The sequence below is a fragment of the Pseudomonas putida genome, from assembly GCF_002741075.1.
Taxonomy (GTDB): Bacteria; Pseudomonadota; Gammaproteobacteria; order Pseudomonadales; family Pseudomonadaceae; genus Aquipseudomonas; species Aquipseudomonas putida_T.
Genome location: NZ_CP016634.1, coordinates 315,248 through 541,332 on the forward strand (window position 1 = coordinate 315,248; position 226,085 = coordinate 541,332).

Here is a 226,085-nt window from a genome sequence, read left to right on the forward strand (position 1 = left end):
AGCATCGTTTGGCGGCTGCGGTTGCCCTGGTTGGCCTGGTCCTGGCGGGCTGCGACGCTCAGACCAGCAGCGTCGAGCTGAAGACTCCGGCACAGAAAGCCTCCTACGGTATCGGCCTGAACATGGGCAAGAGCCTGGCTCAGGAAGGCATGGAAGACCTTGATTCCAAAGCAGTAGCCCTCGGTATCGAGGATGCGGTTGCCAAGAAAGAGCAACGCATCAAGGACGAAGAGCTGGTCGAGGCGTTCACCGCGCTGCAGAAGCGTGCCGAAGAACGCCTGGCCAAGGCCAGCGAGGAAGCGGCCAGCGCCGGTAAGAAATTCCTCGAAGAAAACGCCAAGAAGCCAGGCGTGGTCACCACCGCGTCGGGCCTGCAGTATGAAGTGGTCAAGAAAGCCGACGGCCCGCAACCCAAGCCGACCGACGTGGTCACTGTTCACTACGAAGGCAAGCTGATCGATGGCAAGGTCTTCGACAGCTCCGTCGAGCGCGGCAGCCCGATCGATCTGCCTGTCAGCGGTGTGATCCCTGGCTGGGTTGAAGGTCTGCAACTGATGCACGTTGGCGAGAAGTACAAGCTGTACATCCCGGCTGACCTGGCTTACGGGGCCCAGAGCCCGAGCCCGCTGATCCCGGCCAACTCGGTCCTGGTGTTCGACCTGGAACTGATCGGCATCAAGGATCCATCCAAGGCTGAAGGCGAGGCCGAGGCTCCTGAAGCCGAAGCACCAGCCAAGTAATTTCCCTGTTGCCAACGCCCCGTCTCGACGGGGCGTTGTCGTTTCTGTGGACCGGTAAAGACGAACCTCGCCACGGCTACAGGGTCGTAGCAAGGGGAGGGCGCCCTGCAAGCAAAACGTTTGCGGATTTGAAACGACTGTGTAAAAAACGCCCGATCTGAGCGAGACCCTTGCCCGGTGGGCACCTCGCGTCGGAAACTGCACCCTGTTCACAAGGTTATCCACAATAAATGTGGATAACCTTCCCTGACGATATGGAGGCCTTATGAGCGCACCCTGGAATTTCGCCCGCTTCCTGCCTTTGGCAGAGCGCCTGCTCAGCCGTGGCCGTCTGCCGGCCCTGTTGTTCGCCGTGGCACGCAAAGGTCCGAAGCTTGGCCGACTGCGTGAGGATGTGCGCCTGTTGCAGGCCTTGTGCCTGGCGTGGTGGCGTGGCGAGTACCGGGCTATCAGTTCCAAGGCGCTGATCACCGTGGTGGCTGGTCTGCTGTACTTTGTCAGCCCGCTGGATGCCATTCCCGATTGGCTGGTGGGTGTCGGTTTTCTCGATGACATCGCCGTGCTCGGCTGGGTGCTCAAGACCGTGGCCGATGAACTGAACCGCTTCAAAGCCTGGCGCGACAGCCAGACGCCCGAGCGGCTGCGGGTGGTGGAGCGTCTGCCGGATACTCCTGAAAGCCTGCGCCTTGAGCGTCGAGCGCCCTGAGGCTTTGTTCCCAGAGGTGCCCTTGAAATTTGCGGGCGGTCTATCGACGCGTCGAGCCGCCCCGAAGTAGAGAACTTCCAGATCTTCTGCAAAAGCGCAAATCTGCCTGACCTGCACAGACCCCCGCGCTTGGACATATAATTGGCATAAGGAATATGCCTACGGATTACATGCTGTAATCCTACGTAAAGGGGGTTGTAATGGGTATTCAGGTCATCAGCCGGGACGGTCAACCCGAGTACGCCGTAGTGCCCTGGGAGCAGTATCAGGCGTTGCTCAAGGCTGCCGGGCAGGCGCCTGCCAGCGTAGCGCCGGAAGCGCCTGCCGCCGCCGAGGCACCGAGCCTGGCGCCATTGAGTGAACTGACGCGATTGCGTGAAGCCAAGGGGCTGGCGCCGGAGCAACTGGCGCGCAGTGTCGGCATCAGCCCGGCCTACCTGGGGATGATCGAAGCCGGCGAGCGTCAGCCGGACGCTGCGATCCTGCGCAGTCTGGCCTGGCACCTGGGGATCGCTGGCTGGAGCGAGCCATCATGAGCCAGGTGAGGATCAGTCGACAGCATTGGGAGAGCCTGTTGGGCGAGCTCGATGTGGCCCGCCGTCAACGTCACCTGCTTACCTACCGTGCCTTGATCGAACGTCTGCAGCTCCCTAGCCCGGCCATGCAGACCTTGACCGCCGCCCTGGAGTATCTCGCCGTCCTCGATGCCCGTGCCGATCAGCCGCTGCGCAGCTCGCTGGTGATCAGCCAGGGCGCCAGCCGACTGCCGCGTACCGGCTTCTTTGAGTGCGTCGAGCGCCTGGGGCGTTTTTCCGGGCCGGTCGATGGCCTGGAAGCGGCGTCCTGGCATGCCTCCGAGGTGGTGCGGGTGTTCGAGTACAGCTATTCGGAACACGCCTGACGGCAATTGATCAGGCCGCTGTCTGTTCGGTGATCAACCTCAGCAGGTCGAGCACCCGTCCGGTACCCAGATAGCGGCCGTTGTGGGTGATGACAAAGTCTTCGTCGAGGCGCTGGCGTGCCCTGCTGGTAATCAGGCGGCTGGCCTGATGCAGCGACTTGCGGCGCTCCAAGGTCAGAAAATCCATACTCATCAGTTGTGCGATCGCTGTCGCCGGAGTGGTCAGCAACCCCTGACGATGGATGATGCCGCAGGGGCTGCCCTGTTCATCCAGCACGGCGATGGAGTTGACCCCGGCGCAGGCCTCAAAAGTCTTCAGCACCTCTTCGATCTTGCTGTGAAGCGTCACCGCCGGTCGCTCGATCAGCAACGCGCTCAGGTCGTCGAGCGTCATTTTCGGCGCCGGCGTATCGCTATCGGTCTGAAGCAGCAGATGGAGGCCATCGCGTGGCGGGCACTCCTGTGGCCGGCCAAGCAGATAGCCCTGGACCAGGTCCACGCCCATTTCCCGAAGGACGGCCAATTCTTCCGCTAACTCGATGCCTTCGGCGATCACCTGGGCCCTTGAGGCGCGGGCAATGTGCAGGATGGAACCGACGAATTCGCGTTTGAGCGCATCCAGATGGATCCCGTCGATGAAGTGCCGATCGATCTTCACGTAGTCTGGCCGCAGCTCTGACCACAGGCGCAGGCTGGAGTAACCTGCCCCCAGATCGTCTAGGGCAATGGAAAAGCCCATGTCGCGATAGTGGTGCAGGGCGTTGGACAGCAGCTGGAAATCGTCTGTCGGGGTGTGTTCGGTCAACTCGATGACCACTCGGCTCGGCGGCAGCCCGACCTGCTCCAGCAGCCTGAGAGTGCGGCCGGAGGGATAATGTGGTTCAAGCAGCGACTCGGGTGAGACGTTGAGAAACAATTTACCCTCCAGCGCCTGGTCACAGAAGCGCCGGCAGGCACTGTCGCGGCAGGCTTCTTCCAGTTCGGTGAGGCGACCGGCCTGGTGGGCGATGGCGAACAGGTTCAGGGGCGCGTGTAACGGGCTGTTGGAGGGCCCGCGACTGAGCGCCTCGTAACCGAGGACGCGGCGTTCGGAAAGGCAGATGATCGGCTGGAACAGGCTATGGATGCTGCGTTGAGCCAGGATGGCGCTCAATGCGCTGAGCTGTTCGGCGACGGTCATGGACTGCTTCCTGAAAGAAAAAGGGCCGGGCGCTTGCGCGTCCGGCCCTTCTATTTCACGACAGTCGAATGACTATTTGATGACAGGTCGCATTATTTTGCCATCACGCTTTCAGTGCTTGGCTACCTGCGAATTGAGGCTCAGGTAGTCGAGCAGGATGCGCCCAGTCTCGGACAGGTAGGCATCGTCTTCCGGCTTGGTGTTCTCGTCCTCGGTCGGCAAGGCGTCCTCGTCTTCCTTCTTGAGCTCCTTGAGCGGCTCTTCGCCCTTGGCCTTGCGACGGATGTTCTCCAGCGCCAGTTGCTTGGCTTCGATCTCGTCGTGGCGGGCGCGGCGCTCCTGCTCGTTGAGGCTGACGGTCTTTTCGTTCATCAGCTTCTGGGTCAGGGCCAGGCGATCGCGGATATAGGCGAACTCCGGATCCTTGGCGCTGCGCGCATCGTGACGGGCCTTGAGTTCGGTCAGGAATGGCTTGAACGGGTCCACGGCTGGACGCACGACGGGGCGGATGGTGTCCCACGGCATGGCTTCTGGCAGGGCGCTTTCGCCGATTTCCTTGGTGTCGATGATCGACGGGTAGTCGATGTCCGGCAGGACGCCCTGGTGCTGGGTGCTCTGCCCGGAAACCCGGTAGAACTTGGCCAGGGTCAGTTTCAGCTCGCCATGGTTGAGCGGCTGGATGGTCTGCACGGTGCCTTTGCCGAAGGTCTGGCCGCCGATGATCAGGGCGCGATGGTAGTCCTGCATGGCACCGGCGAAGATCTCCGAGGCCGAGGCCGAGAGTCGGTTGACCAGCAGGGCCAGCGGGCCTTTGTAGAAGGCGCCCGGGTTTTCGTCCTCGAGCACATCGACACGGCCGTCGCTGTTGCGCACCAGCACCGTCGGGCCCTTCTCGATGAACAGGCTGGTCAGCTCGGTGGCTTCTTGCAGGGAACCGCCGCCGTTGTTGCGCAGGTCGATGACCACGCCGTCGACTTTTTCCTTCTGCAGCTCGGTCAGCAGCTTCTTCACGTCACGGGTGGTGCTCTTGTAGTCCGGATCCCCTGCGCGATAGGCCTTGAAGTCCAAGTAGAACGCCGGGATCTCGATGATGCCCAGCTTGTACTCGCGCCCGTCCTGCTTGAGCTTGAGCACCGACTTCTTGGCGGCTTGCTCCTCGAGCTTGACCGCCTCGCGGGTGATCGACACGATCTTGCTGGTCTGGTCGTTAGGCGCGTTGCTGGCCGGGATGATCTCCAGGCGCACCACCGAGCCTTTCGGGCCGCGAATCAGCTTGACCACTTCGTCCAGGCGCCAGCCGACCACGTCGACCATTTCCTTGTTGCCCTGGGCCACGCCGATGATCTTGTCGGCCGGTGCTACCTGTTTGGTCTTGGCTGCCGGGCCTGCAGGCACCAGGCGCACGATCTTGACCTGATCGTTGTCGCTTTGCAGCACAGCGCCAATGCCTTCGAGCGACAGACTCATGTTGATGTCGAAGTTTTCCGCGTTATCCGGCGACAGATAGTTGGTGTGCGGGTCGTACGACTGGGCAAAGGTATTGATATAGGCCTGGAAGATATCCTCGGCACGGGTCTGGTCCAGACGCGACAGCTGGTTCTTGTAGCGTTTGGTCAGGGTTTCCTGGATCTGCTTGGGGTCCTTGCCCGCGATCTTCTGGCGCAGGACTTCATCTTTGACGCGCTTGCGCCACAGGTCGTCGAGCTCGGCCTCGCTCTTCATCCACGGGGCATCCTTGCGGTCGACCAGCAAGGTTTCATGGGTGGTGAAGTCCATTTTGTCGACGCCCTTGTCCAACTCCGCCAGCGCGAAGTCCAGACGCGATTTCACGCGGTCCAGGTAGCGCTTGTAGATGGTGAAGCCAGGCTCGAGGTTGCCGCTTTTGAGGAAGTCGTCGAACTGGGTCTTCCACTTGTCGAACTGGGCGATGTCGGCAGCGGTGAAGTAACTGCGCGACGGGTCGAGCAGCTTGATGTAGCTGTCGTAGATGATGATCGAACGGGCGTCGTCCAGCGGCGGCTTGCTGTAGTGGTGGCGCTTGAGCAATTCCACCACGTTGAGACTGGCGACGATCTCGTCTCGGTCCGGCTGCAGGCTGTCCCACTTGTTGGCGGCCGATGCATTGCCGCCGAGCGTGAGACTGCCGAGGCCGATCATGAGGGCAAGGGCGGTGCTGGGCAGGAAATGCTTCATGCTGATTCGACGTAAAGGCAATTGATCACGCATAGTAGGCCGTCTTTTCCGTTCGCCGGCTCCAGAAGAGCCGGACGCATACTGCAAAAAGCCCGGGACATGGCGATCCCGGGCTCAGTCATGATTCAACTATGGAGGCACTGTGAAGGCATTGCAAGGCGTTGACGGACATGTGGCCTGGGTAGACGCCGAGCGCCCGGCCTGTGATGCGGGTCAGGTCCGAATCCGTGTGGCAGCAGCGGGGCTCAACCGTGCCGACCTGCTCCAGCGCGCGGGCTTGTACCCGCCGCCCCCAGGTGCCAGCCCTTACCTGGGCCTGGAGTGCGCCGGGGTGATCGAGGAAGTCGGTCCAGGCGCCGATTGGCGCATTGGCGACCGGGTCTGCGCGTTGCTGGCCGGTGGCGGCATGGCCGAGGAAGTGGTGGTGGATGCCCGTCATGTCCTGCCGGTCCCCGAAGGCCTGAGCCTGCACGAGGCGGCGGCGATTCCCGAGGTGTATGCCACGGCCTGGCTGAACCTCTTTCAATTGGCTGGCCTGCAGGCGGGTGAGAAGGTACTGGTGCATGCCGGAGCCAGTGGCGTGGGCTCTGCGGCGATCCAGTTGTGCAAGGCGTTCGGCAACCCGGTGTGGGTCAGCGTCGGCTCGCAGGATCGTCTGGCGTACTGTCAGGCGCTGGGTGCGGCTGGTGGCGTGGTGCGCAACGAGAACCTGGACGCGCTGGAGGGCTTCGGCCCGTTCGATGTGATCCTCGATCCCGTAGGCGCCAGCTATGGGCCGCTCAACCTCAAGCTGCTGGCACGCGACGGTCGTTGGGTGATCATCGGCCTGATGGGCGGGCGCAAGGCTGAGCTGGACCTGGCGCAACTGCTGACCAAGCGGGTGCAGGTCACGGGCTCGACGCTGCGCAGCCGTGACGATGCCTTCAAGGGTGAGCTGTTGCGTGACCTGGGCCAACAGGTATGGCCGCTGTTCAGCGAAGGACGGCTTTCGCCGCAACTGGTGGACACGTATCCGGTGGCCTTTGCCGAGGCAGCGTTTGCGGAGCTTGCGAGCAACCAAGTGTCGGGCAAGCTGGTGCTGGTGATCGACCCTGGCTTGGCATAAACCGGGCTGGTCCATTCGCGGTTAAATCCGCTCTCACTGCTCGTGTGGGAGCGGGTTTACCCGCGAAAGGTCGGAACAGATGCTGCGAATATCAGCTCCAGCTCAGGATCGGCCACCCATTGGTCTGCGCATGCTCGCGCAACACCGAGTCCGGGTTGACTACATGCGGGTAGTCGACCGTCAACAACAAGGGCAGGTCATTGCGCGAGTCTGAATAGAAGCTCGCCCCCTCCAGATTCTCCTGCTCCTGATCCAGCCACTCCAGCAGGCGGGTGATCTTGCCTTCGCGGTAGGTCAGCACGCCATGGGTCTTGCCGGTGTACACGCCATTCACCGCTTCCAGTTCGATGGCCAGGTATTCGTCCACCCCCAGGCGTGCCGCGATTGGTCCTACAAGATGGGTGCCCGAGGCGGAGATGATCAGGATGCGGTCACCGCGCTTGCGATGCTCGGCGATGCAGCGGCAGGCGTCGCCATAGATGATCGGCTCGATCACATCCTCGACCCAGGGCTCGATCAGGTGCTCGACTTCTTCGAGCGTACGCCCGGCGATCGGCTCCAGGCTGAAGGCCATGTATTCCTCCATCTGCAGGTGGCCCTTGCCATAGGCTTCCATCAATTCCTGGTCACGGCGCAGGAATTCCTTGCCGTCGACCCAGCCCAGTTGGGCCATCTGCTTGCTCCACAGCGAGGCGCAGTCACCGTGGATGAGGGTTTCGTCCAGATCGAAAATTGCCAATGCCATTGCGTGTTTCTCCTTAGGCCACTTCTCGTAGCGCCGTGGGATCGATCGACAAGGATACCCGCTGGCCATCGGCATGCAGGTCGGCCGACGAGCGATTGAGCACGTCCACCACCAGTTCCACGCCCCGTACCTGTACCCGATAACGAATGACGTTGCCCAGCAGGCTGTGGCTGTTCACCTGGCCGTCGAGCTCGCCGTCCAGGTGTAGGCTGATCGCTTCCGGGCGGATCGCCAGGCGGGCGGCCACCGGGCGTTGCAGCAGGCGACTGGCGGCGTCCGGATCGAGCAGGTTGTAGTTGCCGATGAAGCCTGCGGCGAACAGGTCCACAGGCGCTGTATAAAGGGTTTCGGCGTCGCCGCTCTGGACGATGCGCCCTTGGTTCATCAGGAAGATGCGGTCGGACATCGTCAGCGCTTCTTCCTGGTCGTGGGTGACGAAAATGGTGGTCAGCCCGAGTTCGCGCTGGATGGCACGGATCTGTTCGCGCAGGTGCTTGCGGATGCGCGCATCCAGGGCCGAGAGCGGCTCGTCGAGCAGCAGCAGGCGTGGGCGGGTCACCAGCGAACGGGCCAGGGCCACGCGTTGGCACTGGCCGCCGGAGAGCTGGTGCGGGTAGCGCCCGGCAAAACTGCCAAGCTCTACCAGCTCGAGGGCTTCACGGACCCGGGCCTGGCTCTCGTCGGCCTTGGTCCTCTGCATGCGCAGGCCAAAGGCCACGTTCTGTTCCACGGTCATGTTGGGAAACAGTGCATAGCTCTGGAACACCATGCCGATGCCGCGCTTCTGCGGGCTGACGGGCACCAGGTCCTGGCCGTCGAGCAGGATCCGGCCGCTGTCCACCGGGGTGAGGCCGGCGATGCAACGCAGCAGGGTCGACTTGCCGCAGCCGGAAGGGCCCAGCAGGGTGACGAACTCGCCGCGTTCGATCTGGCAGTCGATGTCATGGAACACCGGGCTGCCGGCATAGCTTTTGTGCAGTTTCTGTACGCTGACGAAGCTCATGTCAGGATTTGTCCTTGTTCAGGCGATTGGCGACCCAGGTCAGCACCAGCACGAAGGCGAAGTAGGAGATTACCAGTGCGCTGTTGAAATGGCCGCTGCTGTTGCGCATGTTGTTCAGGTAGACCTGCAAGGTCTCGTAGCGTGTACCCACCAGCAGGTTGGCGAAGACGAATTCGCCGAACAGGAAGGAAAACGACAATAGCAACGCCACCATCAGGCCCTTGCGCAGGTTCGGCAGCACCACCAGGAATGCGGCCTGCCAGGTACTGGCGCCGAGCAGTTGGGCCGCGTCCATCAGGTCGCGCAGGTTGATCGCCTGCAGGTTGTTGGTGATAGCCCGGTACATGAAGGGCAGGGCGATGGTGAAGTAGCAGCCGATCAGGATCCACGGCGTACCGACCATGGCCATCGGGCCGCTGCCATACAGTTGCAGCAGGCCCACCGAGGACACCACCGGTGGTACGGCGAACGGCAGCAGGATGAGGATGTTCATCAGCGCGTCCAGCCGCGGGAAGTGGTAATGCACCACGAACAGCAACGGCAGGATCAGCACCACCGACAGCAGCAGCGCACCCACGCACACCAGCAGCGACTGGCCGAAGGCCGCGAGAAAGCGCGGCTCGCCCCACAGCGCCAGGTACCACTTGAAGGTCAGGCCACTGGGCAGCAGGCTCGCCGACCAACTGGTGGCCAGGGAGTAGAGCAGGGTGCCGGCCAAGGGCAGCAGCAGGATGATGAACAACAGGTACACCACGACCCGATGGTAGAGGTTGGTGCGAGGTTCAGCGCGCATGGTAGCTCCTCTTGAGCAGCCATTGATGGACCACGGTGACCAGTGTCATCAGACCCACCAGCACCATGGCCAAGGCACTGGCCAGGTTCGGGTCCAGGGTGATGTCGCCAGCCACCAGGGCCGCGATACGGATGGGCAGCACGTTGAAGTTGCCGGTGGTCAGGGCGTAGACGGTGGCATAGGCGCCCAGGGCGTTGGCCAGCAGGATCACGAACGTCCCCAGCAACGCTGGCGTCAGCACCGGCAGGCCGATGTAGCGCCAGAACTGCCAGTGGCTGGCACCCAGCAGCGCCGCCGACTCGCGCCAGTCCTCACGCAGGGCATCGAAGGCCGGGTAGAGCAGCAGCACGCCGAGGGGAATCTGGAAGTAGGTGTACACCAGGATCAGGCCGCTCTTGGAGTAGATGCTGAAATCCTCCAACAGACCCACTTGCTTGAGCAGCAGGGTCAGTGCTCCGTTGAAGCCCAGCAGGATGATGAAGGCGAACGCCAGTGGCACGCCGGTGAAGTTGCTGGTCATGTTGGCGAAGGCGCTGACGAAATCGCGCAGGCGTGAGTCCACCTGGCGCAGGGAATAGGCGCCCAGGGTAGCGATGACGATGCCGAACAGGCTCGACCAGAAGCTGATCTCCAGGCTGCGCTGCAGCGCCTGCAGGTAGAACTTGGAGGCAAAGATCTTGCTGAAGTTGTCCAGGCCCCAGCCGCTTTCACTCTGCAGGCTGTTGATGGCCACCCAGGCCAATGGCGCGATCTGGAAAACGATGAAGAAAACGGCGAACGGAAGCAGGCAGAGCAGGGCCAGGTAGCGGCCACGTTGGCTAGCATTCACTTAAGCAGCTCCCTGCACACGGGTTTGTCATGGGCTGCACCGAGTAGCTCGCAGATCGTGCCGCACAGTTCGGTCTGCAAGGGCGTGGCCGCAGGGTCCAGGCTGAATGCCTCGCCGAACACGAACAAAGGCACTTCGCGCTCCTCGGCCAGCAGACCATTGTGCGAGCGGTCGTTGTTCATGCCATGGTCGGCGGTCACCAGCACCTGATAGCCCTCTCGCAACCACAGCGGCAGGTAGTCGGCCAGCAGGATATCGACACTGCGGGCGGCATTTCGGTATTGGCTGCTGTCCAGGCCATGGCGGTGCCCGGCGTCGTCGATGTTCATCGGGTGCACCAGCAGAAAGTTCGGTGCATGGCGCCGGCGCAGGTACTCAGCGTCGGCCAGCAGGTGTGAGTCGGGATAGTGGTCGGCGTAATAGAACAGGCCGTGCTGGATCGGCAGCTTCGGCGCGTGGGTGTGACGGTCGCGCAACGGGTCGAAGGGCGAGCGGTTGTACAGCTCGCTGAACCAATGGTAAGCGGCCGCCGCGGTCCCCAGGCCCGCTTCGCGGGCGTAATGGAAGACACTGCGTTGGTTGGACAAGCGTGTGATGTTGTTGTGCACGATGCCGCTGTCGATCGGCGGGACGCCAGTGAGGATGCACTCGTACAGGGGGCGTGACAGCGACGGCAGCTCGCATTCCACGCGGTACAGCGCGGCGCGGTCTGCCTCGACGTAGGCATGCAGGTGGCCCATGGCATGATGGGCCACCTGATGGTTGAGGCCGTCGAGCAGGACCAGGATGACGTTGTGTTGCATGGTGGCTCCCAGTGGAACTCAAGCTGCAAGCTACAAGCGGTAAGAAGCAGCAGGCATGTCGATCACCTGCTTTTGACTTGAAGCTTGCAGCTTGAAACTTGAAGCTGTGTTATTCCATCTCGATGATCACTTGCTCCTGCCACATCTGCGGCAGCTTCTTGGAGGTGGCTTCCCAGGCCTCGGCGTTCTTGATCGGTTGGGCGGCGCTGTACTGTTCGTTCGGCAGCAGCTTGGCCTGCACCTCGGCCGGCAGCTTCAGGTGCTCGGCGCGAATCGGACGGGCGTGGCCGATGGCAAGGTTGGTCTGGCCGGCATCACTGAAAATGTACTCACGCGTCAACTTGGCAGCGTTGGGGTGCTTGGCGTATTTGTTGATGATAGTGGTGTAACCGGAGATCACCGAGCCGTCGGACGGGATCAGTACCTCGAAGCGCTTGGGGTCGATCTGTTCGCGATAGCTCAGGCCGTTGAAGTCCCACACCACGCCAACTTCCACTTCCCCCTTCTCCAGGGTCTGGATGGTCGGGTTGGCCAGCGACAGGCGCTTTTGCTGGGCCAGTTTGGTGAACAACTGCAGGCCCGGCTGGAGGTTGCTCTCGTCGCCTTTATAGGCGATGGCCGCGGCGAGTACGCCGTTGGCGGCCTGGGCGGCGGTGCCTACGTCGCCGATGGCGACCTTGTACTTGCCTTTTTCCAGGTCGTGCCAGGTTTTCGGACGCTCGCCTTCCTTGACCAGGTCCTTGTTGATGATGAACGCAATAGTACCGGTATAGGCCAGGGCCCAATGGCCGTCCTTGTCCTTGGCCCACTCCGGCACTTGGTCCCAGGTGCTGGGTTTGTACGGCTGGGTCACGCCCTTGGTGGCGGCGATGGGGCCGAAGGCGGCGCCCACGTCACCGATGTCGGCACTGGCGTTGTCCTTCTCGGCGTCGAACTTGGCGATCTCCTGCGCCGAGCTCATGTCGGTGTCGCTGTGCTTGAGCCCATATTTACTGGCAAGGTCCGCCCAGGTGCCTTTCCAGTTGGCCCAGGCATCAGGCATGCCCACGCTGTTGATGGTGCCTTCCTTGCGGGCGGCTTCTTCCAGGGCCTTGAGGTCGGGATCGGCGGCCATGGCCGATGTACACAGGGCGATGGCCGAGCCCAGCAGTGACGCCATGAAGAACTTTTTCATCCGAAGCTCCTTTGGTGGGGTCTTGCAGTGTTGTTTTGGAAAAAACCTTCGCTCGCGAACCTTTGGTCTAGGTCAGCAAACCTCGAGCCAAGGTAGGCCGGTTGCGTGACAGTTTGATGTACGGGCAGGGCCGCAGCCCTGTGATGCAGGCCTTGGCACTACAGCGTAGACCAGATCGCAGGCCTTTATTCGCAAGGCCTTGCTCGTTTCCCGCGCCAGCACTGGTAGTCTTTGTCACGGGATGTTCATCAGTCGTCCCTAGGCTTGCACTATTCTCCAATTGCCCAACATTGGGGCTGGACTAGTCCATATAGGTAACCCTTGATGCACTCGACGCCACCGCGCGCGGTAACAGCTATCTGTCATGCCTTGCAGGAGCAGATCGAACACGGCTTGCTGGCACCGGGCGGCAAGCTGCCGGCCGAGCGCAAGCTCAGTGAGGTGTTCGACACCACGCGCATCACCTTGCGCGAGGCGCTGGTGCAGCTGGAAGCCCAGGGGCTGATCTATCGCGAGGAGCGGCGGGGCTGGTTCGTGGCGCCGGAGCGGCTGACGTACGATCTGATTGAGCGCAGTCACTTCCATGCCATGGTCCGGGCGCAGGGGCGGGTACCGAGTACCGAATTGCTGTCGGCGCGGTTGCAGCCGGCTTCGGCGGCGATTTGTGCGCGGTTACACTTGCCGGCGTTGTCCAGCGTGGTGCAGATCTGCCGTTTGCGGCGCATCGACGGGCGCGGGGTGCTGTATGCCGAGCATTACCTGAACCCTAAGTACTTTCCTGGGATCCTGGAGTTGGATCTCGGCCAGTCGCTGACCGAGATCTATGCGCGGGTGTACGGTATCGCCTATGGGCGGGTGTGTTTCGAAATCCTGCCAACCGCCTTGCCGGCACCGGCTGCCGCAGCGCTTAAGGTCTCGGCGGGTAGCCCGGGGTTGCATGTCACCCGGGTCAACAGCGATCAGCATGGGCACCTGATCGATTGTGACTTGGAATACTGGCGGCATGATGCGATATGCATTAAAGCGGACGCCGGTTAACGTTCAGGTTCCCATGCTGTTGCTGTTCTGGATTAGCGCTGTCAGTCCTGGCTCACCCGACTTCCATGGCGGGCCTGAAGCGCTTGGACCTTGGAGGGATTACTGAGCGGCGGGTTTATATCTGGCGACCAACGCTTTCAATCCGTTCAACCCGGTCATGGCCGCGTCATATGCTTTTCGATAGACCGTTTCTCTGATCCAGTGATTCTCTAAGGCGGGATGGTTTTTTGAGCGAACGCAATATTCGAGGAAGCCCGAGCGCCCCAATACGGGATCGATATGCTCGCGTTTTACGCTGAGCTTTCCAAATTCTGCGTCGATGGTCGCTTTGAATCCATTGAGCAGCGCCTCAGTTGTTTCAATGTCCGCCGCCAGTTGTTGGAGGAGGTCAACCTTGGATGTATTTTTGGATTTCAACAGCTCTTTCGTGCCCTTGTACATGGAGGAAAAGGGAACAGAAAGTGGAAGTGGCGCTTGGTCCGCAGCCTCCAATACACCGTTTACCAGGTTGTTCGCAGTGACGTCGACTGCTTTCTCCCCGATCTTCTCCAGATTGATGTTCTCTTCTCTAAACACCTTGATTTTGTGGCTTATGCCACCTTTTGATTTTTTTTCCAGTCGCTTCGCCATATCGGTGTCCGGTACTGCATGAAATTCCGGAAGTGCTTTTTCCACCGCTTTTTTAGCGACGTAGGCGCCTGCGAATGTGCCTGCAACAGGTACAACGGAACCCAGTACACCCCCTCCTATACCTGCGAGTACACCTATGCCCTCCCGGACAGTTCCTCCTGCTACGTACAGCGCTGCGCTGCCTCGTTTGCTCTGCAAAAATGCCTCTACCTCCATCCGGGTATTTTGTATTTCTTGAGGGGCCGCCTTGAGCGCGGCATATTCGTAATAGACCCCCTTGGAGGACAGTCCCATCCCATCTTCCAATGTCACCGGATTGTTGCGCACCATTCGATAGAGATTTATCCCGTCTATCGCGCCGGCGGGGTCTGCACTGAGCCAGCGCCCTACCCAAGGTTGGTAATACCGATAGCCGTAATAATAGAGTCCCGTGGCATCGCGCTCTTTTCCAGAGTAACGCACGGTTTTGTAATCGGCTTCTGTCTGGTTGCGGGCGGCCCATACTGCAGAACCGCCGTAGGGGTAGTATTCCTCGTGGCTGATGATTTGGCCTTCGCTATCGAGTTCGAGGCCGACGCTATTTATCAGATTGGAATAGCTGTAGCGCAGCGAGTCATTGCTGACGCCTGGCGGCGTCCCGGTTTCCCAGTGCAGTAATCGGGCCTGAGCATTACCGGCTGCGCCGACGGTGATCACGTGAAGCAATTCTTTTATCGCATCGTCCCTGAAACGGGCGCGCACTTCCAACCCTGGCAAATAAAGTACATATCCCGTTTGGGCGCCTGCCTGTTGGGCGTTGTACTTGGCGATCCGTTGGCCGTCTGCACCGTAGCGGTAGCTTTCCTGGTCGACGGCGCTTTCATCACCGGCCTGTGGCACGACTTTGTCGAGTTGCCCGCGAGGCGTCCAATGAAGGGCTTGGCCAGGTTGTAGTTGCAACTGATTGCCCGCTGCATCGAACAAGGCATCGACCTTTGCAGGGTCTTGGGTCAGCGTATGCAATACCGCCCGGTTGCTGCGGTTGGACACTGTCATGTCCAGGGTATAGCTGTTGTTGGAGGTAGGGGCGCTGTGGGAGATACGCGTCAGGTTGCCTGCGCGATCGTATTGGTAACGACGTGTGTAGTTGGTATAGGCCCCATCGTTTGTCGGAAGTGGGATGGTGGGGGAGGGGGGCCTAGTGCCTTGGCGGGGCATCTCGGCCATTTCACGGCCGCTGGCGGTGATCAGTTGATAGAGGCTGTCGTACTCATAGCGATTGACCGGAACGACCTTCTGATTTCGCCAGAACCGCGTCGCCTCCGCATCATTGTGCACACTCAGGATATTACCGACGGGGTCATATTCGTAGCGTATGTCTTGCAGGACTTTCGCTTCGCTGCGCCCGGCACGCCGTTCGATCTTGCTGCCTAGAAGGCGCTGCGTCCGTTGTTCGTAGGTGTAGGTGGTAATGACGCCATTGCCCTGTTCTTCCCGCAGTTTTTGCCCAGAGGCTGAATATGTCACGGACTTCAAGATGACGTGTGTCGTTCCGCCCTTCATGATCAGCCGAGTGCTGCTCAGCATGCCGGCTATGTCGTACGACTGGCGTTGAACATGCCCGAGCGCATCACGTTGTTCGATGGAGGCGCCTGTAGCGTCGATACGAAATGACGTAGTGAACGTGTAGGGTGCCAGTAGCCTGTCCCAGGCTGATTCGTCCTGGCCCTGCCAGTCGGCTTCGGTACCTACCACCAGCAACTTTTGGGTCGAGGAGAGTACTGTAGCGGTCACGCCGACACTGTCGGTCTGCCGACAACCTGCTGTGTCATAGTGGCGCACGCATTGGCCTGCAAGATTTTGATTCTTGGCCTCTTGGGTGTTGCCGCCCCAGACCAAGCGTTCTGTGATGCGCGGGGGGGCTTCGGCGATTTGCTCAGTGACGTGTAGCAATCGCCCCGCAAGCGATGCGTCTTCATAGTGCCAGCGATGGAGAGCGCCTGTGGCACCGATGCTCAGGCATGGGCGGCCTTGAACATCGTTGAGCGAGAGGGTGTTGCCCGCATCGACGCTCTCGATACGCAGTATCTCGCCGACCAGCGAAGTCTGAAACCGGTTGTTGGGTTGGGTTGTCGCATCAACGAGCCGGCGCTCATGGAGGCGAGGATCGATGCTGTATTCAAGCTGCTCGAGCGCGTTGAACTGGTGGCGGGTGATGCGTTCATCCAATTGCGTGGGCGTATCGGGATGGCGGTGATAAGCGATTTCGCGGATGCCTAATCCACGATTGTCTCGCACGATGACCGTAGGCGTTCCGTTATGAAGTGAAGGTTCTATGTGTCTCAACTTGCAGTTACCTTGATCATGTTGATTTTTCGCATCCCTAGAGGGAAATGAAGAATCAGCTTGATTCGGCTGTATCGTGTACTGCTAGTCGGACAATGCTGTTTGATCTGGTGGAAAAGCCGCTAATGGCGGCATCCATTGCATACTCGGATGGGCATCAATCGGCGGTCCCGCCCCCTCCCGCCGTCACGACCTGCACCGACAACCGTGGCGTCGCCAGATCCAGCCCTGCTTCATCGAGCTGGCGCTTCAAGGCCAGGTTGAATGCCCGTGATACTTCCCATTGCTTGATGGGCGCCGTCTTGAATCGCGCCCGCAGGATCGCCGACCCCGACTCGAAGCTTTCCACACCTTGAAGCTCCAGAGGCGACCAGATGTTACGCCGCATCAACGGGTCGTTGCGCAGTTTTTGCCCTACTTCGCGAATCAGGGTGATCGCTTGGTCGATCGCCATGCTGTGGGGAATGGCCACGCGGAAAATCGCATAGCCGAACTCCCGCGAGTAGTTCTTGATGCTCTTGATCTCGCTGAACGGGATGGTATGCACGATGCCGTCGATGTCCCGCAGGCGCACGGTGCGGATGGTCAGGCCCTCGACCGTGCCCAGGTGACCACCGACATCCACGTAGTCATCGATGGCCAGGGAGTCTTCGATGATGATGAACAGGCCCGTGATCAGGTCGGCCACCAGTGACTGGGCGCCGAAACCGATCGCCAGGCCGATGACACCGGCACCGGCGAGCAGCGGGGTGACGTTCATGCCCATGTTGGCCAGTGCGACGATCACCGCGATGATGAAGATCGCCACGAACATCACGTTGCGGATCAGCGGCATCATGGTCTGGGCCCGGGCGTTGGCCAGGCCCCGGCGTGAACGCACCAGGGCATGGTGCACGGCGGTATCGGCCAGGATCCACACCAGCCAGGCCGCGATCATGGTCCCGGCCAGCCCCACCAGGCGCATGCTCACTTCATGCCCGTCGCCCTCGGCGAAATTGATCATCGACAGGCCCCAGACCCGCAGGCCCAGTTCGATGAACACCAACCAGATTAACAGGTGCACCAGGGCGTAGGCGAAGTTGCGCAGGCGCTCGGCGTACACCTCCTGGCGGCGGTTGGCGCGCTTGGGGTTGGCCGCGTGTCGGCGCACCAGGCCATTGAGCACCATGCACACCACCACCAGCACCGTGCACATCAGCGACTGGCGCAGAGCCGTGCTGGTGTCACCGGCCGAGACGAACGTGGCGAACAGCGAGACAGCCACCAGGATCAGCGCCGGCACGAACCAGAAGCTGCCGAGGATCTCGATGGTGTCGCTCAAGGTTCGGCGAGTCAGGCGGCGGGACAACGGCTGGTTGCGAATCAAATGGGCGATGGGGCGGCGAAAACGCAGGATGAACAGGCCGGTGCACACCGCGGCCACCACGTTGGCCAGGGTTGCCAGGGCATGGGCCAGGTGGCTGCCCAGGGCGGTGGTCATGCGCGGGTCGCTCATCGCTTCGCCGAACGCGGCGAAGCTGCCGATCAGCCACAGTGGGCGGAATGCCTGGTGGCGCAGAATGTACAGGGCACGGTGGCGATGTGGGCCGTCGAGCAGCGAGAAAGCGATCACGCAGATCGCCGAGAACAGGGTGCCGACCACCAACGCATAGGCCAGGACCATGGCCAATGACTTGCCCAGGGAAGAGGGCAGGGCGAAGCTCAGGTAGACCGTGAACACCAGCGCCACCATCCAGGGGCCCAGCTTGCGCAAGGCGAAGCGGACCAGGTCCCAGGTGCGCGGGTGCTGCGGCAGCTCTTCGGTCAGGCCAAAGCGCAGGCGCACACGGTGGCCGATCCAGTTGAAGGCGTAGGCCAGCAGACTCCAGACTGCGATGATCGCGGCGAAGCCGAACAGGATAGCGGGCCATTGATGCACAGGGACCACCAGCGCTACCAGTTCCTCCTGAGCCTGGTTGATTTCCAGTGACCAGCGTCGGAACGGGCTGGCGTCGCCGCTAAATTGCTTTTCCAGGTCGTGCAGCGCACCGCCGATCAGCCCGAGCACGCCCTGTTCGACGGTCGGCTGTGACTGTTTGGTGGCGTCGCGTAGCTTTTTCAGGTCGGCCAGCAGCTTGGCGCGTTGCTGGTCGTTTTCCAGGTTCTTGATCACCTCATCGAGCGATTTGCCCAAGGGCTCGGTCGCTTCCGGCTGCGCAGGCGTGCTCGAACCGAGCAGGCTTGGCAGGCCCGCCGCCTGGACCGGGGTGATGAACACGAGCAACAGCAGGAACAGGCAACGCAGGAGTGCAGGCACCGGGAAATCTACCTCAGGTCAAACGATTGACCGAGTGTAGAGGTTTATGAGGGCAGTTGCTCCAGGATCTTCCAGCAAGTGAGGCCGAAGATACCCAGGGTTCCGATCCACATCATCAGTACACCGATATTGCGTTCGCGCAGGCTGAAACCGATGGTCAGCAGCAGCAGGAACAAGAAAACCGGCAAGAACAGCGACAGGAACGTCATGGACAGGAATCCTTCTGAAAGTCAGGGCCATGCTCTAAGCATAGCGGCTCGGGGCGCAGGCGGGATTGATCGGGGGCAGGTATCGAGAATGCCGACAGGCTATCGATAGGCGTTGGCGAAGGGCCGCCAAGCGGCCCCAGGCCCACTCACGGCAGTTCGCGGCTACGGTAGAACGCGGTGAGCACCTTCACCAGATGCGCCAGGTCATGGCTGCCGCACAGCTCGCGGATCGAGTGCATGGCGAAGGTCGGCAGGCCAATGTCGACCGTGCGCACGCCCAGGTGGCTGGCGGCGATCGGGCCGATGGTCGAGCCGCAACCCATGTCGCTGCGTACCACGAAGCTCTGCACCGGTACTTCCTCGGCCATGCACAGGTGGCGGAAGAAGCCTGCGGTTTCGCTGTTGGTGGCGTAGCGCTGGTTATTGTTGACCTTGATTACCGGCCCCGCGTTGAGCTTGGGCCCGTGGTTGCCGTCGTGCTTGTCGGCGTAGTTGGGATGCACGCCGTGGGCGTTGTCAGCCGAGACCATCAGCGAGCGCTGGATGGTGCGCACGTAGTCATCACCATCGGGCAGCAGGCGCTGCAGGGTCTGTTCGAGCATCGGGCCGTCGGCGCCGCAGGCCGAACAGGAGCCGACTTCCTCGTGGTCGTTGCACACCAGCACGCAGGTCTCGTCACTGTCTGCCGTCAGCAGGGCCTGCAGGCCTGCGTAGCAGGAGAGCAGGTTGTCCAGACGGGCGGCGGCGATGAAGTCGCCATTCAGGCCGATCAGCGCGGCGTCCTGGGTGTCGTAGAAGCTCAGTTCGTAATCCAGCACCACATCGGCATTGAGGTCGTGTTCGCGGGCCAATTGTTCGGTGAGCAGCGCGCGGAAGTCCACGCGCTCGTCACCGGCCACCTGGGCCAGGATGGGGGGCAGTTCCAGCTGAGGGTTGATCGCCCAGCCTTCGTTGGCGGTGCGGTTGAGGTGGATGGCGAGGTTCGGGATCACCGCGATCGGCAGCTTGAAGTCCACCAACTGGCTCTCGACCTTGCCATCGCGACGGAAGGTGACCCGGCCGGCCAACGACAGATCGCGGTCGAACCAAGGGGCGAGCAGGGCGCCACCGTAGACTTCGACGCCCAGTTGCAGGAAACCGTGGCGTTGCAGTTCAGGTTGCGGCTTTACCCGCAGGCACGGGCTGTCGGTGTGGGCGCCGACCATGCGGATACCGCCGAGCAAGGGCGATTGCTTGCCCAGCTTGATGGCGATGATCGAGGAGTCATTGCGGGTCACGTAATAGCGGCCACCCGGTACCGTGGCCCAGCTGTCGCGCTCGTCCAGGCGCTGGTAGCCGGCGGCCTCCAGACGTTGGGCGAGGCTCGCGGTGGCATGGAAAGGCGTCGGGGAGGCCTTGAGGAAATCGATCAGGCCGGCATTCAGGGAATCGCGCATAACTCACTCCAGACAGCAGTGGCGCGAGTTTAGCGCAGTTGCCCAGGAATTTGTGGGGCGCTCTTCGCAGGTAAGCCCGCACAGGTTCTGCGGTGCTCTGCGTAACACCGCTGTATCTGTGGGAGCGGTTTACCCGCGAAGAATCCAGCGCAAGAGGCTCAGAACGGCGCGGGGCATTCGAAGTTCAACCGCTCGCCCGTCACCGGGTGGGTGAAGCTCAGCATGCTCGCATGCAGGCACAGGCGATCATGGGCCGCCAGGGCCTCGGGGTTGGCATACAGGCGGTCGCCCAGCAGCGGATGGCCGATCGACAACATGTGCACGCGCAACTGGTGCGAGCGCCCGGTGATCGGGGTCAGTTCCACCCGGCAGTACTCGCCACAGCGCTCGACGATGCGCCAGAAGGTCAGGGCATGCTTGCCCTGCTCATGGTCCACCACATGGCGTGGCTTTGTCGGCGGGTCGTAGCGCAGGGGAAGGTCGATGCTGCCGCTGTCCAGCGCCGGCTGGCCCCAGCACAGCGCGGTGTAGGCCTTTTCGGTTTCGCGGTCATGGAACTGGCGTGAAAGCTCGCGGTGGCTGTCGGCATCGCGGGCCAGCAGGATGATGCCGGAGGTTTCCCAGTCCAGCCGGTGAACGATCAACGCATCGGGGTAGCCGTTCTGCCGCAGGCGGGTGATCAGGCAGTCCTTGTTGTCCTCGGCGCGACCTGGTACCGACAGCAGCAGGGTCGGCTTGTTGACCACCAGGATGGCGGCGTCTTCATGGAGGATCTGGACGTTCGACAGCGGCATTGCAAAGTCTCTTTGGAAAGCACTGTGGGAGCGGGCTTGTCCTGCGATTGCGCCAGCCTGGGCTGACACAATCGCAGGACAAGCCCGCTCCCACAGGGGCGACCCGAAATAGCTGGATCAGCGATCGGGCAGGGTGATGTTCAGCTCCAGGATCGAGCAGCTACCCTGGTTCTCAAGCTCGATATGCACGTCGTCGCTGCCGATGTTCACGTACTTGCGGATCACTTCCAGCAGCTCTTTCTGCAAGGCTGGGAGGTAATCAGGCTCGCTACGTTGGCCGCGTTCGTGCGCCACGATGATCTGTAGACGCTCTTTCGCTACCGACGCGCTGCTTTGTTTCTGTCTGCCACGAAAGAAGTCAAAAAGGTTCATGGTTTATTTGCCTCCAAACAGGCGCGCGAAGAATCCTTGCTTCTGCACATCGATGAACCGCAGTGGCTTCTCTTTGCCCAGCAGGCGGTCGACAGTGTCGCTGTATGCCTGACCGGCATCGCTCTGGTCGTCCAGGATCACTGGAATACCTTGGTTGGAGGCCTTGAGCACGGCCTGGGATTCGGGGATCACACCCTTGAGCTTGATCGCCAGGATCTCTTCGACGTCGGCGATGCTGAGCATTTCGCCCTTTTCGACGCGCTCAGGGTGGTAACGGGTGATCAGCAGGTGTTCCTTGATCGGATCTTCGCCGTTCTCGGAGCGGCGCGACTTGCTCGACAGGATGCCCAGCATGCGGTCGGAGTCACGGACCGAGGAAACTTCCGGGTTGGTCACAACGATGGCCTCGTCGGCGAAGTACATCGCCAGGTGAGCGCCTTTCTCGATGCCGGCCGGGGAGTCGCAGATGACGAAGTCGAAGGACTCCTTGAGTTCCATCAAGACCTTCTCTACGCCTTCCTGGGTCAGGGCGTCCTTGTCGCGGGTCTGGCTGGCGGCCAGCACGAACAGGTTTTCCAGCCGCTTGTCCTTGATCAGGGCCTGCTGCAGGTTGGCTTCGCCGTTGACCACGTTGACGAAGTCATACACCACGCGGCGCTCGCAGCCCATGATCAGGTCGAGGTTACGCAGGCCCACGTCGAAGTCGACGATGACTGTCTTGTAGCCACGCAGTGCGAGGCCGGTACCGATAGCGGCGCTGGTGGTGGTCTTGCCCACACCCCCCTTGCCGGAAGTAACCACGAGAATCTTGGCCAAGGTGTTTCACCCCTAAATAAACGGGACGCGTGTCCCTGCAAATACAAAAAACGGCAACAGGAAAAAAGTTGCGCTAAAAATGCCGGCAAGTATCCGTTAAAGACGGGTGATGTTCAACACATCGCCGGACAGGCTGATCTGCACGCCGGCCCCCCACAGCGGGTCGCGGCGCAGGTCTTCGCACACCTTGTACTGGCCGGCGATGGAGACCATCTCTGCGGTCATCTGCTGGCAGAATATCCGGGCCCGGGTGTTGCCCTTGATGCCGGCCAGCGCGCGACCGCGCATGGCGCCGTACACATGGATGTTGCCATCGGCGAGAAGTTCCGCACCGGGGCTGACCGAGGCAGTGACGATCAGGTCGCCGCCCTGGGCATAGATCTGTTGGCCGCCGCGCACCGGCGTGGTGATGATGCGGGTGGGGCGAACTTCAGGCTCAGCCGGTGGCGGTGGCGGGGCTGGCGCAGGTTCGGGCTTCTTCACCTCAGGCTCCGGTTCCAGTGGCCGCTCGCGCGCACCCGACGGCGGCAACACCGGCAGGTCGATGGCGATCGCCGCGGCGATGTCCTCGATCCGGCTGGCCCGCACGGCCAGGGTGCGCAGGCCATGGTGGCGGCAGACGCGCATCAGGCCGGGCAGGTCGATCGCCCCGCTGTCGGCCGGCAGCTTGTCCAGGGCCAGCACCAAGGGGGTGTTGCTGAAAAAATTGGGGGCCTGGGCCACTTTCGCCGCCAGTTGCCGGTCGAGGGCTTCGAGGTCGTTGCGCGCCAGTTCCAGCACAGTGATGGCAAGCATGCTGCCCTTGAGCTGGAAGACGGGTGCGGTATCGGAGGTCTGGTTGAGGCTCATGGTCTGCATAGACGGCTTGTTGCGAAAAAAGTGCCCTGACTTATAACGATAAGACCCGTTGGCCGCAACCGCAGGCGAACCGATGTAGAATGGCCACCTTTGTCTTGCCGGAAGCTTCAATGGAACGCCCGCGTTTTCGTCCGTATTTTCTTCACCCACGATTCTGGGGCCTTTGGTTGGGCCTCGGCCTGCTGTGGCTGGTGGCCCAGTTGCCGTACCGTGCCCTGCTGGCCCTGGGCCGTGCCTTGGGCGCGCTGATGTACCGGGTCGCCGGTGAGCGCCGGCGTATCGCCGCGCGCAATCTGGAGCTGTGTTTCCCCGAACTGTCGCGCGACGAACGGCAACATCTGCTCAAGGAAAACTTCGCATCCACCGGCATCGCCTTCTTCGAGATGGCCATGAGTTGGTGGTGGCCCAAGCCGCGCCTGGCCCGCCTGGCCCATATCGAAGGCCTGGAGCACCTGCAGGCCGCCCAGCGCGACGGTCAGGGGGCGATTCTGATGGCCGTGCATTTCACCACCCTGGAAATCGGCGCCGCCTTGCTCGGGCAGGCCCATACCATCGACGGCATGTACCGCGAACACGGCAACCCGCTGTTCGACTACATCCAGCGCCGCGGTCGCGAGCGTCACAACCTCGATTCGCTGGCGGTGGAGCGCGACGATGTGCGTGGCATGCTCAAGCTGCTGCGTGGCGGCCGAGCCATCTGGTACGCCCCGGACCAGGACTATGGCGCCAAGCAGAGCATCTTCGTGCCGTTGTTCGGCATTCAGGCCGCGACCGTCACGGCCACCACCAAGTTCGCCCGCTTGGGTAAGGCCCGGGTGATCCCCTTCACCCAGAAACGCCTGGAAGATGGCAGCGGCTATCGCCTGGTGGTCCATCCGCCGCTCGAGGACTTCCCTGGCGAGACCGAAGAAGCCGATTGCCTGCGCATCAACCAATGGGTCGAAGGTGTGCTGCGCGAATGCCCGGAGCAATACCTGTGGGCACACCGGCGCTTCAAGTCGCGTCCGCCAGGAGAGCCGCGGCTTTATGACAAGAAAAAACGCTGATCACGGATGACAACGATGGCTCCGCTTCCCACCACCGGTCTGATTCTTTCTGGCGGCGGCGCCCGTGCCGCCTACCAGGTGGGGGTGCTGGCCGGCATCGCCGAGCTGTTGCCGCCGGGCGCGGCCAACCCGTTCCCGGTGATCGTCGGGACCTCGGCGGGTGCCATCAATGCCGTCACCCTGGCCAGTGGGGCCACGCGCTTCACCGAGGCGGTGCAGCGCCTGACGAGCTTCTGGCAGAACTTTCGTAGCCATCTTGTGCTGCGCAGCGACTGGCCTGGTGTCATCCGCCAGGCCAGCCGCTTCGTCAGCCACAGTTTGTTGGGTGTCGGCGGCCAGGTCCCGGTGGCGCTGCTCGATAGCAGCCCGTTGCGGGGCCTGCTGCAATCGCACCTGGATCTCGATGGGATCGGCCATTCCCTGGCTGCCGAGCAACTGAGGGCGGTGGCGATCACCGCCTTCGGCTATGAGTCGGGCCAGGCGGTGACGTTCTATCAGGGGCGCGGCACCATCGAGCCCTGGTTGCGACACCGGCGCATCGGCGTGCCGACCTCCCTGACCATCGAGCACCTGCTGGCGAGCTCGGCGATCCCCTTGCTGTTCGCCCCGGTCAAGCTCGACGAGGAATACTTCGGCGACGGCGCGGTGCGTCAGTCGGCACCGATCAGCCCTGCGCTGCACCTGGGGGCGAGCCGGGTGCTGGTGGTCGGGGTCAGCGGCAACCCGCAGCGGCCTTCGGCACCGATGCCGAACCAGCGGGTGTTCAGCGGTCAGCAGCCAAGCCTTGCACAGATCGGCGCCCACATGCTCAACAGCACGTTCATCGACAGCCTTGAGGATGACATCGAGCTGCTCCAGCGGCTGAACCACCTCAGCCATCTGCTGCCGGCCCACCTGAATGCCCGGCGGCTGGGTCTGGCGCCCATCGAGGTGTTGGTGGTGGCGCCCAGTCAGCCGCTGGACGAGATCGCCGCCCGACATCGCCGTGAGCTGCCGGCGGCGCTGCGCCTGTTCCTGCGCGGGCCGGGAGCAACCCGTACCAGCGGCGCGGGGGTGTTGAGCTATCTGCTGTTCGAAGCCAGCTACTGCAGCGAACTGATCGAGCTGGGGCGCAAGGACGCCTTGGCCAAGCGGCGGGAGTTGTGTCAATTCCTGGGGTTGAGTCCCCCTTGAGGTTGGCGAGGGCTGTGCCCTCGATTCGCGGGTAAACCCTCTCCCACGGGTTTTACGGTGTTCGCAATGACACCACTGCGTCCGCGCCTTACTCGGCGATCTGCAGCTTGCGCGCCTGGGTGTACACGTAGCGCACCTTCTCGTACTCGAACGGCGAATTCAGCTGGCCGTAGCGGAAGTTGGTGGTATAGCGCTTGTCCACCGCCCGCAGCACGGTGATCTCGGGGTGGTCGCTGCTGGCTTCAGCGACGTTGAGGTAGTTCGCCTCACGTTCGCCCACATAGTCCACTACAAGGCCGGTGGTGTCGCGCAGGTTCGATGGCCCCAGGATCGGCAGCATGATGTACGGCCCGTCGGGCACCCCATAGAAGCCCAGGGTCTGGCCGAAGTCCTCACTCTGGCGCGGCAGGCCCATCTTGGTCGCCGGGTCCCACAAGCCACCTACGCCTATGATGGTGTTGAACATCAGACGGGCGGTGATCTCGGCCGAGCGCTTGACCTTGAGTTGCAACACGCTGTTGAACAGGTTGGGCACATCGCCCAGGTTGTTGAAGAAATTGCTCACCCCGGTGCGCACGAAGCGTGGAGTGACGTAGCGGTAGCCATCGACGACCGGCAGCATCACCCACTGATCGAAGCGGTAGTTGAAGTGATAGATGCGCCGGTTCATCGATTCCAGCGGGTCGTAGACGTTCAGCGCGGTCAGGGTGGAGCGCTCGAACTCGCGCTGGTCGAGCCCAGGGTTGAATTTGAGCTCGCGCAGCGGGTCGAGGAAGCCGTCGGGCTCCACCGTTGGAGAGTCGATCTTGTCGGCTTCGACCACGCTGGCGCGGGGCGCGGTCTCGGCTGCCAGGGCGTTGCCGGTGGCGAGCAGGGCGGTGACGAGCAGCAATTTGTTAACCACGGAAGAACTCCAGCATCGCATCGCTGTTGACGCGGTAGTTGAGGTTGCCGCAATGGCCGCCATGAGGGTAGAGCGTCAGACGATCACCGAACACCTTGCGCAGGAAGCCGATATCGCCGGGGCCGAGGATGACGTCGTCGGCGTTGTGCATCACGGCGATCTTGGGACTGTCGCGCAGGTAGTCGGCCAGTGCATAGAGGCTCACCTGGTCGATCAGTTGCAGCACGCTGCCACCATCGGTGCGGGCACGCCACATGGGGATCACCTGCTCGGTGATGTAGCACTCGAAGTCGCATTGCAGCGCGCGCTTGAAGAACGGCGTGAGGCTGCTGCCTTCGGTGATCGGGAACTTGGGCGGAATGATCAGACCGCGGCGGTTGACCAGGTCGGAGGTGAAGGCGATGTCGGCCGCCGAGAAGCGGAACGAGGTGCCGATCAGCATGGCCATCTGTTCGTTGGACAGGTGCTGGCGTGACTTCTGGAAGTCATAGAGCAGCGCCTCGTTGAGGTCGATGTAGCCCTTCTGCTGGAAGTACAGGGTGAGCTTTTCAAGCATCAGCTCATAGAACGTGGTGCTGTGATCGATACCCTTGACCCGGGTCTGCACCAGCTTGTCCAGGTTGCTGACCGAGGTATACAGGTTGACCGGTGGGTTGAGCAGCAGCACGCGCTTGAAGTTGAAGCTGCGTCGGGTTTCGTCCAGATGGCTGACGAAGGCTGCGTCGAGGGCGCCGAGGCTGTAGCCGGTGAGGTAGAACTCGCTCACCGGCAGGTGGGGATGCTGGGCGCGTACGGCCTGCATGACACGATACAGATCCTCGGCATCGTCCTTGCTCACGCCTGGCGTGGCAAAGCGCGAGGCGGCGCTCATGAAATCCCAACTGGTGGGCGAGGACAATTGCACGACATGAAAGCCCGCCTGATAGAAGAGCTTCTTGAGGTATTCGTTGATGCTGCTGGTGTAGGGCGCGCCGGTGCCGGCGATCAGGAAGATCAGTGGCGCCTCGTGATCCTGACGGGCTAGGCGGTACCTGAGCTTACGCACCGGCCAGAAGTTGTCCGGCAGGGTGAAGGCGCGATCCGGACGCAGGTTGAGGCTGTAGTCGGATTGGCTGATGTCCTCGTCGTTGGGCAGGGTCGGGCGCTGCTCCGGGGGCGTGGTGGCGATGGTGGCCTCGAACGGATTGGTCAGCGGATAGCCATAGCTCGCGGCGTCGATATCTCGCGCCGAGGCGGCTGTGGCCAGGAGCAGGCCGCAGAGCAAGGCAACGAGGCGCAAGGGTCGAAGCATGGGAATCCCCCAGGAAATGTACGTAAAGGCAAAGCGCTAGCTAAGACCATGAATAACGCGGCAAAGTTGCCTGCGGCCCCTTTGTTTGTCGTGCCAGATATTGCGCCGACGGTCTACGGCGCGGCAAAAAGACATTCTTCGAACATAGCCGCCAATGGCAGTTTTTGCCTTGCAGGACAAGCGGGGGCGATTATGCTGGCGTTCGTTTTCAACCTTTTGGAGTCCCCATGGCCCGCTCGCTGCCCATTGCCCTGTTGCTGCTGTTGCTGTCGGTGTGGCTGGCCGCCAGCTATGGCGTGCGCTATGGGCTGATGGAGGATGCCCGATGGGTTGGGCTGTGCAACGCATCGCAGGGGTACTGGCAATGCCAGGCCCGGTCGTTGCTGGGATTGGGCATTCATCATCAGGTGCTGGCCTGGGGCGCGTTGTGCATTTCTCTGATGGCGCTGTGGGTGCCGGGGCGGGGCGGGCGGGTGCTGGCTGTGCTGGGGTTGTTGTTCGGGATTCCGGCCCTGGTGCTGTACACCGCGAGCATTGCGGTGTTCGCGGTGGTGCTGGCGGGGTTGCGGCTGGTTCGGCAGCCCTCGAACTAGCTCATCGCCGGGAGATCCCGTTCGCGGGGAAACCCACTCCCACACGAATCAAAGCCAGCCTTGTGAGAAGGGTAATTCCGCTTCCTGGGATCACCGCCATCCTTGTGGGTTCACCCGCGACTGCAATTTCAGCTTTTGCGCAGACTGCGCCACAACGCTACGACCATCGCCGCGCTGACAACCGCCCACCCCCAGGCCTGCACGTTGCTCAACCCTTCGATGAACAGCTGCGGTGCGATTCCGGCGCCGACAATGAACGCCAGCAACGCGATCTCAGCCCTGGGCGCCGCCACCGGGCGTGCGAGGTAGACCACTGCCGGCAACACCAGCGCCGCCGTGGGGAAACTGCGATAACGAGGGTCGAACACCATCGCCAGCATGCTGACCGCCGCAGCGAAGCCCGCCGCCAGCAGCCACCATCGGGCATGACGCTCCAGCCAGGCGAACAGACGCTGGCGCCAGCCTTCGCGTGCAGCCAGCGCCAGTGCGGCATGCGCCAGCACCACCAGGTTGAGGCCCAGCAGCAACGCTGCCCATGCCCACTCACCGCCAAAGCGCGCATTCGTGCGCACCAGCTCGCCCCATAAGCCCAGGCTCGCGGCACCCAGCGCGGCCAACAGTGGCAGCAGTATGGCGGCACGTCGATTCCCAGGTCGCCCCGCCAGCAGCAAGGTCACGGCAAACAGCAGGACGCCCGCCAGCCACCACTGCGGCCAGTACGGCAGATTGCTCACGGGGCCTTCGAGCACGCCTTTATCCTGCCGATCGGCGTCGTACAGCCCCCAATAACCGCCAACCGCCCCCTCGCTGGCACGCTTCCAGGGCTGGTCGAAGGCTTCGATCAGGTTGTAACGCCAACCGTTGGCTTCGGCGAGCGCCACGAAGCCACGGATGAAGCGCGCCTCATTGGCTCGGCTCGGCGTGGCGGTCTCGCGCTGGCGCCCTTCGCTTGGCCAGCCGGTCTCGCCGATGAGGATGTCCTTGGGGGCAAAGCGTTCGCCAAACTGTCGGCGCACATCGGCCACATGGGCCAAGGCGTCATCGATACCGCGTGGGTCATCTTCCCAGTAGGGCAGCAGGTGAATGGTGAGGAAGTCCACCGCCGGTGCTATCTGTGGATGCTGTAACCAGAACTCCCAGACATCGGCATAGGTCACCGGTACCTTCACCTGGCTTTTGACCCGGGCGATCAAGCCGGCCAGGCGTTCGCCCGTCACTTCTTTGCGCAGCAACGCCTCGTTGCCCACGATCACGGCGCTGACCACGTCTGGGTTGGCATTGGCCGAGGCGATCAGTGCATCGACTTCCTTGTCGGTGTCCACCGGGTTGGCATTGACCCAGGCGCCGAGCATCACCTTCAGCCCATGTTTGCGCGCCAGGGCCGGAATCGCCTCGAGACCGGTCATCGAGTAGGTGCGGATGCACTGGAATCGCTCGGCCAGCAGCGCAAGGTCGGCGTCCATGCGTGCCGGGCGCAAGCGGAAGGGTTGGTCGAACGGCGACTGGTCCTTGTCGAACGGCGTGTAGGAGGCGCACTGCAATTTGTGCGTGGGGCTGGCCGCATCGGGTAGGTGCACAGGCTTGCCAAGCCCGTACCAGAGCGCGCCGAGCCCGATCAGGGCGAACAAGCAGGCGATCAGGTAGAGGGGCAGAAGGCGTGTGCTGCTGGGCATCGGGCGGTCCGTCGTCAGGCGCAAAGGGCTAGATGATAGCCGCAAACGCTCTAGATCAGGCATCGGCCATGCAAGGATCACGCAGAAGGCGTGATCGGCCTGGGGTTGATGGCGAATTGCTGTCGTTTATCGTGCGGTAAAGGTCGTGCTCAGAGCAGGTCAGCGATGGTGTGAGGATGATGATGCAACTTCCGAGACCTGACGAGGGGATGCTTTGATGGCTACGTTTACAAGAATGCGACGTTTCCTGGGGGTGGGGACAGCCCTGGTTTTGGCCATGAGCGCTGCACAGGCAATGGCTAAAGAAGTAAGCATAGGTTACGTGGATGGTTGGTCCGACAGTGTGGCAACCACCTATGTGGCCGCTGAGGTGATCAAGCAGAAACTCGGTTATGACGTGGACCTCAAGCCCGTCGCCACCGGCATCATGTGGCAGGGGGTGGCCACCGGCAAGCTCGATGCGATGCTGTCGGCCTGGCTGCCGGTCACCCACGGGGAATACTGGGGCAAGAACAAGGACAAAGTGGTCGACTACGGCCCCAACTTCAGGGACGCGAAGATCGGCCTTATCGTGCCGGAGTACGTCAAGGCCACCAGCATTGCCGACCTCAAGACCGATGAGAGTTTCAAGCACAAGATTGTCGGTATCGACGCCGGCTCCGGCGTGATGCTCAAGACCGACCAGGCCATCAAGGACTACGCCCTGGACGGCTACAAACTGCAAGCCAGCTCCGGTGCGGCGATGACCGCCGAACTGGGCCGTGCCTACGCCAAGCAGCAGTCCATCGCCGTGACCGGCTGGGTGCCGCACTGGATGTTCGCCAAATGGAAACTCAAGTTCCTCGAAGATCCAAAAGGTGTGTATGGCGCTGCCGAAACCGTCAACAGCATCGGCAGCAAAGAGCTGGCGACCAAGGCGCCGGAAGTGGCCGAGTTCCTGAAGAACTTCCACTGGCAGTCCAAGGATGAGATCGGCGAAGTCATGCTGGCCATCCAGGAAGGTGCCAAGCCTGATGCTGCGGCCAAGGACTGGGTTGCCAAGCACCCAGAGCGCGTGAAGGAGTGGACCGGCAAGTAATCAGCTTCCGTAGTCGACTCTGCTGTTTCGCGGGTAAACCCACTCCACAAGTACTGCACAGACTTGTGGGCGCGGGTTTACCCGCGAATTTGTTACGCAATCTGTAAAACACCGTTGCATCTAAGACTAAGGTCGTCTGGTTGGTGTCCATCGGCAGAATAAAGTAAGGGCGGGTTCTCCCTTATTTGCGTTGCTGCTAGGACAAAAACAATGAACGACAGCATCTACCAATCGATACAGAACAGTCCGCGCTTCAAGGAGCTGGTCACCAAGCGAGAGCGTTTCGCCTGGATCCTCTCGGCGATCATGCTCGGTCTCTATTGCAGCTTCATCCTCCTCATCGCCTATGGCCCGCAGATCCTGGGTACCAAGCTCAGTCCCGACTCGTCGATCACCTGGGGCATTCCCCTGGGCGTCGGCCTGATCGTTGCGGCGTTTGTCCTGACCGCAATCTACGTGCGTCGCGCCAATGGCGAATTCGATGAGCTGAACAAAGAGATCCTGAAGGAGGCGCAACAATGATCCGCCAAGCAAAAGCCCTGGCCGTCCTGGCCTGCGGTGCTTTCGCACCCGCCGTGTGGGCCGCCGATGCCCTGACCGGCGAGGTGCACAAGCAGCCGCTCAACGTTTCGGCGATCGCCATGTTCGTGGCCTTCGTCGCCTTTACCCTGTGCATTACCTACTGGGCCTCCAAGCGCAACAAGTCGGCCTCCGACTACTACGCCGCGGGCGGTCGCATCACTGGCTTCCAGAACGGCCTGGCGATCGCCGGTGACTACATGTCGGCCGCCTCCTTCCTGGGTATTTCCGCCCTGGTGTTCACTTCGGGCTATGACGGCTTGATCTATTCGATCGGGTTCCTGGTCGGCTGGCCGATCATCCTGTTCCTGATCGCCGAACGCCTGCGCAATCTGGGTAAGTACACCTTCGCCGACGTGGCCTCCTATCGCCTCGGGCAGAAGGAAATCCGCACGCTGTCGGCTTCCGGTTCGCTGGTGGTCGTGGCGTTCTACCTGATCGCCCAGATGGTCGGTGCTGGCAAGCTGATCCAACTGCTGTTCGGCCTGGACTACCACGTCGCGGTTATCCTGGTGGGTATCCTGATGTGTCTGTACGTGCTGTTCGGCGGCATGCTGGCCACTACTTGGGTCCAGATCATCAAGGCCGTGCTGCTGCTCTCCGGTGCCAGCTTCATGGCGCTGATGGTGATGAAACACGTGGGCTTTGACTTCAACACCCTGTTCTCCGAGGCGATCAAGGTACATGCCAAGGGCGAGGCGATCATGAGCCCGGGCGGCCTGGTCAAGGATCCGATCTCGGCGTTCTCCCTGGGCTTGGCGCTGATGTTCGGCACCGCCGGCCTGCCGCACATCCTGATGCGCTTCTTCACCGTCAGCGACGCCAAGGAAGCGCGCAAGAGCGTGCTCTACGCCACTGGCTTCATCGGCTACTTCTACATCCTGACCTTCATCATCGGCTTCGGCGCGATTCTGCTGGTCAGCACTAACCCGGACTTCAAGGACGCCGCTGGCGCCCTGATCGGCGGCAACAACATGGCGGCGGTGCACCTGGCCAATGCCGTGGGCGGTAGCGTGTTCCTGGGCTTCATCTCGGCGGTCGCCTTCGCCACCATCCTGGCCGTGGTCGCGGGCCTGACCCTGGCCGGTGCCTCGGCGGTATCTCATGACCTGTACGCCAGCGTATGGCGCAAGGGCAAGGCCAACGACAAGGATGAGATCCGCGTGTCGAAGATCACCACCATCGCCCTGGGCGTACTGGCGATCGGCCTGGGCATCCTGTTCGAGAACCAGAACATCGCGTTCATGGTGGGCCTGGCCTTCTCCATCGCTGCCAGCTGCAACTTCCCGGTGCTGCTGCTCTCGATGTACTGGAAAAAACTGACCACCCGCGGCGCCATGATCGGTGGCTGGATGGGCCTGGTCAGCGCGGTCGGCCTGATGATCCTCGGCCCGACCATCTGGGTGCAGATCCTCGGCCACGAAAAAGCCATCTATCCGTACGAGTACCCGGCGCTGTTCTCCATGCTCATCGCCTTTGCCGGTATCTGGTTCTTCTCGGTGACCGACAAGTCCAAGGCCGCTGAAGACGAGCGTGCGCTGTTCTTCCCGCAGTTCGTCCGCTCGCAGACCGGACTGGGGGCCAGTGGCGCGGTTTCCCACTGAGGCCTTTTCTCTACTGCAATGACGCCCCGCTAGTCGGGGCGTTTTCATTGGCTATGAGAAATTTCGCAATGGCATAGGACGTTTCGCAGTTTCGTTGGGACCAGTCTCGTTAAAAACGTAGGCCGGATTGCCCACACTTCTCGCCTCTACCCGTATTCCGGCAAAGCCGATCGACGACCTCATGGGCGCTTTTTTCACGTTGAAGCCCGTCGGTAAACGGATGGCTGGAGGTAGGAGTCGTCTGACGCACCCGGGGGATATTTCCTATTGGCTTTGGGAGGCGTCCGACTATTCATATGCGTCAATCAGCGAACAATAGGTCCAGTGATAGTCAATTGGCCACTATCGGACTTCTGCAAAGGCCAACTGCTGATTTGTAAAGGATGACACTCCATGAAAGTTGTGATCGTGGACGACCACCCCTTCATCCGTTCCAGCGTGAGCATGCAGCTTCGCCAGGACAGGCTCGAGGTGGTCGGCCAGGCGGACAACGGCGTCGATGCCGTGCGCCTGGTGCGCGAGCATGTGCCAGATCTGGTGGTGCTGGATCTTGTGCTGCCCGACATGGACGGCCTGCAGGTTCTGCTCCGGATTCGGGAAATGCCACAGCCACCGAAGGTCCTGGTGCTTACGTCGCACCTGGCTGATTATTTTTCGTTACGGTGCATGCGGGCAGGGGCCTCGGGGTTTCTGTCCAAGAGCGACAATCTCGATGAGCTGAGCAAGGCCGTGCTGGCCCTGCGTTCCGGTTACAGCTATTTCCCAGATGTGTCGTACAGTTCCGTCAACCACAAGGACATGATCACCACCGAAGCCCAACGCATCGCCGCGCTCAGCGATCGTGAAGTGATCATTTTCCAGTACCTGGCGCGTGGCATGAGCAACAAGACCATTGGCGAATTGATGCTGATCAGCAACAAAACGGTCAGTACCTACAAGACACGCCTGCTGGAAAAACTCAGGGTGAGCTCGCTGATCGAGCTGGCCGACCTCGCTCGCCGCAACCAGCTCATCTAGAACATTCCTCCGTGCCCTTACGTCTTTTACTGGCGGCGTTGCTGCATTGCATCGCCGTCACCGTCGCCCATGGTGCTCCACTGCTCAACACGCATCCCTTTTCCGAAGGTGCGCGGCCGGACCTGGACAATCGACAGCTTCGTTGGTTGTGGGAACGTCGTACCCTGCGCCTGGGAGTGGTCGATCGTGAAAATCCGCCGTTCGAAATCCTCGGTACCGGCTTGTCTTTCGAAGGTATAACCGCCGATTACGCCAGCCTGCTGGCCGCTCAGTTGCGGCTGCAGGTGAAGGTCAAGGTGTTCTCCTCGCTCGACAGCGCGGTCACGGGTTTGCGCGAGGGTGATATCGACCTGCTCGGCTCGATGACGGTGGAGCAGGCCAGGGCGTGGGGGCTGCGGCTGTCGAAGCCCTACGTCAGCGATGCCCCCACCTTGCTGGCACCGACCCTGCGTGCGCCGCTGGATCCCGGGCAGCCTGTGCGGCTGGCGATGGTCGATGGCTATCGGGCACCGGATCAGGTGGGTGAGGCCTTGCCCCAGGCCCAGCTGCACACTTACCCATCGCCAGCGAGTGCCTTGGCCGCGTTATCGCTCGACCAGACCGACCTGTATTTGGGCAGTGCGCTGGCTGTGCGTTATGTGTTGGGCCGCAACCAGTCGGGTGGTTTTGAGGAGATTGGGCGTGCCAACCTGCCTGAGCAGATGCTCGGCTTCGCCATGGCGGAGGACGGCAGCCCCTTGGCGGACCTGGTCGATACCGCCTTGGACAGCCTCTCGGTGTCCCAGCGTCTGGAAGTGAGCAAGCGCTGGCGGCCCACGCTGATCGACAGCCACCATCCCGAACCCCTGCAGTTGAGCGTTGCCGAGCAGCTCTGGCTGCGTGATAACCCACGCGTGACGGTTCTGGCCGACGAGCATCTGGTGCCGTTGAGCTATCACGATGCCAATGGCAATTGGCGTGGCATGAGCCTGGACATCCTGCAGTTGATCGAGCGCCGCACCGGCTTGCAGTTCGATGTTCGGCCCGGCGGCACCATCGAGCGCATGATCGACCAACTGCGCCAAGGGCAGGCGCAGTTGATCGCTGGCTTGCCCGATAGTCCTGGGCGTCGTCGGCATTTGAGTTTCAGTCGTGCCTACCTGAGTGCGCCACGGGTATTGGTGACGCGCGACGAGCCTCAGGCGCCGACAGCGCTTGCCCAGTTGCAGGGGCAGCGATTGGCGTTGATCCAGGGTAGCGCGGTGCAGGATGAGCTGCGCCAACACTATCCAAGGGTTCGTCCGCTGAACGTCGCCACGCCTTTGGACGCCCTGCATGCCGTGGCCAAAGGCAAGGCTACCGCTGCCGTGCTGACCCTCGACGATGCCCGCCCCCTGATCATCCGCTGGTACCCGGGGCGCTTGAAGATCGCTGCCAGTCTGGCACTGCCGCCAGTGCATTTCGCCTTGGCGAGCCTTCGCGGGGCGACAGAGCTGCAAGGCATCATCAACAAGGCCATGTTCAGTCTGGCCCCACAGGAAATCGACGCGCTGGTGCGCCGCTGGCGCAACCCCATGATCGTGGCCGACGGCAACTGGCCCCGTTACCGGGCCAAGGTCGTGGCAGGCTTTGCCGTGATTGTCGTATTGCTGGCCATGGCATTGTTGTGGGTCCGGTACTTGCGGCGCCTGCACTTGCAACTTCGGGGCGCCAAGCAGGACGCCGAGCAGGCCAACCAGGCCAAAACCCACTTTCTGGCCACCATGAGCCATGAAATCCGCACGCCGTTGCATGCCGTCCAAGGCATGCTCGAGCTGGCTCAGCGCAAAGCCGCCCAGGGGGTACTCGATCGGCTGGCCATCGAGGTTGCCAGCGATGCGGCACGCGGCCTGTTGGAGCTGATCGGCGACATACTCGATATCACGCGCATCGAATCCGGGCACTTGCAGTTGGTGCTCGAGCGGGTTCGCCTGGATGAACAGGTTGCCCGGGTCGTGCAGCTTTTTCAGCAGCAGGCCAAAGGTAAAGGCCTGGAATTGCTTCTGGACACGCACGGTCTGGTCGATGCACAGGTGATGCTCGATCCACTGCGCTTCAAGCAAGTGCTGGCGAACCTGTTGAGCAATGCAGTCAAGTTCACCCCGCAAGGCCATGTGCGGGTGCGGGTGCGGGCGCGGCAATACGAGACGAGACTGCTGGTCGAACTGCATGTCGAGGACACCGGCATCGGCATCGATGCTGCCGAACTGGACGCGCTCGGCCAGCCCTTCCGCCAGGCCAGCAACCAGCGTCAATCGGCCCGCTGCAGCGCAGGCCTGGGCCTGGGCATCAGCCGCAGCCTCTGCCAGATGATGGGGGGCGATCTTAGGTTGCACAGCGTCCTGGGGCAGGGGACACGCGTGGAACTGAACCTTGACCTGGCGCTGGCACCTGAGCGCGAGCAGGCCCTGCCCGCCAGTGCGCCGCCGGCCCAGGCGAGCGAGCTGCGCTTGCGGGTGCTGGTGGTCGATGACTATCCGGCCAATCGCCTGCTGCTGGCTCAGCAACTGGATTTTCTCGGTCACCATGCCCGGGTCGCCGAAGATGGCTCGCAGGCGCTGCGCCTGTGGCTCAAGGAGCATTTCGACGTGGTGATCAGCGACTGCAACATGCCGCAGCTCAATGGCTACGCCTTGGCACGGGCCATTCGCGAACACGAGCGTCGCAGTGGTCGGTCGCGCTGTCGCTTGATCGGCCTGACGGCCAGCGCCATGACGCGGGAGCGACGACGGTGCCGGGCTGTAGGCATGGATGATTGCCTGTTCAAGCCGCTCGGTCTGGACAGCCTGCAACGGGCGTTGGCCGATGGCATGCGCCAGCAAGGCTCAGAGCAGCCCATGCTCGACCTCGACCACCTGCAGCGTCTGGTCAACCGCGACCAAGCTGCGCTCAAGGCCTTGCTGGGCGATCTGCGCAGCAGCAATCGCGAGGATCTGCAGCGCCTGGAAGCTGTGGGTAACGATGCATCCGCGCTGTCGGAGCTGGCTCATCGCGTCAAGGGTGGCGCCAGGATTGCTCGGGCTGATCGACTGTATGAACGGTGCGAACAGCTTGAGCGCAGTTGTGCCACGCAACCGGTGGATGTCGCGCGCCTGCAGCGTGATGTCCAGGCGCTGCGTCGGGTTATGGTGCAGCTGGAGCAGCAATTGGCGAGGCTGCCAGCCCGCGGTTTTCAAGGCTGAGCGTCGCGTATGAAATTTCTACAATACGCTCAGAGCGGTCCTGCATATACACGTACAGCGCTTGCGGATAATTCACTCCGTCAGCGGCGAATTGCCGAGATGACATTTCAGGTTTTTCAAGGAGATGAATGGAATGAAAGCGCGTTTTCTGGCTATCCCTTTTCTGGCACTGGCCGCAGGTTCGGTGACGGCCGCTGAGACGATCGAGAAGCAGATCCAAGTCGTGGCCCAGGTGCCGACCGAGAAGTTCTTTGTCGAGCCGGTCGGCAACTGGATGGATGATCCGCAAACGCTCACCTGGAACCCACAGCGTGAAGACTTCGGCGATATCCGTCGTCAGTTCCAGGCCAAGAGCACCATCGGTCCGGTGACGGCCTTCCTGCTCAACCAGCCAGAGGTCGTCAGCGGTATCGACAAGTTCGGTCTCAGTGTCACCCTGGCTGGCAAGGCGCTGGGCCTTACGCCTGTTCCGCTGCTGACCAAAGAGCAGGCCGCTGCCGGCACCACCATGGATTTCGTGGTCAGCGCGGTGAAGCCAACCGGTGGTTACAAGCCAGGCTCCTACCAGGGCATGGTCAACATGATGTTCGAAAGCGAAGCCCCAGGCGGCGCCTGATCCCTCTCTGCGGCACACCGCACTCCCTCTTCATTGCCTCCCTCCGCTGCTCGATATCCTTCGGGCGGCAGGGGGTAGGCTTTGCCTGCGGAAAGAGTCATGTTCCACTTCATTGCACTTCACCGTTATCTACGCGGTTGGCTGGTTTGCAGCACCTGCCTGATGCCTTTGCAGGCCTGGGCCGAACCTCAGGTTCCACCTAAGGTGGTGCGCCAGTTCGACGGGTTGCCGCGAGAGTTCGAGGCGCATTTTTTCGACGTGCCGCTGGCGGTACGCGTCGAACTGGATGGGCGTTACCTGGGGGATGCGATGGTCATCCTGACCCGCGACGAGCGCGTGCAACTGCTCGAGTTCACCGACACTCAGGAAAGCCGCGAATCGCCTGTGGTGCGGCGTCAATGGCAGGAGCGGCTGCAGGCTGGTCGCCTGCTCGGCGACTGCACCCGCAACTGCCCCGATGGGTTGCAGGCCATCCATTACAGCCTGGCCAACTCCCAGCTCTCCTTGGTCACGGCCAATGTCGAAAGCAACGCGCATCAACTGCGTTATCACACGATGCCCGAAGGCGGCAGCACGGGCTTGCTCGTGCGTAACCAACTTAACCTTGTCCATGATGGTGAGGACACCTCGGGCCGCGTCGCCTTCCAAGGCCAGGGCAGCCTGGGCAACTGGACCTCGGTCGCCGACGCCCAGGCCGACCGTGTCAGCCAGAGCCAGGTGGGCACCCGCTATCGCATGGACCAGCTGTATGCCGAGCGTCTGCTCGAACAGAATTTCTTCCGCCTGGGCTACTTCACCCCAGGCGCCCAGGGCTTGACGCGCCAGCCCACATTGCTGGGCGACGCCCCTGATACCACGCTTGGGTTGATGTTCGGCAGCAGCGACAGCCTGCTGATCGACAACGGCCAGCCCAGTTCCACACCGATCTACGTCACGCCCAACCGCCAGGGGATCGTCGAGATCTACCGCAACGGCGTGCTGATCAACAGCCAGCCGGTACAACCTGGCCTGCAGACCCTGGACACCCGCGTACTGCCCGGTGGCATCTATGAGGTGGAGGTGCGCCTGCTGGAGGACGGCCAGGAGACCTCGCGCACCGAAGCCTTCATCTACAAGCCTTCCAACTGGCGCAACCCAGAGAGCCGCTGGCGCTACAACGCCTACCTGGGGCAACAGACCAGCCTGCTGAACAACTGGGGCTATGAGCGCAAGGACAGCTTCGGGGCCGGCGTGATGAGCAACTACCTGCTGCATCCGCGTGCAGTGCTCGGCCTGTCCGCACAGCGTGTGGACGAGGCCATGCAGTACGGTACCTCGCTGGACTGGGATGTCCTTGAGCGGCTGAAACTCTATGGCAACGTCAATTACACCGAAAACCGTGGCACCGGCTATGACATGCAGCTCATCCAGTCCTACCCCCAGGGCTCGATGGTGCTCAGTCACAGTCAGTCATGGGTCGAGACTGGTCGTATCCACCGCGGCGAGGCGTCGCAGCAGGAGCAACGCAGTCAGTCGAGTCTGTCACTCAGCCATCGGGTCACCCAGCGCAGCAATGCGACCTTGCGTCTGTCTCACAGTTCTGGCTCGGCCAGCGGCACGGGTATCGACCTGGGCTGGGCGTTCTTCGGCAAGCTGTTGGGCTCCGACGCCAACTGGCGTCTTTCGGTGTTCGATCGGCCCGGTACCGCCAGCAGCGGCGATGCACGCAGTCGAGGCGTCAACCTGACCCTGAGCATGAACCTGGGCGGCCCTGGCAAGCGTATCGCCGCCAGCCTGGGCAGCCGCACCTCGCGTGATGGGCGCAGCGACCAGCACGGGTCGGTGTCCTATCAGCAGGATGTGGACGCCGGCCCTCTGCAGAGCCTGGGCGTCAGTACCACGGTCGATCGCTACGGCAGCGGTTTCGGCGGCAATGCCCAACTGCAGAGTGACAGCCTGTACGGGGATGCGTACGCGCAGACCTCGACGATCAACAACAAGCTCAGCGCCGGCCTGAACCTGCAGAGCGTTGCCGCCTTTGGTGGCGGCAAGATGGCCATGAGCGGCCAGTACCTGACACACGAAGCGGGCTTGATCGTGGATGTGGATTCCGATGTCGAGGGCCTGAAACTGCGCGCCGATGACCAGCAGGGCAGCAGCGCCACCTTGCGCCCAGGTCGCAACATCATCCCGGTCACGGCGTTCAAGTCAGGCCACGTGCAGTTCGATTTCAACGAGGAAGACGCTCCAGCGGCTGTCATCCAACCGTCGAGCCTCGACTATCACCTCAACCGTGGGGGCGTGGCGTACCGCCAGTTGCATGTGATGCGCACCGTCACCGTGCTTGGCAGGTTGCTCGACGAGAAAGGCCAGCCCATGCGTGGTGCGCATGTCATCAACCATGCCAGCCGCGGTGTCAGCGAAGCCGATGGGTTTTTCTCCGTGGAGATGAGTCATTCCACACCGACCTTGGAGATTCGCCAGGCCGGTGCGGTGAGTTGCCTGCTCAGCCTGCCGGTGAGCAGCCTGAAGCGCGAAGGGGATGTATTGCTGGCGGGCGACCAGGTGTGCCGCACCAGCAGTCTGGCCGATCGTGGCAACGCGCTAGCGGGTGATTCATGAGAAGCGGCCTGCGGCCTTGGGGCCGCAGGCCAAGGATGTGGTTACGAAACCGGAGGTTGAAAATGCATGGGTTCAAATCGCTGTGCCTGGCGCTGCTGTTGGCGCCCCTGGTGGCCAAGGCAGGCCCAGAGCTCAACGTCGGCGGGCTCTATGACTACCTGGACGACGGCAAGAGCACGCTGCTCAAACGTATCTACAACGGGGGGGATGCCACGGCCTTCGTCAAGGTCAGCGTCGCCGAACTGGTCTATGGGGCAGACGGTGTCCCGAAGGAAGTGGACCTCGAGCAACTGCCGCTCGAGCAGCGCGGCGTGATCGCCAGCCCCGCGCGGCTGATCGTGCCTGCGCGCGGCATGCAGGCGGTGCGCCTGTTGTATCGCGGCGAGCGTGACAAGGAGCGCTACTTCCGCCTGCGCTTCGTGCCTGTGCTGCCGGAGAAGAACGATGGCTTCGCCATCAGCGAGGCCGAGGCCAAGCAATACAGCGACACCCTCAAGGCCGGCGTTCAACTGCTGGCAGGCTATGGCACCTTGCTGTTCGTTCGCCCGCAGGGCGCGCACTTTCGCACGCCGATGCGCCGGGAAGGCGCGGACTTCGTGGTGGCCAACCAGGGCAACAGCACAGTGGTGCTGGACAACTTCCGGCATTGCGTTCGCAACGGCACCGAGTGCGTTGCAGGCACCAAGCATCACCTGTTGCCTGGCGTGACGCGCAAGTTTCCCGAGCAGCCAGGGCGCGAATATCGCTTCGAGTTGCTCGAAGGAGGGCAGCGCCAGGAACTGGCGTCCAAAGACTGAACAGCCTATTGCCCAAGCACGGTCACTAGGAGGGTGTGTTGATGTGGTGTTTGCCCAAGAGGGTGGGATTGGCAGTCGTGTTGCTCGCTCTTGTGTTGCCGTCGTGGGCCGAAGCGGCCGATGTCATGATCGGCGCGCGCTTTCGTACCGAGACGGGCAGCCAGTTCGTGCGCCACGGGTCGTCCAATGAATGGATTTGCAGTACTTGGTCAGAGCTGTGCAAAAGCGCATCGGAAAATGCGGTGGACCTGCCGATCAGCTACCGCAAAACGACACTCAAGGACAGGCTTGGTCGGCAGCAGTATTACGTCAAGGTCCCATCGGCCAGAAGCTTGCTGGTACGTCGTGACGGCGGTAGCGAGACCTTGAACCTGAGGTTCGAGGTCACGCACATCAGCCAGTACGCGATCGTGACCGGCGAAAGCCCTGTGAGCAACAACAGCCCTATCGCGACACGAGACGTGAAAGGGGCGTGTATCGTGGTGCGTGCACCGAGTCAGCCGGAGGGTTTGGGGGGCACCTTTCAATGGGCATTCTGGGGTGATGGCAAATATTGTTACAGCAGTAGTCAGCGAGGAGAGTCTGGCGACCTGAGAGTCTCGTTCGTCGACCGAACCGGAGTCGGTTACAAATTGAGTCTTCCTGTGCCTACCAATATCGTGTCTGGGGTGTACCGGGGCAGACTCGTGTTCACCATGGGAGGTCCGACTGCCGATTTCGATTTCGGTGAGGGCGTCCGGGACCTGGACAGCACTTTGACGATCGATTTCGAGATCGATTTGCGGCACGAGTTGAAGATCGACTTCCCGCCGGGGACGGATCGTGCCGTCCTGGAACCACCAGGTGGCTGGGGGGGATGGTCCGGTGGGCGGACGCCTGCGCAGATCACACGCGATCTGCCGTTTCGCCTGACCACCTCCGGCCCGCTGACGGTGTACTCATCCTGTTCCGAAAGTTTGCCAGGTAGCTCCGCCTGTATGATCAATAACGGCAAGGGGCACAGTGTACCGATCTGGGTGGAGATGACGCTTCCTTCCAAAGTGCAATTCGCCAATGGACCCGTGCAACGTTTGATCATCATTGCGGACCCGTTCCGTGCGCGGCGGTTGGTGCCGGTATCGGCTGTCTCCAATGAAAAAGGGACGCTGCACTTCAGCGTGCGAGAAGGGCATGTCAGCAGGATGCTTGATTATCCTGGCAGCACTTATAACGGTACGGTGACGCTGATCTTCGAGGCGCAGGTGCTATAGCGCCTAGCGCCCTGACACCGTTTCACCCTGTCGATTCGATGCACGGGGCGCGAAACCACTCAATGCGATGACTGCACCGCGCAGTGATCGCGTTTCCTCTTGCGTAAGTGTTTCCTTACAAGTTTTGTTGATTAGCCATCTACTTCGAGCTCGGCAATCTAACGATGATCTCAGCGGTGAATGCATTGGAGCGATCACGCTCAAGCGCATTCGAAGCGCCTGCCTGTTTAATGGCCGCACAGTGAACGGCGACATAGCGGGCAGACCAGTATCGTTCATGGTTGAGAATCAAGCGTAGTTATGTCCGGAACACAATCGAAGATCGGCAAGGTGCGCGTGCCACGCGTGCAAATTACCTACGACGTGGAAACAGGGGGCGCTGAACAAAGCAAAGAGTTGCCGCTGGTGATTGGTGCGGTAGGTGAGTTTGCAGAAGAAGCCCGCGATCTTCGCGAGCGCAGTTTCCTCCATATCGATAAAGACAACTTCAATGAAGTGATGGCCAGCCTGCGGCCGTCCGCGCACGTGAGCGTCGATAGCGTATTGCCCGGCAAAGAAGGGGTGATGGCGTTGGCCTTGACGTTCTCGGCCATGGAAGACTTCACGCCTGACCAGGTCGTGCAGAACGTTCCGGAGCTCAAGGCGCTGCTGCAAATGCGCAATGAACTGAGCGAGCTGCGCAATCGCGCCGCCAGCAACATCCAGCTGAAAGAGCGACTTGGCGCTGCGTTGGAGCAAGGGGGGCGTTCCGAAGTGCAGCCAAGCGACGATGGGGAAACGGCATGACGCAGGTTGCCCATCAAGAACAGCTCGCTCAGCCTGTCGCCACGCAATTGCTCGACGAGATCATCGATTCCACCAATGCGATTCGTCGCGAGTCCGATCGTGGCAAATTGCGCACGCAATTGACGCATTTCTTCCAGGAACTCGAGGCGGGCTCGGTCATGCTGTCCAGCGATCTGCTGGCAAGCCTTGAGGTGCGTATCGCCCAGATCGACCAGCTGCTTTCCGAACAGGTCAGTCTGATCATGCAGGCGCCCGCGTTCAGGCAGCGAGAGTCGGCTTGGTCGGGGCTGCACAAACTGGTTCATACCGGCGTGACGGAAAACGTGCGGGTGCGCATGTTGAACTGCACCAAGCGCGAACTGCTGAAGGACTTCAAGTCGGCGTCGGATTTCGATCAATCCGTCTTGTTCAAGGCCGTCTACGAAAGCGAATACGGCACCTACGGCGGAACGCCATTCTCTGCCTTCGTCGGGGACTTCGCATTCGACAACACCGCAGAAGATATCCAGTTGCTCGAGCAGATCTCGCATGTCGCGGCTGCGGCCCATGCGCCGTTCTTCAGTGCGGCGGCGCCAGGCATGTTCGCGATGAACAGTTACCGAGATATCGCTCAACCCCGCGATTTGGGCAAGCTGTTCGACACCACCGACTACGCGCGCTGGAACAGCTTCCGCCAGACGGACGATGCGCGCTATGTCGGCCTGACCCTGCCGCGTGTCATCGGTCGTTTGCCCTATGGCAGCAAAACGGTAACGGCCGAGACCTTCCAGTTCGAAGAGCGTCATCTGCAGGACAGCCCGGATGAAAGCTACTTGTGGGTCAACGCAGCGTACGAGTTGGCCGGTCGACTGGTCGAGGCGTTCGAGGAATATGGCTGGTGCGCCAATATCCGTGGCGTCGAAGGGGGCGGCCTGGTGCGCTCCCTGCCGGCTCATACCTACACCGCGCAAAGCGGCGAACGCTTGCTCCAATGCCCAACGGAAGTGGCCATTTCCGATCGCCGGGAGAAGGAACTTGCCGACCTGGGCTTCATTCCCCTGATCTACTGCAAGAACACCGATTTCGCCGCGTTCTTCGCAGTTTCCTCGGTCAACAAGCCGCGCAAGTACCTGTCGGACCATGCCAACGCCAATGCGCGCCTGTCCAGCCAGTTGCCCTACATCCTGACGACGTCCCGCTTTGCCCATTACCTGAAGGTCATCGTGCGCGACAAAGTGGGCAGTTTCATGTCTCGCGAACAATGCCAGGACTACCTGCAGGCCTGGATCGACCAGTACGTGCTGGCGTCCGATTCGGCATCGGCAGAATTCAAGGCGCGCCGGCCGCTGCGCGAAGCACGGGTAGAGGTGTCGGAAGTTGCAGGCGCTCCCGGTGTGTACCGCGCGGTGGCCTACCTGAAGCCGCATTACCAATTGGAAGGGCTCACGCTCTCGCTTCGTCTGGTGGCAGAGCTTCCTGCCTCGGCATCTTAATCAACCAACCACTGGAGCAGTACGATGAGTAAAACAGTCGCCGTGTACCTTGACGGGATTGGCGGTATGAACAAAGGCGATTTCAGTACCTGGGCAACGGCTCGAAATTTCCCTTCGCTGCATATGGTTCGTCGCATGCAGCGTACCGCCGATGGCAAGGCGCTGACCGTGAATGAAGCGCCGGAGTACTTCGATATTCCAATCCAACTGTCACTGTCCGACAACATGGCCGGTGATATTCATGATCATTTCATCAACAAGAAAGAAGCCATCAAGGAAGTGGTCATCGCCGCTGTCTCGGACCGCAACGACAAGAGTGCCAAGCCACTCACCCAGATCACCCTTACCAATGTCATCGTGCAGGACCTGAGCCTGGACACCGATGACACCTCGGGTGAATACGTCGCCGGCTTCGTGCTCGATTTCCAGGCCATCCAGACTCAATACGCCAATGGCATGCAGAAGAAGGACATCACCTGGGAAAAAGGCGTTCGTCAGGGCTGACGCACGTCCACGCTGAGGGAAACCGATGTGTCCTTGTTGTCTCGTTTGACCGAACACGACGCGTCGTCTGACGAAAAGGCATGGCTACATCAGTTGCTCAGTGAGCTGGAAATGGTGCTGCAGTCAAAGGCCGCAGCACCTGCCGGGCAAGGTGGCGAAGGCACCATCCTGCACTATGGCATCCAGCTGGAGCATATCGATGCCTTGCCCATCGCCCAGAAGCAGGAAGAAATCGGGCGGCGTTTGCTGCAGGCGATCCTGGCGTTCGAGCCGCGCATGCAGCAGGTGCGACTGATCGAGCAACAGCAATGCCCTGCGGGCATGACCTATTTGTTCGTTGCCGATGTCGGCGATGAAGACATTTCTTTTTCCATCGTCTGGAACGATGCCCTCGATAGCGCGGCTATCCGTCCTTAAGACGAAGAGACCCTATGCGTAACTTGATGTCTTATTTCCGCCAGGAGCTCCAGTTGCTCGCGCAACAGGGAAAGTATTTTTCCCGACGGTTTCCGGGTGTCGCCCAGGCATTGGGTATGTCGAAAGGCAACTTCGACGATCCGCATACCGCGCGGCTGATGGAGTCGTTTGCGCTGTTGACCGCGCAACTGCACCAGCGGCTGGACGAGGACGTACCGGAGATCGCCAACGGCGTGATGCAAAATCTTGCGCCACAACTGCTCAGGTCTTTTCCTTCGTCGTGCATCGTGCAGTTCCAACCGGATCCCCTGAAAGGGGGCATGACCCAGGTTCGGGACATCCCGGCAGGGTTCGAACTCCAGAGTAATCCCATCGATGGGCAGGCCTGTCGGTTCCTGACCCATTACCCCCTCCAGATCTGGCCGGCCCGCGTCGATGACGCGCGTCTTGCACAATCACACCTGGATGATACGTGGCAATTGCGTCTGTCAGTACAGACGTGGCCGGGAAGTGTCATTTGCGAAAAACACCTGCGCGTCTGGCTGCAGGGCAGCGAAGAGCTTGTCCATACCCTACTGGCCCAGTTGTGCACGCAGGTTCAGCGCATCACGGTACGCCATGCTGGTAAACGCTTCGATTTGCCGGTGCAGAACCTTCGTCACGTGGGGTTCGAGCAAGACGAGCTGTTGTTGCATAAGCAGGCGCGCACTGCGCCTACCCATAGTTTGATGCTTGACTTCGTGCAGTTCGCGCAACGCTTTCATTTCCTGGATCTGCCGTTGCCGCAGGAGGTGGCCTTTGTCGGGCCGCAACCTGTGGAATGGGAGATCACGTTCCGACGCAACTGGATGGCGCCTGCCTTGGCGGCGGTTGCGCCTTTGGTGGGGGCGGCCAATTTCCAGATCAACTGCGCGCCAGCGCTCAATCTGTTTTCGTGCCGCGCAGAGCCGATCACCTTGCAGTCGCAGGTCGACGAACATCCGGTGATCCCGGATATGAAAAACCAGAAAAGCGTGGTGTTCTGGGCCATGGAGTCGGTCAGGCTGCGCCAGGTCAAAGGCGATGAAGCGGTCACGACAACCCTTTCGCCACTGTTGGGCCTTGAGGGCTATCACGCCGATGCCGGGCAGGGTCTGCACTGGCAGCTCGTGCAGCGCGAACAATTGCGAAAGGACGGCGCTGGCATTGGCACGTTCATCGCCTTCTCCGACTGTCGTCCTTCGCCGCACCCCGAGCCTTCGGGCGTTGCGATGCTGGAAATCCTCTGCACTAACGGCGCACTGCCCACGGAAATGGCCAATGGGCATCCCGAGGGAGACTTCGTGGCACCGGCCGAGCTGCCGGGAATGACCATCAACGCCCTGACGCGCCCCTCGGCACCGGTGTATCCGCCACAGGGAACGGCCTCGGTCTGGCGGCTGATTTCGCAGCTGACCCTCAACCATCTGCTGCTCAGCGATAAAGAAGGCTGCCAGTACCTCAAGCACAGCCTGTCGCTGTACAACCTGAGCCATTGTCCGCGGTTTCGCCTGGCGATCGAGCTTGTGCGCGACCTCAAGATGACCTCGGTACACGAGCGCCTGATCGCCAGCGACCCCCATTCCACGGCGCGCGGGCTGTGCATAACGGTCAGCTTCGCCACCCAGGCCCGGACTTTTGGCTATTACACGCTGTTCTGCTGTTTTCTCGACCGTCTGCTGGGGCTGTATGCCCCGGTCAATGGCTTTTCACGCCTGACCACCTGCATCGAGGGGGTCGATCAGTCCCGCCAACAGTGGCCGGTTCGTGCGGGGAGGCTTTCGTGGCTGTAAGGCTCTCGGCTGCCAATCGGCATTTCTATCAATACGTCCGCCAACTGCTGCAGCGCATCGCCGCCGAACGGCCAGGCGGCAAGAGCGAGCTGCTGCAAGAGTCGCTTGAGATGGTTTCTCCGCTCTCGCTGGAAGCCTCGCCCACGCAAGTGAGCGATGCGCAGCGCGTGGAGGGCCGTTGGCGTATCACCGTGTGGCAGCGTGGCTTGGTGGGGGCAATGGGTGCGCTGCCGACGGCATACACCCAATGGCTGATCGATCGCTATTACACCCGTGGCGAGCGTGCGGCCAAGGCATTCCTGGATTTGTTCACGCACCGCTTGCAGGTGCTGCGTTTTCTTGTCTGGGAGAAAAGCCGGTGCTACGCGCGCGCCGAGCTGCGTGACGAAGTGCCACTGAGCACCGCCAGCCGAGCGTTGAGCGGTGTATTGAACAACCCCCGTGACGAGGCCTTGCTGTCGTACCGCTACGCGTCACTGCTGGCGCAGCCGGTTCGTTCACTCACGGTGCTCGAGTGCTGGATACAGCAGGTTTTCGACGTGCCGGTGATGATTCGCCCGTTCACCGGCAGTTGGCAGCCAGCCAGCGAACATACGTTGTCCCCGCTGGGGGAAATGACTTTGCCCCTGGGCCATGCGCCGATGCTGGGGCGAGTGCGTTGGGAGCCGCAAAGCCGTTTTACCCTCTCGATCGGTCCGGTGGGGTCTGTCCAGGCGCAGTGGTTCATGCCAGGGCGCGATCCATTGGCGCAGTTGCATCGGTGTCTGCAGTACTTCGTCGGCGCCGATCTCGGCTTCGATATCGAAATCATCATCCATGAACCGATGCCGTTGCCTGCCGTGTTGGGCAAGCGCCGCTTGGGCATGTGCGCTTGTCTTGGCGAAGGGCAGGTCGAGCGGCGCATCAAACTACCCCGGGAGCTAGTGACATGATCCTCACCAAACTGAGCCTCAGTTCACCCGCGCATGCACGTTGGGAAATCCATCAGGTCGAGGGGCGCGAAGCACTGTCCTCGTTGTTCGAGTACACGATGGCAATACGCACGCCCCCCGATGAGCCCGTCATCGAGGCGCTAGGGACCCTGCTGAGTTGTCGTATCGCATCCGGTGGAGTCGAACGCTTCATTCACGGCTATGTCAGCAGCGTCAGTCAGTGCGAGGAGCATCGGTGGCAGCTCAGTGTGGTTCCGCACTTGGCGGTGACCCGACAACGTCGCAATTTGCGTGTGTTCCAGAACATCAATGTGGTCGATTTGGTGGGGGTGGTCCTGGCCGAGTATGGGTTGTCCGCACAGACGACACAGTTGATAGGCGAGTATCCCGAGCAACCGTTCTGGTTGCAGTACCAGGAAACCGACTTCGATTTCATATCGCGTCTGCTCGAGCGTGCGGGCATTCACTATTTCTTCCGGCATACGCAGGATGCCCACCACCTGCTTTTGATTGACCATACCGGTGGCTGTGAACGCGCCAAGGGCCCTGCGTTGGTCTGGCAAGAAACCTGGCGCGATGCGGAGGTCAACAGTTTGCGCGCGGTGGTCGCCAGCCAATGGTCGCCCGCACCGCCCGGGGTGGTCGAGCCGGTGCATGGCTGGATAGACAGCGCGGCATTGCCAGTGCTGGACCCCAACGGGGAGCAATGGAAGCGTCGGGCGGACAGCGAAACAAAAGTGCGCACCGAAGAGGCCGAGTCCCGGGACATCCTGCATGCCGACGCACTGGCATTCTGGATGAGTGTGGGAGAGCGGGTCAGTCTGAGCAGAAACCCTGCGCACGACGGCGAATACTGCGTGGTGTCGATGGACATGTTCATCGACAACTGGTCTGCGAACGGTAAGGCCCAGCCGGCAAGGCTTGGTCTTCAGGCGAAAAGCCTCAAGCTGCGCCCACACTGGAAAACACCGGTTCCTGTCATTCCTGGCGTGATGATGGCAACGGTGGTGGGGCCTGCGTCCGAGGCGGTCAATGTCGATGAACATGGCCGCATCAAAGTGCGTTTTCACTGGGATGAAGCGCAGCGTCAAAGTGACTCGGCGTCGTGCTGGATCCGTGTGGCCCAGGGCTGGTCAGGGCCAGGATTCGGCGCGTTCTGCCTGCCCCGGGTGGGCACCGAGGTGTTGGTGAGCTTCATCCAGGGCAATCCCAACAGCCCAGTGGTGACGGGCTCGCTGTACAACGAACGCGATAGCTGGCCAGTGCCGCTGCCTGCGCAGAAGCTCAGCAGCGGCATTACCACGCGCAGCGAACCAGGCGGCGATACCCGTCACGGCCATCGCTTGGTTTTCGATGATCGAAAAGACGCGGAACTGATCGAGCTGCACTCGGAAAAGGACCTCTCGCTCAAAACCCGCCACGACTTGCTGGCCGAATTCTGCAATGCCGCACGGATCACGGTCGGTACAGGACGAAGCACACAGATCAAGGAAGGTGATGACCAGCTGGACCTGGGGCAGGGGAGCTATCGCTTCACGGCCACAGGCGACTGTATCCAGGAGTTCGATGGCCAGCACCGGATCAAAAGCCGCACGGCAGGTAGCACCATCAGTGCGGCCAAGGCCTGCCTGATCGAGTCCAACGAAAAAGTGGTCATCAAGGTCGGCGGCAGCGAAATCAGCATCAGCCCTACCGGGATCTCCCTCAAAGCCCTGCAGATCACCCTCAAGAGTGACGCGCTGACGGTCATCGATGGCGGCCTGATCAAAATTGGATAACGAGAGCACACCATGAGCCAGCCTGCGGCACGTCTGGGCGATATGCACGTTTGTCCGGCCGCCGACCCTATCCCTCATGTCGGCGGGCCCATCACCGGCCCCGGCACCCCGAAAGTGCTGATCGGCGGGATGCCGGCGGCGGTCGTCGGCGACCTGCTGACCTGCACCGGCCCCGCGGACACCATCGTCAAGGGCAGTTCCAAAGTGTTGATCGGCGGCAAGCCTGCCGCGCGCATGGGGGATGTGTGCGCGCATGGGGGCAGCATCGCCGTGGGATACCCGAAAGTTCTGATTGGATAACGACCCAGATGAGTGAAGAACGTAGCGCGCGGATTCAGGCGCTGATGGCACCGATCGAGACCGAAGCCCCGGCGGGGCATGACATCGAGTACGACACCCTCTATGAGCAGATTCGCCAGGCGCGCGAACACGAGGACGTGGTGGCCGAGGACGAGTGGGCCTGTGAGGTCAAGGTCGCTGACTGGCAGCGAGTCATATCCCTCGGGGAGGCCGTGCTCAGGGAGCACTCCAAGCATTTTCAGATCGCTTGCTGGCTGTCTCAGGCTTGGATGCAAAAGCAAGGGCTGACCGGGTTGGCCCAGGGGCTGGAGCTGCTCGAAGGTATGGTGCGCCAGTGGTGGGCGGACGGCTTTCCAGCTTTGGAGGCGGACGGCGAGCCTTATCGCCTGGCGATGTTCGGTCGACTGGATCGAGACATCGGTCAATGGCTGCTTACCCACGCGATGACGGGGGCGCCGCAGTGCTCGCTGGCTTGGTGGCAGCAGGTGCTTCGTCATGAGCACGCCAAGCGCAGCGACGAGGGGAGCCCGACGGACGAATACAGCCTGGAGCAGTTCCGTCTCAGGGTGGTGCAGGCCCTGGATTCTGCGCAACTGCGCACGTTCCTTGAGCAGGTCAGGCACTGCCGCAGCCTGCTGCAGCCGTTCGCGCATGCGTTGTCCGCGGTCACAGGCAGCAGCGGTACAGGCGTGATGGCCAAAACACTGGAAGGGCTCGATGACTGGGAGGCTTTTCTGTCGCGGATGCTGGAGTGGTTGTCACCCCCAGGCGACAGCGATGAAGAGGTGTTGCTGCCGTCACCCGACCGCGTGGGCGAACGTCCAGCGCAGAGCGCGCAGTCACGTGAAGCCGCGATCCGCCAGATGCAGGACATTGCCCGGTATTTCCGTCAGCACGAGCCCTCCAGCCCTGTGCCGATGCTGATGGACCGGGCAGTGCGTTGGGCGAGCATGCCGCTGCAGCAGTGGTTGGCGGAGATGGTGCGCGATGAAAACTGCCTGAGGGAAATCAATCTTGTCCTGGAGGGCCCGCAAGCATGATGCGTCCAATCCGATGGCTTGTGCTGCTGGGCGCAGCCTGCCTGTCGAGTGCGTGTTCGTTGAACGAGGCGCAGCGCCAGAAGCTTTTACAGGAGTCGCCGCCTTGGTATGCGGAGGCTGGCATCGTGGTCAATGTGAAGACCGAGCCGACACTCAATGCATGGAAGGGGTTGGCCAACTCGGTATCGCTGTTGATCCTGCAAGCGCGTGACAAACACACGCTGAACACGCTTGTCGCATCAGAGCAGCCTATTCGCGCGCTGTTCAGCGGTGCGGCGCTGCCGCCGGAGATTCTTGCGATCGACCGCTTCACGGCCTTACCTGGCCAGCAGGCCACTCTGCACGTGAACCGTGTGGAGAATGCTCGGTACGTCGCGGTGATCGCTGGCTACTATCCAGTGCCTGGTGCCCAGCAAGCGGCCGTCGTGGCTGTGCCGGTCGAAATCAAGCGCAGTTGGTTCGGTTGGAAGGTCGCGATCGAGACGCTGCGTTTCTCGACGCTGTGGGGGGAACGCGCGCTGGTGAAGCTTGAGGGCGCGCAGAACCTGCTCCCGGCTTCCTCGGATCGACAGGAGGATGAGCAATGATCCAGGCACAGCTACCCGTCTACTGGTACTCGGGGCTCTACCTGCAACCGCAGCATTTCCAGTCGATGGATCTTCATCAAAGCTGGCAGCATGCGCAGCACTGGCGCCATGGCAAGCCGTGGCAGTCTGGGATCGTCAAGGCCCAGGTCAACCCGCACAGCCTGCTCGACTTCACGCTGGAATTCCACGCATTGGAAGTGGTGACAGCCGTCGGTGAGTACCTTGCGTTCCCGGGCAATTGTCACCTGCAAAAACGCTGTTTTCGCGAGGCCTGGAAGCAGCGTGACCGGCCTTTCACCATTTGGGGTGCCCTGCGGCGGTTGGACCCGCAGCAACAGAATGTCACCGTGCTGGAGCATGACCGTGAGCAGCCATTGACGCGCTGGGTCACGGCGACGCCCGAGCACACCATGCGTGATCTTTATCACCAGGGCCCGGAAGTCGAAGTGCCGCGTGTCCTTCACAGCCTGCGCCTACTCTGGGATGACGAGCGCGAGGAGGCGTTGAGCGACCATTGCTTCCCGTTGCTGCGTGTGCGCATGCGCGATCATGAAGTGGTGGTCGATGAAACCTACGCGCCACCGGGCATTGTCTTGGACAGTTCCGAGGCCTTGCGCTCGAAGCTCGAACAGATCTTTTTCGAACTGACCCAGCGTACGCAGGGCTTGGCGGAACTCAAGCATTCGCTAGGCCGACTCACCAGCGATGTCAGCAATGAGTCCTTCGTGCTGACCTTGGTCATGCGTTCGCTCAATCGTGCGCTGCCGATATTAAAGGCCTACCTGGGCGCGCCGGGCGTCCATCCTTGGCAGGCGCACTTGCTGTTGGTCCAGTTGGTTGGCGAACTCTCCACGTTCAACGACGACTGCAACCATTTGGGTCAGTGGCAGCAGGAGGCGTCGGCTGCGCTGCAGTATGACCACGACCGCCTGTTTGAAAGTTTCGATCAGATCCAGCGAGTCCTGTACAGGTTGCTCAACAGTATTGCGCTGGAAAAAAACACCTATCGCACTTTCGAGCAAGACGATCGCGGTATCTATCAAAGCCGCCTCGACCGGCAAATGATCACTCAGGCCAAGTGCTTGTACATGAAGTTGCAAAGCCGCGCGTTCATTGACAACGACGCCGTCGTTCAAGGGCTGGATACAGCCAAACTTGCTGACCCTCAACGCATGGAATCGTTGATTCAACATGCGTTGTCAGGTGTTTCGCTACACAGATGCCAGAAAACCCCTATGGAGCTGCCCAGGCGTGAAGACACATGCTATCTGGAAATTGATACCCGTGATCCTAATTGGGTAGTGGCGGAACAGGTTCAGAAACTTAGTTTCTTCTGGGCGCAGGCACCAGATGATTTGAACGTTCAGCTGGTCTATGCAGGGCGAATTGATGCAGGTCGTTGAGTGTTACCTTCCGTTGATCCGGTTTATTGCCAGTACAACCCCTGATGAAACACGGGGCTTCGCTGCCTTTCGTGAGCAGGTGGAGCGCTATTTGGCCGAGGCCACCCAGGCGAGCGCCAAGGTTGTCGACAAGGAGGATCTGCACGCCTCGCGCTTTGCCATCATGTCGTGGATCGATGAATGGGTGCTGCGTTCGGCATTGGCATTGCGTCATGAATGGCGCGACCGTTTGCTGCAGTCCGAACACTATCAAACCGTCGTGGGCGGGGAGGCTTTCTTTGCCAGGCTGGACGCCCTGGATGCACACAATCGCCAGGTGCGCATGGTTTACCTGACCTGCCTGTTGCTCGGTTTTCAAGGCCAGTATCGCCATCTTGAACCTGAACAACTGCAAGCCCGTATCGCAGCGACCCGCCAAGCACTGCCGCGCGCCTGGCAGCCCGAGCGCAGTGGGGCAGAAATAACACCCGACGACAGACCAGGTAAAGACCGCCAACGTCGGCGACTTTGCATATGGCGTTATCGTTTTCCTCTGGCCCTCACAGCCTTGTGGGCGATGGTTTCTGTTGGATTGTTGTTCTCTTTCTTATAGTCAAACATGAAAAAGATACTTTCATCATCAGGCTGGCTCTTACTGGCTGGTCTGCTCTTTGTGCTGTGCGCGTTAGTTGCATTGGCGCGAGAAGGCTCGCTGTTTACTGCCTTGTTTCTGTGGGCCGGCGTCCTGTTGGTTATTTTGCTGTTTCGCCTGTTGATGGTCGCGTCGGGCGAACTCCGAGGGCATCCGCGTACGCATCAGTTCCTGGCACGTTTTCAGGTTTCGCGAAAGATTTACGTACTACGTGAGCATTGGCGAAGCGGGGCGCGCACACTGAAGCGTTTGAACCGCTTTGGTCGCGAAATGCCCTGGTTTGTATTCGTGGGAGGGCGCGATGGAAAGACGACGCTGCTCGACAGTGCACAGCTACCTGTCTTGTCCCAGCTGGATACGCGCGAACGGATCCTCCCGACCCGGACACTGAAATGGTGGTTCTTCAAACCATTGTGCGTGCTGGATGTCGGCAGTCATTTCTCCACGGGCAATGCCACAGCACTGCGCAGTTGGACGCGCCTGGTTCAATGGAGCAAGCAGGTCCGTCCCCCCGCGGGTGTGCTCGTCTCGATCAGTTGCGCGGCGCTGCAGACGCGCTCCCCTGCGCAACTGCATGAACATGGGCGTCGCCTGCGTGAGCAGCTCGAACAGCTGATAAAAGCCTGTGGCCGGGGGCTGCCGATTCATGTCGTCGTCACCGGGATCGATGCCTTGCCAGGCTTCGAAGCCTGGCAGCGTACCCTGACAGACGAGCAGCGCGAACACGCTTTGGGCTACCAATGGGGGCGTCCGCCGGTCGTTGATCGAAACACACCCTTTCTCGAACCACTGTTCGACACGCTGTGCGAGGGGCTGCTGTCTCAGTGCCTGAGCACGCTGGATGCCACGCCACCTGACACGGCCACCGCGCAGCGCCTGGGTTTTCCCGAGCGGGTGCAGGCACTCAAGCCCGGCCTGCTGCGTTTTGTGGTCGCGCTCTGCGAACCTGACCCTTACCACGCCACGGGCGCACTCAAAGGTGTGTGGTTGACGGCCGCACCCGCCATGGCCCAGGCAGGGGAAAAGCGCCAGGGGCATTTTGTTGCAGAGTTGTTGAGCCAACGCCTGCTGCAGGCTGCGCAATCGCAAGCAGGGGAGCGGTATATGCGCTACCCAGGCATGCGCAGGGTGTCGCTGGCCACGGTAGTGTTCGCCTTGGCGATCGGCGCGCTGCTGTGGAGCGGCTGGAAGACCTATCGCCTGTATGACGAACCTCCCGCTTCAGGAATGGCAGTCAATGTAGTCCGGCTGGCGCAATTGGACGCCGGTTTCGCCCAGCCGACGATGCATGTGCCTTATCTGCCGTTGATGAGCTATTGGCAGGCACGGCTCGAGCGTCAGTTGCTCGAGGCGGGAGGGTGGCGCGAAAGCGATTACCCGGCGCGCCAGGCTCAATGGCAGCAGCAGTTCGCAGAATCCGATGCCGCGCAAAAACGTCAAATGATCTTGCAACTGAGCGCGGCCGTGCTGTTGCAGGAGGCGATGCTCGATCAACAGCCATTGTCGGAGCTCGCCCCCCTGCATGGGGGGGTTAACACGTTCTACCCACTGGTGTTCGAGAAAGCACTCAGCCCAAAGGAAGTGCTGTTGATCACCCGGGCCTGGGGGCGGCGCCACCCTGATCGTCTGCCGTTGGCCGAGCAGCGCGCGCTGCTGTTGTCGTGGGTCGCGCAGGACTCCGACTGGACGTGGCTTTTGCAAGGGCGCGAGAAGTTGTCGGCATTACGGTCTGCCCCTTTCTGGCCCCGTTGGCCCGTGCAGACCGAGCTGTCCGGCCTCTGGTTGCAGGCAGGCGAGCAGACAGTGCAAGAAGAAGTCGCGTTGGTCTCCCGTGCCTTGCGCAGCACCGATCAGCAGCCGTTTCAGGGCTTCTGGAAAACCTGGCATCAGCGTCGGCAAGAGGCTTGGTTGGCGTTTATCGGCGATACGATCGCACAGGCCCATGAGCACGCAGAACACCCCCTTGCCAGCGATGAAAGTGTTGCATTGCTCAACGGCCAGGATCCGGCGAGCCGCTTTATCGCGCGTATCGTATCGGAGCTGACGACCATCCCGAGCGCTGAAAGCCAGGCTTGGCTGAATGAAATGCGTCGGGTGTCGCACCTGCAAGCTCAGCCGGCCACCCTGCAGGATCAGTTGTTCGTCTGGGAGAAAGGCGCGCGCGGCTGGTTCTATCGTCAGTTTGGCAGCGCCCGTAGCCAGGCCTATGCCAGCCAGCAGGACCGCCAGGTGTGGCAAGCATGGAGGGAGAGCCTTGGCGCGGCGGTGAACATGACATTGCGGCCTGCGGACTTGGCCAAGACGGCGCACGGGTTGTTCGTTCATTCGACAAGCGAGGGGCAATCGGGCTCCAACCCATTGGAGGCGTTGCAGGCAGCCTTTACCCAGCTCGAGAAGCAAATGGCGTTGTCGGCCCAGGGGCAAGGCAGTGGCACCGTCTGGGAACTGTTGCGCACACAGGTTGACGCGCTGACTGCCAATGCCGTTTCGGTCGTTGCCTGCGAACTGGAAGCGCAATGGCAAAACCAAGTTCTGCAACCTTTGAATGACCCGCGATTCAAGCACAACGGCCGTCGCCAGGAAGACATGGCCTGGCAGTTGTTCCAGCGCTTCTTGAACGACAAGGCGCTGAGTTATCTGACACCCGGTCAATCAGGGCTTTCCCCGAAATACTGGCAAGCCAGTGCGATCCCGTTCACGGCTGAATTTCTCCAGGTACTCAACAGTGCGACTTCGCCGCAGGACCTGGAGCGTATGCCGCTGCGTGAACAAACACGTAGGCAGGATGAGCTGACAGCGCTGCAAGCGGAGTTGGCCAGCCTGAAGGACGTTGGAGCGACGATGAGCGAGGAATGGCTCGAAACCCACGTCATCACCCAACCAGCCACGGTCCCCGGGGGGGCGGCGCTGATGCCGAGCGGTACGAAGCTCGGCCTGTCCTGCGGCAAGCTGACCACAACCCTCACAAGCGCGAACCTGCGTGAAGAGCGCGTGTTTCGCTGGGCCCCTGGCCAATGCCAGGGCGTGAGCCTGTCGGTGATGTTTCCGCAAGGCGAATTGAAGCGCCAGTGGCTTGGGGACGATGCCTGGCCGCGGTTCTTGCAGGCATTTGCAAGTGGCGAGCAGCGCTTCGCGCTGGGGGCGTTCGAGTCAGCCGACCCGTCGGTGTTCTCGCTGCAAGGCGTCAACGAGGTTCTCGTGCGTTTTTCCTTGAAAGGGCATGAAAACACCCAGGAGCGCTGGCGGGCCTGGCACCGGGTGGCACAGGCCATGACCCCGGTAAGGGGGCGGATTTCGGCTTTGCAGAAAGCGGCACAACAGCACGGCAATTATTTCACTGGCAACTTGACGGCGCTTCCCGTCAGCGCGGTCCAGTGTCCACGTTAAGGGCTACGGTTTATGCAGAACACATTGAAATCACGGGTGGCTTCGCTATCGATCGAGGCGCGCAAGGCCTTGGATGAGGCGGCCTTGCATGCTAGCGAGGCCGGGCATTTCGAGGTCACCTGTGATCATTTTCTGTTCGCGCTGATTCGTCAGCAGCCTGACTTGGCTGAAGGACTTTCGCGCCACTGCGGTTTGGATACCCAGGCGCTGCAAGCCGAACTGAAACGGCGATTGAAGGATCAGCCTGGCGGTAATGCCCAGAGCGTGGTGTTTTCCGAGTCGGTGGTCGGTGTATTGGAGGACGCCTGGGAGCGGGCTTTCATGCAATGGGGACACTCATCGATTGGCGTGGCGTGTTGCTGGGCCTCATGGTTGGAACAGGGGCGGGCACGGCACCAGGAAATCGCCTCCCTGCAGGCCTGGCTTGCCTGCGATGTGTCCTTGGCGGCTGCATGGCTGCGGGCCCAAGGCCAGGCGCAGCAGGCATCTGAGCGGGAAGGTGGCGCCCTGGAAGCGTACGGCCACAACCTGACCCAGCAAGCCCGCGAGCAGCGCCTCGATCCTGTCATCGGGCGTGAAAAGGAAATTCGCCAAGTCATCGATGTCTTGCTGCGTCGTCGCCAGAACAACCCGCTGCTGGTCGGTGAACCTGGCGTGGGAAAGACTGCCCTGGTCGAAGGGGTCGCACAGCGTATCGTGGCCGGCGATGTGCCCCAAATGCTGAAGAACTGCGAAGTCTACAGCGTAGACCTGGGGCTGCTGCTGGCAGGGGCGAGCGTCAAAGGCGAGTTCGAGAAGCGCCTGCAGAGCATTGTGGACGAAGCGGCGGCCTCGCCTGTGCCGGTGGTGCTGTTCATTGACGAAGCGCATCGACTGCAGGGCGCAGGCGGCATGGCCGGGCAGAACGATGCGGCCAACATGCTCAAGCCGGCGCTCTCCCGAGGCCAGTTCCAAGTCATCGCCGCGACCACCTGGGCCGAGTACAAGAGCATCTTCGAGAAAGATGCAGCGCTGGCACGCCGTTTCCAGTCGATCAAGGTCGAGCCACCCAGCGAGGCGGTGGCCATTGCGATGCTGCGTCATGTCGCGCCCCTGCTGGAACAGCACCATGGGGTCACCATTCGCCATGAAGCGATCGAAGCGGCCGTGCGGTTATCGACGCGCTACATCATCGACCGTCAGTTGCCCGACAAGTCCCTGGCATTGCTGGATACCGCGTGTGCCCGCGTCGCGCTCTCCCAGACCCATGTTCCAGAGGCTCTGGAAGACCTGGATGCCCAGCTGGCCAGCCTGGACAGCCATCGGGCGTGGTTGGTGCGCGAGGCGCATGATGCTCGGTTGCTGGAGGAGGTGAGCCGCACGCAAGGGCAGCTCCAGCGAGCGCGGCACGATGTATGCGCCCAGTGGCAGCAGCAGCGAGCCTGGGTACAGGAAGTGCTCGCAGGGCCGCCCGTCAGCGATGTCGCCAGCCAATCCCTGGCCAAGGCGCATGAGCACGAGGTGATGGTCCATGCCTGCGTCGATGCGACGTGTGTGGCGCACGTGCTGTCGGGTTGGACCGGGATCCCGCTCGGCAAGCTCAGGGAGCGTACGCAGGTTAGTGAAGAGACACTGCTGGCCCAGTTGCAAAGCCATGTGGTGGGCCAAGAAGCGGCGCTGAAGGCACTGGCACGCAAACTCTTCATCATTCGCGCAGGGCTGCAGGCGCCGGACAAGCCGGCTGGGGTGTTCATGCTGGCCGGTCCCTCGGGAGTGGGTAAGACCGAAACGGCATTGGCCTTGGCGCAGGTTTATGGCTCTGGGCCGCAAAGCCTGATCACCCTGAACATGTCCGAGTACCAAGAGGCGCACACAGTCTCCGCGCTCAAAGGTGCACCGGCAGGCTACGTGGGCTATGGCAAAGGCGGAAAGTTGACCGAAGCGGTCAGAAAGCAACCGCACTGCGTCCTGTTGCTGGACGAGTTCGAAAAAGCCCATCCCGACGTACGCGAGATGTTCTACCAAGTCTTGGATAAAGGCTGGATGGAAGATGCGGAAGGTCAGCGCGTAAGTTTTCATGATGCCTGGGTGGTCATGACCACCAATGTGGGTTCGCACCTGCTGAGCAATCAGCACGCTAAAAGCACTTCGGGCAGTGACCTGTTGCCGGCTGTGCGCCAAGCGTGCTCGGCCGTGTTTAAAGCGGCCTTCATGGGACGTGTGAACTTGCTGGTTTACAGAGCGCTTTGTGGTCATGAGTTGACGGCGATTACCCAACTCAAGCTGAACAACGTCGTCCAACGCCTCGAGGCTGCATCCGGTGGTGATGTGCGAGTGGTCATCCAGCCCTCCGTCGTAAAAGCCATTTCCCAGGCCTGCCAAGTGAATGAGATTGGGGCGCGAGAAATCGATGGGTTGATCGATGAGCATGTGCTACCGGACGTGGCGCGCGCACTGCTCAATAAGCAGGGAAGGCGTGGTGTGCTGACGTTGTCTTTCTCAAAGCAGCACTATCGATGTCAATGGAAAAGCAGTGGCTGCAATGGGCACTGATGGAGGCATGTCGATCAGGGGGAATGGAGTGGGCCCGCTTCAATGTTAGATACATGAGACTGATATAACAGGCACTAGGAGCGTCGCGATGTTTGAATGGGGGAAACGCACCAGTGCGGTGGGTGGAAAAGCGAAGGTGCCGAAATATTCCTACAACAGCAAGACTGAACATACGCTATGCCAGTGGGCGCAACTGGCAGCGGAGCGAAAGAAGCTCTTGGTATATCGAGTGAATCTGGACAAGTTCGAAGGCAGTCCCTTGTCAAGGCGCAAGGCTGAAGATGTGCTCAATGAATGTGATGTTTTTCCTACCAATTTGATCGATATCAAGCGGGCATCACCGAGGTGGCAGGATTGCCAAATGAGCAGTAAAGAATCGGTTGAGACGAAATTCGGCGAAGTGGCGCTTATGCTGGAAGTCCCCCCGCCAAACATCCTGGGTGTTATCCGTCGGGGGTTTTCATGTCCGGTAACTTACTTTTCCAAAGGTGATGAGTCTCCCGGAATGGAGTGGATTGAGTTTCTGAAGGAATTCAGGGTGCTGGTACCACCGGATAAAATTTTCCGAAATCACAAATATTATAATGAGGTGCTGGTCGTGGGGAGGCCGAGTCTGGACATAAATGCCTTGGAAACACGGAGGGTCCAGGTGGTTGGTATCCTATGTACCCGAGCGTACGTGAGTGAAGGTCTGAAAGACAGGGGCGCCACGCGAATGGCTATCTTGAACCGTCTTCGTAAACTCAACCCAAGCCTGAGTGTCACGGTCGTATGAACTGACGGTTCTTAATCGCGACCGACAGTTGCGTAGGTCGTCGCGGCGCCCGTAAGGCTGAGATAATATTATCAGTGTGTATGAAATTTCCTTTGTTTAAGAGCGCAAAGCGTTCTGGTTCACGTTTACTGTCGCCAAACTTTGATGAGTTCAAGATGCGAGGAAGGGGGGCGTCTCCAAGATTCTCACTTGATCCGCATATCGATAGAACACTGCGCACCTGGGAGGACATCAACGAGCATGGCCTCTACCTGGTGCATGCTGTGAATCTGCAGAAATATCACTGGGGCGATCTATCAAAGATGCGGGCAGAGGATGCATTGAAACAATGGGATGTGTTTTCCACCTCGTTGATCGCTGTGGATAAGGCAGATCTTTCATGGCACCCAGAAGCGGACAAGCCCGGTTGGGGGACCCAATTGGCTACAGGCGTAGGTCTTCTGTTGGAGGTGCCACCTCAAAATATTCTGGGTGCATTCAAGAGGGATGTCTGGTTTCCCACGCATGCCAATGACACGCGTTATGAGTTTGCGCAGCGGATATTATCTGGTGAAGGGAAACGCGGCTACCAGGTAAAGGGTGGATATAATAAGGTTATCCCGCCAGTCGCTTTGTTGAATTCAGGGGATACTTATAATGAGGTGTTGGTGGTGGGACGGCCCGGAACCAGTGTCCATTTTACCCCCACCGCCAATGTCAAGGTGCTTGGGATTGTTTACTCGTTCTACAACGCTATTGGGGCGAGACAAGAGCGAGAAGACTGGGCTTTGATTGCCAGGCTACAGCGCATGAATCCGGATCTTAAAGTGAAAGTTATATAGTCGTGATAGGGGTGGCTATGTTCGAATGGATGTCGCGTAAGTCTAGGGCGGAAAAAAAAGCGCAGCGGTCGAGTGCGCCAAAGTACTCCTATGATAAAAAAGTCGAGCGCACATTGCAGCAATGGGAGCGTTTGAAAGATCAAGATCGATTCCTGGTGCATGGGGTGACCTTGGATAAATTTGAACGTGGTCCTTTGTCAAAGCGTCAGGCTGAAGAGGTACTCAACACCTGGGATGTTTTTTCCACGAGCCTGATCGATGTCAAACGGATCGCGCAAGCGCGGCATCATGATCAAAAAAAAGGAGGGGAGCGATCCACGCAGCTGTTCGGTGAGGTGGGCTTCATACTCGAAGTGCCTCCGCAAAATATTCTCGGTACCTTTCCTCAGGATGTCATGTTTCCGACGCATTTTCGTGCTAAGGATTTTGCGTTTGCCGATGCCATCTTCAATGGCACTTCAAAGTTTGGCTGGATTAAGATGGTGGAGCGATACAATAAGGTTCTGCCCCCTGATGATGTTGTTGGGAAAACGTTACTGCACAACGAGGTGCTTGTTGTGGGTAAGTCGAATGTCAAAATATATTTTCCCTTGACTCAAGCGATCAAGGTCGTGGGTGTCATCTATGCACCTCGTTACTTAGGGGGCGGCTTGAGGAGAATGAGTTTTGAACGGCTGGTTTTATTGGGTCGACTCCGTCAACTGAATCCGGCGCTGGATATCATTATTGTGTGAGGCAGGTGTTCGCCATGACGCCTGATTGGAGAGGGGCATTTAGCTGCGCTCTGCTCGATCCCGCGTTCATTGCATCTGCAGGATGACGAAGCCCAACGGTCATACCAATGGGAGACTTGTGTCCGAGTCAATGTTATAAGGAGTAGCTGTATGATCATGCGTTCTGCGTTACGGTCGACGTCATTAGAAACTAGCGAATTCAGGATGAATGGGAGGGTGCCGACTCCTAAATTCTCGCTTGAACCGGGTGTCAATCGAAAACTATGCGCTTGGGAAAATATCACAGCGCGTGGTCTTGGGTTGGTGCACGCAGTCACCCTCGAAAAATACAATATTGGCGATTTTTCAAGGATGAGGGCGGCGGATGCGTTCAGGCATTGGGATGTGTTCTCCACTTCGTTGATTTCGGTTAACGGAAAGCCGTCTCGAAAGGTTAAGCCAGGCTGGGGTAAGCAGATAGCTGGAGGCGTCGGTTTTTTGTTGGAGGTGCCCCCTCAGAATATTTTAGGCGCCTTTAGAAAAGATGTTTGGTTTCCTACTCATGCCAATGCCACAAGTTATGAACTTGCTAGTCGTATATTTTCGGGGGAAGGGAAGTGTGGCTACAAAGTTAAAGGCGGATATAAACAGATTGCGCTGCCAGAGGCTTTGGTGAATGTTGGAAATCCGTTTAATGAAGTACTGGTCGTTGGTAGGCCGGGGGTCAATGTGCATTTTGCCCAGACAGAGGAGGTCCGGGTCGCTGGCATTGTCTATTCGCAGCACAGCCTATATGCGAGCGAATCTTGGTATGATGATTGGACGTTGATCATAAAACTTCAACGCCTTAACCCTGACCTTGAGGTGATTTTCGTCTAGTGTGCACGTGGTTACGTGGGTGACCTGCGCGAGTTTCCAGCCCGCGAGTACGTCAATGGCAATGATCACAGACAAGACAAATACACTGGCGTGCACGTTGTTGCGTTAGGCTATGCAGTATTTAGTCGTCTGGGCTCTGTATGAACTCTTTGAAACGTCGCAGGGGCTGCGACACTCGAGGCCTGCCACTGCATTTCATCCTTTCTGGTGGCCACGCCAGTGATGTTTCCCATGCTCAACCCCTTACGGGACGGTGTTCACATTCCCACCGAACGCGGCAGACCCCTGAAACATTGGCTTGCTGGCGGCGGTGTCTACGACAACACTTTTGGTACCTGGGGGGCTTGTGATCAATTACTTTTGGTTTTTCATTGCGGCGCTGTTTGAAATCATCGGCTGCTATGCCTTTTACCTCTGGCTGCGTGTTGAATCGGCTTATGCTGGCCGCGCTTATGCCGCTTACGGCGGCATTTATATCGTTTCCTCGCTACTCTGGTTGGCCTTGGTAGAGCGGGCCCGACCGATGGCCAGTGACTGGTTGGGGGCTCTGCTGTGTGTGATGGGAGCAACCCTCATTGTGTTCGGCCCACGGTTGCAACAAGGGTGAAATCGATTGGCTGTAGGTTGAATCGCTGATTTGTGTGGGATGGGTCTATTCTCTCGGCGTAATGTTGTGCGTTTGAAGGCGCCCGAGGCAGTCTGTGGTTTTCCGTTGGTTGGGAGAGTCAGACATGCTGGTGATAGGGCGTCAGGTTGGACAGGCCATCAAGATCCGGGACGACATCACGATTCAGGTGTTGTCCGTGCAAGGGGGTGAACAGGTGCGCCTGGGCATCCAGGCACCTGCCCATATCACGGTAAACCGTGAAGAGATCAGCGAGAGCGTCAAGCAAGCCCTGGCCGCGCGGCGCCAGGGCAAGCGATCAGTCGAATAGCTCCCTGGGTACTTCGTGCTTGGCCAGCAACTGGCATTGCTGGCTTTCAAGATCGAACAGAATGAACGCCTGACCTTTGGCCAGTGCCTGGCGTACGCGCAGGACGCGGGTTTCCAGGGGTGTGTCGTCACCGTTGTCGGTGCCGTCGCGGGTGACGAAGTCCTCGATCAGACGGGTGAGGGTTTCGGCTTCGAGTTGGTCGTAGGGAATCAACATGGTTGCAGGATCTTGTCTGGGAAAAGGCATGCTACGCCAAACGCATGCATCTTGCCTGGGGCTCCTGCTCTGCCCGCTCACGGCGCAGGGGCTCTCCCACCGGGTTGCTCAAGCCTTGTTGCCGACCAAGCTGTCCACCGTCGGCACTCGCGTGTCGCTTTCCATCTGGGCATCGTGCTCCAACTGGTGGCTGAAGCGCTCGAGCGACGCATTGGCGGGTTGCGAGTCGCTGGCGAACACGGGTGGGCTGAGCAGGTAGCCGGCCAACAGGCGACTAAGGGCTGCAAGGCTGTCGATATGGGTGCGCTCGTACCCGTGGGTGGCATCGCAGCCGAAGGCAACCAGGGCGGTGCGGATATCGTGGCCCGCAGTGACGGCCGAGTGAGCATCGCTGAAGTAATAGCGGAAGAGGTCCCGGCGTACCGGCAGGTCCTGATCACCGGCCAGTTTGAGAAGGTGCCGCGAGAGGTGGTAGTCGTAGGGGCCGGAGGAGTCCTGCATGGCCACGCTCACCGCATGTTCGCTGGAGGCCTGCCCGGGCGCCACTGGAGCGATGTCGATGCCGACGAACTCGCTCACGTCCCACGGCAACGCCGCAGCGGCACCAGAGCCTGTCTCTTCGGTGATGGTGAACAGCGGATGGCAGTCGATCAACGGTTGTTGACCGCATTGCACCACGGCCTTGAGCGCTGCCAGCAGTGCCGCCACGCCGGCTTTGTCGTCCAGATGTCGGGCGCTGATGTGGCCGCTTTCAGTGAACTCTGGCAGTGGATCGAAAGCGACGAAGTCGCCGATGGCAACGCCCAGAGCCTCGCAGTCGGCTCGTGTGGCGCAGTAGGCATCCAGACGAACTTCCACATGTTCCCAACTGATCGGCATCTGATCGATGGCGGTATTGAAAGCGTGCCCGCTTGCCATCAGCGGCAGCACGCTGCCGCGATACACACCGGTGTCGGTGAACACACTGACGCGGCTGCCTTCGGCGAAGCGGCTGGACCAGCAGCCCACCGGAGCCAGGGCCAGACGTCCGTTGTCCTGCAACTGGCGCACGCTGGCGCCGATGGTGTCCAAGTGCGCCGAGACGGCGCGATCGGGCGTGTTCTGGCGGCCTTTGAGCGTGGCGCGGATGGTGCCGCGGCGGGTCAGCTCGAAGGGGATGCCCAGCTCGTCCAGGCGTTCGGCCACGTAGCGCACGATGGTGTCGGTGAAGCCGGTAGGGCTGGGGATGGCGAGCATTTCCAGTAGCACGCGTTTGAGGTAATCGAGGTCAGGTTCGGGGTGTCCTTCAGGCATCAGGTACTCCTTGGGGCTAGCGCTGTTCTCTTCGCGGGTGAGCCCGCTCCTCCAGAGCCGCGTTGAGCTCGGTGGGAGCGGGTTTATCCGCCAAAGGGTCTGTCTGCGATATCAGGTCGGTGCCCGGCTATGGGGAAAGAGCAGGTCGATGAAGCGCTCGGCGGTGGGTTGCGGTTCGTGATTGGCCAGGCCGACCCGCTCATTGGCTTCGATGATCACGTAATCCGGGTGCTCGGCATCGCGCACCATCAGGTCCAGGCCCACCACGGGGATGTCCAGCGCGCGCGCGGCACGTACCGCCGCATCGGCCAGTACGGGGTGTAGGCGTTCGGTCACATCCTCGAGCGTGCCACCGGTGTGTAGGTTGGCGGTGCGGCGCACGGCAAGGCGCTGCCCTGCCGGCAACACACTGTCGTAGCTCAACCCCGCGCCGCGCAGAGTGCGTTCGGTTTCCTCGTCTATCGGGATACGGCTTTCGCCTCCAGTCGCGGCCTGGCGTCGACGGCTCTGAGCCTCGATCAAGTCCTTGATGTTGTGTTTGCCGTCGCCGATCACCTGGGCCGGGTGACGAATCGCTGCTGCCACCACTTCGAAACCGATGACCACGATGCGCAGGTCGAGGCCTGGATGGAAGCTTTCCAGCAGGACCCGGCTGTCGAAGCGACGGGCTTGCTCGATGGCCTGGTCGATCTCCTCGACGCTCCCCAAATTAACCGCCACGCCCTGGCCCTGTTCACCGTCCACCGGCTTGACCACCACAGCGCCGTGCTCTTCAAGAAAAGCCTGGTTGTCGTTGGTGTTGCCGGCCAGCTGTTGCACGGGGACGCTCAAACCTGCGGCGTCCAGGACGTGCTGGGTGAGGCGTTTGTCCTGGCACAGCGTCATGCTTACGGCGCTGGTCAGGTCACTTAGCGATTCCCTGCAGCGGATCCGCCGTCCGCCCAGGCTCAGGGTGAACAGGTCTGCACTGGCATCGTCGACCTGCACGTCAATGCCACGCCGATAGGCTTCGTCGACGATCAGGCGGGCGTAAGGGTTGAGCGACGCCTCTGGGCCGGGGCCGAGGAACAGCGTCTGGTTGATGCCATTCTTGCGCTTGACCGCGAAGGTCGGCAGGTTGCGAAAGCCCAGCTTCTTGTAAAGACGCTTGGCCTGGCGATTGTCGTGCAGCACCGACAGATCCAGGTAGGCCAGGCCGCGGCTCATGAAGTGCTCGACCAGGTGACGCACCAGCACTTCACCGACGCCTGGACGGGTGCACTGCGGGTCGACGGCCAGGCACCACAGGCTACTGCCATGCTCGGGGTCATCGAAGGCCTTGCTGTGGTTCAGGCCCATGACGCTGCCGATCACCGTGCCGGTCTCTTCATCCTCGGCCAGCCAGTACACCGGGCCTCCCAGGTGATGAGGGGTAAGTAGCTCGGGATTGACCGGCAGCATGCCACGCCCCTGGTAGAGGGCGTTGATGGCGTGCCAGTCGGCGTCGGCCTGGGCCCGGCGAATGCGAAAGCCGCGGAACACCCGTTGCGCCGGACGGTAGTCGGTGAACCACAGGCGCAGCGTGTCCGAAGGGTCGAGAAATAGCTGTTGCGGAGCCTGGGCCAGCACTTGCTGGGGGGCTGCCACATAGAGGGCGATGTCCCGTTCTCCTGGACGCTCGTCGAGCAGCGCCTCGGCGAGCAGGGTCGGGCCCGGGTAGGTATGGCCGATCAGCAGCCGGCCCCAGCCGCAATGAACGGCACGGGGTTGGCCGTGGGGTTCGCTGCCATCACCGGCCAACTGTGCTTGCAGGCGCTCGTAGGAGGGTGCTTGCCCGCGAAGCAGGCGCTGGCCGTAGGCTGTTTGCGCTTTCATCGGTCAGATTCCTTGTTCGCTGAGCCAGAGGTTCAGGGCAGCCAATTGCCACAGCTTCGAACCCCGCAGCGGCGTCAGTTGACCTTGAGGGTTGCTCAGCAGGCGATCGAGCATGGCCGGGTTGAACAGGCCTCGGTCCTGGCTCGGGTCGGTGAGCAGCTCACGGACCCAGCCCAAGGTGGCGCCTTGCAGGTGCTTGAGACCCGGCACCGGGAAATACCCCTTCTTGCGGTCGATCACCTCATGGGGAATCACTCGACGTGCGGCCGCCTTGAGCACCTGCTTGCCACCGTCGGGCAACTTGAAGCGGGCCGGGATACGCGCCGACAGTTCCGCCAGGCGGTAATCGAGAAACGGCGTGCGCGCTTCCAGGCCCCAGGCCATGGTCATGTTGTCGACGCGTTTGACGGGGTCGTCCACCAGCATCACGGTACTGTCCAGACGCAGGGCTTTGTCTACCGCCTCGCTGGCCCCAGGACGGGCGAAATGCTCGCGGACGAACTCGCCGGCCGCGTCGCTTTCCAGGAGCCAGGGCGCCTGGACAGTATCGCGGTATTCGGCATGGTCGCGGTCGAAGAAGGCCGCGCGATACGCCTCATAGGCATCGTCGGCGCCATCGACCTGCGGGTACCAGTGATAGCCGGCGAACAGCTCGTCGGCGCCCTGACCGCTCTGCACGCCTTTGCAGTGCTTGGCCACCTCCCGCGAGAGCAGGTAGAAGGCGATGCAGTCGTGGCTGACCATCGGCTCGCTCATGGCGCGGAACGCCGCGGGCAGCTGTTCGATGATCTCGCGCTCGTCGATGCGCAACTGATGGTGGCGCGTACCGTAGTGACGGGCGATCAGGTCCGAATACTGAAACTCGTCACCCCGCTCGCCGCCGGCATCTTCGAAGCCGATGGAGAAGGTCGAGAGATCGTCCACGCCCACTTCGCGCAACAGGCCGACCAGCAGGCTCGAGTCGACACCGCCGGAGAGCAGCACGCCGACATCCACCGCCGCCCGTTGACGGATCGCCACGGCATCGCGGGTGGCGTCGAGCACGCGTGTGGTCCAGTCCTCCAGGTCCAGGTGCTGCTCATCCGGACGAGGACCGTAGTGCAGTTGCCACCAAGTCTCTCGCTGCACCTCGCCGTGACGGTCGATACGCATCCAGGTACCGGGTTCGAGCTTCTGCACGTTGGCCAGCAGGGTACGAGGCGCGGGCACCACGGCGTGGAAGTTCAGGTAGTGGTTCAGCGCCACCGGATCGATCATCGGGTCGATATCACCGCCTTTGAGCAGCGCCGGGAGTGTGGAGGCGAAGCGTAGGCGCTCGCCGTTGCGCGACAGGTACAAGGGTTTGACGCCCAGGCGGTCGCGGGCCAGGAACAGGCGCTGGGCGTCGCGTTCCCAGATGGCCAGGGCGAACATGCCGTTGAGCTTGGGAAGCAAGGCTGCGCCCCAGGCGTGATAGCCCTTGAGCAGCACTTCGGTGTCGCCGTCGGAATAGAAGCTGTAGCCCAGGGCTTTGAGCTCTTCACGCAGTTCGGGGTAGTTGTAGATGGCACCGTTGAACACCATCGACAGGCCCAGGGTATTGTCGACCATGGGCTGGGCCGAGCCGTCGGACAGGTCCATGATTTTCAGGCGCCGGTGGCCGAGGGCGATCGGGCCTTGGCTATGAAAGCCCCAGGCGTCGGGGCCGCGAGGCGCCAGGTGGTGGGTGATGCGCTCCACCGCGGCGAGGTCCGCCGGGCGAGGGGCTTGGTCGATGGGGGTGAAACGTAACTCTCCTGCTAATCCGCACATGTAACGTAAACCTTTTGGGTTTCGGCACTCTTGGCGTTACTGGCTATCAGCTCGTACCACTTTCGTACCACTCTCCAGCGCTTTCAGCTTATCAAGCTCGGCCCAATCGTTCGGCGAGTTGATCCACTTGGCGTATGTGGAAAGCAGCACTTGCACGCTGTGCCCAAGTTGCGCGGCAATGAATGCCGGGTTCATGCCGGCCATCAAGCACATGGTTGCGTACGTGTGGCGCGTGTCGTACATCCTGCGGCGCCTGATCCCAAGCTTCCGCAACGCAGCCTCCCAGTAGCGTTTCTGGCTCGTCTCGGAGCGAATGAACATCTCCGATCTTTCGCCTGTACCACTCGGTGCGAACACATAATCGGATCGCGCCTCGGTGAGTGGCCTGGCTTTTTCGAGTGCATGGAGTGCGCGATCGTTCAATAAAACTTTCCGGGTGCGCTTGGTCTTGGTTCGGTCCTGGATCAATCCGCGGATCTGAATCCTGCACACGTTGGCGGTTTTCCCGCGCTTGTCGATCTCGCTCCAGCGCAGAGCCATCACCTCTCCGGGTCGCATTCCGGTGTAGAAGCAGAACTCGAAATAGGCGGCATAGATCGTGGTCAGGCCGCTGGTCGTCTTGTATAGCTGGTCAATGATCAGGTCCGCTTCCTCCTTGAGGAAAGGATCGACCTCGCGCTTGGGCACCTTCGCGCCGGGGATGGACAGGGCAGGGTTGCGGGTGATCAGCTCGTCGGCCACGGCCTGCTGCAGAATCGACACCAGCAGCCTCACCACACCCTTGCGTCGGATGGCTGAGGTCCACTCGATTTCGTTCATGATTTTGCGCAGCCTGACCGACGTGATGGCGTCGATTGGCGTCTCCGCCAGGTACGGAATCCAGTACACCTGCAGGGCCGATCTGTAGTTCCGGCGAGTGCCGTCAACGATCTGCAAGCTGTTTAGCCAGTCCTGGGCGTAGTCGAAGAAGATCGGAGCGACCTTGTCCTGCACCGCCACGCTGCGGGTGTTGGGGAACAGCTCGGCGTACTTCTCTGCTGTCAGGGCGCCGAGCTTATCCAGGCCTTTTACTTGAGCACGTAGACTCGCTGCTGCTGCGATCCCTTTCGCGGTCTGAGGGAGGGGGAGCGTCTCGCAGCACCGCTTCTTGTTCCAGGTGAAGCGAATTCGGATTGAGCGCCCGACAAGCTCGACTCCGGCCGGCAGGTCCACAGGCTTTCGATCCATTCGTCATATCTCCTTTTGCTGTACATGATCCTGCCGTTGATCTTCATCCACACCCAGTTGGGGATGATGCCTTTCTCGCGCTTGCGTTGAAGCGCCTTCGCTGTACACCCCACCAACTCAGCCATGCGCTTCTCGGTGACCTTGTCGTGCACATGGTCTTCGGGCAGATTCTCTGCTGCTGCCATCTCTATTCCTCCTGACGTGTCAGGTTTTGGTTGTCGCGCTGATCTGTCACGTCAGCAACGGCCAGCGCTGCTAGCTCAGCCACCAAGGCATCTGCACGCCCATAGAACTTGCCCGCGTCTTCGTTCACGAACCGTTCGAGCACAGTGGCCACCGCCTGCTGATTGGCCAGGCCGCGCAAATCGGCGGCGGGTATGGCCGTGTCGGTCGATGGCTCATGCACGAAAGCCTCTTGGCTGATCAGCAGGGTGCGCACCGGGCGAATACCCTTGGTCTTGCTGGCCCAGTTGGTAGTCGGTGTGCACCAGGGCAACATGTGCAGGCACCAGGAACTGCCGGCGGCGTTCTGCGTGCTGGACCAGTACTCCATGTGCGTGAAGGCCTGGGCTGGCCCGCCAGCACGAAGTGCACTGTAGTAGCGGCCCCAGTCAGGCAGTTGGAGCAGGTTCGCCCGCATGACCTGCAGCTGCTCGATGCTCGGCAGGTGCCATCCGCGCTGGCCACGGATGGTCATCGCCAGCACCTTGCGTGCAATAGCACTGCCGGCTTCGGCCATGGCGCGGGTGTTTGCCATGCCGTCATGGAAGGACAGGGCGTCGCGGACGTTCACGCGCGGGCCGGGTTGCTCCCACCACTGAGCCAGGACTTCGAACTCACGACCGGAGTCGATGATGGCGTGCTCGGCACCGTCGAAGAAGATCCGGCCAGCGAAGAAGCCGCCGCTCAAGGGCTGTCCGATGGCGGGGAGGGCGACCGGGTTGATTGCTCGGCGCTTCATCTCAGAATGTCCTCGACTGGTACGAACTTTCCGGTTCGACGATTGATGTCCTTGCACTTGGCTAGGGCGAGCAGATGGCACTGGTGGCAACAGGCGTCCGGTGCTGCTGCCTTGATCGCCTTGGCCGTTCTGAGGCCGTAGGTGCCGCATGTGCACCGCACCACCCATCGAGCGAGCACTTCAGCGGATATCCCGACAACAGTGAGCCTGCCGAGCTTCGTGCCTGTCAGGTCCGTGAAACAGGGCTGGCAGGCCTCCGATTTAGAAACCGGCCTAGTTGGCAAAGGCAGGAACGAGTTGACGGCTCCGTCACTCATCTTGAACTCGTAGCTGTCAGCAGCCCCGACCACGCGAGCCGCCAAGCGATTTACTGGCCGTTCATGTCCAGGCTTCATGGCAGCCCCCGAAAGTGGTCGGCCAGCACCCGGCGCCCGTCCAGGCCGCAAGCGGAAGACAGGTCGAGCACCTGGCCAAAGGTGGTTTCACGATGCTGCAGGGCATCCCACAGCAGCAAGAGCAGGCCGGCCTGTGTCATGGCTGCTGCTCCTGTACCACCTGCTGCTCCAGCGCCTCCAGACGCAGGGCCGTGTCGACCTCGCGGTCCAGCTCTTCATCACAGAACCATTTGTTTCCGCGCACCACCAGCAGGTCGTGGTCAGGATCGTTGAGACGCTCGCGGTCTCGCAGATAGCGGTACCGGCGTGCATCGGCAGCCATCTGAACGTGCTCGTCGATGTTGAACATCGCGACAGGCTGTTCCCGTACTGCCACCGCTGGCGCCAGCGCCTCCATCAGCGGCCATATGGCATCCAGAGCCTCATCGAACTGCTCCCACATTTCTTCGCTTGGGTCGCCGCCGTGATCGCAGACCGCGCGCAAGCCGCCGACCTTGACGTTGATCAGGCGCAGCAGGTCGTACATCTCCCGGGCGTGAGCAACCAGCAGCGGATGCATGCCCAGGGCGCGTTCGCAGTACTCCATGGCGTGGCCGTGCTCTTCACGCTCCATGCCCATGTCGAATGCTTTCTGCTCAAGGTAGGCCAGCATGTCGCCCGCGCTGACACCGGCGATCACTGCTGTGAACCCTTCCGCCTGGAACTCATCGCCAAGCTTCAGGAAGGGCAGGATAGGGGCCAGTGAGCCGCCATCTACTGGGCGCAGCACCAAGGTGATCTTTTCAGGCGTTTGCATGTGGAACTCCCTTGGCTTCTGCTGCCTGGGCGAGCGCATCAAGAAGGGCATTGGCACGGGCGCGGCCATCCAGTTCATTGCGGATCGCGGTAACGATGAGTGAGTTCATCAAGCGATCATCTGCGTCGGCTGCCGCTGCCACCTGGTCGCGCATGCCGTCGGGGAGGCGAACCACAAATTTGTCGGCGGTACGGCTGTCGTATTCAAAAGCCATGGCGTGTCTCCTTCGAGATTGTCTGGTCCTGACCGCCGGGCGTGCGCCCAGCGGAAGAAATGAAGAACTGAATTACTGAAGAATTCTGCGGACGGGGCGGACGAGAAACTCGTTGCTCTTGTGGCTGTCGTAGAGCCAGCCACCCTCAAAGTCCACGAAGTAGGCGTTGTGGGCGGAGCGCTGCGAACTCGACACGTACCAGGCCTTCTCGAACGAGTCAGGCAGGTACAGATAGCTGTGGTGCAGCTCGCCAATGGCAGGCAGATAGAAGTCGTTGTGGCCGTCGCAGGTGAAGGTGTATGCCGCATCTGCAGCCGGGTGCGAGCCGTCGCGATTGACCAGAATGGCGGTGTTGGCGCGGCCGTCGATCTGGTTGGCGGCCTCGACCTCGGTGCCGTACTCGCCATAGGCGTGCTTGCCTACGTCCTGGGCCGCGAAGATCAGGTGGCACAGGCCCTCGGGGTAAAGGCGCAGGCCGCCGTAGATGCCGCCCTGGCCGGGCCAGTATTCGCCGATGGCTGGCGGGGTGAGCTTTGTCCCGGCAGGCTGGGCTGCCAAGGCAGCAGCGAAATCAGCGATCGTTTCCTGGGCCAGGTCAGGCGTCGGGAGCGAAAGATTGAAGTTGATGGCGCCGATGGCGATCAGTGGGGATTGCTGTTCCATGGGGAATTCCTCTTTGATCGGGGCGACGGTGGTCGCCCCGCTACTGGTTACTTGATGCCGATGAAGGGCAGCGGGGCCTGGCCGCCGGTGTAGGTGGGCAGCTTTCCGTCCCACTTCTCCACGGCGTTGAGGGTCACCACGTCGGGGTTGGCACGCAGGGCCTGGGCGCGCACCTCGATCGCCTGGGCGTCGGCCTTCGCAATAAGCAGCTTGGCGTCGGCCTCGCCTTGGGCGCGGGCGCGCTCCTTGTCAGCTTCGGCCTTAGCCTGAGCAACCTCGTTGCGGCGCTGCTCTGCCATCTGGGTGGCCTGGATCTTGGCGTTCAGGCTGGCGGTCACCTGCGGCGGCAGAGCCAAGTCGGATGCGTAGTAGATCCGTTCAAGGTTGATGCCGATCGGCTCGACTTGAGCGCGGACCCGCTTCTCCACTGCTATCAGAAGGTCGGCCTTGCCTGCGCCGTAGACGCTCTCGACAGGGAGGGTGGATGCCACGTCGTTGAACGCGTCGCGTACCATGTTCCGCAGGAACTTGTTGGTGATCTCGTCAATGCCGGCGCGGTACTTCTGGAACAGGGTGGTGACCTTGTCTGGAGCAACGGCGTAGGTGATGCCCACGTCACCACCGACCTTCATGCCCTCCACAGTCTGGAAGGTGATCGTCTCGTCGCCTGTCCAGGTCTCGGTCTGGGTGAAAGTCGGGAACAGATACAGCTCCTCGTTGATGCCAACCCAGTATTTGCCGGTACCGACCTCCTTGAGCTCGACGCCCTTTTCCGATCCGTACAGATTGACGATCACCCCGACGTTGCCGGCAGGGACTTTCGAGCAGCCGCTGAGGACGGCGAGCAGGCACAGCGATGCAGCAGCGAGTAAACGCTTCATTGGTCTTCCTCTTGGGTGGTTGCCGCAGGTGCGCGGCGCTTGGTGAGCAGGTAATAGGCGAGGGTGATCGACCAGATCAGCCAGATGGCGATCAGTGCCAGGCCGATGATCACCAGAATGTCGGATTTGCCGCTGATCAGGGCGGGTGCAATAAAGCGCAGAACCGCCAGCGAGAAAGCGAAGTACATGGCTGTGTAGGTCAGCACCAGCAGCAGCCTCAAGGTTGAAATTTGTTGGTTCATCAGTTCTCCAGGGCGAACGAGGGCCCGCCGCGATTGTTGGCTTTCGCAAAATCTGTGATGGATCAGGTCAGGCGGGGAGCGTTACGCCACCGCCAGGGCGCACTCGGCGCGCCGGTAGATGCGGGTTTCAGCGATCTTTCGCTCGCCGGAGCGGCGAACACGGGTGAACTCGTCGGCGCTGGCGATGGAATGGCCTACAAGGATGGCGCACAGGGCGATGATCGCCGGGCTGATGATCCCGCGCTTGAATCCCTCTGCGACCAGCGCAGCTCGGCGAGTAACGCCCCACTTCGTGCCCAGGGCGATCAGGCGCTTCTTCACGCCGTCCTCACTGATACCAAGGGCGCGAGCAGCCTCTTTACCCGAAGCGCCACCAGCAATTGCCAGCAAGCACTCCAGCTCTCGTGGGGCGGCGCCATGGCCTAGAAGGCCCTGCCAGTTGCCTACGGTGATCGAGGTTGCCGTTGTCATCGCTGATGCTCCACCCATGACTTGATGCATATAAAGTTACCTACAGGTTACCTTTTCGGTCAACACCTTTAGGTAAATTTTTCTCCGGGCGAAAAAAAACCGCCAAACGGCGGCTTTCTTGAGGCAGTCATGGTTACCTGGCGAACATTCCCCACCAGAACACATGACCGATTAGGGTAAGGGCTTGGGCCTGGACATCATCGAACGTGTAGTCCTCGTCCGGGTACTCATCACGGTTGAAGCTTCGGAGCCTGATGCCCATTGGGGTGCGATAAACCTGCTTAATCCTAAGCTGGCCATTGTGATTGATAGCGTAGATGTCGCCATCAATTATGTCGCCAAAAGAGTTTTTTGCTACGTCCACGCCTACGGTGGCTCCATCTCTTAGCACCGGAAGCATACTGTTCCCGCGCACCGTGACGCACCTGGCGGAATTGAACTGAACTCCGTTTTTTCGGAGGCTGCGCTTTCCGAATCTCAGGGTCGAGCCCTCGGTTTGCTCAATTGCGAATCGACCGGAGCCAGCTGCCAGCTCAACCTCGTGTAGATATGGGACGACCACCTCATCATCTTCGATCGGAGATTCGTCATCCCATATCGAGAGATCCGTCATCTCAGGGTGCTCAGCAACCTGGGCGACCTCTCGACGGTGGTGATCATTGGTAACGCAAGCCACGTCGAGCCAGAACCGCGGAAGATCAAGCCTGTCCTCAATATCTCTGGCCAGTGCTTCTCCAACCCTTTTTCGATGCTCAGGTTTTCCAGACAGGCAGCGGGAGAGGTAGCTCGGGGCTCGCTCAATTGCCTCAGCTAACCCTGCGATGCGGCCGTTGAAGCGCTCGGTTACGAGCTCTCTAAGGTTCTGGCGGCGTATTTCATAGATATCCATTCGTCAATTGTCCCTAATAGTTATCTATGGGTAAATTCCCTATGGGTGTTGCTGCTAGGTAACCTCTGGGTTATCTTTTATGCACTCACTTGAAGGGCTGGCTATGAAAATGAAGCTCCAGCCGTTGCTTGCCTGGCTCAAAACCGCTGATGACAAAGGCGTGTCGGAGACTGGCACGACAAGGGCTTATCTCAGATTGATTGGCTATGGCCAAAAGACTGCATCTGCAGGAATGGCAGTTGGCATTGAGCGCGCAACCAGCGGATCTGTGACCAGGCAGATGCTTCGTCCCGATGACTGGCATCGCCTATGGCCGGAGCTTGCGGATCGCTCGGCAACCTTGGAACAAAAGATACCGGCCAGCGGCCATCATTGTAACTCCACTGTGGTGGCTGTGAATTCATCCAGTACTGCAGAGGCCTCCCAATGACAGCCTCGTCGCCCCTCTTTTTGCTGTCCGGCTGACTTTTCCCTGGGCAACAAAAAACCCGCTGCCAGGCGGGTTCTTTAACCGACCTCTGCCAGGAGGTCTTCGCTACACATCACCTTGCAATAGGAGGATGCGCTATGTCGCACCCAAAAAATACCACCACGCCATCAGTGGCGCAACCCACCAAGACTGTCGAACTCGATTTCCTCGACACTCCGATCGACAACCGCGGGCTCTATCTGCTCAAGGTAGGGGGGGGCGTGAACGCGGAAGACGCTCTGCATACCGCCAAAGTTCTTGCGTCAGGCATGGGGCAAATCTGTCAGCACGTGCACGACTCGCTCAACTTCGGCGAGCTTGCTTATTGCGACACCATGGCGACCCTCAAGTTTTTGAGCGAGACGGTAAGCACGCTCGTTTGGTCGGTGGAGAAGGGCAGTGCTTCCAGCGTGGAGGTGCCAGGCCATGAGTAAGACACCACCTTGCTTCAGCGAACTTTTGCTGCGTGTTGATCAGCAGTTCCCTTCGGCCTGGGAGGATGGTGCATTCCTCACCGACGAGCAGGTCGAACAACTCAAGCGCATCAGCGATGCAGCTTCTCAGACTGCTGGCCTGCTGACCTCTGGTATCGCGGCCATGGGCGAGCTTTTGGCTTGGGTTGGCACTACTGGTGAGCTGAGTGCCGAGTCTCTAACCAGCACTGGCTGGTTGATTCAGCATCTTGCTGACACCGCCGGCCGCCTTCACGACGAGCAAGAGAACGCAGACTACAAGCTCCAGACCCTGCCGCGCTCCGCGCCACAAAAACCTACCTCTCGAAATCGTGGCGCGGGAGGTGCGGCATGAAGAACTCACCCGCTGTCGCCAAGCTTTCACTCGACCTCGCCGCGATGGTTCGTCGCCATATCGATGTACCCGATCCTACTGCCACCGGTGGCGACCTCCCGTCACTGGTTAGCGCCTACTGGAAAGTGAACGGGATCATCGATGCGCCGGAGGAGGGGCCGCGAACCCGCCGCCATCGTCTTAACCAGATGCAGTTGATCGACCTCGAGCACATTTCGCTGGCGATCTACCGTCAGGTGATGGCGCTCACCGGCCTGAGCATTCATCCCGCCTGGCGCTGTGTCATGTCCGCAATCCGGATTGATGAATTGGGAGGAGATTTCAACTCCCTGGCGGCAAAGCGTGAAGTCCTGGACCTGGTGACCTGGGTGGCCGGCTGCGGCTTCCGTGAGCAAATCATTCTTGAGCGCTGGATGGTGCTCGAAGGAGCAACTGCATGAGCATCATCACATTCCAAGGCGGCGATGCCGTCACCATGACCAGCCAAGAGATCGCCGGGCTGACTGAGAAGCTGCACAAAAATGTCATTCGGGACATTCGCGAGATGCTCGAAGCTCTCGAGAAAGATGGCTCAGATCTGAGCCATGTCCGCGAAGACCTTGACGCCCGCGGCTACACGGAAAACTTCCACCTCAATCGAGAGCTGACCGAAACCCTCATCACTGGTTACAGCATCCCACTGCGCCACAAAGTCATACGCCGACTCCATGAGCTTGAACAGCAAGTTGTCCAGCGGAACGCTTTCGAGGTCCCGCGCACTCGCGCTGACGCTTTGCGCCTTGCTGCCGACCTTGAGGAGCAGAACGGGGTGCTGTTGCTGGAGAACAAGCAACAGGCCAGGAAGATCGAGAGCCTGGAGCACTTCTTCATGCCTGGCGAGACGCCAGCGCAGTTCGCCAAGCGTTTGAACGGGGTGAACTCCCTGCTGATCACTGGCCACCTTCTGGATCTCGGTTGGATCTGGAATTCCGAGCGGCGCGCGAAGAAAAAGCCGAAGTATCGGACCACCTACTTGGCTCGCGAGAAGGACCTGCTCACTGAGCGGCCGAGGAAGATTGATGGCGAGGATCTTGAGTCACCGATCATTCGCTACGAGCTCCAATTGCTTGAGGAGGGTTCGAAGGTCCTGCACGACCTGTACATGGCCGAAAAGCTGCCCATGAAGAAGACCTGGGACGGCCGGTTCTTCTACGACAAATTTACTCCGGAGAATCCCCTGTGACGACCAAATCAACCAAGCAGCAAGCACGTGACCGGATCGTCCAGGCGGCAATGGATGTGGTCGAGGCCGAGCATCACTTCCGGGTGGCTCGCGCTGAGATCAAGGCCATGTACGAGGTGTATTTCCGCGCTCACGGCCGCCCCGAGGGCGAGTTCCTGCCGTACACCGATGCATGGGAAGGGGTTCGCCTTTTCACTGCCGCAGCCAATGACCGCCGCGCCAAGGCTCGTCGAGTATTGCGCAATGCCCAGGCACGCATGGAGCGCGCTGTTCGTGCGCTGGAGGCTGCCCAATGAGCAAGGTCTCTGATTTGTTCCCTGCCCCAGGCGGGCCTGTGGAAGTCATCAACGAGGAGCACTTCGCCAAGTTCGAAGATGCAGCCTTGCAGTTGATGTGTTTTGAGATCATCGCGGATGCGGCTGAGGCGATCGAGGAGGGCGCCCAGCTGGACGCTCATGGTGAGGTCCACGTTGGTCTCATTGAGGCGTGCATGGCGCTCGCGGTGATGTTCCGCCGCCGAACCGGTCATGGCGTCCAAGAGGTCGCGTCCGATCACCTTGATCAGCAGCGGCGCAGCCTGCTCGGTTCGGGAGAGGTAGTTTCGCCAGCGATACCGATCAAGGCCTGGGCAGCGTTGAAACCTCATGCGCCAGAAGCCTTCAAGAAGCTGGACAATGCGGCGCTCGTCCGGGCTGGGTTCAGCTACGCCAGGAGGTTCCACGAGCATATCCAGGCCAACAGCCCCGAGCTATTTGACCTTGAGCATGCACGGGTCTTCTCGATTGACGCGATGAGCGCGCTTTCAGCTCTTGCCGAGCGCTTGTCCGCTGCTGACCCCGGCGGACAGCCCGGCCTGCATCTGGTCGGCAACGCGCCAAGCTCGGAGACCCTGTAATGACCAACCCGTCTACCCCCCCCCAGGCGCTCCAGCAGCGCGCTGGTGCCACGATCATCAGCGGCCCCTGGCCGACCTATGCCCAGTTCAAAGGTCTTCCCGAGCGCGAGCGCTGGGTGCTGTACGGCTCGGCCAAGGCATACCGGGCAGCTCTGGAAGACCAGGGCTTGGTGATGAGCGAGAGCTACGACGCCTTTGTGCGCCGCGTCACAGAGGAGCTTGATTTGTGATTACTCAGCGCAAGTTCCAGGGCGTTTGGATTCCGGCCTCGTTGTGGCTGGACCACTCGCTGTCGACAAACGAGAAGGTGATGCTGGTGGAGATCGGCAGTCTCGAGGATGACATTCGTGGCTGCTACGCCACCAACGCGCACTTCGCGGAGTTCTTCGGCCTGTCGGTCTCTCGGGTATCCGAAATCATCAGCGGCCTGGCAGAGCGTGGCCTGATCACCATCGAACAGATCAGGGAAGGCAAGCGGGTCGTGGAGCGCCGAATTCGTCTGTCGAACCCCTTCGAAAAACCGAATACCCCTTCGGAAAACGCCGCGAACCCCTTCGGAAAAGACGGCGAACCCCCTTCGGAAAACACGAAGGGGAGTAATACATCTATGAGTAATACAAAGAGGGTTAAAGACTTACGTGCATCAGGCACAGAAGTTGACGCTGCATTCGAGCAATTCTGGAAGCTGTATCCCAAGAAGAAGGGGCGCAAGGATGCCCTCAAGGCCTGGAGCAAGCTCAACCCCGACGCAGACCTGCAGGCCGTCATGATCGTCGCCCTGGCCAACCACTGCGCATCCCGCGACTGGACCAAGGACGGCGGCCAATACATTCCACACGCATCCACCTGGCTGAACGGCGAGCGCTGGCACGACGTGTTGCAGCCTGCCACTGGCGCAGGGCACGGAAGCAACTTCAACAACCTTCCTCAGCACACCCCCGATATGTACCAGGAGGCGCCAGATGGCCGACCGAACTTCTAACTTCCGCCGGCTCCCGCAGGTCATCACGAAGCAGCACGTGACGGAACATTGCCGGCAGCACGGCGAAATCCCGGTTCGCGAGATCGAGCAGTTCGATGGGAGCTACTTGAGGATGCCTTGCTCCAAATGCCGGTGGGAAGCGATAAACCGGTCGCCCATGGATGCCGAGGAGTACAAGGCGGCCATGGCTTCGAAGTCGGCCGAGCGGATCAACGACTTGCTCATCGGGTCAGGTATCACGCCTCGATTCCGAGAATGCACGCTGGAGAGCTTCAGCACCAACGGCGAGCAGGAAAAGGCGAGAGCCCTGGCGACCTGCCAGGCGTATGTCGACAGGTTCACGGAACACTACCGTGATGGTCGTTCGATGATCCTGACCGGCAATGTTGGGACAGGGAAAACTCATCTGGCCTCGGCCATGGTTCAGGCCGTCATTCGCCGGTACGGCGCCGAAGCCTTGATCGTCCCAGTCGCCGAGGTCTTCCGTGTTGCCAAAGGCGCCATGACCAAGGGTGCCGCCTACGACGAGCGCGACGTGATCAATGAGCTGGCAGAGGTCGATCTGCTGGTCATTGATGAAGTTGGCGCTCAGCGGGGCAGTGAGTACGAGCAATCCCTGCTGCATGAGGTGATCGACCGCCGCTACCAGCTGGTGGTGCCGACGATTCTCGTCAGCAACCTGCCAGCAGATGAGCTGAAGGCCTTCATCGGGGACCGAGCCCTTGATCGCTTGCGGCAGGGCGGTGGTAAGGCTGTTGGGTTCACCTGGGCCTCGGCGCGAGGTGAGGCATGAGCAAGGAGTTGGTAATGGGCTACCCCGAAGCCGAGCAAGGCGTCCTGGGCGCCATCATGCTCGCCTCGCTGGATGGCAACCATGCCCTGGCTGACGACATCGTTGGCCAGATGACCAGTGGCGACTTCCTGTACGACGACCATGCCGCCCTGTTCGACGTGATCCGGGACTGTCGCGAACGCGGCGTGCCGGTGGACGCCGTGACCGTTGGGGATGTGCAGCGCGTATTGCCGAGCGGTAAGAGCACGCTGGCCTACGCTGCGGAGCTGAGCCGCGATGTTCCCTCGGTGGCAAACGTCATGACCTATGCCAAGCAGGTCAAGCAGTGGGCGGTGATCCGTCAGGTGATCGGCATCGGTGATTCGGCGAAGGCGTCGGTGGCCAGCGGCCTGGTTCCGGACGAGATCATCGCGCAGGCTCAACAGGCCATGGCTGACCTTCGTGACCTTCAAGCCCCAGGCAAGGCGGGTTACAAGCGCATGGCCGAGGTGCTGCCCAAGGTCTTCGACGGCATGCAGGAGGTGCTGGATGACCGAGCGCCACCGAAGCTGTCCACCGGCCTGGCCGATCTGGACAAGCTGATCGGCTTCCTGCGCCCCAAGAGTATGGTGGTGATCGCCGGGCGCCCAGGCAGCGGCAAGACCATGCTTGGGCTGCAGATCGTCAACCACGTCGCCATCCGAGGCGCTGGCGTGGGGCTGATCTTCAGCCTGGAGATGGACGAGAAGGAACTGACCGTCCGCACCATCGCCTCCCAGGGTGGTATCGACCTGCGCCGCATGGATGAGGTCAAGAGCCTTGATGAGGACGAGTGGCAGCGGATCGGGGCTGCGGGGAGCAAGATCGAGGCTGCCCAGCTGTACCTGAACGACACCCCTGGCATGACCATGAGTGCCATCCGCTCGGAAGCTCGCAAACTCCAGCGCGAGCAGGGGCTCGACATCCTGATGATCGACTACCTGGGGTTGGTGGGCACTGAAGGGCGGAGTCAGAACCGCGCTGACGCTGTGGCCAAGGTATCCATCGCGTTGAAGAACCTGGCCAAGGAGCTGAGCGTGCCGGTGCTGGTGCTGGCGCAGCTCAACCGAAACCCAACAGGCCGACCAAACAAGAAGCCCCAGGCCAGTGACCTGCGCGACTCCGGGCAGATCGAGCAGGACGCCGATGCGGTGATCCTTGTTCACCACGACCCGGAGTCGGAGGCGGGCGAGCAGGGCGTCACCGAACTGATCCTCGACAAGGGTCGCCAGGCGCCCCAAGGCTCCTGCCTCGTTCAGCGCCAGGGCCAGTACGCCCGCTTCGTCAACTTCTCCGGCCGGCTGCCCTCCGACGACGATGTTGAGATGGGCCGCGTCCTGAACTTCTCCAAGCACCGCAAGGGGAGCATGCACCGTGAAACTTTCTGATCTGTGGCCGCGCGCTGGCGCTGGCAAACCTGCAACCCCGGTCGTGTCGGTGACCGTGACCAAGCGTGCTGGCGCCGAGCAGTCCACCGCCCAGTCGGCCACGAACGGCCAGCGCGGCCCTATCGAGCTGCCCGCCACCCTTGCCGAGTGCGAGGTGTTGGAGGAGGTACTGTGCCGCGATGCCATCCGCCTGGAATGCCAGATCGGCGTTGCCGAGGGGCTGGCCAAGTCTGAGAAGCGCTATGCCGACCCAGTTTGGTACCACCGGGCCAAGGCGGCGCTCAAGCACATCAACCGTGACCGCCAACGGCTGATTCAGCACATGAAGGCCTTGCGGGTCGAGGCTCGCCGCAACTGCCCAGCGTGGCAGGCCCGCGACAAGGCCATCCTGCGTCAGCTGAACTCCCGGGTGCCGAAGGAGGTGTTCGACGAATGTGTGCGGGTGGCGGACGAAGAGTTGGGGGTGATTCGATGAATCCATTCGAGCTGTTGAGACGTTTGACGAATCCTCCGGAGACAATCTCCGAATTCCAGTCGGCGTCTTTGAGCGGCAGCCAGGTTCCACCGGCGCCCAATCCGGCACCACCAGCGCCATCCAAGCGCTACCCGGAAGCCGAGCGCATCGCCACCTCGCTGCGTGACTATCCGGGCGACTGGGGCTGGCGTCACAAGGGTTACGAGCTGGAGCACAAGCCGAGCGGGTTTGTGCTCTGGGTGGCGAACCGAGCCCACGGGCTGGCTGAGCGGGCCAATGGCTGCAATTCGGAGTTCACCGAGTCAGAGCAAGCCGTTATCTGGCCGGCCGTGGAGGCCTGGCTGGAGTCTCACAGGATCGGTTTCACCGGTCGCCTGCCCAAGGTGAAGATCAACTGCCGCAATGGAACCTGGTGGTGCGTTGGCGAAGGGCACCCATGGGCTGGCGCTGGCGGTTCGCCTGCTGAGGCTTACCGGTCCTGGTCCAGGGCCGTATCGATCGAGGCGCGGACAGACCAGCGCTCCGGTGAAATCCTGCACGTATGGAGTGGCGCACAATGAGCACCGTAACTGCGGCACTGCCGCGCAAGAGCCTGACCGCCGTGGAGTGCAAGTTCCTCAAGGTGGGCAACCGCATGCTGCTGGAGCAGTCCAATGGCCGGATTGGTTCGGCAGCCCTGATGGATATCGTCGCTGACTGGCACGCCTCACGGGTCAACATGGGCTTCGAGCAATTTGCCAAGGGATGGATCACCGAAGGCAACGCCAAGAACAAACACGCTGACAAGCTGCTGCGCCAGCTGTTCGGCCTGGACACCGACCCTACGCCCCGGAGGGCTGCATGAAGAAACGGACTTACGCGAACAAGCCACTGGGCGATACCGAGTGGCTGCTTGAGCAGTGGGGGAGCTGGCGGATGGATGGAATGGGCGTGCCCAGGTACGTCTCCCCATCCGTCAGTGCGGCGGCAACTGGAGGTGGCGTTGAATACTCGCTGACTGATGACACCGCTCTGATGATTGACTCAGTCGTGGCCAGGCTGACGAAGCGCAACCAGCAGATGGGTGACTTCGTCTGGCTGTACTACGGCGCCAAGTGGACATCACTGCGGATTGGTGAGGCCAACAAGATGGCGGAGCGCAAAGCTTTCGAGGTCATCAAGCAGGGCGTCGCTTGGGTTGATTCGGCCCTGGAGCATTTACGTGAAGCTGCGTAAAAAGTTCTTTCCGGGCGGATAAACACCTGTTTTCATAGCAGCGTGTCCAGCTTGCAACGTCACGCGACACAGACGAACCCCGGCCAACGCGTCGGGGTTTTTGTTGTCTGCAATTCACATGTGATGGCGCTTTGATCTACCATGGCCTTCTAGCAAAGGAGTGACTCATGGGGAAGAAAATCGGAAAGGCCATTTGCTGGTTTATGGCATTCGCTGGACTAATGTCGTGCGCAGGGTGGTTCGCAACGAATGCCCTTGCTGCCATTCTCGCTCTGCTTTCGGCAGTTCTTTTCTGTCCGTTGACCTGGAGCCTCACAAAAAAGGCATCTGGCCGCGAAATCCACTCAGGAGCATTTGTAGTTGCGGCACTTGCGGTGATGTTCGCCGGATCCTCTATGATGGCTAAGGGCGACAAGGATCTTGCTTCTGAGCAAGGTTTTGCGAGTGTCGCGGACTATAAGGCGGCTACTAAGTTGGGCCTTGATGCTGAAGCCTATGCCAAGCACAAGGCAGAAGCAGAGGCGGCGGAAAAACAGAAGGCGGAACTGGCAAAGGCGGCCGAGGCCAAGAAGGAAAGCGATTGCCGAAATGACTTGCAATGTTGGGCTCAGAAAAATGAGCTTGATGCCATTGTTACCTGCAAGCGAGCAATTGAAAGTCTTGCAAAGTACGACTTCGAATGGACAGATGGAATAACTGCTCCAATTTTTGCGAGACTATCCTGGGGCGATAAGGCCCGCGGGGAGATCATCTATATCGGTGATCAGGTCAAGTTCCAAAATGGGTTCGGAAACTTCTTAAAGCATAAATACGCTTGCAAGTTCGACCCGGTAGCTAAAGTTGCGATTAATGCCACTGCAGACCCTGGTCGGCTTTAATTCGACCTAGCGAGCCCAGCCTTTGCGCTGGGCTTTTTCGTTTCTGGAGTTCTCGAAATGAACGCCATCCGAGACTACTACCGCCGCCATGTGTACCTTGCGAATCTGATCGATGAGACCCACTATCTCTTGATCCGGATGGAGCCACATGAAGATGCGAAGGTTAGACCGCTGCGGGTGAAGCATCTCAACAAACTCCTGCGCTATAAGCGCCGCGCCAAGGGCGGAAGCCTTTCGCACAATTGAACCTATCCATACAGCCCTGGCTTTCGCCGGGGCTTTTTCATTTGCGCTCCCCGCAACGGGAGGAATCGAGATGGCCCATATGCCCGAGAAAGACCCCGGCCTTTGGGCCGCCCTCATTGCCTGGGTGATTGCCCACCAGCCCCAGCTAGGAGCTGCTGGGTTGTCAGTTGCCATCGCGGTGTTTCGCGTTATGTATGGCGGAGGCAACCGCCGACAGATGCTGCTGGAAGGTGCGCTCTGCGGGCTCATCACCCTGGCCCTTGTGCCGTTGCTGGAATGGATGGGCTTGCCGCAGGGCATGGCCACCTTCGCCGGTGGTGCTGTCGGCTTCATGGGCGTGGAGAAGCTTCGCGGCTACTCCGACCTGTTCTTATCTCGCAAAGCGCAAGGATGACCCGATGATCACGCTGACTGACATCAACCGCCGCCAGCACTACTTGGCCCCGGCTGCCATTGCCCGCGTGCAAGAGGCCGGCACCAGCTCGCAGTGGCACGGCATCTGCGCCGTCGTCCATACGTTCGACGGCCAGGTGATCGAAGTGCGCGAGCGGGCTTCTGATATCGCACGCGAGATTGGTATGCGTAAGGAGGCCCAATGAAGACCGAGCTGACTGACCAAGAGGCCAAGGTAGCTCTGCTGCTGGCTGACGCCTGGGACGAATACCTGAAGCTGCCGATCGAGCACCCGCTTGAGCAGCAAGAGTTCTGCATGGCCATCCACCAGGCGCAGGACAAGGTCCTGGCTCGGTGTGGCCGACGCGCCTTCAATCGCCCGCGGAAGCGCTAATCATGGCCAGGCTGAAGACGCTCGGTTCCCGGATCAAGGAGAACGCAGGCTCTCGGGTCAAGTTGGTTACGCCAGGAAGCTGGCGGAGCGGCATGACCAGTTCCCAGCGTGGCTACGACTACCGATGGCAGAAGGCGCGGGGGCAGTACCTGCGCGACAACCCTCTGTGCGTCTATTGCGAGCGGCAAGGGCGGACTACTGCAGCGTTCATCGTTGACCACATCGCGCCGCACCGAGGCGACAAAGACCTGTTCTGGGACCAGACCAACTGGCAGTCGCTGTGCAAGCCTTGTCACGACTCGGTCAAGCAGGCCGAGGAGGCCGCCGGCCTGAGTTGATGCACGCCATTGGTGTGCTGCAAGGGGAGGGGGGGGGTAAAAACCTCATACATCGTCCTCTTCTAGACCACTCGCCCTCGCACGTACAGATTTTTTTCCCCCACAGGATTTTTGTTAAATGGCTTTAACATCCCGCAAGCGCGCATTCATCGCCGCGCTGAGGGAAGGTGCGTCCAATCGGGATGCGGCTGTGGCGGCCGGCTATTCGGAGAAGACAGCGTCTGCGGCGGGCTCTCGGCTGGTGAAGGACAAGGACGTAGCCGCCGAGTTGGCCAAGCTGCGTGCCCTGGGTCTGATGCCGCCAGATGTTAAAGCGCATGTTAAAACCAAGGATGCGTCGGAGCCATCGACGCAGGCCGAGTCGGAGACCGAACCGGCTGCCGCAAAGGACGATCACGCCGCCCCGGAGCCTGCCGGCTTCGACCTGATGCAGGCACTACTGCATCGCGACCCGAAAGACTTCTTGCTGTCGGTGATGAACGACCTTGGGTCGGAACCGAAGCTACGGGTCGATGCAGCCAAGGCTCTGATGCCCTTCATTCATCCCCGCAAAGGGGAAAGCGGCAAGAAAGACCAGGCTCAGGCCAAAGCTGAACAAGCCGCCACTGGCAAATTCGGCGCCCGCCGCGGCCCACTGCGCTCGGTGAAATAATGGAGTGGACAACTGCATGCCCCGATTGGGAGCAGCGCATCGTTGCGCGCCAAAGCTTGATCCCGTTCAAGCCGCTCTTCCCGGCTGAAGCCGAGGAAGCGCTCGATGTGTTCGGCGCCCTGCGAATGGTTGACGCCACTGGCAGTCCGCTGATGTGCGAGACCGTCCGCGACTGGGTGAATCAGTTCGTCGCCGCCATCTTCGGCGCGTATGACCCGGACGAGGGTCGGCGTCTGGTCAGCGAATTCATGCTGCTGATCAGCAAGAAGAACGGTAAGTCGACCATTGCGGCGGGCATCATGCTCACCGCTCTGATCCTCAACTGGCGACCATCTGGCGAGTTCATCATCCTGGCGCCGACGAAGGAGATCGCCGACAACTCCTACATTCCGATCCGCGACATGGTCCGGGCGGATGAGGAGCTGGACGCACTGCTCAAGGTTCAGGACCATTTGCGCACGGTCACCCACCGGCAGACCAATGCCACGCTCAAGGTGGTGGCTGCCGACAGCGAGACAGTGTCCGGCAAGAAGGCGATTGGCGTTTTCGTTGACGAGCTATGGGTGTTCGGCAAGCGTGCCAACGCCGAGGCGATGTTACGGGAAGCCACTGGCGGCCTGGCCTCTCGCCCCGAGGGCTTCATCATCTGGGCAACCACCCAGTCCGATGCGCCCCCGGCCGGTGTCTTCCGGCAGAAGCTGATGTACGCCCGTAAGGTGCGGGACGGCGAGATCATCGACAAGTCGTTCCTGCCGGTGCTGTACGAGTTTCCGAAGGCGATGCTCGATGCCGGTGCCCACCGGGACTTCTCCAACGCCTACATAACCAACCCTAACCTGGGGCTGTCGGTGGATGAGCCGTTCATCGAGCGCGGCTATGCCCAGGCTCAGATGGATGGGGAAGAGTCTTTCCGTGGGTTCCTGGCCAAGCACCTTAACGTCGAGATCGGACTAGCCCTGCTGTCGGACCGCTGGGCCGGTGCCGACTACTGGGAGCGGCAGGCCTCTGACGACTGCCGAACCCTGAATGACTTACTCGAGCGCTGCGAGGTGATCGACATTGGTATCGACGGCGGCGGTCTGGATGACTTGCTTGGTTTCGCCGCTGTCGGGCGCGAGCGGGACACCCGGCGTTGGCTGACCTGGACACATGCCTGGGCGCACCCGTCCGTGTTGGAGCGCCGCAAGGCCGAGGCGCCGCGCATCCGCGACTTTGCCAACGACGGTCACCTGACCCTGGTAGAGCGAATCGGTGATGACGTCGACCAGATCTCTGAGCTGGTTGCCCTGGTGGAGGAGGCCGGCCTGCTTGATCAGGTGGGCCTCGACCCGGTCGGCATCGGCGCAATCCTTGATGCCTTGGAGGCCCGCGGCATTCCTCGCGAGAAGATCGGCGGCGTGAAGCAGGGCTACACACTAGGCGGCGCGATCAAGACCGCCGAACGCAAGCTTGCCGAAGGCGGCCTGTGGCATGGCGGCCAGCCCATGATGGCCTGGTGCTGTGGCAACGCCCGTGTAGAGCCTCGCGGAAACGCAATCCTCATCACCAAGCAGGCCAGCGGCTCGGCAAAAATCGACCCGCTGATGGCGCTTTTCAACGCCGTGACGCTCCTGGCTCTCAACCCGGAAGCCCAGGGCGGAATGGGTGACTACCTGGATAACGGGTTCTTCGGACTTATAGGCTGACCATGGCATTCAAATGGTACAACCCCATGACCTGGGGCTTCTTCGGCTTTACCGACCCGACCACGGGCGACTATGTCGAGGTTGATCTTGAGGTCGGTGGCAAGCGCACCAAGGCCGGCGTGCGGGTCACCGTCAAGACAGCCCTGTCGATCAGCATGGTCTGGTCCTGCGTCAAGATCCTTTCCGAGTCTCTGAGCGGGTTACCGCTCAAGCTGTACGAGGACAAGGAGGGCGGGCGGGCGCTGGTCACCGGGAGCGACCGGATGCTCAAGCTGCTGCGTAAGCCGAACCCCTACATGACCCGGTTGAACTTCCTGAAGTTCGTGGTCGTGAACATGGCGTTGCGCGGCAACGCGTTCGCCCTGATCGAGCGCAACATCCACAACGAGCCGATTGGTCTGGTGCCGCTGGACGGTCGGACCGTGAAGATCGACACCGACGACGAGCTGATTTATCTGGTCACCCCCAAGGAGGGAGATCCGTTCCCGGTCTCGCCGGAGCACATGCTGCACTTCAAGCTGTTCAGCCTGGACGGCATCGTCGGTCTCTCGCCCATCGAGCACCAGGCCGAGACCATGGGCCTGGCCAAGTCTGGTCAGCAGTGGTCAGCCCGCTTCATGCGCAAGGGCGGATTTACGGGTGGCTACGTCATCTACGAGCAGTTCCTCACCAAAGCCCAACAGACTCAGGTCATGGAGAAGTTCCCCGATGTGCGCAAGGCCGACGCTGACGATATCGGCAAGATGGCGATCCTGCAGGGTAACCCCAAGATCGTCCCGGCTGGCATCAGCCAGAAGGACGCACAGTTCATCGAGTCGCAGCAGTTCCAGGAGGAAGCCCTGGCGGGCATCTACGGCGTACCGCTGTGGCTGGCCAACCGCGCCGGCAAGACCTCGATCATGGGCTCGAACCTGGAGCAACAGCTCACCGGGTTTATCACCTTCGGCCTGAAACCCTACATCGACGCGGTCGAAGACGAACTCAACGACAAGCTATTCCGCTCAACGACCCGATTCGTGGAATTCGTGGTCGAGGGCCTGCTGCGCGCGGACAGCGCCGGGCGTGCCGCTTACTTCCAGGCTGCGCTTGGCGGCTCTGGCGGCTCTGGTTGGCTTTCCATCGACGAGGTCCGCGAGAAAGAAAACTACCCGCCGCTGGGCGGCGACTACGCCCGGGTCACCCGGTGGGAGATGCAAAACAATGGCGAACCTTGAATGCCCGTTCGAACTCAAGTCCGTTGACGAAGCCGGCAATTTTGAGGGCTACGCCGCGGTATTCAACAACGTTGACCTCGGTGACGACGTGATCTTGCCCGGTGCTTTCACCCGGGTGAAGGCAACTCGAGGCGGCAAGTTGAAGCTGGCCTTGTATCACGACCTGACCCGCCTGGTTGGCGCCGCCGATTACCGCCAGGACGACCACGGCCTGTACCTCAAAGGCCAGGTTAACCTCAACGTCAGCTATGCCCGAGACGCCTACGAGCTGATGAAGTCGGACATCCTCGACAGCATGTCGATTGGCTTCAACACCATTCAGGCGGATCCCGGTGAGCGTGACGGGCGCCGGGTCCGCGTCATCAAGGAGGCTGAGCTGTGGGAGGCCTCCTTCGTCCCGTTCGGCATGAACCCCAAGGCGCAAGTCCTCAGCGTCAAGTCGGACATCAGGCTTTTCGAAAAGGCCCTGCGCGAACGCATGGGCCTCTCGCAGAAGGAAGCGGCGGCAGTCGCTTCGCTCGGCTACACCGCGCTACGCCGTGACGGCGGGAGCGAGGCCACGGCGATCGTGGATGAGCTGAAAGAAATTCCCAACTTGTTCACCCAATATTTTGGAGTATCGCCATGAGCGAAGTTAAAGAAATCAAGGATTCCATCGAGCTGCAACTGAAGAGCGGCTTCGGCGAACTGCAGAAGAAATACGACGCGGCCATGGAAGAGGTCCAGAAGGGCAACCAGGTCACCGGCGAGCTGAAGAAGCAGATCGAAGACACCAAGGGCGAGCTGCAGAAGGTCATCGACCAGGTCGTGGATCTGGAGCAGAAAGGCGTCAAGCTGCGTGGCCAGCCGGGCGAGGGCAAGAGCTTCATCGACATGATCAAGGGCGATGACAGTTACAAAGCCCTGTCGTCGAATTCGGCTAGCCGTGCCGAGATCGAGGTCACCAAGTCTGACCTGGCCGCCATGAAGGAAGTGAAGGTCACAAGTGCCGGTGTTGTCGCGCCGGTGTATGACACCACCATCCAGCCAGGCATTCGCCAAGAGCTGAGAATCCGCGACCTACTCACCGCTATCCCGGTCACTGGCCAGAACTACACCTACTTCCGTGAGAAGCTGCATACTCGCGGCGCCGGCATGGTAGCAGAGGGTGGCTCCAAGCCAACCAGCGACGTGACTTTCGAATCGGCAACCGATCGCGTCAAAAAGATCGCGGTTTGGATGCCTGTGACCGAAGAAGCGCTGGCAGACGTTCCCCAAATGCAGGGGTATATCCAGGAACTGCTGCGCTACGACTTGAAGCTCGAAGAAGAAAACCAGATCCTCAAAGGCGATGGTATTGGCGAAAACCTGAACGGTCTTATGACCCAGGCCACCATTTACGACGCCAACTTGACCAAAGCAGGCGATACCTCGATCGACATCGTGCGCCGCGGCATCTATCAGGTTCGCAAGCAGTCGAAGTTGTCCGCCGATGGCGTCGTGATGAGCGAGCTCGATTGGATGAACATCGAGCTGCAAAAGGATGGGGAAAACCGCTACCTGTTCGCCAACCTGCAGGGCCTGGTCACCCCGATCCTCTGGGGTCGTCCGGTCATTACCTCGGACAGCATGGACGAGGGTGATGCCGACTCTGGCGGCGAGTTCCTGATCGCCAACTTCGCCCGCGCTGCAATCCTCTTCGACCGCATGAGCTATCTGTTCAAAATGGGCCTGATCAACGACATGTTCATCAAGAACATGATCGCGCTGCTGGCTGAAGAGCGTCTGGGCCTCGGCGTCCGTCGCAAAGAAGCGCTGGTCAAGGGCAACTTCCCAGTCGCCGCGTAACCCACTCATAGCGAAGGCCGGCCAGTCGCCGGCCTTTTGCATCTGGAGGCAGCATGAAAATCAAGATTCTGTGGGGCTTCGTTGGCAATGGCGCTTTGCTCAAGGCTGATTCGAACAAGATCAAGGCCGGCAAAACCTTCGATGACGCGGACGACGAGTACGCTTATACCCTGATCGGCAAGGGTTTGGCCGTTGAAGTCGATGCTAATGGCAAGCCCCGGACGGCCAAGCCGAAGGAAACCAAACCTGCGGCGCCCAAAGAGGACAAGGCCGCCGCTGACAAGGCTGCTGCTGAGAAGGCGGCGGCCGAGCAAGCTGCAGCAGAAAAGGAGGCCGCTGACAAAGCCGCCGCCGAGAAAGCGGCTGCGGAGAAGGCTGCCGCAGAAAAAGCCGCTGCCGAGGCCAAGTAAATGATCGACCTGGCCAACGTGAAGATGCACCTGCGGGTCGATGGCGATGAAGAAGACGCCTTGATCGGCGGCTACATCGAGGCGGCTAAGGCCCACATCGAGCAGCATTGCGACCGAAAGCTGGTGGAGGTCGATCCAGTTGAGCCAGACGAGATGGGGCTGACCCGCGACGTCGAGCAGGCCGTCCTTCTGCTGGTCGGGCACTGGTACGCCAACCGCGAGGCTGTCGGAGTGGGAACCGTCGCCACAGCCATGCCGCTCGCGGTCGAAAGGCTGCTCTGGTACAGGAAGCGATTCTAATGGCGCAGCTTGATCCGCCTGCTGGCGAGCTCGATCGCCGCATCACTATTCGCCTGCGTGAGGATCATCCGCTGCATGCGGCTGATCTAGAGTCGGTGTTCACTGAGCCTCGTCACCGCTGGGCAAAAGTCCGTGCGGTGGGTACCGCTGTGTACACCGACAGCGTGCAGACTGACGACAAGATCACCCATCGCGTATGGGTGCGCCTCCTTCAAGGAGTGACGACTTCCCACGAAGTGGTAACTGGTGGCGTGGTCTATCGCGTCAAGCGCAGCGCCCCATGGGGTGCAGGGAAGCGCTTCACACTACTGGAGGTCGAGGAACTTGGCCAGGCATCGGTAGGAGGTGGGATCTATGGCTAACTCGGCAACGCTCGATGGCTATATGCATATCGAAGGCTTCGACCAGTTCGGGCGGGAAATCTTCGACAAGAAGGAAATCCGCAAGGGAATGCGCAGGGCGGGCCGTGTGGTTACGCGCCGCGCGCAACTCAACCTTGCCCTGGCCCGCGGGCAGAACAACTACCCGGTCAACAGGACGGGGCGGACCGTCGAGTCCATCACCTTCAAGGTATCCCGCTCTGGGTTCCTGGTGAAGATCGCTCCGCGCAAGACGCCTGATATGCCTGAGTACTACCCAGCTTACCTGCACTACGGCGTGAAGCAGGGAGCCCGGGTTCGAGGGCTTGAATCGGGCAAGCGCCGCAAAAAGGGCGAGCGTGCCGCCGCTGTGGCACAACGTGCCAACGGCGCTTGGCGCATCGAGCCGCGCGCAAACTACATGGAAGATGCTCTGCAGGACGAAAAGGACCAGGTTCAGTCGATTCTCCGGGCTGCATTCGCGGCTGCTCTCCCATAACCATGGGCCGCCAGGCCCGGACCCTCAGCAATGAAAATTTCTCCCATCATCGCGCACCTGCGCGAGTACTGCCCGAGCCTGGCTGATCGGGTATCGGGCGGCATTGACCTGGAGGCAGTGAGCCAGTCGGTGCTGCTGAAGAGCCCATCGGCCTACGTCATTGCGGCAGACGACAAGGCGGGTGACAACCGAGCGCAAAACGCGGTGTTGCAGGACATCGAGGATCGCTTCGAAGTCGTCTTGGCCATGGACACCAAGGACGAGCGGGGCCAGCAGGCCTCGGACCTGCTGCATGACTTCCGCAAAGAGCTGTGGCGGGCGCTGGTTGGCTGGAAGCCGGATGCTGAGTACGACCCGGTCGTCTATGACGGTGGCGGCCTGGTGCTAATCAACCGGGCACGGGTGGTCTATCGCTTCAGCTTCTCGGCAGGGTTCCAGCTTGGCCGCAACCGGCCGACGGACCCTGCTGAAACTTGGCACGAGCATGAGCTCGACGGCTTGCCGCCGTTTACCGGGGCGACCATCAACATGGATTGCATCGACCCGGCTGACCCCAACCTGCAGAGCCCCGGCCCAGACGGGCGCATCGAAGTGACATTTTCTGGAGACCCCGAACCATGACACAGCGCATCACCGTGGTGCCGGCCGCTGGCCGCGCCGTGCCCGACCCCCAGGCGGGCGACCTGCTTCCGGCCGCTGGCCGCGAAGTCACCGACAGCGTCTGGTGGCGCCGTCGTCTGGCGGACGGTGACATCACCGTCAAAGAGCCCAAGGGCACCAAGAAAGAGGTAGCCAAGTAATGGCCATCGGATTCAGCAACATCCCGGGCGACATCCGTGTGCCCCTGTTTTACGCGGAAATGGACAACTCTGCGGCCAACACTGCCCAATCGGTTCTGCGCCGACTCATCGTTGCTCAGGTCAACGATGACGCCACCGCCGAGGAAATCGGCAAGCTGGTCCTGGTTCCGAGCGTGGCCTTGGCCAAGTCCATCGGCGGCCAGGGCTCGATGCTGGCAGGCATGTACGAAATCTGGCGCAAAGCCGATCCGGTTGGCGAGGTGTGGTGCCTGCCGCTGAAGGCCACCACAGGCGTGGCGGCTGCCGGCAAGGTGACCATCGCTGGAACCTCGACGGAGTCCGGCCTGCTGAGTCTTTATGTAGGTGGCGCCCGCGTCCAGGCTACCATCGTGAGCGGCGCCACGGCGGCCCAGGCTGCCGCCGCCCTGGCGGTGCAAGTCAACGCCGCTGTCGATCTGCCGGTTAAGGCTGAGGCCACCGATGGCGATATCATGCTGACCTGCAAGTGGAAGGGCGAGAGCGGCAATGACATCGCGCTGCAGATGAACCGCCTGGGCAAGACCAATGGCGAGGCGACGCCGGCGGGATTGACGGCGACCATCACAGCCATGGCTACCGGTGCTGGAACCCCAGACCAGGTGGATGCGCTGGCCGCTCTGGGCGATGAGCCCTTCGAGTTCATCTGCATGCCTTGGACCGACACCACCAGTCTGGACGCGTGGAAGCTGGCGATGGATGACAATGCCGGCCGCTGGTCCTGGGCCAAGCAGTTGTTCGGCCATGTCTACAGCGCTAAACGCGGCACTGTCGGCACCTTGGTGGCCGCCGGCCAGGCGCGTAACGATCAGCACGTCACGGTCCAGGGCTTGGAGCAAGGCGTGCCACAGCCGGTTTGGTTGGTGGCTGCATCCCTGGCGGCGCGCACGGCCTCGTTCATCTCGGCCGATGCGAGCCGTCCAACGCAGAGCGGGGCGATGCCGGGCATCGACGCAGCACCATCCAGCGATCGGTTCACGCTGACCGAACGCCAGTCCCTGCTGAGTTACGGCATCGCCACGGCCTACTTCGAAGGCGGCTCGATGCGCATCCAGCGCTCGATCACCACCTACCAGAAGAACGCCTATGGTCAGCCGGACAATTCGTATCTTGACAGCGAGACGATGCACCAGTCGGCGTACATCATCCGTAGCCTGAAGAATGTCATCACCAGCAAGTACGGACGCCACAAGCTGGCCGCCGATGGCACCCGTTTCGGCGCTGGCCAGCCCATCGTCACGCCCAGCACTATTCGCGGCGAGCTGATCGCGCTGTACGGCAAGCTGGAGAGCGATGGCCACGTCGAGAACGCCGACCTGTTCGCCAAGTACCTGGTCGTTGAGCGAGACAGCAATGACCCGAGCCGGGTCAACGTGCTGTTCCCGCCTGACTACATCAACGGCCTGCGCATCTTCGCGCTGCTCAACCAGTTCCGTTTGCAATACGACGCCGCGGCCTAACCCGGCCTGCATCACCACAAGCCCGCCGAAGCGGGCTTTTTCATTTCTGGAGACAAGACCATGGGTCAAAGAGTCGCGGGCACGTGCTACATCAAGGTTGACGGTGCTCAGTTGACCATCACCGGGGGCCTTGAGGCCCCGCTGATGAACGTCAAACGAGAGACGGTGACGCCCGGCTTTTACAAGGAAGAGCAACTGGCGGCATACCTCAAAGTGACGGCGGTGCATACCCCGGATTTCCCGCTGGACAAACTGGTGAGTGGCACTGACATGACCATCACGGGCGAGTTCAACAACGGCAAGGTGTACGTGCTGTCGGGCGCCTATCTGGTTGACGAGCCGGTATCCAGCGGCGATGACGGCACCATCGAGCTGCAGTTCGATGGCAGCAAGGGGGTATGGCAATGAGTGTTACCTACGAGTTGAGCGCTCCAATCGAGGCGCATGATGAAACCCGAAATGAGCTGACCCTGCGCCGACCAACAATTCAGGAAACACGCGCGATCAAGTCGCTGCCATACCGTATCGACAAGAACGAAGAAGCGGTGATCGATACGGAAGTGGTGGCGAAATACATCGCCGTATGCGCGGGCATCCCGCCGTCTTCGGTTAACCAGCTGGATTTGCACGATTTGAACCAGATCGGCTGGATAATCATGAGTTTTTTCATGAAGCCGGCATCTCCGAAGTCGAAAGCCTGATCGCACTTGCCTACGACCTTGCCTGGTTCTGGAAGGTCGATCCTGACCAGATCCTGGCCAAACCGTTGGATCTCTTTGTCGAATCGCTGATGCACGCCCAGCGCATCAGCAAACTTCAGCAGGCACCGTAATGGCGGACAAATTTCAGTTGAAGGCGCTCATCACGGGCGTCGATCGGCTTTCTCCAGTCCTGGGCGGCATTCGTAAAAACATCTCGTCTTTCCAGAAAAATCTGGAGAAGACCGGCTTGGGCAGTATTGGCTTCAAGGATTTGATTGCCGGCGGTGCATTTGCGGCGCCGTTCGTAGCCGGCATCGGCAAGGCCATCGAGTTCGAGTCGCAGATGGCGGACGTCAAGAAGGTGGTCGACTTCGAATCGCCAGAGCAATTCAAGCAGATGGGGGAGGATATCGGTCGAATGTCCGAAATCCTGCCCATGGCCGCTGGCGACATCGCCAAGATCGTTGCGGCGGGTGGTCAGTCTGGAATTGCCAAGAATGAGCTGCTTGGGTTTGCTGAGGCCGCAGTAAAGATGGGTGTGGCCTTTGACCAAACTGCCGATCAAAGCGGTGAAATGATGGCCAAGTGGCGCGCAGCGTTCAAAATGACGCAGCCCGAAGTAGGGGCGCTGGCTGACCAGATCAACTACCTCGGAAACACTGGTGCCAAGGCGAGCACAGTGGCGAATATTGTTACATCCGTGGGGTCACTGGGTTCTGTGGCAGGCTTGGCTGCCGGTCAGGTAGCAGCCATGGCCGCAACGCTGGACAAGGTCGGCGTCGCGCAGGACGTGGCAGGTACTGGCCTGCAGAACTTTATGCTGACGTTGACTGCGGGCGCGGCAGCTACCAAGCAACAGCAGCAGACATTCAAGGCGCTGAGGCTTGACTCTGCAGCATTAGCGAAGGGCATGCAGAAGGATGCACAGGGGACGATTCTCACTGTCCTCAAAGCGATCAGTAAGGTAGATCCGAGCAAACAAGCCGCGGTAATGACTCAGCTGTTCGGTCGTGAATCCATCAAGCCAATCTCGCAGCTGCTCACCAGCCTCGACATCTTGCAGGAGAATTTCAGGGCTGTTGGCGACTCGCAGATCTACGGCGGGTCGATGCAGAAGGAATACGCCTCACGAGCAGCCACAACCGCCAACAACATGCAGTTGCTGCGCAACACGATCGAAGGCGTTGCGCGAGCCTTGGGCGACGCTCTGCTCCCAGGTTTGAACATGGCCATCGATTCCATTCAGCCCTTGATCAGCTACGTCGGGGCGATGATCCAGGCCAATCCTAACCTGGTGCGCGGCCTGGTCGGTGCTGCCGTTGCATTCACCGGCATCCGTGCGGCCATTGTTGCTGCGACGGTGGCCACCCGCTTGATGAGCGTTGCCCTTGCCGCCAACCCGATTGGCCTCATCGCTGTGGCGATTGCGGGCGCGGCAGGACTGATCATCGCCAACTGGGAAACCGTGGGCCCGTTCTTCTCGGCTATGTGGGAGCTGATCAAGGCCTACGCAGAGCCAGCCTGGGAAATCTTCAAGACCATCGCTGCATTCACGCCGCTGGGCATGATCATCAAGAACTGGGAACCCATCGTCGGCTTCTTCAAGGGTCTTTGGGAAAAGGTTCGTCCTTACCTGGAATTCCTGGGCCTGGGAGAAGGTGGTGATGGGCTCACGGCGACTATCCAACGGGCGGCAGATGCACAGAATCAGCGCAACAACGCCGGTATGGGCGCCGGCGACGGTGCCATGTTGGCCGCCAGTGCCGGCTCCCGGCAGCAGGCAATGTCGGCCTCGCTGGGCATTCCCGCCACGGGTGAGCTGCTGAAGGTGCCGGCACCGGGCAGCCTCGTTACGGCGGGCGCTGCCAACAGCAAGGCCCGCGTTGATGGCGAGCTGAACATCAACATCAACGGCGCGCCACCCGGCACGCGGGTGGAGCAGGCGACAACCAGCCAGCCCGGCCTTCAGGTCAAATCGAGAGTGGGCTATCGAACCATGGGGGCAGCGCCGGCATGAGCACAACGACATGGCGGGAAAGCCTGCTGCCGGCCTCGTTCCGAGGCATCTCGTTTGTCATCGAGCAAACGTCGGTGCCGACAGGGCAGCGTGGCCAGCTGCACGAATTCGTCCAGCGTGACGAGCCGTTTTTCGAGCAGTTGGGCAAGCGGGCCCAGGTCCACAAGCTGACTGCCTTTATCGTCGGCCCTGACTGCTTCGAGCGGCGGGACAAGCTGCTGGAGGCACTGGAAACGCCAGGTGCTGGTGAGCTGGTGCACCCCTGGCTGGGGCGCATGCTGGTCAAGGCCGGTGCCTGCGAGGTCAGCCACGACCGCCGCGAGGGCGGCATGGTGCGTTTTGACCTGGAGATGTACCCGGATCAGCCGCGTAAATTTCCGAGCGCCAAGGTCAACACCAAGCAGAAGGCACTTAAGGCTTCCGGTGGATTGCTTGACTCGGCGCTTGGCCGGTACTCGGCCGCCATGGACAAGGTCAACGCCGCCCGGGTCAACTTGATGAGCCTGCGAAACAGCGTGACCAAGGCCTTCTCAGCGGTGCAGCAACACTTCGCGCCGCTGACAACGGCTATCAGTGATGTGAGCCGGTTTACGCAGGCAATCGTCAACGCTCCGGACAGCTTGCGCTCGATGTTCAGCAGCTACTTCGGCAATTTCACCAGCTTCGGTGGTGGGCTATTCAGTCTGTTTTCCTCCGATAGCGGTTCTTCAGGGGGCAGCTCCAGACGATCCAGCTACCGGGGATCGCTTAGCCTGGTCAGTCAGCACGTGGAGTCGGCGAAAGCGATCAACACCGTTGCGCCTGCCGGCGGTGCGGATACCACGGCTGCGGCCAAGGCCGCCACCAACCTTGTGCAGGACGCCTTGCTGGTCCAGGTAACTACCCTGGTTGCTGACTTGCCGATCGCGCCGAAGGCTGAGCCGGTGGCTTCAGTACCTTCGCTGGATCAGCAGGCTGTCCAGCCGACGGAACGGCCAGATGTACCGGTGGCAGATGATGTGATCCAGCTGCGCGACGAGCTGTCCGACGCGATCTGGGAGGCTTCGCTCAAGGCCGAACACTCGCATTACCAGGCGCTGACAGAGGTCAGGCACGCCGTGGTAGCGCATCTGACCGCCGTGGCCGAATCCGGCGTGCGGCTGGTGGATATCACCCCCGAGCAAACCCTGCCCGCCCTGGTGCTGGCCTACCGACGCTTTGGTGATGCGACCCGACAGGGTGAGGTGGTGCAGCGCAACCGCATCCGGCACCCCGGGTTCGTCCCGCCGCTGCCGCTGAAACTGGCCAAGGAGTAAGCCATGGACGAGCAAAACGCCGTCACCCTATCGGTGGACGGCCTGGAGTACGGCGGCTGGAAGGAAGTCGAGATTTCGGCGGGGCTTGAGCGGCAGGCGCGTGACTTCCGCTTGGGTATCACTTGGCGCTGGCCTGGCCAGGAAATGGTGCGGCCGATCCGCCAGGGCGCCCAGTGCGAGGTGCGTATTGGCAATGACCTGGTGCTGACAGGCTGGGTGTTCGCGACGCCGATCAACCATGACGCCAACCAGATCAGTCTGTCCGTCTCTGGACGGTCACTGGCCGCTGACTTGGTGGACTGCGCGGCGGTCAACAAACCTGGGCAATGGAAGAACCAGGGCGTGCTGACCATCGTTCGCGACCTGGCGGCGCCCTATGGCCTGCAGGTGAGCAGCGAAATCCCGGCGACCTCAAAACTGTCAGACCACACCATCGAGCCAGGCGAGACGGCATTCGAATCCATCGATCGCCTGCTCACCTTGTTCCGGGTGTTTTCCACGGATGACGCTCGGGGCCAGGTGGTCCTGGCCAGCGTCGGCAGCCAGGGCCGGGCCTTCGACGCAATCGAGGTCGGCAAGAACGTGCTGACCGGCAGTGCCGGCCTGGACTTCTCCGGGGTGTTTTCGGAGTACCAGGTTCTGGGGCAGCGCAGCGGCAACGACAAGGCCTTCGGGGAGAAGGCGGCGGAGGTCTCTGCGATCGTCACGGACACCCGAACCACTCGCCGCCGCACGCACATCATCCACCAAACCGGGCAGATGACCGACGAGCTTGCCCAGAGCCGAGCCAACTGGGAGCGCGGCAACCGCATGGGCAAGGCCCTCCAGACGACTTACACAGTGCAAGGCTGGCGGCAATCGAGTGGCGCGCTGTGGCGCCATAACACGGTGGTTCGGGTAGTCGACCCACTGATCGGCTTCGACCGCGACATGGTCATCGCCGAGGTGACGTACTCCCTCAGCGACTCGGGAATGATCACCACCCTGGTGGTCGGCCCACCAGAAGGCTACGAGCCTGAGCCCGCTGACCCGCTCAAGGGCCGCAAGCTCAAGAAGGGCAAGAAAGGCGACAACTTCGAATACCTGCTACCGGAAGACTGGGAGAAGAAATGACGACCCTGACGCGCATGATGGCTCGCGGGACGGTGGCCCTGGCCACGGCCGGTAGGATGCTGCAAACGCTGCAAATGCGCCTCACCGCCGGAGAGATCAAGGACGACTTGGAGCACTTCGAACCCTACGGCTACACCAGTTGCCCAAAGCCCGGGGCAGAAGGCCTGGCGCTGTTCCTGGGCGGTGACCGCTCCCACGGCGTAGTGGTGTGCGTGGCGGATCGCCGCTTCCGCCTGAAGGAACTGAAGCCGGGCGAGGTGGCCCTGTATACCGATGAGGGCGACACCTTCGTGTTCAAGCGGGGGCGCATCGTCGAACTCGACACCATGACGCTGAAAGTTAAGGCGGGGGACTCGGTCCAGTTCGAGACGCCCCTGATCAAGACCACGGGCCGCATCGAGTCCGACGGTGATCAGGTGGCCGGGGGGATCAGTCAGATCAACCACGTCCACGACGGCATTACCCGCGGCGATGCTCAATCCAACAAGCCTGTGGCGAGCGCCCCATGAACCTCAACGACGCTGAAAAGAACCTGGTCAGGACCGTGGTGATCAGTCTGTTCACCTGGCGGCGGGCCGGGCCAGATGACCCCGTCGATGACGAAGAGCGGTACGGCTGGTGGGGGGACAGCTTCCCGCGGGAGGCAGATGATCGCATCGGCTCTCGCTTGTGGCTGCTGCGCCGGGTCAAGTTGACCGAGCGCACCCAGCGTGACGCGGAGTATTACGCGTCTGAGGCTCTGCAATGGTTGATTGACGACGACCAAGTGCTGGCCGTGGACATCACCAGCGAGCGCGCAGATAGCAGCCGCCTGAATCTTCGGGTGGTGCTGACCCTGCCTGACGGCTCACCTCTTGTAATTGAACCCGACCAACTGTGGCAGGTGAACTATGCCGTTTGAAATCCCCACACTGCCGGTGCTGCTGAGTCGGGCCCAGGCTGACCTCGGCATCAATGCACTGAGGCACTCCGACGCCCAGGTGCTGGCGCGAGCGCAGGCCGGCACCGCCTTCGGCCTCTACGGTTATCTGGACTGGATTGTTGAGCAGATCTTGCCGGATACCGCCGACGAGGAGACGCTCGAGCGCATAGCGTCGTTGCGCCTGCGACAGCCGCGTAAAGCTGCGCAGCCCGCAAGCGGTCCGGTAAGTTTCCAGGCGGCTGAGGGTGCTGTTCTGGATGAGGACACCGTGCTCCAGGCCGCCGATGGACGATCGTACAGGGTTACCGCCGCAAAGACGGCCGAGGCCGGTACCAACTCCACCACGGTAGAGGCGGTCGACGCAGGAACATTGGGCAACGCGGAAGTCGGCCTGGAGCTGACCCTGGTTCAGCCGGTGGAGGGCATCGCCGGTACCTTTATCGTCGAAGCTCCAGGCCTGGTTGGTGGTACCGCCCAGGAGAGCGTCGAGTCGCTGCGTGCGCGCGTGATTCGTTCCTACCGGGTGATCCCTCACGGTGGTTCCGCTGACGATTACGTGACTTGGGCGCTGGAGTGTGCCGGCGTTACCCGCGCGTGGTGTCGGCGCAACTACTTGGGGCCTGGCACTGTGGGCGTGTTCTTCATGCGCGACGAGGACGAAGACCCGGTACCGACCCCGGATCAGCTTGAAGAAGTCAAAGCTTACATCGAGCCTCTGCGACCCGTGACGGCAGAGCTCTATGTGCTGGCGCCGGTCCCCGTGCCAACGGTCTACCAGATCCGTCTGGATCCAGACACATCGGCAGTACGGGCTGCTGTGGAGGCGCAACTGGCAGATCTGCATGATCGGGAGGCCGGCCTCGGTGAAGGGTTGCTGATCAGCCACATTCGAGAGGCTATCAGCGGCTCCAGGGGGGAATGGGATCATGAGCTGGTATGGCCTACCGCTGACCTCCCGGCCGGGGCGAATGAGTTGCTGACCTTTGGAGGGTGCGTATGGCTGGCTTAAGGAGCGCCGCTCAGTACAGGGACCAGTTGCGCATGTTGCTGCCTTTGGGGCCCGCCTGGGATCCGGAGCTGGTGCCCGAGGTGGATCTGGTCCTGAGCGGTGTGGCCCAGGAGTTCGCCCGCCTGGAAGCACGCGCTGTCGCTGCACTTAACGAAATGGACCCTGGCGGGGTGAGTGAGCTGGTACCGGAGTGGGAGGCGGTAATGGGCCTGCCGGATGAGTGCCTGGGTGCGAACCCATCGTTCGAGGATCGCCGCCTGGCGGTGCAGCAGCGCCTGATTGCTGTCGGCGGCCAGTCCATCGCCTATTTCATCGGCCTTGCCGCTGGGCAGGGCTATCCAGATGCCACAGTGACCGAACATCGCGCCCCCAGGTTTGGACGCTCCCGCTTTGGATCAGCTCATTTCGGCACCTGGTCAGCTCAGTTCATGTGGACCCTCAACACGGGCGGGCGGCACAAGTCCGGACGGCGCTTCGGGGTCAGCTATTGGGGCGAGCGTTTCGGGGCCAACCCTGGCAGCGCTATTGAGTGCGTAATTCATCGCGCAGCCCCGGCACACACCGTTGTGCACATTAATTACGAGTGAGGAGAACAGCGTGGATTATCCGAAGAGTGTGCCCAGTGTCGGGTTGGTCGGAGGTAAGTTTGTTGATGAGAACCCTGGTGCCGGCACTCCAGGTTCGTTGATTCCCTCTGCTTGGGGCAATGCTGTCACCGATGAAATTCTCGCGGTGATCTCGGGCGGCGGGCTGACCCCCGACGAAGAGAATAACAGCCAGCTGTTCAACGCTATCAAGGCCATCGTAAACAAGGCTGCGCCTGAAAAGCCCTTTGTCAGCGTGAGTGAGTCTCGTGCGCTGCTCGCCACGGAATTGGGTGTTGTACTTGCCAGCGCATCGGCTGGAGCAATAACGATCACGCTGCCCCAGTCCAATGTGGCATTGGGTGTCCGTGATGTAGTTGTTCGGCGCACCGACAACAGCGGCAACCGCCTGGTGGTGCAAGCTTCGGGTACCGACAAAATCAAGTTCCATACCCACCTTAATGCGGCGGGATATGCTTTCACGGTGCTGATGGGGGCCGGTGATTTCTGGCACCTACGCAGCGATGGAGCCGGTGGATGGTGGCCGATTGCCCGTTACGACGGCACGTCGCTCGGTCGCCCGGTGTTTTCCACCACCACGACGTTCAGCCCTGGCGGTTGGGGGGCTCATAACGGATCGCTACTGAATCGAGCCGAATGGCCCTGGCTTTGGGATCACGCGCAGGCATCCGGCATGCTGGTTACTGAGGCCGGGCGGGTCGGGTTTGAAGGCTGCTGGACTAGTGGTGACGGAAGCACGACGTTCCGCACACCGGAGGCGCGAGGTGAGTTCCTTAGGGCCTTGGATGAAAGCCGTGGCGTTGATGCTGGGCGGGTCGCCGGATCGTACCAGAAGGGCAGCCTGCAGACATTTGACCCAGACAGAAGCAGCTACAGCGTCACCGGTCTGACCCATACCGGGGATAACACTGGGATTCTTGCCAAGCATGGTCTGGACCCAGTTAACACTGCAGATTACGGTAGCTCGCAAGTGGTCTCAATAGATAACACCAGCATCGCGGCGATCAACGTCGCTGGTGGCGTTGTTCGTCCTCGCAACATAGCCTACCCCGCCAGACTAAAGCTGATTTGAGGTGCCCATGTACATTTACCTGATTGACAACGCAGGCGCTCTTACTGGCCCGGTAGAGCTTCCTGTCATCCCTGGTCTTGGCACTCAGCTGCCAAGCAATGCCGTTGAGTTGGCCGAACTGCTTTCGGAGCCATCGGAGGGACATGCATGGGCGTTGATCGATGATCAAGCGCAGCAACTGGTTGACCACCGTGGCACTGTGTATCGCACGGATACAGGTGCGGCAGAGGCGTGGGGGCTGCTAGGTGATTTGCCAGCAGGCCTCACGCTAAAGCCATGGCCTGGTGAATTTTATGTGTGGGGTGGCGGTGACTGGGTTCTGGATGAAGTCGCACAGCTCAACGACAAAGCGGCAGACGCCCTTGTCGAACGTGACAGCCGGCTTCGTGAGGCAACGTTGAGAATCGCGCCTCTGCAAGATGCGGTTGATCTGGGGGAGGCTACTTCGCAAGAGGAGGCATTGCTGGTGCTTTGGAAGAAATACCGCGTCGCCCTGAATCGCATTCAGGACCAGCCCGGCTACCCCAACGAAATCACCTGGCCTGCGCCGCCGGCCTGATCAACTGAACGACAGCCTGCCAACGAAGACAACCGCCTGATGGCGGTATTTTTTTGCCTGGAGAAAACCATGGCTCGACTGACTGAGGCCCAGGCCGGCGGCGCAAACGTGCTCCGGTTCCTGGACCTGATCGCCTTCTCGGAAGGCACCGCGACCGTCAAGGGTAGCGATGACGGCTACAACGTCCTGTACGGGCGCGGCCTGTTCACCGGTTACCAGGATCATCCCCGCCAGAAACTGACTTTCCCCATCAACGGCAAACCGGTGACCAGCACCGCGGCGGGCCGGTACCAGCTGCTGGCGCGCTACTGGGACGCCTACCGAGTGAGCCTGCGCTTGCAGGGTGGTTTCACGCCGGAGAACCAGGACCGCATTGCGCTGCAGCAGATTCGCGAGCGTCGGGCGCTGGAGGACATCAAGGCTGGCCGCATTGCCGACGCGATCGCCAAGTGCTCGAACATCTGGGCCAGCTTCCCGGGCAACACCTACGGGCAGAACCCGCACCGCCTGGATAAGTTGCTGGCGCAGTGGGCGAAGCTCGGCGGGGCGCTGGTGTGAGCGGCTGGGCATCGCGCGCAGCCGGTGCCGGACTTCTGATCCTGATCGGCATGGCCGCCGGTGCATGGGCCACCACCAGCCACTTCCGGCCGGTTCTTGATCAGGTGCAGGACCAGGCATCCGTGTGCGCCGCCGCGCGCGAGAACCTATCTGGCCTGGCAGCGGAGCAGGGCAAGGCCCTAGGCGACCTGACCCTGGCCGCGAGTGAGCGACAGGCCATGGCGAAGCAGGCGGTGCAGGATGCCCAGGCCAGCGCCAAGGCTGACTATGCCGCGGCGAACCGTTTGCAGCAGGAGCGCCACCCCGCAGATGCTTGCGCTATTGAATCGGTCGACAAGGAGTTGGGGCTATGAGCCTGGGACTGAACCTGCGCTTCTGTGGGAGCAGGATTGACCTTTCCCATGCCGCAAGCCGCGTAATCCTTGGCTTCGCCTGTGGGGGCTGTCTGGTGCTGACCCTGGGTCTTGCCGGCTGCGCAGGGAAGACCGAGCCGCAGGTCCAATACGTCCGCGTGGAGGTGCCGGTGCAGGTGCCGTGCCGGGCGCCGGAGGTGGCGGTGCCAGCATGGGCTACGGCCAGCCTAAAGAAGAGCGACACGCCAGAGGCGAAGGTGAGGGCGCTGCTTGCAGAGCGCCGGCAGCGGATCGGGTACGAGCGCTTGCTGGAGGCAGCGGTGGATGCTTGCCGATAGCCTCACCTCAAAAAGAACAAAATTGAGGTGAGGATCCGCTTTAGGAAAAATGGCGTGCTCAAGCACGGCGAATTGCCGGAATAGGCTCTCTGTGCTCGTACCACTTTTTGTACCAAATGAGGTTTTTTCAGGGGTTAAAAGGGGTTCTATGCACCCCTGCAGCCCTTTAAAAGCCCCTTTTCCAATACTCCTGCTAATCCGCACATAGGTCCTTACCGGTTTTGCCGTTGGGGAATATGCGCCCCGAAATGAGGCACATAAGGAACTGACCCATGGGGGGGGCGAGAGTTTTAGATCAATCTGTTATATGGGCCGGGCTGCTGTGCTACCCATTGCAGGCTTCGCCCTCTCCTCCAGGCGCAATGGTGAAGCCAGAAATGGGCCGCCAAGCCGCTATAAAACAGCTACTTCCCGCGAATCAACCGGCGCAACGCAAACCGATTCGGATGACATGCCTGCGCTACCGCCCGTGGCAGCGGCAGTGGTTCGCCGCACACCCAAGCCGCGACCAGCTCGCCGCTCAAAGGCGCGGTGATCAACCCGCGCGAACCATGCCCGCTGTTCACGAACAACCCGTCCAGCCAAGGGCAGGGCGTGTCGGGTACCTGTCGCGCGTCTTTGGCCAGCACCGCATAGGCTTCGGTGAACGCTTGCGCGTCCGCCACCGGTCCAACGATCGGCAGGTAGTCCGGGCTTGTGCAGCGAAATGCCGCGCGGCCTTGCAGTTGGGCGGGATCCAGCGTGCTGGTCTTCAGCCGCTGGGCCAGGTCTATGGAAATTTCATCGAGCAGGGCCAGGTTGCCTTGGTGTTCGGCGACAGTGGGTGCCAGGTCGTCGTTATGAAAGTCGAAGCTTGCCCCCAGGGTATGTTCATCGCCACGCGGGGGCGCAACGTAGCCTTCCGCGCACACCACGGTACGCAAGGCGCGGCTGGCCTCGGTGGCCGGCAGCCGGGTGATCTGCCCGCGAATACGCTTGAGTGGCAGCGCGGCGCAGGCGTCGAAGCGGCGGACCTCGGCGGCGCCTGCGAGCACTACCACCGGTGCGCTGGCCAATAGCTGCTCGTCGTCCCACGCTTGCCAACGGCCATCGACTTTGCGCAGTTCGATCACATCCTGATGCGTCAGCAACTCGATACGCGGATGCTGCAACTGCACCTGGCACAGCGCAGGAGGATGCACCCAGCCGCCTTCGGGATAGAACAGCCCACCGGCAGGCAGTGCAACGCCTGCGACAGACTCAGCCTGGGCCTGATCGAGCACGTGCAGCAAGGTGCTGTCGAAGGCCTCGGCCAGCTTGGCCTGGCGCTGAGCTTCCTTGTCGTCGAAGGCCAGTTGCAGCACACCGCAGGCGTCCCAGTCCTGGCCGCGTTGCAGCTGCTGTAGCCAACGGCGGGTGTAGCCGAAGCCGGAGAGGATCATCTGCGACAGCGTCGTGCCGTGGGCCGAGAGTTTCAGGTAGAGCACGCCCTGGGGGTTGCCCGAAGCTTCTTGGGCCGGGGCGTCGTGGCGCTCCAGCACGCAGACCTGCCAACCCCGGGCTGCGAGGCTGGCGGCGCTGGCGCTACCGGCAAGGCCGGCACCGATCACCAGGGCGTGCCGCGGGCCTTGTACCGGGGCAGGGCGGGCGTACCAGGGCTCGGGTTCGGCAGGGGCAGGTTGCTCGGCAGGCCAGCCCTGGAACTGACCGTGCATGACTTCCCATTTCTTGCCGATGCCCGGTACCTTGCGCATGGCAAAGCCTGCGGCGATCAGGCCGCGACGCACCCAGCCGGTGGTGGTGAAGGTGCCCAGGGTGGTGCCCGGTCGTGACAGCCGGGCCAGTTGCGCGAACAGCTCCGGCGTCCACATGTCGGGGTTCTTCGCCGGGGCGAAGCCGTCGAGGAACCACACATCGACCTGCGCGTCGAGCTGGGGCAATTGCTCCAGAGCATCGCCCACCATCAGGGTCAGGGTTACCCGCCCATGGTCGAAGCTGAACTGCTGAAAACCGCCATGCACGGCCACGTACTGTGCCAGCAGAGGCTGCCAGTAGGGTTCGAGCTGCGGCCACAGTTGCACCGCACGGGCGAGGTCTTCGCGGGTGAGCGGATACTTTTCGACGCTGACAAAATGCAGACGCGCCCCCTGCGGGGCGTGTTCGGCGAACAATTGCCAGGCGCAGTAGAAATTCATGCCCGTGCCAAAGCCGGTCTCGCCGATCACCAGGCAGTCATGCGGCGCCAGGGCGGCGAAGCGATCACGCAGCTGGGTCTGCTCGAGGAAGACATGCTGGGTTTCCTCGATGCCTTCGTTCTTGGAGAAATAGACGTCGTCGTACTGCCGCGAGTGAGGGCGGCCCTGGTCGTCCCAGTCGATCTGGGCATGATGCAGATGTGTGTCAGGCATGGTTGGCTTCAGCATGTCGCGGGAGGGCGATTTTAAGCCATTTGACGGCTTGCCGCTGCGCCGACCCAATGAAAGCGGGTGGGTATCGTGATTGGGCCTGAAGCCTTGCGCACAATCCGCTAGTCTTGGTTATCCATTGAAGGAGCCAAGGCAAGTCATGTTCGAATCCGCCGAAATTGGTCACAGCATCGACAAGGAGGCTTTCGAGGCCGAAGTACCCGCCCTGCGCGAGGCGCTGCTCGAAGCCCAGTACGAACTCAAGCAGCAGGCGCGCTTTCCGGTGATCGTGCTGATCAATGGCATCGAGGGAGCGGGCAAGGGCGAGACGGTCAAGCTGCTCAACGAGTGGATGGACCCGCGCCTGATCGAGGTACGCACCTTCGACCAACAGACCGACGAGGAGCTGGCCCGTCCACCGGCCTGGCGCTACTGGCGGGCGTTGCCGCCGAAAGGGCGCATGGGCGTGTTCTTCGGCAACTGGTACAGCCAGATGCTCCAGGGGCGGGTCCATGGCCTGTTCAAGGACGCGGTGCTCGACCAGGCCATCACCGGCGCCGAGCGCCTGGAGCAGATGCTCTGCGACGAGGGCGCGCTGATCATCAAGTTCTGGTTCCATCTGTCCAAGAAACAGATGAAGGCCCGGCTCAAGGCGCTCAAGGACGACCCCCTGCACAGCTGGCGTATCAGCCCGCTGGACTGGCAGCAATCGCAGACCTATGACCGCTTCGTGCGGTTTGGCGAGCGCGTGTTGCGGCGTACCAGTCGCGACTATGCGCCTTGGCATGTGATCGAGGGAGTCGATCCGTGCTATCGCAGCCTGGCGGTGGGACGCATCCTGCTCGAAAGCCTGCAGGCGGCGCTGGCCAACGAGCCCCGCAGCAAGCACAAGGGCAACGTCGCGCCTCTGGGGCGCAGTATCGACCAGAAGAGCCTGCTCGGAGCGCTGGACCTGAGTCGTCGCCTGGACAAATCCGATTACCAGGAGCAACTGGTCACCGAACAAGCACGCCTGGCGGGCCTATTGCGTCATAAACAGATGCGTCGTCATGCGTTGGTGGCGGTGTTCGAAGGCAATGACGCGGCGGGCAAGGGCGGGGCGATCCGTCGGGTGGCTGCGGCGCTAGACCCTCGCCAGTACCGTATCGTACCGGTCGCCGCGCCCACCGAAGAGGAGCGCGCCCAGCCGTACCTTTGGCGCTTCTGGCGACACATTCCGGCGCGGGGCAAGTTCACCATCTTCGACCGCTCCTGGTATGGCCGGGTATTGGTGGAGCGGGTGGAAGGATTCTGCACGCCGGCGGACTGGTTGCGGGCCTATGGCGAGATCAACGATTTCGAGGAGCAACTGATCAACGCCGGCATCGTGGTGGTGAAGTTCTGGCTGGCGATCGACCAGCAGACCCAGCTGGAGCGCTTCGAGGAGCGCGAGCAGATCCCGTTCAAGCGCTACAAGATCACCGAGGACGACTGGCGCAATCGCGACAAGTGGGGCCTGTACGTCGACGCGGTGGGGGACATGGTCGACCGTACCAGCACCGAGATCGCGCCCTGGACCTTGGTCGAGGCCAACGACAAGCGTTGGGCGCGGGTGAAGGTGCTCAGGACCATCAACGAGGCGCTGGAGGCGGCATTCCATAAGTCCAGCAAGTGATTGGTTGGCTGCTCCGCCTCTTCGCGGGTAAACCCGCCCACTTGGTTCTCCGGTGCGCTCAATGACGCCGCAGTGCCTGGTCGTGGGTTTACCCGAGGAATGTCCCTTGGCATGCCCCCAAGGAATGACCCGATGAATTATTTTCCCGCGACTTTTCCCCAGTCCGGTGCTCCAAGCCCTTAGAATTTCCAGCACCCCCACCCGCAGGGCCTGATTCGAGGACGCTATGCACATTTCTTCCGGACGCTGGGGCTACGGCCTGTTCCTGGCACTGCTGACCGCGTTTCTCTGGGGCATCCTGCCGATCAAGCTCAAGCAAGTCCTGCAGGTGATGGACCCGATGACTGTCACGTGGTACCGCCTCACGGTCTCCGGCTGTCTGCTGTTCGCCTGGCTGGCGGCCAATCGGCGCTTGCCGGTGGTCAGCACGCTTGGACGCAAGGGCATAGGCCTGGTCGCCGTGGCCGTTTTCGGCTTGATGGGCAACTACGTGCTGTACCTGATCGGGCTCAACCTGCTCAGCCCTGGCACCGCCCAATTGGTGGTGCAGATCGGTCCGGTGCTGTTGCTGGTGGCCAGCGTCTTCGTGTTCAAGGAGCGCTTCAGCCTGGGGCAAGGGGTCGGGCTGCTGGTGTTACTGGCCGGTTTCGGGCTGTTCTTCAACCAGCGGCTCGAGGAGCTGCTGACCTCGTTGGGCGTCTATACCACCGGCGTGCTGACCATTCTGCTGGCCACGAGCATCTGGGTGTTCTATGCCCTGAGCCAGAAGCAGTTGCTGACTGTCTGGCATTCCCAGCAGGTGATGATGGTGATGTACCTGTGTTGCGCGCTGTTGCTGATGCCCTGGGCGCATCCCTTGGAGGCGCTGCAACTGAGCCCGCTGCAAGGCTGGCTGTTGCTGGCGTGCTGCCTCAATACTTTGGTGGCGTACGGGGCGTTTGCCGAGGCGCTGGCCCATTGGGAGGCCTCGCGGGTGAGCGCGACCCTGGCCCTGACACCCTTGGTGACGTTCGTTGCCGTGGCGGCGGCGGCCGTGCTGTGGCCGGATTACGTGCAGGCTGAGGAAATCAACGCCCTGGGATACTTCGGGGCGGTGACGGTGGTGGTGGGATCGGCCCTGGTGGCGCTGGGGCCTTCTCTGGTGGCCAGCTGGCGCGCGCGGCGGGCGCGGTTGGCACAGGTTCAGTGAACTCGGGCGGCTGTGCCGCCCATCGCAGGCTGCGCCAGCGCCCACACGAGGGCTGGCGCACACCTGTTTGCCCGGCCTGCCGGTCAGCCTTTTGCGCCGGGCGCCAGCATGTTCTCTGGCCGGACCCACTGGTCGAACTGCTCGTTGGTCAGGTATTTGAGCTCCAATGCCGCCTCTCGCAGCGTCTTGCCTTCGCTGTAGGCCTTCTTGGCAATCTCGGCGGCCTTGTCGTAACCGATGTGCGGATTGAGCGCGGTCACTAGCATCAGCCCGCGCTCCAGGTGCGCGGCCATCTGTTCGGCATCCGGCTCGATGCCGGCCACGCAGTGCTGCTGGAAGTTGCGGCAGCCATCGGCCAGCAGCTCGATCGATTGCAGCAGGTTGTGGATGATCACCGGCTTGAACACGTTCAGTTGCAGATGCCCCTGGCTTGCAGCGAAACCGATCGCCGCGTCATTGCCCAGTACCTGGCACGCCAGCATCGACAGGGCCTCGCACTGAGTCGGATTGACCTTGCCGGGCATGATCGAGCTGCCCGGCTCGTTGGCCGGCAGACGCACCTCGGCCAGCCCCGCACGCGGGCCGGAGCCGAGCAGGCGCAGATCATTGGCGATCTTCATCAAGGCCACGGCCAGGGTCTTGAGTGATCCGGCCAAGGTGGTCAGTGGCTCATGACCAGCCAAGGCGGCGAATTTGTTCGGCGCGGTGACGAAGGGCAGGCCCGAGAGCGCCGCAAGCTCCGCGGCGATGGCCTCGGCGAAGCCGTGCGGGGCATTGAGCCCGGTGCCCACCGCGGTCCCGCCCTGGGCCAGCTCGCACACCGCCGGTAGGCTGGCGCGAATGGCACGCTGGGCATAGTCGAGTTGGGCGACGAACGCCGAGACTTCCTGGCCGAAGGTGATGGGCGTGGCGTCCATCATGTGGGTGCGGCCGGTCTTGACCAGGTGCTGGTGACGCGCCGACAGCTCGGCCAGGCCCGCCGAGAGTTCGGCGATCGCCGGCAGCAGTTTGTCATGTACCGCCTGGGCAGCCGCGATGTGCATGGCGGTGGGGAAGCAGTCGTTGGAACTCTGCGAACGGTTGACGTGGTCGTTGGGGTGTACCGGCGCCTTGCCGCCTCGGCCCTTGCCGGCCAGCTCGTTGGCGCGCCCGGCGATCACTTCGTTGACGTTCATGTTGCTCTGGGTGCCGCTGCCGGTCTGCCAGACGACGAGCGGGAACTGGTCGTCATGTTCGCCCTGGAGCACTTCGTCGGCGGCCTGTTCGATGAGACGGGCAATGTCGGCCGGCAGGTCGCCATTGCGGTCGTTGACCCGTGCCGCCGCTTTTTTGATCAGCGCCAGGGCGTGCAGTACAGCCAGGGGCATGCGCTCCTTGCCGATGGCGAAGTTGATCAGCGAACGCTGGGTCTGCGCACCCCAGTAGGCGTCCTCTGGAACTTCGACCGGGCCCAGGCTGTCTGTCTCGATACGGCTCATGCTGCGTTCACTCCTTTGTCTGTCCGAAACCGCAGTTTAGGCCCTGATTCGATCGAGCGGTTCCATCGCTCGTCGTGCCACTTGAGCAGTAGGGCGCCACGGCGCAGAATGCTCTCCCCGAGGTACCCGCCTCCCTTTCTTTCATGAAGGAAATGCAATGACTCGTCTTCGCGTCCTCTGTGCCGCCGTCGTCCTGGCTTGCGCCAGTGGCCAGGTACTTGCCGCCACCGCCAGCCACAACGCTGCCGCCGAGAAATTCCTGACACTGGTCAATGCCGACAAGCTGGGCACCCCGGTGTACATGCAAGTCCAGCAGATGTTTGCCCAGCGTTTCGCCCAGACCAAGGCGCCCGAGTCCAAGAAAAACGTGCTCGACAGCTACCAGGCCAAGGCCAATGCCGCCCTGGACAACGCCATCGGCTGGAAGAAGATCAAGCCGAAGATGGTCGACATGTACACCCAGACCTTCACCGAGCAGGAGCTCAAGGACCTGGTCAAGTTCTACGAGTCGCCGCTGGGCAAGAAGGTCCTGCGCGAGATGCCGCGTGTCACCCAGCAGTCGGCCCAGCTGACCCAGCAGAGCCTGGAGCCGGCGGTACCTGTGGTCAACAAGCTGCTCGACGACATGACCAAGGAACTGGACCCGAACGCCGGCAAGGCCCCTGCCAAGAAGTGAGTGACGCCCGATGAACATGCAGCAACGCATCGAACAGCAGTTGGCCGCCTTGGCCCCGGCGCACCTTGAGGTGCTCAACGAGAGCCACATGCACAGCCGTGGCCAGGAGACCCACTACAAGGCGGTGATCGTCAGCGAGCAGTTCGCCGGGCTCAACAGCGTCAAGCGGCACCAGAAGGTCTACGCCACCATGGCGCAGCTGATGGACCAGATCCACGCCCTGGCGATTCATACCTACACGTCCGAAGAGTGGGCCAAGGTCGGTGCGGCGCCAGCGTCGCCGGTCTGTGCCGGCGGGGGGCACTGAATCCCTTCTGTCGTTCTGGTACAATCCGCAACATCAGGGGGCCGCAAAAGCGGCCCCCTGCTTTTTGTCAAATCCGGTCCGCCCCTTACGAGGGTGACCACCTGGAGAGTTGATTCATGTCCCAAGCTATCGTCGTGGCGGCGCTGTACAAGTTCGTCACCCTGGAAGACTACATCGAGCTGCGCGAGCCGCTGCTCCAGACCATGGTCGACAACGGCGTCAAAGGCACCTTGCTGCTCGCCCTTGAAGGCATCAACGGTACCGTCTCGGGTACCCGCGAAGGCATCGATGGGCTGCTCACCTGGTTGCGCAACGACCCGCGCCTGGTCGACATCGACCACAAAGAGTCCTACTGCGACGAGCAGCCGTTCTACCGCACCAAGGTCAAGCTCAAGAAAGAGATCGTCACCCTGGGCGTGCCGGGTGTGGATCCGAACCACAAGGTCGGCACCTACGTCGAGCCCAAGGACTGGAACGCCCTGATCAGCGATCCGGAAGTCTTGTTGATCGACACCCGCAACGACTACGAAGTGGCCATCGGCACCTTCAAGGGCGCCATCGACCCTAAGACCGAGACCTTCCGCGAGTTTCCCGACTACATCAAGGCCAACTTCGACCCGAGCAAGCACAAAAAGGTTGCGATGTTCTGCACCGGCGGCATCCGCTGCGAAAAAGCCTCCAGCTACATGCTCGGTGAAGGCTTCGAGGAGGTCTATCATCTTAAGGGTGGGATCCTGAAGTACTTCGAGGAGGTGCCTCAGGAGCAGAGCCTGTGGGATGGCGACTGCTTCGTCTTCGACAACCGTGTCACGGTGCGCCATGACCTGACCGAGGGGGAATACGACCAGTGCCATGCCTGCCGCCACCCGATCAGCGTGGAGGACCGCGCGTCCGAGCACTATTCGCCAGGTGTGAGCTGCCCGCACTGCTGGGACAGTCTGAGCGAGAAGACCCGGCGCAGCGCCATCGACCGCCAGAAGCAGATCGAGCTGGCCAAGGCGCGCAACCAGCCCCACCCGATCGGTTTCAACTACAAAGCCGAGGCCTGATGCATGTCCGCACGCTTGCTGTATGTGATGGACCCGATGTGCTCCTGGTGCTGGGGCTTCGCCCCGGTGGCCGAGGCGTTGATCGCCCAGGCGCGTGAGGCTGGCGTGCCGACGCGTCTGGTGGTGGGCGGCTTGCGTTCGGGCAGCAGCGCGCTGGATGCCTCGACCCGTCGCTACATCCTTGAGCATTGGCAGGCGGTGGCCGAAGCCACTGGCCAGGCGTTTCGCTTCGAAGGCGCCATGCCGGACGGTTTCGTCTACGACACCGAGCCTGCCTGCCGCGCGCTTGTGGCGGCGCGCGAGCTGGATGCCGAGCGGGTCTGGTCGCTACTGGGGGGGATCCAGCGGGCGTTCTACGAGCAAGCGGTGGACGTCACCCGTGCTCCGCAATTGGTGGAACTGGCCGAGCAGGCAGGCTTTGACCGAAGCCAATTCGCCGATGCGTTTTCCCGGGCCGATACCCGTGCCGCCACCGCGGCCGATTTCAGTTGGGTGCAAGACCTCGGCATCGCGGGGTTTCCAACCCTGCTGGCCGAGCGCAACGGTCAACTGGCCTTGCTGACCAACGGCTACCAGCCTTTGGACCGACTGCAGCCCTTGCTCGGCCGCTGGCTGCAGCAGGCCGCCTGTGCTTGACCTGCCAGGCTCATCCGACCCTGTGCCGGGGAAGCCCGCCGCCGTGGCCGATCGATTGAGCTGGGCGCAGATCCGCCGCCTGGCCTTGCATCACAGAAAGGCCCTGTGGTCCGCCAACCTTGTGGCCGTGCTCGCGGCCCTGTGCAGCGTGCCCATTCCTTTGTTGCTGCCATTGCTAGTGGACGAAGTGCTGCTTGGCCATGGCGATGCGGCGCTCAAATGGATGAACCACTTCCTGCCTGGCAACTGGCAGGTGGCCGCCGGCTACATCGGCCTGATGCTGGTTGCGACCCTTGGCCTGCGCCTGGCCGCATTGGCCTTCAACGTGATGCAGGCCAAGCTGTTCGCCGGCCTTGCCAAGGACATCGTCTACCGCCTGCGCATTCGCCTGATCGAACGGCTCAAGCGTATTTCCCTCAAGGAGTACGAAAGCCTGGGCAGCGGCACCGTGACCACGCATCTGGTGACCGATCTGGACACCCTGGACAAGTTCGTCGGCGAGACCTTGAGCCGCTTCCTGGTGGCCGTGCTGACCTTGACCGGCACCGCCGCCATTCTTATCTGGATGCACTGGCAGCTGGCCCTGTTGATCCTGCTGTTCAACCCGCTGGTGATCTACTTCACCGTGCAGTTGGGCAAGCGCGTCAAACACCTGAAAAAGCTGGAGAACGACAGTACTGCGCGCTTCACCCAGGCCCTGGCCGAGACCCTCGATGCCATCCAGGAGATCCGCGCCGGCAACCGCCAGGGCTACTTCCTTGGGCGTCTCGGGCTGCGCGCCCGGGAAGTGCGCGACTATGCCGTGGCGTCCCAGTGGAAGAGCGATGCCAGTGGACGTGCCAGCGGGCTGTTGTTCCAGTTCGGTATCGATATCTTCCGCGCCGCGGCCATGCTCACGGTGCTGTTCTCCGACTTGTCCATTGGCCAGATGCTGGCGGTGTTCAGCTACCTGTGGTTCATGATCGGGCCAGTGGAGCAACTGCTCAACCTGCAATACGCCTACTATGCCGCTGGCGGCGCCTTGAGCCGGCTCAACGAACTGTTGGCGCGGGCCGACGAGCCGCAGTATCCGGCAGCGGTCGACCCGTTCGCCGGGCGGGACACGGTCGGCATCGAGGTGCGTGATCTGCGCTTTGCCTATGCCGAGGAGCCGGTGCTCGACCACCTGGATCTTTCCATCGCACCAGGCGAGAAAGTGGCCATCGTCGGGGCCAGCGGTGGCGGCAAGAGCACCTTGGTGCAACTGCTGCTGGGCCTGTACAGCGCCCAGGCCGGCACCATCCGCTTCGGTGGCGCGAGCCTTCAGGAGATCGGCCTGGAGGCGCTGCGCGAGAATGTCGCGGTGGTGCTGCAGCACCCGTCGCTGTTCAATGACAGCGTGCGCGCCAACCTTTCCCTGGGCCGCGAATGCACCGACGAGGCTTGCTGGCAGGCCCTGCGCATCGCCCAGCTCGACGCCACCATCGCCGCGTTACCACAGGGCCTGGACAGCGTGGTGGGGCGTTCTGGCGTTCGCCTGTCCGGCGGCCAGCGTCAGCGCCTGGCGATTGCCCGCATGATCCTTGCCGAGCCCAAGGTGGTGATCCTCGACGAAGCCACCTCGGCCCTGGACGCCGCCACCGAGTACAGCCTGCACCAGGCCATGGCGCGTTTTCTCAATGGCCGTACCACGTTGATCATTGCCCACCGGTTGTCGGCGGTGAAACAGGCGGACCGGGTACTGGTGTTCGATGGTGGGCATGTGGCCGAGGATGGCGGCCACCAGCAGCTGATTGCCGAAGGCGGGTTGTACGCCAAGCTGTATGGACATTTGCAGCAGAGCTGAGGCCTGAAGTAAGACATCGAGCCTGTAGGGGCGGGTTCACCCGCGAAAGGGGCGCTAAAGGCAATGCTGTAACCCCGCTTCAATTCCGTTAAAAACCCCGCCGCCTTGCAGGCAAATGACCTACGCTGTGCTTGTCTGGGTCGACATGCGCCTTTCTGCTCAGTGACAGGGATTACATGAAGGGAAATCGGACTCTCGAAGCGCCAAGGCTGCTGGGCATCATCTGGCCCTTCATCGCCGTTGTGATTTTCCAGATGCTGCTGGGCAGCATGAGTCTTTACACATTGTCTGCTGTTCGCGCCTACGTGGCGGGCGAAAGCCTATGGTCCAAAGCTCAGAAAGACGCCATCTACTACCTGAGCCTGTACGCCGATACCCGTGATGAACGCACCTACCAGCGTTACCTGCAGGCAATCGACGTGCCCAGGGGCGATTACCAGCTGCGCCTGGCGCTGGACCGGCCCGATCCTGACATCGAAGCGGCACGCAAAGGCGTCCTGCAAGGGGGCAACCACCCGGATGACGCGTCCCGGATCATCTGGTTCTACCGCAACTTTCGCCACGTCAGCTACATGGAAACCGCCATCGCCTACTGGGAAATCGGCGACGACTACCTGCGCCAGCTCGATGACGTGGCCCAAGCGATGCGTGCGGGCTTTGTCAATGGACAGGTCAGCGCCGGCGATGTGGCCACCTGGCGTGCGCGGATCGTTTCGATCAATGAGGGCGTGACGCCGGCGGCCAAGGCCTTCAGCGATGCACTGGGCGAAGGGTCGCGGATGTTGCTCAGGATGCTGATGATCACAAACCTTGCGACGGCGCTGTTTCTCATCAGCATCGCCTGGCGCCGTTCGAGCAAGCTGCTGGCCCAGCGCCAGGCGTTCGCCCAGGCCCTGCAGGCCGAGCGGGAGCGGGCGCAGATCACCTTGCAGTCCATCGGCGATGCGGTGATCACCACCGATGTCGAGGGCTGCATCGTCTATATGAACCCCGCCGCCGAGCTGCTGACCCATTGGCAGGCCAGCCAGGCCCAGGGCATGCCACTGGCGGCGTTGTTCAGCCTGGTGGACGAGCACGCCGAGCATGACAACCGCACCCTGGTCGAGCAGGTGCTCAGCGGCGGTCTCAAGGGCGGTTCTGAGCATGCCCGGTTGATCCAGCGCCTTGACGGCAGCACGGTGTCGATCAACCTGGTCGGTTCGCCGATCGTCAGTGATGGCCAGGTCACTGGCCTGGTGCTGGCGTTGCACGACATGACCCAGGAGCGCCAGTACATCGCCAGTCTCTCCTGGCAGGCGACTCACGACGCCTTGACAGGCCTGGCCAACCGCCGCGAGTTCGAGTACCGCCTCGAGCAGGCTCTCAACAGCCTGGCGCGCCAGGCCGGTCGGCATTCGCTGATGTTCCTGGACCTGGACCAGTTCAAGTTGGTCAACGACACCAGTGGCCATGCCGCAGGCGACGAGTTGCTGCGCCACATCTGCGCGGTGTTGCAGGCCGGCCTGCGTGAGGGAGACACCCTGGCGCGGCTGGGCGGCGACGAGTTCGGCGTGCTGTTGGAAAACTGCCCGCCCGAGCAGGCCGAGCGCATCGCCGAACAACTGCGCCAGGCGGTGCAGAGTCTGCACTTTGTGTGGAAGGGCCGGCCGTTCGTCACCACCGTGAGTGTGGGGCTTGTGCATATCGCCCAGCCGCCCGGCACCTTGGAGGCCTCGCTGCGGGCGGCCGACATGGCTTGCTACATGGCCAAGGAGAAAGGCCGCAACCGGGTACAGGTGTACCACGCCGACGACAGCGAGCTGTCCCTGCGCTTTGGCGAGATGGCCTGGATCCAGCGCCTGCACGTGGCCCTGGAGGAAAACCGCTTCTGCCTCTATGCCCAGGAAATTGCGCCGCTTACCTCCATGGAGGGGCCAGGCCACCTGGAGATCCTGCTGCGCCTGCATGATGAAAGCGGGCGCACCATCCTGCCCAGCACCTTCATCCCTGCCGCCGAACGCTATGGCTTGATGACCGCCCTGGACCGCTGGGTGGTGCGCAACGTATTCCAGGTCATTCGCCAATGCCTGGACGAAGGCAGGCAAGGGCCGCTGGCCATGTGCGCGATCAACTTGTCCGGCTCGAGCATTGGCGATGACAAGTTTCTCGAGTACCTGCGCTGGCTGTTTGGCGAGTATTCGATCCCGCCGCGGCTGGTCTGCTTCGAGATCACCGAAACCAGCGCCATCGCCAATTTGGGCAGCGCGATTCGCTTTATCAATGAGTTGAAGGGGCTGGGCTGCAAGTTCTCTTTGGATGACTTCTGCGCCGGTATGTCGTCATTCGCGTATTTGAAACATCTGCCTGTAGACTTCCTGAAGATCGACGGAAGTTTCGTAAAAGACATGCTCGACGATCCGATCAACCGCGCCATGGTCGAGGTGATCAATCATATCGGCCATGTGATGGGCAAACGGACCATTGCCGAATTCGTCGAAACGCCGTTGATTGAGCAGGCGTTGCAGGAGATCGGCGTGGACTATGCCCAGGGTTACCTCATCGAGCGGCCGCAGGTGTTCACCTGCGACAGCCTGCAACGCCAACGAATAGCCGCAAGGCCCCTGTTGCACCGGGCGCCTGGGACCTTTCGTTGAAGAAGGTGTCGTCCGGAAATCACATGGATTCAAGGAGCTGAAAGTGATTGATACCTTCGTACGAATCGGCCCATTGATGGATGCCGCCAGTTACCCCGATTGGGCCCAGCAACTGATCGAAGAGTGCCGCGAAAGCAAGCGGCGGGTGGTGGAGCATGAGTTCTACCAGCGCTTGCGCGACGGCCAGCTCAGGCAGGCCACCATTCGCCAGTACCTGATCGGTGGCTGGCCGGTGGTCGAGCAGTTCTCCCTGTATATGGCCCATAACCTGACCAAGACACGCTTCGCTCGCCACCCCGGTGAAGACATGGCGCGGCGTTGGCTGATGCGCAACATTCGGGTCGAGCTCAACCATGCCGATTACTGGCTGCACTGGTGCCAGGCCCACGGCATCACCCTGGCGGAGCTGCAGGCTCAGGAAGTGCCGCCGGAGCTCAACGGCCTCAATGACTGGTGCTGGCGGGTATGTGCCACCGAGTCGCTGGCGTTGTCGATGGCGGCGACCAACTATGCGATCGAAGGGGCGACAGGGGAATGGGCGGCGCTGGTGTGCTCCACCGACACCTATGCCCAGGGCTTCCCTGAGGAGACCCGCAAACGCGCCATGAAGTGGCTGAAGATGCATGCCCAGTACGATGATGCGCACCCGTGGGAGGCGCTGGAGATCATCTGTACGCTGGCTGGCGAACATCCGACACTAGGCTTGCGGGCCGAGCTGCGTCGGACGATCTGCAAGAGCTATGACTGCATGTATCTGTTCCTGGAGCGGTGCATGCAGTTGGAGCGGCGTCAGCAAGGGCGTCTGCGGCCGGCCTTGGCCATAGGGTAAGGCCTGGAAGGGGCGGTTTGCGCCCCCATCGCAGGCTTCGCCCGCTCCTACAGGGGGAGTGCCGTACCTGTAGAAGCGGGCTTGCCCCGCGATCATGTCAGGTCAGGCAACCCTGTCACTGGGCATCGAATGCCTGTCCGTTCACACCAGCGCTGTCCGGCCCCATCAGATACAGGTACAGCGGCATGATCTCTTCGGGCATCGGATTGTTCTGTGGGTTCTCGCTCGGGTAGGCCTGGGCGCGCATGGCCGTGCGGGTGGCCCCAGGGTTGATGCTGTTGGCGCGCACCGGCGCCACGCCGTCCAGCTCATCGGCCAGGGTCTGCATCAGCCCTTCGGTGGCGAACTTCGAGACACCATAGGCGCCCCAGTACGCCCGGCCCTTGCGTCCGACGCTGCTGGAGGTGAACACCACCGATGCGTCCTCGGACAGTTTGAGCAGCGGCAACAGCGTGCTGGTCAGCATGAAGGTGGCGTTGACGTTGATGTGCATCACGCGCATGAAGTTCTCACCCGAGAGCTGCTCCAGCGGTGTGCGCGGTCCGATGATCGAGGCGTTGTTGAGCAAGCCATCGAGCCGGCCGAACTGCTCCTCGATCATCACTGCCAGTTCGTTGTACTGGTGGGGCAGGGCGGTTTCGAGGTTGAACGGGATCACCACCGGTTGCGGATGGCCGGCCGCCTCGATCTGGTCGTAGACCTCGTTGAGGTTGGCCTCGGTCTTGCCCAGCAATAGCACGGTCGCGCCCAGGGCGGCATAGGCCTTGGCGGCGGCGGCCCCGATACCACGTCCAGCGCCGGTGACCAGAATGATCCGGCCTTTGAGCAGGTCGGGGCGGGCGGTGTAGTCGTACATGTCAGGTGTCCTTGCTTGTCAATCTTGCACGGCCCCCTGTGGGAGTGGGCTCCGCTAGGGGCAGCATCAGGGGTCAGCAGCCGCACAGCGCGCTGTCGATCACCTTGCGCAGTTCCAGCGGGTGGTCCACCACCACGTCTGCTCCCCAGTTGTTGGGGTTGTCCTGAGGATGAATATAGCCATAACGCACCGCCGCCGTGCGGGTGCCGGCATCACGGCCGGACTCGATGTCGCGTAGGTCATCGCCTACGAACAGGACGCTGGCCGGGTCCAGGTCCAGGGTCTTGCAGGCGAGGATCAGCGGCTCTGGGTCGGGCTTGCTGTTCTTCACGTGGTCCGGGCAGATCAGCAGGGCCGAGCGCTCGGCCAGGCCCAGACGCTGCATGATCGGCTCGGCGAAGCGCACCGGCTTGTTGGTGACCACACCCCACTGCAGGTTGCCTTTTTCGATGTCTTCGAGCAGCTCGGCCATGCCGTCGAACAGCTTGCTGTGGACTGCACAGTCGCGCTGGTAACGTTCCAGGAACTCAAGACGCAGGGCCTCGAAGCCTTCGGCGTCCGGATCCATGGCGAACGTAGCGGCGACCATGGCCCGGGCACCCCCGGAAATCACGTCGCGAATGCGCTGGTCATCGATGGCCGGCAGGCCACGGTCGGCCAGCATGGCCTGGCAGATGGCGATGAAGTCCGGCGCCGTGTCCAGCAGGGTGCCGTCCATGTCGAAGAGTACTGCTCGCAAACGCATGCTCATTCCTCGCGCAGGGTCTGGATCATGTAGTTGACGTCAACGTCGCTGCTGAGCTTGTAGTGCTTGGTCAGCGGGTTGTAGGTCAGGCCGATGATGTCTTTCACCTCGAGGCCCGCGACGCGGCTCCAGGCGCCCAGCTCCGACGGTCGGATGAACTTCTTGAAGTCATGGGTGCCGCGCGGCAGCATCTTGAGCACGTATTCGGCACCGATGATCGCCAGCAGGTAGGCCTTTGGGTTGCGGTTGATGGTCGAGAAGAACACCTGGCCGCCCGGTTTGACCAGACGATGGCAGGCGCGGATCACCGAGGACGGGTCAGGCACGTGCTCGAGCATTTCAAGGCAGGTGACCACGTCGAACTGGCCGGCCATTTCCTCGGCCATGTCTTCGGCGGTGATGCGGCGGTACTCGACCTCGACGCCGGATTCCAGTTGGTGTAGCTGGGCCACTGCCAGTGGTGCTTCGCCCATGTCGATGCCGGTGACGCTCGCGCCACGCAGGGCCATGGCCTCGCTGAGGATGCCGCCGCCGCAGCCGACATCCAGCACCTTCTTGCCGGCCAGGCCCACGCGCTCATCGATCCAGTTGACTCGCAGCGGGTTGATGTCGTGCAGCGGCTTGAACTCGCTCTCGCGGTCCCACCAGCGGTGAGCCAGGGCTTCGAACTTGGCGATTTCGGCGTGGTCGACGTTGCTCATGGAACAATCCTCTGAATCTTCGATAAAAGTGTTACAGGCGCGAGCCCAAGGCTTGCGGCCGTCATTCGTGGCCTGCGATGCGCGCGCCCCAGGCGCGGGCCGTGGCCGTCAGGGCCTGTTCGTCCATCTGCGTCAGGCGGCGGTCGTCGAGCAACGGGTGGCCGGCGACCCAGACGTGCCGCGCGCAGTCGCGGCTTGTGGCGTAGAGCAGTTGCGAAACCGGGTCGTGCACCGGCTGCTGGGCCAGCCCCGAGAGATCGAAAGCCACCAGGTCGGCGGCCTTGCCCAGCTCCAGGGAGCCGGTGATCGCCTCCAGGCCCAGGGCGCGGGCACCGTTGAGGGTAGCCATGCGCAGGGCGCGGTGGGCGTCCAGGGCCGTGGCCGAACCGGCTACTGCCTTGGCCAGCAGGGCCGCAGTGCGGGTTTCGCCGAGCAGGTCCAGGTCGTTGTTGCTGGCCGCGCCGTCAGTGCCCACCGCCACGTTGACCCCGGCCTGCCACAGGCGCTCCACTGGGCAGAAGCCGCTGGCCAGCTTGAGGTTGGATTCGGGGCAGTGGACCACGCTGGTGTCGCTTTCTACCAGCAGGGCGAGGTCGTCGTCGCTGACCTGGGTCATGTGCACCGCTTGCAGCCTCGGGCCCAGCAGGCCGAGGCGGGCCAGGCGCGCGAGCGGGCGTTCGCCGTTTTCGGCAAGGGCCTGTTCGACTTCGCCGGCGGTCTCGTGGATATGCATGTGCAGCGGGGCGTCGAGCTGGTCGGCGATGACGCGGATCTTCTCCAGGCTCTGATCGCTGACCGTATAAGGCGCGTGCGGCCCCAGGGCGACACTGATGCGCGGGTGGTGGCGCAGGTCACCGAACAGCTCGATGGCAAGGTGCAGGCCTTCGTCGGGTGTACGGGCGCCAGGGATGGGGAAATCCAGCAGCGGCACGGCGATCTGGGCGCGGATACCACTGCGGTGCACCCGGTCGCAGGCCTCCCGCGGGAAGAAATACATGTCGGCGAAGCAGGTGATGCCGCCCTTGAGCTGCTCGGCGATGGCCAGGTCCGTGCCATCGCGCACGAAGGCTTCGTCGACCCAGCGGCCTTCGGCCGGCCAGATGTGCTCCTTGAGCCAGGTCATCAGCGGCAGATCGTCGGCCAGGCCGCGCAGCAGCGTCATGGCGGCGTGGCCATGGGCGTTGATCAGGCCGGGGCACAGCAGGCAATCGGGCAACTCGCGCACTTCCCGCGCGGCGGGTGCTCGGTCACGTGGGCCGAGCCAGGCGATCAGCCCGTCACGGATACCCAGGGCGTGCTCCTTGAGTACCACACCGGCCGGCTCCACGGGGACCAGCCAGCTCGGCACGAGCAGCAGGTCGAGGGGGGAGGGGGCTGTGGGCATGCGTGGGGCACCTGGTTCGGCTGAAGGGAACGCGCAGTATACCCGAGCGTCCGTGGCTGAGGCTCGCTATAATCGGCCGCTTTTGATCAGCGAACGACGGGGAGAGGCGATGCGCGAGCGACTTTTGGCGGCGGAGAAGGTGACCGGCATCCAGTGGCGTAATGGCACCTTGCATCTGCTCGACCAGCGCCTGCTGCCTGTTCGCGAGCATTGGTTGGCCTGCACGGACGTGACCGCGGTGGTCGACGCGATCCGCCAGATGGCGGTGCGTGGTGCGGCGGCCATCGGTATCAGTGCCGCCTATGGCCTGGTGCTTGCCCTGCGCCAACGCCTGGCCGAAGGGGATGACTGGGAGTATGCACTGGAAGAGGACTTCCTCGCCCTGGCTGAAGCCCGGCCTACCGCGGCCAACCTGTTCTGGTCGCTTAATCGCATGCGCGAGCGTCTGCAGCGTCTGCGCGCCGACGAAGACGTGCTGGCGGTCATGGAGGCAGAGGCGCTGGCCATCCATGAAAGCGACCGCGAAGCCAACCTGACCATGGCCCAGCACGGCCTGGAGCTGATTCGTCGCCAGCAGGGCAACGCGCAGACCATCCTTACCTATGGCAATGCCGGCGCCCTGGCCAGCGGCGGATTCGGCACCGCCCTGGGCGTGATTCGCGCGGCGTACCTGGAGGGCATGGTGGAGCGGGTCTATGCCGGCGAAACCCGGCCCTGGCTGCACGGCTCGCGCATCACCGCCTGGGAGCTGGCCCACGAGGGCATCCCCGCGACCCTGTGCGCGGACTCGGCCATGGCGCACCTGATGAAGACCAAGGGCATCACCTGGGTGGTGGTGGGCGCTGACTGCATCGCCGCCAATGGCGATGTGGCTGGCAAGATCGGCACCTATCAGTTGGCGGTTGCGGCCATGCACCATGGCGTGCGCTTCATGGTGGTGGCGTCGAGTACCACCATTGACCTGAATCTGGCCACGGGCGAGGACATTCCTCTTGAAGAGCGCGAGGCCGACGAACTGCTGGATGTGGCGGGGAATCGGGTGGCGGCGCAGGTCGAAGTGTTCAATCCGGTGTTCGATGTGACGCCAGCAGACCTGGTCGATGTGATCGTGACCGAGCGCGGAGTGGTCGAACGGCCCGATACCGCCAAGATCGCCCAGCTGATTTGTCGCAAGCGTTTGCATTGAGCCCCTCTCGCGGACCCGGTGGGAGCGGACTCGTGTCGCGAAAGGTCCGCGTAACGGCCCCAAGATCGGCACGCTCAGCAAATACCCCATCAAACCCGGCAAAAAAGACACGTGTTCAGGGGCTCAGCGGCAACCTGCCATATCTCCCACGCCCCACGCCTTTGTGATACCATCCGGCAGTTTCCAGGGCCGCTCGTTGCAGCGGCCTTCATTGCGCAGATCCATGGCACAACTCATTGATTTGTCGTAAGTCGTCGCACCCCTTTGCGTTGCGGCGGCGAGCTTCGTTCGTCCTACGAGGGAAACGACGAAGTTTCACCAGAAAAAGGAATCAGGCTTCTCATGGGCGAACTGGCCAAAGAAATCCTCCCGGTCAATATCGAAGACGAACTGAGACAGTCTTACCTCGACTACGCGATGAGCGTGATTGTCGGGCGTGCGCTGCCCGATGCGCGTGACGGCTTGAAGCCCGTGCATCGCCGCGTTCTCTACGCGATGAGCGAACTGGGCAACGACTGGAACAAGCCGTACAAGAAGTCCGCGCGTGTGGTCGGTGACGTCATCGGTAAGTACCACCCCCACGGCGACATTGCGGTCTACGACACCATCGTGCGTATGGCCCAGCCTTTCTCGCTGCGTTACCTGCTGGTCGACGGCCAGGGCAACTTCGGTTCGGTCGACGGCGACAACGCCGCGGCCATGCGATACACCGAAGTGCGCATGGCAAAGCTGGCCCACGAGCTGCTGGCCGACCTGCACAAGGAAACCGTCGACTGGGTGCCTAACTATGACGGCACCGAGCAGATCCCGGCGGTCATGCCCACCAAGATCCCCAACCTGCTGGTCAATGGTTCCAGCGGTATTGCCGTGGGCATGGCGACCAACATCCCGCCGCACAACCTTGGCGAGGTCATCGACGGCTGCCTGGCGCTGATCGACAACCCCGAGGTGTCGGTCGATGAGCTGATGCAGTTCATCCCTGGTCCCGATTTCCCCACTGCAGGTTTGATCAACGGCCGCCAGGGCATCATCGAGGCCTACCGCACCGGCCGTGGCCGCATCTACATGCGCGCTCGCTCCGAGATCGAGGACATCGACAAGGACAAGGCCGGCGGTCGCCAGCAGATCGTCGTCACCGAGCTGCCGTACCAGCTGAACAAGGCGCGGCTGATCGAGAAGATCGCCGAGCTGGTCAAAGAGAAGAAGATCGAAGGCATCACCGAACTGCGCGATGAGTCCGACAAGGACGGCATGCGTATCGTCATCGAGCTGCGTCGCGGCGAGGTGCCGGAGGTGGTGCTCAACAACCTCTATTCGCAGACCCAGCTGCAGAGCGTGTTCGGTATCAATATGGTCGCGCTGATCGACGGCCGCCCACGTCTGCTCAACCTCAAAGACCTGCTCGAGGCATTCGTCCGTCACCGCCGTGAGGTCGTGACCCGCCGCACCGTGTTCGAGCTGCGCAAGGCACGCGAGCGTGGCCACATCCTGGAAGGCCAGGCGGTCGCGCTGTCCAACATCGACCCGGTGATCGCCCTGATCAAGGCCTCGCCGACCCCGTCCGAGGCGAAGGAAGCCCTGATCAGCACCGCTTGGGAATCCAGCGCCGTGCAGGTCATGGTCGAGCGCGCCGGTGCCGACTCCTGCCGTCCGGAAGACCTTCCGGAGCAGTACGGTCTGCGTGATGGCAAGTATTACCTGTCGCCGGAACAGGCTCAGGCCATCCTGGACCTGCGCCTGCACCGCCTGACTGGCCTGGAGCACGAGAAGCTGCTGGCCGAGTACCAGGAGATCCTCGAGCAGATCGGCGAGCTGATCCGCATCCTCAGCAGCGCCGAACGCCTGATGGAAGTGATCCGCGAAGAGCTCGAAGCGATCCGCGCCGAGTACGGCGATGCCCGTCGCACCGAGATCCTCAACGCCACCCACGACCTCAGCTACGGCGACATGATCCCGGAAGAAGAGCGCGTGGTGACCATCTCCCACGGCGGCTATGCCAAGACCCAGCCGCTGTCCGCCTACCAGGCCCAGCGCCGTGGCGGCAAGGGCAAGTCGGCCACTGGCGTGAAGGACGAGGACTACATCGAGCACCTGCTGGTCGCCAACAGTCACGCCACCCTGTTGCTGTTCTCCAGCAAGGGCAAGGTGTACTGGCTCAAGACCTACGAGATTCCCGAGGCGTCCCGCGCCGCCCGTGGCCGTCCGCTGGTCAACCTGCTGCCACTGGAAGAAGGTGAGCGCATCACCGCCATGCTGCAGATCGACCTCGAAGCCCTGCAGCAGGGCGCCGATGGCGACGAAGAGCTGGAGGACGCCGACGACACCGTGCTCGAAGGGGAAGTGATCGAGGCCGAGGAAGTCGACGAAGAAGACGGCGACACCCCGGAATGGGTTGCTGAGCCGACCGGTGCCTACATCTTCATGGCCACCGCTTCCGGTACCGTGAAGAAGACCCCGCTGGCCCAGTTCGCCCGTCCGCGTTCCAGCGGCCTGATCGCCCTGAAACTCAAGGAAGGTGACACCCTGATCGCCGCGGCCATCACCGACGGTGCCAAGGAAGTCATGATGTTCTCCGACGCCGGCAAGGTGATCCGCTTCGCCGAGAGCGTGGTGCGTGAAATGGGCCGTACTGCCCGTGGCGTTCGCGGCATGAAGCTGGGCAAAGGGCAGCGGGTGATCTCCATGCTGATTCCTGAGTCCGGCGCGCAGATCCTCACTGCCTCCGAGCGTGGCTTCGGCAAGCGTACCCCGCTGTCCAAGTTCCCGCGCCGCGGCCGTGGCGGCCAGGGCGTCATCGCCATGGGCACCAAGGGCCGCAACGGTTTGTTGATCGGCGCGATCCAGGTGCAGGAAGGCGAAGAGATCATGCTGATCTCCGACCAGGGCACCTTGGTCCGTACCCGCGTTGGTGAAGTCTCCAGCCTGGGCCGTAACACCCAGGGTGTGACGCTCATCAAGCTGGCGACCGACGAGACGTTGGTGGGGCTGGAGCGTATCCAGGAGCCGTCCGAGGACGAGCTCGATGATGACATCGAGATGGATGAGGAAGGCGTCGAGGCCGATGCGCCGGATGATGAAGCTGCTGGTGCCGAAGAGGCCCCGCAGGAGTAACCCAGCGCAACAACCCAAACGGGGCGACCATGGTCGCCCCGTTTGACTGATTACAGCAGGCAGCGTCCTCAAGGACGGTGCAACACCCTGTGGGAGCGGGTTTACCCGCGAAGAAGGCGCCGCGGTGCATCGCGGGTAAACCCGCTCCCACAGGGTTCCCGGCAGCATCGAAGATTGTAGATTTGTTCTATTTGGCAGAGCGAGAGTGGATGTGAGCAAACGAGCCTTTAACTTCTGCGCAGGCCCTGCCGCGCTTCCTGACGCTGTCCTGCAGCGTGCCCAGGCCGAAATGCTGGACTGGCGTGGCAAGGGCTTGTCCGTGATGGAGATGAGCCATCGCAGCGATGACTACGTGGCTATCGCCGAAAAGGCCGAGCAGGACCTGCGCGACCTGCTGTCCGTCCCCTCCAACTACAAAGTCCTGTTCCTGCAGGGCGGTGCCAGCCAGCAGTTCGCCGAGATTCCGTTGAACCTGCTGCCTGAAAATGCCACGGCCGACTACATCGAGACCGGCATCTGGTCGAAGAAGGCCATCGAAGAGGCTCGTCGCTTCGGTCACGTCAACGTCGCCGCCAGCGCCAAGCCCTACGACTACCTGGCCATCCCGGGCCAGAACGAGTGGAACCTGACCAAGAACGCTGCCTATGTCCACTATGCGTCCAACGAGACCATTGGCGGCCTGCAGTTCGACTGGGTCCCGGAGACCGGTGACGTTCCTTTGGTGGTCGACATGTCGTCCGACATCCTGTCGCGCCCGATCGACGTCTCCCAGTACGGCCTGATCTATGCCGGTGCGCAGAAGAACATCGGCCCGAGCGGCCTGGTGGTGGTGATCGTTCGCGAAGACCTGCTCGGCCGCGCCCGTAGCCATTGCCCGACCATGCTCGACTACAAGGTCGCCGCCGACAACGGCTCGATGTACAACACGCCGGCTACCTATTCCTGGTACCTGTCGGGCCTGGTGTTCGAGTGGCTCAAGGAGCAGGGCGGCGTCGAGGCCATGGAGCAGCGCAACCGCGCCAAGAAAGACCGCCTGTACGGTTTCATCGACACCAGCGAGTTCTACACCAACCCGATCAGCCACAATGCCCGGTCGTGGATGAACGTGCCGTTCCGCCTGGCCGACGAGCGTCTGGACAAAGCCTTCCTGGCTGGCGCCGACGCCCGTGGCCTGCTCAACCTCAAGGGCCATCGTTCGGTCGGCGGCATGCGCGCCTCGATCTACAACGCCCTGGGTCTGGAGGCGGTCGAAGCCCTGGTGGCCTACATGGCTGAATTCGAGAAGGAGCACGCTTGATGTCCGATCAGGAACTCAAGGCGCTGCGCGTTCGCATCGACAGTCTCGACGAGAAGATCCTCGAGCTGATCAGCGAGCGCGCCCGTTGCGCCCAAGAGGTGGCCAAGGTCAAGACCGCCTCCCTGGCCGAAGGCGAGAAGCCGGTGTTCTACCGGCCCGAGCGTGAGGCCGCCGTGCTCAAGCGCGTCATGGAGCGCAACAAGGGCCCACTGGATAACGAAGAGATGGCGCGGTTGTTCCGCGAAATCATGTCGTCCTGCCTGGCCCTGGAAGAGCCGCTCAAGGTCGCCTACCTCGGCCCTGAGGGCACCTTCACCCAGGCTGCGGCCATGAAGCACTTCGGTCACGCCGTGGTCAGCCGCCCGATGGCGGCCATCGACGAAGTGTTCCGCGAAGTGGCGGCGGGCGCCGTAAACTTTGGCGTGGTGCCGGTGGAAAACTCCACCGAAGGTGCGGTCAGCCACACCCTGGACAGCTTCCTCGAGCACGACATGGTGATCTGTGGCGAAGTCGAGCTGCGTATCCATCACCACCTGCTGGTGGGTGAGAACACCAAGACCGACAGCATCACGCGCATCTATTCCCATGCCCAGTCCCTGGCCCAGTGCCGCAAGTGGCTGGACGCGCACTACCCGAATGTCGAGCGCGTGGCGGTGTCCAGCAACGCCGAGGCTGCCAAGCGGGTCAAGGGTGAGTGGAATTCCGCGGCCATCGCCGGCGACATGGCGGCCAACCTGTACGGCCTGACCCGCCTGGCCGAGAAGATCGAGGATCGCCCGGACAACTCCACGCGCTTCCTCATGATCGGCAGCCAGGAAGTACCGCCGACCGGCGACGACAAGACTTCGATCATTGTCTCGATGAGCAACAAGCCAGGTGCCCTGCACGAGCTGCTGGTGCCTTTCCACGAGAACGGCATCGACCTGACCCGTATCGAGACCCGTCCGTCGCGTAGCGGCAAGTGGACCTACGTGTTCTTCATCGACTTCGTAGGCCATCACCGCGACCCGCTGATCAAAGCGGTGCTGGAGAAGATCAGTCAAGAGGCCGTGGCGCTCAAGGTGCTGGGGTCCTATCCGAAGGCGGTGCTTTGAGGTTGAGGCAGGTCTTGAGGTCGTTGGGGCTGCGCAGCAGCCCTTTCGCGACACAAGGCCGCTCCTACTGGTTTCGCGTGATCCCTGTAGGAGCGGCCTTGTGCCGCGAAAGAGCCGCAAAGTGGCCCCTGCGGTCTGATTACCAGACAGGATTTACCCGGCAAGCATTGCCGTTTTTTTGAACAGGATTCGCGCTAGTGGTTGATGCAATAGCAAGCAAATCCAGCCCCATCATCGGTCGCTTGGTCGTCGTAGGCCTGGGCCTGATCGGCGGTTCGTTCGCCAAGGGCCTGCGTGAGAGCGGCCTGTGCCGGGAAGTGGTCGGCGTCGACCTGGATGCCCAGTCGCGCAAGCTGGCCGTTTCGCTCGGCGTGGTCGATCGTTGCGAGCAAGACCTCGCCGCCGCCTGTGTTGGCGCCGATGTGATCCAGCTGGCCGTGCCCATCCTGGCGATGGAAAAGGTCCTGGCCCATCTCGCGCGCCTGGACCTGGGCGACGCGGTCATCACTGATGTGGGTAGCGCCAAGGGTAACGTGGTACGTGCCGCACGTGAGGCCTTTGCCGGGCGCTTGTCGCGCTTCGTCCCGGGCCACCCGATCGCCGGTTCCGAGCAGAGCGGGGTGGAAGCCTCCAATGCCGCGCTGTTCCGCCGCCACAAGGTTATCCTCACGCCGCTGCCGGAAACCGATCCGGCCGCTGCGGCCCTGATCGATCGTTTGTGGCGGGCGCTGGATGCCGATGTGGAGCACATGCCGGTCGAGCGCCATGACGAAGTCCTGGCTGCCACCAGCCATCTGCCGCACCTGCTGGCGTTCGGCCTGGTCGATTCGCTGGCCAAGCGCAATGAAAACCTGGAGATCTTCCGGTACGCTGCGGGAGGCTTCCGCGATTTCACGAGAATCGCCGGCAGCGACCCGATCATGTGGCACGACATCTTCCTCGCCAACCGCGAGGCTGTCCTGCGCACCCTGGATACATTTCGCAGCGATCTCGACGCCTTGCGCGACGCGGTCGATGCAGGGGACGGGCACCAACTGCTGGGTGTGTTCACCCGCGCCCGGGCTGCCCGCGAGCATTTCAGTAAAATCCTGGCCCGCCGGGCCTATGTGGACGCTATGAACGCCAACGATCTGATTTTCCTGGCCCAACCTGGTGGCCGCCTGTCCGGACGGATCCGCGTTCCGGGCGACAAATCGATTTCCCATCGCTCGATCATGCTTGGCTCGCTGGCCGAAGGCACCACCGAGGTCGAAGGTTTCCTCGAAGGCGAGGACGCCCTGGCGACCTTGCAGGCCTTCCGCGACATGGGGGTGGTCATCGAGGGCCCGCACCATGGTCGTGTGACCATCCACGGCGTCGGCCTGCACGGCCTCAAGCCGCCGCCCGGCCCGATCTACCTGGGTAACTCCGGTACCTCGATGCGCCTGCTGTCGGGCCTGCTGGCCGGCCAGCCATTCGATGTGACCATGACCGGCGATGCCTCGCTGTCCAAGCGCCCGATGAACCGTGTGGCCAACCCGCTGCGTGAGATGGGTGCGGTGGTCGAGACCGGCCCTGAAGGCCGTCCGCCGCTGACCATCCGTGGCGGCCACAAGCTCAAGGCGCTCGACTACACCCTGCCGATGGCCAGTGCCCAGGTCAAATCCTGCCTGTTGCTGGCCGGCCTGTACGCCGAAGGCACCACCACCGTCACCGAGCCTGCACCGACCCGCGACCACACCGAGCGCATGCTGCGCGGCTTTGGCTATGCCGTCGAGACCAATGGCCCGGTCGCTTCGCTCAAGGCGGGCGGCAAGCTCAGTGCAACCCGCATTGAAGTTCCGGCGGATATCTCTTCGGCGGCGTTCTTCCTGGTCGCGGCGTCCATCGCCGAAGGCTCGGAGCTGGTGCTCGAGCACGTTGGCATCAACCCGACCCGTACCGGCGTCATCGACATCCTGCGCCTGATGGGCGGCGACATTACCCTGGAAAACCAGCGTGAAGTCGGCGGCGAGCCGGTCGCGGACCTGCGCGTGCGCGGCGCCAAGCTCAAGGGTATCGAGATTCCGGAGCACCTGGTGCCGCTGGCCATCGACGAATTCCCCGTTTTGTTCGTGGCTGCTGCCTGCGCCGAGGGGCGTACCGTGCTGCGCGGCGCCGAAGAGCTGCGCGTCAAGGAATCCGACCGCATCCAGGTCATGGCCGACGGCCTGCTGACCCTGGGCGTGAAGTGCGAGCCGACCCCCGATGGCATCATCATCGACGGCGGCCCGATCGGTGGCGGCGAAGTGCACGGTCACGGTGACCACCGCATCGCCATGGCCTTCAGCGTCGCCTCGCTGCGTGCCAGTGCGCCGATCCGCATCCATGACTGCGCCAACGTCGCCACGTCCTTCCCGAACTTCCTGGCGCTGTGCGCCGAGGTTGGCATTCGGGTCGCAGAAGAGGGCAAGTCGTGAGTTCGCAAGCGCCAGTCATCACCATCGACGGGCCTAGTGGCTCGGGCAAGGGCACGGTCGCGGGCATCCTGGCCCGCGAGCTGGGCTGGAAACTGCTGGACTCCGGCGCCCTGTACCGCCTGCTGGCGTTCAATGCCGTCAACCATGGCGTCGACCTGACCAACGAAGAGCTGCTCAAGGCCTTGGCCGCCCATCTGGATGTGCAATTCGTCGCTGCGGAACCGGGTAAGCTGCAACAGATCATCCTCGAGGGCGAGGATGTCAGCAACGTGATCCGCACTGAAACCGTCGGCGCCGGCGCCTCCATGGTCGCTTCGCTGCCTGCGGTGCGCGAAGCGTTGCTGCAGCGTCAGCGCGCGTTCCGCGAAGCGCCTGGCCTGATTGCAGACGGTCGCGACATGGGCACCGTGGTCTTCCCGGACGCGCCCTTGAAAGTGTTCCTCACCGCCAGCGCGGAGGAACGTGCACGACGTCGCTATTTGCAGTTGAAGGGCAAGGGCGATGATGTTAGCCTGGCGAGTCTGCTAGATGAGATTCGTGCGCGCGATGAGCGTGACACCCAGCGTGCGGTGGCCCCGCTGAAACCAGCGGCCGATGCCATCCAACTGGACTCCACCGAGTTGTCCATCGAGCAGGTGTTGCAACGTATCAGGAGCGAGCTCGCCCAGCGCGATCTGCTCTGATAGCCAGGAGAACAGGCAGGGGCACCAGTCAACGTCCTGTCGGTTTTCCTTTATATGAACGAAACCCACATTGTCTGGAATGTGGCTATGGGCGTCTGTTTCGCCCGAATCTACAGGAATTAAAATGAGCGAAAGCTTTGCAGAACTCTTTGAAGAAAGCCTGAAAACCCTCAATCTGCAGCCGGGCGCGATCATCACCGGTATCGTTGTCGACATCGACGGCGACTGGGTTACCGTTCACGCTGGTCTGAAGTCCGAGGGCGTCATCCCGCTCGAGCAGTTCATCAACGAAGCTGGCGAGCTGACCATCAAGGTCGGTGACGAAGTTCACGTTGCGCTGGACGCGGTCGAAGACGGCTTTGGCGAAACCAAGCTGTCCCGTGAAAAAGCCAAGCGCGCCGAGTGCTGGATTGTTCTGGAAGCAGCTTTCGCCGCCGAAGAAGTGGTCAAGGGCGTTATCAACGGTAAGGTTAAGGGCGGCTTCACTGTCGACGTTAACGGCATCCGTGCGTTCCTGCCGGGCTCCCTGGTTGATGTCCGCCCAGTGCGCGACACCACCCATCTGGAAGGCAAAGAGCTGGAATTCAAGGTCATCAAGCTGGACCAGAAGCGCAACAACGTTGTCGTTTCCCGTCGCAGCGTGCTGGAAGCCGAGAACAGCGCCGAGCGCGAAGCCCTGCTGGAAACCCTGCAGGAAGGCCAACAGGTCAAGGGTATCGTCAAGAACCTCACCGACTACGGCGCCTTCGTGGACCTGGGCGGTATCGACGGCCTGCTGCACATCACCGACATGGCTTGGAAGCGCATCAAGCACCCGTCGGAAATCGTCAACGTTGGTGACGAAGTCGACGTTCGCGTCCTGAAGTTCGACCGTGAGCGCAACCGCGTTTCCCTGGGTCTGAAGCAAATGGGCGAAGATCCGTGGGTTGCCATCACCTCGCGCTACCCAGAAGGTACTCGCGTACAGGCTCGCGTTACCAACCTGACCGACTACGGCTGCTTCGCTGAGCTGGAAGAAGGCGTTGAAGGTCTGGTACACGTTTCCGAAATGGACTGGACCAACAAGAACATCCACCCGTCGAAAGTCGTTCAGGTTGGCGACGAAGTGGAAGTCATGGTTCTGGACATCGACGAAGAGCGTCGTCGTATCTCCCTGGGCATCAAGCAGTGCAAGTCCAACCCATGGGAAGACTTCTCCAGCCAGTTCAACAAAGGTGACAAGATCACCGGTACCATCAAGTCGATCACCGACTTCGGTATCTTCATTGGCCTGGACGGCGGCATCGACGGTCTGGTTCACCTGTCCGACATCTCCTGGAACGAGTCCGGCGAAGAAGCCGTACGTCGCTTCAAGAAGGGCGACGAGCTGGAAACCGTCATCCTGTCGGTTGATCCAGAGCGCGAGCGCATCTCCCTGGGTATCAAGCAACTGGAAGACGATCCGTTCTCCAACTTCGTTGCTCTGAACGACAAGGGTGCAATCGTCAAAGGTATCGTCAAGGAAGTTGACGCCAAGGGCGCCATCGTTACCCTGGCCGACGACATCGAAGCTACTCTGAAAGCTTCCGAAATCAGCCGTGACCGCGTTGAAGACGCGCGTAACGTCCTGAAGGAAGGCGAAGAGATCGAAGCCAAGATCATCAGCGTCGATCGCAAGTCCCGCGTTATCAGCCTGTCCATCAAGTCGAAGGACGACGCTGAAGAGCGCGAAGCTATCCAGAGCCTGAAAAACGCTGCTCCGGAAGCTGCTGCCGACACCACCATGGCTGCGCTGCTGCGCGAAGCTATGGCCAAGCAGAACTAAGTTCTGTTTGATCGGTAAAAAAGGGCGACTTCGGTCGCCCTTTTTTGTGCCTGTCTGAAAACAAGCAGATACCGGCCTCGCGTCGCGTGCCACTTCTGTAGGCGCTGGCGAAGCCCGCAATGGGCTGCAAAGCAACCCCCAACTCCGATCAAGCACCCCTGAATCAATTCACCGCACCTCGCCTGGGTTATTCGGCTATTCCCTTCTGCTCATCCCGCTTCCCAGTCTCGCGCAATCTTGAATTTTTTTATTAAGTCAAGATCCACCCTGTTCAAATCCGTCGGAGCGTGCTACAAACTGGTTAAGCAATGATCTAGCTGCTTGATAACGAAGGGAAAAATATGACGAAGTCGGAGCTGATCGAACGTATTGTCACCCATCAAGGGCTGCTCTCGTCCAAGGACGTGGAATTGGCCATCAAGACCATGCTTGAGCAGATGTCACAATGCCTGGCCACCGGTGATCGCATCGAGATCCGTGGTTTTGGCAGCTTTTCCTTGCACTACCGCTCACCGCGGGTAGGGCGTAACCCCAAGACCGGCCAATCGGTGAGCCTCGAAGGCAAGTATGTGCCGCACTTCAAGCCTGGTAAGGAGTTGCGTGACCGGGTCAATGAAGAAGAGCACGAACACACCTGAGTGGTTCAAGGAGCAGTCTGATGCGTAACCTCAAGCGTGCCTTGGCGGCCCTCTTCGTGCTGCTGCTGGCAGCGGTGGTCCTGTTCTTCGTTCTGGAGAATCAGCAAGCCGTTTCCTTGGTCCTGTTCGGCTGGACTGCACCGGCAGTTCCCGTGGCGGTCCTGGTGATCGCCGCACTGGTCGTCGGCCTGGCTGTCGGCCCGCTGCTCGGTGCGTATGGCGTGCTGCGCAGCAAGCGCAAGATCCGCGCTTCTGCCCGTCAGGCGGCCCTGTCCGGCAACTGAGGATTTTTCCTGCTGGGCCCGACGAATCCTGCACTTTTTCCTGCTGCTGAATGAATGAAGTAATAGGCCGCTTCATTTCAACCCTTCGGAGGTTTCAGCAGCATGCAATCCCCTACGCTCTCGCACCATGGTGCTACCCGTGGTGTGACCGGTTCATGCCATCAACTTCACCTCGACAGCGCGACCAGCCTATTGATCGACTGCGGCCTCGAACAGGGCAGAGATGCCGCTCTCAAAGATGAGGCCGCCTCGCTCGGATTCGCCATTGATGGCATCCAGGCGCTGATCGTTACCCATGTGCATCTGGATCATGTCGGCCGCATCCCCGCCTTACTCGCCGCCGGCTACCGCGGCCCGATCATTTGCAGTGAGCCCTCCGCGCGCTTGTTACCCCTGGTGCTTGAGGATGCGTACAAACTCGGTGTCACTGCCGAGCCCGCCCAGGTGGAGCGATACCTGGAATTTCTCGAGAAACTCATAACCCCCGTGCCCTTCGATCAGTGGCATACCGTCGTGGATCGACAAGGGCTCGAATGCCGTATCCGGCTGCAGCGCGCCGGACATCTGCTAGGTTCCGCCTATGTCGAGTGCGATGTGCGTCAAGCGAATACGCCCGACAGCACACGTGTCGTATTTTCCGGAGACCTGGGCGCTGCGCATAATCCATTGCTCAGGCCCGTGCAACCGCCGGAGAAAGCGGACGTGTTGGTGCTCGAAAGCACCTACGGCGATCGCCTGCATGCGGACCGCAGCGAACGCCAGCAACGACTGGAGGCGGCCATCGATCGCGCCCTGGCCGACCGTGGCACGATCATGATCCCCGCCTTCAGCCTCGGCCGTACCCAAGAGTTGCTCTACGAGCTCGAAGACATTCTGCACCGCAAAGCCTTGCTCGCACCTCGTCGCGAAAAGACCAGCGATGACCCCCTCGACTGGTCGCAACTCCCCATCATTCTCGACTCGCCCCTGGCCCAGCGTATTACCCGCGCGTACCAGGACCTGCACCGTTTCTGGAATGCCGAAGCCCGCCAACGTTTAAATGAAGGTCGTAATCCCCTGAGTTTCGAGCAACTGGTATGCGTCGATACTCATGCCAAACACCAACAAGTGGTCAATTACCTCAAAAGTACGGGGCGTCCCGCTATCGTGATTGCCGGTAATGGCATGTGCTCCGCCGGGCGTATCGTCAATTATCTCAAGGCGATGTTGGGCGATCCTAGGCATGAAGTGATGTTTGTCGGTTACCAAGCAAAAGGTACTCCTGGCGCAGTCATCCAGGCGAGCCAGGGTGCGGAAGGTTTTGTGCAAATTGACCTGGACGGCAAGATGTACGACGTGCGGGCTAAAGTGATGAGTTTGGAGGGTTATTCGGCTCATGCGGATCAGGTGGGGTTGATGAGGTTTGCGTTGGGGTGCAAGGCGCGGAGGGTAGTGTTGGTGCATGGGGAGAGGCGCTCGAAGCAGGTGTTGGCTCAAGTTTTGGCCAGTCTTTTCAAGCAAGCTGATTATGATGCTGAGGTGGAGGTTGCGGGGTAATCGGTGCGCGCCGTGAGCGCGTTAGTCGAGGTTGCCAGGTCCGCCTGGCACCCTGGCTGATGGGCGGGGATGGCTGGGCGTTGTTGTCAGTTAGGTTAGGTGTAACAATGTATGCCCGTCGCCTAGGTAACAACATGGGTTTTTCATCTCCCACCGAGGCTTTTCTGGGCTATCGTCAGGGCTCCGAATTTCCCCGTGGCTCGCTTCTGCTTGCTAGCAAATGCCAAAAAATTGAGGTCAGTGCGGATGCATCGTTCCGTGCGAACAAATTTCTGTCGGTTGTTTGGCGCTCCCGTCTGTCTATCGGGCGATGTTCCAAGTCGTATCGTTACCGATAGTTGAATGAGCGATTTTTGATAGCTCACTCGTCGGGAGTCAGTACCTAGAGAGGAAAAATTGATATTTTTAGCCGTCTTCAGGGCTTGGTGTTGGTGTCAGCGGCAGAGCTTTTGGTGAGGGTTTGCATGGCTCTTGGGGCGGTGCGTTGAATGAGCGCAGAGCATCTCGGGTGTATCTCTCGGGTTGAAAACTTTGATGGATCCGTGAGGCTTAACCGCCTATGATTGGTCGGCCTTTCCACATCGGCAGCTGGCTGCTCTCCTGGTGGGGTGGGTGAGCGCTTTTCGACAGAGTGGGAGCTTCCACGTTGTTATCAATGGATTCACTCGTTGGCGAATGAATCGTGAAGGATCAATAACCCGTTGCGCCGTCATGGAACGGGCATGTACATCAAGGTGAGTTGGAAAGCATGACAGATATAAACACGGTGGTAGAAAAGTATAAAAGCCGGCAGGCCTTGATTGGTATCGTAGGGCTCGGATATGTCGGGTTACCACTGATGCTGCGTTATAATGCGATTGGCTTTAATGTTTTAGGTATTGATATTGATCAATCCAAGGTCGATAAACTTAACGCTGGCCAAAGCTATATCGAGCATATCCCGGCTGCCAATATCGCCAAGGCTCGTCAGTCGGGCTTCGAGGCAACCATTGATTTTGAGCGTGCCAGTGAGTGCGACGCGCTGATTCTGTGCGTGCCTACGCCGCTGAATAAGTATCGCGAGCCGGACCTGAGCTTCGTGATCAACACCACCGATGCGCTCAAACCTTATTTGCGTGCTGGCCAAGTGGTTTCCCTCGAAAGCACCACTTACCCAGGTACTACCGAAGAAGAGCTGCTGCCTCGCGTGCAGGAAGGCGGTTTGGTTGTCGGCGAGAATATCTTCCTCGTTTACTCGCCGGAGCGTGAAGATCCGGGTAATCCGAACTTTGAAACCCGCACCATCCCGAAAGTGATCGGCGGACATACACCGAAATGCCTCGATGTGGGTATCGCACTTTACGAGCAGGCCATCGACCAGGTTGTTCCGGTAAGCTCCACCAAGGCTGCCGAGATGACCAAGCTGCTGGAGAACATCCACCGGGCGGTCAACATTGGCCTCGTCAACGAGATGAAGATCGTCGCAGATCGCATGGGCATTGACATCTTCGAAGTGGTTGATGCCGCCGCCACCAAGCCGTTCGGCTTCACGCCTTATTACCCAGGTCCTGGTCTGGGCGGTCACTGCATTCCAATCGACCCCTTCTACCTCACCTGGAAGGCACGTGAGTACGGTCTCCATACTCGGTTCATCGAATTGTCTGGAGAGGTCAACCAAGCGATGCCCGAATACGTGCTGGGCAAGCTTATGGACGGCCTGAACGAATCGGGGAAAGCGCTCAAGGGAAGCCGGGTGCTGGTCCTCGGTATCGCCTATAAGAAGAACGTCGACGACATGCGTGAGTCGCCCTCCGTGGAAATCATGGAACTCATTGAAGCCAAAGGCGGTATGGTTGCCTACAGCGACCCGCATGTACCGGTGTTCCCGAAGATGCGTGAACACCACTTCGAGCTGAGCAGCGAACCGCTTACCGCTTCGAACCTGGCTGGTTTCGATGCCGTGGTGCTTGCCACTGATCACGACGATTTCGACTATGCCCTCATCAAATCCAATGCCAAGTTGATCGTCGATAGCCGCGGTAAATACCGCACGCCTGCTGCGCATATCATCAAGGCCTGATTGGCGTACTAGCAAATTGATCCGCCTGTGCCCTCCGGCCAGGCGGATTCATTCGTTTTTCAAAGGAAGCTTCATGAAAAATTTTGCTCTCATCGGTGCTGCAGGCTACATCGCCCCTCGTCATATGCGCGCCATCAAGGATACCGGCAACCGCCTGGTTTCTGCGTATGACATCAATGACTCGGTAGGCGTCATCGACAGTATTTCGCCGCAGAGCGAATTCTTCACCGAGTTCGAGTTTTTCCTCGACCATGCCCATGGTCTCAAGCGTGACCCAGCCACGGCTCTGGATTACGTGGCGATCTGCTCGCCGAACTACCTGCACCACCCCCACATCGCGGCAGGCTTGCGTCTGGGCTGCGACGTGATCTGCGAAAAACCGCTGGTTCCAACCCCCCAGCAGTTGGATGAACTGGCCTTGGTCGAGCAGGAAACTGGCAAGCGCCTGTTCAACATCCTGCAGCTTCGCCATCACCAAGCGATCATTGCCCTGAAGGACAAGGTTGCCCGTGAAAACAACCCGCACAAATACGAAGTTGATCTGACGTACATCACCTCCCGCGGCAAGTGGTACCTGCAAAGCTGGAAGGGCGATCCACGCAAGTCGTTCGGTGTGGCGACGAACATTGGTGTGCATTTCTACGACATGTTGCACTTCATCTTCGGCAGGCTGCAGCGTAACGTCGTGCATTTTACCTCGGAACACAAGGCGGCAGGCTATCTCGAATATGAGAACGCACGAGTGCGCTGGTTCCTGTCAATTGATGCTAACGATCTTCCCGAGTCTGTAAAAGGCAAGAAGCCTACTTATCGTTCGATCACCGTCGACAGCCAGGAAATCGAGTTCTCCGAAGGCTTTACAGACCTGCATACCGTCAGCTATCAGGCCATTCTCGATGGTAAGGGCTTCGGTATTGAAGACGCCCGTCACTGTGTCGAGACTGTTGATGTGATTCGCTCCGTTGCGCCAGTCACAGCCCGTGATAGCGAGGGGCATCCGTTTTTGGTCAACCTGCTGCGTTGAGGTAGTCATGACCTATCAGGTTCATCCCAGTGCCATCGTTGATGATGGTGCTCAGATCGGAAAAGATAGCCGCGTCTGGCATTTTGTACATGTATGTTCTGGTGCTGTAGTCGGCGAGCGATGCTCGCTGGGCCAGAATGTTTTTGTCGGCAACAAAGTTATTATCGGCAATGACGTGAAAATCCAGAACAACGTCTCGGTCTATGACAATGTCACGTTGGGGGATGGCGTGTTCTGCGGTCCCAGCATGGTATTCACTAATGTCTATAACCCTCGCTCATTGATCGAACGCAAGGCTGAGTACCGCAGCACCGCAGTAGGTAAAGGGGCGACTTTGGGCGCTAACTGCACCATTGTGTGCGGAGTGACCATTGGCGAATACGCCTTTATTGGCGCCGGCGCCGTAGTGAACAAAGATGTTCCGGCATATGCGTTGATTGTTGGCGTTCCAGGTCGGCAGATTGGCTGGATGAGTGAGTTCGGCGAACAATTAAAGTTACCGCTTGAGGGTGATGGTGAAGTCTGCTGTGAACACACTGGCGCACGTTACCGCTTGCAAGGCAGGACACTGAGCAAGGAATCAGCAGCATGATTGAGTTCATCGACCTTAAAACCCAGCAAGTGCGCCTCAAAGAACGCATTGACGCAGGTATTCAGCGTGTTTTGGATCACGGCCAGTACATCCTCGGGCCAGAGGTTGACGAGTTAGAGCAGAAATTGGCAGCGTTTGTTGGTGTTGCCCACTGCATCAGCGTGGCCAATGGAACCGATGCCCTGCAGATCGCCTTGATGGCGCTTGGAGTGGGGCCGGGCGATGAAGTGATCACGCCCGGTTTTACTTATATCGCCACCGCAGAGACTGTCGCACTCCTTGGAGCCAAGCCGGTTTATGTGGATATCGATTCGCGCACTTATAACCTTGACCCGGCACTGCTCGAGGCAGCAATTACTCCACGTACCAAGGCTATTATTCCTGTATCACTTTATGGACAATGTGCGGATTTTGATTGCATCAATACCATTGCCGAAAAACATGGCATTACGGTGATCGAAGATGCGGCACAGAGTTTTGGTGCGACGTATAAAGGACGCCGCTCCTGCAGCCTGACACGGATTGCCTGCACCAGCTTCTTCCCGAGCAAACCATTGGGTTGCTATGGCGACGGAGGCGCGTTGTTCACCAATGATGATGACTTGGCTTTGGTGCTCCGGCAAATTGCCCGTCACGGGCAGGACCGCCGATATCACCACATTCGAGTTGGAGTAAATAGCCGGCTCGATACACTGCAGGCGGCGATTCTGTTGCCCAAGCTGGAAATCTTCCTTGAAGAGTTGGAGTGGCGGCAAGTGATAGCCAACCGCTACAGCGACATGCTGCAAGCGCAAGGCATCGAGACCACGCCGTTTGTCCAAGCCGACAATACCAGCGCATGGGCTCAGTACACAGTCCGCGTGGCAAATCGTGACAATGTCCAGCAGAAGCTGAGGGAGGCCGGTATCCCTACCGCCGTTCATTACCCAATACCGCTTAACCGTCAACCAGCGGTCGCGGACAGTTTGGCGATTCTGCCAGTCGGTGATCAGGTGGCCAATGAGGTCATGAGTTTGCCGATGCACCCCTATCTGGACGAGTCGGTCCAAAAAATTGTTGTAAAGGCCTTGAAAGAGAGCATTTCCCAATGACCTGTAAAGTCGTCACTATCGTCGGTGCGCGCCCGCAATTTATCAAGGCGGCAGCGGTATCGAGAGAAATACTCAAGCATCCGGGAAAAATTGAAGAAGTCATGGTGCACACAGGTCAACACTATGATTCGAACATGTCCCAGGTATTTTTTGACGAACTCAAAATTCCGACGCCCAAGTACAATCTGGAAGTGTCAGGTGGTACCCACGGTGTGATGACTGCCAGAATGCTGGAGGGCATTGAGAAGATTCTTCTGGTCGAGAAGCCAGACTGGGTTTTGATTTACGGCGACACCAATTCCACGCTGGCCGGTGCGTTGGCGGCAGCCAAGCTGCATATTCCGGTTGCTCACGTCGAAGCGGGTCTGCGCTCATTCAATATGCGTATGCCAGAAGAAGTCAACCGGATTCTATCGGATCGAGTATCGACACTACTGCTGTGCCCTACGGAGTCGGCGATAGATAACCTTCAGCGTGAAGGCATCACTAAAGGCGTCGCCAATGTCGGTGATGTTATGTTCGATGTTGCATTGCACTATCGTGACATCGCTCGTAGCAATAGCCAGATTCTGGGTACTTTGAGACTTAGTGAAAGCGCTTTTGTATTGGCCACGTGTCATCGTGCTGAAAATACTGACTCACAAGAGCGATTGTCGGAAATACTTCGTGGATTGGCTAAAATCGCCCAAAGTGTGCCTGTTGTGCTGCCGATACATCCTCGTACACGTAAATTGATCGAAGACTATGGCCTGGAGCAATGGCTGGAGCCGCTGTGTGTAGTCCAGCCGCTTGCCTTCCTGGATATGGTAGCTCTCGAGCAAGCGGCTAAGGCCATCATCACTGACTCCGGTGGGGTGCAAAAAGAAGCGTTTTTCTATCAGGTCCCATGTATCACCATGCGCGATGAAACGGAGTGGGTTGAAACGGTTCAACTCGGCTGGAATCAGCTGGTCGGTGCTTCGTGCTCACGGATAGTAGAAGCCTTTGAACATATCCCAAATATTGTCGCTCACAGCCAAATAGCGCCTTACGGTGATGGTTTTGCCAGCCGCAAGATCGTTGAAAAGCTGATGAGTGAGTATCAAAGATGAGCGCATTATTGAGCCTGATCAAGCATCGACAGATACTATTTTCCACTGTCTTGCAGGGGCTTAGAAAGCGGACCAGTGGCAATGTATTGGGTGCGTTGTGGCTGTTGCTCTATCCTTTGATTTTCCTCGGCATGTACAGTCTGGTATTCGTCCAGATTCTTCAGGTTCGCGTCCCCGGGTTGGGTACTGCTGAGTATATCTTGGTGGTGTTTTCCGGACTGGTGCCTTTTCTAGCCTTTTCAGAGGCCTTTGGTGTTGGTACTGTCAGTATCGTCGCAAACCGTGATCTTTTGATGAACACACTGTTCCCTATCGAGTTAGTGGTCGCCCGAGAAGTGTTCATTGGCCATACCACAATGGGTGTGGGGATGTTGCTCCTATGGGGAACAGTTCTGTTTTATCATGGCCTTAACTGGGCACACCTGATGGTCCCTGTAATCTATCTATTACAAATCATGATGGTGCTAGGTCTTGTTTGGATCAGTGCAACGCTGACGGTATTTTTTCGCGATTTACAACAGGCTATACCGATTTTGGTACTGTTTCTCATGATGGTCTCGCCCATTGGTTATACCGCCGACATGGTGCCAGCCGGTGTCCAGGGAGTATTGCTATTTAACCCTCTGGCTTGGCTGATGGAGTTGTATCGCTCTTGCCTGATGCAGGGTGTCATTCCCTTAGAAAAACTGGGCTTCTTCGCACTATTTTCGTGCGCGCTATTTGCATTGGGCGGCGCACTCATTCTTCGACTCAAGCCATTGTTCGCTGACTATGTCTGATTTCTCTATTTCGCTCTCAGGTGTCAATAAGTCTTTTCGCCGCTTTCAGCATCCTGGTTGGAGAGCGCTGGATGCACTGGGGCTGCCAATTTCCAAAAAGCGTTATGACGTGTTTCAAGCGCTGGCCGGGATTGATCTGAAAATTTCTCGTGGCGAGAAAGTGGCTCTGATCGGTCGGAACGGGGCGGGCAAGAGCACGTTGTTACGCCTGATTTCCGGACAGATGCGTGCTGACAGTGGAGATATACAGGTCAATGGTCAAGTCCAGGCATTGATGACTCTTGGTACTGGATTTCATCCGGACTTCACTGGCCTCGAAAATATCCGCTCTGCGCTCTCCTATCAGGGAATTTCGCCTTCGCGGATGGGTGAGTACATCGAAGAAATCACTGAATTTACCGAGCTGGATAACTTTCTCCATCGACCGGTCAAAGAGTACTCTGCAGGCATGTATGCTCGCCTTGCGTTTGCTGTTGCTACCACCATTACACCAGACATCTTGATTATCGATGAAATCCTGGGTGCCGGTGATGCTTATTTCCTGGGCAAGTGCATTCAGCGAATGAAGGCTCTGACCAATCAGGGTGCGACTATTCTGTTCGTTTCCCATGACATCAGCTCTGTGCAAATGTTGTGTGATCGCGGGATCTGGCTTCAAAGTGGAAAGATACGTCAGGACGGCTCTCTTCTGCCGGTAAGCAAAGCTTATCTAGCAAGTGTAAGGGAAGAAGAAGAGCGGCGGATCAGGGCCAAGAGCATGTCCTTGACGCGTAACCAGGTGGCGCAACTACTTAGTGGCCGCGATCAGACGAGCCTTTTACGTCTGGTGGGACGCGATGGTTCTCCACCTTCAGAGCCTGTTTTGCTGCGTTCGGTCGAATACGGTGACTACCATGGCGTACTGGGTAGCATTGACCTCACCAGCAAGCAGTCGGAAGGGTCCTGTTTGTTGAATGATCCCCAATTCATGAACTGGCGTCCGGTTGAGTCGGCAACGGATAGTGCAAGTTGGGCATTTGGTGATTTTGGCGGGCGCTACAAACATGCGCCTATGCAGATATCATGGCCAGCGGCAATTCCTGTGGGAGCTTGGGTGCAACTCGAGCTTCGTGCCAGTTCCAGCCATCCTGTATGTGTCGAGCAATTTGATCATCAGCAAAATACATACCTTCCCTTGGCCGAAATTGCTGTTGTGAGTGGTGACCAGTGGCAGACCCTGCGTTTGCCCATCAATATTGAGGCCGACGATGAACAGGACGATCAGGAAAAGCTGCTCAACGACCTGCAAGATCTGAGCAGCGATGATCGTTATGGCAGTGGTGAAGTGCATATCACAGGCTTCGGATTCTTTGATAGCGAAGGTACACGTCGTCATACACTGATCACTGGAGAACCAGCGTGCGCTGTAATTGCCTTCGAGGCGAGCCAGACCATTATAGACCCCGTTCCGGTGGTAGCTATTTATCGTCCTGATGGCACCTGTGTCATGCAGGTGATTTCGCGTCTGAGCGGAGCGAATTTTTCTCAGATTGAAGGTAAGGGCGGCATTAGGGTCAGTTTTTCACCCCTGCTGCTTGGGCCTGGTGATTACCTCGTTTCTGTTGCATTGTTCCGAGAGTTGAGCGTTGCCACTGCGATTGAGCCTTCATCCTATGATTTGCACGACCGCTGTTATGCATTGAAGGTCCTTTCACCACCCGGTATTCATGTGCAAATCGGGACCGTTTATCAACCGGCAGACTGGGAGCTTCTGTGATGATTCAGGATATCCACTTGTATGGCTCTCCCGAGGTTTGGGATCAACCATTACAGGAAGGGCAGCGGAACTTGCTGCAAGCCATTACTGACTTTTGGCCTTCGGGCATTGAGTCGGTACTTGATGTGGGTTGTGGGGATGGCAAGCTCACGTCCGCTCTTCAGAGGCTTGGCATGTCTACCCTCGTGGGCCTGGATAGCAGTTCAGAGGCCTTGTCGCGGCTGCCATTTTCTAGTGTCATCGGGGATGCACAAGAGTTGCCCTTTGATGCGGGAGCCTTTGACCTAGTCATGACAACCGATGTCCTAGAGCACATACCCGATGAAATTGAAGCTGCAGCTTGGCGGGAGTTGTTCCGGGTTGCAAGCAAAGTGGTCATGGTTGCTGTTCCCTTCCGTGAGGAGTTGTTGGATGCCACGGCGCGTTGCAAGGAATGTGGCAACCATTACCATGTCAACTGGCATCAACGCAGCTATGACATCGCTGAACTGCATCGTCACTGTCCTTCAGGATGGCGCATAGCCGCTACCGTATTGTCGGGGGAACCTTGGAGCGCCACGTTGCCGCCCGAGACACATTTCCGTCGTCAGGTGCTTGATGAATGGTCAGGGTGGGATCTTGCAATTTGCCCAGCCTGCGCAAGTGCCGGTGAGGCTGTCGCCGCGGCACAGCCTCTGTCACCAGTACTCGCCCAAGGGCTGGCAGCAAAACTGTATCCTGTGCTCGGTGAACAGCGTTACTGTCGCAGTCATAGTGAGATCTTGGTGATCTTTCAACGTGACGAATCCAATGCCGAGTTGCCCTCACCACGGCTGGTTGTCTCCCGTCCCCAAGCGGCATCCATGGTTGATTTCGCGGGGCAGCCTGCAGTTTCAGATTTAGCTTCTTTTTGCCAGGTCGCTCAGTATGTTTCTGGTGCAAATGAGCAGTGGCGTCTGCAATTTCCCCTATATGAAGAAAATCCGATTTTGCACGTCAAGCGCGTACCGGCCAGCCAGGGCGATTTGCATTTGTTGTTGGAAGATGGACAAGGAATACTAGTCAATGGTTGTGTGCTGAAAGATGGTGAGGAGAGTTACGCCTACACATTACCGCGTAAACCAGTGGCGGGATACTACGGTGTGCTGGCTTCATGCCCTAAGGATGAACCTTTTGCATCTTTGCAACTGGGGAATTCTCCCTCAGTCATCTGGAATGACAGCGCGAGTGATGGACGTTGCCGTTATCTAAGACTGGCTGGTGAGACCAGTGCAATTTTTGTGCAGGTTGCCTATCCGCATTGGTTCGATCCTCAGGCTTTGAATGGTAAGGCTGAGGTTATAGCGCCCTCTCCCGAGCAGATATTGGCTGGTGCTCATGACTGCTTGGCAAGAGCATCGGCTCAAAAGCAAAAGACTGTGATTGATGACGTTCAGTCAGACAGATTGAAAGAACATCTGAGACGGCGAGCCACTGCCAATGGCGGATCAGATGTTTTAATGTTGTGCCATGATCAGCATCTGGATCGCCGTGTAGTAGCTCAGGCGGTGTCTTTAATTTCGCGTGGACATCGTGTTCACTTGCTGGCGTTGTCGTTCGATAGCGCAACACACCATGAGCAGACGCCAGAAGGCATTTTCCTTACTCGTATAGGGTTGAATGACATCATTCCTGAAAACCCGACCTACAAGGGGTACCTGGCTCGTCAAGACAAATTGAATCGAGTGGCAGGCTCGCTGTGCGGCCGTTACTCGGTCCTCCCTGGACTGATTCAGCGTGTGGGGAGTCGTGTGAACTGGATGCTGTACAAAGCCCTATTGTTGAAGCGCTACAAGAATCGTCTTTTGCACGATCCTTTGCCATTCCGGCAGGCCTTTGTGCGCCACGGCCTAGACCTGCCCTGTGATATCGTTCAGGTTCACGATTTACCTGCACTGGAAGCCGGTAGCGAACTCGCGGCAAGCTGGGGTGTACCGCTGGTCTACGATGCGCATGAGCTCTATCCGGAGCAGAAGTCCTTCTCTGAGCCCCAGCGGCTTATCTGTTCACAAGCAGAGGCGGAACATATCAAGAAGGCCGATCTCGTGTTCGCGGTTAACGAGTCGATTGGCGATGAGATGGCGCACCGTTACCAGATCGAAAAACCGGTGACTTTGCTCAATGCAATCGATCCTCCAGCGGAATTCGATCCGACGCGGCATTACGATCTTTTACGTCAAGAGCTCGGGCTGAGCACAGAGCGGCGAATTTTGCTGTTCCAAGGCGGATTTGCACCTAATCGCAGCCTGGAAATCCTCGTTCAGGCCATGGCACATGTTACCCGTGCAGAGGTGGACTTAGTCATGATGGGCTTTGGCCCGTTTGGTGAGGTGCTCAAAACTAAGGCAAAACGTCTGAATTTGTTGGGTACACGAGTTCACTTCCTGAATGCCGTGCCGCAAAGTGAGCTGCTGCAGCACAGTGCTTCAGCCGACTTGGGTATTATTCCTTATCCTCATGTCGACCTTAACTCGTACTACTGCACACCCAACAAACTGTTCGAGTTCATTCAGGCAGGGTTGCCTATCTTGGCCAATGACTCTCCAGAGCTGAATCGTTTTGTGCGGGATAATGAGTTTGGTTATTCCGTTAAAATGAATACTGCGAAAGACATTGCGCGTGCGATTGACGCTGCCTTCAGTTCCGATCGCTTCCCGGTATGGCGTGATAACCTCAAACAGAAGCGTCGTGGCCTTGCCTGGAGTAGCCAGGACCTTATCTATGTAAATGCAATGAACCGGTTCCTCCATGTGGATGCGGTTGATCGGAGCTCTTCGGCTGGAGTCATTGGATGATCAGTTTTAGGCAGCATGCATTAAAAGCATTTTGTTTTACAGCAGCGTTATTCGTTTCTGTTGCTGTTAACGCCGACAGTGTTATTCCACAAACCAATGTCGATCAAGCCGTGCACAAAGTAGACTCTGCAGGAGTTCCGCATCTCTTTATTGACGGTATAGGAAGTGTAGATCATCCTGCTTGGACGGCGTTGTATGCCCTGGCTTATGCAGGAGTGGAAAATTATGATCCTAAATTGGGCATCAAGCCTGATGCCAAGCGTTTCGCAACCAGTATTGCTTGGCTGAAAAATCATCTATCCAAGGATAAGAACGGCTATTGGGTTTGGCCCTATTCCTTTGATAGCACCTACAACGATGTCTCAATCAAGGCACCGTGGAGTAGCGCCTTTGGTCAGGCCGTAGGTATTCAAGCGCTGTTGGCCGATTGGAGAGTGAATAAGGACAAATCCAGTCTGGAGCAAGCTATCAAGGCGGCAGAAGCGCTGTTCGTGCCGCTCGAAAAAGGAGGGTTTCTGTTTGCTTCAGGGAAGGACATCTGGTTTGAAGAGATTTCTTCATCAGTCCGGAACCCCTCGCACATCTTAAATGGGCATATGCGCGCTCTGATGGCGTTGGGGGAGTTGAAGGATGCTACTGGTGACGCCCGTTACGGCGAATGGTTCGCAAAAGGCAGTGATACATTGCTGCGCTGGTTGCCTCTTTACGACGCCGGCTACTGGCTGCGCTACGACCTAAATCCACGCAAGCAGGAATTACTGTTCCGCCTGGCCAACCCCTACGGGTTTGCAAATCCTGAATTAGCCATTGATCGGATTGTCTTACGCGATCCAGTTTCCGGTAAAGAGTCTGTCCTTGACGTCGGTGGCGAGAAAGATGCCAACGGTACAGCGCGGATTGCCGGTAACGACTGGGGACAAATTGAGCGAGTTGATGGACGCACTGTGCGTCGGCTTAAGCCAGTGACGGGAGAACGTGAGACGCCAGATAGCGAAGGGCAATGGGTAGCCCCTTATACCTATTTCTATCTGAACTTGCCAGATGAGTGGAAGGATAATCTTCGCACGCAACGTTTTGAGTTGATGATCGAGTATCTCGACGAGCGACCAGGTAACCTTGAAGTTCAAATGCGCTCAATAGCCCCTGGTAGTGCAACATTCCATAGTCTTGCAGATGGCGAACTCCTATTGTCTGGGAGCGAGAAGTGGCGGCAGTGGAAAGTTCCCGTTAAACCCCGAGATCTGGGTAATTGGGTCGGTACGACCTATGGTTTCAAGCATGCCGAATATTTGACGAAACTTGCTGCGAGGGACCAGCGCTTTAACTCTTGGCGTGATTTGGCTCGTGGTTACTCTAATAGCCAATCCGAAATGGACATGGTCGATGTCGAGCCGGTCAAAAGAGCAGTCACAGCGCAGACGCCTGTCTTGCCATTCTATTCTCAAGACAAGAACGGCGTATTGCTCATGCATGTAGGGACATCTGACCATTTGAAGAGGACTGGGAAGGCAGTCTACTCGCCTTATATTGTGGCTAGTCAAGCTATTGATGGTCGGCGCATGGCAAATTTAAGCACTTTGCTGAAAGAGTTTAATATTGCTAAGGATAGTGTCAAACGAAAGCCGGCAATAAACTGGATACTTGACGCAAAGAATCAGGTTTCTGCTGGTGGTTCTGTTTTATATAAATTTAACTTCCAAAATGTCTACAATGATGTAGTTACCCCTGCGCCTTGGCAGTCTTCCTTTGGGCAAACTTATATCCTGAAAGCCTTACACCAGACATTGCAGGAAGACATTGCCGATAATGCACTTGTCCAAAAGACTCTTCGGGGCGCACTTAAGGCCTACGGCGTTGAGATCGCACAAGGTGGTTTGGCTCATAAGGATCGTCAGGGTGGACTGTTCTTCGAAGAAGTGCCAAATCGCACCCATGTGCTTAATGCTCAGCTCTCGGCTCTTCCGGTTATCCATGACGTCGCGAAGAAAGTAGACGCGTCCTTGGGCCAAATATTGTGGAAGAAAGGGTTAACGTCTCTGACTGAGTATGTTTCCCGTTTCGATACTGGTTATTGGCTGCGTTATGATCTTAATCCTAAGAAAGAGTTACTATTCCAGCTTGACTGGCTGAAAGGTGACACATCACCACTGATCGAAAGTATTCGGTTAGAAGCTCCTGAGTTCTCCAAAGCTGTTCGTTTAGATGTTGGTAATGCAATGGCATTCAAAGGCGACTCTAGGATTTCAGGGTTGGATTGGTCAAGTGAAAAAGAAATTGATGGACGTAAGGTTCGCTCATTTAACAATGGTTATAAGATTCGCGCAGAGCCTGTGCAGGGCGGGACTCGGCAGAATGTCTATGCTCTAATGCAATTGCCAGTTACTGATTTTTCTGACTATTTTGATATTCAGCCTCATCGCCTCGTCATTCGTTATAAGGATGTTGCAGTTGGCAAATTCGTCGTAAAGGTACAGTCGATCAGTGAGGGCAATAGGTTGAAATTTGTCCCATTGCATAACTCATTAATTACTACTATAGGTGACCAGAAGTGGAAGGTGGCAGTGATAAGCGTCCGTCCACAGGATATGGGTTGGTATAAGGGGGAGGATTATCAGGCATTCGAAGTGGCCCAGTTAAGAAATATTGCTAAGTTGACCGGAGACTGGTTTTTTGAGCAGTACGCCGAGCGTCAGCACTATTTCTTGAATGCGAAGAAGAATGGAAGCTCGGTTATTGTCGAGCCTGAGGCGGATTCTCCCTTTGGGAAGGTGCAGCTTTCGCTTATTGATTCTTCGCCCACATATGAAGGATTTGGGTTTGCGAATGCCCTCGATGGAAGTGCAGAAGATAATTATGTCGCCAGTTTGGAGGGCGTTAATCCTGGTTATGTAAGCTTGCGTCTGGAAAGACCGGCATCAAATGGGGTGCTCACACTTGGTTGGGACAGTGCGCTTAACTATCCAGGTAATGTCAAGGTTGTGGCTCTTAATGGTAGTGGACGTGTTAAAAAAATATTGGCCGACGTAAATTTAATAAATGGCAAGGAAGCGAAAATCAAGCTTAGTGCAGTCGAGCCTTTTGATTCATTACGTATTGAGTTCTCTCAGTTTGTTGGGCAATCGCGCTTGCTCATGCGTCTGATAGAATTTAACGCCACTGTGTCTGAAGGTGCACCGTCAGACCAGCTTACCGTTAAACTTGAGCCGGGTGAGGATTATCTGGACGCTCAGGATGAGCGTAACCCGTTACGGATTTTTAGGCTTCCGGTGACTACAAAGGTGAAGTCTATTTCCGATGAGCTGGTTAAGGGAGTAGAGGGCGATCATGAGAAAATTTTGAGCTTTATGAAGTTCATAAATGGTTTCAAAGTTGGTGTTGCCAGCTCCATGACTCCTGAGGCAGCTATTGACGAGCGCGTGGGAGCTTGCGGTTCCTTTACCAACACATTGTTGGCTCTTTCTGCGGCGCAGGGTATTGAAGGGCGAGTAATAAGTCTTTTGAATTATCCTAAGAATGATGGTCATGCCGTGGCCGAAATTAAAGTCCAAGGTAAGTGGGCTCTTTATGATCCTACCTTTGGTGCTTTTTATACTTTGGTTGGTAGTAATGCTCCTTTGTCATTTGATGAAATAAAAGCTGGATATGCAAAAGGGATGAATATTCAGGTTCACCACTCTCTTATGCGGTCTGGGATTGAAGGTTATACGGGAAAGAATATTTTTACGCAGGCTAGCCCATCAGGTGTGATTGGTCCTGATCGTCCCTTCTATTTTCCTCTGAAACTTTCGTTTGTCGGACAAAGCTCGGTGGATGAGACGAAGTTTGGAGCGATGTGGCAGGGGGCTGGTTATTTAGGTGCTGCTACTTTGAACCAACAGCAGGAATGGACGCTGACAGCCTTGGATGCTAAAGAGAAATATATTTTTAAAGTTGTCGCAAAGAGCATTGGTGGGGATGTCAGGTCTGAAGATAAGACGTTTACTTTGCGGGCTGTGATATTCGACTCCAATGGTGGTCACGAAAAAAATCTTGGAAAAAACTTTCGACTTCAAAGATTCCCAGGCCCAGCACTGGGATATTCCATTTGAAGCCCATGCAGATGTAATGAAAATACGGCTATTGCATAATTATGTTGGCCCTGAATATCGTTACATTAATATGCAGAGCTACAGTTTGCAAAAAGCCGGCTAATTACTGGATACAATGTCTATGTGCGGAATAACGGGTTTCCTGGCCAGTTCGGCCAGTAGCGGTGAAATCGAGCAATCGCTCAGGAAAATGATGGGTGCAATCCGCCATCGCGGCCCAGACGGAGACGGCGTTTGGCTGGATACTCGTCGGCCAATGGGTCTGGGCCATGTACGCTTGGCGATTATCGACCCTGAGCACGGCAAACAGCCAATGGTGACCGAAGATGGTCGATTTATCGTGGTGTTTAACGGAGCGATCTATAACTATCTGGAATTGCGCCGCGAGTTGATTGGCAAGGGGCATCCGATTCATAGCTATTCCGACACCGAAGTACTGCTGTATGCCTATCGAGAATGGGGCGAATCTTTTGTGGACCGCTTGCAGGGGATGTTTGCCTTTGCGATCTGGGACCGTCATGAGCATCGGTTGTTCTGCGCTAGGGACCGGGTTGGGATCAAACCCTTTTATTACCATTTTGATGGTAAACGCCTACTGTTTGCTTCCGAAATCAAGGCTATTCTGGCTGATCCCTCCGTGCGCGCCCAAGCCAACCCGGAAGGTTTGCAGGACTACCTTACCTTCCAGTTCTGCCTTGATCAAAAAACCTTGTTCAAAGGCGTCGAGAAGCTGGAACCTGGCCACTGCCTATCAGCTCGTTACGAGGGAAGTACTCTCAAGATCAGTACCCGTCAGTATTGGGACCTTCAGTACAACATCGACGATGAGCACGACGAAAGTTACTTCATCGATACGCTGGCAGGTCTGATTGACGACTCTATACGCCTGCACATGCGATCGGATGTGCCTTTGGGCGCTCATTTGTCAGGTGGCCTGGATTCCAGCGCGGTTGTCTGTCTCGCGTCCCGTATGTTAGGCGGAGAGCCGATGCATACATTCACCGGGGCTTTCAATGAGGGGCCGCAGTTTGACGAAACGCACTATGCCAAGGATGTAGCAGCGTTTGCTGGAACTACTTATAACGAAATTTACATCCCGGCCGGACAGGAACTGGCGGATATCCTGCCACGTCTGATGCATTACATGGATGAACCTCTGGCAGGGCCTGGCGTAATTCCTCAGTATTATGTTTCACGGTTGGCCAGCCAGCATGTGAAAGTGGTCATGGGCGGCCAAGGGGGCGATGAACTATTTATCGGCTATGCTCGATACATGGCGGCTTACTTGGAAAAATGCCTCTCGGGCGCGATCTACCAGACGGCCAACCAAAATCGCTATGCTGTGTCGCTCGAATCCATCGTGCCAAACATGCCGCTGCTGGCCACCTACCAGCCGATGCTGCAGGGGCTTTGGAAAAACGGCTTATTCGGGCCTCATGATCAGCGCTATTTCAGTCTGGTGGATCGTAGCGAGGGGATGACTCAACTCTTCAACCAAGATGCGTTGATGGGTAATAGTGGCTATTCATCGTTCGAATCATTCCAGCGTATTTTCAATCGCGACGAGTTGCATTCGTTAGTCAATCAGATGACCTACTTCGATCTTAAAGGATCGTTACCAGCGCTACTTCATGTAGAAGATCGCACCAGCATGGCAGCGTCCATTGAGTCGCGGGTACCGCTGCTGGATCATCGAATCGTCGAGTTCATGGCCACCATTCCGCCGAACATCAAGTTTGCAAACGGGCGCATGAAACATTTGTTCAAGGAAGCGGTGCGCAATAGCGTTCCGCAGAGTATTTTCGAGCGCAAGGACAAGATGGGTTTCCCGACGCCATTGACGCAATGGACTAAAGGTGTGGCGCGTGACTTTGTTCGTGACACGCTACTGTCTGATCGCGCACGGCAGCGTGGTTTGTACAATGTGTCCGCTGTCGAGAAGACATTGAGCAATGAACGTGAATTCGGACGCGTGGTATGGGGGTTGCTCTGCCTTGAACTGTGGCATCGCATCTTTATCGATGGGGATATGCAACCAAGTGGTATCTGAATCCGAAAAATCCGATCGTCGGATATTGATGCTCTGCAATGATCGACAAATCGATCGCCGAATCCTCCTGCAGGCTGACAGCCTGCAGGAGGCAGGTTGGGATGTCACCATCTTGGCCATGCCGCGCGATGAGGCGGTACTGGGTGACGACCCGCGTGTCATACGTATCGGCACTCAAGCTGAAGCGATTGCTCAGCGCGAGAACCGTGTATTAGCAGTTTATCGTCTTGTACGTAGATACGTGCCAATGAACGGATATTTCATGCGTTTGCTGAAGTCCGCTGCCTGGCGATTTGTAGTAGATCAGGAACGGTTCTATCTAAATCTGTTCTTGAATGAAGGTCGTCGTCATCCGGCGACCGTAGTTGTCGCACATGATTTGCCAATGCTGGCGGTCGGCCGTGCATTGGCTACTGAGTTCAAAGCTCGGCTGGTATACGACAGTCATGAATTGTATTGCGAGCAGGAGTTCGCTCGTTGGCAGCAAAAAACGTGGGCTGCAATTGAACAGCGACACATCCACGCCTGTGACCAAGTCATTACAGTCAACCCTTCAATTGCCCGTGAGTTGGAAAAGCGCTATGGGTTGGACCAAGTATGTGTCATTCATAATGCCGAGCGGGTAGGACCATTGCCCGAACGTTCGCATTATCTGCGTGAGCATTTTGGTATTGCATCCGATCAGCGGATTTTACTGTTCCAAGGCGGTTTGTCAGCCGGACGCAATCTGACGGAGTTGGTACAGGCTATGGCCGGACTGGTTGCATCCAATATCCATCTGGTCATACTCGGCGACGGACAGATGGCGCACGAGCTCAAGCGTATAGTTGATCGGCAGGGGCTTAATAGGCATGTGCACTTTCACCCGGCTGTTCCGCAGACGCAATTGCTGTCGATCACGTGTTCAGCCGATGCAGGTGTCATTCCATATCAGGCCATCTGCCTGAATAACTACTACTGCACCCCCAACAAGCTGTTTGAGTTCGTCTCGGCCGGCTTGCCCATCCTCGCCAGTGATCTACCTGAATTACGCCGTTTAGTTCATGAACAGCAGATCGGGTCGGTGGCAGACTTGAGCACTGTTTCCCGACTGACCCAGGCAATCAGTGAGTTCTTTTCTGACGATATCCGGTTGCAGACATGGCGAGGTACTTTGAAAACGGTGCGGCAGGAAATGAGTTGGCAACATGAGGGTGAAAAACTCAAGCAGATCTATGAGGAGTTCAGATGAATGTCGCAGTGGTGTACCAGTACTATCAAGGCCGCTCGGCTCCTGGGCATTCGCTGGTCTATGAGCTTACCCAGCATCTGGCGCAGCGCGGACATGAAGTGACAGTCATCTCCGGTGAGACGGGCTACATGCGAACGGATCAACCTGCTCTGCCGTGGTATCGGCGTCTATTGCGTTATGAAAAAGACGGTCTGGTCAATGTTATCCGCACTTTCACCTATACACAGTTGCATCGCAGTTATTTGGGGAGATTGCTCAGCTTTTTCTCCTTTTCTGTGAGCGCGCCTATTGGTTTGTTGTTCGCCAAACGGCCTGACGTAGTGTTGGCTTCATCACCACCTATATTCCCGATGTTTAGCGTTTGGCTGGTGTGCAAGCTACGCCGCATACCCATGGTTTTCGAAGTCCGTGATCTGTGGCCGGAGTCTGCGGTGCAGATGGGGATTTTACGCAGCCGGGTACTGATTTCCGTTATGTCATGGATGGAGGCGCTGCTTTATCGGCATGCCAAACGTATCGTGACGCTCACGGCAGGTATTCGTGATGACATCCAGGCGCGTGGCTGGCCGGCAAAAAAGCTCGAAGTAATCACATGCGGTATTGATACCGAGATCCTTTTCTCTGACCCTGCTGCTGGAGAAAAAACGAGGCGACAACTGGGCTGGGAAGACTGTCAGATCGTTCTCTATCTGGGTGCAATGGGAGAGGCGAACAACCTGGATGTCTTACTGGAGGCTGCGCACAATAGCCGGAATGAGAAATTGCGTTACCTGCTGGTCGGAGATGGAATGCGCAGAGCCTATCTCGAAGCTCGTATCGCAGAGCTGGGCTTGACGAATGTGCGGATTTTGCCGCCCGTCCCGAAGAATCAGGTGCGCGGCTTCATTAATGCTGCGGATATCTGCGTCGTTACCCTTATGGATATTCCGCTGTTCCAAGGAGCCATACCGACCAAACTGCTCGATTATATGGCCTGCGCGCGGCCTGTATTGTGTGGTGTCGCAGGGGAGGCAGCGGCAATAGTCGAGCTGGCGGGAGCAGGGCTGACATTTCCTCCTAATGATGCGTTGCGCTTGGCTGAGTTAGTGGCGCAATTGAGCCAGGACGAGGCTGGTCGTCAGTTAATGGGACAGAGAGGGATGGGCTATGTACAGGAGCACTTCAATGCATTGCATAATCGCGATGCGATGGAAAAACTGCTCCTGAGCGTTGCCAGTTGCTCCTGACGAGGCGTTTTGCGGACGGAGGTCCGCTCCCTTACCGCTGGGTGCTGAGGGATCACTGGCAGGACTGGGCTAAACTACGAAGGCCTTCTCGTGTCTATTCGTTGTACGAGTTGACGTTCCGGAGGACAAGCTAATGGAAAGAAGCCCTTTGTATTTTCAGTTTGTGAGTGAGCATCCTCGAGCTATCGAAGAGGAGCTTCCCTGTACGCAAGCCGATAAGGCGACCGTCCTGCTGGCGTTCGATAAGGGTGAAGTCCAAGAGATGTACATTGGGCTCTATGTCGCATCGGAAGCTTGCCTGGTGGAGTATGTCCTCCCTCATTGCGAACTGGAGGTCATATGCCGGAGGCACGTCGTTGACCGCGGCGCAGCATTGGACTGTGCCAGACAGAAGGCAGAGATGCGGTGCAGGCTGCATTGATGGAAAGCCTATGTGCGCTTGATTCGGACGGACTGGAAGCACATTTCCGCAATGGAAAAGTAATGACGGTCACGGGGGGACACCTCCGGGCGGCTAGCCTAGGCTCTGTATGAAAAGCCTTGACTCGGTGATGCTGCGTTGAAAACAGCCCCAAGACTTTTCACACAGAGCCTAGGACAAGGCTTAGTAGGCTGGGCCTTGATCGAGGTTTATCCGTCCATTGCTGCTCTACAGAGGGGCAATGTGACTACTTTTCCATCAGTGACGCACAGGTGCCAAGTTGTCGATTGTATGGCATTTGCGTTCAGCGTGATCTGATCGCTGGATACCCTGTAAGATGTGGTGAGCTGTCCCATGGTTGCGACTACTTCGCATTTCTGGCCGATGCTGATCAGAGCCAGTTAAATCCAGTTGTGGGAGCGTATGGTGGGCGCTTTAAGCAGGTCGGTTTGGTTGCGCCCACTGGCCTGCTTGTAGCGTCGGGTGCCTTTCTCCCAGCCGGCTCTATTGCTGTGGATATCAGCAGAAACAGAAGCTCAGGCGCTACTGGGCATTATCGGGAATTTCTTCGTAAATGATTTGGCTGCTTCCTCTTGTTGGCGTTCTTTCATTGGTTTTAACCGCCCTATTGCGTCGTTACGCGTTGGCTAGGAGCATTATTGATATCCCCAATGCGCGAAGTTCCCATACTTTGCCGACACCACGCGGCGGTGGGGTAGCGATTGTCGCTGCGTTCCTGCTGGCGCAATTGATGCTAGCAAGGGAGGGGCTACTTGAGGGGGCTGCCCTGGCCTCAGTGTTCGGCTCGGGGCTTCTGGTCGCGATCATTGGTTTTATAGATGATCATGGGCATATTGCTGCAGGCTGGCGCCTGTTGGGGCATTTCTGCGCAGCTGCGTGGGCGCTTGCGTGGTTGGGCGGTATGCCTCCAGTGCAAGTATTCGGTACGTCACTATCACTGGGGTGGCTCGGGCACGTGTTGGCGGCGTTTTACCTGGTCTGGATGCTAAACCTCTACAACTTCATGGATGGCATCGATGGTATAGCCGGCGTCGAAGCGATCACCGTTTGCTTGGGATGCTGCTTGCTTTACTGGCTGGCTGGCATGACCAGTTTGATTTGGGCGCCCCTGTTACTAGCGATGGCCGTTGTGGGCTTCCTATACTGGAACCTCCCGCCAGCTCGGATTTTCATGGGGGATGCTGGTAGTGGGTTTCTTGGCATGGTGTTGGGCGTGCTCTCGCTGTTAGCTGCATGGCAATCTTCGCAGCTGCTCTGGGCTTGGTTGATTTTGCTAGGCGTTTTTGTAGTAGATGCCAGCTTTACACTTGGGCGTCGGCTGCTAAGGGGTGAAAAAGTGTATGAAGCACATCGTAGCCATGCTTATCAATTTGCCTCGCGACAGCACGGGGGGCACTTGTTCGTTACCTTAGGAGTGTTGGTAATAAATTTGTTTTGGCTATTGCCAATCGCTTGCTATGTTGTTTGGTCGGGGGAAGATGGTTTGCTAGGGCTGATAGTTGCCTATGTTCCATTATTTTTTCTTGCTAGATATTATCGTGCTGGCTTGCGGGAAAGTTAAACTGCATATGGGGAGTGCTTCCTCGAGTTGCATTAATGCTTTGAGGTCAGTCTGCGAGATACGCGGGTGGGATGAATTATAATGAGGGATAAACTTAAATCGCGACTGTTGGGCCTGTCGCGCCGATATAAGCGTGCGTTGCAGGTGGTTGTCGATCTGTTCTTGATATGGTTCGCTTTGTGGTTGTCTTTCGTTGTGCGCCTTGGATTTGATTATGCGGGCAGTCCCGTGCTCGACCATCCATGGTTGTTTGTCGTTGCACCGATAGTGGGTGTTCCTATTTTTATAAAGTTCGGTCTGTACCGAGCAGTAATGCGCTACTTCGGCAATGAAGCTTTAGTGGCTATTTTTAAGGCGGTTGGACTGTCGTCATTGGTGTTGGCGCTGTTCGTTTATTGGTACAGTAATCATGCCCTCATAGTGCCGCGCTCCATTATTTTCAATTACTGGTGGTTGACCTTGGTAATGGTTGGCGGGTTGCGTCTGTTGATGCGGCAGTACTTCATGGGGAATTTGCTCTCTGCACCGCGAGTATCTTTTTCGGACCGCGATGAAGGACTGATTCGCGTAGCCATTTATGGCGCTGGAGCTGCCGGCAATCAACTTGTATCAGCCCTGCGTATGGGGCGCTTGATGCGCCCTGTCGCATTCATCGATGATGATCCAGGCATTGTCGATCGAGTCATTGCTGGTTTGCGAATCTACAAGTCCCACGACATCCAGCGTATGATCGAGGATACCAGCGCCCAAGAAATACTTATGGCTATCCCTTCCGCCAGTCGGGCGCGCAAGCGGGAAATTCTTCATTATTTGGAAGGTTTCCCGCTGCATGTACGCAGTGTGCCAGGCCTGATGGACCTAGCCAGTGGCAGGGTCAAGGTGGATGATATCCAGGAAGTTGACATTGCCGACCTGCTCGGCCGCGACGCGGTGCCACCTGAGGCCGGCCTGTTGCAGCGTTGTATCACCGGTAAGGTTGTGATGGTAACGGGCGCTGGTGGCTCAATAGGCTCGGAACTCTGCAGGCAGATCGCGAAGCTAAAACCAACTGTGCTGCTGTTGTTCGAGCATAGCGAGTTCAACCTTTACAACATTCTTAGCGAGTTGGAGCAATGTTGCCAACGAGAGTCGTTGAGCTTGCGCTTGCTACCGATCCTCGGCTCGGTGCGTGACCATGGCAAGTTGTTGCATGTCATGAAAACCTGGCATGTCGAGACCGTTTACCATGCGGCCGCATACAAGCATGTACCCATGGTCGAGCACAATATCGCCGAGGGGGTGCTTAACAATGTAATTGGTACGCTCAATGCGGCGCAGTCTGCGCTGCAGGCAGGCGTTGCCAATTTCGTGTTGATATCCACCGACAAGGCGGTACGGCCCACCAATGTAATGGGCAGCAGCAAGCGTTTAGCCGAAATGGTGTTGCAGGCATTGAGCCGAGAAAGTTCCCTACCGCTGCTGGATGCCAACAAGAACGTTTCGCTCATCAACTCCACCCGTTTCACCATGGTGCGTTTTGGCAATGTCCTCGGTTCTTCTGGCTCGGTCATTCCCTTGTTCCGCCAGCAGATCAAGGCGGGTGGCCCGTTGACGGTGACGCACCCGAAAATTACCCGCTATTTTATGACCATTCCTGAGGCTGCTCAGTTGGTGATCCAGGCAGGTTCTATGGGACAGGGGGGAGATGTCTTCGTGCTGGATATGGGCGAACCAGTGAAGATCGTCGAACTGGCCGAAAAGATGATCCACCTGTCTGGGTTGAGTATTCGCACCGAGGCCAATCCATCAGGTGATATCGCTATCGAGTTCACTGGGCTGCGACCGGGCGAAAAGCTTTATGAAGAATTGTTGATCGGCGATAACGTTGAGTCGACCCCACACCCAATGATCATGAGCGCCCATGAAGATTTTTTGCCATGGGACGTGCTCAAGGAGCGACTCGATCAGTTAGTGGCGGCGGTATCGACTGATGACTACGGACTAGCACGGCAGTTATTGCGGGATACGGTGAGTGGCTATACACCAGATGGCGAAATCGTAGACTGGATTTACCTGCAGCATCGACTGGAACCTTGAATACGAAAACGCCTGACGATTTGTCGGGCGTTTCGTATTTGTGTGCGTTGGTCAACTCCTTGAAACTTCTGGAACAAAATTCTGGGAACAACGAGTTTGCGCACATTTCATGCGGGGGCTACTGTTGATTTCGCAACCAAGGAGAGTTGCTTGAACCTAACCTCAAGGAGTGACATTCATGCGTAACACCATCCTTTCCTACCTCCTCCTCCCCCTGTTCACCGGCCTTTCCTTCTCCCTAAGCGCCGCCCCCAACCCCAGCATCCCCCCAGCCACCGAGCAGGCCGCAACCAAGGTGACCACGAGCGTCACCGCCAGCCAACCCGCCAAGCTCGACCTCAACACCGCCGATGCCCTAACCCTGCAAAAGGAACTCAACGGCATCGGCCGGGCCAAGGCTGAGGCGATCGTGGCCTATCGCGAGGCCAATGGCCCGTTCGCATCGGTGGATGAACTGCTGGAAATCAAGGGCATCGGTAACGCACTGCTGGAGCGCAACCGCGACAAGCTGGTCGTGACAGAGTAACCAGTAGGGGAGTGGCCGATCCGCCAGGGTCGGCCATCAAGCATCAACGATCCTGCGCATCCTTGGCATCCGCCTCGGCATTGCGCTCGTGGATCTTCTTCAACTGCTCTTCGGTCAATGGCAGTTTCTTTGCCGTGTCGCGCAGCAGCAGCAACCCGCCGACGATCGAGCCAAGGGCTATGATCAGTATCAACCAGGCATACCAGGGCATGACGTTCTCCTTGTAGACCATGGATGGCAAACGCTTGCTTAGTTTCGAGCGGTTGCCGCATCCGTTGGTTCAATTATAGGAGTGACCGGGTGCCGGGCCAATTCTCGTGATCCGTGGCCCCAAAGCCTGGGCCACATCGTTTACAATGCGCGCCGATTTCGACTTGCCAAGAGACTCTGCCCATGTCCGCCTGCCAGACGCCCCTGATCGTCGCCCTGGATTTCCCTACCCGTGACGCCGCCTTGAAGCTGGCTGACCAGCTTGACCCTGCGCTGTGCCGGGTGAAGGTCGGCAAGGAGCTGTTCACCAGCAGCGCTTCTGGGATCGTCGAGACCCTGTGCGAGAAGGGCTTCGAGGTGTTCCTGGACCTCAAGTTCCACGATATCCCCAACACCACGGCGATGGCAGTGAAGGCCGCGGCCGAGATGGGGGTGTGGATGGTCAACGTGCATTGCTCCGGTGGCCTGCGCATGATGTCGGCGTGCCGTGAGGTGCTGGCCAAGCGTAGTGGTCCACAGCCGTTGTTGATTGGCGTGACGGTGCTGACCAGCATGGAGCGTGAGGATTTGGCAGGGATCGGCCTGGATGTGGATCCGCAGGAGCAGGTGCTGCGTCTGGCGGCATTGGCGGAGAAGGCGGGGATGGACGGGCTGGTGTGCTCGGCGCTCGAGGCGCCGGCGCTGAAGGCTGCACATCCGTCGCTGCAGTTGGTGACCCCGGGGATTCGTCCTGCTGGCAGTGCCCAGGATGACCAGCGCCGGATCCTTACTCCACGCCAAGCACTGGACGCGGGTTCGGATTACCTGGTGATCGGGCGTCCGATCAGCCAGGCGGCGGACCCGGCGCAGGCACTGGCGGCGGTTGTGGCTGAGATCCGCGCCTGACGTTCGATCGCAGGGGCCGCTTTGCGGCCCTTCGCGGGTAAACCCGCTCCCACAGATGCGGCGGTGACATTGAGAGCACCGGAGAATCTGTAGGAGTGGTTACCCGACAATAGGCCAGTGCAAATAACACAAGGCAGTTGCGCCTCCCTGGCCTGGACTATGTTCAGTCCCACAGCGCCACCGCGAGGGATGGCTGCAAAGACAGCCGCCCCCACAACGGCCTGGGCTCACACTTTCAACACCAATTTCCCGAAGTTTTCTCCGCTGAACAGCTTGAGCAGCGCCTCCGGGAAGGTCTCCAACCCCTCCACCACATCCTCCTTGCTCTTCACCTTGCCACTGGCCAGCCACCCGGCGATCTCCTGCGCGGCCTTGCCGTATTCCTTGGCGTAATCCATCACCACGAACCCTTCCATCCGCGCGCGGTTGACCAGCAGCGACAGGTAGTTGGCCGGGCCTTTGACGGCGTCTTTGTTGTTGTACTGGCTGATGGCGCCGCAGATGACCACGCGGGCCTTGAAGTTCAGGCGGCTGAGCACGGCGTCGAGGATGTCGCCGCCGACGTTGTCGAAGTACACATCCACGCCTTTCGGACATTCGCGTTTGAGGCCGGCCAGGACGTCTTCGGCTTTGTAGTCGATGACGCCGTCAAAGCCGAGCTCGTCCTTGAGGTATTGGCATTTCTCCTGGCCACCGGCGATGCCGACGACGCGGCAGCCTTTGAGCTTGGCGATCTGCCCGGCGATGCTACCGACGGCACCGGCGGCGCCGGAGAGAACGACGGTTTCGCCGGCTTTCGGTTGGCCGACGTCGAGCAGGGCGAAGTAGGCGGTCATGCCGGTCATGCCCAGGGCCGAGAGGTAGCGGGGCAGGGGGGCTAGGCGTGGGTCGATCTTGTACAGGCCCTGGGGTTCGCCGGTGAAGTAGTCCTGCACGCCGAGCGGGCCGTTGACGTGGTCGCCGGGCTTGAAGTCTGGGTGCTTTGAGGCGATCACTTCGCCGACGCCCAGGGCGCGCATCACCTGGCCGAGGGCAACGGGGGCGATGTAGGACTTGCCTTCATTCATCCAGCCGCGCATGGCGGGGTCCAGGGAGAGGTAGAGGTTTTTCACCAGCACCTGGCCTTCGACGGGCTCGGTGACGGGGACCTGCTCGTAGGTGAAGTTGTCGCGGCGCACGGCACCGACCGGGCGTTGGGTGAGCAGGAAGCGGCGGTTGGTCTGGGTCATGGCGGGTCCTGGGTGGCAAAGGGGCAGAACGGGCAATTTAACCTGCTGATGGACGTTGGTCCGCAAAATCACTGATAGGCATGGTAGACCAACCGTTGGTGTGATGATGCTGCCCAGCCAGGCGGTGGGCTGGCTAGACTGCTGGCGATGGTGCACGGCATTTCTGTAGGCGCGATCTTGAGTGGCCCCGGGGGCCGCTGCGCCGCCCTTTCGCGGCACAAGGCCGCTCCTACACAGAGCCGTGCCCAATCCTGAAGACCCTAAGGAGTGAGCAATGAGCATGACCTTTTCCGGCCAGGTAGCCCTGGTCACCGGTGGTGGGGCGGGGATTGGCCGGGCGACGGCACAGGCATTCGCTGTCGAGGGTTTGAAGGTGGTGGTGGCTGATCGGGATGTGGAGGGCGGCGAGGCGACGGTCGCGCTGATTCGCCAGGCCGGTGGGGAGGGGCTGTTCGTGGCCTGCGATGTGACCAAGGATGCCGAGGTGCGCCATTTGCACGAGCGCATCATCGAAGCCTACGGTCGTCTGGACTACGCCTTCAACAATGCCGGCATCGAGATCGAGCAAGGCCGTCTGGCAGAGGGCAGCGAGGCGCAGTTCGACGCCATCATGGGCGTGAACGTCAAGGGTGTGTGGCTGTGCATGAAGTACCAACTGTCGCTGATGCTCGCCGCGGGCGGTGGGGCGATCGTCAATACCGCGTCGGTCGCGGGGTTGGGGGCGGCGCCGAAGATGAGTATCTACAGCGCTTCCAAGCATGCAGTGATTGGCCTGACCAAGTCGGCGGCCATCGAGTACGCCAAGAAGGGCATTCGGGTGAATGCAGTGTGCCCAGCGGTGATCGATACCGACATGTTCCGCCGAGCCTACGAGGCTGACCCGCGCAAGGCGGAGTTCGCGGCCGCGATGCACCCGGTGGGGCGCGTGGGCAAAGTCGAGGAGATCGCCAGCGCGGTACTTTACCTGTGTAGCGATGGCGCGGCCTTTACTACCGGCCATAGCCTGGCTGTCGATGGCGGGGCCACGGCAATTTGAGGCCCATTGAAACTGCGTCGGCCTTTTCGCGGGTAAACCCGCTCCTACAGGTTCTCCGCTGTTCTCAACAACACCGCTGTGCCTGTGGGAAACGGCGCCAGGGCTGGTATTTGCATGGCTGAAAAGTCTAGGCAGCCCAAGAGTCACCGCAAGCCTTGTGGGAGCGGGTTTACCCGCGAATGAGCCCGTGCTGACAACCATAGTGTCAAGGCAACCACTCCACACCCCGCGAGTAACGCGGTGCCAAACACCACCAACGCGGTTCGCGAGCCAAGGCGGTCACTGAGCAGCCCCGTGAAGATCACCGGCAAGCTGAACCCCAGGTACGCCAGCAGAAAGAAACCCGCGCTGGCCCGGGTCTTCTCAGGCCCTGCCAACTGGTTCACCGCCGCCAGCCCACCCAAATAAATGAACCCGTAGCACGCGCTGCTGGCAGCGACCGCGCCCAGCAGCACGGCAGCCAACTGCCCGCTGTCGGCGCCCCAGGCCAGCAGGGCGTAGCTGCAGGGTAGGATCGCCAGGCCCAGCAAGGTCGCCCGCGCGCTGGCCATGCGACGGGCCATCGGCTGGAACAACAAACCACAGCTGATCACGCAGAAGGTCGAGAAGCCGGACCAGGCGCTCAGCCCGTGTTGACGCAAGACGCCCGGCAACAGGGCAATCACCAGGCCTACGCAAGCCCAGGCAAGCAAGATGGCCAGGCCATAGGCCAGGCTGCCCCTGGGGTAGAAGGGCAGGCGCAGCATGGCGCCGCGCTGCGCAGGACGCGGATCGGGCAGGCGCCAGACCAACACCAGCGCGACGGCGGCGAGCAGCAGTTGCAGGTGGAAGCTGCCCGGCGTCAGGGTGGGGCCGCGCACCAAGAAGAGGCTTGTCAGCGCGGCGCCCAGGCCAAAGCCCAGGGACGTGCTGGCGGTCACCCAGTTGGCGGCGCGGCCGCTGTCATTGCCGGCCATCAGCTCGCCCATATAGGCGGTGGCGGTCGCCGAGGCCAGGCCCGTGCCCAGGCCCAGGAACAGGCGCGCCAGGCCCAAGGTCTGCAGGTTGGGGGCGAACAGCATCAGCACCGTGGCGATCATCGACAGGGCCAGAGCCGTGAGGATCAGCGGCCGTCGCCCGACCCGGTCCGCCAGGCCGCCCAAGGCCAGCAGCACGGGCAATACGCCCAGTACGTAACCGGAGAACGCCACCGCAGTGGCGGCCGCGCCTTGGCCGGAGAGGTCGGCGTAGGCGATGTACAGGGGCGCCTGCAGGTTCACCGCGAGGGTGATCAGGCACAGGGCGAAGGCCAGGCGGGCCGGGGCTGAGCGGGTGGTCATCTGGGCATCCTTGGGTTGTCTGTAGTGGCGCTTCGCGGGTGAACCCGCTTCCACAAGCCTCGCGGTGATCCTTGTGGGCGCGGCTGGCCGGTAGGCCAACAGTGATCTCCAACCCTTGCACCAACAAGGCACACTCCCGGCGCATTTGTGATTAACTGTTCGGTAAAAATCAGCGAACACTTCCCATGCCTATCCTTTTGGATCGTGACTGCGCCACCCCGCTGGTCCAGCAACTGACCGAACAGTTGCAAGCCTGGATCGAACAGCAACGTCTGCGCCCCGGCGCGCGGCTGCCTTCGATCCGCACACAGGCCCGCAACCTGGCCGTCAGCCCCGCCTGCGTGATCGAAGCCTACGACCGCCTGGTGGCCAGCGGCTGGCTGGAGGCGCGTCACGGCACGGGCTTCTTCGTCGCCGAGCGTAAGCCGGGCCTGCCCCAGGAAGAGGAACTGGCGTGGGGCGAAGCGGTGGATGGCAGTTGGCGGCAGTTTCGCGAAGGCCACGACGAGTTGCTCAAGCTCGGCTGCGGCTGGCTGCCTTGCGCCTGGCGGGCCAACACTGAAGTGGCCCAGGCCGTGCGTCTGGTCAGCCGTGGCAATGTGGAGGATCTGTTCGACTATTGCCCGCCCTTGGGCCTGGCCAGCCTGCGTCAGCAATTGCACAAGCGCCTGGCGCGCATCGACATCGCCGCCGGCCCCGAGCGCATCCTCACCACCCAGGGCGCCAGCCATGCCCTCGACTTGCTGGTGCGTACGCTGTTGCGCCCAGGCGATGCGGTGCTGGTGGAAAGCCCTGGCTACTACAACCTGTTCAACCTGTTGCGCCAGCACCAGGTACGTATGCTGCCGGTACCGCGTACCGCCAGCGGGCCGGACCTGGACGCCCTGGAACGCCTGCTGGCCGAGCACCGCCCGCGCTGCCTGTTCATCAACAGCCTGTATCACAACCCCACCGGCACCAGCCTGACGCCAAAGGTGGCCTATCGCCTGCTGGAATTGGCCCGCGAGCATGACCTGCGCATCGTCGAGGACGATATCTACGCAGATTTTCAGGACGGCCCGGCCACGCGCCTGGCGACCCTCGACAGCGAGCAGCGGGTGATCTACATGGCCAGTTTCTCCAAGACCCTGAGCAGTTCGCTGCGGGTGGGCTACCTGGTGGCCGATGCCGCGCTGATTGCTCGCTTGGCCGAGCTCAAGATGGTCACTGGCATCGGCACGTCGCGCTTTGCCGAGCAGGTGGTGGGGCAGATGCTCGCCAACGGCAGCTACCGCAAGAGCGTGCAACGCCTGCGTGTGCGCCTGGGGCAGCACATGGCCAAGCTGCTGGGGCAACTTGAGGCCTATGGCTGGGAGGTGTTCTGCGAGCCCTATGGCGGCATGTTTGTCTGGGTGCGCTCGCCTGGGCGCGACGTTGCCAGCCTGGAGCGCATTGCCTTGGACAACGCGGTGCTGCTGACGCCGGGCAGTGCGTTCGACCATCAGGGCGCGCCGAGCGACTGGTTGCGTATCAATGTCGCCTACGGGCAGGACCAGCGGGCACAGGCCTTCTTTCGACACGCAGGGCGACCTTCAGCACGCTGAAAGCGACACGCTCATAGCTATTTGACACCATTGTGACCGGTGGGCCTTGTGGGTGGGGCGCTGCTGTTGCCACTCTTGGCTGAAAAGGGCTGCTGTGCAGCCCATCGCGGGGCAAGCCCGCTCCTACAGGGACCACCACTAGCCTGTAGGAGCGGGCTTGCCCCGCGATGGGCGTACAGCGGCCCCAAAAAACAGCGATGGACTGGGGGAATGGGCGATGCGGGCAACCAAGCACGGTGTTCTGGCCAACCTGGGCATGGCCCGCAAACTCGGGCTGGGCTTTGCCCTGGTGTTGTTGCTGACCCTGGCGGTGGCGGCCATCGGCGTCTTCGCCTTGCAGGGCCTGGGCCAGCGCTTCGATGGCCTGCGCCAGATGAGCCAGTTCAATACCGACTTGCTCAAGCTGCGCCAGCACGAGCAGGGTTTTGCCCTGCGCTCGGACATCAAGGAAGCCGAAACCCTGCGCAAGGACCTGCAAAGCCTGACCGAGCGCGCCCGCAACCTCCCGGCCCTGGCCGCCACCGAAAGCGACCTGGCCGCCTACGGCCAGGCCTTCGATGTCTTCGTCGAAGCCGTGCAGGCCAAGGAGCTGGCCCTGGACATGGCCAGCTGGTCGGTCTCCAGTGTCGCCAACAACCTCGATGTGCTGCAGTCTGGCCTTGCCGACGATGGCACCTATACCCTCAAACAGTCCCAAGGCCAGCAGGGCAGCGAATTCCTCGAGCAGGCCGGCCAGGTGGCTCAGGTGTCGCGCCTGATGCTGCAGGCCATGGACGAGGCGCGGGTGCGCCTGGAGCAGGGGCGTAAGGGTGAGGAGGCGGTCAACGAGGGGCGCATCGCCCAGACCGTCGAGGCAGCGAGCCTGGTCGACCAGCTCAAGGCGTCGGTGAGCGACACCGGTTACCAGAGCGTCTTGGGCGAGGTGGCCGGGCATATCGCCAGCTTCTCCGACAAGCTCAACGAATACACCGACCTGCTGGCCAAGGAACAAGGCATCAAGGCTCAATTGCAGGCCCGGGCCGAGCTGGTCACCAGCCGGGTCAACCAGGCCTATGCGAGCCAGGAGCAAGCCATGCAGGGCGAACTTGCCCGCAGCACGGTCGCCATCGCCTTGGCCACCGCGCTGGCCTTGCTGGTGGGCGTGCTCGCCGCCTGGTTGATCACCCGTGCCGTGGTCGGCCCGCTCAAGCGTGTGATCGCCCGAGCCCAGCGTATCGCCGCGGGCGATCTGGCAGTGGAGACTGAAACTACGCGGCGTGACGAGGTCGGCCAGCTGACCTTGGCCATGCAGCAGATGGCCGCCGGGCTCTCCGGTATCGTCAGTGGTCTGCAACAGGGCATCGAACAATTGGCCGGCAACGCCCAGGCGCTGTCGGCGGTCACCGAGCAGACCAACCGTGAGGTGGGCAGCCAGAAGGAAGAAACCGAGCAAGTGGCCACCGCCATGCAGCAGATGACGGCCACCGTGCACGACGTGGCGCGCAACGCCGAGGAGGCCGCTCAGGCGGCGCAGAGCGCCGACGACAAGGTCGAGTCCGGCCAGCAGGTGGTGCGCCAGAGCATGCAGCGCATCGAACAGTTGGCTGCCGCGGCGGAGACCGCCAGCGCCGGCATCGACAGTTTGAGCGCCGAAATCCATACCATTGGTGACGTGCTGGAAGTGATCAAGAGCGTCGCCGAGCAGACCAACCTGCTGGCGCTCAACGCAGCGATCGAAGCCGCTCGGGCCGGTGAGCAGGGGCGCGGCTTTGCCGTGGTGGCGGACGAGGTCCGGGCTCTGGCGCGGCGCACCCGGCAATCCACCGAAGAGATCGAGCGCCTGGTCGCCAGCCTGCGCGGCAACGCCCAGCAGTCGGTATCGCAGATTCGCGGCAGTACCGAGCTGGTGCGTCTGGCGGTGGCCGATGCGCTGCATACCGAAAGTGCGCTGGGCAGCATCGCGGCTGCGGTGTCGTTGATCCAGCAGATGAACCAGCAGATCGCCGCGGCGGCGGAGCAGCAAAGCTCGGTGGCCGAGGAAATCACCCGCAGCGTCACGCAGATCCGCGGCAGCGCCGATCAGGCCGCCCTGGCCATGCAGGACAACGCCCGCTCGAGCGTCGAGTTGGCGCAGTTGGGCACTGACCTCAAGGGCATGGTTGGCCACTTCAGATTGTGATCGAGTGTGTCGGCCCTTCGCGGGTTAACCCGCGAACAGGCCGGCACTGACAACAAGGCATCGTCAGCCTTTGCGTGGGCTCAGGATCAGCAAGGTCAACACTCCCGCCACAATCCCCCAGAACGCCGAGCCGATCGAGAACAAGGTGAACCCCGAGGCCGTCACCATGAAGGTGATCAGCGCCGCCTCACGCTCGCGGGGTTCGCCCATGGCCACGCTCAGGCCGTTCATGATCGAGCCAAACAACGCCAACGCCGCAATCGACAGCACCAGCTCTTTGGGCAGCGCCGCAAACAGGGCTGCCAGTGTGGCACCGAACACCCCGGCGATGCCGTAGAAAATCCCGCACCATACCGCCGCGGTGTAGCGCTTGCTCGGGTCCTCATGGGCGTGGGGGCCGGTGCAGATCGCTGCGCTGATCGCCGCCAGGTTCACGCCGTGGGAGCCGAACGGCGCCAGCAGCAGCGAGGCAAAGCCGGTGGCCGAGATCAGCGGCGAGGCCGGCACCAGGTAGCCATCGGCCCGTAGTACGGCGATGCCCGGCATGTTCTGCGAGGTCATCGCCACCACGAACAGCGGGATGCCGATGCTGATGGTCGCCGCCAGCGAGAAGCTCGGCGTGGTCCACACCGGCTTGGCCACCTCCAGGTTGAAGCCGCTGAAGTCCAGCAGACCCAGGGCGCCGGACAACGCAGTGCCCACCAGCAACGCGGCCAGCACGCAATAGCGCGGCGACAGGCGCTTGACCAGCAGGTAGCTGAAGAACATGCCCAGCACCAGCACGGTGCGGTGTTGGGCCGCGACGAAAATCTCGCTGCCGATCTTGAACAAGATGCCTGCCAGCAACGCCGAGGCCAGGGATGCCGGGATGCGACGCACCAGACGCTCGAAGCTGCCGGTCAACCCGCAAATCAGCACCAGCACCGCGCAGGTGATATAGGCGCCGATGGCCTCGCCATAGCTGACCCCGCCGAGGCTTGTGATCAGCAATGCAGCGCCGGGGGTCGACCAGGCGATGGTGATGGGCGTGCGATAACGAAGCGACAGGCCGATGCTGCACACCGCCATGCCGATCGACAGGGCCCAGATCCACGAGGAAATCTGCGCACTGGTCAGCCCAGCGGCCTGGCCTGCCTGGAACATCAGCACCAATGAGCTGGTGTACCCCGTGAGCATGGCGATGAAACCGGCGACAATCGCCGACGGGGAACTGTCTGCCAGAGGGCGCAGGCGCGCGGAGGTGGCATCGGTCATTGAAAAGTCCTTGTAAAGGTGTAAGCAGTTTTTTCAGACTACCGTGACCGGGCGCAATCCTTGCGATACAGCGACCATTGCATTTAGCCGTACAGTCGCCAACTATTGGGCACGATTGCGTAACTGCGCGGGAGGGGAGGAGTGATGTACAAGGTTTACGGGGATTACCAGTCGGGCAACTGCTACAAGATCAAGTTGATGCTGCATTTGCTGGATCGCCCCTACACGTGGCATCCGGTGGATATCTTGAAGGGCGAAACCGAGACGCCCGAGTTTCTGGCGATGAACCCCAACGGCAAGGTCCCGGTGTTGCAGCTCGAGGATGGCACCTGCCTGTGGGAGTCCAACGCCATCCTGAACTTCCTGGCCGATGGCAGTGATTTTTTGCCCACCGAGCCACGCCTGCGCACCCAGGTGCTGCAATGGCAGTTCTTCGAGCAGTACAGCCACGAGCCCTACATTGCCGTAGCGCGGTTCATCCAGTTTTACCTGGGGCTGCCTGACGAGCGCGTGGAGGAATACCGCAAGTTGCACAAAGGCGGCTACAAGGCGCTCAAGGTCATGGAGAGGCAACTGCAGATGACGCCTTATCTGGTTGGCGACCAGTATTCGATCGCCGACGTGGCGTTGTATGCCTACACCCATGTGGCGCATCAGGGCGGGTTCGACTTGACGGATTATCCGGGCGTGCGGGCGTGGTTGGCGCGGGTGGCGAGCCATCCGCGGCATGTGCCGATGGTGGACTGATCCAGGCTTTTTGCTAGCGGTTCCGGCCCTATCGCGGGTACACCCGCTCTTACAGGGTTGTTCGTACCTGTGGGAGCGGGTTTACCCGCGAAAAGGCCTCCACAGCCTGTGTTTCAGACTGCCGCGAAGCGTTTGTCCAGGTAGGCAATGATGTCCTTGGACTCGTACATCCAGGTCACCTCGCCAGCTTCCTCGATACGCAGGCACGGCACCTTCACTCGGCCGCCGCCCTCGAGCAGGGCCTGGCGGTGGGTCGGGTCGTTCTTGGCGTCGCGCAGGGCCACCGGCACGTTGAGGCGGTGCAAGGTGCGGCGGGTCTTGACGCAGAACGGGCAGGCGTGGAACTGGTACAGAGCCAGATTCTGGGCGTCTTTGGTGACCTGCGCCTGGGCTGCGGCATCACGCTTGCGCTTGGCCGGGCGGCTGATCCAGTCACCGAACACGATAAGCTGGCCGAGGCCGACCCGCAGGGCTTTGACGATCATGGACAACTCCTGAACAAAAGAAAAAGCCGACCCCGAAGGGTCGGCTCGCAGTCACACGCCGATCACTTGATCAGGCTGAGGAACTCGCTGCGGGTGGCGGCATTGGAGCGGAACTCGCCGAGCATCACCGAAGTGATCATGGTGGAGTTCTGCTTCTCGACGCCGCGCATCATCATGCACATGTGCTTGGCCTCGATGACCACGGCCACGCCGGCGGCACCGGTCACCTGCTCCACGGCCTCGGCGATCTGGCGGCTGAGGTTTTCCTGGATCTGCAGGCGGCGGGCGAACATGTCGACGATGCGCGCGACCTTCGACAGGCCCAGGACCTTGCCCTTGGGCAGGTAGGCCACGTGGGCCTTGCCGATGAAGGGCAGCATGTGGTGTTCGCACATCGAGTAGAGCTCGATGTCCCGGACCAGCACCATCTCGCTGTTGTCGGAGGTGAACAACGCGTCGTTGGTGACTTCTTCCAGGGTTTGTTCATAACCGCGGCAAAGGTACTTCATGGCCTTCGCGGCCCGCTTGGGCGTGTCGCGCAGCCCCTCGCGGGAGACGTCCTCGCCGAGTTGGCTGAGGATCGCGGTGTAGTTCTGTTCCAGGGACATGGATCTACCTGTGGGGGATTAATCGCAAAGACGAAGGGTACGGCGGCGAAGGCGAGGCTGCAAGCCTGGCGTCACTCGTCGCGGCCTTCGAGCATGGTGCGCTTGAGCATCACATAGACCGCGCCGGTGCCGCCATGGCGGGCCTGGCAGGAGGTGAAACCGAGCACTTGCGGGTGCTGGCGCAGCCAGGTGTTGACGTGGCTCTTGATCATTGGCCGCTTGCCGTCCAGGCGCGCCGCCTTGCCGTGGGTGACGCGCACGCAGCGCACTTCGAGCTTTGTGGCCTCGGCGATGAAGTCCCAGAGGGTCTCGCGGGCTTTTTCCACGGTCATGCCGTGCAAATCGAGGCTGCCCTCGAAGGCGATCTGGCCAAGCTTGAGTTTGCGGATCTGGCTTTCCTGCACGCCATCACGGCGCCACATCAGCTCGTCCTCGGCACCGACGTCGATGACGAACTGGTCGGACATGCCATCGACCACCAGGGGCTGGTCGCTGTGCACGGTCGCTGCGATGCGCAGGCCGGCCAGCTTCTTGCGGTCGGCCTTGGGTTTGCCGACATCGGCGCGGTCGTGCTTGATCGGCTTCACGCCGTGCATCTGGGCGCTGAAGAGGGAAAAATCGTCGTCTTGCATGGTGCCTCCACGTAGGGGGCGTAGTTTACGTGATCAGCCTTTTGACGTCAGTACCAGCCAGGCCTGGTTGTGTAGGCGTGGCGCCGCGTAGCGGCCCCAGGCGCTGTAAAGGGGAGTCTTCGCGCAAGGCTCAGTCGTGCTTTTTCATCAAGTGCGGCGACAGGTTCAGCCCGTGCCCGCGACGCAGGCGGATCCGGCTGCGCCGCCAGAAGCGCACGCCCATGTAGAGCAGCAGCAAGCCAACCCCCGTCAGGATCACTGACAGCGGGCGGTTGGCATTGAGTTCGGCCAGGGCGCTGTAGTTGCCCAGAAGGCCTGCGATGCCGGCCATGGCCAGCAGCACGCCCAGGGTGGCCACCAGGGCGGACAGGCCGGCAGCCAGGCGCGCACCCCAGTTGCGCGGTTCGCGCTGGCGCAGGCGTTTGGCGTCGAAACTGCCTTTGAGCTTCATTCCGATTTCCTCTGTAGGTATCCGGAATTCGACCTGGGGTCGGCCCTGGGGTTCCGCCCGTCTGCCGGGCGGTCGTGGCTCAGATCAGGCTGGCGGTCGGGGCGACACAGGCGAAGTTGTCGGCCATCACGGCCATTTCACACTGATGGATCTGCGCGGCCGGAATCACCGTGTCCTTGAACGCGAGGTCGCGGGTGGTGGAGGCATCCGCGACCAGGGTGCAACGATAACCATAGTCCTTGGCGCGGCGCACGGTGGTGCTCACGCTCGAATGGCTCATGAAGCCGCAAACGATCAGGTCCAGGTGACCCAGCTCCTGCAGCGTCTCGTGCAGCTTGGTGTTCTTGAAGGCGTTGGGCATGCGCTTTTCGATGATGATCTCACCTTCGCGAGGCTCCAGCCCCGGGATGAACTCGCCGCGGCTGCCCTGCGGGTCGAACAGGCCACCGACGGTGCCCAGGTGGCGAACATGGATGATCGGACGGCCGGCCTTGCGCGCGGCGTCGAGCAACCGGGCGATGTTGGCCACGGCCTCGTCCATGCCCGACAGCGCCAGGGGACCGCTGAGGTACTCCTTTTGCGCATCGATGACAATCAGGCTGGCTTGGCCCAGCTTGGCCGGCGGATAGTCGCGGCCGCTGAGGCGGAACATCGTGGTTGGAACGGACATCAAGGGCTCCTTGGGTAGGGCTTTTGTATACCTATTCTCCCTTGCCTCGGCGCCAATGTGAATGGTTGACATTGCAGACAGCATGGTTACTGGCGTCTGGCTACCGGCTGGGCAATCGAAGGGAACATTTGTGTCGGTGGGCTGTTAGACTTTTGTCCTGTCTTAAAAGGAGTCATCCGTGATCACATCCCGCCTGCGCACCCTGCGCGACCATATCCGCTGGGCGGTCAGCCGCTTCCATGAGCACGACCTGTTCTTCGGCCACGGTGCCGACAACGCCTGGGACGAAGCCCGCCTGCTGGTGCTGGGCGCCGTGCACTTGCCGTGGGAAGTGGCCGACAGCTACCTGGACTGCCAGCTGGAAGATGACGAACGCGTGCGCCTGCAGCACCTGCTCAAGCGCCGAATCGAAGAGCGGGTACCCACCGCCTATCTGCTGGGCGAGGCGTGGTTCTGCGGCATGTCGTTCGTGGTCGACGAGCGTGTGCTGGTGCCGCGCTCGCCCATCGGCGAGTTGATCGAAAAGCGCTTCGAACCGTGGCTGGCCGCGGCGCCTGCGCGCATCCTGGACCTGTGCACCGGCTCCGGTTGCATCGGCATCGTCGCCGCTGACGTGTTCCCCGAGGCCGAAGTGGTGCTGGCCGACCTGTCCTTCGATGCGCTGGAAGTGGCCAACCACAACATCGAGCGCCACGGCCTGGAGGAGCGTGTATACACCGTTCAGGGTGATGGCTTCGCCGGTCTGCCGGGGCAGCGCTTCGACCTGATCCTGTCCAACCCGCCGTATGTCGATGCCGAAGACTTCGCCGACATGCCGGCTGAATACCACCACGAACCCGAGCTGGGCCTGGCCTGTGGCAACGATGGCCTGGATCTGGTGCGACGCATGCTCGCCGAGGCGGCTGACCACCTGAACGAGAAAGGGCTACTGATCGTCGAGGTGGGTAACAGCCAGGTGCATGTCCAGGCGTTGTACCCAGAGGTGGACTTCGCTTGGCTGGAGTTCGAGCGGGGCGGGCATGGCGTGTTCATGCTGACCGCCGAGCAGTGCCGCCAGCATCAGGAGCTGTTCCGCTCCCGCGTCTGATCAAGGCAAAGGGCTGCGGCGCAGCCCATTCGCGGGTAAACCCGCTCCCATAAGGTTCGACGCTGACCTGTAGCAGCCGAACTGCGACGCAGCAGTGGGTGGGAAAATTACTGGAAGGGCAAGGCGCAGCCGCTGCATTGGCCGGGCTGACGCCTTCGCGGGTAAACCCGCTCCCATAAGGTTCGACGCGGGACCTGTGGGAGCGGGTTTACCCGCGAAGATGACGCCGCGTCTCTAGCGGGTGGCGATCCAGATCAGCAACCCGGCCTGGAACACGGCAAACGCCACCAGGCAGGTGATGGTGAACCGCAAACCGCTGTCTTCGCGGCGGTACTTGGCGACCCGTTCATCGCGCTCGCGCAACTGCGCCTGCTTCTCCAGTAACTGCTGCTCGGCCTGTTGCAGCATTCCGGCGGCTTCGAGGATCTCGACGCGCTGGACTTTCTCGTTGTTCCAGCCGCCCTTGAGCTGGCCCACCGGGGTGTCCACGGTACGCCCCTTGAGCAGTTGCCCCCCCTCGTACTCCACCGTCAGGCCGACACTGCTGAGCACATGATCGCGGCGCAGTCGGGTGTCTTCGTTGAGGGCATCCTTGTTGGGCAGCGCCATGCCCTCGACCTGATAGTTCGACCAGCGCTGTTGCAGCCATTGCACTGCCTGGCCCAACAGGAATCGCCCCAGGCCGCGGTTCAGGGGTTCCAGCTGCAAACCGTTGTCGTCGCCAATGCGCACCTGACGCTGCTCGTGATCGACGCGGATATCCAGCTGGTTCTGCTCCTTGCGAACCTTCTGCCCGGGCAGGCGGATTTCCAAGCGCAGCAGGCTGTGCGTCTTGCTGTGCCGCTCGGCATGGCCGAACTCGACGAAGCGCAGCGGGCGGGCGCCGCTGTTGCGGTCGGTGGGCAAGGCCGCCAGGCGCAGCAACTGGAAGTGTTCGCAGGCCAAGTCTTCCCAGGGCAATGGGGCGCGTTCCGGGGCTTGGGGTTCTTCGTCCGCCTCAACGGCAGCGGGGGCGTCGGTCATCAGGGGTGTCCTCGAATGCACGGTGGCGGTGATTCGATCGGGGCTGCCTTGCAGCCTTCTCGCGGCACAAGGCCGCTCCTACAAGCGTTACGCACCGCCTGTAGGAGCGGCCTTGTGCCGCGAAAGAGCCGCATGTCGACCCCAAACCCACCGCCTCAATGATTCCGTTATCGGCAGCGACCAACACTTCCTGAGCCGAATCTACGCCTGCGGCAACTGACGGATGAACGCCACGATCCGCGCCCCCAGCTCACGGGCCAATGGCAGGCCCGGGTTGCGGTAGCTGTCGCGTTGCTGGCTCATGTCCCGTGGGCTGATGCGCAGCATGTGATTCATGCCATCGATCAGCGCCAGTTGCGCGTCGGGCTTGGCGGCCTTGAGGCGCTCGGCATCGGCGACCTCCACCTGCACATCGTTGCGGCCCTGGATGATCAAAGCGGGCATCTGCAGACGAGCGAACGCTGCCGCCGGGTCCTGGCGCAGCAGCGAAATCAGGTAGGGCTGTACGCTCGGGCGAAACACATCGCGTAGCGGCGCGGGTACATCGAGTGTGGTCTGCCCGGCCTGCAGGCGGTCGATCACCGTGTTGCCGCGCGCCAGTTCCGCCGGCGGCAGGCGCTGGGCCAATTGTTCGCGTAGCACGTCGGCCACGGGGCGACCACTGCCGGCCACGGTGATCACCGCGCTGGCGCCGGCCTGTTCAGCGGCCAGGGTCGCGATCAGCGCGCCTTCGCTATGGCCGAGCAGGATCAATGGACCGAAGCGTGGGTCGGCCCTGAGCTTGCGGCCCCAGGCCACCGCATCGGCCACATAGCGTTCGACGCTCAGGTCCCGCTCATCGGGCGTGGCCGGCTGGCTGGCGGCCACGCCACGTTTGTCGAAGCGCACGCTGGCGATGTGCTCGCCGGCCAGCAGCAAGGCCAGGCGCTTGAGGTTGTCCAGGCGACCGCTGGCGGGGTTGTTGCCGTCGCGGTCGGTGGGGCCGGAGCCGGCGATGATCAGCACCACCGGCGGTGGTGTGGCCTGTTGGGGCAGCAGCAGGCTGCCATGGAGCACGCCCTGGCCGGTGTCCAGGTCGATGGGGCGTTGCAGGACGGTCGGGGCGGCGGCCTGGGCGAGGCCTGTGCACAGCAGCAGGAGCAGGGCGGCGAGGCGCAACATCATAGGGCTACTACGTGGTGGGATGTCGGTTGGACCGGGCGGTTGATCGAAGGTTCTACCATGCCCCTTCGTGGGTAAACCGGGTGCGACAGGTTTCAGTGCAACACTGTGGCGCGGGTTTGCCCACGAAGGAGGCCGAACCGACCACCCGAATAAGGGGAATTTCCGTATACTGCCTGCCTCCTTCACATTCAGGCTGATTCGCGGAGCGTCCATGTCCGGCAATACCTACGGCAAGCTGTTCACTGTCACCACCGCAGGCGAAAGCCACGGCCCGGCGTTGGTCGCCATTGTCGATGGGTGCCCACCGGGCTTGGAAATTTCCCTGGCCGACCTGCAGCACGACCTCGACCGCCGCAAACCGGGCACCAGCCGGCACACCACCCAGCGCCAGGAGCCGGATGAGGTCGAAATTCTCTCGGGTGTGTTCGAAGGCCGTACCACCGGCTGCTCCATCGGTTTGTTGATCCGCAACACCGACCAGAAGTCCAAGGACTACTCGGCGATCAAGGACCTGTTCCGCCCGGCCCACGCCGACTACACCTACCACCACAAGTACGGCATCCGCGACTACCGCGGTGGTGGCCGCAGCTCGGCCCGCGAGACCGCCATGCGCGTGGCCGCCGGTGCCATCGCCAAGAAATACCTGGCCACCCAAGGCATCCGCGTGCGTGGCTACATGAGCCAGCTGGGCCCGATCGAGATCCCGTTCAAGACCTGGGACTCGGTCGAGGACAACGCCTTCTTCAGCCCCGACCCGGACAAAGTCCCGGAGCTGGAGGCCTACATGGACCAATTGCGCCGTGACCAGGACTCGGTCGGCGCGAAGATCACCGTGGTCGCCGAGGGCGTGATGCCTGGCCTGGGCGAGCCGATCTTCGACCGCCTGGACGCCGAACTTGCCCATGCCCTGATGAGCATCAACGCCGTCAAGGGCGTGGAAATCGGCGCCGGGTTCGCCAGTGTCGCCCAGCGTGGCACCGAGCATCGCGATGAACTGACCCCTGAGGGCTTCCTGAGCAACAACGCAGGCGGCATTCTCGGCGGGATCTCCTCCGGCCAGCCGATCATCGCCCACCTGGCGCTCAAGCCGACCTCAAGCATCACCACCCCGGGCCGCTCCATCGATGTCGACGGCAACCCGGTCGAGGTCATCACCAAAGGCCGTCATGACCCCTGCGTGGGCATCCGTGCCACGCCGATCGCCGAGGCGATGATGGCTATCGTGCTGATGGACCACCTGCTGCGCCATCGTGCGCAGAACGCCGACGTGAAGGTGAATACCCCGGTGCTGGGCCAGCGCTGATTCGTCCGCACTGGTCACTTCGCGGGTAAACCCGCTCCTACAGGATCACCGCAGTTCCTGTCGGAGCGGGTTTCCCCGCGAAGGGGCCGGCACAGGCAACAAAAGGCCCGACCCATGCCCCCGATCCCTTACTGGCGCCTGTCCAGCTTCTATCTCTTCTATTTCGCCCTGCTCGGATCCACCGCTCCGTTTCTGGCGCTGTACTTCGACCATCTAGGCTTCTCACCGGCGCGTATCGGCGAACTGGTGGCCATCCCCATGCTGATGCGCTGCATCGCCCCGAACCTGTGGGGCTGGCTGGGGGACCGCAGCGGCCAGCGGTTGCTGATCGTTCGCCTGGGCGCCTTGTCGACCCTGGCCACTTTCTCGTTGATCTTCGTCGACAAAAGCTATGCCTGGCTGGCGCTGGTGATGGCCTTGCACGCGTTCTTCTGGCATGCCGTACTGCCGCAGTTCGAAGTGATCACCCTGGCGCACCTGCACGGGCAAACCTCACGCTACAGCCAGGTGCGCCTGTGGGGCTCGATCGGTTTCATCCTCACCGTGGTGGGCCTGGGCCGGCTGTTCGAATGGCTGAGCCTGGATATCTATCCGCTGGCGTTGGTGACCATCATGGCGGGTATTTTCGTCGCCAGCCTGTGGGTGCCCAACGCCCAGCCGGCCGAGCATGCCGAGCGCAAGGGGGCAGGGGGCTTCCTGAGGCAGTTGAGGGCGCCAGGCGTGCTGGCGTTCTACGCGTGCGTGGCGCTGATGCAGCTCAGCCACGGCCCTTACTACACCTTCCTCACCCTGCATTTGGAGCGCTTGGGCTACACCCGTGGCGCCATCGGCTTGCTGTGGGCGCTGGGGGTGGTGGCCGAAGTGCTGGTGTTCATGGCCATGAGCCGGATCTTCGCCAAGGTATCGGTGCGCCATGTGCTGCTGGCGAGCTTCCTGCTGGCGGCGCTGCGTTGGCTGCTGTTGGGTAATCTGGCGGATATTCCGGCTGTGCTGGTATTCGCCCAGGTGCTGCACGCGGCGACGTTTGGCTGCTTCCATGCCGCGGCCATCGCCTTCGTCCAGGCCAGCTTCGGCGCCCGCCAGCAGGGGCAGGGCCAAGCCCTGTACGCGGCGCTGTCTGGCACCGGCGGCGCCCTGGGCGCGTTGTATTCGGGCTACAGCTGGAAACTGCTGGGCCCGGCCTTCACCTTTGGTATGGCCAGCATCGCGGCACTGGCCGCAGCCGTTATCATTGCCTTTTGTTCGAAACAGACCAGGACCAGCCCCTGATGAGCATTCTCAGCGTTTTTCATCTCTCCAGCCCCGAGCTGCCGTACAAGGTGCTGACCCACCACGACGATATCGCCGCCACCCTGGCCGAGCAGGGCGTGCACCTGGAGCACCGCACCGACGAGCTGCGCACCCGACCGGGCACGGCCCAGGAGCAGGTGCTGGCCGAATGCCAAGGGCTGTTGGATCAGTTGATGACCGCCCATGGCAGCGTGGCGTTCGGCCTGCTCAACCGCGACGGCCTCGACCCGAGCCAGGCCGATCTTCGCGAGGAGCATGTGCACGAGGCGGCCGAGGTGTTTGCCGTGATCAGCGGACGTGCACAGGTCAGCTTGCGTCTGGGCGACTACGTGCATGCAGTGTTGTGCGAGAAGGGCGATGTGCTGGTGGTGCCGGCAGGCCTGCGCCGTTGGGTGGATCTTGGTGACAACCCGTTCTGCCTGGCATTGCGTCTGTTTGGCAGCGAGGCGGGGATACAGCCGCAGTTTACTGGCGATGCTTCGGCTCGGCAGTTTGCGGGGATGGACGAGCTCTGATGCACGTGACTTCGCGGGTAAACCGGCGCGCCGATGTACCCGCGAAGTCCACGGCGCATTCAGCGATAGGTCGGCAGGGCGAAACGCTGCTGGCTTTGCAACATGGAGATCACCGGCAGTTCGCTGGCCTGCTCGGCCAGATCACGGCGGATGGCGCTGATCGCCCAGGACAATTGCTCGGCGCTGTGCAACTGTGCGTAGGTCAAGGCACGGCGAGTCACCTTGCCATCGGCTGCCCGCAGGGTCAGCTGGATACCGCCGTCGGGGCGGGGCTGGGTTTGGACTTGATAGGCGCAGAATACCGAGGCGAACTTTTCCTGGATGAGGTCCATATCTCAACTCCTGACTGTTGGGTGGGCAGACGTGAGTTGAGCGTTGCAGTGACCGTGCCAGTCTAGGCGAATTAAAAATATCCTTTTAATTCAATTAGTTGGATGTTGGCTGGGTTTCATCGACCGTGCATTTCGCATGGTCGTGCATTTTGCACAGTGCAATTTGCAAGGTTCATAAGGTTTGACTCTCGGGTCGATAGAATCTGAACCTTTGACCGCCTGGCACTGCCTGACAAAGACTTGGGCTCTATTCCTGCCAGGAGGTTCCAGATGTCCGACCAACAGCCCACCGCCATGACCGATGAAGAGACCGCAGCGTTTGCCGAAGAAGTCTTCGAGCGTGCCCGGCGGGGGGATGCGCCCATGCTTGAGCGTCTGCTGCAGAGCGGCCTGCCGGCCAACCTGCGCAACCACAAGGGCGACACCTTGCTGATGTTGGCCAGCTACCATGGCCACCTTGAGGCGGTGCGGGTGCTGCTGGCTCAGGGTGCCGACCCGCTAATCGCCAACGACAACGGGCAACTGCCTATCGCAGGCGCGGCGTTCAAGGGAGACCTGGCGATGATCCGCCTGCTAATCGAACACGGCGTACCGGTGGATGCTGCCGCCGAGGACGGTCGTACCGCATTGATGCTGGCGGCGATGTTCAACCGTAGCGAGATCCTCGAATTCCTGCTGGCCCAAGGCGCCGACCCTGCGCGGAAGGATGCCCGGGGCGCCACCGCCTTGGCCGCCGCCCAGACCATGGGCGCGGCGGACACCGCTGCGCGTCTGCAGGCGCTGGCCGGCTAACCCCTAGGGGGCATTTGCGGCTATCCTTGGCGACTTTTTCGCCAGCGCAGGGGCCCCCCATGAAAAACCAGTTGTTCGAACTCATCAGCCTCATCGGCGCCGGCTGCATGCGTGAGCAAGACATCGAGCGCATCGCCGATGAGGCCGCCCAGGCCTACGCCGATCCCGCCGCGTTCCTGACCGCCAATCCTGACATCAACTACGACGACAGCTTCCCTATCCCGCTGGGTGAATGGGTAGTGGTCGGCAGCCTGCCGGACACCGTGCTGTTCCAGGCCGACAGCTATCAGGAGCTGTTCGAGCGCATCACCGAGTCGTTCGACAAGAGCGTGCCGTTCAACCTCAAACCTAAACAGCTGGCGCGCACCGAGCCGCTGACCGCGCTCAATCGTATCCAGGTCCAGATGGGCGCCCTGAACAAGGAGGCCGGCGGCTATGTGCTGGTCAACTTCAGCCAGTTGCTCGATGACGAGCTGCAAGTGGTGATGGTGGGGCAGAACGATCTGGCCCGGGTGCTGGAACTGGGGGCGGAGTTGGGGATCAAGGTCGAGCCGGCGCTGGAGGCTCTGAAGGTCGCGGTTCACGTCTGACATCAGCTCAGCCGTTGCTGCTTCGCGGGTAAACCCGCTCCGACAGGTCCCAACGCTGACCTGATGGAAGCGGGTTTGCTTGGAGAGGTTGGTACAGGTCAGCCCAACGCGGTATCGAGGAACATCATCACCGCGAACCCACCCATCAGGCCCAGGGTTGCCGAGGTCTGGTGCCCATTGCGGTGGGTTTCGGGAATCACTTCGTGGGACACCACGAAGATCATGGCACCTGCCGCCAACCCCATGCTCACCGGGTAGGCCAGGGCGAAGCCGGTGGAGATGCCCAGGCCGATCACCGCACCCAGCGGCTCCATCAGGCCGGAGCCGATCGCCACCAGCGCCGCCTTCAGGTTCGACAGCCCTGTCGCACGCAGGGCCAGTGCCACCGCCAGGCCTTCGGGGATGTCCTGGATGGCGATCGCGCTGGTCAGCGGCAGGCCGATGTTCATGTCGCCGTTGGCGAAGCTCACACCGATGGCCATGCCTTCGGGCAGGTTGTGCAGGGTGATCGCCAGTACGAACAGCCACACCCGGTTGATGCGCTCTGCCTCTGGGCCACAAGGCCCGGTGCTTTCGTGCTCGTGCGGGGTGAAGCGATCGAGGCCGAGCATCAACAGCACACCCAATCCCATCCCTAATACCACGGTGAAGGCTGCAGCCGGGCCATTGCCGGTGATCTCCCGGGCAGCGTCCAGGCCTGGCAGAATCAACGAGAAGGAGCTCGCTGCGAGCATCATGCCGGCGGCAAAGCCGAGCATCACGTCCTGACTGCGCGTGCTGACATCGCGCAGCACCACCGCCAGCACGGCGCCCAGAGCCGTGGTGCCGAACCCCGATAGACCACCGAGCAGTGCCAGGTGCAGGTTGTCGGCATGGTCGCCATTAATCGCGTTCCACAGGCTGGCCGCGAGCAGGCTGAGCACCACCAGTAGGCTGAGGGCCAGGCCGGCGCTGAGCCAGGGAGTGGTCGCGGCCTGTTGTCGCCAAGCGTTGAGCAGCGAGACGGGAGCAGGGCTTTCAGTGGCGTGGGCAGGGGGCATGCGGACCTCGTGACAATGTATGAACGCAGTCTAGCCATTGACCTGCCGCTGCGGCCAAGCATTCCATTCTATCGACGCAATAGCCGGCTATGCTTGGCGGCAAACCTTTTGGCAGGAGCGGTCGCATGGGTTCCACCTTCAACAGCCTGGTTGGGCTGATCATCCTCGCCCTGGACATCTGGGCGATTCTTCATGTGCTCAAGAGCGGTGCCGAGGTGGGCATCAAGGTGCTCTGGATCTTGTTGATCGTCCTGTTGCCGGTGCTCGGGCTGATCATCTGGGCCATTGCCGGCCCCAGGGGTGACCTTAAGTTGTGAGCGAGGGTCCAGTGCAAAATACCCTCTTACAAATTGCCCGGTGATCCTCGCAGGCTTATTCGCGGGTGAACCCGTACCCGCAGGTACGGCGCCCACTCAAAACCTGCGCTGAACCTCTGGGGGGGGAGGTTAGCCGCGAATGGGGCCGCGTAGACCTCGCCAATGTCAGCCCGTGACGAAATTTTCACACTGGATTATCGAAAATCCGCGCCGCACAATGCTGCGTAGGCCCAATAGCCGTGCTTTGATGGCCGGGCCCTTCAGGTAGCAGGGCGATTTCGCCTTTCCGCAAACCCGCAATCCTAGGATCCCCCCATTCATGGCTAACACGGATGCCTTGAAGCAACGGGCCGTGCCGGCTTCGTTCGCGCCGACCCTCAAATCGCACCTGGCCTACACGCTGCTCAGCGGCCTGGTGATCATGCTGATGCTGAGCCTGGTTCGCCTGGCGTTGCTGATCTACAACAGCGACATGATCGGCGATACGCCGTCCTCCACTGTGGCCGAAGGTTTCCTCAACGGCCTGCGCTTCGACCTGCGGGTGGTGGTGTACCTGAGCATTCCGCTGCTGCTGGCGCTGCTCAGTCCCTGGGCGATGGCCCGTCGCGGGCTCTTCCGCCTGTGGCTGACCCTGGCTTCCAGCGTGGTGATGTTCCTTGGCCTGATGGAAATGGACTTCTACCGCGAGTTCCACCAGCGTCTGAACGGCCTGGTGTTCCAGTACATCAAGGAAGACCCCAAGACCGTCCTGAGCATGCTGTGGTACGGCTTCCCGGTCGTGCGCTACCTGCTGGCCTGGCTGTTCGGCACCTGGCTGCTGAGCCTGCTGTTCAAGGGTATCGACCGCCTGACCCGAGGTGACGGTGTCTCCCAAGGCTCGGCGCCACGTCGTGTCGCCCCTTGGTACCACCGCCTGGCGGTGTTCATGGTGGTCCTGCTGGTGGCGGTGGCCGCTGCCCGTGGCACCCTGCGCCAGGGCCCTCCGATGCGTTGGGGTGATGCCTTCACCACCGACTCGAACTTCGTCAACCAGCTTGGCCTGAACGGCACCCTGACCCTGATCGACGCGGCCCATAGCCGCTTCGGCGAGGACCGTGCCAATATCTGGAAGCCCACCGTCGAGCAGGACGCGGCCACCCAGGCTGTGCGTGACCTGCTGCTGACCCCCAACGACACCTTGGTCGATGCCGATGAAGCTGCCGTGCGTCGCGACTTCGTGCCGCCAGCCGACCGCACCCTGGCCGTCAAGAACGTCGTGGTGATCCTCATGGAGAGCTTCGCCGGTCACTCGGTGGGCGCTCTGGGCAGCCCTAACAACATCACGCCGTACTTCGACAAATTGGCCAAGGAGGGTCTGCTGTTCGACCGCTTCTTCTCCAATGGCACTCACACCCACCAGGGCATGTTCGCCACCATGGCCTGCTTCCCGAACCTGCCGGGCTTCGAGTACCTGATGCAGACCCCGGAGGGTGGTCACAAACTGTCTGGCCTGCCGGCATTGCTCAGCGCGCGTAAATACGACGACGTCTACGTCTACAACGGTGACTTCGCCTGGGACAACCAGTCCGGTTTCTTCGGCAACCAGGGCATGACCACCTTCATCGGCCGTAACGACTTCGTCAATCCTGTGTTCTCCGACCCGACCTGGGGCGTGTCCGACCAGGATATGTTCGACCGTGGCAATGAAGAGCTGGCCAAGCACGACGGCAAGAAGCCGATCTACGCGCTGCTGCAGACGCTCTCCAACCACACGCCATATGCACTGCCCAAGGACCTGCCGGTCGAGAAGGTCACAGGCCTTGGCCGTCTGGATGAGCACCTCACGGCCATGCGCTACTCCGACTGGGCCCTGGGCCAGTTCTTCGAGAAGGCACGTAAGGAGCCTTACTTCAAGGACACCCTGTTCGTCATCGTCGGCGACCATGGCTTCGGCAACCAGCAGCAGGTCACCGAGCTGGACCTGGGCCGTTTCAACGTGCCGCTGTTGCTGATCGCCCCGGGCATCCAGGAGAAGTTCGGCGCGGTCAACCACACTGTGGGTACCCAGGTCGACATCGTGCCGACCATCATGGGCCGCCTGGGTGGCCAGACCCGTCACCAGTGCTGGGGCCGCGACCTGCTCAACCTGCCTGAGGGCGACCCGGGCGTGGGCATCATCAAGCCGTCGGGCAGCGAGCAGATCGTCGGCCTGGTCAAGGGGGATCGCATTCTCATCGAGTCCAAGGACATGAGCCCGCGCCTGTACCGCTACCAGCTGGGTCGCGAGTTCAAGGCCGAGCTGATCGAGAGCCCCGACCAGCCTGAGCTGTTGAAGAGCCTCGAGTCCTACATCCAGACGGCGACCAAGAGCCTGATGGACAACACCGCCGGTGTCGTCCACGGCACACCCAAGGACTGACGCCGCGCGCGTTCGCCCCCACAGATGATGCGCAAGCCTGCATCTGTGGGGGCGGGCTCGCCCCACCAAAGCGGCTTAACTGAACAAACGCCCTCGCCGACGGTCAAGGATACTGGCAGCACACACCCGGTATTCTTTGATTGAGAGGGCAATTCAATGAAAGAGTGGGAAGTCACCTTCGTCGACCAGAATGGCGTACAGAGTTCACTGCTGTACAACGGTGATCAACGCCCAAGCGATGAGCAAGCCGCCCGGCTGATCCGTTCGCATTTGTTCCCCGTCATCGATGAACTGGACCTCAATGACTTCCAGGACCGCAGTCCTTCCCCCACGGTGCGCTGGCTCAAGGAGCAGAACGGCGTTTCCATCACCGGCATCGATGAACGGCCCTGAGCGCGCTGCGCTGGCGCTGTGAGCCGGCAGGCACTACGCTCAGACGAGGCCCGGATCTTTCTGCGGATCCGCGTCGGCTCTATTCGCGTCTCTCATTAGCTCGATCTGCAAGGCACTCGATGGTGCAAAGCAGGTGCGTTGTGCACGGAAAGTCTATCCATTGCGTTTGTAGGAGGACGTTTCATGAGCAGCCAGAACGACGATATCAGCAGCAATGTCCTTCGCCAGATGAAAGCTGGCGGTTTCGACTTCACCCGAATCCATCCTATCGAGTTCTATGCGGTGTTCCCCGACGAGGCCGGTGCGCGACGTGCGGCCGGGCAGTTTCGCGGTGAATCCCTCAATGCCCAGGTACGCGAGCTGGACGATGGCGCGTGGCACCTGGAATTGAGCAAAATCATGTATGCCACCTACCGAGGGATCGGCGCCTTCGAGGAAGCCTTCGAGCAGGTCGTCTCGCCGTTTGGCGGCGAGGTCGAGGGCTGGGGCGTGAAGCAGGAGCGGCCAGTCGCCTGAGTACCCAGGGCCCGGGGCCGCTGCGCGGCCATCGCAGGCTGCGCCAGCTTCCACAGTGCTTTAGGTGCCCCTCAAGGCTTGCGCTTGGCCATGTGCGCCAGGTAGGCGATCAGTTCGTCGAGCTCCTGTTCGCTCAGCACGTTTTCGGCAAACCCTGGCATCTTTGCCTGAGGCCATTGCCGCAGGCTTTGCGGGTCGCGGATGTAGCGGCGCAAAAAGCCCGGCTGGAAGTACTCGGTGGGGTTGTGGGGTACGTTCAGGTCCGGGCCGAACTGAGCATCGCCTGCACCATTGAGGCGGTGGCACGCCAGGCAGTTCTGCTGGAACAGGGCAAAGCCTCGGCGCACCGGGTCATTCGCTGAGAGCTTGGGGTCAGGCAGCAGGGCAGGGAAGCGCGCTTGCACCGGCGGCAGGCGGCGAATCGTGGTGATCTGGAACGGCCATTGCTCCGGGCGGATGCCACTGGCCTTAGGGTTGGTCCAAACCAGATAGAACGGCCCGGCGCTCGGCTTGCCATTGCCCAGGGTGGGCCACGGTTTGGCGGGGTCTTCCACCGCCAGCCATGCCCGCGCAGGGCCGGCTTGGAGCAAGGGCGCTGCAGGCATTTCGGCGGCGAAGCCATCCAGCGCGACGGCTTGCAGGTGATCGTCGGCCCCCACGCCTTCGAGCAGCGCGCTCAAGGGCACCGCGCGATAGTGCATGGGACGTTTGTAGGAGACATCCTGCTCGATGCTGATGTTCTGGGCCTGTGGATGAGCCAGCAAGGCCTCGCTTTGCCACTGGCGTGTGGTATTGCCCAGTTCCAGGTGCAATTGCGTCGCCGACAGCGGCAGGCAGAACAGCAGGGTCAGTAGGGCGAGGCAACGGCGCATGGATAATCTCCAACCATTTTGGGTCGGAAGATTACCTGCGCGATGCCTGTAAAGGCCACGGCTGCGTTTATCCGAACAAACGTGTCAGGTTCGGCAGAATGAGCAGCAAGGTCGTGGCGAAGAGAATGAGCCCGGCTTGGCGTACTTTCGATTGTCTGAACATGGCGGACCGCCTTCTTGTTGTTATTCCTGAATAGCCCTTGGCTTCCTTGTCTCGCTTCGGGTCGATCGCGACGGCGCTAGGTGACGCCGGTCCCGCATGCCTCTTGTGTCTGGATATACAACCAACAGTAGGGTGTGCGTTATCCATGTTTGAGAACCCTTTGTTCTATTGGTTGGTTCGTTGATTTCTTTCGCTTATGAGGCCAAGCGCTATCACGCTGGCATGCTCTGGCTAGACAGCTGCGCCCCCAATGCCCTACCCGCTGAAATAAGTGACCGTTCGTCAGCGCATCCTACTTGCTTGTATGTAGGTTTCGCGTCAGTCTCTACAGCAAAAATCCCACACACGTCGTTCAGGACTATCCCTATGTCGTTACGCATCTGCATCCTGGAAACCGATGTCCTGCGACCGGAGTTGACCGCGCAGTATCAGGGCTACGGAAGGATGTTCGAGCAGCTGTTCTCGCGTCAGCCGATCGCAGCGCAGTTTCGCGTCTATAACGTGATGAACGGCGAGTACCCTCCCGAAGGCGAAACCTTCGATGCGTACCTGGTGACCGGCAGCAAGGCGGATTCGTTCGGCACCGATCCCTGGATCACGACGCTGAAGGCCTACCTGCTCAAGCTCTACGAACGTGGCGAGAAGCTGCTGGGCGTGTGTTTCGGCCACCAGGTACTGGCGCTGGTGCTTGGCGGCAAGACCGCGCGGGCCGATCAGGGCTGGGGCCTGGGGATCCACCGTTATTCCTTGGCCGCCCACGCCCCGTGGATGGATCCCGAGGTGTCCGAGCTGACCCTGCTGATCAGCCACCAGGACCAGGTGACCGAATTGCCTGAGGGTGCCACGGTCATCGCCTCCAGCGATTTCTGCCCCAACGCGGCCTACCATATCCGCGATCAGGTGCTGTGCTTCCAGGGGCATCCAGAGTTCGTCCATGATTACTCCCGCGCCTTGCTCGACGCGCGCCAGGAGGTGTTGGGCGAAGAAGTCTACCAGCGGGCGATCGCCAGCCTCGAGGAAGACCACCAGGGCGATCTGGTGGGCGAATGGATGCTGCGGTTCATCGGTCACTCGGACAAGGCCAAGGAAAACGCGGCCTAGACCCAGCCAAGGCCTCTCCTGCAGGGATTAGGCGGTGTTTTAGAGCTGCGTTGTACCGAAGAGTCTGTGGCGTCCTTTTCGCGGGTAAACCCGCTCCCACCTGGTTTACGCAGGCCCTGTGGGAGCGGGTTCGCCCGCGAGGCGCCGCTATAGCCAGCCGGAGCGCTTGAAGCTGGCGAACAATGCGCTACATCCCACGCCTATCACGCCCAAGACCCCAAAGTAACCGTAATGCCAGCCCAGCTCCGGCATGTTCTGGAAGTTCATCCCATAGATACCGGCAATCGCCGTGGGAAACGCCAGGATCGCCGCCCAGGCTGCGAACTTGCGCTGCACGATGCTCTGGCGTGACGACTCCAGCAGCATGCCGATCTCGATGGTCTGGCTGGCGATGTCGCGGATACTGGCCAGGTCCTCCATCTGCCGAGTGACGTGGATCTGCACATCACGAAAGTACGGGCGCATGTTCTTGTCGATGAAGGGGAAGTTCAGGCGCTGCAATTCCTCGCTGACCTCGACCATCGGCGCCACGTAGCGACGCAGGCGCAGGATGTCCCGACGCAGGCTGTGCAGGCGCTGGATGTCTTCTTCCTGGAGCGAGTTGCTCAGCACGCTTCGCTCCAGCTCCTCGATCTCGCCGTGGATGGCCTCGCTGACCGGCTGGTAGTTCTCGGTGACGAAGTCGAGCAGGGCGTACAGCACGAAGTCTTCGCCATGCTCGAGCAGCAACGGGCGCGCCTCGCAGCGTTGGCGCACCAGGGCATAGGATTTGGAATGGCCGTTGCGGCAAGTGATGATGTAGCCGTTGCCGGCGAAGATGTGGGTCTCGATGAATTCCAGCTTGCCTTCATGGCGTACCGGTGAATAGGTGACGATGAACAGGGCGTCGCCAAAGGTCTCGAGCTTGGGGCGGCTGTGCTTTTCCAGCGCGTCTTCGATGGCCAGTTCATGCAGGCCGAACTGACGCTGCAGGTTGGCCAGCTCTTCGGCGTTGGGCTCCTCCAGGCCGATCCAGACGAAGTGCCCGGGCTTGCGTGCCCACTCGCTGCCTTCATCGATACTGATGTTGGTGACCTTTCTGCCGGCGCTGTACACCGCCGATGCCACGACTCGCCCCATGGTTGTCCGCTTCTTTGGTTGAACACCCGATACAGCTTGGGCTCTGTCACGTCATAGAGCAACCATCGTCTGCCCGCCAAAGCCGCTGGCGGGCGACACGCATACCGTGGGAATCAGTGCTGCGCCAGCTCGCCTTCCATGCGGTCGATGCACTGCTGCATCTGCGTGCGGCATTGCTCGATCAATTCCGGCAGGTCCTGTTGGCTGAGGCCTGCAGTGACAATCGGCGGCAGCGAACGCACGATCACCGTGCGCTGGCGCCAGCTGTTCAGGCCCAGGCGCTTGGAGTAGCGGCTGACGCACACCGGCACGATGGGTACACCGGCCTCGACGGCCATGTGGAAGGCGCCTTTCTTGAAGGTCAGCAAGTGTTCGCCGGGGTTGCGGGTGCCTTCGGGGAAGATCCAGATCGAGGTGTCGTTGCGCAGGATACGGGTGGTCATCTGCATGGCCTTGCGCGCCTGATAGGCATTCTTGCGATCCACCAGCACATTGCCGCCCAGCCAGAACAGCTGGCCGAACAGCGGGATCCAACCCAGGCTCTTCTTGCCGATGGCCACGGTGCGTTGCGGCACGACCTGGCCGAGGATGAACAGGTCGAAGTTGGATTGGTGGTTGGCGACGATGACGCAGCCGGGCGGCTGGTCCCACAACGGGCCGACCTCGGCCTTGACCCGGATGCGCATCAACCAGGCGGCAGGCAGGCTGTAGAGGCGGGCGAAGATGCGGCTGTTATCGGGGTTGAATGGCCGGCACAGGCCGATGGCCAGGCCTGCCACGCCGACGACCAGAAAATGCAGCGCCAGAAGGAGCATGCGGAGCATATAGAGCATGGTACGACTCACACACCAGACAGTCGCGGCGCAGTGTACGGGTGTGCACTGCCCGGGGCAAACCTTTGGGTGTGGCGGGCGGGGCAAGCCTGCCCTACAGGCAGCGATCCTTTGTGTAGGCGCGGGCTTGCTCAGCGATCGGCGCTCTCGACTAGCCTATTTGTTGCTGGTCCAGCACGATGGCGTTGTCCAGGGTCTCGAGCAGGGCTTTGCGTACTTTCAGCTTGGTGTTCTTATGCGCCAGCATGTTGATTTTCTTCAGTTCGCGAGCGGCAGCCAGGGCGGCTTCCTGCAGTTGTTCGGCCGGCACCACCTTGTCGAGGAAGCCGGCGTCCACGGCGGCCTGCGGGTCGAACACCTCGGCATTGATCACCGCACGATGGAAGGCCGAGCGGCGTAGGCGATCACGGGCCAGTTCGATGCCGGCGTGGTGCATGGTCATGCCGATCTGCACTTCGTTCAGGCAGATCTTGTAGGGGCCTTCGACACCGATGCGGTAGTCGGCCGACAGCAGCAGGAACGCTCCCTTGGCCACGGCGTTACCCGGGCAGGCGACCACCACTGGGAAGGGGTGGCTGAGCAGGCGACGGGCCAGGGTGGAACCTGCGGTGACCAGACCGACGGCCTCCTTGGGGCCGGAGGTCATCACTTTGAGGTCATAGCCGCCGGAGAGAATGCCCGGCTGACCGGTGATGATCACCACCGCGCGCTCTTGCACGGCGCGGTCCAGGGCGGCATTGAAGGCGGCGATGAGGTCCGGCGAGATGGCGTTGACCTTTCCGTTGTTCAGGGTCAGGGTGACGATGCCGTCTTCGGCATGGTAGGTAATCAGCTCGCTCATGACAGAGTCCTTTGGGTAACGTGGCGACGACGGTACCCAGCGGCGTCGACCAGGTAAAGCAATAAGGCTGACCGGTCAGTCAGTGTCTGGGCTGCACCCCTTGTCGCGGCGGGGTAGGGTCAAGGCGGGTTGTAAAAGCACTGGCGAGATTGGCAGCATCGCCCTGGCGGGCCCGGTGTTTTGGCCAATTGGCTTAAGCGCATGAAAATTCTGAAAAAAATGCTTGCCAAAGGAAAAGGCTTCTACTAAATTAGCGCGCCTCGACAGGCTGAACTGCTTGAAGAGATCCGGTGAAGTGTCCGAGTGGTCGAAGGAGCACGCCTGGAAAGTGTGTATACGAGAAATCGTATCAAGGGTTCAAATCCCTTCTTCACCGCCACATTCCACAAGAAGCCCCCGCGCAGAAATGCCCGGGGGCTTTTTGTTTCCTGTCCAAAAGTGCCGTGCGTCCCACTGCGGGACAAGCTCGCGCCTGCAAGGGGTGCGACGGCCTTGTAGGCGCGAGCTTGTTCCGCGATGGGCTCCAGACCTCAGAAGCTGACCGAGGCCGACAACCGTGCCGTGCGTGGTGCGCCCTGGAACAGGTAGTTGTCGCCCAGGTAGTTCCCCACATCCCGCCAGTAGCGTTTGTCGAAGACGTTGTCCACCGTCAGGCGCAGCACGGTGTCATAGCCGCCGATGCGGGTGCGATAGCGGCTGCCGAGATCGAACACCGTATAGCCACCCACCTCGACATTACCCGCCTGGCTTGCGTACTTGCTGGCGCTGTAGCGGGCGCCACCGAGCAGGGCCAAGCCCGGGACCGGCAGGCTGTAGTCGGCCTGCAGCGCGGCGCGCAGGCGAGGGACGTTGATCGCCTGGTGGCCTTCGTAGGCGTCGGTACCGCTATTTTGCACCCGGGCGTGAATGGCCGCGGCGCTGGCCTGGATTTGCAGGCGCGAGGTCACCCAGCCACTGGCGCCCACTTCCAGGCCGGTGTTCTTCTGCTGGCCTTGCTGCACATAGGTGAAGCCGCTGCTGTCCGGGCGTGCGTATTGATAGGCCTGGCGAATCTGGAACAGCGCGGCGCTGAAGCTCATGCCCTGCCAGTCATGCTTGATGCCCAGCTCCATCTGGTGCGACAGGGTGGGGGCGAGGATTTCCGTGGCATTGCTGGCGAACCAGGGCGCGGTTCCACCGGCTGACAGCCCTTTGGAGTAGCTCGCGTAGAGCGTGGTGTCGGGTTGTGGCTTGTAGATGAGCGCGGCGTTGGGCAGCAACTGGTATTGCTGGGTATGGCGGCCGGCATCGCCGTTCTCATTCCAGGTTTTTTCGTCCAGGCGCACTTCGCGGGCACCGATAATGGTTTGCCATTGTTCGTTGAAGGTGATCTTGTCGCTGATGAACAGGCCGTATTGACGGCTGTCCAGGCGACGTTCGCTGGAGCCGATGGGCTTGTCGGAAGGGTCTTTCGCTGGCGCGCCGGTATAGATATTGCCGGTGCCGATCCATTCCATGTAGCTCGGGCGCTGATCGAGCGTGCGGCGCTGGGCGCTAGAACCGACAGTCAATTCATGCATCACGCCTAATGCGCCGAAATGACCGTTGAGCATGGCTTGGGCTTCATCGATGCGTCGAGTGTCATCAGGGCTGCGGAAATCATACATCTCATAGTTCCCGTTATTGCCGAAGAAGGCATCGTTTCCCGAGCCCCAGGCAAACGCACTGTAATCATCGATCACCACCTTGCTGCGCGAGGCGCTCAGCGTGCCGCTCCAGGCATCGCTGAAGCGGTAATCGAACCGCCCACCCAGGTTCAGCGAGTCGTTCTGCACGGGCTTGGCCCAGCGCTGGTAGGCCAGGTGGTCGTCAGGGTCGACGCCATGGGGCACCTCGGTGCCGCCAAGCAATTGATACCCGGGGACCGACAATTGCTCGCGGTGTTGGTATTCGGCATCGAGCTGCAGTGTGGCATCGGGATTGATCTGCCAGTCGAATGCCAGGGAGGCGAAGTCGCGTTTGCCATCGGCATGGTCGACGTAGGAGCGGATGTCCTCATGGGCCAGGTTGGCGCGCAGGCCGAACTGGCGCTCGCTGCCGAACCAGCCCCCGAGATCCGTGGCCAGGTAGCGCTCGCCTTGTTCGTTGGTCGATACACTGACGCTGCGCACGTCCTCGGGACGCTTGGTCACGTAGTTGATCAGGCCACCAGGCGCCGACACGCCGCTCTGCAAACCCGACAACCCCTTGAGCAGTTCCACCTGCTGCTTGTTTTCCAGGGCCACGTTCTGCTCGCCGGCGATAGTCTGGCCGTTGATGCGGTAACTACTCGCGGCATTGAGCTCGAAGCCACGCACACTGAAGTTCTCGTAATAGCCGACCGGCGCGTAGCTTTCGCCAACCGACGCGTCGCTTTGCAGTACTTCGCTGAGCGTGCGGACCTGGCGATCGTCCAGCAGCTGGCGACCGAACACGCTGACCGAGGCTGGCGTGTCGAGTAGCGGACCTGGCTGCAGACCGCCCACCTGAGCTTCGCGGACTTGATAACCTTCCTCGCCGTAAACCTCCGATACGCGCAGCGGCGCCAGGGTGACGCTGTCATCGGCCAGCCCTTGGACGCTCTGCAGGGCAAGTCCAAGACCAAGCAGGCGAAGGGGCAGGCGAGGGCGAAGCGGGGTCATGCAGGGCTCCTTGAAGGCTGGGCGCTGGTCGGGCGGATGCCGGGGTGTCAGGCAGGGTGGCGCCGCCGACGTTGCGTCGGGCGGGCAAAAAGGGCGCCATGGTAGCAGGCACGAACGCGTCAGGCGCCTGCATTTCGCAGGTGCCTGGCGACTGAAACGATTAGGTGGAGAAAATGGTTAGCGAGCGGGGGCGCGCTGCTGTTTGCGCCAGTTGTCGTCGATCTTCGACCAGGTCTTGCCATCGGTGATGGCCATCAATTTGCGACCGTCCTTGAAGGTCGCCAGGAATGTCGCCTCTTCGTCCTTGCCGCCGAGCCAGAGCCCGGCAAGCAGACCGACGGGCCCGGCCACCAAGGCACCTGCCACGCCCCAGCCGATGGCACTGCCCAGGCTGCGACTGGGCTCGAGGCTCGCGAGCCTGAGGTCCTGGATGCGAGTGAGGGAAATCCGCTCGCCTGGCGATGGGCTGCGCGGGGTCTTGAGTGTGAGCGATCCATTGCGATACTCGCCTTCACCTTGCAAGAAATCGCCGGATTGCACCGTGAGTCTTGTCATTGTGTCGTCCTGTCCGGGAAAGGGCTTTGACCAGCGCCTACTGAGCGCTGTGGCGCTTAGCAAGTCAACGGGCAGGTGACGGAGGGTGGATGGCGCATTGCCGCAGGATGGAGCGGTTTCTGCGGGTTATCCCACGGGCAGGAGCAACGATGATCCTCTGCTCCGGCCCTTTCGCGGGTGAACCCGCTCCCACAGGTTCGGCGGTGCCATCCACCGCGGAGTCTGCTTCCTGGCGGTTTGACGCCTCGATAACCCCCACAAGAGCAGCGCAGATCCGGTGGGGGCGCGAAAGGTCAGACAGTCATGCCGTCTGCACAGTCAGCTTGCGCTTGCGCTCGGCCAGCGCCCATACCACCAGGGCCAGCGTGCCGATGATCAGTCCAGCCACGACGATCCCCATCCAGCCCTGGCGTTGGAACAGCTGCGTACTCAGCAGCGAACCCAGCGCACCGCCGATGAAGTAGCAGGTGATGTACCCGGCATTGAGCCGTGTACGGGCCTCGGGGCGCAGGGCGATCACTGCGTTCTGGTTGCTGACGTGTATCAACTGCACCGCAAGATCCAGCACCAGCACCCCGATCAGCAAGGCCACCAGCGAACTCTGGGCAAAGCCCAGCGGCACCCACGACAGCAGCAAAGCGACCAGCCCGACGGTAGTGCCCAGCGAGCCCTGGCCACGGTCGGCCAGGCGTCCAGCCCAGTTGGCCGACAATGCACCCGCCGCACCCGCCAGGCCGAACAGGCCGATCACGGCGTCGGAATACTGGTAAGGCTCACGGGCCAGAAGGAAAGCCAGGGGTGTCCAGAACAAGGCGAACAGGCTGAACGCCAGCAGACCCAGCAGCGAGCGCAGGCGCAGCACCGGCTCCTCGACGAACAGGCGGAACACCGAGCCGATCAGGGCCGGGTACTTGAGCCCGGCATGGGAATGATGCTGCGGCAGGCTGCGATACAGGGCGATGGCGGTCACCGCCATCAATACCGCAGCCAGCACATAGATGCTGCGCCACCCGCCGATTTCTGCCATGAACCCTGCGGCAGTACGCGCCAAGAGAATGCCCAGCAGCAGGCCGCTCATCAGCGTGCCCACCGCGCGGCCGCGTTGCTCCGGGGCGCTGAGGGTGGCGGCCATGGGCACCAGCACCTGGGCCACGACCGAGAACAGGCCGGTCAGCGCTGTGCCCAGCAACAGCCAGGGCAGGCTCGGCGCGCAGGCGCTGATCACCAGGCCCAGGGTGGCGATGGCGACCATGCAGACGATCAGCCGGCGCTGTTCGAACAAATCGCCCAGCGGTGCCAGCAGCAACAGGCCAGCCCCGTAGCTGAGCTGGGCGGCGATGACGATGGTTCCGGCGCTGGCGGTGTCCAGGCCGAACTGTTCAGCGATGCTGTGTAGCAGGGGTTGGGCGTAGTAGTTGCTGGCCACGGCGAGGCCTGTGGCGGTGGCCATCAGCAGGATCAAGGCGCGGCTCAGGGAGGGGGTGGTCATGGCTGCTCTCGTTGCGGGCAATCGGAAGTGAAGGCAAGTATCGGGAAGTGCGCGGCATGACGCCAATGTATAGTTTTCAACTTATCTATCTCTAAAACAGATCAATCCATGAACCTCAAGCAGCTCGAATATGCCTTGGCCGTGGCCGACACCGGCAGTTTCACCCGCGCCGCCGAACGTTGCCATGTAGTGCAGTCGGCGCTCAGCCATCAGGTGGCGCGGCTGGAGGCGCAGTTGGGGGTGAGCCTCTTCGAGCGCAGTTCGCGGCGGGTACGACTGACGCCGGCCGGGGAAGCCTTCGTGCTCAGCGCTCGCCCTGCGGTGGAGGCGGCGTTGCGCATCCCGGAGGACGTCGCCGCAGCCTGCGGCCAGGTGCGAGGACGGTTGGCGATCGGTGAAATCAGTTCGCTCACGGCGCTCGATCTGGTCGACCTGCTGGCGGTGTTCCACCAACGCTACCCGGATGTGGACATCCGCTGGTTGACCGCCAAGAGCGAATGGCTGGTGGCCGATGTCTGCGAGCGTCGCCTGGACGTCGGGTTCATTGGCTTGTGGCAAGGCGAGACGCTGCAGGGCGTGGAGCATCGTTTGCTGGCGCGTGAGGCGTTGGTGGCGGTGTTGCATCCGGGCCATCCTCTGGCAAATCGTGGACAACTGGCCCTGGCGGAGCTTTCGGACCAGGTGTTGGTGGACTTTCCCGAGGGTACCGGTGCGCGCCGGCAGACCGATGAAGCATTTTTGGCGGCAGGTGTGCAGCGTCGGGTGCAGTTCGAGATCGGTCATATCCGCCTGGTGGAAAAGTTCGTCCAGCGCGGCATGGCCGTGGGCTTGGTCCCCGAGCGTATCGCTCAGGGCTTCCAAGGCGTGGCTATGGCACACCTGGACGATGCGCCGGTGCGTCATCTGTATACGGTGTGGTCGAGCAGCCCGACGCCTGCGGCGCGGGCGTTTCTCGAGTTGCTTCAGGCGCATCTGCAACCACTTTGAGGTCTCGCCATTGTGTTCGCGGGGTAACCCGCTCCTGTCGGATCGCGGTGATCCTGGTGGGAGCGGGTTGACCTATGAGCAGGGCGATACTCAGGCGGCAAAGCCCCCATCGGCGGTCAGGCTGGCGCCGGTGATATAGCCGGCTTCAGGCCCGGCCAGGTAAGCCACGAAGCTGGCGATCTCGTCGGCCTGCCCGTAGCGCCCGATGGCCATCAGCGGGATCAGGCTGTCGGCGAACTCGCCCGAGGCCGGGTTCATGTCGGTGTCCACCGGCCCAGGCTGCACATTGTTCACGGTGATGCCCTGCGGACCCAAGTCGCGGGCCATGCCACGGGTCAGGCCGACCAGCGCCGACTTGCTCATGGCATAGGGTGCGCCGCCTGCGAACGGCATGCGCTCGGCGTTGGTGCTGCCGATGTTGATGATGCGTCCGCCCTGGCCCATGTGACGCGCCGCGGCCTGGCTGGCAACGAACACGCTGCGTACATTGATGGCCAGCATGCGGTCGAACTCGGCGAGGTCGAACTCGGTCACCGGGGCCACGGCGAGCACGCCGGCGTTGTTCACCAGGATGTCGAGTCGGCCGAAGGCTTCGACGGTGGCCTGCACGGCCTGCTGCACGGCGACGGCATCGGCGCTATCGGCGCGCAGGGCCAGGGCCTGACCGCCGTTGGCGTTGATGTCGGCAGCCAGTGCGGCGGCGGTGTCGGTGGCGCTGACATAGGTGAAGGCGACCTGGGCGCCTTCCTTGGCCAGGCGGCGGACGATGGCCGCGCCGATGCCGCGGGAACCGCCCTGGACCAGGGCCACCTTGCCATTGAGGTTGAATGCGTTGGACATGCTGATCTCCTGCTTCGAAGCAAGGCCGGATGCCTTGGATGGACGCCAGTATCGACCGTGGATTACCTGCTGATAAGATGGCAATCGCTATTGGCAGAGTAAACCTTGGGTTGATAATCATGGCCATGGAATCGTTCAGCACGCTGGAGTGCTTCATTCGCAGCGCCGAGGTAGGCAGTTTCGCCGAGGCGGCCCGGCGGCTATCCCTGACCCCGGCGGCCGTCGGTAAGAACGTTGCCCAGTTGGAAGCACGTTTGGGTGTGCGGTTGTTCCAGCGCAGCACCCGCAAGCTGACCCTGACCGAAGCGGGGCAGCGGTTTCTGGGCGAGGTGAGCGACAGCTTTCGCACCATCCAGTACGCCATGGCCAACCTGGCCAGCGCTGAAGGCCAGCCGGCCGGGGCGTTGCGGGTGAGCATGGGCACGGTGTTCGGGCGACTGTACGTATTGCCGATGCTAGGGGAGTTCTTGCAGCGCTATCCGGCGATCATCCCCGATTGGCATTTCGACAATCGCCAGGTCGACCTCATTGGCCAGGGCTTCGATGCCGCGATCGGCGGCGGCTTCGAGCTGCCACCGGGCGTGGTGGCGCGCAAGTTGACACCTGCGCACCGGGTGTTGGTGGCAGCACCTGACTATTTGCAACGGCACGGGCCGATCGACGCGCCCGAGGTCTTGCCGCGGCATGCCGGCATCCTGATTCGTTCGCCTCAGACCGGCCGCGTGCGTTCCTGGCCGCTGACCAGCCGTTGGCAGGAACAGCGGCCCTTGCAACTGCACCAGGCAATGACCATGAGCGATTCGGACGCTGCCTGCGCAGTGGCCGAGCAGGGGTTGGGCATTGCCTTGGTCAGCCTGCCGTTCGCGGTGCCCTATCTGGTGGCCGGGCGGCTGCGCAGAGTGCTGCCGGACTGGTATGTCGACGATGGGCATATCAGCTTGTACTACGCCGAGCACAAGCTGCTGCCAGGCAAGACCCGGGCGTTCATCGATTTTGTGGTGCAGCGCTTTGCCGAACAGGGGTTGCCGAGGCGCTTCAATGCCCTGGAAACGTTGTAGTTTTGCGGTGATCCGTCTGCGGGAAGCCAGCGAAAGGGGGCCGCTCAGACCACCTCGATCACCACCTGAATCTGCGCCACCCCGGACACCATCAGGCTCACCTCGTCATCGACCTTCTTGCCCAGCAACTGCTGCCCCAAGGGTGAGCGCGGGGTGATGACCGTCACCTGCTCATCCCCTGCGCCGATCTTCAGCCCAGCGGCCTCCGGACCCAGGAACAGCAGGCGCTGATCGCCGTTTTCGTCTTCCAGGGTGACAAGGTTGCTGATCTGGATGCCGCGAGCAGGATCATAGTCGCGCAGCAGCAATTGTTGGTACGCCAGCAGCGACTGGCGGATCTCGGCTGTGCGGCGGGCCTGGCCGGTGGCCAGGTACGAGGCTTCCAGGCTCAGGGTGTCGTACTTGTTCTCGGCGATGTTCTCTTCGGCGGTAGCGGCTTCGTAGGCGGCCTGGGCGGCGCGCCGGAGCACCTCTTCATCGCGTGCGAGGGTCTCGACGATCCGGGTGAGCAGGGTGGGCTTGTTCATGGTCAGTAGCAGAATTCCAGCACATTGGCCTGGCTCTTGTCGGTGGGGGCGGTGCGGTTCTGTTGCAGCCAGAACTGACACTTGGGGTTGTTCAGGTTGCGCGGGTTGCCTTGGGCGGCATCGGCGGCCTGGCGGGCCTCCTGTTCCTGCAGGATGACCTTGTAGCGTTCGAACATCTCGGTCTGGGCATCAGCGGGCTGGGCAGGTGCTGGCGCAGGGGCATAGGAGCTCGGCGCAATGGCCTGGGCCACCGGTTGCACCTGCTGCGGCCACCACTGCCAGGCCAGCCACAGGCTCAGGGCGATGGCCACGGCGCCGAGCCACAGGCCCAAGGCCACGCAGAGGATCAACTGCACAGGCTTGAGGGTAATCTTCAGTTCGCGGTGACGGGGCATGATGGCCTCCTGGCAAGCGGTTCTTGGCCAGCATTGTCGCATGGTGGCGGTCAATATTTTCAGCCTCGCGCTTTCGTCTGCGACAATTTATCCGCAAAATCGGCGGTTTTTCCGCGCGGAGAGGGGAGTGGGCAATGAAAGCCACCTGGGACATCTTCTGCACGGTCGTGGACAACTACGGCGATATCGGCGTGACCTGGCGTTTGGCCCGGCAACTGGTGGCTGAGCAGGGCCTGGCCGTGCGCCTGTGGGTGGATGACCTGGCCGCGTTCGTGCGCCTGTGCCCGCAAGCCGATGCCGGCGCCTCGCAGCAATGGCAGGCGGGCGTTGATGTGCGGCACTGGCCGACCCAGTGGCAAGCGGTGGAACCCGCTGAGGTGGTGATCGGCGCCTTCGGCTGTCGGCTGCCTGCGGAATACATCGAGGCCCTGCGCCTGCGTACCCCCCCTGGGTTGTGGCTGAACCTTGAATACCTCAGTGCCGAAGACTGGGTGGAGGGCTGCCACGGCCTGCCTTCGCCACAGGCCAATGGCCTGCGTACGATCTTCTTCTTCCCTGGATTCACCGACAGGACCGGCGGTTTGCTGCGCGAGGGCTCGCTGCTGGCCCAGCGGGAGGCCTTCGAGGCGGATTCGCTGGCGCGTCAGGCGTTTCTCCAGCGGTTGGGTGTGCAGGCGCAGGAGGGCGCGCGGTTGATTTCGCTGTTCGCCTACGAAAACCCGCAATTGGGCAACTGGCTCGATGCCCTGGCCGAGGATGCCCAGCCCAGCCATCTGTTGGTGCCAGAGGGGCGTATCCTGGCCGATGTACGTCGTTGGCTGGAGGCGCCGACCTTGGGCGTTGGTGATGTACAGCGCCGGGGCGCGTTGACGGTGCAGATCCTGCCTTTCGTCAGCCAAGAGGACTATGACCGGTTGCTCTGGGCCTGCGACTTCAATGCCGTGCGCGGCGAGGATTCGTTCGTGCGCGCCCAGTGGGCCGGCCGGCCGCTACTGTGGCACATCTATGTTCAGGAAGAGAACGCACATTGGGAAAAGCTCGAGGCCTTTCTCACGCTTTATCGCCAAGGCCTATCAGAAAAAACAGGGGATGCGCTGGTCGCTCTCTGGCGTGCCTGGAACATGGATCAGGACATGGGAGCCGCCTGGCGCGGGGTACGTGAGCATTGGCCGGAACTCGTCGCCCATGCCCGCCAATGGAGCGCCGCTCAGGCCGCTCGGCCGGACCTTGCCACGACGCTGGTACAGTTTTACCGAAATTGGCTATGATATGCGGCCTCGATTTTTATAAATCCATCCAGATTCGGATACTTCGTAATGAAAACTGGTAAAGAACTGAAACCCGGTACCGTACTGCGGATCGACAACGACCCGTGGCTGGTACAGAAAGCCGAATTCACCAAGTCCGGTCGCAACAGCGCGATCATGAAGACCAAGCTGAAGAACCTGCTGACCGGCTACAAGACTGAAACCGTCTACTTCGCCGATGACAAGCTGGACGACGTGATCCTGGATCGCAAGGAAGTCACCCTGTCCTTCATCAGCGGTGATGCCTACACCTTCATGGACACCACCGACTACACCATGTACGAACTGAACGCCGAAGACATCGACGCCGTTCTGCCGTACATCGAAGAAGGCATGCAGGACGTCTGCGCCCTGACCATGTACGAAGAGAAAGTCGTATCGGTCGAACTGCCGACCACCATCAGCCGTCAGGTTGTCTACACCGAGAACGCCGCGCGTGGCGATACCTCGGGCAAGGTCATGAAGCCGGCCAAACTGGCCAACGGTACCGAAGTACAGGTTGCCGACTTCATCGAGATCGACGAGATGATCGACATCGACACTCGCGACGGCAGCTTCAAGGGCCGCTCCAAGAAGTAATCCTTCTTGCGATCGCAAAAAACCCGGCCTCGGCCGGGTTTTTTTATGTCACTGCAACGTGTTCATGTCATGCGCCGTAGTGCCTTCTTCGCGGGCAAATCCGCTCCCCCAAGATCACCACGAGCCCGGTGGAAGCAGGGTTACCCGCGAAAAGGTTCAGACGGTCACATGCAGCCTTACATCTACGTTGTTGCGGGTGGCGTTGGAGTAAGGGCAAACGTGGTGCGCCTTTTCGACCAATTCTTCGGCTTCAGCTTGGGTCAGGCCCGGCAGGTTGATGTGCAGGTCGATGTTCAGGCCGAACCCACCGGGGATCTGGCCAATACCGACCTTGGCCGTGATAGAGCTGTCTGCCGGCAATTGCTTCTTTGCCTGGCCAGCGACGAACTTCAGAGCGCCGATGAAGCAAGCCGAATAACCAGCGGCGAACATCTGCTCCGGGTTGGTACCTTCACCGCCTGCGCCGCCCAGTTCCTTGGGGGTGCTCAGCTTGACCTCGAGCTTGCCGTCGCTGGAGCGGGATTTGCCATCGCGCCCGCCAGTGGAGGTTGCTTCGGCGATGTACAGAGGAGTGACCTTTTGCATCTTGAGCCTCGCTTGTGTGCTGTGCGCCATGGCGCTGGGTGAGTACGGGATTTAAATTAGCGTTCAATTATTTTGCGCGCAAGATAAATTTGCCGCCGCTCATCGGAACGGCCTTCCCAGCATAGTCCTCAGAGGTTTTTTTGCAGGCTGGCGCGTAGCTCCAGCAGGTCCGCTTGCAGTTGTTGCAGGCGTTCGATGCTGCGCCCGCTCGCTTGCAGAATGCAAGGCGGCACGCGTTTGGCCTCGTCTTGCAGGGCGCGGCCTTTGTCGGTCAGTTCGACCAGTACCACCCGTTCATCCTCGCGGCTGCGGGTGCGCTTGAGCAGGCCTTCGCTTTCCAGGCGCTTGAGCAAGGGCGTGAGCGAGCCCGGATCGGTGAGCAGGCGTTGGCTGATCTCGCCCACGGTCAGGCCGTCCTGCTCCCAAAGCACGAGCATGGCCAGGTACTGCGGATAGGTCAGGCCCAAGGCTTGCAGCAGCGGCTTGTAGACTTTGGTCATCAGCAACGAGGTGGAGTGCAGGGCGAAGCAGACCTGGTTGTCCAGCAGCAGCTCGTCGCAAGGGGCGTTGGTGGTGGCGTTCATGCAGGTCCTTCAATGAGTTCAGGTAAAAATCTAGCACGCTGATGGTTAGCGCGCTCACTACCCGCGCAGTTCGCTGCGCAGGGCCAGATCCCAAGGAGGGATCGGGCTGAAGCGGCTCTTGAGGAATTCGAGCAGCAAGCGACTGCGAGAGTTCGTTTCATGTGCAAGGCGCATTGCATAGATGCCGCTGCTTTCTGCCGGAGGCAGGCCGTTGTCGCAGAACAAGGGCACCAGTTCGCCCCGCAACAGGTAGTCGCTGATCAGCCAAGTGGGCAGATGCGCGATGCCGAGCCCGGCCAAGGCGCCGAACAGCAAGGTTTCGGCGTTGTTGGCAGCCATGCGCATGCGTGCAGGGCGATACAGACGTGCCTGGCCATCCACTGTGAAACGCCAGGCGAAGGGGGGCGCCAGGCCGTCCCAGTCCAGGCCATGGTGCTCCGGCAGCTCGCTGGGGCTGGCGGGTACGCCGCGGCTGGCCAGGTAGGCGGGGCTGGCGCAGGCGATGCGCACCATGTACGCCAGGGGTGTCGCCACCAGGCGGGTATCGGCCAGAGGGCCTGCGCGCAGTACCAGATCGACTTCTCCCAGATGGCTGCCGTGCAGGTCGACGAAACTGTCGATCAAGCGCAACTGCACGTCCAGGCCGGGGTAGGCCACCAGGAAATCAGCAATGGCCGGGGCCAGGTGGCGGCGCCCGAACGCAGCGGGGGCATCGATGCGGATCAGGCCCTCCGGCGCGCTGCTCAACGACACTGCTTCGGCCCGCGCCAGACGCAACTCCTCGATGATGCGTCGGGCCCGTTCGGAGAAGGCCTTGCCGGCGGGCGTGGCGCGTACGGCGTGGGTGCTGCGGTCGAACAAGCGGCTACCCACCGCCTGCTCGAGATTGTCGATGCGCCGGGCCACGGCCGAAGGCGTCAGCGGATGGCGCCGGGCAGCGGCGGAAAAACTGCCGGTTTCCAGCACATCGAGGAACAGACTCAATTGTTCGGTGAGGATATCGGGGCTCATGTCGACTCTGCTTGTGCGAAATACGCAAAGCCATTGTGCGCTGCTGTGCGTTTCCCCGCCAGGTATCCATCGCTAGCATGCAGGCATCGTTGAACATAGGTGAGGCCCTGATGATCGAGTGGTTGATGTACATAGCGCTGGGCGCAGCCCTGGGCACCCTGGGAGGTCTGTTCGGCATCGGTGGCGGCCTGATCGCCATCCCGGCCCTTGGGGTGCTGTTCGGCCTTGACCAGCAATTGGCCCAAGGCACGGCGTTGGTGATGGTGGTGCCGAACGTGTTGCTGGCGCTGTGGCGCTATCACCAGCGCAATCGCATCGAGCTGCGCCATGCGCTGCCGTTGGCGGTGTGCAGCTTTCTGTTCGCCTGGCTCGGGTCGATCTGGGCGGTGGGCATCGATGCCCATTCCATGCGCCTGGGCTTTGTGGGCTTTCTGGTGGCGCTGGCGGTATGGAATGTGGCGCGGATGTTCCTACCAGTCGCACCGCCAAGCACCGAGCTGCGCTATCCCTGGCCATGGCTGGGCGTGCTGGGCAGCTTTGCCGGTGCCATGGGCGGGTTGTTCGGTGTGGGCGGGGCGGTGGTGGCCACGCCGATTCTGACCAGCGTGTTCGGCACCACTCAGGTGGTGGCGCAAGGGTTGTCCCTGGCCTTGGCCGCACCCAGCACCCTGGTGACTTTGGTCACCTATGGCGTGCACGGTAGCGTCGACTGGTACGCCGGCATTCCGCTGGCCATCGGTGGTCTGCTCAGCATCAGCTGGGGGGTGAAGCTTGCCCACGCACTGCCGGAAAAAGTACTGCGTACGTTGTTCTGTGTCTTCTTGGTGGTCTGTGCGGTGATGCTGGCCTTCGAGCTTTAGACAGCGGTAGTTCCGCTCCCTACTTGAACCCTTCCACGATGTAATCGGCCATGCAGTCGGTGATGGGCGACTGATGCTGCGTGTTGCGCAGCAGCATCACGTTGGCCAGGGGTAGTTGTGGCAGGCCTTCCTGCTCGCCGAGGGTGCGCAGGTTGCCGCTGATCAGGCTCTGCAGTTGGGCCGTCACCGCCAGGCCTGCGGTGACGATGGCGAAGATCGCCGCAAGGCTCGGGCTTGTGTAGGCAATGCGGTAATCGATGCCCTGGCTCTCCAGGGCATTGCACGTCCAGGCGCGGCAGAAGCAATCGGTGTTGAACAAGGCCAGGGGCATGGGTCGTTGCTCCTGGGGGCAAAAGCCTTGGGCGGCCGCCCAGACCAGACGCTCCTGGCGCAGTAGCTGGCCGATCTCGTTGCCGGGCTCGCGAGTAACGATGGTGAGGTCCAGATCCTGGCGCAGCATCAGTTGCTTTGACGAGTCGCAGTGCACCTCGACCTGAATCAACGGATACGCCTGGGCGAAGCTTGAAAGAATGGTGGGCAGAAAGCGCATGGCATAGTCGTCTGGCGTGCCGATGCGCACGACGCCGACCATGTGCGGCATGCGCAGGGTGTTGAATACCTCGCCCTGCAGCTTGAGGATGCGCCGGGCATAGCCGAGCAGGACCTGGCCTTCGGCGGTCAGGCGTACCTGGCGACCGTCGCGCTCGAACAGTTGGCGCTGGAGGATGTCTTCTTCCAGGCGTTTCATCTGCATGCTCACCGCCGACTGGGTGCGGTTGACTACCTCTCCGGCGCGGGTGAAACCGCCTTGCTCGGCGATCGCAACGAAGGTGCGCAGAACATCCGAATCCAGATTCTGGTACTGGGACATTGCATCAATCTCCGAGATGCATGGCATCAGAAACATTCGTTGGATTGATCTTAGGCCGGGCGCGAGACTGAAGCCATCTTCACGGAGGGCTTCAAGATGAAAGGTCAGATCACTTCCCTGTACGTCAAACCTGCCTTTTCGTTCACCCACCTGGGAGAGGCCGCACTGGCGCAGATTCTTCGCTGGTACCAGTTGTACCGTCAGCGTCGGGAGCTGCTCAGCCTGAGCGATGCGACCTTGCATGACCTGGGGCTGAGCCGGGCCGACATCCAGCAGGAGGCCGAACGGCCCTTCTGGGATGACCCACTGCGTAAATGATTGGGTGTTGTGGTGGTTGTTTCGCGGTAAACCCGCTTCCACAAGGATCACCGCTGATCGTGTAGGAGCGGGTTAGCCGCGAAACAGTCGACGCGATTGAGGCCTTAGCGGCGCACTTGCTTGAGCGTCTCAGCGATCAGGAATGCCAGTTCCAGCGATTGGTCGGCATTGAGCCGTGGGTCGCAGTGGGTGTGGTAGCGATCCGACAATCCGTCCTCGGTGATCGGCCGTGCGCCGCCAATGCATTCCGTGACGTTCTGCCCCGTCATCTCGATATGGATGCCGCCGGCATACGAGCCTTCGGCCTGGTGCACTTGGAAGAACTGACGCACCTCATCGAGAATCTGTGCGAAATCCCGCGTCTTGTAGCCGCTGCTGGCCTTGATGGTGTTGCCGTGCATCGGGTCTGAGCTCCACAGCACCTTGCGGCCTTCGCGCTCGACGGTGCGAATCAACCCGGGCAGGTGATCGCCCACCTTGCCGGCACCCATGCGCACGATCAGGTTCAGGCGTCCCGGGTCGTTGGTCGGGTTGAGGGTGTCGATCAGGCGGATCAGTTCCTCGGGGTTCATGCTTGGGCCGACCTTGACGCCGATGGGGTTGTGCACCCCGCGCAGGAACTCCACGTGCGCGCCATCCAGTTGCCGGGTGCGGTCGCCGATCCACAGCATGTGCGCCGAGCAGTCGTAGTAGTCGCCGGTCAGGCTGTCGCTGCGCACGAAGGCTTCCTCGTAGTTGAGCAGCAAGGCTTCGTGTGCCGTGAAGAAGCTGGTTTCGCGCAGTTGTGGCGCGCTGTCCAGACCGCACGCGCGCATGAAGGCCAGGGTTTCGTCGATCCGTCCGGCCAGTTGGTGGTACTTCTCCGACAGCGCCGAATTGGCGATGAAGTCCAGGTTCCACTTGTGCACTTGATGCAGGTCGGCAAAGCCGCCTTGGGCGAAAGCACGCAGCAGGTTCAGGCTGGCGGTGGCCTGGTGGTAGGCCTGCAGCAGGCGCTCGGGGTCCGGGACGCGGCTTTGCTCGTCGAAACCAATGCCGTTGACGATGTCGCCCCGATAGGCCGGCAGTGTCACCTGGCCAATGGTCTCGTCGCCTGCGGAGCGCGGTTTGGCGAACTGCCCAGCCATGCGTCCGACTTTCACCACCGGGCAGCCGGCGGCGAAGGTCATCACGATCGCCATCTGCAGCAACACCTTGAACGTGTCACGGATCTTGGCGGCAGAGAACTCGGCGAAGCTTTCGGCGCAGTCGCCGCCCTGAAGCAGGAACGCCCGGCCTTGCGTGACCTCGGCGAACTGCCGGCGCAGCTCCCGGGCCTCGCCAGCGAACACCAGGGGCGGGTAGCTGGCCAGGGTCTGCTCGACCTTGAGCAGGTGCGCGGCGTCGGGGTAGGTCGGTTGCTGCTGGATCGGCAGGGCGCGCCAGCTATCGGGACTCCAGGGTCGGTTCATCACAGGCTCGGTGTTTTCGGCTATAGGCATGATCGCCATGGTAACAGTTGGCGGCGCGCTTGTTGCACCGGGGGCATTGGCGGAGAATGTCGGCTTTTGCGCAGGCAGGTGTCGGTCATGGGGACGGAGCGGGAAGAGCGGTTGTTGGCCCGGGTCGAGGATGCCTTCGGGGTCATCAGCGTCTATGAGGTGGAGGACTACCGCTTCCTTGAGTTTGGCGATGCCATCGAGCAAAGCTGCACGTTTACCGCCGACCCCAGCTGGCTGGAGTATGACTACACCCGCGCCATGCTGGTGGGCGCACTGTGCCATGAACAGCCCGAGAGCGCGTTGTTCCTGGGGTTGGGCGCCGGGACCTTGACCCAGGCGTGCTTGAAGTTCCTGCCTTTGGATGATGTCGAAGCCATCGAACTGCGGCCGGATGTGCCGCGCCTGGCCATGGAGTACATGGGCCTTGATGATGATCCGCGGCTGTATGTGCGGGTCGGCGATGCCTTGGAGCTGCTGCCCACTGCCGAAAAAGCCGACCTGCTGTTCGTCGACCTCTACACCGACCATGGGCCGGGCGTCGGCCACCTGGCCTGGGGCTTTCTGGAAAACTGCCAGAAGCAGCTCAACCCCGGCGGCTGGCTGGTGATCAACCAGTGGGCTGGCGATGATGGCCGGCCGCTGGGCGCGGCTCTGTTGCGTGGGTTGTACCACCGCCATTACTGGGAGCTTCCGGTGAAGGAGGGGAACGTCATCCTGCTGGTGCCGGCAGACCTGGACCAAACGTTGGACCTGAATGGTTTGCGCGAGCGCGCCGAGGCCCTGGCGCCGCAGCTGGGGTATTCGCTGGAGTACCTGATCAAGGCAGTCCGGCCGGCGACCTGAAGGGCAGGGGCATCTTGTAGGCGTTGGCGATAGCCTGCGATTGGGGCGCGAAGCGGCCCCTTACCATCACGCAGGTGGAAACGATTCAGCCGCATGAAGGTGACCGCTGCATACTGGCCTTCACAACTGAAAAAAATCTCACGGTCCAGCATCAATTCGGGTATAGTACGCGCCGGTCTTTTAGCGGACCTCAAAAATCAGGTGGTGCAAACCCTCCGAGTCCAGCTTCGGCTGCACGTCCGCTAGGCGGACCTTCCCAAGACGTTCCTTTTTCAATCGTTTTCGCAAATCCCCGCCGCCAAAGCTGCCTGGGTGACCTTTTGGTCTTTCAAGGCATGTGCAGCTTTGGAGCATGGGTCTTTGCGGATGCACATAGAGGCAGACCCATGACCCAGGAAACCGGCGGATTCGCCGCTCTCGATCTTCACCCGAACATCGTTGCCGCCGTGCTGGCTACAGGCTATGAAGAGCCATCGGCCATCCAGCAACAATCGATCCCGATCATCCTCGCCGGTCACGACATGATCGGCCAGGCGCAGACTGGCACCGGCAAGACCGCTGCCTTCGCCCTGCCGATCCTCAACAAGATCGATGTGAGCAAGCGCGAACCGCAAGCCCTGATCCTGGCGCCAACCCGTGAGTTGGCGCTGCAAGTAGCCACCGCCTTCGAAACCTACGCCAAGCAGATGCCAGGCGTGAACGTGGTAGCTGTGTACGGTGGTGCCCCGATGGGCCCACAACTGCGCGCCATTCGTAACGGCGCACAGATCGTCGTCGCCACCCCTGGCCGCCTGTGCGACCACCTGCGCCGCGACGAAAAAGTCCTGTCCACCGTCCAGTACCTGGTACTCGACGAGGCGGACGAAATGCTCAAGCTCGGCTTCATGGACGACCTGGAAGTAATCTTCAAGGCCATCCCTGAATCGCGCCAGACCGTGCTATTCTCCGCCACCCTGCCATCTTCGATCCGTTCCATCGCCGAGCGCCACCTGCGCGAGCCGAAGCACGTCAAGATCCAGAGCAAGACCCAGACCGTCACCGCGATCGACCAGGCCCACCTGATGGTCCATGCCGACCAGAAGATCCCGGCTGTGCTGCGACTGCTGGAAGTGGAAGAGTTCGACGCGCTGATCGCTTTCGTGCGTACCAAGCAAGCCACCCTGGACCTGGCCGCCGCGCTGGAAGCCAAGGGCTACAAGGCTGCCGCGCTGAACGGTGACATCGCCCAGAACCAGCGTGAGCGCGTCATCGACTCGCTCAAGGATGGCCGCCTGGACATCGTCGTCGCCACCGACGTCGCTGCCCGAGGCCTGGACGTACCGCGCATCACTCACGTGTTCAACGTCGACATGCCGTACGATCCTGAGTCCTACGTGCACCGTATCGGCCGTACCGGCCGTGCCGGTCGCGAGGGGCGTGCGCTGCTGCTGGTCACCCCGCGTGAGCGTCGCATGCTGCAGGTCATCGAGCGCGTGACCGGGCAGAAGGTCGCTGAAGCCCGTCTGCCGAACCCGCAAGCCGTGCTCGATGCGCGTATCAAGAAGCTGACCGCAAGCCTGGCGCCGATGGTTGCCGAGGCAGAAGCCAGCCATGGCGAATTGTTCGATCGCCTGACCGCGGACCTGGGTTGCAGCCCACGTGCTCTGGCGTCGGCCCTGCTGCGCAAGGCCACCAACGGCCAAGCCCTGGACCTGACCTCGGTCGAGCGTGAGCAGCCGCTGGTGCCTACCTTCGCCCCGCGTGAGCGTGGTGAGCGTTCCGATCGCGGTGAGCGCAGCGAGCGTGGTGATCGCGAGCGTCGTGCGCCGATGCCGCTGGCTGAAGGCCGCGTGCGTTGCCGTACCGCCCTGGGTGCCCGTGACGGTATCGCCGCCAAGAACCTGCTCGGTGCGATCCTCAACGAAGGCGGCCTGGCGCGTGACGCCATCGGCCGTATCCAGGTCCGTGACAGCTTCAGCCTGATCGAGCTGCCCGAAGACGGTCTGGAGCGTCTGCTGTCCAAGCTCAAGGACACCCGTGTAGCTGGCAAGCAGCTGAAGCTGCGCCGCTACCGCGAGGACTGATCCTGGTGCAATGAAAAATCCCCGGCCTAGGCTGGGGATTTTTTTTGCCGCTGCATTGGGTATTGCGTGTGTCGGCCTTTCAGTCGAACCGATAGATATCCATTCCCAGCGCCCCCAAGGTGAATCCTTGGTGGACGATACCCAACCGCTCGCCAGCCCCAAGGGCGAAAAACAATGGCAGCAGATGTTCGTCGCTTGGGTGATTACGCACGGCAAACGGGGCCTGCTGACGGTAGTCGAGCAGAGCCTGCCGGTCGTTCTGTGTCAGCTTCTCCACCACCCAATCCCGAAACGCCAGTGCCCAGGGTTCGATCACATCTGGCCCGGCATGCCAGTCCAGTTCGCCTAAGTTGTGGGTAATGCTGCCAGAACCGATCAACAGCACGCCTTCGGCGCGCAATCCGGCCAGTGCTTCGCCGACCTTGAGTTGTAGGGCAGGGCCAAGTTGGCTGGGCAGTGATACCTGGATGACGGGAATGCTGGCATCCGGATACATCAGCGACAGCGGTACCCAGGCCCCATGGTCGAAGGGGCGGTGGGTATCCAGCCGAGCGGGTAGGCCGGCCGCTGTCAGGCGGGCACTCACCTGCTGGGCCAGTTCCGGCTCACCCGCCGCAGGGTATTGCACGGCATACAGCGCGGCAGGGAAGCCATGAAAGTCATGCCAGGTTTGCGGATGTGGGTTGCCTGTCACCAGCAGTTCGCGGCTCTCCCAGTGTGGCGACACCACGATGATCGCCTTGGGAAGTGCCAAGGCATTGGCTAACTTGGACAGAGCCGGCCCGCTGGCACCAGGTTGCAAGGCGAGCATGGGCGAACCATGGGAAATGAACAGGCTGGGCAGCATGGCGAGGTCCTGGCGGTTTAAGATGCGTTCATCTTCGATCAGTTACCGATCGAGATCCAATATAAGTTTTCAGCGCATTTCATCGAAAAACCGGGAGGAAGCATGGAGCCGGCGTTCTGGCACAAGCGGTGGGCGGACAATCAGATCGGCTTTCATCAGGCCCGCGTCAATCCTTACCTGCAAACCTACTGGCCTACGTTGGGCCTGGCACAGGGCAGTCGCGTGCTGGTGCCGTTGTGTGGCAAGAGCCTGGACCTGGCCTGGCTCGCGGGGCAGGGGCATCGGGTCCTGGGCGTAGAGCTGTCTCGACGGGCTGTGGAAGACTTTTTCAGCGAGCACGGTCTGACGCCCCAGGTAACCCGGCAGGGTGCCTTCGAAGTCTGGCGCAATGGTGACGTGGAGCTGTGGTGCGGGGATTTCTTTGCTTTGCAGGCGCAGGATGTGGGTGATTGCGTGGGCCTGTATGACCGTGCGGCGGTGATTGCCCTGCCGCCTGCCATGCGTGAACGTTATCTGGCGTTGCTGTCGACACTGTTACCGCAAGCCTGCAAGGGGCTGCTGGTGACGCTCGACTATGATCAGTCACGGCTCGACGGGCCGCCTTTCTCGGTGGCGGACGACGAGGTCCGGACAGGGTTTTCCAGCTGGCAGGTGGATACGCTCGAGGAGCGGCAGATCATCCAGGAGAGCCTGAAATTCGAACAGGCCGGGATGACGAGCCTGATCGAGCGGGTGTATCGGCTGATGCGTTGAGGTGGGGATTTACGACAGCCAAACGAAAAAGGGCGACCTAAGTCGCCCTTTTGTTTGCGTTTGGATCAACCGCGGCGGCGCAGCGCTTCGATGCGGTCTTCCAGTGGCGGGTGGCTCATCAGCAGGCCCGCCAGGCCGTGCTTGAGGCCGCCGTTGATGCCGAACGCCTTCAGGGTGTCGGGCATGTGCACGGGCATGCCTTGCTCCACGCGCAGGCGCTGCAGGGCACCGATCATCGCGCCGGTACCGGCCAACTGGGCGCCGGCTTCGTCGGCGCGGTACTCGCGGCGGCGCGAGAACCACATGACGATGATGCTGGCCAGGATGCCCAGGATCAGCTCGGCGATGATGGTCGCCACGTAGTAGGCAATGCCCTGGCCTTCTTCGTTCTTGAAGATGACCTTGTCGACGAAGTTGCCGATGATGCGGGCGAAGAACATCACGAAGGTGTTCACTACGCCTTGCACCAGTGCCAGGGTGACCATGTCGCCGTTGGCCACGTGGCCGATCTCATGGGCCAGCACGGCGCGTACTTCATCAGGCGAGAAGCGTTCGAGCAGGCCCTGGGAGACGGCCACCAGGGCATCGTTGCGGTTCCAGCCGGTGGCGAAGGCGTTGGCCTCATAGGCTGGGAAGATACCCACTTCGGGCATCTTGATACCGGCCTCGCGGGACAGCTCCTCGACCGTCTGCAGCAGCCACTGTTCGTGGCGGGTGCGGGGCTGGCTGATGATCTGGGTGCCGGTGGTCATCTTCGCCATCCACTTGGAGATGAACAGCGAGACCAGCGAGCCGGCGAAACCGAACACGGCGCAGAAGACCAGCAATTGGCTGAGATTGAGGTCAACGCCGTTGGCCGCCATGAACCCGTTGAAGCCGAACAGGCTCAGGGTAATGCTTGCAACCAGCACCACCGCGAGGTTGGTGGCTACAAACAACAGAATGCGCATCATGGTTGTTACGTTCTCCTGACGGATGAAAATGTCGCGTACTGCGGGCTATATAAGGGGCGGGTCATACGGATTCAACCGGCCGACTATTTCAAACTGTGTACGGCGGAGTATGGCAGAGGATAGGGCGAGGACTGTGGGATAGAGCGTTGCAGGATGTAAGAACTCTCCTGCGAAAAAACGCATGGAAACGGTTGTGCAGCGCATCGCGGGTCATCGCCAGGCGGCGGCGATAACCCGCGACGGGGCGCAATTACTGCTGGTAGGTACGCAGGAAGTTTCCGATCCGCCCGATGGCCTGTTCCAGGTCATCCACCCGCGGCAAGGTCACGACGCGGAAGTGGTCCGGCCAAGGCCAGTTGAAGGCCGTACCCTGGACGATCAGCAGTTTCTCCGACAGCAGCAGATCGAGGACGAACTTCTCGTCGTTGTGGATCGGGCAGACTTTCGGGTCGATCTTGGGGAAGGCATACAGCGCGCCCATAGGTTTGACGCAGCTCACGCCGGGAATGTCGTTTAGCAGCTCGTAGGTGCGGTTGCGCTGCTCGAGCAGGCGGCCGGGCGGTAGCACCAGGTCATTGATGCTCTGGTAGCCACCCAGGGCGGTCTGGATTGCATGCTGGGCCGGGACGTTGGCGCACAGGCGCATGTTGGCCAGCATGTCGATGCCTTCGATGTAGCTCTGGGCGTGCTGCTTGGGCCCGGAAATGATCAGCCAGCCGGAGCGGAAGCCCGCCACCCGGTACGACTTGGACAGGCCGTTGAAGGTCAGGCACAGCAGGTCTGGGGCCAGCGACGCGGTGCTGATGTGCACGGCTTCGTCATAGAGAATCTTGTCGTAGATCTCGTCGGAGAACACCACCAGGTTGTGCTGGCGGGCCAGCTCCAGCATGCCCAGCAGCAGTTCCTTGGAGTACACCGCACCGGTAGGGTTGTTCGGGTTGATGATCACCAGGGCCTTGGTGTTTGGGGTGATCTTGGCCTTGATGTCGTCCAGGTCCGGGAACCAGTCGGCCTGCTCGTCGCACAAGTAGTGCACAGGCTTGCCGCCCGCCAGGCTGACGGCGGCGGTCCACAGGGGGTAGTCCGGGGCGGGGATCAGCACTTCATCGCCGTTGTTGAGCAGTGCCTGCATGGACATCACGATCAGCTCGGACACGCCGTTGCCGAGGTAGATGTCCTCGATGCCCACACCCTCGATCTGCTTTTGCTGGCAGTACTGCATGACCGCCTTGCGCGCGCTGAACAGGCCTTTGGAGTCGCTGTAGCCTTGGGCGGTGGGCAGATTGCGGATGACATCCTGGAGGATTTCGTCCGGCGCCTCGAAGCCAAACGGCGCCGGGTTGCCGATGTTCAGCTTGAGGATGCGGTGGCCTTCCTCTTCCAGGCGTTTGGCGTGCTTGAGCACTGGGCCGCGAATGTCATAGCAGACATTGGCGAGCTTGTTCGATTTGCTGAACTGCATGATGTGATCCCGATTGAGAAGTCGCGGCGCGCCGCCGTCAAAAGGTTTGAAAAGGGCGGAGTGCGTGCCAGACTGGCTGGCAAAAGAAGCCAACTAATATACGTGTCACCCCCGCCATAAAGAAAGACGGCGCGAGGTGAAATTCAGCCTGCCGAGGTCCCCCCATGCAAAAGATCGACAAAACCCTGGATGAGTGGCGCCAGATGCTGGATCCGGCCCAGTATCAGGTGTGCCGTTTGAAGGGCACCGAGCGACCCTTCAGCGGCAAGTACAACAGCGAGCGCCGCGATGGCATCTACCACTGCATCTGCTGTGACCTGCCATTGTTCGACTCGCGTGCCAAGTTCGATTCCGGCTGCGGTTGGCCCAGTTTCTACGAGCCGATCGAACAGCGCGCCATGATCGAGATACGCGACACCTCCCACGGCATGATCCGCACCGAAGTCACCTGTGCGCGCTGCGATGCGCACCTGGGGCATGTGTTCCCCGATGGCCCGCCACCGACCGGCCTGCGCTACTGCATCAACTCGGTCTGTCTGGACCTCAAGCCGCGTGACTGACCGGAGACCTGCGATGGCCGATACGCTGAAGAACATCCGCTGCGTCACCTTGAATGGCGAGCAGAAGGTGCTGGGCGATTTCCCGGGCAAGGCGCTGCTGGTGGTCAACACCGCCAGCCAGTGCGGTTTCACGCCCCAGTACAAGGGCCTGGAGCAGTTGTGGAAGCAATACCGCGAGCGCGGGCTGATGATTCTGGGGTTCCCCTGCAACCAATTCGGCAAGCAGGAGCCCGGAGACGCGCTGGATATCGCGCAGTTCTGCGAGCGCAATTTCGGCGTGAGCTTTCCGTTGTTTCGCAAGATCGAGGTCAACGGCCCGGATGCTCATCCGTTGTTCGTCGAACTGAAAAAGCGCGCCCCGGGCATCCTGGGTACGCAGCGGATCAAGTGGAATTTCACCAAATTCCTCGTGGACCCGGCCAGCGGCAAGGTCACACGCTACGCTCCCAACACCAAGCCCGAGGCGCTCAAGGCATCGATCGAGGCCTTGCTCAGTCGCTGAGCGGCACCCAGTGGTCGATCAACGCCAGCAGTTCCTCGCGGCGAAACGGCTTGGCCAGGTAATCGTTCATGCCGGCGGCGCGGCAACGCTCGCGCTCCTCGGGCATTGCGTTGGCGGTCAGGGCAACGATCGGCAGCTCTGACCAGCGTCCGTCCTGGCGGATGCGCCGGCTGGCCTCGTAGCCGTCCATCACTGGCATGTTGCAGTCCATCAGCACCATGTCCACCGCCTCCTGTTCCAGTCGCTCCAGGGCCTCGACGCCCTGGGTGGCGAGCAGAACCTGGCAACCGAGCTTGACCAGCATGCCTTTGGCCACCAGTTGGTTGACCGGGTTGTCCTCCACCAACAGGACGCGTGCCCGTCGTTGCTGGGACTGAACCTGCTGGTGGGGCAGGGGAGCGTCGACTTCGGTACCCTCAAGTGCGCGGCGCAGTGTCTGGTACAGGGTGTTGCGTGCCAGGGGGCGCGCCAGTTGTAGCAGCGGTGCCAGTTGAGTGGCGTGTTCCTGGGTGAGGAAGTTGCCGTACGCGGTCACCAGCAGGATCGGTGCCTTCAGGGTGGGGCGCAGGGCGTCCAGGTGTTCCACATCGTCGGTGATCACGAGGTCGGGGGCAGCACCGGCGGCCTGCACAGCATCATCGAAGCCGTGGTACGACAGCCCCCAGCCGGGCAGCAGCTTGTGCAGCAGTTCGGTCAGGCCGCTGGCGGCGTTGCTCAGCACGGCGATGCGCCCGTGCAAGGGGGCAGGCGGGATGGCCTCGGTATGTGGAAGCAGCGGCAGTTCAGCCGTGAAGCGGCTGCCAAAGCCCGTCTCGGAGTCGATGTGCAGGTGGCCTTGCATGGCCTTGCACAGGTTGTGGGTCAGCGCCAGGCCTAGCCCTGTGCCGCCGTACTGGCGGGTGATGCCGGCGCCGGCCTGGGTGAAGGGCTGGAAAATGCGCGCTTGGGCCTGTTCGGGGATGCCGATGCCGGTGTCACACACCTCCAGGCGCACGCCTCCGACAATCGGCGCCAGGCGTACATCGACCCGGCCGAAACGGGTGAACTTGAGGGCGTTGGACAACAGATTGCTGACGATCTGCCGCACCCGGGTCGGATCGCCTAACACCGTGCTGGGAAAATGGGGGCTGATCAGACAGGTCAGTTCGACATTGGCCGCCGCGTTCTGTGACAGCAGATTGGCAGTGTCTTCGACCATCGCGCCCATGTCGAAAGGGATGCGTTCGAGTTCCAACTGCCCAGCATCGAACTTGGACAGGTCGAGGATATCGTTGAGCAGCTCCACCAACACCTTGCCCGAGTCGTGGGCGATGGACAGCTGTTGGCGTTGTTCTGCGGCCAGGGGGCTGTCCAGGGCCAGGGAAATCATGCCGAGCATGCCATTGAGCGGCGTGCGGATCTCATGGCTCATGTTGGCCAGGAACGCAGCTCTGGCCTGGGCCATGTCCAGCGCCTGCTGACGCGCGTGTTCCAGCTCCTGGTTGGACTGGCTCAGGCGGTTGTTGCTGGCCTTGAGCTCGTCGGTGCGGGCCGAAACGATGTCCTCCAGCTCGTTGAGGTACTCGGTCAGGCGGTTTTCGGCATTGCGACGCTGCTGGATTTCGGTGGACATGCTGACGAACTGCTGATTGGCGACCTTGACCAGGACGCCGATCTCATCCTGCTCATGGCCATGGGGGCACGTCAGGCGCCCTTGGTGAGGGTGGCGCGGGTCGCTGCCGCTGAGGGCGGCGATCACTGTCACCAGAGGCTTGGTCAGCATCATGTAGAACAGCGCCAGAAGAATGCCAGCCAGTACCAGGCTGCGGGCGAAACCATTGACCAGGGTGACGCCCGCGCGGTCCAGGAAGCGGCCGCCAAAGGCATAGGTGTCGACGTCCAGGTACAGGGTGCCGAGGTATTCGTGAGGGAGGTTGGACAGGAACAGGCGTTCTTGGAACTGGCGTTGTTCGCCGAACAGGAAATCGCTCAGCGGTCGGTAACGGTCTTCCAGGCGGGGGCGGCTGGCATCGGCCAATACCGTGTCGTTGTTGTCGACCAGGCGGGCGCGGATCACCGCAGGCGATTGCAGCAGCCCGCCGATCAACTCTTCGGCAAGCTCAGCGTCGATGTTATAGGTGATGCGCGACAGCGGATCGTGGCTGATTTGCAGCAGCGCCTGCACTTCGCGGTTGATGGACGCGTCTTCGCTGGCATAATCGATGCCGATCTGCACGAGGCTGAGCAGCGCCCCCAGGATGAAGCCGACCAGGACTGTCAACCGGGCTTGCTTGTATGACAGGCGATTGGTGAACTTGATATCCATGGAGTCCGAGCCGGTTTACGTCCCTTGCGCTGCGCAAGCATAGCCGATACAGCCCGGCAACTCGCGGCGCTGCGTTTGGTTTCAGGTTCATCACCCCTTCATCGGACGCTGTTGGACAGCGCCATATCGCCAATGACGGGAGCGTTCAACTGCACCTGAATCGTGGGCTGGCGTCGTGCGAAGCCCTGGACAAATTCGTCGTGCGCCGGTCGTCCGGCCGCGGCGACCGTAATGGCCGTTGTGCCTATCAGTACGCCCGCTATTGGGTCGGGCGGCAATTGTTGGAGCAGAAACAATGATCGACCTCAACGCCAGCGGCTCCGGCCTCGATGGCTATGACCTGCTGGCCGCGCAAGTGCAGGCGCTGTTCGCCGATGAGCGCGACTTCATCGCCAATGCCGCGCAGTTTTCTGCGTTTCTCTACCACCAGGTGGAGGACCTGAACTGGGCTGGTTTCTATCTCAACCGCGACGAGCAATTGGTGCTTGGCCCGTTCCAGGGGCAGGTGGCCTGCGTGCGTATTCCGTTCGGCAAGGGTGTGTGCGGCGCGGCCGCGGCATCGCGTCAGACCCAGCGGGTCGAAGATGTGCATGCCTTCCCGGGGCATATCGCCTGTGACAGCGCTTCCAACAGCGAACTGGTGATTCCGCTGGTGAAGGCGGGCAGGTTGATTGGCGTGCTGGACCTGGACAGCCCGAAGCTGGCGCGGTTCAGCGAGGCGGACCAGACCGGGCTGGAGCGCCTGGCGGCGATCTTCCTTGAGTTGACGGACTGCTGAAAACGACAAGGGGCCTGTGAAGGCCCCTTGTCTTTGGTGCTTTTTGTGGGGGCAACTGTCTGGCCCCATGGAGACTTCTTCGCGGGTAAACCCCACAGGGTTGGTGGTGATCTTTGCAAGCGCGTGAACATCGAACGCGTTACTTGCTTGGCGCGACGAGCAGGGTTGACGAAGCGGTCGGAGTGATCACGCACTCAATCGTAAAGGGCTTTCTTTTTCCAGTTTTCGCTTTCGTCGGTCTTCAAGCCTTGGGTCAGCGCATTTTCGTCGTTTTCGGCAGGCTCCATCTGATCCTTCACCAGGGCGTCGGCGCGGGCCAGAAGTTTTTCCAGGTAGATGCGTTGTTCATCGTACTGCTTGGGGTCCTGCTGTTTGCGCAGGTATTGCACGCCCCGGTCGAAAGCCAGCCGCGCCTGGCCAGGCTGGTTCTGCTGCAGGGCTTGCTGGCCTAGGTTGTTGAAGAACTCGATGTGCAGCAGGACCAGTAGGTGGCGAATCTCTTTGACCCAATACTTGCCTTCGTTCGTCTGCAGGAAACCTTCCTGGGTGGCGCGCACGATCTGGTTGTGCAGCGACTCCAGGAGAAAACGGACTTCCTTGGCCTTGGCCTCGGTCTGGATCGGGCTGGGCGGGTTGTTGATCGCAATGCCGTCGCCTTGGGCAACCAAGCTTTCCAGCTCGCTGATGCGCTCTTTGATTTCGGTGTTGTGCTTGTCCAGCGCCAATTGACGCTGATAGAGGTTGAGCTCCAGGCGGGTCAGCAGTGTCTTGAGGGCCGGCGTCATCAGCTGCCGGGGGAAGGTTTCGCTGATTTCGCCACAGCGGCGCAGGCGTTCGGCCAGTTCTATCTTCAGGCGAGCGCGCTCAAGCTTGGCGTTTTCCACGACATTGTTGAGATAGCCGATCACGATCAGTAGCGCGATACCTGCCACGATGAGCAAGGTGATCAGGAGTGGTGTCACCGTTAACGCCTCGTCAAATAGATGTTTTCCGACTTGAGTGTAGGAGAGTTCGCCTGTGGCCGGGTAGACCCATCCGACGGGATTGCGAATTGTTCTGCTAGCACTTTGCCACGAGCTTGCCGACCTGCTGTCAAAAAATCAACGCCAGTCGTTGGGCGCATGATGCCCGTTGCCTTCCTGTCGCTGGAAGTCATTGATTTAAATAAATTTCCATAAAGGGGTTGACGACCCTTCAAGGCATCCATAGAATGCGCGCCACTTGCAGCGTAAAGCTCACAGCAAAGCGCAGCAGGGAGTGAAAAGTTGTAGTGTGTCCCCTTCGTCTAGTGGCCTAGGACACCGCCCTTTCACGGCGGTAACAGGGGTTCGAGTCCCCTAGGGGACGCCAATGCGGGAATAGCTCAGTTGGTAGAGCACGACCTTGCCAAGGTCGGGGTCGCGAGTTCGAGTCTCGTTTCCCGCTCCAGTTTTCTTGAGTTTTGCCTTTGGCAGAGCTCTAAAAATCCAGTCGCTGTCGAAAGGCAATGTGCTGGTACGCTGAAAAGCGTCGGGTATGTCCCCTTCGTCTAGTGGCCTAGGACACCGCCCTTTCACGGCGGTAACAGGGGTTCGAGTCCCCTAGGGGACGCCATTTGCGGGAATAGCTCAGTTGGTAGAGCACGACCTTGCCAAGGTCGGGGTCGCGAGTTCGAGTCTCGTTTCCCGCTCCAATCTTCAAACTGTGTCGTTAGCGATGCAGCGGTGGTGAAGGCCAAAACGGCGCTTCATGCCAAACAGCGGTTTGCTACAAAATTGCGGGAATAGCTCAGTTGGTAGAGCACGACCTTGCCAAGGTCGGGGTCGCGAGTTCGAGTCTCGTTTCCCGCTCCAAATCGAAAACGCCCTCTCAGACGAGAGGGCGTTTTTTTTGCCCATTTTTCTGGATTAGCCCCTGCGTTCCCGTTTGAGGGGGCAGGGCAAGCGTGTGCTTGCCCTAATGGATGTCGTCAGTGCTTCGGCGTTTGTTCCGGCAGACTCAGCAGTTGTTTTTGCTGGTTCCAGTCGAAAGCCTCGCCGTTTTGTTCAGCTTCGTAGCGCAGGTCTTCGAGTTGCTGGTACATGTCCAGCTCTTCATCGGGCATGAAGTGCAGGCAATCGCCGCCGAAGAACCACAGAAGATCTCGTGGTACCAGGTGAGCGATCTGTGGGTAGCGCTGAATGACCTGGCAAATCAGATCCTGGCCCAGGTACTGGCTTTCCAGTGGGTCCTGCGGCAGCAGGGTGAGCAGTTCATCGAAGCGTTCGAGGAACAGGGCGTGGCTCTCTTCCGGCACCTGCTCGGCTTCACCCAGGGCGACCAGAATGGTGCGCAGGTGCTGAAGCAGTTGCAGGTGATATTCCAGATGCGGGTTGGCCATGGAAAGGGTCCTCGGTATGGCTGAAACGGGGGCGGAGTATACGCCGGTTGCGCGGGCCGTGCTGAGCAAGTCGGTCAACATGGCCCGTGCGTCATGAGGTCAGCGTACCGTGCCTTGCATAGGGCGTAGCGCCTCCTTGTCGAATGCATCCACATCGATCACTCGTCGCCGCGCAGCCTCTGCCTCGCGCAGGCGCTGCCCCTCGGATGCCTGCAATACGCCAGCTTCCACGGCCGCGTCTATCGCTGACTGGCCGGGAGCGGGGTGGACCTTGCTGTGCTTGATCGCCTCGTGCAGCGCTTTGTGAAGCGGCGCGCACTCCTCCAGCAGGTCGCTGGCCCGTTGCAAGGCTGCCACGGGGTCGGCGTCGGCCTGTGGGCGGAAGCACCCGTTCAGCAACTCTTCGAGCGCCGGGTCGCCCTTGCGTCGACCGATCAGCTCTGCCACTTCCGCGTCCAGTTCGTCGCTTGGCCCGGTGTGGCGACGGCCTAGAGGGAAGACCAGTACGCGCAAGGCGCAGCCAACGAAGCGGTTGGGGAAATTGTCGAGCAGCCGATCCAGCGCGGCCTCTGCCTGGCCCAAGCTTTCCTCCAGGGCCCAGCGAAGCAGGGGCTGCAGGTGCTCAGGCGAACCCAGGTCGTGGTAGCGCTTTAGCGACGCGGAAGCCAGATACAGGTAGCTCAGTACATCGCCCAGCCGGGCACTGAGGCGTTCGCGGCGCTTGAGCGCACCGCCAAGCATCATCATCGACAGGTCTGCCAGCAGAGCGAAAGCCGCAGCCTGGCGGTTCAGGGCGCGGAAATAGCCTTGGCTGAGGGCATCGCCCGGCACCTGTTCGAAGCGCCCCAGGCCCAACCCCAGCACCAGGCTGCTGGCGGCGTTGCCAGCGGCGAACAGGGTGTGCTTGAGCAGCAGCTCATCGAACTCATACAAGGCCTGGGTAGCATCTTCGCGCCCAGCCACGGCCATTTCATCGAGCACGAACGGATGGCAGCGGATCGCACCCTGACCGAAGATCATCAGGTTGCGCGAAAGAATGTTGGCCCCTTCGACGGTAATGGAGATCGGCGCGCCCATCCAGTTGCGCGCCAGGTAGTTGTTCGGGCCCAGGATGATGCCTTTGCCGCCGTGCACATCCATGGCGTGCTGGATGCATTCGCGGCCACGCTCGGTGAGGTGGTACTTGAGAATGGCCGACAGCACCGAGGGCTTTTCGCCCAGATCGACGGCCTTGGCGGTGAGTATCCGGGCGCTGTCGGCCAGCCAGGCATTGCCGCCAATGCGGGCCAGGGAGGCTTGGATGCCTTCGAAGGCCGCGAGCGGTACATTGAATTGCTCCCGAATGCGCGCGTACTGGCCGGTCACCAGGCTGCTGTACTTGGCCGCGCCCGTGCCCCCCGCGGGCAGGGAAATGGAGCGCCCCACGGACAGGCAGTTCATCAGCATCATCCAGCCTTTGCCGAGCATGTCCTTGCCGCCGATGAGGTAATCGAGCGGTATGAAGACATCCTTGCCGCTGTTGGGGCCGTTCATGAAGGCCGCGCCCAGCGGGTAGTGGCGCCTGCCGATTTCAACACCCGGTGTGTCGGTGGGCACCAGTGCCAGGCTGATGCCCAGATCCTCCGTGTCGCCCAGCAGGTGATCCGGGTCATAGGCCTTGAACGCCAGGCCCAGTAGCGTCGCGATCGGGCCGAGTGTGATGTAGCGTTTTTCCCAGTTCAGGCGCAGGCCGATCACCTCTTCACCTTGCCATTGGCCTTTGCAGATCACGCCGGTGTCGGGCATGGCGCTGGCGTCAGAGCCGGCCAGCGGACCGGTGAGGGCGAAGCAGGGGATTTCTTCGCCACGGGCCAGGCGTGGCAGGTAATGATCGCGCTGTTCTTCGGTGCCGTAGTGCAACAGCAGCTCGGCCGGGCCCAGAGAGTTGGGCACCATCACCGTCGAGGCCAGGTCAGCGCTGCGGGTAGCCAGTTTCATCACGATCTGGGAGTGGGCATAGGCTGAGAAACCCTTGCCGCCGTAGGCCTTGGGGATGATCAGGGCGAAGAAACCGTGGGCCTTGATATGTGCCCATGCCTGCGGTGGCAGATCCAGATCCTGGCTGACCTGCCAGTCGCTGACCAGGGCGCAGAGGGCCTCGGTGGGGCCATCGATGAAGGCCTGCTCTTCGTCGGTCAGCTTGGCCGCCGGGTAGTCGAGCAAGACATTCCAGTCGGGGCGGCCGCTGAAGAGTTGGCCATCCCACCAGACCGTGCCGGCGTCGATGGCTTCGCGTTCGGTCCGCGACATGGGCGGCAATGTGCGCCGGAACCACTGGAACACCGGGGCGGTGAACAGCTTGCGCCGCCATTGCGGCAACACCAGGAATGCGGTCTTGAAGGCCAGCACCAGCCAGATCAATGCCAACAGCCAGCCCGGGGCATGCCCCCAGATGCCCATCAGCAACACGTACACCGCGACGGCCCCCAGGATCTTCAGAGGGGCCAGGCGCCGATGCGTGAGGTAAGCCGCACC

Annotated in this window: 218 protein-coding genes, 6 tRNA genes and 6 pseudogenes (2 of these 230 running past the window's edge); 156 read left to right on the forward strand and 74 right to left on the reverse strand. The window is 60.9% G+C overall.

Annotated features, from left to right (window positions below; all coding sequences use genetic code 11):
* The 4 genes from IEC33019_RS01790 to IEC33019_RS01805 all read left to right on the forward strand — a co-directional run.
* Positions 1-740, forward strand: partial view of an FKBP-type peptidyl-prolyl cis-trans isomerase gene (locus IEC33019_RS01790; protein WP_043206667.1) — the 3' portion only. It extends 7 nt beyond the left edge of the window; the window shows 740 of its 747 coding nt (coding positions 8-747); its start codon lies off the left edge, out of view; the stop codon is at positions 738-740.
* A 265-nt stretch (positions 741-1,005) separates the two neighbouring features.
* The gene (locus IEC33019_RS01795; RefSeq protein ID WP_070091697.1) at positions 1,006-1,446 is read left to right on the forward strand and encodes a YkvA family protein; all 441 of its coding nucleotides are present in this window, start codon (positions 1,006-1,008) and stop codon (positions 1,444-1,446) included.
* 200 nt (positions 1,447-1,646) lie between these two features.
* Entirely contained in the window at positions 1,647-1,982 is a 336-nt protein-coding gene (locus tag IEC33019_RS01800) for a helix-turn-helix domain-containing protein (protein ID WP_070091696.1), read from the forward strand.
* Positions 1,979-2,347 (forward strand): hypothetical protein, encoded by a 369-nt coding sequence (locus IEC33019_RS01805; RefSeq protein ID WP_070091695.1) that lies wholly within the window; start codon positions 1,979-1,981, stop codon positions 2,345-2,347. Before IEC33019_RS01800 ends, IEC33019_RS01805 begins: the two co-directional genes overlap by 4 nt.
* Positions 2,348-2,372: 25 nt before the next feature.
* Here IEC33019_RS01805 and IEC33019_RS01810 read toward each other — a convergent pair.
* Together IEC33019_RS01810 and IEC33019_RS01815 are read right to left on the reverse strand one after the other, a co-directional pair.
* Positions 2,373-3,527: pseudogene (locus IEC33019_RS01810) on the reverse strand (EAL domain-containing protein); the annotation flags it as partial.
* A gap of 111 nt (positions 3,528-3,638) precedes the next feature.
* Entirely contained in the window at positions 3,639-5,720 is a 2,082-nt protein-coding gene (locus IEC33019_RS01815) for a carboxy terminal-processing peptidase (RefSeq protein ID WP_170831747.1), read from the reverse strand.
* 142 nt (positions 5,721-5,862) lie between these two features.
* On the opposite strand from IEC33019_RS01815, the gene IEC33019_RS01820 reads away from it, so the two are divergent.
* Positions 5,863-6,825 carry an NAD(P)H-quinone oxidoreductase gene (locus tag IEC33019_RS01820; protein WP_070091693.1) on the forward strand — a complete coding sequence of 321 codons (963 nt, stop codon included), beginning with the start codon at positions 5,863-5,865 and terminating at the stop codon, positions 6,823-6,825.
* 91 nt (positions 6,826-6,916) lie between these two features.
* On the opposite strand, the gene IEC33019_RS01825 is transcribed toward IEC33019_RS01820, so the two are convergent.
* The 6 genes from IEC33019_RS01825 to IEC33019_RS01850 all read right to left on the reverse strand — a co-directional run bounded on the left by IEC33019_RS01825 (position 6,917) and on the right by IEC33019_RS01850 (position 12,172).
* Positions 6,917-7,570, reverse strand: coding sequence for an HAD family hydrolase (locus IEC33019_RS01825; RefSeq protein ID WP_070091692.1), 654 nt, complete (start codon positions 7,568-7,570; stop codon positions 6,917-6,919).
* Between the two features lie 13 nt (positions 7,571-7,583).
* On the reverse strand, positions 7,584-8,573 hold the full coding sequence (locus tag IEC33019_RS01830) for an ABC transporter ATP-binding protein (protein ID WP_070091691.1): 990 nt from the start codon (positions 8,571-8,573) through the stop codon (positions 7,584-7,586).
* Between the two features lies 1 nt (position 8,574).
* On the reverse strand, positions 8,575-9,366 hold the full coding sequence (locus IEC33019_RS01835; protein ID WP_070091690.1) for an ABC transporter permease: 792 nt from the start codon (positions 9,364-9,366) through the stop codon (positions 8,575-8,577).
* On the reverse strand, positions 9,356-10,195 hold the full coding sequence (locus IEC33019_RS01840; RefSeq protein ID WP_070091689.1) for an ABC transporter permease: 840 nt from the start codon (positions 10,193-10,195) through the stop codon (positions 9,356-9,358). Before IEC33019_RS01840 ends, IEC33019_RS01835 begins: the two co-directional genes overlap by 11 nt.
* Entirely contained in the window at positions 10,192-10,998 is an 807-nt protein-coding gene (locus IEC33019_RS01845; RefSeq protein WP_070091688.1) for an alkaline phosphatase family protein, read from the reverse strand. Before IEC33019_RS01845 ends, IEC33019_RS01840 begins: the two co-directional genes overlap by 4 nt.
* A gap of 109 nt (positions 10,999-11,107) precedes the next feature.
* Positions 11,108-12,172 (reverse strand): ABC transporter substrate-binding protein, encoded by a 1,065-nt coding sequence (locus IEC33019_RS01850; protein WP_070091687.1) that lies wholly within the window; start codon positions 12,170-12,172, stop codon positions 11,108-11,110.
* 324 nt (positions 12,173-12,496) lie between these two features.
* On the opposite strand from IEC33019_RS01850, the gene IEC33019_RS01855 reads away from it, so the two are divergent.
* Positions 12,497-13,210, forward strand: coding sequence for a UTRA domain-containing protein (locus IEC33019_RS01855; protein WP_070091686.1), 714 nt, complete (start codon positions 12,497-12,499; stop codon positions 13,208-13,210).
* Positions 13,211-13,309: 99 nt separating this feature from the next.
* Here IEC33019_RS01855 and IEC33019_RS01860 read toward each other — a convergent pair whose 3' ends face one another.
* From IEC33019_RS01860 to minC, 8 genes are all read right to left on the reverse strand, one after another.
* Positions 13,310-16,117, reverse strand: a complete 2,808-nt coding sequence (locus IEC33019_RS01860) for an RHS repeat domain-containing protein (RefSeq protein ID WP_212632831.1) — start codon at positions 16,115-16,117, stop codon at positions 13,310-13,312.
* 205 nt (positions 16,118-16,322) lie between these two features.
* A complete protein-coding gene (locus tag IEC33019_RS01865; protein ID WP_070091683.1) occupies positions 16,323-18,461 on the reverse strand; it encodes a mechanosensitive ion channel family protein in 2,139 nt (712 codons plus the stop codon).
* Positions 18,462-18,505: 44 nt separating this feature from the next.
* On the reverse strand, positions 18,506-18,670 hold the full coding sequence (locus IEC33019_RS27460) for a hypothetical protein (protein WP_167358066.1): 165 nt from the start codon (positions 18,668-18,670) through the stop codon (positions 18,506-18,508).
* 146 nt (positions 18,671-18,816) lie between these two features.
* A complete protein-coding gene (locus IEC33019_RS01870; RefSeq protein WP_070091682.1) occupies positions 18,817-20,106 on the reverse strand; it encodes a M18 family aminopeptidase in 1,290 nt (429 codons plus the stop codon).
* Positions 20,107-20,264: 158 nt separating this feature from the next.
* The gene (locus IEC33019_RS01875; protein WP_070091681.1) at positions 20,265-20,900 is read right to left on the reverse strand and encodes an RluA family pseudouridine synthase; all 636 of its coding nucleotides are present in this window, start codon (positions 20,898-20,900) and stop codon (positions 20,265-20,267) included.
* 117 nt (positions 20,901-21,017) lie between these two features.
* Positions 21,018-21,272, reverse strand: coding sequence for a cell division topological specificity factor MinE (gene minE, locus IEC33019_RS01880; RefSeq protein WP_043206650.1), 255 nt, complete (start codon positions 21,270-21,272; stop codon positions 21,018-21,020).
* Between the two features lie 3 nt (positions 21,273-21,275).
* A complete protein-coding gene (gene minD / locus IEC33019_RS01885; RefSeq protein ID WP_070091680.1) occupies positions 21,276-22,088 on the reverse strand; it encodes a septum site-determining protein MinD in 813 nt (270 codons plus the stop codon).
* A gap of 96 nt (positions 22,089-22,184) precedes the next feature.
* Positions 22,185-22,946, reverse strand: coding sequence for a septum site-determining protein MinC (gene minC / locus IEC33019_RS01890; protein WP_070091679.1), 762 nt, complete (start codon positions 22,944-22,946; stop codon positions 22,185-22,187).
* A gap of 110 nt (positions 22,947-23,056) precedes the next feature.
* Here minC and IEC33019_RS01895 point away from each other — a divergent pair, with 110 nt between their 5' ends.
* Together IEC33019_RS01895 and IEC33019_RS01900 are read left to right on the forward strand one after the other, a co-directional pair.
* Positions 23,057-23,992 carry a lipid A biosynthesis lauroyl acyltransferase gene (locus IEC33019_RS01895; RefSeq protein ID WP_070091678.1) on the forward strand — a complete coding sequence of 312 codons (936 nt, stop codon included), beginning with the start codon at positions 23,057-23,059 and terminating at the stop codon, positions 23,990-23,992.
* Positions 23,993-24,007: 15 nt separating this feature from the next.
* A complete protein-coding gene (locus IEC33019_RS01900) occupies positions 24,008-25,165 on the forward strand; it encodes a patatin-like phospholipase family protein (protein ID WP_070091677.1) in 1,158 nt (385 codons plus the stop codon).
* An 88-nt stretch (positions 25,166-25,253) separates the two neighbouring features.
* Here IEC33019_RS01900 and IEC33019_RS01905 read toward each other — a convergent pair whose 3' ends face one another.
* Both IEC33019_RS01905 and IEC33019_RS01910 read right to left on the reverse strand, forming a co-directional pair.
* Positions 25,254-25,988, reverse strand: a complete 735-nt coding sequence (locus IEC33019_RS01905) for an MlaA family lipoprotein (protein WP_372340650.1) — start codon at positions 25,986-25,988, stop codon at positions 25,254-25,256.
* Between the two features lie 73 nt (positions 25,989-26,061).
* Positions 26,062-27,360, reverse strand: coding sequence for a serine/threonine protein kinase (locus IEC33019_RS01910; protein ID WP_070091675.1), 1,299 nt, complete (start codon positions 27,358-27,360; stop codon positions 26,062-26,064).
* Positions 27,361-27,587: 227 nt separating this feature from the next.
* On the opposite strand from IEC33019_RS01910, the gene IEC33019_RS01915 reads away from it, so the two are divergent.
* Positions 27,588-27,953 carry a hypothetical protein gene (locus tag IEC33019_RS01915; RefSeq protein ID WP_070091674.1) on the forward strand — a complete coding sequence of 122 codons (366 nt, stop codon included), beginning with the start codon at positions 27,588-27,590 and terminating at the stop codon, positions 27,951-27,953.
* A gap of 128 nt (positions 27,954-28,081) precedes the next feature.
* Here the strand turns inward: IEC33019_RS01915 and IEC33019_RS01920 are convergent, their stop codons facing one another.
* Positions 28,082-29,626 carry a beta (1-6) glucans synthase gene (locus IEC33019_RS01920; protein ID WP_070091673.1) on the reverse strand — a complete coding sequence of 515 codons (1,545 nt, stop codon included), beginning with the start codon at positions 29,624-29,626 and terminating at the stop codon, positions 28,082-28,084.
* Between the two features lie 217 nt (positions 29,627-29,843).
* Between IEC33019_RS01920 and IEC33019_RS01925 the strand changes: the two genes are divergently transcribed.
* The 30 genes and pseudogenes from IEC33019_RS01925 (at position 29,844) to IEC33019_RS02070 (ending at position 64,071) form a co-directional block, all read left to right on the forward strand.
* The gene (locus IEC33019_RS01925; protein WP_070091672.1) at positions 29,844-30,704 is read left to right on the forward strand and encodes a glycine betaine ABC transporter substrate-binding protein; all 861 of its coding nucleotides are present in this window, start codon (positions 29,844-29,846) and stop codon (positions 30,702-30,704) included.
* 210 nt (positions 30,705-30,914) lie between these two features.
* Complete coding sequence (locus IEC33019_RS01930) at positions 30,915-31,226, forward strand: DUF485 domain-containing protein (RefSeq protein ID WP_070091671.1); 312 nt, start codon at positions 30,915-30,917, stop codon at positions 31,224-31,226.
* Complete coding sequence (locus IEC33019_RS01935) at positions 31,223-32,887, forward strand: cation acetate symporter (protein WP_070091670.1); 1,665 nt, start codon at positions 31,223-31,225, stop codon at positions 32,885-32,887. The genes IEC33019_RS01930 and IEC33019_RS01935 overlap by 4 nt, the downstream gene beginning before the upstream one ends.
* A 393-nt stretch (positions 32,888-33,280) precedes the next feature.
* Positions 33,281-33,904, forward strand: a complete 624-nt coding sequence (locus IEC33019_RS01940) for a response regulator transcription factor (RefSeq protein WP_070091669.1) — start codon at positions 33,281-33,283, stop codon at positions 33,902-33,904.
* A gap of 11 nt (positions 33,905-33,915) precedes the next feature.
* The gene (locus IEC33019_RS01945; RefSeq protein WP_244509713.1) at positions 33,916-37,104 is read left to right on the forward strand and encodes a transporter substrate-binding domain-containing protein; all 3,189 of its coding nucleotides are present in this window, start codon (positions 33,916-33,918) and stop codon (positions 37,102-37,104) included.
* A gap of 133 nt (positions 37,105-37,237) precedes the next feature.
* Positions 37,238-37,720 carry a CS1 type fimbrial major subunit gene (locus IEC33019_RS01950; protein ID WP_070091667.1) on the forward strand — a complete coding sequence of 161 codons (483 nt, stop codon included), beginning with the start codon at positions 37,238-37,240 and terminating at the stop codon, positions 37,718-37,720.
* Between the two features lie 99 nt (positions 37,721-37,819).
* Positions 37,820-40,321: a TcfC E-set like domain-containing protein gene (locus tag IEC33019_RS01955; protein ID WP_070091666.1), complete on the forward strand. Its 2,502-nt coding sequence runs from the start codon at positions 37,820-37,822 to the stop codon at positions 40,319-40,321.
* A gap of 62 nt (positions 40,322-40,383) precedes the next feature.
* Positions 40,384-41,118: a pilus assembly protein gene (locus IEC33019_RS01960; protein ID WP_070091665.1), complete on the forward strand. Its 735-nt coding sequence runs from the start codon at positions 40,384-40,386 to the stop codon at positions 41,116-41,118.
* A gap of 68 nt (positions 41,119-41,186) precedes the next feature.
* Positions 41,187-42,368 (forward strand): hypothetical protein, encoded by a 1,182-nt coding sequence (locus IEC33019_RS01965; RefSeq protein ID WP_139139869.1) that lies wholly within the window; start codon positions 41,187-41,189, stop codon positions 42,366-42,368.
* A 300-nt stretch (positions 42,369-42,668) separates the two neighbouring features.
* Positions 42,669-43,154 (forward strand): type VI secretion system contractile sheath small subunit, encoded by a 486-nt coding sequence (tssB, locus tag IEC33019_RS01970; RefSeq protein ID WP_070091664.1) that lies wholly within the window; start codon positions 42,669-42,671, stop codon positions 43,152-43,154.
* Positions 43,151-44,626 carry a type VI secretion system contractile sheath large subunit gene (tssC, locus tag IEC33019_RS01975; RefSeq protein WP_070091663.1) on the forward strand — a complete coding sequence of 492 codons (1,476 nt, stop codon included), beginning with the start codon at positions 43,151-43,153 and terminating at the stop codon, positions 44,624-44,626. The genes tssB and tssC overlap by 4 nt, the downstream gene beginning before the upstream one ends.
* A gap of 24 nt (positions 44,627-44,650) precedes the next feature.
* Positions 44,651-45,130, forward strand: coding sequence for a hypothetical protein (locus IEC33019_RS01980; RefSeq protein WP_070091662.1), 480 nt, complete (start codon positions 44,651-44,653; stop codon positions 45,128-45,130).
* A gap of 27 nt (positions 45,131-45,157) precedes the next feature.
* Positions 45,158-45,547, forward strand: coding sequence for a hypothetical protein (locus IEC33019_RS01985; protein WP_070091661.1), 390 nt, complete (start codon positions 45,158-45,160; stop codon positions 45,545-45,547).
* A 14-nt stretch (positions 45,548-45,561) separates the two neighbouring features.
* Positions 45,562-47,358 carry a type VI secretion system baseplate subunit TssF gene (tssF, locus tag IEC33019_RS01990; protein WP_070091660.1) on the forward strand — a complete coding sequence of 599 codons (1,797 nt, stop codon included), beginning with the start codon at positions 45,562-45,564 and terminating at the stop codon, positions 47,356-47,358.
* On the forward strand, positions 47,349-48,290 hold the full coding sequence (gene tssG / locus IEC33019_RS01995) for a type VI secretion system baseplate subunit TssG (protein WP_070091659.1): 942 nt from the start codon (positions 47,349-47,351) through the stop codon (positions 48,288-48,290). Before tssF ends, tssG begins: the two co-directional genes overlap by 10 nt.
* Positions 48,287-50,068 carry a type VI secretion system Vgr family protein gene (locus IEC33019_RS02000; protein WP_070091658.1) on the forward strand — a complete coding sequence of 594 codons (1,782 nt, stop codon included), beginning with the start codon at positions 48,287-48,289 and terminating at the stop codon, positions 50,066-50,068. The genes tssG and IEC33019_RS02000 overlap by 4 nt, the downstream gene beginning before the upstream one ends.
* A gap of 12 nt (positions 50,069-50,080) precedes the next feature.
* Complete coding sequence (locus IEC33019_RS02005) at positions 50,081-50,368, forward strand: PAAR domain-containing protein (RefSeq protein WP_070091657.1); 288 nt, start codon at positions 50,081-50,083, stop codon at positions 50,366-50,368.
* An 8-nt stretch (positions 50,369-50,376) separates the two neighbouring features.
* The gene (gene tssA / locus IEC33019_RS02010) at positions 50,377-51,408 is read left to right on the forward strand and encodes a type VI secretion system protein TssA (protein WP_099592812.1); all 1,032 of its coding nucleotides are present in this window, start codon (positions 50,377-50,379) and stop codon (positions 51,406-51,408) included.
* Positions 51,405-51,995 (forward strand): type VI secretion lipoprotein TssJ, encoded by a 591-nt coding sequence (locus IEC33019_RS02015; protein WP_070091655.1) that lies wholly within the window; start codon positions 51,405-51,407, stop codon positions 51,993-51,995. The genes tssA and IEC33019_RS02015 overlap by 4 nt, the downstream gene beginning before the upstream one ends.
* Entirely contained in the window at positions 51,992-53,398 is a 1,407-nt protein-coding gene (gene tssK, locus IEC33019_RS02020; protein ID WP_070091654.1) for a type VI secretion system baseplate subunit TssK, read from the forward strand. The genes IEC33019_RS02015 and tssK overlap by 4 nt, the downstream gene beginning before the upstream one ends.
* Positions 53,385-53,990: a DotU family type IV/VI secretion system protein gene (locus IEC33019_RS02025; RefSeq protein ID WP_157765862.1), complete on the forward strand. Its 606-nt coding sequence runs from the start codon at positions 53,385-53,387 to the stop codon at positions 53,988-53,990. The genes tssK and IEC33019_RS02025 overlap by 14 nt, the downstream gene beginning before the upstream one ends.
* 6 nt (positions 53,991-53,996) lie before the next feature.
* Entirely contained in the window at positions 53,997-57,416 is a 3,420-nt protein-coding gene (locus tag IEC33019_RS02030) for a type VI secretion system protein (protein ID WP_081337414.1), read from the forward strand.
* Between the two features lie 12 nt (positions 57,417-57,428).
* Positions 57,429-59,948, forward strand: coding sequence for a type VI secretion system ATPase TssH (gene tssH / locus IEC33019_RS02035; RefSeq protein ID WP_070091651.1), 2,520 nt, complete (start codon positions 57,429-57,431; stop codon positions 59,946-59,948).
* An 88-nt stretch (positions 59,949-60,036) separates the two neighbouring features.
* A complete protein-coding gene (locus IEC33019_RS02040) occupies positions 60,037-60,723 on the forward strand; it encodes a hypothetical protein (protein WP_070091650.1) in 687 nt (228 codons plus the stop codon).
* Between the two features lie 80 nt (positions 60,724-60,803).
* Positions 60,804-61,544: a hypothetical protein gene (locus IEC33019_RS02045; RefSeq protein ID WP_139139868.1), complete on the forward strand. Its 741-nt coding sequence runs from the start codon at positions 60,804-60,806 to the stop codon at positions 61,542-61,544.
* A gap of 17 nt (positions 61,545-61,561) precedes the next feature.
* Positions 61,562-62,278: a hypothetical protein gene (locus tag IEC33019_RS02050; RefSeq protein ID WP_139139867.1), complete on the forward strand. Its 717-nt coding sequence runs from the start codon at positions 61,562-61,564 to the stop codon at positions 62,276-62,278.
* Between the two features lie 150 nt (positions 62,279-62,428).
* Complete coding sequence (locus tag IEC33019_RS02055; protein ID WP_070091647.1) at positions 62,429-63,136, forward strand: hypothetical protein; 708 nt, start codon at positions 62,429-62,431, stop codon at positions 63,134-63,136.
* A gap of 170 nt (positions 63,137-63,306) precedes the next feature.
* Positions 63,307-63,457, forward strand: a pseudogene (locus IEC33019_RS02060) (IS5/IS1182 family transposase); the annotation flags it as partial.
* Positions 63,458-63,482: 25 nt separating this feature from the next.
* Complete coding sequence (locus tag IEC33019_RS02065) at positions 63,483-63,743, forward strand: hypothetical protein (protein WP_099592814.1); 261 nt, start codon at positions 63,483-63,485, stop codon at positions 63,741-63,743.
* Between the two features lie 124 nt (positions 63,744-63,867).
* On the forward strand, positions 63,868-64,071 hold the full coding sequence (locus tag IEC33019_RS02070) for a carbon storage regulator (protein ID WP_070091646.1): 204 nt from the start codon (positions 63,868-63,870) through the stop codon (positions 64,069-64,071).
* On the opposite strand, the gene IEC33019_RS02075 is transcribed toward IEC33019_RS02070, so the two are convergent.
* The 14 genes from IEC33019_RS02075 to IEC33019_RS02140 all read right to left on the reverse strand — a co-directional run bounded on the left by IEC33019_RS02075 (position 64,060) and on the right by IEC33019_RS02140 (position 75,964).
* Positions 64,060-64,287, reverse strand: a complete 228-nt coding sequence (locus IEC33019_RS02075) for a YheU family protein (RefSeq protein WP_043206612.1) — start codon at positions 64,285-64,287, stop codon at positions 64,060-64,062. The genes IEC33019_RS02070 and IEC33019_RS02075 overlap by 12 nt on opposite strands.
* A 108-nt stretch (positions 64,288-64,395) precedes the next feature.
* The gene (locus IEC33019_RS02080) at positions 64,396-65,580 is read right to left on the reverse strand and encodes an osmoprotectant NAGGN system M42 family peptidase (protein WP_070091645.1); all 1,185 of its coding nucleotides are present in this window, start codon (positions 65,578-65,580) and stop codon (positions 64,396-64,398) included.
* A gap of 111 nt (positions 65,581-65,691) precedes the next feature.
* Positions 65,692-67,434, reverse strand: coding sequence for an N-acetylglutaminylglutamine synthetase (gene ngg, locus IEC33019_RS02085; RefSeq protein ID WP_070091644.1), 1,743 nt, complete (start codon positions 67,432-67,434; stop codon positions 65,692-65,694).
* A gap of 3 nt (positions 67,435-67,437) precedes the next feature.
* On the reverse strand, positions 67,438-69,225 hold the full coding sequence (locus IEC33019_RS02090) for an N-acetylglutaminylglutamine amidotransferase (RefSeq protein WP_070091643.1): 1,788 nt from the start codon (positions 69,223-69,225) through the stop codon (positions 67,438-67,440).
* A gap of 36 nt (positions 69,226-69,261) precedes the next feature.
* Positions 69,262-70,452, reverse strand: a complete 1,191-nt coding sequence (locus IEC33019_RS02095; protein ID WP_099592816.1) for a tyrosine-type recombinase/integrase — start codon at positions 70,450-70,452, stop codon at positions 69,262-69,264.
* 187 nt (positions 70,453-70,639) lie between these two features.
* A complete protein-coding gene (locus IEC33019_RS02100; protein ID WP_099592818.1) occupies positions 70,640-71,413 on the reverse strand; it encodes a DUF1566 domain-containing protein in 774 nt (257 codons plus the stop codon).
* A gap of 391 nt (positions 71,414-71,804) precedes the next feature.
* Positions 71,805-71,948, reverse strand: coding sequence for a hypothetical protein (locus IEC33019_RS27465; RefSeq protein ID WP_172959795.1), 144 nt, complete (start codon positions 71,946-71,948; stop codon positions 71,805-71,807).
* Positions 71,945-72,604 (reverse strand): hypothetical protein, encoded by a 660-nt coding sequence (locus IEC33019_RS27695; RefSeq protein WP_253776091.1) that lies wholly within the window; start codon positions 72,602-72,604, stop codon positions 71,945-71,947. The genes IEC33019_RS27465 and IEC33019_RS27695 overlap by 4 nt, the downstream gene beginning before the upstream one ends.
* Entirely contained in the window at positions 72,591-72,818 is a 228-nt protein-coding gene (locus tag IEC33019_RS02115; RefSeq protein ID WP_099592823.1) for an Arc family DNA-binding protein, read from the reverse strand. The genes IEC33019_RS27695 and IEC33019_RS02115 overlap by 14 nt, the downstream gene beginning before the upstream one ends.
* Positions 72,819-72,890: 72 nt before the next feature.
* The gene (locus IEC33019_RS02120; RefSeq protein WP_253776094.1) at positions 72,891-73,481 is read right to left on the reverse strand and encodes a DUF1566 domain-containing protein; all 591 of its coding nucleotides are present in this window, start codon (positions 73,479-73,481) and stop codon (positions 72,891-72,893) included.
* A 47-nt stretch (positions 73,482-73,528) separates the two neighbouring features.
* Positions 73,529-74,362 (reverse strand): SPFH domain-containing protein, encoded by an 834-nt coding sequence (locus IEC33019_RS02125; RefSeq protein WP_099592825.1) that lies wholly within the window; start codon positions 74,360-74,362, stop codon positions 73,529-73,531.
* Complete coding sequence (locus IEC33019_RS02130; RefSeq protein ID WP_099592860.1) at positions 74,359-74,604, reverse strand: hypothetical protein; 246 nt, start codon at positions 74,602-74,604, stop codon at positions 74,359-74,361. Before IEC33019_RS02130 ends, IEC33019_RS02125 begins: the two co-directional genes overlap by 4 nt.
* Before the next feature lie 81 nt (positions 74,605-74,685).
* On the reverse strand, positions 74,686-75,075 hold the full coding sequence (locus tag IEC33019_RS02135) for a LuxR C-terminal-related transcriptional regulator (RefSeq protein WP_099592863.1): 390 nt from the start codon (positions 75,073-75,075) through the stop codon (positions 74,686-74,688).
* 133 nt (positions 75,076-75,208) lie between these two features.
* Positions 75,209-75,964: a S24 family peptidase gene (locus IEC33019_RS02140; RefSeq protein WP_099592865.1), complete on the reverse strand. Its 756-nt coding sequence runs from the start codon at positions 75,962-75,964 to the stop codon at positions 75,209-75,211.
* 103 nt (positions 75,965-76,067) lie between these two features.
* On the opposite strand from IEC33019_RS02140, the gene IEC33019_RS02145 reads away from it, so the two are divergent.
* The 47 genes from IEC33019_RS02145 (at position 76,068) to IEC33019_RS02375 (ending at position 106,261) form a co-directional block, all read left to right on the forward strand.
* Entirely contained in the window at positions 76,068-76,394 is a 327-nt protein-coding gene (locus tag IEC33019_RS02145) for a transcriptional regulator (RefSeq protein WP_157765863.1), read from the forward strand.
* A gap of 137 nt (positions 76,395-76,531) precedes the next feature.
* Positions 76,532-76,867, forward strand: coding sequence for a hypothetical protein (locus tag IEC33019_RS02150; RefSeq protein ID WP_099592867.1), 336 nt, complete (start codon positions 76,532-76,534; stop codon positions 76,865-76,867).
* Positions 76,860-77,240: a hypothetical protein gene (locus IEC33019_RS02155; protein ID WP_099592869.1), complete on the forward strand. Its 381-nt coding sequence runs from the start codon at positions 76,860-76,862 to the stop codon at positions 77,238-77,240. Before IEC33019_RS02150 ends, IEC33019_RS02155 begins: the two co-directional genes overlap by 8 nt.
* A complete protein-coding gene (locus IEC33019_RS02160; RefSeq protein WP_099592871.1) occupies positions 77,237-77,680 on the forward strand; it encodes a hypothetical protein in 444 nt (147 codons plus the stop codon). Before IEC33019_RS02155 ends, IEC33019_RS02160 begins: the two co-directional genes overlap by 4 nt.
* The gene (locus IEC33019_RS02165; protein ID WP_099592873.1) at positions 77,677-78,462 is read left to right on the forward strand and encodes a Rha family transcriptional regulator; all 786 of its coding nucleotides are present in this window, start codon (positions 77,677-77,679) and stop codon (positions 78,460-78,462) included. Before IEC33019_RS02160 ends, IEC33019_RS02165 begins: the two co-directional genes overlap by 4 nt.
* The gene (locus IEC33019_RS02170) at positions 78,459-78,758 is read left to right on the forward strand and encodes a hypothetical protein (RefSeq protein WP_099592875.1); all 300 of its coding nucleotides are present in this window, start codon (positions 78,459-78,461) and stop codon (positions 78,756-78,758) included. Before IEC33019_RS02165 ends, IEC33019_RS02170 begins: the two co-directional genes overlap by 4 nt.
* Positions 78,755-79,357, forward strand: a complete 603-nt coding sequence (locus IEC33019_RS02175; RefSeq protein ID WP_099592877.1) for a hypothetical protein — start codon at positions 78,755-78,757, stop codon at positions 79,355-79,357. The genes IEC33019_RS02170 and IEC33019_RS02175 overlap by 4 nt, the downstream gene beginning before the upstream one ends.
* Entirely contained in the window at positions 79,357-79,587 is a 231-nt protein-coding gene (locus IEC33019_RS02180) for a hypothetical protein (protein WP_099592879.1), read from the forward strand. Before IEC33019_RS02175 ends, IEC33019_RS02180 begins: the two co-directional genes overlap by 1 nt.
* Positions 79,584-80,339 carry a helix-turn-helix domain-containing protein gene (locus IEC33019_RS02185; protein WP_216641844.1) on the forward strand — a complete coding sequence of 252 codons (756 nt, stop codon included), beginning with the start codon at positions 79,584-79,586 and terminating at the stop codon, positions 80,337-80,339. Before IEC33019_RS02180 ends, IEC33019_RS02185 begins: the two co-directional genes overlap by 4 nt.
* Positions 80,320-81,132, forward strand: coding sequence for an ATP-binding protein (locus IEC33019_RS02190; protein ID WP_099592881.1), 813 nt, complete (start codon positions 80,320-80,322; stop codon positions 81,130-81,132). The genes IEC33019_RS02185 and IEC33019_RS02190 overlap by 20 nt, the downstream gene beginning before the upstream one ends.
* Entirely contained in the window at positions 81,129-82,538 is a 1,410-nt protein-coding gene (locus tag IEC33019_RS02195) for a replicative DNA helicase (RefSeq protein WP_099592883.1), read from the forward strand. Before IEC33019_RS02190 ends, IEC33019_RS02195 begins: the two co-directional genes overlap by 4 nt.
* The gene (locus tag IEC33019_RS02200; protein ID WP_099592885.1) at positions 82,525-83,013 is read left to right on the forward strand and encodes a hypothetical protein; all 489 of its coding nucleotides are present in this window, start codon (positions 82,525-82,527) and stop codon (positions 83,011-83,013) included. The genes IEC33019_RS02195 and IEC33019_RS02200 overlap by 14 nt, the downstream gene beginning before the upstream one ends.
* On the forward strand, positions 83,010-83,573 hold the full coding sequence (locus tag IEC33019_RS02205; RefSeq protein ID WP_253776097.1) for a hypothetical protein: 564 nt from the start codon (positions 83,010-83,012) through the stop codon (positions 83,571-83,573). The genes IEC33019_RS02200 and IEC33019_RS02205 overlap by 4 nt, the downstream gene beginning before the upstream one ends.
* Positions 83,570-83,857, forward strand: coding sequence for a hypothetical protein (locus IEC33019_RS02210; protein WP_099592888.1), 288 nt, complete (start codon positions 83,570-83,572; stop codon positions 83,855-83,857). The genes IEC33019_RS02205 and IEC33019_RS02210 overlap by 4 nt, the downstream gene beginning before the upstream one ends.
* A complete protein-coding gene (locus IEC33019_RS02215; RefSeq protein WP_099592890.1) occupies positions 83,854-84,228 on the forward strand; it encodes an antiterminator Q family protein in 375 nt (124 codons plus the stop codon). Before IEC33019_RS02210 ends, IEC33019_RS02215 begins: the two co-directional genes overlap by 4 nt.
* A 167-nt stretch (positions 84,229-84,395) precedes the next feature.
* Positions 84,396-85,106 carry a hypothetical protein gene (locus IEC33019_RS02220; RefSeq protein ID WP_099592892.1) on the forward strand — a complete coding sequence of 237 codons (711 nt, stop codon included), beginning with the start codon at positions 84,396-84,398 and terminating at the stop codon, positions 85,104-85,106.
* Positions 85,107-85,163: 57 nt separating this feature from the next.
* Entirely contained in the window at positions 85,164-85,352 is a 189-nt protein-coding gene (locus IEC33019_RS02225; RefSeq protein ID WP_099592894.1) for a hypothetical protein, read from the forward strand.
* Positions 85,353-85,422: 70 nt separating this feature from the next.
* Positions 85,423-85,746: a phage holin, lambda family gene (locus IEC33019_RS02230; protein ID WP_099592896.1), complete on the forward strand. Its 324-nt coding sequence runs from the start codon at positions 85,423-85,425 to the stop codon at positions 85,744-85,746.
* Between the two features lie 4 nt (positions 85,747-85,750).
* Complete coding sequence (locus IEC33019_RS02235) at positions 85,751-85,951, forward strand: hypothetical protein (RefSeq protein WP_099592898.1); 201 nt, start codon at positions 85,751-85,753, stop codon at positions 85,949-85,951.
* Positions 85,948-86,139: a hypothetical protein gene (locus IEC33019_RS02240; RefSeq protein WP_099592900.1), complete on the forward strand. Its 192-nt coding sequence runs from the start codon at positions 85,948-85,950 to the stop codon at positions 86,137-86,139. The genes IEC33019_RS02235 and IEC33019_RS02240 overlap by 4 nt, the downstream gene beginning before the upstream one ends.
* Positions 86,140-86,141: 2 nt before the next feature.
* Positions 86,142-86,477, forward strand: coding sequence for an HNH endonuclease (locus IEC33019_RS02245; RefSeq protein ID WP_099592902.1), 336 nt, complete (start codon positions 86,142-86,144; stop codon positions 86,475-86,477).
* Positions 86,478-86,595: 118 nt separating this feature from the next.
* Positions 86,596-87,129 (forward strand): terminase small subunit, encoded by a 534-nt coding sequence (locus IEC33019_RS02250; protein ID WP_099592904.1) that lies wholly within the window; start codon positions 86,596-86,598, stop codon positions 87,127-87,129.
* Entirely contained in the window at positions 87,129-88,814 is a 1,686-nt protein-coding gene (locus tag IEC33019_RS02255; RefSeq protein ID WP_172959796.1) for a terminase large subunit, read from the forward strand. Before IEC33019_RS02250 ends, IEC33019_RS02255 begins: the two co-directional genes overlap by 1 nt.
* A 2-nt stretch (positions 88,815-88,816) precedes the next feature.
* Entirely contained in the window at positions 88,817-90,028 is a 1,212-nt protein-coding gene (locus tag IEC33019_RS02260) for a phage portal protein (protein WP_099592908.1), read from the forward strand.
* The gene (locus IEC33019_RS02265; RefSeq protein ID WP_099592909.1) at positions 90,015-90,656 is read left to right on the forward strand and encodes an HK97 family phage prohead protease; all 642 of its coding nucleotides are present in this window, start codon (positions 90,015-90,017) and stop codon (positions 90,654-90,656) included. Before IEC33019_RS02260 ends, IEC33019_RS02265 begins: the two co-directional genes overlap by 14 nt.
* The gene (locus tag IEC33019_RS02270; RefSeq protein WP_099592911.1) at positions 90,653-91,855 is read left to right on the forward strand and encodes a phage major capsid protein; all 1,203 of its coding nucleotides are present in this window, start codon (positions 90,653-90,655) and stop codon (positions 91,853-91,855) included. The genes IEC33019_RS02265 and IEC33019_RS02270 overlap by 4 nt, the downstream gene beginning before the upstream one ends.
* A 53-nt stretch (positions 91,856-91,908) precedes the next feature.
* A complete protein-coding gene (locus tag IEC33019_RS02275; protein WP_099592913.1) occupies positions 91,909-92,265 on the forward strand; it encodes a hypothetical protein in 357 nt (118 codons plus the stop codon).
* A complete protein-coding gene (locus IEC33019_RS02280) occupies positions 92,266-92,565 on the forward strand; it encodes a head-tail connector protein (RefSeq protein ID WP_099592915.1) in 300 nt (99 codons plus the stop codon).
* Positions 92,565-92,927 (forward strand): head-tail adaptor protein, encoded by a 363-nt coding sequence (locus tag IEC33019_RS02285; protein ID WP_099592917.1) that lies wholly within the window; start codon positions 92,565-92,567, stop codon positions 92,925-92,927. Before IEC33019_RS02280 ends, IEC33019_RS02285 begins: the two co-directional genes overlap by 1 nt.
* Positions 92,920-93,423 carry a hypothetical protein gene (locus IEC33019_RS02290; RefSeq protein WP_172959797.1) on the forward strand — a complete coding sequence of 168 codons (504 nt, stop codon included), beginning with the start codon at positions 92,920-92,922 and terminating at the stop codon, positions 93,421-93,423. The genes IEC33019_RS02285 and IEC33019_RS02290 overlap by 8 nt, the downstream gene beginning before the upstream one ends.
* A gap of 30 nt (positions 93,424-93,453) precedes the next feature.
* Positions 93,454-94,044, forward strand: a complete 591-nt coding sequence (locus IEC33019_RS02295; protein WP_099592919.1) for a phage tail terminator protein — start codon at positions 93,454-93,456, stop codon at positions 94,042-94,044.
* Positions 94,041-94,223, forward strand: coding sequence for a DUF2635 domain-containing protein (locus IEC33019_RS02300; RefSeq protein ID WP_099592921.1), 183 nt, complete (start codon positions 94,041-94,043; stop codon positions 94,221-94,223). The genes IEC33019_RS02295 and IEC33019_RS02300 overlap by 4 nt, the downstream gene beginning before the upstream one ends.
* Positions 94,223-95,719, forward strand: a complete 1,497-nt coding sequence (locus IEC33019_RS02305) for a phage tail sheath subtilisin-like domain-containing protein (protein WP_099592923.1) — start codon at positions 94,223-94,225, stop codon at positions 95,717-95,719. The genes IEC33019_RS02300 and IEC33019_RS02305 overlap by 1 nt, the downstream gene beginning before the upstream one ends.
* Before the next feature lie 60 nt (positions 95,720-95,779).
* A complete protein-coding gene (locus tag IEC33019_RS02310) occupies positions 95,780-96,127 on the forward strand; it encodes a phage tail tube protein (RefSeq protein WP_099592925.1) in 348 nt (115 codons plus the stop codon).
* The gene (locus tag IEC33019_RS02315; protein WP_099592927.1) at positions 96,124-96,420 is read left to right on the forward strand and encodes a phage tail assembly protein; all 297 of its coding nucleotides are present in this window, start codon (positions 96,124-96,126) and stop codon (positions 96,418-96,420) included. Before IEC33019_RS02310 ends, IEC33019_RS02315 begins: the two co-directional genes overlap by 4 nt.
* A gap of 130 nt (positions 96,421-96,550) precedes the next feature.
* Entirely contained in the window at positions 96,551-98,437 is a 1,887-nt protein-coding gene (locus tag IEC33019_RS02320; RefSeq protein ID WP_099592929.1) for a phage tail tape measure protein, read from the forward strand.
* Positions 98,434-99,732 carry a DNA circularization protein gene (locus tag IEC33019_RS02325; RefSeq protein WP_099592931.1) on the forward strand — a complete coding sequence of 433 codons (1,299 nt, stop codon included), beginning with the start codon at positions 98,434-98,436 and terminating at the stop codon, positions 99,730-99,732. Before IEC33019_RS02320 ends, IEC33019_RS02325 begins: the two co-directional genes overlap by 4 nt.
* 3 nt (positions 99,733-99,735) lie before the next feature.
* Positions 99,736-100,845 carry a phage baseplate assembly protein gene (locus IEC33019_RS02330; RefSeq protein WP_099592933.1) on the forward strand — a complete coding sequence of 370 codons (1,110 nt, stop codon included), beginning with the start codon at positions 99,736-99,738 and terminating at the stop codon, positions 100,843-100,845.
* Positions 100,842-101,354, forward strand: a complete 513-nt coding sequence (locus IEC33019_RS02335; protein WP_099592935.1) for a phage baseplate assembly protein V — start codon at positions 100,842-100,844, stop codon at positions 101,352-101,354. Before IEC33019_RS02330 ends, IEC33019_RS02335 begins: the two co-directional genes overlap by 4 nt.
* The gene (locus tag IEC33019_RS02340) at positions 101,351-101,746 is read left to right on the forward strand and encodes a phage GP46 family protein (protein WP_099592937.1); all 396 of its coding nucleotides are present in this window, start codon (positions 101,351-101,353) and stop codon (positions 101,744-101,746) included. The genes IEC33019_RS02335 and IEC33019_RS02340 overlap by 4 nt, the downstream gene beginning before the upstream one ends.
* Positions 101,736-102,776 carry a baseplate J/gp47 family protein gene (locus tag IEC33019_RS02345; RefSeq protein ID WP_099592939.1) on the forward strand — a complete coding sequence of 347 codons (1,041 nt, stop codon included), beginning with the start codon at positions 101,736-101,738 and terminating at the stop codon, positions 102,774-102,776. The genes IEC33019_RS02340 and IEC33019_RS02345 overlap by 11 nt, the downstream gene beginning before the upstream one ends.
* Positions 102,764-103,363 carry a YmfQ family protein gene (locus IEC33019_RS02350; RefSeq protein ID WP_099592941.1) on the forward strand — a complete coding sequence of 200 codons (600 nt, stop codon included), beginning with the start codon at positions 102,764-102,766 and terminating at the stop codon, positions 103,361-103,363. Before IEC33019_RS02345 ends, IEC33019_RS02350 begins: the two co-directional genes overlap by 13 nt.
* A 10-nt stretch (positions 103,364-103,373) precedes the next feature.
* Positions 103,374-104,453, forward strand: a complete 1,080-nt coding sequence (locus tag IEC33019_RS02355) for a tail fiber protein (protein ID WP_099592943.1) — start codon at positions 103,374-103,376, stop codon at positions 104,451-104,453.
* 7 nt (positions 104,454-104,460) lie between these two features.
* A complete protein-coding gene (locus IEC33019_RS02360) occupies positions 104,461-105,012 on the forward strand; it encodes a tail fiber assembly protein (protein WP_099592945.1) in 552 nt (183 codons plus the stop codon).
* Positions 105,013-105,081: 69 nt separating this feature from the next.
* The gene (locus IEC33019_RS02365; protein WP_099592947.1) at positions 105,082-105,570 is read left to right on the forward strand and encodes a glycoside hydrolase family 24 protein; all 489 of its coding nucleotides are present in this window, start codon (positions 105,082-105,084) and stop codon (positions 105,568-105,570) included.
* On the forward strand, positions 105,567-105,923 hold the full coding sequence (locus tag IEC33019_RS02370; RefSeq protein ID WP_099592949.1) for a hypothetical protein: 357 nt from the start codon (positions 105,567-105,569) through the stop codon (positions 105,921-105,923). The genes IEC33019_RS02365 and IEC33019_RS02370 overlap by 4 nt, the downstream gene beginning before the upstream one ends.
* Positions 105,920-106,261, forward strand: coding sequence for a hypothetical protein (locus IEC33019_RS02375; protein ID WP_253776100.1), 342 nt, complete (start codon positions 105,920-105,922; stop codon positions 106,259-106,261). The genes IEC33019_RS02370 and IEC33019_RS02375 overlap by 4 nt, the downstream gene beginning before the upstream one ends.
* Positions 106,262-106,665: 404 nt before the next feature.
* Here IEC33019_RS02375 and mnmC read toward each other — a convergent pair whose 3' ends face one another.
* On the reverse strand, positions 106,666-108,648 hold the full coding sequence (mnmC, locus tag IEC33019_RS02380; RefSeq protein WP_070091642.1) for a bifunctional tRNA (5-methylaminomethyl-2-thiouridine)(34)-methyltransferase MnmD/FAD-dependent 5-carboxymethylaminomethyl-2-thiouridine(34) oxidoreductase MnmC: 1,983 nt from the start codon (positions 108,646-108,648) through the stop codon (positions 106,666-106,668).
* Between the two features lie 157 nt (positions 108,649-108,805).
* On the opposite strand from mnmC, the gene pap reads away from it, so the two are divergent.
* Both pap and IEC33019_RS02390 read left to right on the forward strand, forming a co-directional pair.
* Positions 108,806-110,299: a polyphosphate:AMP phosphotransferase gene (gene pap, locus IEC33019_RS02385; protein WP_070091641.1), complete on the forward strand. Its 1,494-nt coding sequence runs from the start codon at positions 108,806-108,808 to the stop codon at positions 110,297-110,299.
* 226 nt (positions 110,300-110,525) lie between these two features.
* Entirely contained in the window at positions 110,526-111,488 is a 963-nt protein-coding gene (locus IEC33019_RS02390) for a DMT family transporter (protein ID WP_070091640.1), read from the forward strand.
* 83 nt (positions 111,489-111,571) lie between these two features.
* On the opposite strand, the gene IEC33019_RS02395 is transcribed toward IEC33019_RS02390, so the two are convergent.
* Entirely contained in the window at positions 111,572-112,966 is a 1,395-nt protein-coding gene (locus tag IEC33019_RS02395) for a class II fumarate hydratase (RefSeq protein WP_070091639.1), read from the reverse strand.
* A gap of 157 nt (positions 112,967-113,123) precedes the next feature.
* Here IEC33019_RS02395 and IEC33019_RS02400 point away from each other — a divergent pair, with 157 nt between their 5' ends.
* From IEC33019_RS02400 to IEC33019_RS02430, 7 genes are all read left to right on the forward strand, one after another.
* Positions 113,124-113,642: a DUF2059 domain-containing protein gene (locus tag IEC33019_RS02400; RefSeq protein WP_070091638.1), complete on the forward strand. Its 519-nt coding sequence runs from the start codon at positions 113,124-113,126 to the stop codon at positions 113,640-113,642.
* Positions 113,643-113,652: 10 nt separating this feature from the next.
* Positions 113,653-113,949 carry a BolA family protein gene (locus IEC33019_RS02405; protein ID WP_070091637.1) on the forward strand — a complete coding sequence of 99 codons (297 nt, stop codon included), beginning with the start codon at positions 113,653-113,655 and terminating at the stop codon, positions 113,947-113,949.
* Between the two features lie 116 nt (positions 113,950-114,065).
* The gene (trhO, locus tag IEC33019_RS02410) at positions 114,066-114,998 is read left to right on the forward strand and encodes an oxygen-dependent tRNA uridine(34) hydroxylase TrhO (RefSeq protein ID WP_070091636.1); all 933 of its coding nucleotides are present in this window, start codon (positions 114,066-114,068) and stop codon (positions 114,996-114,998) included.
* A gap of 3 nt (positions 114,999-115,001) precedes the next feature.
* Positions 115,002-115,634 (forward strand): DsbA family protein, encoded by a 633-nt coding sequence (locus IEC33019_RS02415; RefSeq protein ID WP_070091635.1) that lies wholly within the window; start codon positions 115,002-115,004, stop codon positions 115,632-115,634.
* On the forward strand, positions 115,627-117,459 hold the full coding sequence (locus IEC33019_RS02420) for an ABC transporter ATP-binding protein (RefSeq protein ID WP_070091634.1): 1,833 nt from the start codon (positions 115,627-115,629) through the stop codon (positions 117,457-117,459). The genes IEC33019_RS02415 and IEC33019_RS02420 overlap by 8 nt, the downstream gene beginning before the upstream one ends.
* A gap of 176 nt (positions 117,460-117,635) precedes the next feature.
* Entirely contained in the window at positions 117,636-120,092 is a 2,457-nt protein-coding gene (locus IEC33019_RS02425; RefSeq protein WP_070091633.1) for an EAL domain-containing protein, read from the forward strand.
* Between the two features lie 43 nt (positions 120,093-120,135).
* The gene (locus tag IEC33019_RS02430; protein WP_070091632.1) at positions 120,136-120,921 is read left to right on the forward strand and encodes a TenA family transcriptional regulator; all 786 of its coding nucleotides are present in this window, start codon (positions 120,136-120,138) and stop codon (positions 120,919-120,921) included.
* Between the two features lie 115 nt (positions 120,922-121,036).
* On the opposite strand, the gene IEC33019_RS02435 is transcribed toward IEC33019_RS02430, so the two are convergent.
* The 4 genes from IEC33019_RS02435 to IEC33019_RS02450 form a co-directional block, all read right to left on the reverse strand.
* A complete protein-coding gene (locus IEC33019_RS02435; RefSeq protein WP_070091631.1) occupies positions 121,037-121,777 on the reverse strand; it encodes a YciK family oxidoreductase in 741 nt (246 codons plus the stop codon).
* 73 nt (positions 121,778-121,850) lie between these two features.
* Positions 121,851-122,522 (reverse strand): N-acetylmuramic acid 6-phosphate phosphatase MupP, encoded by a 672-nt coding sequence (gene mupP, locus IEC33019_RS02440; RefSeq protein ID WP_070091630.1) that lies wholly within the window; start codon positions 122,520-122,522, stop codon positions 121,851-121,853.
* Between the two features lie 2 nt (positions 122,523-122,524).
* Entirely contained in the window at positions 122,525-123,223 is a 699-nt protein-coding gene (gene ubiG, locus IEC33019_RS02445) for a bifunctional 2-polyprenyl-6-hydroxyphenol methylase/3-demethylubiquinol 3-O-methyltransferase UbiG (protein ID WP_070091629.1), read from the reverse strand.
* A gap of 61 nt (positions 123,224-123,284) precedes the next feature.
* A complete protein-coding gene (locus IEC33019_RS02450; RefSeq protein WP_070091628.1) occupies positions 123,285-124,607 on the reverse strand; it encodes a TRZ/ATZ family hydrolase in 1,323 nt (440 codons plus the stop codon).
* A 109-nt stretch (positions 124,608-124,716) separates the two neighbouring features.
* On the opposite strand from IEC33019_RS02450, the gene mtnA reads away from it, so the two are divergent.
* The 25 genes from mtnA to IEC33019_RS02580 all read left to right on the forward strand — a co-directional run bounded on the left by mtnA (position 124,717) and on the right by IEC33019_RS02580 (position 163,083).
* Entirely contained in the window at positions 124,717-125,793 is a 1,077-nt protein-coding gene (gene mtnA, locus IEC33019_RS02455) for an S-methyl-5-thioribose-1-phosphate isomerase (RefSeq protein WP_070091627.1), read from the forward strand.
* Between the two features lie 342 nt (positions 125,794-126,135).
* Entirely contained in the window at positions 126,136-128,904 is a 2,769-nt protein-coding gene (gene gyrA / locus IEC33019_RS02460) for a DNA gyrase subunit A (protein WP_099592951.1), read from the forward strand.
* Between the two features lie 211 nt (positions 128,905-129,115).
* Positions 129,116-130,201 carry a 3-phosphoserine/phosphohydroxythreonine transaminase gene (gene serC / locus IEC33019_RS02465; RefSeq protein ID WP_172959798.1) on the forward strand — a complete coding sequence of 362 codons (1,086 nt, stop codon included), beginning with the start codon at positions 129,116-129,118 and terminating at the stop codon, positions 130,199-130,201.
* Positions 130,201-131,295: a prephenate dehydratase gene (gene pheA, locus IEC33019_RS02470; protein WP_099592956.1), complete on the forward strand. Its 1,095-nt coding sequence runs from the start codon at positions 130,201-130,203 to the stop codon at positions 131,293-131,295. Before serC ends, pheA begins: the two co-directional genes overlap by 1 nt.
* Positions 131,296-131,492: 197 nt before the next feature.
* Complete coding sequence (locus IEC33019_RS02475; RefSeq protein WP_099592957.1) at positions 131,493-133,733, forward strand: bifunctional prephenate dehydrogenase/3-phosphoshikimate 1-carboxyvinyltransferase; 2,241 nt, start codon at positions 131,493-131,495, stop codon at positions 133,731-133,733.
* Complete coding sequence (gene cmk / locus IEC33019_RS02480; protein WP_043206590.1) at positions 133,730-134,416, forward strand: (d)CMP kinase; 687 nt, start codon at positions 133,730-133,732, stop codon at positions 134,414-134,416. Before IEC33019_RS02475 ends, cmk begins: the two co-directional genes overlap by 4 nt.
* A gap of 124 nt (positions 134,417-134,540) precedes the next feature.
* A complete protein-coding gene (gene rpsA, locus IEC33019_RS02485; RefSeq protein WP_043206589.1) occupies positions 134,541-136,220 on the forward strand; it encodes a 30S ribosomal protein S1 in 1,680 nt (559 codons plus the stop codon).
* A 341-nt stretch (positions 136,221-136,561) separates the two neighbouring features.
* Positions 136,562-136,858, forward strand: coding sequence for an integration host factor subunit beta (gene ihfB / locus IEC33019_RS02490; protein ID WP_099592959.1), 297 nt, complete (start codon positions 136,562-136,564; stop codon positions 136,856-136,858).
* A gap of 20 nt (positions 136,859-136,878) precedes the next feature.
* On the forward strand, positions 136,879-137,142 hold the full coding sequence (locus IEC33019_RS02495; RefSeq protein WP_099592961.1) for a LapA family protein: 264 nt from the start codon (positions 136,879-136,881) through the stop codon (positions 137,140-137,142).
* Positions 137,143-137,244: 102 nt separating this feature from the next.
* Positions 137,245-138,678, forward strand: a complete 1,434-nt coding sequence (locus IEC33019_RS02500; protein ID WP_099592962.1) for an MBL fold metallo-hydrolase RNA specificity domain-containing protein — start codon at positions 137,245-137,247, stop codon at positions 138,676-138,678.
* A 748-nt stretch (positions 138,679-139,426) separates the two neighbouring features.
* Entirely contained in the window at positions 139,427-140,737 is a 1,311-nt protein-coding gene (gene wbpA, locus IEC33019_RS02505; RefSeq protein WP_099592964.1) for a UDP-N-acetyl-D-glucosamine 6-dehydrogenase, read from the forward strand.
* A gap of 73 nt (positions 140,738-140,810) precedes the next feature.
* Entirely contained in the window at positions 140,811-141,761 is a 951-nt protein-coding gene (gene wbpB, locus IEC33019_RS02510; RefSeq protein WP_099592966.1) for a UDP-N-acetyl-2-amino-2-deoxy-D-glucuronate oxidase, read from the forward strand.
* A 7-nt stretch (positions 141,762-141,768) separates the two neighbouring features.
* Positions 141,769-142,353, forward strand: coding sequence for an acyltransferase (locus tag IEC33019_RS02515; RefSeq protein WP_099592968.1), 585 nt, complete (start codon positions 141,769-141,771; stop codon positions 142,351-142,353).
* Positions 142,350-143,444 (forward strand): DegT/DnrJ/EryC1/StrS family aminotransferase, encoded by a 1,095-nt coding sequence (locus IEC33019_RS02520; protein WP_099592970.1) that lies wholly within the window; start codon positions 142,350-142,352, stop codon positions 143,442-143,444. Before IEC33019_RS02515 ends, IEC33019_RS02520 begins: the two co-directional genes overlap by 4 nt.
* Positions 143,441-144,535 carry a non-hydrolyzing UDP-N-acetylglucosamine 2-epimerase gene (gene wecB, locus IEC33019_RS02525; protein WP_099592972.1) on the forward strand — a complete coding sequence of 365 codons (1,095 nt, stop codon included), beginning with the start codon at positions 143,441-143,443 and terminating at the stop codon, positions 144,533-144,535. The genes IEC33019_RS02520 and wecB overlap by 4 nt, the downstream gene beginning before the upstream one ends.
* Positions 144,532-145,314 (forward strand): ABC transporter permease, encoded by a 783-nt coding sequence (locus IEC33019_RS02530; RefSeq protein WP_099592974.1) that lies wholly within the window; start codon positions 144,532-144,534, stop codon positions 145,312-145,314. The genes wecB and IEC33019_RS02530 overlap by 4 nt, the downstream gene beginning before the upstream one ends.
* Positions 145,307-147,070, forward strand: a complete 1,764-nt coding sequence (locus tag IEC33019_RS02535) for an ABC transporter ATP-binding protein (RefSeq protein ID WP_099592976.1) — start codon at positions 145,307-145,309, stop codon at positions 147,068-147,070. Before IEC33019_RS02530 ends, IEC33019_RS02535 begins: the two co-directional genes overlap by 8 nt.
* Entirely contained in the window at positions 147,070-149,883 is a 2,814-nt protein-coding gene (locus IEC33019_RS02540; protein WP_099592978.1) for a methyltransferase domain-containing protein, read from the forward strand. The genes IEC33019_RS02535 and IEC33019_RS02540 overlap by 1 nt, the downstream gene beginning before the upstream one ends.
* Positions 149,880-153,971: a D-glucuronyl C5-epimerase family protein gene (locus IEC33019_RS02545; RefSeq protein ID WP_099592980.1), complete on the forward strand. Its 4,092-nt coding sequence runs from the start codon at positions 149,880-149,882 to the stop codon at positions 153,969-153,971. The genes IEC33019_RS02540 and IEC33019_RS02545 overlap by 4 nt, the downstream gene beginning before the upstream one ends.
* Positions 153,972-154,092: 121 nt before the next feature.
* A complete protein-coding gene (gene asnB, locus IEC33019_RS02550; RefSeq protein ID WP_099592982.1) occupies positions 154,093-156,021 on the forward strand; it encodes an asparagine synthase (glutamine-hydrolyzing) in 1,929 nt (642 codons plus the stop codon).
* 28 nt (positions 156,022-156,049) lie between these two features.
* Positions 156,050-157,252, forward strand: a complete 1,203-nt coding sequence (locus IEC33019_RS02555; RefSeq protein WP_172959799.1) for a glycosyltransferase family 4 protein — start codon at positions 156,050-156,052, stop codon at positions 157,250-157,252.
* Positions 157,249-158,478, forward strand: a complete 1,230-nt coding sequence (locus IEC33019_RS02560; protein ID WP_099592986.1) for a glycosyltransferase family 4 protein — start codon at positions 157,249-157,251, stop codon at positions 158,476-158,478. The genes IEC33019_RS02555 and IEC33019_RS02560 overlap by 4 nt, the downstream gene beginning before the upstream one ends.
* A 995-nt stretch (positions 158,479-159,473) precedes the next feature.
* A complete protein-coding gene (locus IEC33019_RS02570) occupies positions 159,474-160,481 on the forward strand; it encodes an MraY family glycosyltransferase (protein ID WP_099592990.1) in 1,008 nt (335 codons plus the stop codon).
* An 81-nt stretch (positions 160,482-160,562) separates the two neighbouring features.
* A complete protein-coding gene (locus tag IEC33019_RS02575) occupies positions 160,563-162,557 on the forward strand; it encodes a polysaccharide biosynthesis protein (RefSeq protein ID WP_099592992.1) in 1,995 nt (664 codons plus the stop codon).
* A 178-nt stretch (positions 162,558-162,735) separates the two neighbouring features.
* Positions 162,736-163,083: a ComEA family DNA-binding protein gene (locus IEC33019_RS02580; protein WP_099592994.1), complete on the forward strand. Its 348-nt coding sequence runs from the start codon at positions 162,736-162,738 to the stop codon at positions 163,081-163,083.
* A 43-nt stretch (positions 163,084-163,126) separates the two neighbouring features.
* On the opposite strand, the gene IEC33019_RS02585 is transcribed toward IEC33019_RS02580, so the two are convergent.
* Positions 163,127-163,294, reverse strand: a complete 168-nt coding sequence (locus tag IEC33019_RS02585; protein WP_070573170.1) for a DUF2897 family protein — start codon at positions 163,292-163,294, stop codon at positions 163,127-163,129.
* 182 nt (positions 163,295-163,476) lie between these two features.
* Between IEC33019_RS02585 and pyrF the strand changes: the two genes are divergently transcribed.
* The gene (pyrF, locus tag IEC33019_RS02590; RefSeq protein WP_099592996.1) at positions 163,477-164,178 is read left to right on the forward strand and encodes an orotidine-5'-phosphate decarboxylase; all 702 of its coding nucleotides are present in this window, start codon (positions 163,477-163,479) and stop codon (positions 164,176-164,178) included.
* A gap of 227 nt (positions 164,179-164,405) precedes the next feature.
* Here the strand turns inward: pyrF and IEC33019_RS02595 are convergent, their stop codons facing one another.
* Entirely contained in the window at positions 164,406-165,407 is a 1,002-nt protein-coding gene (locus IEC33019_RS02595; protein ID WP_099592998.1) for an NADP-dependent oxidoreductase, read from the reverse strand.
* A gap of 274 nt (positions 165,408-165,681) precedes the next feature.
* On the opposite strand from IEC33019_RS02595, the gene IEC33019_RS02600 reads away from it, so the two are divergent.
* Complete coding sequence (locus IEC33019_RS02600; protein ID WP_099593000.1) at positions 165,682-166,443, forward strand: SDR family oxidoreductase; 762 nt, start codon at positions 165,682-165,684, stop codon at positions 166,441-166,443.
* Between the two features lie 143 nt (positions 166,444-166,586).
* Here IEC33019_RS02600 and IEC33019_RS02605 read toward each other — a convergent pair whose 3' ends face one another.
* The gene (locus IEC33019_RS02605; protein WP_099593001.1) at positions 166,587-167,762 is read right to left on the reverse strand and encodes an MFS transporter; all 1,176 of its coding nucleotides are present in this window, start codon (positions 167,760-167,762) and stop codon (positions 166,587-166,589) included.
* A gap of 185 nt (positions 167,763-167,947) precedes the next feature.
* On the opposite strand from IEC33019_RS02605, the gene IEC33019_RS02610 reads away from it, so the two are divergent.
* The 3 genes and pseudogenes from IEC33019_RS02610 to IEC33019_RS28095 all read left to right on the forward strand — a co-directional run bounded on the left by IEC33019_RS02610 (position 167,948) and on the right by IEC33019_RS28095 (position 171,503).
* A complete protein-coding gene (locus IEC33019_RS02610; RefSeq protein WP_099593003.1) occupies positions 167,948-169,345 on the forward strand; it encodes a PLP-dependent aminotransferase family protein in 1,398 nt (465 codons plus the stop codon).
* A gap of 1,072 nt (positions 169,346-170,417) precedes the next feature.
* Positions 170,418-170,642: pseudogene (locus IEC33019_RS28090) on the forward strand (HAMP domain-containing protein); the annotation flags it as partial.
* Positions 170,640-171,503, forward strand: coding sequence for a methyl-accepting chemotaxis protein (locus tag IEC33019_RS28095; protein WP_372340651.1), 864 nt, complete (start codon positions 170,640-170,642; stop codon positions 171,501-171,503). The pseudogene IEC33019_RS28090 and the gene IEC33019_RS28095, both read left to right, overlap by 3 nt.
* Before the next feature lie 63 nt (positions 171,504-171,566).
* On the opposite strand, the gene IEC33019_RS02620 is transcribed toward IEC33019_RS28095, so the two are convergent.
* Complete coding sequence (locus tag IEC33019_RS02620) at positions 171,567-172,757, reverse strand: benzoate/H(+) symporter BenE family transporter (protein ID WP_099593007.1); 1,191 nt, start codon at positions 172,755-172,757, stop codon at positions 171,567-171,569.
* 144 nt (positions 172,758-172,901) lie between these two features.
* Here IEC33019_RS02620 and IEC33019_RS02625 point away from each other — a divergent pair, with 144 nt between their 5' ends.
* Positions 172,902-173,504, forward strand: coding sequence for a glutathione S-transferase family protein (locus IEC33019_RS02625; RefSeq protein WP_099593009.1), 603 nt, complete (start codon positions 172,902-172,904; stop codon positions 173,502-173,504).
* A gap of 113 nt (positions 173,505-173,617) precedes the next feature.
* Here IEC33019_RS02625 and IEC33019_RS02630 read toward each other — a convergent pair whose 3' ends face one another.
* From IEC33019_RS02630 to IEC33019_RS02650, 5 genes are all read right to left on the reverse strand, one after another.
* Entirely contained in the window at positions 173,618-173,989 is a 372-nt protein-coding gene (locus IEC33019_RS02630; protein WP_099593011.1) for a glutaredoxin family protein, read from the reverse strand.
* 62 nt (positions 173,990-174,051) lie between these two features.
* Entirely contained in the window at positions 174,052-174,597 is a 546-nt protein-coding gene (gene folE, locus IEC33019_RS02635) for a GTP cyclohydrolase I FolE (protein WP_099593013.1), read from the reverse strand.
* A 71-nt stretch (positions 174,598-174,668) separates the two neighbouring features.
* Positions 174,669-175,229, reverse strand: a complete 561-nt coding sequence (locus IEC33019_RS02640) for a Smr/MutS family protein (RefSeq protein WP_070093733.1) — start codon at positions 175,227-175,229, stop codon at positions 174,669-174,671.
* A gap of 130 nt (positions 175,230-175,359) precedes the next feature.
* On the reverse strand, positions 175,360-175,680 hold the full coding sequence (locus IEC33019_RS02645) for a hypothetical protein (protein WP_099593015.1): 321 nt from the start codon (positions 175,678-175,680) through the stop codon (positions 175,360-175,362).
* Between the two features lie 79 nt (positions 175,681-175,759).
* Positions 175,760-176,350: a cysteine hydrolase family protein gene (locus IEC33019_RS02650; protein WP_043209762.1), complete on the reverse strand. Its 591-nt coding sequence runs from the start codon at positions 176,348-176,350 to the stop codon at positions 175,760-175,762.
* 178 nt (positions 176,351-176,528) lie between these two features.
* On the opposite strand from IEC33019_RS02650, the gene prmB reads away from it, so the two are divergent.
* Complete coding sequence (gene prmB / locus IEC33019_RS02655) at positions 176,529-177,437, forward strand: 50S ribosomal protein L3 N(5)-glutamine methyltransferase (protein ID WP_070093735.1); 909 nt, start codon at positions 176,529-176,531, stop codon at positions 177,435-177,437.
* Positions 177,438-177,671: 234 nt separating this feature from the next.
* Here the strand turns inward: prmB and IEC33019_RS02660 are convergent, their stop codons facing one another.
* Positions 177,672-178,460 carry a hypothetical protein gene (locus tag IEC33019_RS02660; RefSeq protein ID WP_099593017.1) on the reverse strand — a complete coding sequence of 263 codons (789 nt, stop codon included), beginning with the start codon at positions 178,458-178,460 and terminating at the stop codon, positions 177,672-177,674.
* Positions 178,461-178,661: 201 nt separating this feature from the next.
* Complete coding sequence (locus tag IEC33019_RS02665) at positions 178,662-179,624, reverse strand: alpha/beta hydrolase (protein ID WP_099593020.1); 963 nt, start codon at positions 179,622-179,624, stop codon at positions 178,662-178,664.
* Positions 179,625-179,835: 211 nt separating this feature from the next.
* Between IEC33019_RS02665 and aroC the strand changes: the two genes are divergently transcribed.
* The 3 genes from aroC to IEC33019_RS02680 all read left to right on the forward strand — a co-directional run bounded on the left by aroC (position 179,836) and on the right by IEC33019_RS02680 (position 182,732).
* Positions 179,836-180,927 (forward strand): chorismate synthase, encoded by a 1,092-nt coding sequence (aroC, locus tag IEC33019_RS02670; protein ID WP_070093738.1) that lies wholly within the window; start codon positions 179,836-179,838, stop codon positions 180,925-180,927.
* Between the two features lie 114 nt (positions 180,928-181,041).
* Positions 181,042-182,196, forward strand: a complete 1,155-nt coding sequence (locus tag IEC33019_RS02675; protein WP_070093739.1) for an MFS transporter — start codon at positions 181,042-181,044, stop codon at positions 182,194-182,196.
* The gene (locus IEC33019_RS02680; protein WP_070093740.1) at positions 182,196-182,732 is read left to right on the forward strand and encodes a cupin domain-containing protein; all 537 of its coding nucleotides are present in this window, start codon (positions 182,196-182,198) and stop codon (positions 182,730-182,732) included. Before IEC33019_RS02675 ends, IEC33019_RS02680 begins: the two co-directional genes overlap by 1 nt.
* Positions 182,733-182,791: 59 nt before the next feature.
* On the opposite strand, the gene IEC33019_RS02685 is transcribed toward IEC33019_RS02680, so the two are convergent.
* Positions 182,792-183,064 (reverse strand): DUF3509 domain-containing protein, encoded by a 273-nt coding sequence (locus IEC33019_RS02685; RefSeq protein WP_070093741.1) that lies wholly within the window; start codon positions 183,062-183,064, stop codon positions 182,792-182,794.
* 270 nt (positions 183,065-183,334) lie between these two features.
* Here IEC33019_RS02685 and IEC33019_RS02690 point away from each other — a divergent pair, with 270 nt between their 5' ends.
* Together IEC33019_RS02690 and IEC33019_RS02695 are read left to right on the forward strand one after the other, a co-directional pair.
* Complete coding sequence (locus IEC33019_RS02690; RefSeq protein ID WP_070093742.1) at positions 183,335-183,856, forward strand: ankyrin repeat domain-containing protein; 522 nt, start codon at positions 183,335-183,337, stop codon at positions 183,854-183,856.
* A gap of 59 nt (positions 183,857-183,915) precedes the next feature.
* Positions 183,916-184,446: a hypothetical protein gene (locus IEC33019_RS02695; protein WP_070093743.1), complete on the forward strand. Its 531-nt coding sequence runs from the start codon at positions 183,916-183,918 to the stop codon at positions 184,444-184,446.
* Between the two features lie 98 nt (positions 184,447-184,544).
* On the opposite strand, the gene IEC33019_RS02700 is transcribed toward IEC33019_RS02695, so the two are convergent.
* Positions 184,545-185,486 carry a ZIP family metal transporter gene (locus IEC33019_RS02700; protein ID WP_070093744.1) on the reverse strand — a complete coding sequence of 314 codons (942 nt, stop codon included), beginning with the start codon at positions 185,484-185,486 and terminating at the stop codon, positions 184,545-184,547.
* A gap of 125 nt (positions 185,487-185,611) precedes the next feature.
* On the opposite strand from IEC33019_RS02700, the gene IEC33019_RS02705 reads away from it, so the two are divergent.
* The 4 genes from IEC33019_RS02705 to IEC33019_RS02720 all read left to right on the forward strand — a co-directional run bounded on the left by IEC33019_RS02705 (position 185,612) and on the right by IEC33019_RS02720 (position 189,110).
* Positions 185,612-185,803, forward strand: a complete 192-nt coding sequence (locus IEC33019_RS02705; RefSeq protein WP_070093745.1) for a PLDc N-terminal domain-containing protein — start codon at positions 185,612-185,614, stop codon at positions 185,801-185,803.
* Positions 185,804-186,122: 319 nt separating this feature from the next.
* Positions 186,123-188,201 (forward strand): LTA synthase family protein, encoded by a 2,079-nt coding sequence (locus IEC33019_RS02710; RefSeq protein ID WP_070093746.1) that lies wholly within the window; start codon positions 186,123-186,125, stop codon positions 188,199-188,201.
* 156 nt (positions 188,202-188,357) lie between these two features.
* Positions 188,358-188,594 (forward strand): hypothetical protein, encoded by a 237-nt coding sequence (locus tag IEC33019_RS02715; RefSeq protein WP_070093747.1) that lies wholly within the window; start codon positions 188,358-188,360, stop codon positions 188,592-188,594.
* A 183-nt stretch (positions 188,595-188,777) separates the two neighbouring features.
* The gene (locus IEC33019_RS02720; protein WP_043209796.1) at positions 188,778-189,110 is read left to right on the forward strand and encodes a ribonuclease E inhibitor RraB; all 333 of its coding nucleotides are present in this window, start codon (positions 188,778-188,780) and stop codon (positions 189,108-189,110) included.
* A gap of 71 nt (positions 189,111-189,181) precedes the next feature.
* On the opposite strand, the gene IEC33019_RS02725 is transcribed toward IEC33019_RS02720, so the two are convergent.
* Positions 189,182-189,982: a cytochrome c gene (locus IEC33019_RS02725; protein WP_070093748.1), complete on the reverse strand. Its 801-nt coding sequence runs from the start codon at positions 189,980-189,982 to the stop codon at positions 189,182-189,184.
* A 529-nt stretch (positions 189,983-190,511) separates the two neighbouring features.
* Between IEC33019_RS02725 and IEC33019_RS02730 the strand changes: the two genes are divergently transcribed.
* A complete protein-coding gene (locus IEC33019_RS02730; protein ID WP_070093749.1) occupies positions 190,512-191,246 on the forward strand; it encodes an amidotransferase in 735 nt (244 codons plus the stop codon).
* Between the two features lie 147 nt (positions 191,247-191,393).
* On the opposite strand, the gene IEC33019_RS02735 is transcribed toward IEC33019_RS02730, so the two are convergent.
* The 3 genes from IEC33019_RS02735 to IEC33019_RS02745 all read right to left on the reverse strand — a co-directional run bounded on the left by IEC33019_RS02735 (position 191,394) and on the right by IEC33019_RS02745 (position 194,039).
* Positions 191,394-192,365, reverse strand: a complete 972-nt coding sequence (locus IEC33019_RS02735; RefSeq protein WP_070093750.1) for a magnesium and cobalt transport protein CorA — start codon at positions 192,363-192,365, stop codon at positions 191,394-191,396.
* A gap of 113 nt (positions 192,366-192,478) precedes the next feature.
* Entirely contained in the window at positions 192,479-193,198 is a 720-nt protein-coding gene (locus tag IEC33019_RS02740) for a lysophospholipid acyltransferase family protein (protein WP_070093751.1), read from the reverse strand.
* A 151-nt stretch (positions 193,199-193,349) separates the two neighbouring features.
* Positions 193,350-194,039 carry a crotonase/enoyl-CoA hydratase family protein gene (locus IEC33019_RS02745; RefSeq protein ID WP_070093752.1) on the reverse strand — a complete coding sequence of 230 codons (690 nt, stop codon included), beginning with the start codon at positions 194,037-194,039 and terminating at the stop codon, positions 193,350-193,352.
* 289 nt (positions 194,040-194,328) lie between these two features.
* Here IEC33019_RS02745 and IEC33019_RS02750 point away from each other — a divergent pair.
* A tRNA-Ser gene (locus tag IEC33019_RS02750) sits at positions 194,329-194,418 on the forward strand.
* Positions 194,419-194,569: 151 nt separating this feature from the next.
* Here IEC33019_RS02750 and IEC33019_RS02755 read toward each other — a convergent pair.
* From IEC33019_RS02755 to IEC33019_RS02765, 3 genes are all read right to left on the reverse strand, one after another.
* Entirely contained in the window at positions 194,570-196,699 is a 2,130-nt protein-coding gene (locus IEC33019_RS02755; RefSeq protein ID WP_070093753.1) for a TonB-dependent siderophore receptor, read from the reverse strand.
* 177 nt (positions 196,700-196,876) lie between these two features.
* Entirely contained in the window at positions 196,877-197,254 is a 378-nt protein-coding gene (locus tag IEC33019_RS02760; protein WP_070093754.1) for a hypothetical protein, read from the reverse strand.
* A gap of 301 nt (positions 197,255-197,555) precedes the next feature.
* The gene (locus tag IEC33019_RS02765) at positions 197,556-198,743 is read right to left on the reverse strand and encodes an MFS transporter (RefSeq protein WP_070093755.1); all 1,188 of its coding nucleotides are present in this window, start codon (positions 198,741-198,743) and stop codon (positions 197,556-197,558) included.
* Positions 198,744-198,851: 108 nt separating this feature from the next.
* Here IEC33019_RS02765 and IEC33019_RS02770 point away from each other — a divergent pair, with 108 nt between their 5' ends.
* Positions 198,852-199,730, forward strand: coding sequence for a LysR family transcriptional regulator (locus tag IEC33019_RS02770; protein ID WP_070093756.1), 879 nt, complete (start codon positions 198,852-198,854; stop codon positions 199,728-199,730).
* Between the two features lie 90 nt (positions 199,731-199,820).
* Here IEC33019_RS02770 and IEC33019_RS02775 read toward each other — a convergent pair whose 3' ends face one another.
* Positions 199,821-200,570 (reverse strand): 3-oxoacyl-ACP reductase family protein, encoded by a 750-nt coding sequence (locus tag IEC33019_RS02775; RefSeq protein ID WP_070093757.1) that lies wholly within the window; start codon positions 200,568-200,570, stop codon positions 199,821-199,823.
* Positions 200,571-200,689: 119 nt separating this feature from the next.
* Here IEC33019_RS02775 and IEC33019_RS02780 point away from each other — a divergent pair, with 119 nt between their 5' ends.
* Positions 200,690-201,628: a LysR family transcriptional regulator gene (locus IEC33019_RS02780; protein ID WP_070093758.1), complete on the forward strand. Its 939-nt coding sequence runs from the start codon at positions 200,690-200,692 to the stop codon at positions 201,626-201,628.
* A 44-nt stretch (positions 201,629-201,672) separates the two neighbouring features.
* Here IEC33019_RS02780 and IEC33019_RS02785 read toward each other — a convergent pair whose 3' ends face one another.
* Both IEC33019_RS02785 and IEC33019_RS02790 read right to left on the reverse strand, forming a co-directional pair.
* Positions 201,673-202,155, reverse strand: a complete 483-nt coding sequence (locus IEC33019_RS02785) for a GreA/GreB family elongation factor (RefSeq protein WP_070093759.1) — start codon at positions 202,153-202,155, stop codon at positions 201,673-201,675.
* 2 nt (positions 202,156-202,157) lie between these two features.
* Positions 202,158-202,550, reverse strand: a complete 393-nt coding sequence (locus IEC33019_RS02790; RefSeq protein WP_070093760.1) for a hypothetical protein — start codon at positions 202,548-202,550, stop codon at positions 202,158-202,160.
* A gap of 134 nt (positions 202,551-202,684) precedes the next feature.
* Between IEC33019_RS02790 and earP the strand changes: the two genes are divergently transcribed.
* Both earP and efp read left to right on the forward strand, forming a co-directional pair.
* Entirely contained in the window at positions 202,685-203,818 is a 1,134-nt protein-coding gene (gene earP / locus IEC33019_RS02795) for an elongation factor P maturation arginine rhamnosyltransferase EarP (RefSeq protein ID WP_070093761.1), read from the forward strand.
* 48 nt (positions 203,819-203,866) lie between these two features.
* Positions 203,867-204,436 (forward strand): elongation factor P, encoded by a 570-nt coding sequence (gene efp, locus IEC33019_RS02800; RefSeq protein WP_062573262.1) that lies wholly within the window; start codon positions 203,867-203,869, stop codon positions 204,434-204,436.
* A 156-nt stretch (positions 204,437-204,592) separates the two neighbouring features.
* On the opposite strand, the gene IEC33019_RS02805 is transcribed toward efp, so the two are convergent.
* The 3 genes from IEC33019_RS02805 to IEC33019_RS02815 all read right to left on the reverse strand — a co-directional run bounded on the left by IEC33019_RS02805 (position 204,593) and on the right by IEC33019_RS02815 (position 206,616).
* Positions 204,593-205,021 carry an organic hydroperoxide resistance protein gene (locus IEC33019_RS02805; RefSeq protein ID WP_099593022.1) on the reverse strand — a complete coding sequence of 143 codons (429 nt, stop codon included), beginning with the start codon at positions 205,019-205,021 and terminating at the stop codon, positions 204,593-204,595.
* Between the two features lie 128 nt (positions 205,022-205,149).
* Positions 205,150-205,605 (reverse strand): MarR family winged helix-turn-helix transcriptional regulator, encoded by a 456-nt coding sequence (locus IEC33019_RS02810; RefSeq protein ID WP_070093763.1) that lies wholly within the window; start codon positions 205,603-205,605, stop codon positions 205,150-205,152.
* 57 nt (positions 205,606-205,662) lie between these two features.
* Positions 205,663-206,616, reverse strand: a complete 954-nt coding sequence (locus IEC33019_RS02815; RefSeq protein WP_070093764.1) for a LysR family transcriptional regulator — start codon at positions 206,614-206,616, stop codon at positions 205,663-205,665.
* A 110-nt stretch (positions 206,617-206,726) separates the two neighbouring features.
* Here IEC33019_RS02815 and IEC33019_RS02820 point away from each other — a divergent pair, with 110 nt between their 5' ends.
* Positions 206,727-207,476, forward strand: a complete 750-nt coding sequence (locus IEC33019_RS02820) for a sulfite exporter TauE/SafE family protein (protein ID WP_070093771.1) — start codon at positions 206,727-206,729, stop codon at positions 207,474-207,476.
* Between the two features lie 19 nt (positions 207,477-207,495).
* Here IEC33019_RS02820 and IEC33019_RS02825 read toward each other — a convergent pair whose 3' ends face one another.
* A complete protein-coding gene (locus IEC33019_RS02825; RefSeq protein ID WP_052352446.1) occupies positions 207,496-208,347 on the reverse strand; it encodes a LysR substrate-binding domain-containing protein in 852 nt (283 codons plus the stop codon).
* 96 nt (positions 208,348-208,443) lie between these two features.
* Between IEC33019_RS02825 and IEC33019_RS02830 the strand changes: the two genes are divergently transcribed.
* On the forward strand, positions 208,444-208,665 hold the full coding sequence (locus tag IEC33019_RS02830) for a DUF1127 domain-containing protein (RefSeq protein ID WP_070093765.1): 222 nt from the start codon (positions 208,444-208,446) through the stop codon (positions 208,663-208,665).
* 104 nt (positions 208,666-208,769) lie between these two features.
* Here IEC33019_RS02830 and IEC33019_RS02835 read toward each other — a convergent pair whose 3' ends face one another.
* Positions 208,770-210,116 carry a class II 3-deoxy-7-phosphoheptulonate synthase gene (locus IEC33019_RS02835; protein ID WP_070093766.1) on the reverse strand — a complete coding sequence of 449 codons (1,347 nt, stop codon included), beginning with the start codon at positions 210,114-210,116 and terminating at the stop codon, positions 208,770-208,772.
* A gap of 117 nt (positions 210,117-210,233) precedes the next feature.
* On the opposite strand from IEC33019_RS02835, the gene IEC33019_RS02840 reads away from it, so the two are divergent.
* Entirely contained in the window at positions 210,234-210,989 is a 756-nt protein-coding gene (locus tag IEC33019_RS02840; RefSeq protein ID WP_070093767.1) for a spermidine synthase, read from the forward strand.
* A gap of 352 nt (positions 210,990-211,341) precedes the next feature.
* A pseudogene (locus IEC33019_RS02845) lies at positions 211,342-213,052 on the forward strand (DEAD/DEAH box helicase).
* Between the two features lie 79 nt (positions 213,053-213,131).
* On the opposite strand, the gene IEC33019_RS02850 reads toward IEC33019_RS02845, so the two are convergent.
* On the reverse strand, positions 213,132-213,899 hold the full coding sequence (locus tag IEC33019_RS02850; protein WP_070093769.1) for a DODA-type extradiol aromatic ring-opening family dioxygenase: 768 nt from the start codon (positions 213,897-213,899) through the stop codon (positions 213,132-213,134).
* A gap of 102 nt (positions 213,900-214,001) precedes the next feature.
* On the opposite strand from IEC33019_RS02850, the gene IEC33019_RS02855 reads away from it, so the two are divergent.
* A complete protein-coding gene (locus tag IEC33019_RS02855; protein WP_070093770.1) occupies positions 214,002-214,652 on the forward strand; it encodes a thiopurine S-methyltransferase in 651 nt (216 codons plus the stop codon).
* Positions 214,653-214,717: 65 nt separating this feature from the next.
* Here the strand turns inward: IEC33019_RS02855 and htpX are convergent, their stop codons facing one another.
* Both htpX and IEC33019_RS02865 read right to left on the reverse strand, forming a co-directional pair.
* A complete protein-coding gene (htpX, locus tag IEC33019_RS02860) occupies positions 214,718-215,605 on the reverse strand; it encodes a protease HtpX (RefSeq protein ID WP_070092610.1) in 888 nt (295 codons plus the stop codon).
* Positions 215,606-215,855: 250 nt separating this feature from the next.
* Positions 215,856-217,067 carry a pyridoxal phosphate-dependent aminotransferase gene (locus tag IEC33019_RS02865; RefSeq protein ID WP_070092609.1) on the reverse strand — a complete coding sequence of 404 codons (1,212 nt, stop codon included), beginning with the start codon at positions 217,065-217,067 and terminating at the stop codon, positions 215,856-215,858.
* A gap of 164 nt (positions 217,068-217,231) precedes the next feature.
* On the opposite strand from IEC33019_RS02865, the gene msrB reads away from it, so the two are divergent.
* Together msrB and IEC33019_RS02875 are read left to right on the forward strand one after the other, a co-directional pair.
* On the forward strand, positions 217,232-217,627 hold the full coding sequence (gene msrB / locus IEC33019_RS02870) for a peptide-methionine (R)-S-oxide reductase MsrB (RefSeq protein ID WP_070092608.1): 396 nt from the start codon (positions 217,232-217,234) through the stop codon (positions 217,625-217,627).
* A gap of 13 nt (positions 217,628-217,640) precedes the next feature.
* Complete coding sequence (locus tag IEC33019_RS02875) at positions 217,641-218,129, forward strand: glutathione peroxidase (RefSeq protein WP_070092607.1); 489 nt, start codon at positions 217,641-217,643, stop codon at positions 218,127-218,129.
* Here the strand turns inward: IEC33019_RS02875 and IEC33019_RS02880 are convergent.
* Positions 218,119-220,475: pseudogene (locus IEC33019_RS02880) on the reverse strand (response regulator). The gene IEC33019_RS02875 and the pseudogene IEC33019_RS02880 overlap by 11 nt on opposite strands.
* A 138-nt stretch (positions 220,476-220,613) precedes the next feature.
* On the opposite strand from IEC33019_RS02880, the pseudogene IEC33019_RS02885 reads away from it, so the two are divergent.
* Positions 220,614-220,733, forward strand: a pseudogene (locus IEC33019_RS02885) (AAA family ATPase); the annotation flags it as partial.
* Entirely contained in the window at positions 220,730-221,212 is a 483-nt protein-coding gene (locus IEC33019_RS02890) for a GAF domain-containing protein (RefSeq protein ID WP_070092604.1), read from the forward strand. The pseudogene IEC33019_RS02885 and the gene IEC33019_RS02890, both read left to right, overlap by 4 nt.
* A gap of 194 nt (positions 221,213-221,406) precedes the next feature.
* On the opposite strand, the gene IEC33019_RS02895 is transcribed toward IEC33019_RS02890, so the two are convergent.
* Positions 221,407-222,174, reverse strand: a complete 768-nt coding sequence (locus tag IEC33019_RS02895) for a hypothetical protein (RefSeq protein ID WP_070092603.1) — start codon at positions 222,172-222,174, stop codon at positions 221,407-221,409.
* 312 nt (positions 222,175-222,486) lie between these two features.
* Between IEC33019_RS02895 and IEC33019_RS02900 the strand changes: the two genes are divergently transcribed.
* From IEC33019_RS02900 to IEC33019_RS02920, 5 genes are all read left to right on the forward strand, one after another.
* A tRNA-Glu gene (locus tag IEC33019_RS02900) sits at positions 222,487-222,562 on the forward strand.
* Between the two features lie 2 nt (positions 222,563-222,564).
* Positions 222,565-222,640 (forward strand) — tRNA-Gly (locus IEC33019_RS02905).
* An 89-nt stretch (positions 222,641-222,729) separates the two neighbouring features.
* Positions 222,730-222,805, forward strand: a tRNA-Glu gene (locus IEC33019_RS02910).
* Positions 222,806-222,808: 3 nt separating this feature from the next.
* Positions 222,809-222,884: transfer RNA gene (locus IEC33019_RS02915), tRNA-Gly, on the forward strand.
* A gap of 84 nt (positions 222,885-222,968) precedes the next feature.
* A tRNA-Gly gene (locus IEC33019_RS02920) sits at positions 222,969-223,044 on the forward strand.
* A 116-nt stretch (positions 223,045-223,160) separates the two neighbouring features.
* On the opposite strand, the gene IEC33019_RS02925 is transcribed toward IEC33019_RS02920, so the two are convergent.
* Positions 223,161-223,571: a PA2817 family protein gene (locus tag IEC33019_RS02925; RefSeq protein WP_070092602.1), complete on the reverse strand. Its 411-nt coding sequence runs from the start codon at positions 223,569-223,571 to the stop codon at positions 223,161-223,163.
* 99 nt (positions 223,572-223,670) lie between these two features.
* Positions 223,671-226,085, reverse strand: the 3' portion of a protein-coding gene (locus IEC33019_RS02930; RefSeq protein WP_099593024.1) for an acyl-CoA dehydrogenase. It continues 33 nt past the right edge of the window; the window shows 2,415 of its 2,448 coding nt (coding positions 34-2,448); its start codon lies beyond the right edge, outside the window; the stop codon is at positions 223,671-223,673.

Coding starts and splice junctions, on each gene's coding strand:
- IEC33019_RS02115 (WP_099592823.1), bottom strand. CDS start 72,818: ATGGCTTTTGAATACGACAGCCGTACCGCCGACAAATTTGTGGTTCGC.
- ihfB (WP_099592959.1), top strand. CDS start 136,562: ATGACGAAGTCGGAGCTGATCGAACGTATTGTCACCCATCAAGGGCTG.
- IEC33019_RS02360 (WP_099592945.1), top strand. CDS start 104,461: ATGTACATTTACCTGATTGACAACGCAGGCGCTCTTACTGGCCCGGTA.
- IEC33019_RS02320 (WP_099592929.1), top strand. CDS start 96,551: ATGGCGGACAAATTTCAGTTGAAGGCGCTCATCACGGGCGTCGATCGG.
- IEC33019_RS02835 (WP_070093766.1), bottom strand. CDS start 210,116: ATGAACCGACCCTGGAGTCCCGATAGCTGGCGCGCCCTGCCGATCCAG.
- IEC33019_RS02190 (WP_099592881.1), top strand. CDS start 80,320: ATGGCCGACCGAACTTCTAACTTCCGCCGGCTCCCGCAGGTCATCACG.
- IEC33019_RS02580 (WP_099592994.1), top strand. CDS start 162,736: ATGCGTAACACCATCCTTTCCTACCTCCTCCTCCCCCTGTTCACCGGC.
- IEC33019_RS02435 (WP_070091631.1), bottom strand. CDS start 121,777: ATGTACGACTACACCGCCCGCCCCGACCTGCTCAAAGGCCGGATCATT.
- mtnA (WP_070091627.1), top strand. CDS start 124,717: ATGCGCGAGCGACTTTTGGCGGCGGAGAAGGTGACCGGCATCCAGTGG.
- IEC33019_RS02270 (WP_099592911.1), top strand. CDS start 90,653: ATGAGCGAAGTTAAAGAAATCAAGGATTCCATCGAGCTGCAACTGAAG.
- wbpA (WP_099592964.1), top strand. CDS start 139,427: ATGACAGATATAAACACGGTGGTAGAAAAGTATAAAAGCCGGCAGGCC.
- IEC33019_RS02585 (WP_070573170.1), bottom strand. CDS start 163,294: ATGCCCTGGTATGCCTGGTTGATACTGATCATAGCCCTTGGCTCGATC.
- IEC33019_RS01920 (WP_070091673.1), bottom strand. CDS start 29,626: ATGCCCAGCAGCACACGCCTTCTGCCCCTCTACCTGATCGCCTGCTTG.
- htpX (WP_070092610.1), bottom strand. CDS start 215,605: ATGATGCGCATTCTGTTGTTTGTAGCCACCAACCTCGCGGTGGTGCTG.
- minC (WP_070091679.1), bottom strand. CDS start 22,946: ATGCAGACCATGAGCCTCAACCAGACCTCCGATACCGCACCCGTCTTC.
- IEC33019_RS02700 (WP_070093744.1), bottom strand. CDS start 185,486: ATGCCCCCTGCCCACGCCACTGAAAGCCCTGCTCCCGTCTCGCTGCTC.
- IEC33019_RS02645 (WP_099593015.1), bottom strand. CDS start 175,680: ATGAAGCTCAAAGGCAGTTTCGACGCCAAACGCCTGCGCCAGCGCGAA.
- trhO (WP_070091636.1), top strand. CDS start 114,066: ATGTCCCAAGCTATCGTCGTGGCGGCGCTGTACAAGTTCGTCACCCTG.
- IEC33019_RS02610 (WP_099593003.1), top strand. CDS start 167,948: ATGCCTATCCTTTTGGATCGTGACTGCGCCACCCCGCTGGTCCAGCAA.
- IEC33019_RS02080 (WP_070091645.1), bottom strand. CDS start 65,580: ATGCCTGAAGGACACCCCGAACCTGACCTCGATTACCTCAAACGCGTG.
- IEC33019_RS01805 (WP_070091695.1), top strand. CDS start 1,979: ATGAGCCAGGTGAGGATCAGTCGACAGCATTGGGAGAGCCTGTTGGGC.
- IEC33019_RS02680 (WP_070093740.1), top strand. CDS start 182,196: ATGAGCATTCTCAGCGTTTTTCATCTCTCCAGCCCCGAGCTGCCGTAC.
- IEC33019_RS02070 (WP_070091646.1), top strand. CDS start 63,868: ATGCTGGTGATAGGGCGTCAGGTTGGACAGGCCATCAAGATCCGGGAC.
- IEC33019_RS02215 (WP_099592890.1), top strand. CDS start 83,854: ATGAAGAAACGGACTTACGCGAACAAGCCACTGGGCGATACCGAGTGG.
- IEC33019_RS02255 (WP_172959796.1), top strand. CDS start 87,129: ATGGAGTGGACAACTGCATGCCCCGATTGGGAGCAGCGCATCGTTGCG.
- ubiG (WP_070091629.1), bottom strand. CDS start 123,223: ATGAGCAACGTCGACCACGCCGAAATCGCCAAGTTCGAAGCCCTGGCT.
- IEC33019_RS02210 (WP_099592888.1), top strand. CDS start 83,570: ATGAGCACCGTAACTGCGGCACTGCCGCGCAAGAGCCTGACCGCCGTG.
- IEC33019_RS02350 (WP_099592941.1), top strand. CDS start 102,764: ATGGCTGGCTTAAGGAGCGCCGCTCAGTACAGGGACCAGTTGCGCATG.
- wecB (WP_099592972.1), top strand. CDS start 143,441: ATGACCTGTAAAGTCGTCACTATCGTCGGTGCGCGCCCGCAATTTATC.
- IEC33019_RS01870 (WP_070091682.1), bottom strand. CDS start 20,106: ATGCGCGATTCCCTGAATGCCGGCCTGATCGATTTCCTCAAGGCCTCC.
- tssC (WP_070091663.1), top strand. CDS start 43,151: ATGACGCAGGTTGCCCATCAAGAACAGCTCGCTCAGCCTGTCGCCACG.
- IEC33019_RS01795 (WP_070091697.1), top strand. CDS start 1,006: ATGAGCGCACCCTGGAATTTCGCCCGCTTCCTGCCTTTGGCAGAGCGC.
- IEC33019_RS02315 (WP_099592927.1), top strand. CDS start 96,124: ATGAGTGTTACCTACGAGTTGAGCGCTCCAATCGAGGCGCATGATGAA.
- IEC33019_RS02760 (WP_070093754.1), bottom strand. CDS start 197,254: ATGACAAGACTCACGGTGCAATCCGGCGATTTCTTGCAAGGTGAAGGC.
- IEC33019_RS02205 (WP_253776097.1), top strand. CDS start 83,010: ATGAATCCATTCGAGCTGTTGAGACGTTTGACGAATCCTCCGGAGACA.
- IEC33019_RS01835 (WP_070091690.1), bottom strand. CDS start 9,366: ATGCGCGCTGAACCTCGCACCAACCTCTACCATCGGGTCGTGGTGTAC.
- IEC33019_RS02600 (WP_099593000.1), top strand. CDS start 165,682: ATGAGCATGACCTTTTCCGGCCAGGTAGCCCTGGTCACCGGTGGTGGG.
- folE (WP_099593013.1), bottom strand. CDS start 174,597: ATGTCCCTGGAACAGAACTACACCGCGATCCTCAGCCAACTCGGCGAG.
- IEC33019_RS02810 (WP_070093763.1), bottom strand. CDS start 205,605: ATGAACGCCACCACCAACGCCCCTTGCGACGAGCTGCTGCTGGACAAC.
- IEC33019_RS02040 (WP_070091650.1), top strand. CDS start 60,037: ATGTTTGAATGGGGGAAACGCACCAGTGCGGTGGGTGGAAAAGCGAAG.
- IEC33019_RS27460 (WP_167358066.1), bottom strand. CDS start 18,670: ATGACGTTCCTGTCGCTGTTCTTGCCGGTTTTCTTGTTCCTGCTGCTG.
- IEC33019_RS27465 (WP_172959795.1), bottom strand. CDS start 71,948: ATGACACAGGCCGGCCTGCTCTTGCTGCTGTGGGATGCCCTGCAGCAT.
- IEC33019_RS02090 (WP_070091643.1), bottom strand. CDS start 69,225: ATGTGCGGATTAGCAGGAGAGTTACGTTTCACCCCCATCGACCAAGCC.
- IEC33019_RS02390 (WP_070091640.1), top strand. CDS start 110,526: ATGCACATTTCTTCCGGACGCTGGGGCTACGGCCTGTTCCTGGCACTG.
- IEC33019_RS02195 (WP_099592883.1), top strand. CDS start 81,129: ATGAGCAAGGAGTTGGTAATGGGCTACCCCGAAGCCGAGCAAGGCGTC.
- IEC33019_RS02660 (WP_099593017.1), bottom strand. CDS start 178,460: ATGACCGACGCCCCCGCTGCCGTTGAGGCGGACGAAGAACCCCAAGCC.
- IEC33019_RS02545 (WP_099592980.1), top strand. CDS start 149,880: ATGATCAGTTTTAGGCAGCATGCATTAAAAGCATTTTGTTTTACAGCA.
- IEC33019_RS02825 (WP_052352446.1), bottom strand. CDS start 208,347: ATGTCCCAGTACCAGAATCTGGATTCGGATGTTCTGCGCACCTTCGTT.
- IEC33019_RS02000 (WP_070091658.1), top strand. CDS start 48,287: ATGATCCTCACCAAACTGAGCCTCAGTTCACCCGCGCATGCACGTTGG.
- IEC33019_RS02685 (WP_070093741.1), bottom strand. CDS start 183,064: ATGGACCTCATCCAGGAAAAGTTCGCCTCGGTATTCTGCGCCTATCAA.
- IEC33019_RS02250 (WP_099592904.1), top strand. CDS start 86,596: ATGGCTTTAACATCCCGCAAGCGCGCATTCATCGCCGCGCTGAGGGAA.
- IEC33019_RS02650 (WP_043209762.1), bottom strand. CDS start 176,350: ATGTCCGTTCCAACCACGATGTTCCGCCTCAGCGGCCGCGACTATCCG.
- IEC33019_RS02415 (WP_070091635.1), top strand. CDS start 115,002: ATGTCCGCACGCTTGCTGTATGTGATGGACCCGATGTGCTCCTGGTGC.
- IEC33019_RS02705 (WP_070093745.1), top strand. CDS start 185,612: ATGGGTTCCACCTTCAACAGCCTGGTTGGGCTGATCATCCTCGCCCTG.
- IEC33019_RS01925 (WP_070091672.1), top strand. CDS start 29,844: ATGGCTACGTTTACAAGAATGCGACGTTTCCTGGGGGTGGGGACAGCC.
- IEC33019_RS01815 (WP_170831747.1), bottom strand. CDS start 5,720: ATGAAGCATTTCCTGCCCAGCACCGCCCTTGCCCTCATGATCGGCCTC.
- IEC33019_RS02805 (WP_099593022.1), bottom strand. CDS start 205,021: ATGCAAAAGGTCACTCCTCTGTACATCGCCGAAGCAACCTCCACTGGC.
- IEC33019_RS02225 (WP_099592894.1), top strand. CDS start 85,164: ATGAACGCCATCCGAGACTACTACCGCCGCCATGTGTACCTTGCGAAT.
- IEC33019_RS02220 (WP_099592892.1), top strand. CDS start 84,396: ATGGGGAAGAAAATCGGAAAGGCCATTTGCTGGTTTATGGCATTCGCT.
- tssA (WP_099592812.1), top strand. CDS start 50,377: ATGAGTGAAGAACGTAGCGCGCGGATTCAGGCGCTGATGGCACCGATC.
- IEC33019_RS02520 (WP_099592970.1), top strand. CDS start 142,350: ATGATTGAGTTCATCGACCTTAAAACCCAGCAAGTGCGCCTCAAAGAA.
- IEC33019_RS02855 (WP_070093770.1), top strand. CDS start 214,002: ATGGAGCCGGCGTTCTGGCACAAGCGGTGGGCGGACAATCAGATCGGC.
- IEC33019_RS02335 (WP_099592935.1), top strand. CDS start 100,842: ATGACGACCCTGACGCGCATGATGGCTCGCGGGACGGTGGCCCTGGCC.
- wbpB (WP_099592966.1), top strand. CDS start 140,811: ATGAAAAATTTTGCTCTCATCGGTGCTGCAGGCTACATCGCCCCTCGT.
- pap (WP_070091641.1), top strand. CDS start 108,806: ATGTTCGAATCCGCCGAAATTGGTCACAGCATCGACAAGGAGGCTTTC.
- IEC33019_RS02160 (WP_099592871.1), top strand. CDS start 77,237: ATGAAGAACTCACCCGCTGTCGCCAAGCTTTCACTCGACCTCGCCGCG.
- IEC33019_RS02425 (WP_070091633.1), top strand. CDS start 117,636: ATGAAGGGAAATCGGACTCTCGAAGCGCCAAGGCTGCTGGGCATCATC.
- IEC33019_RS02625 (WP_099593009.1), top strand. CDS start 172,902: ATGTACAAGGTTTACGGGGATTACCAGTCGGGCAACTGCTACAAGATC.
- tssF (WP_070091660.1), top strand. CDS start 45,562: ATGCGTAACTTGATGTCTTATTTCCGCCAGGAGCTCCAGTTGCTCGCG.
- IEC33019_RS02755 (WP_070093753.1), bottom strand. CDS start 196,699: ATGACCCCGCTTCGCCCTCGCCTGCCCCTTCGCCTGCTTGGTCTTGGA.
- IEC33019_RS02275 (WP_099592913.1), top strand. CDS start 91,909: ATGAAAATCAAGATTCTGTGGGGCTTCGTTGGCAATGGCGCTTTGCTC.
- IEC33019_RS02840 (WP_070093767.1), top strand. CDS start 210,234: ATGGGGACGGAGCGGGAAGAGCGGTTGTTGGCCCGGGTCGAGGATGCC.
- IEC33019_RS02495 (WP_099592961.1), top strand. CDS start 136,879: ATGCGTAACCTCAAGCGTGCCTTGGCGGCCCTCTTCGTGCTGCTGCTG.
- IEC33019_RS02640 (WP_070093733.1), bottom strand. CDS start 175,229: ATGCAAGACGACGATTTTTCCCTCTTCAGCGCCCAGATGCACGGCGTG.
- aroC (WP_070093738.1), top strand. CDS start 179,836: ATGTCCGGCAATACCTACGGCAAGCTGTTCACTGTCACCACCGCAGGC.
- IEC33019_RS02155 (WP_099592869.1), top strand. CDS start 76,860: ATGAGTAAGACACCACCTTGCTTCAGCGAACTTTTGCTGCGTGTTGAT.
- IEC33019_RS02015 (WP_070091655.1), top strand. CDS start 51,405: ATGATGCGTCCAATCCGATGGCTTGTGCTGCTGGGCGCAGCCTGCCTG.
- IEC33019_RS01895 (WP_070091678.1), top strand. CDS start 23,057: ATGGAACGCCCGCGTTTTCGTCCGTATTTTCTTCACCCACGATTCTGG.
- IEC33019_RS02530 (WP_099592974.1), top strand. CDS start 144,532: ATGAGCGCATTATTGAGCCTGATCAAGCATCGACAGATACTATTTTCC.
- pyrF (WP_099592996.1), top strand. CDS start 163,477: ATGTCCGCCTGCCAGACGCCCCTGATCGTCGCCCTGGATTTCCCTACC.
- IEC33019_RS02665 (WP_099593020.1), bottom strand. CDS start 179,624: ATGATGTTGCGCCTCGCCGCCCTGCTCCTGCTGCTGTGCACAGGCCTC.
- IEC33019_RS02770 (WP_070093756.1), top strand. CDS start 198,852: ATGAACCTCAAGCAGCTCGAATATGCCTTGGCCGTGGCCGACACCGGC.
- IEC33019_RS01915 (WP_070091674.1), top strand. CDS start 27,588: ATGGCCCGCTCGCTGCCCATTGCCCTGTTGCTGCTGTTGCTGTCGGTG.
- IEC33019_RS01910 (WP_070091675.1), bottom strand. CDS start 27,360: ATGCTTCGACCCTTGCGCCTCGTTGCCTTGCTCTGCGGCCTGCTCCTG.
- IEC33019_RS02555 (WP_172959799.1), top strand. CDS start 156,050: ATGCTCTGCAATGATCGACAAATCGATCGCCGAATCCTCCTGCAGGCT.
- IEC33019_RS02285 (WP_099592917.1), top strand. CDS start 92,565: ATGGCGCAGCTTGATCCGCCTGCTGGCGAGCTCGATCGCCGCATCACT.
- IEC33019_RS01825 (WP_070091692.1), bottom strand. CDS start 7,570: ATGGCATTGGCAATTTTCGATCTGGACGAAACCCTCATCCACGGTGAC.
- IEC33019_RS02775 (WP_070093757.1), bottom strand. CDS start 200,570: ATGTCCAACGCATTCAACCTCAATGGCAAGGTGGCCCTGGTCCAGGGC.
- IEC33019_RS01950 (WP_070091667.1), top strand. CDS start 37,238: ATGAAAGCGCGTTTTCTGGCTATCCCTTTTCTGGCACTGGCCGCAGGT.
- IEC33019_RS02725 (WP_070093748.1), bottom strand. CDS start 189,982: ATGCGCCGTTGCCTCGCCCTACTGACCCTGCTGTTCTGCCTGCCGCTG.
- IEC33019_RS02340 (WP_099592937.1), top strand. CDS start 101,351: ATGAACCTCAACGACGCTGAAAAGAACCTGGTCAGGACCGTGGTGATC.
- IEC33019_RS02235 (WP_099592898.1), top strand. CDS start 85,751: ATGATCACGCTGACTGACATCAACCGCCGCCAGCACTACTTGGCCCCG.
- IEC33019_RS02740 (WP_070093751.1), bottom strand. CDS start 193,198: ATGCTCTATATGCTCCGCATGCTCCTTCTGGCGCTGCATTTTCTGGTC.
- IEC33019_RS02780 (WP_070093758.1), top strand. CDS start 200,690: ATGGCCATGGAATCGTTCAGCACGCTGGAGTGCTTCATTCGCAGCGCC.
- IEC33019_RS01980 (WP_070091662.1), top strand. CDS start 44,651: ATGAGTAAAACAGTCGCCGTGTACCTTGACGGGATTGGCGGTATGAAC.
- ngg (WP_070091644.1), bottom strand. CDS start 67,434: ATGAAAGCGCAAACAGCCTACGGCCAGCGCCTGCTTCGCGGGCAAGCA.
- IEC33019_RS02180 (WP_099592879.1), top strand. CDS start 79,357: ATGACCAACCCGTCTACCCCCCCCCAGGCGCTCCAGCAGCGCGCTGGT.
- IEC33019_RS02345 (WP_099592939.1), top strand. CDS start 101,736: ATGCCGTTTGAAATCCCCACACTGCCGGTGCTGCTGAGTCGGGCCCAG.
- mnmC (WP_070091642.1), bottom strand. CDS start 108,648: ATGCCTGACACACATCTGCATCATGCCCAGATCGACTGGGACGACCAG.
- IEC33019_RS02230 (WP_099592896.1), top strand. CDS start 85,423: ATGGCCCATATGCCCGAGAAAGACCCCGGCCTTTGGGCCGCCCTCATT.
- IEC33019_RS02540 (WP_099592978.1), top strand. CDS start 147,070: ATGATTCAGGATATCCACTTGTATGGCTCTCCCGAGGTTTGGGATCAA.
- IEC33019_RS02850 (WP_070093769.1), bottom strand. CDS start 213,899: ATGCTGCCCAGCCTGTTCATTTCCCATGGTTCGCCCATGCTCGCCTTG.
- IEC33019_RS01850 (WP_070091687.1), bottom strand. CDS start 12,172: ATGAAAAAGTTCTTCATGGCGTCACTGCTGGGCTCGGCCATCGCCCTG.
- IEC33019_RS02290 (WP_172959797.1), top strand. CDS start 92,920: ATGGCTAACTCGGCAACGCTCGATGGCTATATGCATATCGAAGGCTTC.
- IEC33019_RS02620 (WP_099593007.1), bottom strand. CDS start 172,757: ATGACCGATGCCACCTCCGCGCGCCTGCGCCCTCTGGCAGACAGTTCC.
- IEC33019_RS02535 (WP_099592976.1), top strand. CDS start 145,307: ATGTCTGATTTCTCTATTTCGCTCTCAGGTGTCAATAAGTCTTTTCGC.
- IEC33019_RS01830 (WP_070091691.1), bottom strand. CDS start 8,573: ATGAGCTTCGTCAGCGTACAGAAACTGCACAAAAGCTATGCCGGCAGC.
- efp (WP_062573262.1), top strand. CDS start 203,867: ATGAAAACTGGTAAAGAACTGAAACCCGGTACCGTACTGCGGATCGAC.
- IEC33019_RS02240 (WP_099592900.1), top strand. CDS start 85,948: ATGAAGACCGAGCTGACTGACCAAGAGGCCAAGGTAGCTCTGCTGCTG.
- IEC33019_RS02890 (WP_070092604.1), top strand. CDS start 220,730: ATGATCGACCTCAACGCCAGCGGCTCCGGCCTCGATGGCTATGACCTG.
- IEC33019_RS02595 (WP_099592998.1), bottom strand. CDS start 165,407: ATGACCCAGACCAACCGCCGCTTCCTGCTCACCCAACGCCCGGTCGGT.
- IEC33019_RS02130 (WP_099592860.1), bottom strand. CDS start 74,604: ATGAACCAACAAATTTCAACCTTGAGGCTGCTGCTGGTGCTGACCTAC.
- IEC33019_RS02790 (WP_070093760.1), bottom strand. CDS start 202,550: ATGCCCCGTCACCGCGAACTGAAGATTACCCTCAAGCCTGTGCAGTTG.
- IEC33019_RS02690 (WP_070093742.1), top strand. CDS start 183,335: ATGTCCGACCAACAGCCCACCGCCATGACCGATGAAGAGACCGCAGCG.
- tssH (WP_070091651.1), top strand. CDS start 57,429: ATGCAGAACACATTGAAATCACGGGTGGCTTCGCTATCGATCGAGGCG.
- IEC33019_RS02135 (WP_099592863.1), bottom strand. CDS start 75,075: ATGACAACGGCAACCTCGATCACCGTAGGCAACTGGCAGGGCCTTCTA.
- IEC33019_RS01960 (WP_070091665.1), top strand. CDS start 40,384: ATGCATGGGTTCAAATCGCTGTGCCTGGCGCTGCTGTTGGCGCCCCTG.
- IEC33019_RS02865 (WP_070092609.1), bottom strand. CDS start 217,067: ATGCAGTTCAGCAAATCGAACAAGCTCGCCAATGTCTGCTATGACATT.
- IEC33019_RS02395 (WP_070091639.1), bottom strand. CDS start 112,966: ATGAGCCGTATCGAGACAGACAGCCTGGGCCCGGTCGAAGTTCCAGAG.
- mupP (WP_070091630.1), bottom strand. CDS start 122,522: ATGCGTTTGCGAGCAGTACTCTTCGACATGGACGGCACCCTGCTGGAC.
- IEC33019_RS02145 (WP_157765863.1), top strand. CDS start 76,068: ATGAAAATGAAGCTCCAGCCGTTGCTTGCCTGGCTCAAAACCGCTGAT.
- IEC33019_RS02675 (WP_070093739.1), top strand. CDS start 181,042: ATGCCCCCGATCCCTTACTGGCGCCTGTCCAGCTTCTATCTCTTCTAT.
- msrB (WP_070092608.1), top strand. CDS start 217,232: ATGCAAAAGATCGACAAAACCCTGGATGAGTGGCGCCAGATGCTGGAT.
- IEC33019_RS27695 (WP_253776091.1), bottom strand. CDS start 72,604: ATGCAAACGCCTGAAAAGATCACCTTGGTGCTGCGCCCAGTAGATGGC.
- IEC33019_RS02310 (WP_099592925.1), top strand. CDS start 95,780: ATGGGTCAAAGAGTCGCGGGCACGTGCTACATCAAGGTTGACGGTGCT.
- IEC33019_RS02280 (WP_099592915.1), top strand. CDS start 92,266: ATGATCGACCTGGCCAACGTGAAGATGCACCTGCGGGTCGATGGCGAT.
- IEC33019_RS02125 (WP_099592825.1), bottom strand. CDS start 74,362: ATGAAGCGTTTACTCGCTGCTGCATCGCTGTGCCTGCTCGCCGTCCTC.
- earP (WP_070093761.1), top strand. CDS start 202,685: ATGAAAGCCACCTGGGACATCTTCTGCACGGTCGTGGACAACTACGGC.
- minE (WP_043206650.1), bottom strand. CDS start 21,272: ATGAACCTTTTTGACTTCTTTCGTGGCAGACAGAAACAAAGCAGCGCG.
- IEC33019_RS02120 (WP_253776094.1), bottom strand. CDS start 73,481: ATGGAACAGCAATCCCCACTGATCGCCATCGGCGCCATCAACTTCAAT.
- IEC33019_RS02325 (WP_099592931.1), top strand. CDS start 98,434: ATGAGCACAACGACATGGCGGGAAAGCCTGCTGCCGGCCTCGTTCCGA.
- IEC33019_RS02260 (WP_099592908.1), top strand. CDS start 88,817: ATGGCATTCAAATGGTACAACCCCATGACCTGGGGCTTCTTCGGCTTT.
- IEC33019_RS02715 (WP_070093747.1), top strand. CDS start 188,358: ATGAAAGAGTGGGAAGTCACCTTCGTCGACCAGAATGGCGTACAGAGT.
- IEC33019_RS02450 (WP_070091628.1), bottom strand. CDS start 124,607: ATGCCCACAGCCCCCTCCCCCCTCGACCTGCTGCTCGTGCCGAGCTGG.
- IEC33019_RS02710 (WP_070093746.1), top strand. CDS start 186,123: ATGGCTAACACGGATGCCTTGAAGCAACGGGCCGTGCCGGCTTCGTTC.
- IEC33019_RS02405 (WP_070091637.1), top strand. CDS start 113,653: ATGAACATGCAGCAACGCATCGAACAGCAGTTGGCCGCCTTGGCCCCG.
- IEC33019_RS02875 (WP_070092607.1), top strand. CDS start 217,641: ATGGCCGATACGCTGAAGAACATCCGCTGCGTCACCTTGAATGGCGAG.
- IEC33019_RS02925 (WP_070092602.1), bottom strand. CDS start 223,571: ATGGCCAACCCGCATCTGGAATATCACCTGCAACTGCTTCAGCACCTG.
- IEC33019_RS01955 (WP_070091666.1), top strand. CDS start 37,820: ATGTTCCACTTCATTGCACTTCACCGTTATCTACGCGGTTGGCTGGTT.
- IEC33019_RS02735 (WP_070093750.1), bottom strand. CDS start 192,365: ATGGGGCGAGTCGTGGCATCGGCGGTGTACAGCGCCGGCAGAAAGGTC.
- IEC33019_RS02165 (WP_099592873.1), top strand. CDS start 77,677: ATGAGCATCATCACATTCCAAGGCGGCGATGCCGTCACCATGACCAGC.
- IEC33019_RS02605 (WP_099593001.1), bottom strand. CDS start 167,762: ATGACCACCCGCTCAGCCCCGGCCCGCCTGGCCTTCGCCCTGTGCCTG.
- IEC33019_RS02245 (WP_099592902.1), top strand. CDS start 86,142: ATGGCCAGGCTGAAGACGCTCGGTTCCCGGATCAAGGAGAACGCAGGC.
- IEC33019_RS02030 (WP_081337414.1), top strand. CDS start 53,997: ATGAAAAAGATACTTTCATCATCAGGCTGGCTCTTACTGGCTGGTCTG.
- IEC33019_RS02300 (WP_099592921.1), top strand. CDS start 94,041: ATGACACAGCGCATCACCGTGGTGCCGGCCGCTGGCCGCGCCGTGCCC.
- IEC33019_RS02005 (WP_070091657.1), top strand. CDS start 50,081: ATGAGCCAGCCTGCGGCACGTCTGGGCGATATGCACGTTTGTCCGGCC.
- tssK (WP_070091654.1), top strand. CDS start 51,992: ATGATCCAGGCACAGCTACCCGTCTACTGGTACTCGGGGCTCTACCTG.
- asnB (WP_099592982.1), top strand. CDS start 154,093: ATGTGCGGAATAACGGGTTTCCTGGCCAGTTCGGCCAGTAGCGGTGAA.
- IEC33019_RS02095 (WP_099592816.1), bottom strand. CDS start 70,452: ATGGATCGAAAGCCTGTGGACCTGCCGGCCGGAGTCGAGCTTGTCGGG.
- IEC33019_RS02025 (WP_157765862.1), top strand. CDS start 53,385: ATGCAGGTCGTTGAGTGTTACCTTCCGTTGATCCGGTTTATTGCCAGT.
- IEC33019_RS02055 (WP_070091647.1), top strand. CDS start 62,429: ATGATCATGCGTTCTGCGTTACGGTCGACGTCATTAGAAACTAGCGAA.
- IEC33019_RS01855 (WP_070091686.1), top strand. CDS start 12,497: ATGCACTCGACGCCACCGCGCGCGGTAACAGCTATCTGTCATGCCTTG.
- IEC33019_RS02575 (WP_099592992.1), top strand. CDS start 160,563: ATGAGGGATAAACTTAAATCGCGACTGTTGGGCCTGTCGCGCCGATAT.
- IEC33019_RS01930 (WP_070091671.1), top strand. CDS start 30,915: ATGAACGACAGCATCTACCAATCGATACAGAACAGTCCGCGCTTCAAG.
- IEC33019_RS01875 (WP_070091681.1), bottom strand. CDS start 20,900: ATGCCGCTGTCGAACGTCCAGATCCTCCATGAAGACGCCGCCATCCTG.
- pheA (WP_099592956.1), top strand. CDS start 130,201: ATGTCCGATCAGGAACTCAAGGCGCTGCGCGTTCGCATCGACAGTCTC.
- IEC33019_RS02765 (WP_070093755.1), bottom strand. CDS start 198,743: ATGACCACCCCCTCCCTGAGCCGCGCCTTGATCCTGCTGATGGCCACC.
- IEC33019_RS02500 (WP_099592962.1), top strand. CDS start 137,245: ATGCAATCCCCTACGCTCTCGCACCATGGTGCTACCCGTGGTGTGACC.
- IEC33019_RS02730 (WP_070093749.1), top strand. CDS start 190,512: ATGTCGTTACGCATCTGCATCCTGGAAACCGATGTCCTGCGACCGGAG.
- IEC33019_RS02175 (WP_099592877.1), top strand. CDS start 78,755: ATGAGCAAGGTCTCTGATTTGTTCCCTGCCCCAGGCGGGCCTGTGGAA.
- IEC33019_RS02050 (WP_139139867.1), top strand. CDS start 61,562: ATGTTCGAATGGATGTCGCGTAAGTCTAGGGCGGAAAAAAAAGCGCAG.
- IEC33019_RS02785 (WP_070093759.1), bottom strand. CDS start 202,155: ATGAACAAGCCCACCCTGCTCACCCGGATCGTCGAGACCCTCGCACGC.
- IEC33019_RS02375 (WP_253776100.1), top strand. CDS start 105,920: ATGAGCCTGGGACTGAACCTGCGCTTCTGTGGGAGCAGGATTGACCTT.
- IEC33019_RS01900 (WP_070091677.1), top strand. CDS start 24,008: ATGGCTCCGCTTCCCACCACCGGTCTGATTCTTTCTGGCGGCGGCGCC.
- IEC33019_RS02100 (WP_099592818.1), bottom strand. CDS start 71,413: ATGAAGCGCCGAGCAATCAACCCGGTCGCCCTCCCCGCCATCGGACAG.
- IEC33019_RS02150 (WP_099592867.1), top strand. CDS start 76,532: ATGTCGCACCCAAAAAATACCACCACGCCATCAGTGGCGCAACCCACC.
- IEC33019_RS02400 (WP_070091638.1), top strand. CDS start 113,124: ATGACTCGTCTTCGCGTCCTCTGTGCCGCCGTCGTCCTGGCTTGCGCC.
- gyrA (WP_099592951.1), top strand. CDS start 126,136: ATGGGCGAACTGGCCAAAGAAATCCTCCCGGTCAATATCGAAGACGAA.
- IEC33019_RS02720 (WP_043209796.1), top strand. CDS start 188,778: ATGAGCAGCCAGAACGACGATATCAGCAGCAATGTCCTTCGCCAGATG.
- IEC33019_RS02745 (WP_070093752.1), bottom strand. CDS start 194,039: ATGAGCGAGCTGATTACCTACCATGCCGAAGACGGCATCGTCACCCTG.
- IEC33019_RS01800 (WP_070091696.1), top strand. CDS start 1,647: ATGGGTATTCAGGTCATCAGCCGGGACGGTCAACCCGAGTACGCCGTA.
- IEC33019_RS02045 (WP_139139868.1), top strand. CDS start 60,804: ATGAAATTTCCTTTGTTTAAGAGCGCAAAGCGTTCTGGTTCACGTTTA.
- IEC33019_RS02630 (WP_099593011.1), bottom strand. CDS start 173,989: ATGATCGTCAAAGCCCTGCGGGTCGGCCTCGGCCAGCTTATCGTGTTC.
- IEC33019_RS02515 (WP_099592968.1), top strand. CDS start 141,769: ATGACCTATCAGGTTCATCCCAGTGCCATCGTTGATGATGGTGCTCAG.
- IEC33019_RS02265 (WP_099592909.1), top strand. CDS start 90,015: ATGGCGAACCTTGAATGCCCGTTCGAACTCAAGTCCGTTGACGAAGCC.
- IEC33019_RS02820 (WP_070093771.1), top strand. CDS start 206,727: ATGATCGAGTGGTTGATGTACATAGCGCTGGGCGCAGCCCTGGGCACC.
- IEC33019_RS02330 (WP_099592933.1), top strand. CDS start 99,736: ATGGACGAGCAAAACGCCGTCACCCTATCGGTGGACGGCCTGGAGTAC.
- IEC33019_RS02570 (WP_099592990.1), top strand. CDS start 159,474: ATGATTTGGCTGCTTCCTCTTGTTGGCGTTCTTTCATTGGTTTTAACC.
- IEC33019_RS02695 (WP_070093743.1), top strand. CDS start 183,916: ATGAAAAACCAGTTGTTCGAACTCATCAGCCTCATCGGCGCCGGCTGC.
- IEC33019_RS02365 (WP_099592947.1), top strand. CDS start 105,082: ATGGCTCGACTGACTGAGGCCCAGGCCGGCGGCGCAAACGTGCTCCGG.
- IEC33019_RS01935 (WP_070091670.1), top strand. CDS start 31,223: ATGATCCGCCAAGCAAAAGCCCTGGCCGTCCTGGCCTGCGGTGCTTTC.
- IEC33019_RS01845 (WP_070091688.1), bottom strand. CDS start 10,998: ATGCAACACAACGTCATCCTGGTCCTGCTCGACGGCCTCAACCATCAG.
- IEC33019_RS02295 (WP_099592919.1), top strand. CDS start 93,454: ATGAAAATTTCTCCCATCATCGCGCACCTGCGCGAGTACTGCCCGAGC.
- IEC33019_RS02140 (WP_099592865.1), bottom strand. CDS start 75,964: ATGGATATCTATGAAATACGCCGCCAGAACCTTAGAGAGCTCGTAACC.
- IEC33019_RS01940 (WP_070091669.1), top strand. CDS start 33,281: ATGAAAGTTGTGATCGTGGACGACCACCCCTTCATCCGTTCCAGCGTG.
- tssB (WP_070091664.1), top strand. CDS start 42,669: ATGTCCGGAACACAATCGAAGATCGGCAAGGTGCGCGTGCCACGCGTG.
- IEC33019_RS02830 (WP_070093765.1), top strand. CDS start 208,444: ATGAAAGGTCAGATCACTTCCCTGTACGTCAAACCTGCCTTTTCGTTC.
- IEC33019_RS02305 (WP_099592923.1), top strand. CDS start 94,223: ATGGCCATCGGATTCAGCAACATCCCGGGCGACATCCGTGTGCCCCTG.
- IEC33019_RS02815 (WP_070093764.1), bottom strand. CDS start 206,616: ATGAGCCCCGATATCCTCACCGAACAATTGAGTCTGTTCCTCGATGTG.
- rpsA (WP_043206589.1), top strand. CDS start 134,541: ATGAGCGAAAGCTTTGCAGAACTCTTTGAAGAAAGCCTGAAAACCCTC.
- IEC33019_RS02075 (WP_043206612.1), bottom strand. CDS start 64,287: ATGTTGATTCCCTACGACCAACTCGAAGCCGAAACCCTCACCCGTCTG.
- IEC33019_RS02560 (WP_099592986.1), top strand. CDS start 157,249: ATGAATGTCGCAGTGGTGTACCAGTACTATCAAGGCCGCTCGGCTCCT.
- IEC33019_RS28095 (WP_372340651.1), top strand. CDS start 170,640: ATGGCCGCCGGGCTCTCCGGTATCGTCAGTGGTCTGCAACAGGGCATC.